We start from the raw sequence: 228439 nt of genomic DNA, 5'->3' as shown, positions 1-228439 counted from the left end.
AGACTGTCACTCCTTTTAAATCTCACATTTGTGGCTTGAGCCATGCAGAACGAGTCGAAAAAAAGCATAAATAAAGGGGACTGTTATCCCCATTGGTCAGAAGGCTATAATAATTATAAACGTGGATAATTTAAAATTGTTCACAATGTTATCCACAGTCTGTTGATAATTATGTTGTTAACATCTAGATATTCACATCAAAAGCAATCTAATCATAGCAAAATAAGCCTTGTATTTCAATGTTCAGCACCAAATTATCCACAAATTCAATAACTTGTGTATAATTTTAATCCACACCACTACATATTGTTTATAAATTGTTCAGTATTCGACATAATGAGTGAATTATCGCTAAAAATTATGCACAAGTTGTTAAATAAAAGGTTGGAATTTGTGGAATCAATTTCTGGGGAACTTGTGAGTTACTTTGAACGATCCTCTTATTACATATGAATGTCGGGGAAAAAAATAGGGAATGAGCAGGGGGCAACCCTGAATCATTCCCTATTTTGCGTGCTGCTTTGATTAATTATCAGACGGGTTTGAAGAGCAATTTCTTTGAAAACGGGCGATCGCCTCGTAATCCTCCTCCAGCTTGCGCGAAATGCGGATATAGATCGGCAGCAGCTCCTTATACACGACAGCATGGTCTTTATTAGGCGCATGTTCATGCGTGTCGCCGATCATTTCTTTGACGATGTCGAAAGAATCGATTTTGCCCAGAGCATATAAACCGAGAATCACCGCGCCCAGACAGGAGCTTTCGATGCTTTCCGGGATGACCACCTTCTGATCAAAAATATCGGCCATCATTTGCCGCCATAGCGGAGAACGTGCGAACCCGCCAGTGGCCTGAATTTTCTGCGGCTGGCCGATTTGTTCTTCCATAGCGAGCAGAACTGTATATAAGTTGTAAATAACGCCCTCTAGTACGGCCCGGATCATATGCTCCTTCTGATGATTGAGCGTTAAACCAAAGAAAGAGCCGCGGGCGTTCGGATTCCACAGCGGAGCCCGTTCCCCGGACAGGAAGGGGTGAAAGAGCAGCCCGTTTGACCCTGGACTTACCCGTTCGGCAATTTTCGTCAAGACATCGTATGGGCTGATCCCCAGCCGGTTAGCTGTTTCGATTTCCGAGGCGGCAAACTGGTCGCGTACCCAGCGGAAAATGACGCCGCCATTGTTAACCGGGCCGCCGATGACCCAATGTTTATCTGTAAGCGCATAGCAGAAGATCCGTCCTTTCGGGTCGAACACAGGCTGATCGACGACGGTGCGGATGGCCCCGCTTGTGCCGATCGTAACTGCTACGACCCCAGGGTCAATGGCATCGACGCCGAGATTGGACAATACTCCGTCGCTTGCGCCGACAATGAATGGGGTAGAAGCGGAAAGACCCATCTCCCGTGCATAGGCTTCCGACAGTCCTTGGACCACATGCGTGGTTGGCACGAGCTCGGAGAGGCGGTCGGCCGTAATTCCGGCCAGGGCAAGTGCTTCGGCATCCCAGTCCAGCTTGTGCAAATTCAGCAGTCCTGTTGCCGAGGCGATGGAATAGTCCAAAATATATTGATTGAACAGCTTCTTAAATACATATTCTTTAATAGAAATAAATTTATCGGCCGCTTGGAAAATTTCCGGCATATCATGACGAAGCCACATCAGCTTGGTCAGCGGCGACATCGGATGAATTGGCGTTCCGGTACGCATATAAATGTCGTGACCGCCTAGCTCGTTCTTCAGCTTATCGGACCAAGGCTGGCTGCGGTTGTCAGCCCAGGTCAAGCAGCGCATAAGCGGTTTACCGGCATGATCTACCGGAATAACGCTGTGCATGGCCGAACTGAACGAGACGAACATGATCTGATTGGGGGAGATTTGGCTGTCCGCCATAATTTGCTTGACGGATTGAATGACAGCCGCAAAAATCTCCTCGGGATCCTGCTCTGCGACGGAAGCGGATGGGGTATAGAGGGGATACCCCTCGTTGCTGGAAGCGATAATCCGGCCATTTTGCTCGAATAAAACGGCTTTGGTGCTAGTTGTTCCGATATCTATACCGATCATATATAAGGGATGATCCATAACTATTACCTACCCTCTATTATTAATGACTTGAAAATTGGAAAATAAGTTCTTTCTAATTAGTATTACCCTTAATGCTGGCCTGCAAAGTTCGCCGCGAATCTGCGAAATAGTCCTCGATGCCGGATTGAATGACAGACTTGTCCCGGGTCTGCAAGCTGCTTATCAGCTTCCGGTGCTTGTTGATAACATATTTCGTCTGTTCTTCGCCGCGCGAGAGCACTTCCTCATTTGTGATCAGCATGACCGTAAGAACGATAGGGCGAATGCTCGCCCATAAGTGCATAATACGGGCATGCTGCGAAGCCTGAATCATCGTCTCATGGAAGCTGATATCCTGGGAGGTGAACTCTACGTAGTCCTGGTGCTTTGCCGCAAGCTCCATTTTGTCAATCATTTGTTCCATACGGGACAGAAGATCCGCGGAATTCGTCAGGTCCGGCTGCTGCCAGGCAAAGCTCTCGATCAAGTAACGCACATCATACAGCTCAATAATATCTTTGAGCTGAAGGCCTGCGACGACGGCACCCATCCGCTGCAAGACAATGAGGCCTTCAGCGGACAGCGTCCTTAGTGCCTCACGCACTGGGGAGCGGCTCGTTCCGAAATCGGAAGCTATGCGGTTCTCGGATAAAATCTCGCCACTTTTGATTTGACCCCGGATAATTTGCAGACGCAGTTGGCTGGCGATAGATTCGCCCAGTGAATTTCCTTTTAACCAAGCAGCAGGATATTTCATCATACATTTAACCCCTATCTTAAAGAGAAAATTTCCATTTTAAGCATTCTTAAGCTTAATCATAGCATGGTTTTCCTTAAGCGGGCCCGCATATTTATGGGTTGTCGGCAGTTACTACTGCATGTCCACCGAATTCATTGCGGAGTGCAGCCACTACTTTGCCATGAAACGCATCCTGATCAAGGGAACGGTAACGCATAAATAGGGACAGGGCGATGACCGGTGCGCTTGCCTGCAAGTCCAGGGCGGTTTCGACCGTCCATTTGCCTTCGCCGGAGGAGTGCATGATGCCGCGGATATTTTCAAGTTTGGGATCTTTGGCAAAAGCTTGCTCCGTGAGCTCCATCAGCCAGCTGCGAATGACCGAGCCGTTCGACCAGACTTTGGCGACTTGTTCGTAATTGAACTCGAAATCGCTTTTGTCCAGAATTTCGAAGCCTTCGGCGATGGACTGCATCATTCCATATTCGATCCCGTTATGCACCATTTTGAGAAAATGCCCGCTGCCGGCTTTGCCGGCATATAGATAGCCGTTTGTGACGGCAATATCCTTAAATATGGGTTCAATATTCCGAAAAATTGCTTCATCGCCGCCAACCATGAAGCAAGCCCCGTGTTCGGCGCCATCCACTCCGCCGGATGTGCCGACGTCGAAGAAATGAATTCCGTGCTGCGAAAGCCTGGCGGCTAGCTTTACGGAATTTTTATAATGAGAGTTCCCTCCATCGATCACGATATCTCCTGGACTCAACAGGGGAGTTATAGCAGTAATAGTGGATTCCAGCGGATCGCCGGCGGGAACCATAACCCAAATGATGCGCGGAGTCTGAAGAGAAGCGACCATATCCTCTAAAGTAGACGCAGGAATGGCTCCATTGTCAGCCGCTTTTTTAACAGCCTGTTCATTTACGTCGTAGGCTACAACCTCATGCTGATGCCGCAGCAAATTAAGCACCAGATTATATCCCATTTTGCCAAGACCGATCATGCCAAGTTTCATTGTTGTGTTGCTCCCTTCCTCAATTGGTATACTTGTATACAACTTGAATCTGATTATACTTCTCCATCTGCGAAACTGTAAACATTATTTCAAAATATCCATCTGCGAAACTGTAAACATTATTTCAAAATAGTTTTCCACATGTGTATAACTATTATTCGAAAAATGGAGGATTTGAAGCTGTGGACAAGAAATTTTTGTTTCGGGCTTGGGGATTGTGCATAATTTTAAAATAGCTCAAAAAAGATGATCAAAAAGAAATGCCGGGCCCGGTTGACTTTACTCAGGGTTTTATGGTTAAATGAAAAAAGGCATTTTCTGTGGATAATGAAAATGGTGAATATAGAAGTTAGACCTGTAAGGGGGTGCGATAAATGAAACCGACTTTCAAACCGAATGTGAGCAAACGTAAAAAGGTTCACGGTTTCCGTAAGAGAATGAGCACGAAAAATGGCCGTAAAGTTCTGGCTGCTCGTCGTCAAAAAGGCAGAAAAGTACTCAGTGCGTAATGACAGCGTGAAGACCACTACGGTGGTCTTTTTTTAAAATTTAATGCGCTGGATCGCTGAAGAGTTTATGGTGAATTATATTGCTAGTTAAGGCTCCCTGCAGTGAACGTTCCGCTTGTTCGTTTCCGTCCTTCGGTTGTGGTACCGCATGATATTTGCCGGAAGTGATTTCGAAGCGCTCTTGTTGCTGCGGGGTATTTTTGTTGCTGTAATATCGCGCAAAGACCTCGGGATCCATTGGCATTGCGATGAACGTTATGATTTTCACGTGCAGGAATCAGGAATATGGTTTATTCATGGAACGGGACACCTATTTGAAAATGAGGTTTACCGTTTTTGGCGTTGGTTTATAATACAAAGAAAGTGAAGCCCTGCATCCTCTTTGGCAGGGTTCAAAGCAAGGAGATTGTCGTGCATAAGAAGCTGCGATTAAGGAACCGGGCTGATTTCAGCCGAGTGTATCGGTTCGGGAAGTCATTTGCGAACCGCCAGCTTGTCGTCTATTGGTCGAACAAACCGGAGGTAGAGCGGTTTCGGCTTGGCGTCTCAGCCAGCAAGAAAATCGGAAACGCGGTCGTCCGCAATCGGATGCGCCGGTTGATCAAAGAAATCGTTAGACTGCATGAATCAAAGATCAGGGATCATGTGGACATTATTTTCATCGTGAGAAAAGGCGCTGTCGGGATGGAGTATCAGGAACTGGAGAAAAGCGTGCTTCATGCTCTGCGTAAAGCCTCGCTGCTCAAGCCTTTCAAGCCTTAGGGATGCTTGTTTATTTGTCCTTTTAAATATGTTATGATTTACGATGAATGGATAGGTTAAGAGAGGGGTTTTGAAGTGTCGCGTTTTAACAAGAACAGAAGCAAGTGGCTTCTCCTCATTTTAGCGATCGGCCTGGTTGTCGTGCTTGCCGGTTGCGGACAAGTTACGAATAATGCTACGACGACTGAAAATATGCGTAACAGCGGTTCCTGGTGGACGGCGAATGTCGTTTATTACTTCTCGCTTGCTTTGGATACGTTTGCGGATTGGTTTGGCGGGGAATACGGGCTGGCGATTCTCGTTCTTACTATTATTGTACGTACGCTGATTTTGCCGCTGACGCTCAAACAGGTCAAGAGCTCGAAAGCGATGCAAGCCATTCAGCCTGAATTGACGAAGATTAAGGAAAAGTATAAAGATAATCCGGAAATGCAGCAGCAGGAGACGATGAAACTGTTTCAGGAGCATGGCGTCAATCCGATGGCCGGCTGTTTCCCTTTATTAATTCAAATGCCGGTATTTATCGCGCTGTATAATTCGATTTACAATAACTCGGCGATTTCGACACATTCATTCTTGTGGCTGCAGCTCGGGGAACCGGATAAATTATTTATTTTGCCTGTTATTGCTGCATTAACGACATACATCCAAACGAAAATGATGTCGAGCATGAACCCAGCAGGCATGCAAGGGCCGATGCAGTTCATGATGCTGGTCTACCCAGTGTTGATTTTCATCATGGCCTACAACTTCCCTGCAGCACTCCCTCTTTACTGGGTGTACAGTAACCTATATACGATTGCGCAAAACTATTTCATTTATCGCAAGAAAGACCCTGTCGTTGCTACAGCGAGTAATCAAGGCGGCGGCGGAACGAAGTCGAAAAAGGGCGGTTCCAATTTGAAAGCCGGTCATCCCGGCAAAGGAGCCAAGGAGGCCAAAAAGTCGAAATGAATAAAATTGTGACGTCGGGAAAAACCGTTGAAGCAGCTGTAAAACAAGGATTGGCCAAGCTCGGCACTACCGAGGATAAAGTCGCCGTGAATGTGTTGGAGCAGCCGTCAAAAGGATTCCTGGGGCTGATCGGTGTCAAGGAAGCCAAGGTAGAATTGACCTTGCTGGAGGAGACCGTTTCAGAACCGCTTCAAGGAAGCCGTTCGAGCCATACTGTTCCTGTAGCTGCTCTAGAGGATGAGGTTAGCAACGAACGGGATCCTTATGAGGAGGCGGCGTCATTTGTTCGAGACGTCGGCGAGAATATGGGTCTTCAGGTAAATGTGGAAATTGAACATAAGAAGGATAACACCGTATTGAACATTTCCGGCAGTGACTTGGGATTACTGATCGGGCGGAGAGGACAAACCCTTGATGCCCTGCAATATTTGGCGAATATTATCGCTAACCGTTATTCCGATAGCTTCGTTCGTATCGTGCTTGATGCAGAGAATTTCCGGGAACGCCGGAGAAAGACGCTCGAGGATTTGGCCGTCAGGCTTGCTGGCCGGGTGGTTCGAACCCGAAAAGAGCTAGCGCTTGAACCGATGTCGCCGCAAGAGCGCAAAGTGATTCATTCCAAACTTCAGGACCATCCGGAGGTTAAGACTTACAGCAAAGGTGAGGAGCCTAACCGGCGTGTGGTGATCGCCCTGAAGCAGAGCAAATGAATGGGGACGCAATGACGTTGTTTCGGCAAATGTCATTGCGTCTTGTTTTTTGTCTCAACCCTCTCAAACCCTCCCTTACCGTAAGGGAGGGCCCCCAGGGCTTGGCAGCCCTCAGGACTCCCGCAAACTGGAGTAACGCGGGAGGTACAGAGGCGCTCCTGCATCGCTGTTCCCTTCGGGAATGCGCTTAGGTTTGTTCGAGGCACGCTTTTCCCCCTTCGGGTACGTCTTACTTTTGGAGCACCTGGGCAACCTGAAAACACACTGCAGGCACTACTGCTGTCGGCGCACCCGAGTTGGGGTGGGGGAAAGGAGTCGCTTTCGCCTTATCGGGCACGCTTTACTTTCGACGCTCCTGCGGGCGTAGGAGTGGGGGCGGTGTGTATGCGGTTAGTGTGTGCAAGGAGGCGCTGTCCCTTCGGGATGCGCTTGGGTTTGTGTGGGAATTATAGTGTTTGAATGTGGTAGGTGAAAAGAGTAGCAGAGCAGGCCGTTTGAATTCGGAGAAGCGGTAGCGGTCGCCTTTGTCGGCGGATTATAACCTCTTACGAATTTATCAGATCATCATAATCTGGCGACAACAGCGATCGAAGGATCAAACGGAATGCGGCGCGGCTAAAATTTTCACCACGGGTTTTAAGCTAAGCAAGCAAAATTTTATTCTATAAATCATGAGGTGAATGAACCATGTTGAGCGATACAATTGCTGCCATATCGACGGCAGTAGGTGAAAGTGGGATTGCGGTAATCCGGGTCAGCGGGCCGGAGTCGATTGCTGAAGTGGGAGCATTGTTTCGCTCCAGGAAGCCGCTGACTGAGGCAGATAGCCATACCGTTCATTATGGCTTTATTATCAATCCTAAAACACAGGAGAAGCTGGAAGAAGTCCTGGTTTCGGTGTTCCGTGCGCCTCGCTCGTTCACGACGGAGGATGTTGTGGAGATCAGCACGCATGGCGGGATTATTTCCGTGAAACGGGTGATGGATCTGCTTCTGCTGCAGCCGAATATCCGGCTGGCCGAGCCGGGAGAGTTCACAAAACGTGCATTCTTGAACGGACGGATTGACTTGTCGCAGGCAGAAGCGGTCATCGACTTGATCCGCTCGAAGTCGGATCGGGCGTTCTCGCTTGCTCTCAAGCAAGTAGAGGGCAATCTGTCCCGGAAAATTACGGCGCTGCGTCATACATTGGTGGAGACGCTGGCGCATATCGAGGTGAATATAGATTATCCCGAACATGACGTAGAGTCGATGACGACGCAGTTCATCAAGTCGAAATGCGCGGAAGTGACGGAAGGGATCGACGAGCTGCTGAGGACCGCCAACCAGGGTAAAATTTTGCGGGAAGGCATTACGACAGCGATTGTCGGACGGCCCAATGTCGGCAAATCGTCGCTGCTGAACGCATTGGCGAGAGAGAATAAAGCAATCGTCACCGATATTCCGGGGACTACCCGGGATGTGATTGAGGAGTACGTGACGATTAACAATATTCCACTGAAGCTGCTGGATACGGCGGGCATCCGCGAAACAATCGATGTTGTCGAGCAAATTGGGGTGGAGCGTTCTCGGGCTGCGGTGCATGAAGCGGATTTGATTTTGCTTGTGCTAAACAATGCTGAGCTGCTGCATGAGGACGAGATCCATCTGATGGAGCAGCTTAGAGGGCGGCAGACGATCGTGTTAATCAATAAAATTGATTTGCCTTCCCAGTTGAACAGGGAAGTAGTCAACCGATATTTCCCGGAGGAAGCGATCGTAGAACTCTCAGTGAAGACGGAGGAAGGTCTCAATCATCTGGAGGATGCCATTTCAAAGCTGTTCTTCGGCGGGCAACTGGAGTCGGGGGATTTGACCTACGTCAGCAATGTGCGTCATATTGCGCTGCTGAACAAGGCGAAACAGTCTCTTGCGGACGCTTACGAGGCAGCTGATACAGGTATTCCGATCGATATTCTGCAAATTGATGTGCGGCTTGCTTGGGAGCAGTTGGGTGAGGTGATCGGCGATGCTGCGCCGGATGCGCTGATCGATCAAATTTTCTCCCAATTTTGTCTCGGAAAATAAGATCACTTACGTATGGACGGCGTTCATTCATGGTATGATGAAAAAGAACGTTTTAAGTAGTTAAAATTTTAATGAATATGACGTTTCTCTACTATATAATCATGGATTTTAAAGGGGGTTTTAGGATGGGATTTGAAGCAGCAGAATACGACGTCATCGTCGTCGGTGCTGGACATGCCGGCAGTGAATCTGCCTTGGCCGCAGCACGCATGGGCTGTAGAACATTGCTGGTGACGATTAACCTGGATATGGTGGCATTTATGCCGTGCAACCCTTCCATTGGGGGGCCGGCCAAAGGCCATGTCGTTAGAGAAGTGGATGCAATCGGCGGGGAGATGGGCCGCAATATCGACAAGACATTCATCCAAATGCGGATGCTGAATACGGGAAAAGGCCCCGCTGTTCATGCGCTTCGCGCGCAGGCGGATAAGGTGCTGTATCAGCATACGATGAAAGAGACACTGGAAAAGCAGGACAACTTGACGCTGCGCCAAGGCATGGTTGAGGATCTGATTGTGGAGGATGGCAAGTGCGTAGGCGTCATTACCCAATCGGGGGCGAGATACCGCAGCAAGGCAGTCGTCTTGACGACGGGAACTTATTTGCGCGGCAAAATCATCATGGGCGAGCTGGCCTACGAGAGCGGGCCGAACAATCAGCAGCCGGCCGTAACGTTGTCTCATAGCCTGAAGAAGCTTGGCTTCGAGCTGGTTCGCTTCAAGACGGGAACGCCGCCGCGGGTTCATCGCGATTCGATTGATTTTTCCCAGACGGAAATCCAGCCGGGAGATGACAATCCTAAATTTTTCTCGTATGAAACGAAAAGCTCGGATAACGAGCAGCTGCCATGCTGGCTGACTTATACTTCGCCCGAGACGCATGAAATCATCAATGCCAATTTGCATCGCGCGCCGATGTTCTCGGGGATTATTGAAGGAACGGGAGCACGGTATTGTCCGTCCATCGAGGACAAAATCGTTCGATTTGCCGATAAGCCGCAGCATCAGGTTTTCCTTGAGCCAGAAGGCAAGAATACGGCGGAATACTATGTTCAAGGTTTGTCGACGAGCATGCCGGAAGAGGTGCAGGAGCAAATCGTTCGCTCGGTTCCTGGGCTGCAGAATGCCAAAATTATGCGAAACGGCTATGCGATCGAATATGATGTTATCGTTCCGACGCAGCTATGGCCGACGATGGAGACGAAGCAGCTTCCCGGTTTGTTTACAGCAGGACAAATTAACGGAACGTCAGGTTATGAAGAGGCGGCAGCTCAAGGCGTCATGGCGGGCATCAACGCCGCTCGCAAGGTTCAAGGCAAGGAAGGCGTCGTGCTGGATCGCTCCCAAGGCTATATCGGGGTGCTGATCGACGATTTGGTGACTAAAGGCACCAATGAGCCGTACCGCCTGCTTACCTCGCGGGCAGAATACCGTCTCCTGCTTCGCCACGATAATGCGGATCTGAGATTAACGCAAATCGGCTATGATATCGGACTGATCTCACCGGAGCGGTATGCGGCATTCCTCGACAAGAAGGAAAAGGTAGAGCAAGAGGTAGAGCGTCTGCGGACGAGCAAGGTACGCCCTGCGGATATCAATCCTTTGTTGGAAGCAATTGGTTCGGCGCCAATTCAGGATGGCAGCAATTTACTGGCGATTTTGCGCCGTCCAGAAGTAACCTATGATCTGATCCATCAATTTTCCCCAGCCGGGGTGGACTTGGATGAGGAGATGAGGGAGCAGGTCGAGATTCAAGTGAAGTATGCCGGATACATCGAGAAACAGCTGCTTCATGTTGAAAAATTGAAAAAAATGGAAAAGAAAAAACTGCCTGAAAATATTAAGTATGAGGATATTCAAGGTTTGGCCATCGAAGCTCGCCAGAAGCTGGCCAAAATCCGACCGCTTTCCATCGGGCAAGCCTCACGAATTTCCGGAGTTTCGCCAGCTGACATTTCCATTTTGCTCGTCTATTTGGAACATTATAATCGGGTTACCGCTGCAGGAGGATAAGTGATTGGATCAAGTACAATCTGAATTTCAATCCATGCTCCGCGATCATGGGATCGAGGTGAATGCGGAGCAGTTGACCCAGTTTGAAACGTACTTCAAGGAATTGGTGTCCTGGAATGAAAAAATGAATCTGACGGGAATCACCGAACGTGAACAGGTATATGTGAAGCATTTTTATGATTCGATATCCTTGGCATTTCATCTGAATATGAGGGGTATTCACTCTTTGGCGGATATCGGCTCTGGAGCAGGATTTCCAGGCATTCCTTTAAAGATATGCTTTCCTCAATTGAAGCTAACCATCGTAGACTCGCTGAATAAACGAATTCATTTTTTGCAAAACATCGCGGATCAGCTGTCGTTAGACGGTGTAGAGCTCATCCATGGCCGGGCTGAGGATATTGCACGCAAACCACAATATCGTGATCAATTCGATTTAGTTACAGCCCGTGCTGTTGCTAGGATGGCTGTACTAAATGAGTTCTGTCTTCCCTTTGTTAAGGTGGGTGGCGTGTTTGCAGCAATGAAGGGAAGCGATCCTCGAGAAGAGGTAGAGGAAGCGGCCCGAAGCATGAAGGTGCTTAATGGCAAGCTGATTGGCAATCACCACTTTAAGCTGCCCATGGAGGACTCTGACCGCCATATTATTCTCGTCAAGAAAACTGCTGCTACGCCAAAGGCTTACCCTCGGAAGGCAGGCACACCTTTAAAATCACCGATCGTTTAGTTTAATTAGTGCGTTTTTGATCCTTTCAGTAAATTGTTCCACGTGAAACAATCTATGCTGGGGGATCTCTTATTCATGTCAAGAAAAGCGAAAAAAAATGCTGAATAAGAGAATAGGATTATAGAGAAAAAAGTGGTAGAATAGATATATCGATCATCATTTGCCCGATGTAGTTGAATTCTACGATCAAGCACCATTCTAACTGTTTATTGAGGAATGAATTTTTTTGAGAATGTTGCTCGAGAATTCATCTTGAAATATAACCAGCTATGAGATAATTCACCTTGAAGGTATACATAGGTGATCGATTTTCTCGGTGGGACTATTTCAAGAAGAAAATTACCGCTACTTGCGGTTCTGTCTTCTTAGAGAGTACGTCGATAGACGTTTTTCTCCGTTTATTGTGCAGCTTTCCCGTTATTTTTAAAGATGATAGAATTAGTAGTCTTTATCCATTATGCTAATCCTCTATGATCGAAAAGGAACACAACCGTAAGTAGCGGTCTGTCTTCTTAAGCAAGGAAATGCAGCCCATAAGGCTTCGCCTTATGACACTATCAAATTAGGTGGTAATTTACGGAATGAAAGAACAATTTTCGAAATTGTTTGGTTTTACCGAACGAAGCAGCGGAGATGAAGTGAAACAAATTCCGGTTGGTGAAATCGTAAGCAGTCCATACCAACCCCGGACTATTTTTGACGATGAGAAAATCGAAGAGCTGTGCCAAACGATCAAGACGCATGGGGTAATTCAACCTATCGTAGTTCGTTACCGAAATGATAAATATGAACTGATCGCAGGGGAGAGACGCTGGAGGGCAGTCATAAAGTTAGGCTATGAAACAATTCCGGCTATTTTGCGGGATTTCAACGACTCACAAGCTGCTTCGATTGCTTTGATCGAGAATTTACAGCGGGAAGGGCTCACATCAATCGAAGAAGCTCTGGCTTACCAGAATTTGATTGATCTGCATCAGCTCACCCAAGAGAGTTTGGCTCAGCGGCTGGGGAAAAGTCAATCGACGATTGCCAACAAAATTAGGCTGCTTCAATTGCCTGAACAAGTAAAAACTGCGCTAATGGAACGTAAAGTTACAGAGCGTCATGCACGGGCACTATTGTCTCTGGATACCGAGGAACTGCAATTGAAGGTATTGGATGAAATCATCAGCAAAGAGTTGAATGTGAAGCAGACCGAAGCCCGGGTAGCCTTTTACAAAGAGGTTGCCAAGAATAAGAAGTCGCCAAGACGAATTTCGTTCTCGAAGGATGTTCGGCTCGCTCTGAATACGATCCGCCAATCCATTGATATGGTGACCGGATCGGGAATGGAGATTAAGACTTCGGAGAAAGACCATGAAGATCACTATGAAATTGTGATTCAAATTCCTAAAAGATAATGTATGTTACTCGCTGACCATGACCGCGAGGTTAAGAGGTCAGCTTCTTTTTCGGCAAAATGGCTTGAGTCTTCCAGGGTCATTTCCATCTAACCGAACTCGCAGCTAGCGGGAATGATCATTCATGCAGAGTGCATGGCATAGGATGACTTTGTTGTCTTTTTGTAGCTTCAGCTTAGTTGTAACTGCCTAGAAATACACTACAAGAAGATTTTTAACGGATACTGAGGTGAAATAGATTGTCTAAAATCATTGCCATTGCTAACCAAAAGGGAGGGGTCGGTAAAACGACGACTTCCGTCAACCTCGGGGCAGGACTTGCTGCGATCGGTAAAAAAGTGCTGCTCATTGATATTGACCCACAAGGAAATACGACAAGCGGTGTCGGGATCAATAAAGCTGATGTTGCCAATTGTATTTATGACGTGCTGATTAATGAAGTGAATCCAAAGGAAGCCATCGTTTCGACGGAGGTTGAAGGATTGGATATCATTCCTGCTACTATTCAACTAGCAGGGGCGGAAATCGAGCTTGTGCCTACGATCTCGCGGGAGGTCCGGCTTAAGAAGTCGATTCAACAAGTGAAGCATATGTATGATTATGTGCTTATTGATTGCCCGCCATCGCTTGGTATTCTGACCATCAATTCGCTTACGGCGGCTGACTCTGTGTTGATTCCGATTCAATGCGAATATTATGCCCTGGAGGGTTTGAGCCAACTTTTAAATACGGTTCGTCTCGTTCAGAAGCATTTAAATACGTCTCTGCAAATTGAGGGTGTGCTGCTTACGATGTTTGATGCCCGTACTAATTTGGGGATTCAGGTCATTGAAGAGGTCAAGAAATATTTTCAGCAAAAAGTTTACAAAACAGTTATTCCACGTAACGTTCGCTTAAGTGAAGCGCCATCGCACGGTCAATCCATTATAACCTACGATCCCCGGTCTAAGGGAGCGGAAGTATATTTAGAGTTGGCAAAGGAAGTGGTCTCTTATGAGTAAACGATTGGGGAAAGGTTTGGATGCGCTGATACCATCGCTCTCCATTCAAGAGGATGATAAGGTGGTAGATATTCCACTGAATCAGCTCCGTGCCAACCCGTATCAACCACGTAAAACGTTTGATGAGGATGCAATTCGCGAGTTGGCGGAATCGATTCGTCAGCATGGTGTGATTCAGCCAATCATCGTTCGCAGCGTGTTAAAGGGATATGAAATTATTGCCGGTGAGCGGAGATTTCGGGCTTCTCAATATTGCGGCAATGAAACGATTCCAGCTGTTGTCAGATCTTTTTCCGATCAACAGGTTATGGAGATTGCCTTAATAGAGAACTTGCAGCGTGAAAACTTGAACGCTATGGAAATAGCGGTGGCTTATCAAGGGCTAATGGATCAGTTCCAGCTTACACAAGAAGAACTGTCGATGAAGGTTGGCAAGTCTCGTTCCCACATTGCAAACTTTCTAAGGCTGTTGTCTTTGCCGGAGGAAGTGAAGGAATATGTTTCACGTGGAACATTGTCCATGGGACATGCCCGAGCTTTGGTTGGATTGAAGGATTCGGCAATGATTAAGGACCTTGCCAAGCAATGTATCGATCATGAATGGAGCGTAAGGGAGCTAGAGGATGCTGTCCAGCAGCTGGATCGTAAGAAAAAGGACAAACAGAAGCCGGCATCTCAAAAACGTGATCCTTATATTGAAGAGGTTGAAGGAAGCTTAAGAGAAAAGTTCAAGACAACAGTAAAAATCAAAGCGAGTAAAGAAAAAGGTAAAATAGAAATTAACTATTATAGTCAACAGGATCTGCAAAGATTACTTGATTTACTCTCTTAATTCAGGGTTCATTGCGAATGACATATTCGTCTTGCCTGAGGGATGATTAATCTCTGCAGCGGAGGGATATGTCATTTTTTGATCTATAGGAAAATATTGTGTAGATGATGAATGAACATATAGCTTGATTTAGGAGGGGAGTTCACTGAAAAAGCAAGCCGTCATTTATTTGGATCATGCGGCAACGTCTTGGCCTAAGCCGCCAGCCGTAGGGGAGGCCATGATGTCGATCCTCAATGGTCAGGCCGCCAGTGCCGGGCGAGGAAATCATAATATGGCGCTTCAAGCAGGGCGGATTATGTTTAATGCTAGGCAAGCACTGGCAACGTTGTTTCATGTTTCTAATCCAAACGATATCGTATTCACCTCTAATACGACATCCGCTTTGAATTTGGCCATCAAAGGATGGCTGAAACCTGGGGATCATGTGATTGCGACAATGGTGGAGCATAATTCGGTTAGAAGGCCGTTGGAGTTTTTGAAAAGAACCATGGGGATTAAAGTGGATTATATAGCAATAAATGAACGGGGACAGCTTGATTTGAACGAGGTCAGGAACTCGTTCCGTCCGGAGACGACGCTTGTTGTTTGTTCACATGGATCAAACCTGCTAGGCAGCATTCTGCCGCTGCAAGAGCTTGGGCATCTAGCTCACGAGCATGAGGCGATTTTTCTAGTTGATGCGGCACAATCTGCAGGGACGTATCCGATTGATGTTGCTGAGATGGGAATTGATTTGCTGGCTTTTCCTGGACATAAGGGTTTGCTCGGCCCACAAGGCACAGGAGGGCTATACATCTCTCCCCAGGTAGATTTGGAGCCTTTGCTGCATGGAGGGACAGGAAGCCAATCCGAGGAGCTTGAACAACCTGCTGTGCGCCCTGATCGCTTTGAAGCCGGGACGGCAAATACGGTCGGCATAGCGGGGTTGGCTGCAGGTGTACATGCTGTGCTTGAATATGGGGTAAAACAAATTTATGAACGGCAATGGATGCTTATCCAGATGATGATGAAGGAGTTAGCGAAATTGCCAGGCATATCCTTGATTGGGCCAAAGCTTGGAGAGCCGCGAATGGGGCTTGTGTCCTTTAATTTGGAAGGCCGGGATGCTGCGGAGATTGCTTTTGTATTGGATAGAGAATATGGAATAGCTGTGCGCGCCGGTTATCATTGTACGCCCTTAGGGCATATGACAGCGGGGACATCGGCCGGCGGGGCGGTTAGAGCCAGCGTAGGGTTTGATACGACGGAGGAAGAGGTTGAGGCATTCGTACTAGCCATGCGGCAAATTTCGGCTCAATGATTTGAACATAGGGGAGAGGAAGCATGCAAGAATGGAATCAGCTCATTCTGGAGCAGTTGGTTTGGGTTGTAATCGGGTTAGTTATCGTCGTGGTTTGGCTGCTCATATGGAATTTGCTTCAAGGCAGCAAGCTCCGGAAAATCCGTCGGAAATATGAATTAATGATGCAGGGAACAGGTGTTGAGGATTTAGAGGGCTTGCTCATCGATTTGAAGCTGCAGCAGGGCAAGCTGGAGGATGCACAGGAACAGCAACAACAGATACTCAAACAGCTTCAAAGTCTGGTGCCAAAACAAAAAGCAAAAATCGGCATAAAGCGTTACAATGCTTTTGCCGAGCGTGGAAATGACCTGAGCTTCTCCATCGCATTTATCAATGATGAGAAGGACGGGGTGGTCCTTACTGGTATTTATAATCGGGAAGGCTCATATGTATATGCCAAACCGCTGACCAAAGGGGAATCTCCACATGCTCTCTCAACGGAAGAGCTCGAGGTTATTGCTCTTGCCGCGCAAGGGGAATAAACCCTTTGTTCCATTCTTTAATAGCGGAATAGAGGCTGCTGGCAATGATCTCAGATAAACGCATGACCAGGCTGAGCCTTGTATTCTGTAATACAAAATATTCCATGAAACCGCCGACGTTAACGATGCCTGTCAGATGGATATCGCCAACCGGCGGTAATTCTTTATTTACGCCCGCACCGGGGCGAAGCGGCCCCTGAACGACTTGAATGGAGCCTACGCTGGTCGTCTGGCCAAGGCAAGCGTCAATGCCAATGATATAAGGGTCTATAAATGTGGTATTAATTTGGTGGAGCGTATCCTTCAAATTCATGGCATGGACCGGATCTTCCAATGTACCATACAAGTGAAAGTATGGGCACTTGTATTTAGCTAAGGCAGTTCCTACGAGAGGACCAAGGCAATCGCCGGTCGAGCGGTCGGTGCCAATACAAACGACAACGATTTCCTGACCAGGTTCGACCTGGGCTAGATGAAGCAGCAGTCGATGAATAATGGCGGAATGTATGCCCGGTTCGGTATGGGGTATTTTTAAATAGGGAATTTCTTGTCCTGAGAAAGAAGGGTTTAGCTGAGACATAGAAATCTTCCTTTCCGCTTGAAATTATCGTTATAGCTGCCGGGTTCGGTATATCTGCTATAAGGAATAATAGATAGTATATGGAAAAAAGAGCATTTCTATACTCCGACTAAAGTATCGCTTATATTAGGGGAGGGACTAAAAGCTGTGGACGCATGGTTAGTGATGGCATTTGATTCGACGCAGCAAGCATTGCGAGCTGAGATGCTGCTGGAATATGCAGAAATAGAAATCGACCTTTTTCCGACACCGAAGGAAATCACGGCAGGCTGCGCTCTATCGATTCGTTTTCCTGAGGAATCATTAACCGCCGTAAAGGGGATTGTGATTCAGGAGAACGTAGTCATTCGGGGGATCTACTCCCAATCGGAATCAGGTTATGATAACATCGAATTATAGGAGGGAGCAGATGACATTTCTAACAATGAAAACAGATAATGCTATTGATTCCCCCGAAGATGCAATTAAAGCCGCAATAACCTGGAAAGATAAGCTGTGGGCGTGGGTGACGAACATCGATATGTGGGAAATGGTCATGTTCTCGGCCTTGCGGATCATTCTTATTTTCATCCTTACTCGAATATTTATAAAAGTCATATATCGGATTATCGACCGTTCTCTGGAGAAGAGGGAGAAAAGCCGCTTAAAGGTTAATCCTCGGAGGTTCATAACTGTAGGCGAGCTTCTTAAAAATGTTACCTGGATTACTAGCAACTTCATTATGGTGATGCTTGTGCTGGGTGAAGTCGGTTTCCAGCTTGCGCCGCTGCTTGCCGGGGCCGGGGTGCTGGGGCTGGCTATCGGTTTTGGCGCTCAGAGCCTGGTGAAGGATGTGATTACAGGTTTTTTCATTATACTGGAGGATCAGTTTGCCGTAGGCGATGTCATTCAAACCGGAAGTCTTAAAGGCACGGTCGAGATGATTGGACTCCGTTCCACGCGTCTTGTCAGCTGGACGGGAGAGGTGCATATCATTCCGAACGGTATGATCACTAATGTGACGAACTATTCGTTGAACAATGCGATGGTTGTTGTGGATTTTCCATTCAGCAATGCTAAGAAATTGGAAGAGAGTATCGGCTTGTTGAAAAGGGCGATGCTAAAAATGAAAGAGGAGCATCCCTATAACCCGGAAGTGCCGCATGTGCTTGGCATTCAGTCGCTGTCAGCCAGCGAATTCGTCGTCCGTATCGCGATGGAATGTCTGCCTTCGGCCAGAGAAGAAGTCGAGCGGCGAATACAAACTTATGTTAAGCAGGCACTGGAAGAAGCTGAAGCGGATAATCCGGCTTTGACTGAGGGCGAATAAATTACAAAGTTAAGCTGTTATGCAGCATGGGAACGATTTAGTCAATCTAAATTGACTGATGGGATAGAATAATTATGGAAGAGGTAGGAGAGGGATATACATGGAGCGTAAATCGTTTGGGCTGGGCGATATTGTGTTGATGAAGAAAAATCATCCTTGCGGCAGCAATGAAATGGAAATCATCCGAATGGGTATGGATATCCGAATTAAATGCGTGGGCTGCAAGCACAGCGTACTCGTTCCAAGAGCAAAATTTGAGAAAAATATGCGTAAGGTGATTCACTCGGCAGCATCAGCCGGGGAAGAGGCCGCGGACACGCAGAACCAGTCATAACCTGTGAAGTGACGGATAGCTCGAATGACTTACTATGTTGAGGTTCAGCATTATACCGATCAAAGGAACATAAGTTCCCTTGATCGGCGATGTGTTTTATGATATACTCAATTGTGCTGTGGAAAGGTACCCAAGAGGTCCAAGGGGGCTGACTCGAAATCAGCTAGGCGTGTCAAAGCGTGCGTGGGTTCGAATCCCACCCTTTCCGCCATCATAGTCATCAATTGAAAACAAGAATAAGTCCAAGAATCCCCTGATATGTGTAGGGGGATTTTTTTGATGTTAAATTTAGGACTGTAGACCTGTCTTAACAACAAAGGAGAACCCATATGGGTTCTCCGTTTGCAGACGGGATGCGGATTGGAATTCTTCTCTCACGACTAAGAAACATCTGATCTTCGCCTAGGCTTTAACGAAGTGATAAAGAGGGGTCTTTCTCAATTCGCGATCGTTTGCTTCTAACGGGTAGTGAATAAGACTCCAGGCAGCTGTGTTGCTCGTGGATGATCCAACGGAACCACACCTCTCTTTGCATCGCCGTCTAAGTGTATTATGTGCAAAGACTTGTGTTTTATGCACCGGATTTGTAATTAATATTTCCGTGACTAAGGGCTGGTACGATTGAATTAGTGAACGCGGGCTTTTTCGGCTTTTTTCCACTTGCGGTTCTTATTTGTCGTCTCGGGGAATGTGTCGCCGCGTTCCAATTTGACTCGCTTGGGGTTGTTGATTTGCGTATGGAAGCTGCGCGCCTCGCCTACCTCCGTGTAGATGCCGGGATTTGGCGCTTTGTCCCCAGGCTCGAATTCGGTTTGTTCACCCATGGGTAAGGCCTCCTTTCGGTTTAAAATGGGGAAGCTGCGATAATAGGCATGAAGCACGTTTATTGTATGGAGTTCCTTTAGGTTTCATACTTGCAGGGAGTACGCGGATTTGATATAATATTTTGGTGCGAGTTGAAGCTCGCTCCTTGCTCCCATGGGTAAGAAGGTGGGGGCCATAGTCCAAGAGGAGGTGACATATATGCGCAAATATGAAGTGATGTACATCATTCGTCCTGAACTTGAACAAGAAGCTGTTCAAGCCGTAGTTGACAAATTCCAAGGCATCATCCAAAACGGCGGTGAAATTACAAAGCACGACCTAATGGGCAAACGCCGGCTTGCGTATGAGATCAACAAAATCCGTGACGGTATTTACGTCCTGGTGAACTTCACAGCGACTCCTGATGTCGTTGCTGAGCTCGAGCGGATTCTGAAGATTTCCGACGAGGTTATCCGTTATCTCATTACGAAAGACGTAGCCTAATTTTAGGGAGTTCAAGAGGTCCTTGGGACTTGTTTGAACTCTGAGTACTTTGTAAGCATTAGCCCGGAGGAGGGGATTGGATTGTTGAACCGTGTCATTCTGATCGGACGTCTAACTAGAGATCCCGAGCTGCGTTATACGCCGTCTGGCGTAGCGGTTACTCAATTTACGATAGCCGTGGACAGACCGTTTACATCGCAGGGAGGAGAACGCGAAGCGGATTTTATTCCGGTCGTAACTTGGAGACAACTGGCTGAGACGTGCGCGAATTACTTGCGTAAGGGCCGCCTCACAGCTGTTGAAGGACGCATTCAGGTACGGAATTACGAGAATAACGAAGGCAAACGTGTATACGTAACCGAAGTCATTGCTGATAATGTCCGTTTCTTGGAGTCTAATCGTGAAGGTGGCAGTGGTGGCGGACAGCGCGAGGAGAACCCATTCGGTGGAAGCAGCGCGGGCGGCAATAGCAACCGCAGCAGCAGTAACTTCTCACGCAGCCAAGATCCATTCTCTGACGATGGGAAACCGATCGATATATCGGATGACGATTTGCCATTTTAATATAGGAAGGACTGAATAGCATGAGCTTCAAGCAAAGAGAAGGCGGAGACGACAAAAGACCGGCACGCCGCGGCGGCCGCAACAAACGTCGTAAAGTATGTTTCTTCACTGTGAACAAAATTACTCACATTGACTATAAAGATACTGAACTGCTTAAGAAATTCATCAGCGAGCGGGGCAAAATTTTGCCACGTCGCGTGACAGGAACAAGCGCGAAGTATCAACGTCTCTTGACGATTGCGATCAAACGCTCCCGTCAAATCGCATTGCTTCCGTACACTACGGAGTAATCGCCAATCATTAAAAAAGCCAGTTGCCGAAATTTGTCGGTAAACTGGCTTTTTTGTTATGAAATGAAGCAAACTGTCCCTTTGGGGACAATTGACTTGATAGAGTCCCTATGATAAATTTTGAAACGAGAAATATATGCATATATTTCCATATAAACCAATAAGGAGGTGTTTTTATGTTTGATATTATGGCTTATTTAAGTATCGATAAGTCGCTTGCGACACAAATTGTAAATCTGATCGATACGATGGGTTATGCGGCAATTGCAGTATCTGCAATTATGACTCTTCTATCTGCTGGTTCGCTCGCCGTAACTAGCGTGATGATCGACGCTGCAATTCTTTATGTAAAAGACCTCCTGAAGAAGAACCTGAAGGCACAAGCTATCGCTTGGTAATATATGAAAGGACGGAAGAGACTGGCCATCTCTTCTTTCTTTCATTACTTGAACTTAATGCTACTGATATACATAAATTAGAGGTGAGTTCGTGCGTAAATCCTTTGGCATTTTATCGAAGAGTATGATCCTTGATCAATTTAGACAGGATTTTGCAGGTGTCACTCAGAAAATAAGGGAGAACTTGGGTATCAAGCTTCCTAATGCGCTTTGTTGGGTCATTGCAGGAATTCTTCAGTTAACTTTACTATTTTTATTTGCCATTTTTTTAGAGAGCATTTCTCATGAGAAGATCCGAAATATTATTATTTTTTTCGTACTATTATTCAATGTGCTACTTCCTCGAGTTATGGCCCGACAAAACTCGAGCCGAGTCAGCAATCACCCGATTCAGGAATTACTTTGGCAATCCGGACGCAATGGGCATCAGCTTTTAAATGTCGTTTTAGTGACAGAGACTATCATGTTTTGGATCCATGAATTTATGTTTGAGGCTATCGCTATTTATGCAATTCTTAAATCACCTCTTCATTGGGCGTCTTCCTTACTGCTAATTGCATTGTGGATACTCCTGGTATCGACGATTTATTATACAACTCTGAAAAGAAGCGTATTAAGAAATTGGGGAGTAACGGCTATGCCGGCTTTTCACCAAAACTTCCCGCTATATATCCTGAAGGTGGTATGTTTGACGGTACCCATTTATTTTATAAGCAAATTGCTTTTTTCAGCGTTAATCAATCATCCCATTCCCGCTGAGCGCCTTGGACAAGGGTTAGGTGCAGTGCTGCGTGAATTTTCGGCAAATATTAAAGCTACAATAACATCACGTTTTAATCATATACTGGATTGGTTCCAGTATGAGTGGATCTATATCATTTTGGCGGCCTCCTTGGTCGTTTATGCCATATTTACACTTGGTTATCTTTATTATTCGTCAAAGCTATCATTCCATCGAAAGAGACTTTCCCCTCAACTAGACAATACTAGAAGCTTATATTTTAAGTTTTATCATGGAATCGTTAATATGCTTTGGCGTAAAAATCCTTGGCTCAGCAGAGACTTATGGATTATGGAAAGAACGATCGGACAAACAAAGCTGCCACAGAAATTCATACTTGTATTTCCTCCGGCGATCAGTTCTATTGTGGGGCTATCTTTCTTTTTAATCTATGGGTTAGAGTCGTTCACTAATTTTGTTCTTGCCTTTTGGTTTATTTGCTGTTTTGCGTTATACCAGACCGCTTGGCTATGGGTATGGAACTATCCGATTCTTCATCCTTCCAGTGAATTAAGACAGATTGACCTAGTGAAGTTGTCTGCGGAGTATTCTGTTCAAAAATATATGCGCAGCAAAACGATGTTGTTGCTAGTTCTGTTAGTTCCACTTCAGCTTATTATGAACCTAATTCTGGTGGTTGGGGCGATCAAGCTTAAGGGAAGTCTGCTTGAAATAATAGTAGGAATTATAGGTACATGGCTGCTGTTTGTCATGATTGGCATAATGTCTTCATATTGGCTAAAATACTGCAGCCGGTTTGACTATGCGAACATGTTCTTAATTCGGATGGACACTTACGAGACTAGAATCGTTCAACAGTTCTATACCATTCCGAAAAGGTTTATCACGGGGGCCATGTTTGTATTGTTCTTTGTTGCCGTTTTTTTTGAAACCTCAGTTGGTCAAAAGCTGGTATACGACGCATTCTTGGTTTTTGTAATAGTAACGGGATTTACTCTGTATTTTTTCTTTAAAAATAAAAAAGGAAAGAGAGCGTCTTTAGTGAGTGAATAATTTAATCATTAGGCCATTTCGGCGCACAATATTTAACTTGTATCGGGGGAAATTAATTTTTATATCCTTGGTATTTCTGGCATCTGTTATTTTCGGGTTTATTGTCCAGAGTTATGATAAACCGCTCCCTTTTGAGGCTTCAGGCATTGTGTGGTGGAAATATCTTTTTCAAAACTTAAAGCAGTCTGTAATCGTTATATTGATTGGAACGGCCACTTACGGGATTGGGAATATTATTTTGCTAGCTTTAAATGGAATGGTTGTAGGGGTTGGGCTGGAGTTAACCATTCAGAACGGACGGGCTGACACGATCATCACGGCTTTTCTTCCGCACGCGGTGTTCGAAATACCCGCCATACTCTTAGCCTGCATTTGCCCGTATATTATTTGGGGAATAATAAAGGAGTCTATTCGACAGCGTAGAATACAGACCCATTTAATTAAAAGCCAGCTTATGCCGGTGCTATTAGCAATTATCGTCTTTTTGGTAGTCGCTGCTGTATTGGAGGATGTATTTAGTTTGTAGAAGGGGTGAGATGATGCTGGCAGTACGCAATTTGAATTTTGGCTATGAGAAAGATAAACCCCTTTTTAAGGGAATATCCTTTGAAGCTCATGAGGGAGATATTATATGGCTAAGAGGACCAAATGGATGCGGCAAAACGACCTTATTACGAATCATTGCCCAGCTTATCGAAGCGGATTGCGAAATATATTATGAGGGCCGTAACTTAACGGATGGAAGACAAATTTTATCACAGCTAAGTTATATTCCTGTGGAGCCTTACTTATTCGACTATTTAACCGGTCAAGAGAACGCTAATTTCATTCGGGCATTGTTCGATATTCCCGAGGAACAGTTCAACCAGGAATTCGGCAGAATGATTGACGGGTTCCAGATGAACCATGCCCTTAAGCAGTTTGTTCAAGAATATTCGTTAGGCATGCGGCATAAATTGTATTGGTCTTCCGTATTGGCCCGGCAAACGTCCATTATCCTGTTGGATGAGCCTTTCTCTTCCTTTGATCCAGAAGCTCAAGCCATGGCCAGCCAAATGCTTACCGACCGGGCAAAGGCTGGAGCACTAATCATATTTATTTCACATCTTAAGGATTTAAGCCGTGAAATTGCAACCCGCACTTTAGAAATACAAAACGGTCTATTATATGAGTCATCTAAAGAATACGCCAAGAAAGAGGCAGAAAATTATGTTTAAGATGAAACAATGGATTGGATTACTTGCTGGATTGATAATGCTGTTAGCCGTCTTATCCAGTATAAAAATAGGCGAGGACCGATATATCGCCAGTTACGCTTTTGATCTGCTTGGATTAACCCATAACCGATTCGTCATCATTTTGATTTTTATAGCAGCCTGGTGGGTATGGGGAAAGACGATGAAGGATGTTAAAGCCATATGGCTGAATTGGTCGCGGCTTTTGCTATCGCTCCTGTTTCTTATTGCCTTTATATCATTTTTTATTGTGTAACTTAATATAGCACCAAACGGTGCTTTTTTAATTTAGGCTCCTAAATTTACTGACTTTGGAAAAAGTGCTTGGAAAAAAAGGCTCAATAGGATATATTTATAGAAAATAAATTATTTTCCATTAAATCCACTTTATATACATTATTCTCGCAGAGGAGAAAAATTAAAACCGAGTAAATATATGCGCTTTGTTTGCAATGATTGCCATTCTTATAATGTCATTAAATAACTTGACAGGGTGATGAATGTGAATGAAGAACTTTTGAAAATCGAGAATTTATCGACCTCATTTCGCATATCCGATGAATGGTATGCCGCTGTGGACGACCTTAGTCTAACGGTTAAGAAAAATGAAATACTGGCTATCGTCGGTGAGTCTGGCTCGGGTAAAAGCGCGTTGGCTTTTTCCATTATGGGGCTGCATACGCGTGCTCGTATGGAGGGCAAGATTTACTACCATGGCCAGAACCTCGCAGCAATGTCTCCTGCTGAACTGAACAGGCTTCGTGGTAACGAAGTCAGTATGATCTTTCAGGATCCTCTATCTGCACTTAATCCTCTAATGATTATTGGAGAACAAATTGAAGAAGTACTGCTTCTTCATGAATCCAAACCATCTTCGTTAACTAAGAAATCCAGAAAGCACAGAAGAGAACAAGCTATCGAATTATTGCATAAAGTAGGGATTCCCCGCCCGGAATATACATACGGGCAATATCCTCATGAATTATCCGGCGGCATGCGGCAGCGGGTAGTCATTGCGATCGCCATCGCAAACGAGCCGAAGCTGTTAATTGCCGATGAGCCGACGACGGCTCTTGACGTTACGATTCAGCTGCAAATTTTAGAACTGATCCGGCGCCTTAAAGAAGATATGGATGCAGGAATTATTCTCATTACGCATGATTTGGGCGTTGTGGCGGAGATGGCGGATCGGGTAGCGGTCATGTATGCCGGCCAGATTGTTGAAATCGCTTCAATTTATGCGCTGATGACAAATGCGAAGCACCCCTATACCCGTTCCTTAATGAGCTCCATACCTACCGCGAGCGACGAGAGGACGAAGCTGCATGTGATCCATGGCGTGGTACCGTCACTGAAGCTCTTGCCCCGTCAAGGCTGCCGCTTTAGATCACGTATTCCATGGATCAGTGAATCGAAGCACGAGGCAGATCCTCAGCTGCATGAGGTCGAACCGGGCCACTATGTGCGCTGTACATGCTATAAGGATTTTCACTTTCTCGATCACTAAGGAGGAATACGTATGGCACTTCTTGAGGTTAGAGATTTGAAGGTGTATTTTCCGGTCTACGGCGGGGTGTTCAGAAGGGTCATTGATCGGGTAAAGGCAGTGGACGGCGTCAGCTTGAGTATAGAGCCTGGGCAGACCTATGGTCTCGTTGGAGAGTCCGGCTCAGGGAAGACAACGACAGGGCGGGCGATTATCGGTTTGAACCCGGTCACCGCGGGACAGATCTTATTTCAAGGGGAGGACATCGGCAAAGGCATGCGCCGAAGCCGTTCAAAGTTCCGCAGAGATATTCAGATGATCTTCCAGGATCCGTATTCGTCATTGAATCCGAAGAAGCGGGTGCTGGATATCGTGGCGGAGCCGCTGCGCAATTTCGAGCGATTGTCGGCTGGGGAGGAGAAGCGCCGCGTACAGGAGCTTTTGACCCAGGTCGGCTTAAGCGCAGAGACGATACATAAATATCCGCATGAATTTTCCGGAGGACAGCGTCAGCGGATCGGCATAGCCCGGGCAATCGCTTTGAAGCCTAAGCTCATTATAGCTGATGAACCGGTATCTTCGCTGGACGTCTCCGTCCAGGCCCAGGTGCTGAACTTCATGCAGGACATTCAAAAAGAGCTTAATCTCACCTATTTATTCATTAGCCATGATCTCGGGATAATCCGCCACATGTGCGATTATATCGGCATTATGTACAAGGGGCGGCATGTAGAACAGGGCACTACGAGGGATATTTTTGAGAATCCTCAGCATATTTATACGAAGCGTCTCCTGGCAGCCATTCCGGATCTGGATCCGAGGCAGCGGGAGAAGCGTCAGCGGCTGCGTCAAACGATCCGTCTGGAATATGAGGAGGCGTATTCCCGTTATTTTGATCAAGAAGGACTGGCTTACGATTTAAAACCGCTATCCACCACTCACTTTGCGGCATTGCCCGAAAGGGGGTGAAGCTGATGTGGAAAACAATTCTGCGCAGGCTGATGATCATGATTCCGCAAATTATCCTGCTGAGCGTTCTCGTATTTATTCTTGCGAAATCATTGCCGGGGGATGCCTTGACCGGAATGCTTGATCCTAGTGTTGATCCGTCGATGTTAGCCGAGCAGCGAGAGAAGCTGGGACTGAACAATCCTTGGCATATTCAATATTGGGATTGGGTCAAGAGGGCAGTTCAGGGTGACTTTGGCCAATCCTTCCGGTTTAAAATGCCCGTGACAGATTTAATCGGGCAACGGATCAGCAATACGATCTGGCTGTCTTTGGTTACGTTAGTAATTACTTATCTCATCGCCATCCCGCTTGGAATCATTAGCGGTCGTTATAACGATACTTGGGGGGACCGGATTATTACCGGTTATACCTATCTGGGATTCGCTGCGCCTTTGTTCATTTTCTCGCTCCTTATGCTGTGGATTTTCGGGTTTCATTTCCGGGCGTTCCCCACGGAAGGAAGCGTAACTCCCGGGCTTGTTCCGGGCAGCTTCGACTACATGGCCAGTAAACTATACCATTTATTGCTCCCAGCATTGTCTATGGCTCTGATAACTACCGTGTCTACTGTACAGTATTTACGCAGCGAGATTATTGATACGAAGCAGAAGGATTTCGTTTTGCTGGCTAGAGCGAAGGGAGCATCGGAATCTCGCGTTTATACGCATCATATTTTGCGAAACTCGCTTTTGCCAATCGCCGCATTTTTTGGTTATGAAATAACGGGACTCATCGGGGGAACTGTGTTCATCGAATATATTTTTAGTTATCCGGGGATGGGACAGCTGTTTCTAAATTCTATTTTGATCCGTGATTTTAGCGTCGTTACCGCCCTGGTTCTTCTTTATGGCATTGCTTCCATTTTAGGTTCTTTAATTTCCGATATCATTCTGGGCATCGTGGATCCTCGCATTCGCATTAAATAATGCTTAGAACGCATAGGGGTGATGATGAAATGAATAAGGCAAGCAGGCTAGCGGAGGACGGAGCCTATGAGCCAGCGGCCAGCCCCTCAAGCTGGCAGATTTTATGGCGGGAAATCAAGCGGGATAAGATGGCTTTAGGATCCTTGATTTTATTGGGGCTCGTCGTCGTTGCGGTCTATGGCATATCTTTGATCCTGGATCAAAAACAGATTGTTACGGTCGATCTATTTGCATTGTATCAGCCACCGTCCTCCAAGTTCTGGTTAGGCACAGACTATGGCGGGAGAGATGTCTTCGGGCAATTGATTATCGGTACGAGAAACTCGCTGTCGATCGGGATTATCGTAACGGTGCTCACCGGGATCATCGGCATCCTGGTGGGACTTATATCGGGTTATTTTGGGGGAACGGCAGATAACATATCGATGCGGATCGTTGATTTTTTTATGATTCTGCCTACGCTGATGATCGTCATTGCCTTTGTAGCTGCAGTTCCGAAATACAGCATTATATCTTTCTCCTTGATCATGACTGCATTTCTATGGATGGGGATAGCCCGTCTCATAAGATCGAAGGCATTGCAGGAGAAGGAACTTGAATATGTAAAGGCCTCAAGGACGCTCGGCTCATCCCATCTAAAGATTATGTTCACCCAGGTCCTGCCCAATTTAAGCTCCATTATCATTGTGACGATGACGTTGAATTTAGCGGCCAATATCGGCCTGGAGTCAGGCTTGTCTTTTTTGGGATTCGGTTTTCCGGAGAGCACCCCCAGTCTCGGAACCCTGGTCAGCTACGCCCGGAATCCGCAGACGCTGGAGTATCGGTGGTGGATTTGGTTGCCGGCATCACTACTCATTCTTGTATTGATGCTTAGCATAAACAATGTCGGTCAAGCGCTCAAGCGTGCGACGGATGCAAGACAAAGAAGAGGATAAAAGGGAGGAAATTTGATGAAAAAAAGGTTTAGCTCCAAAACGCTGCTGCCGCTATTGTTTGCATTTATGATTGTTCTTTCCGCCTGCACATCCGGCAAAGGGAACGATGTGACTCTGCCCAGTCCGACGAACACGCCAAACCAGACGGACGGCAACAAGAAACAGACAGAGGAAGGTCTGTATTCCATTGAGGATTTCAGCAATGTCAAGACGAATGAAGGGGAACCAATCAAAGGGGGGACGATTACGTACGGCCTTGTCACCGATACGGCATTCGAAGGCATACTCAATTATAATTTCTCCTCGGGTATTCCTGACGCCAAGGTTCTAGAGTGGTTTGATGAATCGTTATTAACGTGGGATAAGAACTATGTGTTCACGAACGATGGGGCAGCGACCTATGAGGTATCGGAGGATGGAAGAACCTTTACCTTCACGATTCGCGACAATGTCAACTGGCATGACGGTAAACCTGTAACTGCAGAGGACTGGGAGTTCGCTCATGAGGTCATCGCCCACAAGGATTATGATGGCCCGCGCTACGGCTCTGATTTCACGAATATTGAAGGGTTGGTCGAATACCGGGAAGGCAAAGCGGATAAGATTTCCGGCATTAAAGTGCTGAGCGATAAGAAGCTGCAAATTACGTACATTAAATCCACGCCGTCATTATTGACGGGCAGCATCTGGACGTATCCGCTAGCGAAGCACATTTTTGGAGATATGGAGGTCGCTAAGATGTCATCCTCTTCAGCAGTGCGCGAGAAGCCAATCAGCTTCGGTCCCTTCAAGGTGGAGAGTATCGTACCGGGGGAATCCGTGGTTTATGTCAAGAATCCGGATTATTGGCGCGGCGAGCCCCATCTGGATAAAGTCGTGCTCAAGGTGATCAATCCGACGACGATCGTACAGCAATTGAAATCGGGCGGGGTCGATCTGGTGGATTCGTTCCCGATTGACCAGTTCCCTGACAATGCGAACATGTCCAATGTAGAATATTTAGGAGTTATCGATCGGGCATATACGTATATCGGCTTTAAGCTGGGCAAGTGGGATGAAGCCAATAAGGTCGTAGCCCCGGACCCCAATGCCAAAATGGCCGATGTGAACCTGCGCAGAGCCATGTGGCATGCCGTGGATAATGACCAGGTGGGCAAGCGCTTCTACCATGGCCTGCGCTGGAACGCAACGACGCTGATCCCTCCGTCACATCCGGAGTTCCATGATGCCAGCAATCCAGGAATTGCGTATGACGTGGAGAAGGCCAATCAAATTCTGGATGAAGCCGGTTATAAGAAAAACGGTGAATTCCGCACGAAACCGGATGGAAGCGAGCTGGTGATCAATTTCATATCCATGACGGGCGGAGATATTGCGGAGCCGTTGGCCCGTTATTATGTACAGTCCTGGAATGCGATCGGGCTGAATGTTAACCTGGAACTGGCTGAATTCAACTCATTCTACGATCGCGTAGGAAATAACGGAAAGGATGATCCAAACGTCGATGTTTATATGGGCGCATGGAGCGTGGGCATCGACGTTGACCCGACGGGCCTGTATGGGCGGGATGCGCTGTTCAACTTTCCGAGATACGCCAGCGAAGAGAATGACCGCCTGCTAGCAGAGGGGGTCTCCGAGAAGGCTTTCGATGTGGCTACTCGCCAAGCCATCTATAAAGAGTGGCAGCAGTTAATGGTCAATGAAATTCCTGTATTCCCAACGTTATATCGTTCCGAAATCGTACCTGTTAACAAACGAATACTTAATTATGCGATCGGCGATGGCACCGGCATCTATCTCCATGAACTTGCGGTATCGCAGGATAAGCCATTTGTAGCGGAGTAGAAGAGTTTTCGGCTAGAAGTTATGCAATGAATCCATCCCCCCGTGCAGGGGGGATTTTTTTGGTGCTCTTCCAACAACATATTTGTGCGGAAAAACCCGTTTATGGTATAGTACGAAGCGATAGAGTTATTTGTTTTGTGCCTGTTAAATTACTATTTTGTAGTTTTTTGCCGAAGGCTACGGTTTACAATTAATTGAAGACGCCTGGTATTGCGGCTATTTACCGTAAAGTGAAAGACATTGCGAAGGAGAGCCGTATAGTACAAACCATGGGAGGCATATGATGTTAGAACGAGGAAATAGAGTAAAGAATATAAAGAAGAAGCGCAGCAGACTTAAAGGCCTGCTCATCACGCTGCTGGTTCTGATTATAGTCGGAGCCGGCGCATATACATTCCGCAAGCCATTGGCCCTGATGGCCTTTGATTTGTTCCTATCTGGGCAGGTGGAGGAGAAGCTGGAGAAGTCGTATTCCCCCATTGATGGAGAGAAACCCAAGCCCGTTGCAGCTAAGCAAACGGAGCCGTTCACTGCTTTGCTGCTGGGAGTTGACCAGCGTGACAACGAGCCGGCCCGCTCCGATACGCTGATCTACGCCGTCGTACGTCCGGAAGATTCCAAAGTACTGCTGGTTTCAATTCCGCGGGATACGTACACGGAAATCGTAGGCAGGGACAAGAGCGATAAAATCAACCATGCCTATGCTTTTGGCGGGGCCAAAATGTCCAAGGATACGGTAGCCAATTTCTTAGGATATCCTGCTGACTATTACGCAGCCATCAATTTTGAGGGGCTTCGGGAAGTTGTCGATGAACTGGGCGGCATTGAGCTGCCGATCGATAAGGATATCGTCAATAAACACAAGGACCACGAGAAATTCACCATCAAGGCAGGCAAGCCGTTGTACGATGGGCAAGAGGCGCTTAACTTCGTCAGATACCGGGAGGATAGCGACTTCAACCGGACGAAGCGGCATCAGATTTTCTTGAGTGCGCTGGTAGACCGCATGCTGAAGCTGGATCAAATCGGGAAAATCCCCGATCTGATGAATATGCTGGGTGAGAACTTCAAGACAGACATGACCCCTAGCTTTATCATCGATCTCTCCAAGCAGCTGCTGACCAATCAAGCGCCGCAAATCAGCGGGTTTACCATTATGGGTGAAGGGATGCGCAAAAACGGAGTCTATTATATTCAGGCGAATGAAGAAGATGTGACTTTTGCCGAGCAGCTGATCGAGAACTGGTCGGATCCGAATACGAAGACAGAGGATTTGCTGAATCCTAATGCACAGTCCGCCCAAGAGGGGCAAAATACCGAGCAGCCTTCGTTATAAAGATTCTATATATGTCCTTATTAAATCCATCCTTACTAAACTTTATTCGGCAGTCCGGTTTCCGGCTGCCGATTTCGCACCTGTAGTGGAACAAAACCTTCTTTGAATCGTAGTCAATAGGAGAGTCTGAAAAGGGCAGAGGAGGACTTTTATCTATGAATATCGCATTTTTTCTACTTCCCAAAAAGGATGTCGTTTCCGTAACGCTGGATTCTACATTAAGGCAGACCTTGGAGAGAATGGAGTATCACAGGTATACCGCTGTGCCGATTATCGGCAAGGACGGGGTGTATGTCGGTACGGTAACCGAAGGTGATCTCCTATGGTATATGAAAAATTCCGGAGGCAGGGTCACTTTTGAGAACGCTTCTAAATATTTGCTCAAGGACGTTCCGCTCAAGATGAACATTAAGGCGGTATCGATCGATGCGGATATGGAAGGCTTGATCAATTTGGCCAAAGTGCAGAATTTTGTGCCTGTAGTGGATGATATGGGCCGATTTATCGGCATCGTGCGCCGCAGCCAAATTATTGAGTATTGCGAGCGTTTTGTGACGCGGGATGTACCCGTTCCCAAAAATTAGACGCAAGGTTTGCTTCAAGGGAATGAATTGCTTTATGCTATAATGAAGAATAAAGCCTTTTTCAGGGAGGGTGGAAGCTGTCCGCCATGCAGAAAGAAATGGATGTGGCCAAACGCGCCAAAGTGATTGAATGGCTCAAAACGGAAGTGGTCGATCACGTATCCCGTTTATTCAAGGCATTGTGGGAAGGCAGCACGACACGGGTAAGTGATAGTCTTGCCAGTCTGGTCGTCAGTTGTTACATATTGGGACGCAGGCTTGGCATATCCTATAAGGATATGGACGATCATATCTTGGAAAAGCTAAAGAAACACGAGCAAGAAGGACACCAGTTGGAAGATTGGTATCAGGATATTTCTACATTGCAAGAACATATGCGCAAGAGGTGAATCCATTTGAATTTACGCTGGACCTCGGTGGCATGGAGCGTAGTCTATCTGCTGCTCCTGCTGTCGTTTGCAACGCATTTTTCTTTTATAACTATTTTCGTTCTGCTATTGCCCGGCGTAATCCTCTACGCAACGTTATCGGTGAGAGCATTTGCATTTCACATCGCGATCGTATGGATCGCAGCGGCTTTGCTCTTGTCTAATCCCGTGATTATTCTCTTGGCCGTATTTTTTATGGTTCCGGCCTTGGTCATGGGGCATTTGTATAAGACGCGGGCCTCTGCACTCAAGGTCGTTGTGATGGGAACGGGAACGCTTCTGCTGGAGTTTCTGCTGGCATTTCTCGCTGTTACTGTTATCTATGACTTCAATTTGGCCTCTTCGATTGAAGAGACGCTAAATACGATGATGTCTCTGATGCAGAATATGGCTGACAATGAGTTGATCGCCTCGGATCTAGTCTGGTCTCCGGAAATGGCGCAGCAGCTTTCCAGCCTGGCGGCCAGAATGACGCCATTTACGATGATCATGTGCTCGTTTCTGCTTGCAGCCGTAACGCATCTGATTGCCCGGCCAACGTTGAACAGTCTTGGACATTCGGTGAGAAGCTTCCCGCCGCTGCGCGACTGGAGACTGCCGAGAGCGCTGATCTGGTATTACCTGGCTACGGTATTGATCATGCTATTTGGCAGCGCCGCTGTCATGGACAGCTTCGTCGGGACGGTGCTGCTGAATTTGTCGCCGCTGCTCAATTTCTTGTTTATGATTCAGGCAGCCAGCTTTTTCTTCTTCTTGGCTTATCAGAAGAAGTGGAATCCGGCGATTCCGGTGTTGCTGATCATAGCGATGTTATTTATTCCGCCTCTGAAAATTGTGGGAATCCTGGATATCGCTATGCCGCTGCGTGAGATGATTACGAGATCAAGACGATAGGGTGAGAAATCATGCCTAATTTACTTCAAAAACGTTGGCACGGCTATCAGACCGTGTGGGTGTTCGCGCTGCAGCTTCTGCTCGTCATCTTCATCTCCTATTACAATTGGGTGCTCGGCCTGATCAGTTTATGCCTGGTCTGCGGCTTAACTTATGTAATGCTTCGGGCGGAGCGGCGCTTCCGCAAGGAGCTCGTTCGTTATGTGACCGATCTGACGTACCGGATTAAACGGGTAGAAGGTGAGGCGGTAAGCCGCCTGCCGTTCGGGATTATGCTGTATAGCGAAGAACGGACGGTAGAGTGGCATAACCGCTTCGTGAACAAAATGTTCGGCCAGGATTCTGTCGTTGGACAACCGCTATCGGAGCTGCTTCCGGCGCTGCCTCCCTATCCCGCCCGGGATAAGAAGGACGCTGCTGCAAATACAATCTCTACGGTCGAAACGGCCGTAGCAGACCGGCATTACGAGTTGACGGTGCTCCATGATGAGCGCCTGATTTACGTTCACGACATTACGGAGTTCGCCGTTCTGCGGGACCGATACGAGGACGAGAGGGCCGCGCTGGGCATCGTGATGCTCGACAACCTGGACGAAGCGACCCAGGGGATGGACGATCAGCAGCGTACCGCGCTCATCGCGCGAGTGGCAACAGCTCTGACCGAATGGGCGAAGCAGTACAGGGTCTATCTGCGCAGGCTGTCCTCAGAGCGGTATTTGATGATGCTGAATCAAAAATCGCTGAACGAACTGGAGCAGAGCCGGTTCGTGATCCTGGACGAGGTCCGCGAGATGACCGCGGACCTGAAGGTGCCGATGACGCTGAGCATCGGCCTCGCCTTCGGCACCGAGCGCTTCAGCGAGCTGGGCGAACTCGCCCAGTCGAGTCTGGATATGGCGCTCGGGCGCGGGGGGGACCAGGCCGCAGTGAAGGCCGGTCAGCGGCTCTCGTTCTATGGCGGCAAGTCGGGCGCCATAGAGAAGCGGACGCGCGTGCGGGCGCGCGTCATCGCCCACGCTCTCCGCGATTTGATGCAGGAGAGCGACAGAGTTATAATCATGGGCCACCGCATGCCGGATTTGGACGTCATCGGGGCCTCCATCGGCGTGCTGAAGGCCGCCGATATGTTCCAGGTCGAGGCGCATATTGTGCTCGACGATAAGAATCCGGGCATCGATCGGCTAATGGAGCGGATTGAGAAGGAAGAGCCCTTGCGGCGCCGCTTCATTACGTCGGAGCATGCGCTCGATTTGATGACCGAGCACACGTTATTAATCGTCGTTGATACGCATAAGGCTTCGATGACGATGGAGCCGAAGCTGGTTGAAGAGGCCAGCCGGGTCGTGGTCGTTGACCACCACCGGCGGGGCGAGGAGTTCATCAATGATGCGGTGCTTGTCTATCTGGAGCCTTATGCATCCTCGGCCAGCGAGCTCGTTACCGAGCTGATCCAGTATATTCACGAGAAGGTGGAGCTCAGCCCGCTGGAGGCGACGACCTTGCTTGCCGGAATTACGGTGGATACGAAGCATTTCGCGCTCCATACGGGATCGCGTACGTTCGAGGCCGCGGCATTTCTGCGGCGCATCGGCGCGGACAGCGTGATGGTGCAGCGGGTTCTGAAGGAAGACCTGCAGGAATATATCGCCAAAGCCGATATTATAAAGCATGCGCGCATGATTCATAATCATATCGCGCTGGCGGTGACGGAGCCGAACCGCAAAATTCCGCAGCTGCTGATCGCCCAGGTGGCGGACACGCTGCTGAACATGACGAATGTGCTGGCATCGTTCGTGATTAGCGAGCGGCCCGATGGCCTCATCGGCATCAGTGCCCGTTCCTTGGGGAACATGAATGTGCAAATCGTAATGGAACGGCTTGGCGGAGGCGGCCATCTGACGAACGCTGCGGTACAATTGGAAGGAACCCAGGCGGAGGCGGAGAGAAGGCTGCTCGAAGTACTGGATGAAATAGAAAAGGAAGAGGGGTTATTCGAATGAGAGTCATTTTCTTAAAGGATGTAAAGGGTCAAGGCAAAAAAGGGGAAATTAAAAACGTATCCGAAGGCTACGCACAGAACTTTCTGATTCCGCGGGGGCTGGTTCGTGTAGCTACCGAAGGCAACGTAAAGACGCTGGAGGTTCAGAATGCGGCGGAAGAGAAACGCAAGGCGCAGGAGAAGGCAGAGGCTGAAGAGCTGGGCAAAAAGCTGGAAGAGATAACGGTAACACTACAAGCCAAAGCGGGAGAGGGCGGCCGACTGTTCGGTGCGATCACGAATAAGCAAATCGCCGAAGCCTTGGCGAAAGCGGGCGTGAAGATCGACCGGCGCAAAATCGAGCTTGCCGAGCCGATTCGGACGCTGGGCGTTACCCAGGTGCCAGTGAAGCTGCATCCCGATGTGAAGTCGACGTTCAAGGTTCAAGTGACGGAGGAATAAAATGGCGGGAGATCAATTTTTCGACCGTATTCCCCCGCAGAATCTTGAAGCGGAGCAGGCGGTGCTTGGGGCAATACTGCTGCAGTCGGAAGCGCTGATTACCGCCATGGAGCGGGTGCGGACGGAAGATTTCTATGATCCTCCTCACCAATTAATCTATGAAGCCATGGTGCAGCTTGGCGAGGAAAGTCAGCCGATCGACCTGGTTACGCTAACCTCGAAGCTTCAAGATCGGGGGGAGCTGGAGGATATCGGCGGAGTCAGTTATCTGGCGAAGCTGGCTAACGCGGTGCCTACGGCGGCTAACGTCGACTACTACGCTCGCATCATAGAAGAGAAGTCCATGCTTCGCCGGCTTATCCGTACGGCTACGCAAATCGTTAGCGAGGGTTATGCGGGCGGTGAAGATGTCGGCGGCCTGCTGAGCGATGCGGAGCGGAAAATCCTCGAAATTTCCAACAGCCGTTCCGGCAGCGGCTTTATTGCAATACGCGATGTTTTGATGGAAGTGTTCGAAAAAGTGGAGGAGCTGCACCAAAATCGGGGCAATACCACGGGAATCCCTTCGGGCTTCGTCGATCTCGACCGGATGACGTCCGGCTTCCAGCGGAATGACCTGATTATCGTAGCGGCTCGTCCATCTGTCGGTAAGACGGCGTTTGCCCTGAACATTGCCCAGAACGTGGCCGTTCGGGCCAAAGAGACCGTCGCCATCTTCAGTCTGGAGATGTCGGCGGCTCAGCTCGTTCAGCGGATGATTTGCGCGGAGGCGAATCTGGACGCGGGAGTCATGCGGACAGGGGACTTCAAAAACGACGACGATTGGTCCAAACTGACGATGGGGATTGCCGCATTGTCGGAATCGGAAATTTACATCGATGATACGCCTGGGGTAACGGTAGCCGATATTCGGGCGAAGTGCCGCCGGCTCAAGAAGGAGAAAGGCCTTGGCATGATCGTGATCGACTACCTGCAGCTGATCCATGGGCGCGGCAAGCCGGGGGAGAACCGGCAGCAGGAGGTATCGGAAATATCGCGTACGCTGAAGCAAATCGCCCGTGAGCTTGAGGTTCCGGTCATCGCCTTGTCCCAGCTTAGCCGGGGCGTAGAGCAGCGGCAGGACAAGCGGCCAATGATGTCCGACTTGCGGGAGTCGGGTTCGATTGAGCAGGATGCGGATATCGTCGCATTCTTGTACCGGGATGATTACTACAATCAGGAGACGGAGAAAAAGAACATCATCGAGATTATCATTGCCAAACAGCGTAACGGCCCGGTCGGTACCGTAGAGCTGGTATTCTTGAAGAACTTCAATAAGTTTGCGAATTACGAACGCGCGCATACTGACGCGTTTGCGGGGTAAATTATAAACTAAATAACGGCATTGTCCTTATATTACAGATTTTCATGCCAGAATCCGAACAATCACGTATTTTGATGCGTGATTGTTCGTCTTTTAATTTGACATTGAAAATCGCGCTTGTTACACTTGTATTGCTGCTGCTCTGGATCGAGCAGATCCACAGCGGCTGAAGGCAAAAATGAATCTGACGTATGGAATCCGAGCAAGGCAAATTAAGGTGCCTTACGCACTGACGGGGGAATGTACATGTCAACAGTAGTCGTTGTCGGAACGCAATGGGGAGACGAAGGTAAGGGCAAAATCACCGATTATCTGGCGGAAAGCGCAGAGGTGGTGGCGCGTTACCAAGGCGGAAACAACGCCGGTCACACCATACTTATTGACGGGAAGAAGTACAAACTGAGCTTAATTCCATCGGGTATTTTTTATAAGGACAAAATATGCGTTATCGGTAACGGGATGGTCGTAAATCCGGCAGCCCTTATCGAGGAAATCCATTATATTCATGACAACGGATTTACGACGGACAATCTGGTGATCAGCGATCGCGCGCATGTCATCATGCCTTACCATACGGTCCTGGATGCGCTGGAAGAGGACCGCAAAGGGCCGAACAAGATCGGTACGACTCGTAAAGGGATTGGCCCGGCTTATATGGACAAAGCCGCACGCAGCGGCATTCGGATCGCCGACCTGCTCGATCCCGAGGAGTTCGAGACGAAGCTGCGCCATCTCATGAAGGAGAAGAACCATATTATCGGGCAGGTATATAATGCTGAGCCGCTGGACGTTGAGGAAGTGCTGAAGCAATATTTGGAGTATGCGGAAATCGTCCGGCCGTACGTCCGGGATACATCCGTCATTCTGAATGATGCTATCGACGCGAAGCGCAAAGTGTTGTTTGAGGGCGCCCAAGGCGTCATGCTGGATATCGACCAGGGCACGTATCCGTTTGTGACTTCCTCGAATCCGTCGGCAGGCGGGGTTTGCATTGGCTCCGGCGTTGGCCCGTCGAAGATCGATCAGGTCATAGGCGTGGCGAAAGCCTACACGACCCGTGTCGGCGATGGTCCGTTCCCAACGGAGCTAAACGACGCCGTCGGCGACTCGATCCGCGAGGCCGGGCATGAGTATGGCACCGTAACGGGACGGGCGCGCCGCGTTGGCTGGTTCGACAGCGTCGTCGTACGCCATGCCCGCCGGGTGAGCGGCCTGACCGGCCTGTCCCTGAATTCGCTGGACGTGCTGACCGGCCTGGAGACGGTCAAGATCTGCACCGGTTATAAGTACCGGGGCGAAGTAATCAGCCATTACCCGGCCAGCCTCAAGATGCTTGCAGAGTGCGAAGCGGTCTATGAGGAACTCCCAGGCTGGTCCGAGGACATCACCGGGGTGAAAACGCTCGATGATCTGCCGGAAACGACGCGGAATTACGTAAAGCGGGTATCCGAGCTGACAGGCATTCCAATCGCGATCTTCTCCGTGGGACGAAACCGCGATCAGACAAACCAAGTGCTGCCGATTTATGAATAAGGCTTGCTGTATGATGGATTCGATAGCGTCATAACATTTAGCCGTCCGGAGCGTTCGTGGAGAACGTTTTCTCCGGGCGGCTTTTTGCGTTTCTTTTTTCCCTTTATGAAGGTTGAAATCTTCCTCTATCGTCCATACTGATAGGTAGAAGACGTAGAAGGAGGTATACGATGAAGTGGGTTGCTTGGCTGGTAAAGCTATCGATCACAGTCGTAGTGGTCAGCGTATTAACCGTGGCTACGACTGGTTATGTCGTGAACTGGTATATTCAATCACTGCTGGGCAGTTATAACATTCCTCTTGAAGTACAATCGCCTAATCTTGGAAGCATGATGAAGGGCATGCTGGGTTTTGGAGGCCAAGGAACCGGCAGCAAAAACCCGGGCAGCAGGAAGGTGGACGAAACAGATCATAAAAATATGAATGCAAGCGCGAATACGGGAACCGATGGGAATAGCGCTGGAAACAGCAATGGGGATCGTGCGGGGAGCGGTAGCGAGAATAGCGAGGGCGGCGTCAGCAACGGCAATGAGTCTGATCGTCCCGACGAAGACGGCGTGAACACGGGGGAAGGTATTCCCGAGGATGCGCTTCCGGTGATGGGAGGGATGGCTTCCGGCCAATCGCAACAACAGTCTCAGCAGGATGCGCTCGGGAACCAGGATCAGGCGGTCGTCATCTCCCCGGATGATTTGTTGGCTAAAAAGGATGAGCTGCCCGACCAGCAGAAGGAAGAAATATTCAATATCCTGATGTCCAAGCTTCCGGAGGAAGAAATGCAGAAGATGACGGCGGCAATGGAGGGCGGGTTGACCGAATCCGAAATGATAGAGATTCAGCAAATATTGTCCAAGCATTTAGATAAAGAACAGTATGCCAAGGTCATGGATCTGCTCAAAAAATAATGGAAAGCCTTTCTACCAAATCACCATGATAGCGGTACCATTCACAGGATTGTAAATAAAATACCCCCTGGATATTTTAGCAAAAACATGTTAAACCCGCTCCCGCAGCGGGTTTTTGCCATTTGTGAACAGAGTTGAAATTCGGGAGGGTCGTATGCTAAAGTAGACGATAGCGACCAAAGGTTAAAATTTTGAAACTATTTATTGTCGAATAGAGTCAAATATAAAGGAGATTTACCATGAAGGGTTTCAGGGGAAAATTTAGGCTTGATTGGCTTACGGAGCGGTATCAGTCTGCAGTTCAGCGTATCAGGCCAAGCCATAATCTACCGGAAAATGAGCAAGATGATATAGATAGCACGGATATAGAGCAGAAAATGCGATCACGCAGAGTCAGAATTGGGGCAATCGCTGCCGTACTTGCAACAGGCATGTTATTGGCTGGTTACCAGTATGCGCAGGCGCATACGGTGACCTATTACCGCGTCATGCTTCATGATGAGGAGATCGGAACGATCGATAGCGAGGAGCAGCTGCAGGCGCTCTACAAGCGCAAAGAGCAGGAGTACGCCGAGAAGTATCCGCAGGCGGATATGGTAGTTAATACGAAGGGCATAACAACGGTCGAGGCGAAGAAGTATAAAGCCAAGATCGATACGGAGGCTACTCTGGACAAGCTGTATGAGAAGCTGACGGGTTATTCCCGCGGGGTAGAGCTGAAGGTCGACGGCAAGACCATTGCGGTCGTGAAGGATCAAGCAACGGCAGACGCGATTCTGGAGCAAGTGAAAGGGAAATACATACCGGGCACTTCATCCAATCATGCGGCTTCTAGAATTAAATTAGTGAGCAGCAATCCGAACGCGGCCAAGAAGCAAAACGGTGTAACCGTGGAATCCGCAGAGATCGTGGAGGACGTAACACAGGTTGCCGTAAAGACGGATCCGAACAAGGTGCTGAGCGCCGAGGAGGCGGTTCAGCGCATCGTAGAGGGCAGTGAGGCAGCGATCACTTATGTCGTTCGCGAAGGGGATACGATCTCATCCATTGCTAAGCGGTACGGGGTGACTCAGAAGGAATTGTTCGCGAATAACCCTGGCGTTCAGGAGAAGACAATGCAGATCGGTACGGAGCTGAACGTAAAAGCGTTGAAGCCTGCTCTGACCGTAAAGACGGTTGAACTGGTATCCGAGGAAATCGTCACCGAACCGGAAGTGATTATTCAGAAAAATGCGGATATGAAAGCCGGTCAGTCCAAGGTTGTAGCGGAAGGGCAAAGCGGTCTGAAGATTATGGAATATCGGCTGACCAAAGAAAATGGCGAGGTGGTCACCGAGGAATGGCTTGGCCATGAGGTCATTAAGGCATCGTCGCCGCGCATCATTATGAAAGGAACGAAGATCGTCGGCGAGGGCAGCGGCCAGTTCGCGTGGCCGGTATCCGGCGCACGAATGACGAGCAGCTACGGCGAGCGTTGGGGCCGAACTCATAAAGGCGTCGATCTGGTCTCCTCGAATCGGAACATTCTTGCCGCGGATGAAGGTGTTGTCAGCTTCGCAGGCGTCAAATCCGGCTATGGCAATGTTATTATTATTAATCATAATAACGGATATGAGACACTGTATGGGCATCTGAGCAAGATCAGTGTCAAGGAAGGCGAGGTCGTCGAGAAAGGTTCGAAAATCGGGATTATGGGCAGCACGGGACGTTCCACCGGTACTCATCTGCATTTTGAAATTCATAAGAACGGTACCGTCCAAAACCCGATGAAATATTTATAGTATAGAGGTAGTTCAACAAGTCATGTTCAAATAAAAATGGCCCGCGCGTCCGGCGTTCCTGATGGAACACCGTTACGCAAGGCCATTTTTTTATATCAATTTGCCGCAAGGACTTCGACCTCTTGATTGTCTTTCAATTGGTGTTGGCCCGATACCACGACCTGATCTCCCGTGGCCAAGCCTTCGATGACCTCCTGATACAATTCGTTGAGGCGTCCGAGCTCCACTTGCCGCTTCTCGACTTTGCCACCGGAGAAAAGGTAGACGTAGGTGTTGCTCTCTTCCCGGATAATCGCCGTAGTTGGGATGGTGAGCACTTCCTGCTCTGCTTCATCGGTCAGCCGCAGCTGCACTTTGGTTCCCGGCTTCAGGGCCAGGTTGGCGTTGTCGGCTTGCAGCTCCAGCTCATAGGTTCTGTTCATTGTGTCCATGATGTCGGCGAAATAGACGATTTTCCCTTTGAACAGCTGGTCCGGCCGATCGGCCGCATAGAACGAAAGCTCGGTTTTGCCTTTAAGTAGCTTGGCGTTTTCTTCCGTGATGTTCGCCTTGATTTTGACCGGGTTGATCTGCTGAATTTTGCCAACGATCCCTTGGGTTATAGTCATGCCGGGTTCAATCGAGAAATCGGTCAGAATGCCGCTGATTGGAGCGGTCACTTTATAATTGTCCAAGGTGCGGTTGATTTGCTCGATATCGATTTGTGCCATTCGAATTTGATCTTTCAGCGGCTGCAGGGCATCCGGATCGTCTTGCGCAGCAAACTGGCCCTCTTTCAGATTATTCTGGGCCGTGCGGAGCCCGATTTCGGCCTTTTGCTTCTGCAGCAGCACATCGGCTGGATCCAGCTCAAACAGCAGTTCCCCCTGTTTTACCTGATCACCACGCTTTTTCAACGCTTTTAGCACGTCACCGCTTGCTTTGACCACGACATCTCTTTCCGCTGAAGCTGTCACTTCGGCTACCGTCTCCTGAGGAGCGCCAATGCTTCTCTTTTGAGCATCACTGATCTTGACAGCGGGTTTCTGTATGGTCTTCTGTACTTCCATCTGCGTTTCCTGAGGGGCATTGCAGCCGGCCAGGGCTGTTCCGCCTACGGCCAGCAGCGCGCTGCCCATTATAATTTGTATCCATCGTTTGTTTCTCATTGACTTACCACTCCCTCACTGATGTCGTCGGATGATTTATCGACTCGGCCCCTTCTTCGGAACAGACGGCCCATCCGGTTCTTGAATGATTCCAGTAATTCGTAGACGACCGGAACGACGACCAATGTCAGAATCGTTGACGTAACGAGTCCGCCGATCACGACGACGGCCATGCCTTTCGAAATGATCGCTCCGCCTTCGGTAAACCCAAGCGCAAGCGGCAGCATGGCGACCATAGTTACGACTGCAGTCATGATGATCGGTCTTAGGCGAAGCATGCCCGCTTCAACCAAGGCGTGGCGAACGGTATAGCCTTCGTCGCGAAGCTGCTGCGTCCGGTCGATAAGCAGAATTGCGTTGGTCACGACGATCCCGATCAGCATCATGAAGCCGATCAGCGAGGTGATGCTCAGCGCTTCACCGCTGATCAACAGACCAAGCAAACCGCCGATGACGGCAAGCGGCAGCGAGAACAGGATGACAAACGGTGCGCTCAGATTGCCGAAAGCAATAACCATGATGAGATAGACGATAAATACGGCGGCCCCCATAGCGACAAACAGCTGGGAGAAGCTTTCTCCGATATCTTCGTTAATCCCGCCGACTTCGCGCGATACACCGTCAGGAAGCTCAACCTGATCCAGAGCCATCGCGACTTGACCGGCAACGCCGCCCTTGTTTTGGCTGTCGATTTTGGCGGTAATGTTCACGACCTGTTCCTGGTCGTTGCGCTGAATACTGGAGGCGGCGTTGATAATATTCAGCTTCGCCACCTCTTTCAGGTAAACGATGGAGCCGCTCCCCGTACGGAACGGGATATCCCCCAGCTTGGACAGCGTATCGATGCCCGATTTATCCAGTTGAACCGTTGTCGTGTAAGTGATGTTATCCAGCTTGACATCACCGATTTCATCCTCGGCCAGCCAACCGGCGACGGTCTGCTGTACCGTAGAGGCGCTCAATCCGTATTGCCAAACCTTGTTCTGATCGACTTCGATCTCAAGCTCCTTCTTGGCATCGCTGAGGGAGTCTTCCACTTCCTTAATTTCTGGAAAATCCTTTAGCTTCTCCTTCAGCAGCGCAGAGGCTTCAACCAACCGATTCAGATCATCCCCTTTCAGGGAGTATTGGAAGTCGGTGCCGCCCGCCGAATTACCCTCTAGGGATCTAACGTCCAATTCAGAGTCTACCGGCAATTCAGCCATCAAAATATTTTTGTATTGCTCCTGAACAGTTTTGACATTGCTGCCTTCGCTAACTTCGGTGAAGATCTGCGCCCGGTAAGGCGTTGCCTCCGTGGAGCCGTCAAATCCGATCAGCGCTTCAGTAAAGGTAAATTGCGGCTGGCCATCGGCCGTCTTCGCTAGATGCAAAATCTCTTCCATGTCTTTGACTTTGGCATCCATGGTTTTCAAAGAAGTTTCATATGGCATCTTAATTACGAAGTAAAACTGCCGCGGTGGCTCTTCCTCTGGCATTAAGGTGACCGCTAAAAATGGTACTGTTCCGATAATTGACGCGATGAACAAAATTCCTGCCGCCAGCAGCGTTTTAATTCGGTGGCGCAGCGACCATTCCAGGACACGGCGGTAAAAGGCCGTTGAACGCCCAGCCTTCACTTCATGGTGCTTAATTGTTGCTCCACGGAGCACCATTACCTTCGCTAGCATCGGGATCACCGTCAAGGCTACGAGTAGCGATGCCAGCATGGCGGTAGACAATGTAATTGCAAAGGGCTGGAACAATTGTCCGACCATACCGCTGACAAATGCGAGCGGGGCAAAAACCCCGACCGTCGTCAGCGTGGATGACGTAATGGCTGCGCCGACTTCGCGGGTGGCCAGCTTAATGACCGATTCGCCGCGTTCCTGAGCCTTCTGCAAATGCGAATATATATTTTCGATAACGACGATACTGTCGTCCACGACCCGTCCGATTGCGATGAACATACCTCCGAGCGTCAGAATGTTCAGGGAAATGTCCAAAGAATTCATAACGAGCAGCGTAATTAGGATCGAAAGCGGGATCGAGACCAGAACGATCAAGGTCATGCGTATATTCCGCAGGAACAGCAGGATGACGAGCGCCGCCAGCAGCGCGCCGGTGAGCCCCTCATGCACCATCCCGCTAATGGAGGAACTGACTAGTTCCGAAGTGTCATAAATCGTCTTAAAGCCGATATCGGGAAGCTTCTGCTCCCAGTCTGCGAACAGGGACTCGACTTTCCCCGCGAAATCTACGGCGTTGGCCTCGCTCGTTTTGTACAGTTGGATGCCGATGGCTGGCTGCTGATTCAGGCGAGCTACAAAATCAGATTCCGAAATCGATTCGACCTTGCCCAGCTGATTCAAGCGAACCCGGGTACCGTTTGCGGTCAGCAGATCCATATTTTCTAAGTTGTACACGCTGTTGGTGTCGCCCTTTACGCGGGCCATCAAAGAGCTGCCATCAAGATCGACGGCTCCTGCCGGCAGCGAGGTGAGGTTTTGGCGAACCTGGCCGGATACTTGTCCGGGACTAAGGCCAAAATCGTTCAGCTTCCCGGCATCAAGCTTGATGGTAAGCTTCGTTTCCCGCGCTCCGATTTCGTCCATGTGGTCGTAGCCGGGGATCGATTCGAGTTCGGGTTTGATCTCGTTCGCATACCATTGATCCAGCTCTGACTGGCTCATGCCATTTTGGCCATAGATGGCGAAGTAATAAGCCGGAATTGAGGCGAAACCGAAGGTGGCCACCTTCGGAGTGCTGGCCGAAGCGGGAAGATTGACCTCTTGGAGCAAGCTTTCAATATCCTGCTTTTTCTTTTCGGGGTCGGCCTTATCAGTCAACATGACTATAATGGTCGCAAAGTTGTCGCTCGACGTAGAGTCCAGCGAGGTAACTCCCTCCATATTGGCTATCTTTTTCTCTATCGGCTTGGTTACTTGTTCCATGACGTCGCTGGGAGACCCGGGATATTGGGCCGTTATGTATACCATGGGAATCGAGATGTCCGGCATGATCTCCGTCTTTAAATTCCCAGCCGCATACAGGCCGCCGCCAAACAACATGATGATCATGATAAACAAGGCGCCTATATTCTTCATGGAAAAACTAGTTAGTTTGTTCATGGTAATCCTCCTATCTTAAGAAAGATTACCTTATAAATGTGAACTGAATATGAATAAGAAGCCAAATTTACAATTAACTTCGCAGGGCAAAAGAACTAAATTGTTCAAGATGGCAGGGTGACCGTGATTTCCGTTCCGGTTCCGGGCTTGCTGCGCACTTCGATATGGCCGTGATGCAGGTCTACGATTCTTTTGACGATCGCCAGGCCCAGACCGTTGCCATTATATACCCGGTTGCGGGAGCGGTCCGCCTTGTAGAACCGTTCGAATATTTGAGCCTGATCCTCCGGTGCAATGCCGATTCCCGTATCTTTGATCGTCACGGAAACCTGGTGGATGCCTCGCCGGACGTCAATGGCGATTTTGCCGCCTTCCGGCGTAAAGCGGATGCTGTTTCCCAGCAGGTTGATCCACACTTGATCCAGCTGGTCCCGGTCACCGAAAATTTTGACGACAGGCAGATCCAGATCGATCGCAATCGATTTGGCGGCCCATTGCGGTTCCAGAGCAACAGCCGTTTGCCGGATCTGTTCATCGAGCCGGAATGTGACGGGATGGAACGGATGATGCTTCGACTCAAGCGAGGCCAAATGCAGCAGATTGTCGCTCATTCGGGACATTCGCTCGCTCTCCGCGATAATGATGTCTAAATATCGATCCCGGTTTTTATGGTCCAGCGTATCGTTCTCCTTCAGCGCCTTGGCAAAGCCGCGGATGGACGTAAGCGGCGATTGAATTTCGTGCGAGACGTTAGAGACGAAGTCCTGGCGCATCTCCTCAATTTGCTGCAGCTGCCGACGCATTTCGTTAAAACTCTGCACCAGGACGCCCAATTCGTCTTTGCGCCGCGCTTTCAGTTCGCTGCTGAAATCCCCTTTGGCCATCCGCTTCGTCGCTTCCGTCATTTTACGCAAAGGCTGGATCAAAAAGGCGGCTTCCACAACGAAAAACAGGCTGCCGCCCACCAACAGGACAGTGATCCCCGTGAGGATCATGCCGCCGATTGGATAACCGACCTGGCTGTTCGAGCTTGGTTCGATAAACATGGCATAGCTTTGGCCTTGATGCCCGAAAGGCAGCCCTACATAGGTATGTCCTTCAGAGGTAGTGCTCTTCAAGGTCTCCCCTTGAAGCACGCGTTCGACTTGCTCCCGGCTTACTTCGATTAGGGAATCGGAGCCGTATTTTTCCTCGGACAGGGAGCCGTCGAAAATTTGCATGCTGACCATATTGGCCAGATCCTTGATGTCGTCCATCACCAGAGCCCGGCGGTCGTATCCGACCCGCTCGAAAATCCGGATCAGGCTTTGGCCGAAAGTGATCATGTAGTCCTGGGTTTGATCCTGGATCTGACGCTGGTATAAATAACCGATAACCATTGTAGAAGTCAGCAGGCTGACGAGAATGGCTACCAGAAACATCACAACAATACGGACATATAGCGATTTGATCATTTGTCCACCACAAGCCGGTAGCCGAGCCCGTATACGGTGGCGATATGAAAGGAGTGTGCCTCCTGGCCGCTTGCGGGGAAGCGTTCGCGCAACCTTTTGATATGGACATCAACCGTACGGTCATCCCCTGTATAGTCCGGACCCCAGATTTGTTCAATCAGCTGCTCGCGGGTAAAAATCTGCCCGGGATAGCTTCCGAGCTTAAATAGAAGCTCGAATTCCTTAGGCGGGAGCATGAACTCTTCGGAGCCGCGGATCACTTTATAGCTTTGGCGGTCCAGCAAAATGTTCCCGAGCTGAATGCTTTGGGAAGAAGCGATTTTGTAGCGCTTGAGCAGCACTTTGATCCGGGCCACCAGCTCGAGCGGCTCAAACGGCTTCACGACATAATCGTCGGCGCCCAGATCAAAGCCCTTGATTTTTTGCCCAGTTTCGCCCTTCGCAGTAACCATGAGCAGCGGCGTATCCGGGTACAGGCGGCGCAGCTCAGCGCACAGCTCCCAGCCGTCCATGACCGGCATCATGATGTCGAGTACAACCAGGTCGGCGATTTCCTGCTCCATCATTTTCAGCGCCACGGCGCCGTTTTCGGCCTGAATGGGGCGGAATCCTTCCTTCGATAAATAGAGACAAATCAGTTCGCGTATATGGGGATCGTCATCGACGAGCATAATGGTGGCCATAGGGTTAATTATCCTCCTTAAGTGACTGGTAAAAATAAGTAAATGTATGTATGATCTAAAGCGAACGGGATCTTCGCCGTCAATGATAGAGTAACAGTTTTAGGCGAGGGCATTCAATACTTGCCCTAGGCTTCCCGATAGCTGATGCTGCTTAGGATATGGTAAGATAGAGGAAGATCAAAGCCATGATCGAAAGTTTGGGGTGAATCGCAATCATGCTAGGTAAAATTTTAGTCGTGGACGATGAGCGTCCAATTGCCGATATTTTGAAATTCAATCTAGAAAAAGAAGGGTACGAGGTAATCCTTGCTTTCGATGGAATCGAGGCTGTAGAGCTGGCATTCAACGAGCAGCCCGATCTCATTCTGCTTGATTTGATGCTGCCCGGCAAGGATGGCATGGATGTGTGCAGAGAGGTGCGCGCCAGACTGCAGACGCCGATCATTATGCTGACCGCCAAGGATGGCGAAATCGATAAGGTGCTTGGGCTGGAGCTTGGAGCCGATGATTATGTGACGAAGCCGTTTAGCACACGGGAGCTTCTCGCCCGGGTAAAGGCGCAAATGCGGCGGCAGCAGAAGCCGGCTCAGCTGGAAAGCGCCGAGGGCAAACAGGGAATCAGCTTGTTTGAGCTGTTTATCGATACAGATATGTATACGGTGTACAAAAATGGCGAACCGTTAGACTTGACTCACCGGGAGTTCGAGCTGGTTCATTATCTGGTGAAGAATGCTGGAAAAGTGATGACCCGAGAGCATCTGCTGCAGGCGGTATGGGGTTATGACTATTTCGGAGACGTGCGGACGGTGGACGTGACGATTCGCCGGCTGCGTGAGAAGATTGAGAGTGATCCGAGCAAGCCCGAGTATATTTTGACCCGGCGCGGGCTTGGCTATATGATGCGCAGCTCCAAGGCGGGTGGATTCTAGGATGAATCTGCCCTCCTTCTTCCGTACGATCCAGGCTAAGCTGATCATGATTTATGTGCTCCTGATCCTGATCGCGATGCAGTTGATCGGGGTCTATTTCGTGAGCGCCATGAAAACCTCGCTGACCAGCAACTTTACGAAGGAGCTTCAAGAGCGGGCAGCATTGCTATCGGTGCTGGCTGCGCAAAACTTGGGGGTTACCGGAGAATCGGCAGATGCATCGCTAGACAATTTAAGTGTCCTCGTCAACAATTTATTCAATATTAACGGCGCTGAGATTCAGGTGCTGGATGCGAGCGGCCGGGTTCTGACAACCTCCAAGCCATCGCATGCCGATTACGTCGGCACGAAGAATACACAAACGGTAGTCAGCCGGGCATTGCAGGGCATACGCGACAATGAAGAGTATATGATCGATGAAGATAATGTTCGCAAGAAGGTGGTAGCCAAGCCCGTCGTAAGAGACGGAAAGACGGTTGGCGCCATTTATATCGCGGCATCGATGACCGAGCTCTACGATACGATGGAGCGGATCAATAGCATATTCATTTCCGGCTTATTGCTGGCCCTTGCTTTGACCGCTGTATTGGGCGTTATCCTCGCACATACGATCACATCGCCGATCAAGGAGCTGACCCGGCGGGCGACGGCGGTGGCGGAAGGACGGTTCCATCAGAAAATGCCGGTGCTCGGCAACGATGAGATCGGCCAGTTGAGCAAGGCGTTCAACTATATGACAAGCCGGCTGCAGGATGCGCTGGCACAGAATGAGGAAGAGAAGGAGAAGCTGGCCTCTATTCTTACCAATATGAGCGACGGCGTTATCGCCGCGGATGAGAAATATCAGGTCATTCTGATGAACCGCAGAGCCAGCGAGATGCTGCGGGTTCAAGAGGAGGCAGTTAGCGGCAAGGATATTATGACGCTGCTGCATTTGCCGCTGGAGGAACGGGCTGTACTGGAGCGGGGAACGATGCACTCGGCTATTCTGGAGATCGATTCTCCGGAAGGGGACATGTTTCTCATCCGCGTAACGTTTACGCCGATTCACCGGCGGGAATTCGGCATCAGCGGGACGATTGCCGTACTGCAGGACGTGACGGAGCAGGAGAAGCTGGAGGCGTCCCGAAGGGAGTTCGTCGCGAACGTCTCCCACGAATTGCGGACGCCGCTGACGACGATCAAGAGCTATACCGAGGCGCTGGAGGACGGCGCGCTGCAGGACCCAGAGCTTGGTCCGCGGTTCGCTTCCGTCATTCAGAATCAGACGGACCGGATGATCCGGCTTGTTACGGATCTGCTTCATTTATCCCGTCTCGATTCGAAAGAAGCTCTGCTGCGCAAGCAGTCGATCGGCGTTCTGGAAATGCTGGAAGAGGTCGTGGATCGATTCTCCTTCCAAATGCAGGAGAAGGGAGTTCATCCGGAAATCTTTATCGAGAAAGGTGTCGATACCGCCTGGATGGACCGGGATCAAATCGATCAAGTGCTGGACAATTTAATATCCAATGCGATGAAATATACGTCAGAAGGCGGAAAGATTGCTTTTGAGGCGCGCCGGGTGGATGACGGCATGATTGCCATATCGATCCAGGACAACGGAATCGGTATTCCGAAGCGCGATTTAGAGCGTATTTTTGAGAGATTTTACCGAGTGGACAAGGCTAGAGCCCGCAATATGGGTGGAACCGGCCTTGGCCTGTCCATTGCCCGGGAAATTGTGAAGGCCCATGGCGGTACGATTTCTTTGGAATCTGAGCTGGGGGAAGGCACCAAAGTAACCTTTACACTGCCTACACAGGAGCAAGGAGGCGAGGGACGGTGAAGGAAACGGTGAAATCTTTCCTGCTTACTTTGCTTGTCGTCTGTAGTCTGGTGCAGAGTTATTTTCTGATTTACCGGCTCCCGGGCAGCGATCCAGTGGTCAAGACGGAGAATGATTATATCAAGACGGAGAATATGGGGGCGGAGATGCGGGCTGAGGAGCTCATATTTCCGGCACAAATATCCGTTCACATGGGTGAGAACCAGCACACGGTGTTTTACCCGGATTCGATGTTCTACGATTTGATATACTCCCGCCTGAAAGGGCGGATGTTCGAAGGATTTCAGCGCAACGCCGTAGACAATATGAACTGGACGGAAATCCGCAGCAAATATCCGGGCGTAGAGCTTCAGTTCGGCAGCGGCGTGCCCGTATCGCTTCTGCAAAAGGTGATGCAAATATCCGCTGATCCGCTGTTTGAGGAGGAGAGTATCCACCGGATATTGATCTATACCGGGGAAAATGAGGAACGGGCGCGCGTCTTCTTCTTCAGCTCCCACGGGGATGTCGTGTCTGAGGCAACGAAGGCCGATTTGACGGTGCAGGACGTGAGGCAGCAGGTCGATTTCGGCAAGGACTGGATCCCGTACACGCTGAAGGATGGCTATTATATTCCGGAGAAGCCCATTGATATGGTAGAGACCCTGCTGAAGGTAGGCGTGTTCTCAACCGAGCAGATTCAGGGCAGCCTGTTCTTTGACCCGAGTATTACGAGAATCATACGCGAGAAGGACGGTTCAGAAATTTATACGGACAGTAAGCGGAGCCTGCAGGTAAGGCAGGATGGGAACTGGATTAACTATACCGATCCGGCGGCGCCGTCTGCAGGCGAGAACAGCCCGGCAAGCAATGCGTTATCCTCGATCGACTTCGTGAATCAGCATGGCGGCTGGAACGGCAGCTACCGCTTGGAGCAAATGGACGGTTCGGATGAGATGGACGGGGTGGTATTCCGCCAGTATTTCGGGAATGGGCAGTTTGGGGCTTTTCCGATTATGGATTTCCGGTCCTTCCGTTTCGGAACCATCTCGCTGGACCTGCGGCAAGGCACGATTACAGGATATGAACGTTCCTTGCTATATGTCAAAGCGGGAGACTGGGACAAGCAGGTCGTTCAGCTGTCCGGCGGCCAGGAGCTGAGGGACAAGATCGAGAAGCTGTCTAACGTCATCAACCTGTACCCGGCGTATTTGCCTTCGCTGAGCCAGGAGGGGCTGCTGCTGAAGCCGACCTGGATCGTCGAGCTGAGCAGCGGCGCTGTACATGAGCTGAATTAGGGTATAGGCGAAGGGCAAGACAAGCTGCGTCACTTCATGTGCAGCAGGAAAGAACAAGCGCCATTTATTTAATTAAGGGAGGTCGCGGAACATGGATTGGGGCAGAGCTAAAAATGTGCTTATTTACGCCTTCTTGCTGCTGAATTTAGTGCTTGGCTACCAGCTCTGGAATGACCTGAGGGAGCAGGCCGACTCCAATCCGGACCTTACTTCCCTGGAGAGCAGTACGCAGAAGGTGATGGAGAGCAAGCGAATCAAGGTGCTGGCGCAAATTCCGAGCGATTCGCCACAGCTGCGCAAGATATCCTACCGCTTTGTGGACGGGCAGCAGAGCCATAAAGTAACCGATCTGCCGGTTCCTGTGGACAGCAAGCTGATTTTTACGCCGAAGGAGCTGGCCAATGCGCTGAAGCAGAGCCTTCCCGACATCGGAAATTACCGTTATGACGAATGGGCGGGAAACGAAAATGTATTCGTTCTCCATCCGCTTGTGGACGGGAAGTGGCCGCTCTTCAAAATCAATTTAGAGCTGCATTACGCCAATCAGAAGATCGTGTCTTATCGTCAGGACATGATTGAAATTAACGAATCGGCCGATGAGAAGGAGCAGCAGGTGCTGTCCGCTTCCAAGGCTCTGGGCAATCTTATTGAGAATTTCCTGCCGGAGGGCTCGGTAGTAACGAGCATTGAGCTCGGATATTATGGCCAGGTGTTCGATTCGGACGCCGACCTGCCGGCATCGCCGGCATGGCGCTTCTTGCTGGAGAGCAGAGAAGAGTATTACGTGCAAGGCATTAGCGGGGACGTCATCAGTCCTAACACGAAGGAATCGAAGGAGTAATGGGGAACATGGGTTTACGATTTACGATACTGTCGAGCGGATCTACCGGGAATGCAACGGTAGTGACGGACGGAGAGATTACACTGATGATCGATGCGGGGTTCAGTGCCCGCCGTATAGATGAACTGCTGCTGGAACGCGGTTTGACCGGAGAGAATTTGACGGGCATTCTGGTGACGCATGAGCATTCCGACCATATTAAAGGGCTTGGGGCCGTAGCGAGAAAATATAACTTGCCCATTTATGCCAATGAGAAGACATGGCAGGCGATGGAGAAGTCGATCGGCAGCATTCCCGAGGAGAACCGCTGCCTTCTGGGAACCGGGGAAGCGCGAGATTTCGGGTCAATGCGGGTGGAGTCGTTCGGCATTTCGCATGACGCGGCAGAGCCTGTCGGTTATACCTTCAGCGATGGTCGGGAGAAGCTGAGCGTTTGCACGGATCTGGGCTACGCAAGCGATAAAGTGAAGCAAGCGATCGCCGATTCGGACGTGCTTGTGCTGGAGGCCAATCACGATATCGAAATGCTGCGGATGGGGCGTTACCCCTGGAATATTAAGCGGCGAATTCTTGGCGATATGGGGCATTTATCGAATGAAGCCTCGGGCGAGGTGCTCAGCGATCTGCTTAACGGCCGTATGAAGCGCACCTATCTGGCCCATCTCAGCAAGGAGCATAACATGCTGGACCTGGCCAAAATGTCGGTTCGAAGCGCTATGGAGGACCGCGGCTGCTTCTATAAGGACAGCGAGTTCCGCCTGTGCGACACCTATGCGGATCGTCCTACGCCGTGGGATAGGGTGGGCGAGCCTTAGAGCTGTCCAGTTCAGTGGTCTTCTGAGCAATCTCTTCGCGGCTGAGAACGCCCTTCTCAATGAGCAGCTCCATCATAGCGCTTAGCGTTAGCAGCTGATGATAGTGGTCCTCCTTAAGATCGGCCAGCTTGGCCAGGATATTTACCTCGTCCATCGGGGAGAAATAATCCATAATCATCCTCCTTAAGTTTAAATTCCCGGTATTTCCCTCAATGGAAAAACCTTCAGGAACGCTTCGTATATGGTAAAATAAAATGAATCTATGAATCTATCGCTTTATCCTTAGTTTAGTCTTTTATGAGCAGAAACATTCCTAACACTTTGAAAAATAAAATTTTACAGGAAGCCAGCAACTTCATACTGAACCATCTCGTTAAGGAGTAAGGAGTTTGTACGGACATATGGCTTTGCCTACCGGGAATAAGGTGAAGTAAGAGCTTCGCTTTAATTGCAAGCATGAGACGAGTCGGAAGCGAGTAGCCTAGGAGCAAGTCACGGAGGGAGAGAGTTCGGATGGGATTGTTTGATGACGATTTTTATTCCACGAAAATATCGCGGCGGCATGATCGGAGAGCAGAGAGCCGGCGCGGGTGGAACAGAAGGAAGCGCGGCTCGGGGTGGTCCACCCTGCAGGTGTCGATCGTTTCTTCCGTGCTGAGCGCGATTGTTGCAGTGCTGCTCTTCAGTTTCATTACGGGGCTTCCCTCTTCCAAGGCCAGATTTGCTGCGGGAGGTACCGTGTTTGGCGGAGATCTTGACCCGTTCAGCCGGATCAGCACGGCGGCCGCAAAGGTCGGGCCCACGGTCGTTAGCATTCTGAACCATAACGAGCTGTCAGGCGGAGATCCAGAGCAGGCGGCGCTTGGATCTGGTGTTATTTTTAAGAAAGAGAAAGGCAAGGCCTTCATCATTACGAATGCGCATGTCATTCAAGGAGCCAGTGATTTGGAAATCTTGACGAGCAGCGGGGATTCGAAGGAAGCCTCAGTGGTAGGTCAGGACGTCATCAGCGACATCGCGGTTCTGGAAGTGGATGACAGGGGGATTACCTCCGTGATATCGCTTGGGGATTCCACGAACCTGCGTCCGGGAGAGACCGTACTTGCCGTAGGCAATCCGCTGGGGCTTGGGGGTACGCTGACCTCGGGCATCGTCAGTTATACGAGCCGGGTAATACCGGTATCGATCAACCAGGACGGTAATTATGACTGGGAGCAGGAAGTTATTCAGACCGACGCGGCGATCAACGACGGCAATAGCGGCGGAGCGCTGGTCAATCTGAACGGCGAGCTGATCGGCATCAATACGATGAAAATTGCCGATATGGGCGTGGAAGGTCTGGGATTCGCCATTCCGGTCAGCGAGGTCATGAAGACGGTTGACGATTTGATGGAGCACGGAAAGGTGGCTCGTCCGTACTTGGGCGTATATACTCTTGATTTGAACAATCCGTTCTCCATATTTAGCGACGAGGATCACCGGGAATTGATGCTGCCGGAGGATGTGAAGGACGGCGTTATCGTGCTGGAAGCACATGGCCCGGCAAAATCGGCAGGGCTGAAGCTCAATGATGTCATCGTTAAGCTCGACAAGCAGCCGATCCAATCGACGCTTGATCTGCGCAAGTATTTGTACGGACACAAGAAGATCGGCGAGGATATGGAGGTCAGCTTTTATCGGGAAGGCGAGCTGCAGCGTGTCAAGGTCAAGCTGGCGGATAAGCCTGAAGATGCGGAGCTGGAGGACGATACGTACGATATGCCCGGTGGGGAGTATGATGACGGGGAGTCTGGCTTCGGCGAGTTTGAGCTTGATCATTAGGGTAGTGAGGACCGCCGGAAGGCCATTGGGAAGCTATAGGGATTATAGTCTGAATTGAAGCAAATGAAGTCAATACGCAGGGGAGCACATTACAAGGCAGCCGAGGGGAAACGGTGAAGGGTAATTGTGCTCCCTTTCTTGCAATAAGAGGAGGTAGACGAAGATGACAGCTCCGTTTGCAAGCAGGATGAGAATGCATTTACTTCAAGAAATGGAACAGGCTCCGCTTGATTTGTTAATCATTGGCGGCGGAATTACAGGCTCTGGCATTGCTCTGGATGCGGCTGCCCGCGGAATGAGAGTCGGGCTTGTTGATATGAAGGATTATGCAGCAGGCACGTCCAGCCGTTCAACGAAGCTTGTCCATGGCGGGCTGCGTTATTTGAAGCAGTTCGATATCGGCGTCGTGGCCGAGGTGGGCAAGGAGCGGGCGATTGTATATGAGAACGGGCCGCATGTGACGACGCCGGAGTGGATGCTGCTGCCGATTTATAAGGAGGGCACCTTTGGCAGGTTCAGCACTTCGCTTGGACTCAGAGTCTATGACTTTCTGGCCGGTGTGAAGCGGGAGGAACGGCGCCGGATGCTGAGCGCGGCACAGACGCTGGCAAAGGAGCCGCTGCTGCGCCGCGAAGGGCTGGAGGGCGGCGGGTATTACGTGGAATATCGTACGGATGACGCCCGGTTAACGCTAGAGGTTCTTAAAGAGGCCGTGGCCCATGGGGCGCTTGCGCTGAATTATGCGCGGCTGGAGCGGTTCGATTATGAGGCTGGACAAATTGCAGGGGCAGAAATCGCCGATGTTCTCAGCGGCAGGAAATATACGGTAAGGGCCCGGTGCATCGTCAATGCTGCTGGCCCTTGGGTTGATACGCTGCGGCAGCTCGATGGGTCGCAGCAGGGCAAGCGGCTGCTGCTGACGAAGGGGATCCATCTTGTGGTGGATCAGAGCCGGTTTCCTTTGCGGCAGGCGGTGTATTTCGATACGCCGGACGGTCGCATGCTGTTTGCCATCCCCCGGGATGGCAAGACCTATGTGGGCACCACGGATACGGAGTACACCGGGGATATGGCGCATCCCCGCATGACGGAGCGGGATCGGCAGTATGTTCTCGATGCTGTGAATGGCATGTTCCCTGAGCTGCGCATTACGACGGAGGATATCGAGTCCAGTTGGGCCGGCATTCGTCCCCTGATTTTCGAGGAAGGGAAGGGTCCTTCGGAAATTTCCCGCCGGGATGAGATCTGGCAATCCGAGTCCGGCCTGATCACCATTGCCGGCGGGAAGCTGACGGGCTACCGGAAGATGGCAGAGACCGTGGTGGATCGGGTTGCGGCTAAGCTGGAGGAGAGAGCTGGCCAAGACAGCGGGACGGACGGGGACAGAAATGGGCGTGTTGAAGAAACGGGAGGTTTCCGTAAAGGCGCTTCGGGCAGAGGGGTTGAGACAGGCGGCGTTGCTGTACCTGTTGTGGGCGCCGGTGGGAAATATCCGCCGTGCCGGACGAAGGAGCTGCCGATTTCAGGCGGCCATGTGGGGGGAGCGGCCTCTTTTCAAGATTATGTAGCGAAGAAGACTCGGGAAGGGACCGGCCTCGGCTTGCCTCGGGAATTGGCGGCAAAGTGGGCGGCCTGCTATGGGTCTAACGTGGATCGGCTGTTTGAGCTAGTGCGGGAGATGGGGAATGAGCCGGCTGTGGAGGTTAAGGGTGTTAGAGCAGCGGGAGAATTACGAGCATTGGGTGGCGCTGGAGTGGCAGACACTTCAGAAATGCCTGAACCGGCGGATATCAGTAAAGCGGATGATAGGACTGAGGTTGGACAGCCCGCTGCGCTAGGCGTGTCCGATGAGGGCAAGCTCCCCATGGAAGTCAGCGTGCCGCTGAGGTATGCGATGGAGCATGAAATGGCGGTGACGCTGGAGGATTTTTTTGTCCGCAGGACGGGGGCGCTCCTGTTCGATATCGACTGGGTGAGGAAATGGAAGGGACCCGCTGCCGCATATATGGCTTCCTATCAGGGCTGGAGCACGGACGAGCAGGCTCGTTATGCGGAGGAGCTGGAGAGTCGGCTGTATGAAGCGGTCGTGCCGGAGGATGCTGCGGATGTGGACAGTTAGAGAAGCGATATTTATGGGGAAGATGGTTCCTTTTTGCCCTGGAGTGTGGTAGAACTGAAAAGGGTATACTGTGTTTATCGTGGAACCGAATGGCGGATCGTGAGACGAGCTAGAGAAAGGATGCTTTCATTTTATGTATGTAGTTTGCAAAGATCATGTGGAATTAGCGATTGATATGTTCGTGGACGAGTTCGAGGAGGCTCCGGACATTGTCGATTTGGATCAAACGAAATTTATCGAGTGGGATCCTCCGGTGACCTGCCAGGAATGCGAGCAGCGGGCGAAGTTTTTGATTATATGACGTGCAGCTAACCTGGAGTGAATTGTGGCCATTTCGGACGGCTAAGCAAGGTGCATAGGGTTAGAGTCGGTGGCACGGACTTATTGGAATGATAGATTAAGTGTAGAGGGCGGCTTCTTCATCCTTGGGTGTGGAGAGCGGCCTTTTTGCGTAGATTAGCGATGATGGGTAAAATGAGTGGGAAGCTGAATTACTTAGGGGATGTAGGTTAATTAGGAATCAAACCAATGGTAACGCCAGTCAGGGTGGAAAATTATAGGGAAATACATAGAAGGTATAACGTAATGTGAACAAGCGCAATGGATTTCATAAATGAGGTGCCGCTCTTCTCGGGGCAGGCTGAATAGGAGATGCTTGGAATGTTCATTCAAATTGTGGCTGTCGGCAAATTGAAGGAGAAGTATTTGGTGCAGGGAATCGCCGAGTATGCGAAGCGGCTGACCCCTTATGTAAAGTTTCAAGTCGTGGAGGTGCCCGACGAGAAAGCGCCGGAGACGATGAGTGAGGCGGAGGTGCAGGCGGTGAAGGCACGCGAGGGTGAGCGTGTGCTGGCCCAGGTGAAGAGCGATGCGCATGTCATCGCTCTGGAAGTAGGCGGCGAGCTGTGGAGCTCGGAGGAGCTCGCCGCCACGTTCGACAGGCTCGGCACGTATGGGACGAGCCATGTCGTGTTTGTCATCGGCGGGAGCCATGGGCTCGCCGATGCGGTGCTCCGCCGTGCGCAGCAGCGGTTGTCGTTTGGGCGCATGACGCTGCCCCATCAGCTCATGCGCCTGGTGCTGGTGGAGCAGATTTATCGCGCGGTGAAGATCAATCGGGGGGAACCGTACCACAAGTGATGGTACACACAATCACCATTAGGAAAGAAATTGTTTTGGATAGTTCATTTATTGATAAATTAGGTAGGCAAGTTGAAGTCATGGTATAATTATTTACTTGTAGCTTGTCGTTATCGTTGGATACAATGATTAAAATGGTTAGGATAAGAAAATGTCACTTAAAAGTTCACCTAGAGAAGTTTCATGGACATTCCATTAGAAGATAGCTTCCATGATACTACTCATTGATTTAGTTACCTTTTAGTTATTGATTTTGCTTATTCAAAGGAAGTGAGATGTTATGAGCAATTTAAACAACAAGCATTTACCTACTAGTACCGTAGGGCGTGGAAAAACAGTTACATTAGATACATTGCCTGAGATTGACCATTGGACAAATGGTGAGATCAACCTATACCATGGTGATAGCCAAAATTATTACTCAAAATGGGACACTCCAACCGTTATTGTATCAGATGGTGCATATGGTATTTTAGGGTTTGAAGGAGATACGTCAAATCACTATAGTATAGCTGAATGGTATGAGCCACACATTCAAGCATGGAGTCAGCAAGCTACACCGCAGACAACACTATGGTTCTGGAATTCAGAGATAGGCTGGGCGACTGTCCATCCTGTGTTAGAGCGTTATGGATGGCGTTATGTAAATGCAAATGTTTGGAATAAAGGAAAGGCTCATATTGCAGGAAATGTTAATACCGCAAAAATACGTAGATTCCCAGTAGTAACAGAAATGTGTGTTCAATATGTATTTGAACCTCGTATTGATAATCTTACGTTGCAGCAGTGGCTTTACCGAGAGTGGAAACGAACGGGATTGCCCTTAAGAAAAGCAAATGAAGCATGCGGAGTGAAAGATGTAGCTGTTAGGAAATATTTAGACCAAGGGCACCTTTGGTATATGCCCCCGCCAGAAATGTTTGAAAAGATGGTGACGTTTGCTAATGAGTATGGGGAACCTTCGGGACGTCCATACTTTTCACGTGATGGAAATAATCCTCTTAACTCAGAGGACTGGATAAAAATGCGTTCTAAATTCTACTGTCCAATGGGTTTTACGAATGTTTGGGATCGGAATCCTTTAAAAGGGGCAGAGAGGATTAAAGTTCCTACAAAAGGCAGCAGAGCAGCACATCTGAACCAAAAACCGTTAGATTTAATGCGCTTGATTATTGAGGCGTCTAGCGATGAGGGAGATGTTGTGTGGGAGCCCTTTGGAGGACTTTTTTCTGCTTCATTAGCTGCAAAGGAGACTCGACGACGAGCCTTCGCCGCCGAGTTAGATAGTACTTATTTCCAATTAGGGATTGAACGCTTCAACACCATCTTTTGATATTAATTTATTAGATCTTCAACTTCATCGGTTCCAATATCAAAATGTGTTTTCAACTCTTTTTTTATTTGGCTTTCGCTTCCTTTGGAAAGAAGCCGATTCCATTCTCGTATTGTTTTACCGTGGAGCTTAAAATTGTATACACTTGATTTAAAAGTTTCAATTTCTGTATGAATTATCCGATCCATTTTAGCGAAGTTTGTATCCAGTCTATAAGGAAAACGGTATATCAATTCTCTTAGCTTTGCTTGATATTCTGCCGTCGGGAGGTAATCCTTTCCGTTAGGTCCCCAACTAGCAACAAGTTGTTGTGCTTCAAGAAACTGTTCTGGGGTCCCTTGGAACTTGTATCCGTTGGTATTGGTTTGTTGAAGATTTACAGTTCTAGCAGTTGTGTCTTCTGGTTCCAGCACCAAGTAATCTGGTGGATTGTGATAGTGACTATCTCTTGCTTTTGCTACTGAACCTCCCGATACTACAACCAAACCAATGATTTTTGGTTTACCAAAGATCAAATATTCGGGCAACCACGCCAACATAGCTACGTATGTTTGGTCATCTAAGAAATGATTTTGGCTGTCTTTGAAGCGGGCCGTGATTTCAGTAGCAAGAGGAAACCAAGCCTTTATTTCAAAACCAGGGGTAGGAGTAATATTACCTTCAAAAATTGTGTCAGGAAAGCCGGGGTCTTGCCTCTTCCACTTTCCTAATTCAGAAAATATCTCCTGCTCATTGAGATAGTCACAAGTGTTAAATTCAATGAGGTTTCCTACCAATGGAGAAAGTTTTGAAATTACTTTTGCTAAGTTTACTGCTGCCTCAGGAGATACTGGCTTTGCAACATCAATTACATCAAAGGTATGTCCAATAAGTCCTTTAAGGTGTCTGTTTCCTAGGTCGATAATGTCCTTTGTGTTTATGGCGTCTCCCTCCTCGGAATGTAATGTGACTACTGATAGATTACCATGAAATTACTTCCTTTGATACAGTACCTCTTACTGAATGGAGAACGATTCGACAACGTGGACAGTAAAAAGAAGTAGTAATCCCTCCTATTGCAGGGTTTACTTTTAATAAAGTAGGTCGTAAACTGTAAACAGTAAGTAGTACCTAAGACACTTATCAACTTTGAAAATATAAACTTGAACACACTTAGAAGGCTTATTCCACTTGTTACAGATGGAGTGAGCCTTTTTTGCATGCAGAAAATCATTTAGGAGGATGAACGTCAATGGCAAAAAGTGTACAGGCAGTAGAGGAAAAGATGGGTTTACTTGCTCAGGAGCAAGCAGAGTATGAAGCATTGGTGGAGGAAATACGTGACCACTTTCAGCAGGCAAGGAAATTAAGAGAGCAAGCAGGGGAATTATCGGGAACCGATCCACAAGCAGCGACAAAGGTTCGGCAGCTATTAGATCAAGCGGAATATTTTGAAACGCTGGGCGACCGAAAGGACGGATATGAAAGGCTGGAAATACATCGTCGTATTAATGAGTTAGAGCGTGAGGTATCTAGCTTGAAGGAGTTTTTACAGTTTAACGAACGTGTGTTAGCTCGCCAGCGGCAGGCACTGGAGGACGCAAAGGAAGAAGCGGTGGCAATGGTTCAACGGGCGGAAGAGCGAATACAGGAGACAGAACGGACTCTTGATTACCAGATGGCGAGACTTAAGGAACTAGAGGGGTAAAGCAGATGAGTCGGAAGCTTACACCTAGTGAACTTAAACTAGCCAAGCAACTTAGGAAGAAACACGGTAACGGGAAACGCTTGTATCTCAATGGATATGAAATTCCCAAGGGACAGACAGAGGATGGGTTTGTAATTGAGATAGTGGATGAAGATGACGGGATAATTGAAATACTGGAGGACTAGAGCATATGGTGAAATTAAGCCCCGAAGCACTAGAAGCACGCCGCAAGCACGAACGAGAGTACAAAAGGAAGTGGCGGCAGAAGCTAGAGAACAAACAGAAGGAAAAGGAATATATGCAGAGGTATTGGGAACGTAAGGCAAAAGAAGTAATGCAGTAATACGAGCACCAACGAGAAGGGGGCAAGTATACGTTGCAGGAAACTTATACCGTAATTTACTAGCCCCCCCGAAATAGAAAACACATACAAACCAAATTTGACGGTTACAGAAGGGAGTAACAAAAATGAACGAAGAAATAACAGAGCATGAAAGGTTCCTAATGGAGGAACTAAGCATGGCCAACGATACGATTCTACGAAATGCTTATCTGTTAGAGGGCTTTATAGATTTTCTTTGCGAAACAGACCTACTGGCAGCATTCAAGGAGTTTCAGCACCAAAAGGCAAGAAAGAAACAGAAGGAAGCAAATTGACCCATTAGGCATTAGGTACAGATAAAGTGCTGGGGCGGTTAGTCCTCCCCCCGGTCGGGGAAACGATACCCCATGAAATGAGGTTAGGCGGTGAAAGGATGGAGAAAAAGCTGTGTGGGGCAAAGACGAGAAGCGGCGAGCCTTGTAAAAGAGCCGCCTTAGCAAACGGGCGCTGTAGGCTTCACGGGGGAAAGTCTACTGGACCGAAGGATAGGGCAAAACATAAAGGGAGCCTAAAAGGTAATAAGAACGCATTGAAACATGGACTATATGAAGCGATCTGGGTCGATACGCTGACGGATGAAGAACGGGAACTGTATTCCCTAGTATCAACAGACCCAGCGTCGCAAGTTGAAAATAGGTTCAAACTATGTGAAATACGCATACGGCGCATGATGGAACGTATTAAACAGGAGCAACAGAAGGAAAAGCCGAACCCTGCCACCATACGTGCCATTGAGGAATCGATAACGAGGGTTGAAATGAACATGGTAAACTTGATTAGGGAGAGCAGTAGGCTTTTAGAAATGCAGGGGAATAAAAGCGATGGCTCTTTAGATCGATTGGCTGAAATACTTGATCGGGCAAGGAAGGAATACAAACGCAGCTAGCTGAGGGGGCAAACAGGCGAGGAGGCTTGTTCGTTCCCTTTTTTATGATTGAAGCAGTAGGATGGCAAAACTCAAAATAAATTTGTTTTACCACTATCACGGTAAAAGAACGGCAGGAAGGATAAAAGGAATTGTAATTTCCTTAATCTAGGTCGTATAGTGTTTACAAAAAAGGAGGACTGGACGTGGGTAACGTGAAAATGAAGAAAGTGGTTGGCTACGCTCGAATTTCATCAGATAGTCAGATAGAGAATACTTCGATAGCGGAGCAAGTGAAAAAGATTGAAGCGTACTGTATCAGTCAAGGCTGGGAATTGGCAGGAATGTTTAAAGACGAAGGAGAAAGTGGAAGTACGACTGAACGTGAAGGATACAGAGACATGATGCAGTATGTTCAGCAGGCTGAAAACGAAGTGACAGGAATCGTCGTAGTGAAGGCAGACCGTATCCACAGAAGGTTGAGAAATTTGATATTATTGATAGAGGATGAACTTGAACCAAAAGGGATAGCATTCATTAGCGTGTCAGAAAATTTCGATACATCCACACCGTCAGGAATGATGTTTCTGCAAATGATAGGCTCTTTTTCAGAGTTTGAACGGAAGACCATTAACGAACGGACAAAAGGCGGACGGATTGCCACTGCCAAGGGAAATAAATATGCTGGCGGTGCACCTGCCTATGGGTATCAGGTACAAAATGGTATGATAATCATAAACGAACAACAAGCACAAACGGTAAAGAACATATTTCAACTCTATGTAGAGGGGAATAATCCATACAAAATCGCTTGCAAATTGAACCGAGCAGGCATCCGCACCAAAACAGGGAAAGACTGGACTGTTGTACAGGTGCAAAACATTCTGAACAATGAGACGTATACAGGCTTCAATACCTACAACGGGCAAAAAGAACGGAACGGCATCAGACAGAAAGATGTTTTCCCTCGTATCATTAGCCGCCAGTTGTGGAACAAGACAAGGCAGGTTAGCTAATCGTCGATTAACAATGGGAGGTTAGACAAATGAGCAAATTTCAAGAAGCAATGATGATGTGTTCAGAGGACTACGACCAGCTAATAGATATGGCCTTAGCGCAAAAGGATAAGGAATGGTTTGAAGAGCTAGTTAAAAAGCAAAAGTGGTTACGTGAGCTGGAAATCCAAGCACGCCGCGAGTTGGGCGTACTCGACTAGCACAGAGGGAACAAGGCAGAGACCAACGAGAAACGGCGAGATGACGTTTTCAGTGGTGTTCACTACAAATGACACCGAGTAGCAGCAAATAGCGAGATCGTGCAAGCTCGTTGGTGATAGTAAACCAAATGACAGACTATTGACTCCTGTCTACCCGGATGTCATAATAATCTCACACAATAGAATATACGGATTCATGTTTAGTAGGATTATCCAAACACACTTAACAACTTTTCAACTTTCAAACACTTGATTTGCCCTCACGGGCGACAAGTGTTTTTTTACGTTTAAAGACCTGAAAACAGGCTAAACCCGATAATTATTAATTAGTCTATTAAGTCTTAAAAAATACAATCACAAGTCTAAAAAAGCGCATGAGCAAGGGAGGGCAGCAAGCGATGAAAGCGAAGGTATCCATCGACAAATTCGTGGTGGAATATACAGGTATTACATTTGGGGCTTATTTTGGTTTGGTGATTCGCGCGGCAAAATGCGGCGAGCTATTTAAACAAACGACGTACTATGGGAAGAGTGGATATAGTCATGAGTTGCATTTGCGCAAGGCAAATGGTGCGTATTTGCATGTGTATTACCGAAACATAAAAGAGCATGAAGGAACTGCATACACGTTGCGGTTAGAAACTCGCCCAGAGTATTACGTTCAATTCAAGGAAGTGCTGGATAGATTGCGTCGCGCAGCTAGTGGCATCTACTATGTGAGCTGTGACATAGCCTATGATGTAAAGACCTCAATGGATAATGTGATTGTCTTTCCTAAGGATGGGCGGCGAAAGATGAGACATTACAAGGGTACACGTTACTTTGGGGAGAAGCACCAACGTAAAACGAATGGCTACTGTCGAAATTACAATAAGAGATTGGAGTTACTAGAGAATCGGAACGTTGTGATTGACCATGAATTAACCCGAATTGAGATTGTAGATAAGCCAGAAAAGAGAATACCACTAGCAGAGTTACTACATCATCCACCAGAACAGAACAAGCACTATTTTGCAGCGGTAGTTACTGATTGGGATATCATTCCAAAGAAGCGAGCAGAACAAGCGCGTCAATTAAGAGATGGAGTAGAGATAGAAAAGAAGAAAGACTGGTACACAAGGAAAGTGGTAAAAGAAACCCTTGCTCCCTCGTATCAAGTGGATTTCAACGAGTTAGCAAGGGAAGCATGGGAGCCGCTATTAGAAGAACTGTGTGGGGTATTGCTTGGGCAGCAGAAACCACAAGTTCAAGAGCGACAGTTACAAATGGCAGTAACGAATACAGTATACGATGAACCCAAGGAAGAAAACGACATTAAAAACGAATGTTGTGCAGACTTTGGAAAATATCGTATACTTCGCAACAATACAGGAGTACGCAAGCGACTAAACCAGCAGAGAATGACTGGTGTATTTGAGTTGAGAAAAATGATTGGTGCTCTTTGGAATAGGCCTTCTTCAAGAGCCCAGCAAAAAAATTCAACTTTTTTTGTTTTCCCCTTAAAAAAATCGCCTCCTTTGATATATGTCTATTGCAAGCAGATATCATGAAGGAGGAAAAGGATATGAAAAACAATCAAATCGAAGCACACTATGAAAGGGAGGAACAAGACCTAAAGCTAGGAATTCAGGAGCTAGACGCTGCAATTGGGCATTTGGTTAGATTCAATTTTAAAATTGCCGACAAAAGTCATCTAAAGTTCGAAGGTTTAATGGAAATTGTAGATGCGTTAAGCGATCATAAGGAAAAAGTTGAGCAGGAGCTGTACATTGTTAGACACAACATTCTTGATCTTCATATGAGGTAGTCTATGCCGAGGGGAGCTGAGAGGTGGCATCATGATTAAAGTTGATACTCAAGTAATCCAGCCATCAGCAGAGAACGTCAAGAGAACCGAAGTCGTTAGAGTTCTCGCTGAATTAATCAGAAAGTATGGTCATCAGAAATCAAAATAAAAAGTTATTCAAAATGGGTAGGCGCATGATTATTAGCGCTTACCTATTTTCTCATAAAAGAAATGCTGAGGTGTAAAATATGGGAGAAGACAAGGTGGCCATTTATATTAGAGTCAGTACTGAGGAACAGAAAAACGCAGGCTGCTCACTAGAAGCACAAGAAGAGGAACTTCGTCGGTATGTTGCATCAATCGGACTTACCGTTTTCGATGTTTATTGCGATGGTGGATATTCGGGTAAAGACTTTAACCGCCCTGATGTCCAGCGTCTTTTTTCTGACATGGCACAGAACAAGTTTCAAGCAATCGTTGTATGGCGGCTCGATAGGCTTTCAAGAAGTAATCAGGACATATTAAACCTGATAGGTAATGAGTTACAGCCAAGGGATATGCGGCTGTTAGTTAGTACGTGTGGTATTGACTCTTCAACCACAGAAGGAAAAATGTTTATCAGTTTGCAGGGAACATTTGCCGAGTATGAGCGAAATGTAACAATCAACAGAGTGAAGTCAGGAATGAAAAAAAGAGCCAGTAACGGTGAATTTAACGGTGGTACGTTATTGGGCTACGATATAGTGAACAAACAATTGGTTGTTAATGAGCAGGAAAGCGAGATAGTGAAAAGGATATTTGAGATGCGCGCTGAAGGCATGGGCTATAAAACCATTGTGAACAGGCTTAATTCCTATGGTTATAAAACCAAGAGAGGAAACAACTTTGGTATTTGTGCGGTTAGATTGATCTTACACAATAAAGATTACACGGGAGTGAACACTTGGGGGAAAAAGGAGGATTGGAACCTCAAACGAAGAAAAGGAACACTTGAAGAAGTACCTGAAAGAAACGGAAAACATACGCCTATTATTTCAATAGAATTATGGGAGAAAGTCCAAGCAATTAATGACCTGCACAAGAATTCATTTACAGCAATCAAGTCTCATAGTGGGAATTACTTTTTGGCTGGTGTTGTTAGATGTCCGAAATGTGGGGCTGGTATGGTAATGCACAAGAATAAGATTCGAGGGACTAACGATTACCGTAGATACTACATGTGCCAGGCATACCACCAAAAAGGTAAGTCAGAATGTTCCTCAAATTTAATTAGGGCTGACTGGATTGAACAGGAGGTTTTGCATGTTTTAAGGGAATCTGTAAACAGTATGGATTTGGTGGATGAAGTACTGAATAAGATAGAAGAAGATGTTTCACAGGACAAGCAGCCATTAGAACTACGTTATAATGAATTGAAGTTACAGGTGGAAAAACATACGAAAAGAATTGATTCGTTAGACGAAAGTTATTTAAACGGAGAGATAAGCTCCGATGACTATAATCGGCTCATAACCAAGGCACAAAGTCAACTAGCCGAAGCAAATGAACTTCTAGCAAAGACCGAACGTAAATTAGCCAGATTGGATTATGGGAGCCAGATCAATTCACAAATGATTGTCGATACACTCAAAGACTTCGACTCATTATTTGAGGCAGCGGACGATCAAGAAAAGAAAGTACTGATTCGCTCTGTAATTAAGTCCGTCCATGTTTCAACAGACAGAAAGAAGCTGGAGAGAATATCCCTTTGGATTGGTGATGATTTAAGTTTACCAGCAAGTTGTGAGCGCAGAACCGTATCATAAGTGAAGCGAATTCTCTTCTTCCATCACCACACACCGAAGATCATCAGAGACGAAGCTGCTGTTTTCCATCGACTAAATGACATACCAGGAAGCACTCCTGCGGAAAACGCACCATAATGTTTAGAAAATGGCCGCAGCGATTGTTTGTTATTCGCCCTGTTCCTTATTATTGGAAACCAGGCGTACCCAGTAAATCATACTGCCATACGCTGCATACATAAAAAGTGGGGCAAACAAGAGTTCATATAATTGCTTCTCGAATAAAAATGCTCCCCCCGCCAGTATCAACATGAGAGTTAGAACAAACCAAATCGTTCTGCGGGAGGGACTAAAATTTGTAACGCTTGGGTAACGAATCGAACTGACCATAAGCAATGCCAGCAGAAGTGAGACGGCGAATAGTACAATGACGGGAACATCATTTTTGAAAAAAGACAGCAAAGCCAGCATCCCGCCCGCAGCGGGAATCGGCAGCCCGACAAAGTATCGCTTCATTCCGTTCTGAACATTGAATCTTGCCAAGCGCAAAGCGCCACAAACCGGAAATAGGATTGTGATCCCCCAGCCCAACGCTGGACTTAGCTCATGGAATACTGCCTCATATAGAATATATGCTGGTGCCGCACCGAACGTAATGATGTCTGATAACGAGTCCAAAACCTTCCCAAACTCGCTTTGCGCATGCAATTTACGGGCTGCCCATCCATCTGCGCCATCTAGTATGATTGCAACAAAAACGAGAAGCGTAGCCATACCCGCATTGTTGTTAAATGCAAGTATGATCGAAATTAAGCCTAAGCTCAGATTACCAAGAGTAAGAAAGCTCGGTATGAAATTTAAAATAAGTCATTCACCTCTCTCCAATCCGGTATTAGCCGGAATACGTTATTCATTTACTCCACCATTCGTGAATGGGATAGTGGTCTCCACCTAGCGATACAGATTCGCCCATACGAGGAATGGCAATTTTGATCGATCGTTGTTTAGCCGCAATCAAGACACGATGGATGGGGTCGAGCCACCCGTGAGGCGCTAATTGAAAAGCAGCCCAATGAATCGGGATCATGAATTCGCCTCTTAAGTCTATATGGGCTTGCGCCGCTTCTTCCGGAAACATATGAAGGTCCGGCCAACGTTCGTCATATTGCTCGCACTCCACTAGCGTAAGTTGAAAGGGTCCATACTTTTCCCCGATTTGACGAAAGTGAGGGCCATATCCGCTGTCTCCGCTAAAAAACACGCTTCCTGATAAGCCGATGATTGACCATGAACACCACAAAGTTTGATTTTTGTACAAGAAGCTTCGCCCAGACACGTGACGCGCAGGCGTGCAGACGATCTTCAATCCTTCCCACTCTAGTTCCTCCCACCAGTCCAACTGGGTGATCTTGGAGTCAGGGACACCCCAGCGGTCAAGATGGCATGCGACTCCCAGCGGAACAAAAAAATGACCGACCTTATCTTTAAGGTGTTTGATTGAATAATAATCCAGGTGATCATAGTGATCATGGGAAAGAAATACCGCATCAATGGCAGGCATATGTTTGACATCAATCGGCAGGTTATCGTTAAATCGCTTGCTTCCCAGCTTCGGAAAAGGAAATGGAGACCGCCCAAACATCGGGTCGAATAGCAATCGTTGGCCGTCTAGATCAACTAGTGCGCTTGAATGACCGAACCAGATCGCCTGGTTGAGATCAGACGATGGTTTCGTTTTCTCGATATCGGTCAATACAAGGTCAATTGGCGAGGAAGGCCTGCCATGGGCAGGCTTCCCGCGAGCAAAGTCCCAAAGAACAGATAATTGGTTGCGCAAAGACATTCTAGTTATTGTAGGGATAGCATTCACGAACTTGTTATTTTTGTAATTAACGGAATTGTTTATGCGTGTTTTCGTTCTTCTGTCTGGCATTCTTCCGAACGCCGGGTTAAAGAGCATCAGGAGCATTGCCGCGATAAAGCTACTCACAACATAGTCCCCTCCTTACCAAGGAACGACTCCATTCCGATCCATAAAAGTACCCGTAGGTCCATTGCCGTCAAGAGTCGCAAGCTTCACAATCACATCTGTACCCTCACTGACGGTTTGGAAGCCGCGATGCCCATTGAGGTCGGTTGCTGTCGGCCCGGGATCCGCGGCATTTATACGGAATTCGGGCAAGGCTTTGGCATATTGCACAGTCAGCATTGTTACTGCGGCTTTGGATGACGAGTAAATCAAATCGTTTACTTGCGATTCAACCTTTTCAGGATTCGTCACGCGGGTAAAGGAACCTAACCCACTGCTGACATTGACGATAACAGGCGTTGCCGATTTGTGCAGAAGAGGAAGAAAGGCTTGTGTCACACGAACAATACCGAAGACATTGGTGTCATAAACGGTGCGGAAGTCTTCTGCAGCCACATCATTAGCGCCCAGAAGTCCGCTTGTTATTCCCGCATTATTGATAAGTACATCCAAAAGCCCTTCATTTTGATTAATCTCGGCAGCTGCTTCGTGTATAGATGCAAGATCGGTCACATCAAGCCGTATAAACTTTGCGCCAAGCTTATCAGCCGAGTCTTTCCCACGTTCTATATCGCGAGCACCAATGTACACATTGTGACCCTGTGCGATCAATCGCCGTGCAGTTTCGAAGCCCAGCCCTTTGTTTCCACCTGTAATTAATGTAACTGTCAATTCAAACAACTCCTCGCCATTAATGTGATATACCTATCACATAATAACACGACCAATGTGATATGTCTATCACATTGGCCTTTGTTGTGATATAATTACGAAAAAAGGGGTGTACACATGCAGAATAACAAACGAAATTATCATCATGGAAACTTAAAAGAAACGCTAATACGAACCTCGATGGAAATGATTTCAGAACATGGGATTCAAGGCTTTTCCGTGGCCAAGGTAGCGAAAAATGCGGGAGTTGCAATTAGCGCTCCTTATCGTCATTTCCCTAATCGAGAAAGCTTGCTTGCGGAAACCGGGATCGTTTTTCTAACGGAACTCACATCGAGAATGAAGTCTGCAGCAACCGAAGCGGGTAATGATCCAATTGAGCGTGTGGCTTCTGTTGCCGGCGCCTATGTGCAGTATGCACTTGAACATAATGTCAGTTTTCAATTATTTTCCGCAGCCAGAGAATCTCAGCTGACCACATTCCATGAACGAAGCCGCGAGATGATCAATTTTCTTTTTACGTTAACGCAGGAAGCTGTTCCTGAAGCAGCATGGGATGAATTGCTCGAGCTTATGGAAGCACTGCTTGCTCTCGTTCAGGGATACGCAGATATGTTCCATCAAGGGCATTTTTCTCAGTTAAATTTGACGAAGAATCAGATAGCTAGACGTTCAGCTATCGCCGCCAAACTGCTTATCAACGGGTGGAATCAATGCAGAAAGGACGTTGAGCAAACGTAATGATGAAATTGCTGATGCGATCCATGACTGAGCTCGGTTCGCGCAAATGGATTTCTCGTCTGACGGGCAGGCTGGCGCAGTCTTCGGTGAGTCAGGTGTTTATACGTTCGTTTGCCCGAATCTACCGAATCCAGGTTCAAGAAGCGGAGAAGCCGATCAGCGAATATCGTTCTCTGAACGAATTTTTTACGCGACGCCTTAAGCCCGGAGCGCGCCTTATCGATAACGATCCCGCTACGCTTGTCTGTCCCGTAGATGCGCTGATTACGGGGGCGGGCCCGGTGAAATCAGGCACGATATTCAACATTAAGGGACAGGACTACGCAATCGAAGAGTTGCTGGGATGTTCTCCCCGGGCAGCTAAATATGCCGAGGGCTTCTATCTCGTTCTTTACTTGAGTCCGACTGATTATCACCGAATTCACGTCCCTGTAGACGGCACGATCGTCGAGCGTGTTCACTTCCAAGGCAAGGTCTACCCGGTGAACGAGTTTGGTCTTCGACATATGAAAATGGTGCTGAGCCGCAATGAGCGGCTGACGACCTATATTCGTTACTCCGACGGCGAGGTCGCGGTCATTAAGGTAGGCGCTATGAACGTCAGTAGTATCAAGTACGTAAATCCGTTGGCTAAGGATGTCAAGAAAGGCCAGGAATTGGCTTATTTCGAATTCGGCTCCACTGTGGTGCTTCTCACAGAGAATCATACGTTTACTCTTCGCAAGGATTTGATTCCGGGCATGAAGGTTCACATGGGCGAGTCGCTTGGCACGTTGCGCCTTCCAATATCATAAAAGGAAGAGGATGATGTGAATATAGCCGAACGGATGTTGGCCATCGCCATAGCGATCCTTACGGACTCGTTTTTTCCCAGGAAGATAATGAGTAGGAACACATCGAAAGGTTTGATGTGGAATGTACTTTGACGACGGATCGCGAACCGAATGATTTGACTTTGAGTGTGGAGTGGCTATAGTTGTGACAGCAGAATTGACGGTTATCCTTATTTTGTTCAGAATGACTACATAGGTTTTGATGTGTAAATGACTTTCTGTTATTGCAACTGGATATAGAGGATGAATGCAGTCACACTCCCAGCAATGGGCAATAAGCAAGTAGAAAGGAGGATCCCTATGGAAGTAACCGCACAGGAAGTGGCTGAATGGATGGTCAAGGAAATCAGGTCTACGGGAACGCTATACCAGACCGATGCGATTGAATATGTGAAGACCCACTTCGGCGAACAATTCATATTTGTGAATGAGAATGGAAATACATCGCTGTCTAAAGAGGTGAAGAAGGCATTCCGCAAACTCCACGGCGGCAGAATTGCTTGGGATCGCGACGGATTCTTTTGGGCTTGGACCTAAGGAGGCATTGGCCGAAGTAGACCGGAGCTGCTGCATGCTTACTATCACATGTTACAACGCTACGTGATCGTGCAGGATCTTGATGGCAACTTAATCAATCTTTTCGCTTAGTAGGGATGCCAACATAAGATTTACTAATTCAGGACACCCAAGCGGATGCCTTGAATATCGCCTTTTGAGTGATATGCTGAGCCTTATCATAAATAAAGGATAAATTTTTTCTCAAGCAGAGGCTGCCAAGGGAGTTATCAATATACTCTCTGAACGCTACCCTAAATTTGCAGTGCTGTCTTTTCCATTATACAAGCCAAAGGGAGCCATGATATAAAGGGCTCCCTTTGGCTTGTCGTAAGTCCATTACTGTGTAGGCTTATTACCTCTCGGTAGCGGATAATTTCAGTTTATCGTCTTGTGTTTTCCTTGTTCTCTGTCCCTGCACAGTGGCTAGAACTACGCCGGAAATGATGAGAACAGATCCTGCCACTTGCGTTAAGGAAATCGGGGTGCCGAGCGTGATATAGCCTAAAATCATGGCGACAAACGGTTGTAAATTCAGAAACAGGGAGGCTTTAGCCGCCCCTACCTTGCGGATCTGCGCATTCCAGATAACCGCGCATAAGCCCTGAATAAGCAGCGCCGATCCGACCAAGAGAACCCACCACCAGAATTGAGGTTGTACCTGTACGCGAGGCTCACTCCAGACCGCCACCGGGTATACCGAGATGCAGCCTAGCACGGTGGTATACACCGTTGCGACAAACGCATCCATACGTTCCGTCAGCTTTTTCATGAGGATCATAGATCCCGACAATGCCAGCATACAGATAAACATGATCCAGACGCCTTCGGTAATGGCTGTGCCCATGCTTCCGCCAGTTCCAACTACTAAGAAGACACCGGCGAGGGCGACAATTGAGCCTGCAGCCATGCGTATCGTTAACGGCTCTTTCAAAAATAAGCGGGCAAACAGCGCCGTAAAAATTGGAGCTAACGATAAGATGAGCGAAGCTGTGGTTGCGTCCGTTGTCCGGAGACCTGTAAAGAAAGAAACTTGGTGAAGCAGCATCCCGATTAGAACGAAGGGGACCAAATAAACAAAGTCGCGGAACGTAATCTTCGCCAAGCCACGAGTTGCAACCAAATAAATAAGCAGGAACGCCGATGAAACCAGAAGCCGGTATGCCGACAGATGCAAGGCGGGGAATGCTTCCAGCAGCAGCGAGCCTAAGACGAAGTTGCTCCCGTAAAGGGCCGCGCAAAACAAGAGAAGCAAATAAGTTCGCAAGCAGATGCGCCTTCTTTCACAGAAATAAAGGATAATGGAGCGGATTTAATTGCGTTTGACTGCGATAAGCTCTATTTCAATCTTGGCGTCTCTTGGAAGTTTAGACACTTCTACGGTTGTTCTGGCAGGGTGATGATCGCTGAAATATTGGCTGTACACTTCATTCATCTGCTGAAAATGCTCTAAATCCGTCATGAAAACTGATGTTTTTACAACGTCTGCTAAAGATAATCCAGCTTCAGCTAAGACTGCTTGCAGGTTCTTTACTATTTGATGGGTTTGGTCAACGATGCCTTCTTTCAGATTTCCTTCGGCATCAATCGGAAGCATGCCCGACGTATAGACGGCATTTCCTAAAGCGATGGCCTGCGAATAAGGGCCGATAGCTGCGGGTGCTTGTGTTGTTGTAATAGCGATAGGGCTCATCGTATTTAATTCCTCTCCGTCTCTTTGATAAATGGGTGAAGAAAAAGGCCCGAGGTGACAGCCCGGGCCTCTCATTAGGCAAGCAATATAATCTTAGAGTCCGACTGTGCAGCGGCAGCTTTACTTCGCCGGCGCGTATGCTTCATCCAAGAAACCGCGAATGGCTTGAAAAGCCTGAAGTCTGTTTTTCTCCAGCAATACCATGTGCGTCCCTTCACCGATTTCCACCCAGCGGCGGTAGGCGGCTCCTGTCAGGAAAGTGAAGAAACTCTGCGCCAATTCAAGAGGGACATCGATATCCCACTCGGCATGGACAAGAAGGACGGGAACCGTGATATCCTTAGGATCATAGAAAGCTTTGCCAACCGTCCAGTATTCGCGGATATCCAGGATAGGGCCGTTGGTCGCCCGGATATGCTCGGGATGACCGGTTAAGCTCCCCGGATCCGAAGCAAGAGTGGCTTCGACCCATTGTTCAAACCAGCCGTCCGGAATCAGATCACCGCGTTTATGTTCTGGCGCCGCGCTGAGCCAGCGTTCCTTCGTGCTGCCGACAGCAACAAGGCGATATGAACCGAGTGGGCCTCCGGTATCGATCGGAACCGGTTTGGAGCTTAGCCATTGCGGTGCAACAAGCGTAAGCTTGTTTACTATCTCGTTGTTTTGGCTGGTATAAGCTCCCGCAACCGTTCCCCCCCAAGACATTCCCAGTATGTTGACCTTCGTTAAATTCCGGCGTTTCAGAACGTAGTCCACGGCTGTACCCAAATCCCGGACCCCTGTCTCCGTGCGGACAAGCGGCGGATTAAGGTCGGCAGGCTGCTCCATCTCAGGCGGTCTTGTCGAGCCGCCGTAGCCGCGAACGTCCACGGCGTATACGTCATAGCCATGGCCGGCAAGGTAGTCCAGAAAAGTGAAGCCGTCCAGCTCCACATCGTACAGACTGCCAATTGAATAGGTAGCGCCATGAACCATCACGATTGTTTTTTCGTTTGAGAAGGTATTCATGGAAGCGGGACGTTTATTTCGTACATAAAGCTCGATTCCGGGCGTATCGCTCGGGATACGCAGGTCTTCGGTCACGATATGGTTATCTTTAAGAAAATCACGGGTTGTCATAAGCTCAGCGCCTTTCGTATTGGATTTTGTTGTCAGGTTGTATTAAATAAAGTTCCACTTATACTTGCCCTCGCTGCGAGTCACGTACCCCGCCGCGCTTCCGGGGAAATGCGTACTGAAATAAATGACTGGGCGATCCGCTATGAGCTCCAGCACACTAAGCCGTGTAATACGCGCTTGATCGGTAAATTCGCAGTACATGGAATTCCATTCCGGATTATAGACCTGAAACGGATGGTGCATCACATCGGCGCCGAATAAAGCTTCTTCCCCGCCAGATTTGAGACGGATGGACATTTGGCCGATGCTGTGGCCGGGTGTCGGAATGAATGTGAATATATCAAGAAATTCTCCGCCCTCAGGGCCAATGGTCTGCGTTAAGCCGGCTTCAACAACAGGCAATACGCTTTCTTCGTAAACGTTAAAATTTGCTTCGTTTGCTTTGTTGTGACTGACCTCGCTGGAGTAATATTGCTGTTCTGCGAGGGGAAATACGTATTTGGCATTGGGGAAGGTCGGTACCCAATTTCCGTCCACAAGCTTTGTATTCCAGCCGACATGGTCCACATGCAGATGCGTCAGCAGAACGTAGTCCACTTCCTCCGGTGTAACCCCTGCCTCCTTCAGCCGCTGAAGATAGGGGAGCTGGAGATTGGCGAGATCGGGATTTAAAGGCAGGTTTTTATCGTTTCCTGTAGCCGTATCGATAAGGATCGTATGCTTCGGAGTTTTCACCACCCACGTTCCAATGCTGACGATAAGCTGAGAATTGCCATCGATCAGGCCGGCCGGAAGAGAGTTCCGATTCTCCTCCAGGAACAGGGGGTTCCACGATCCCGGAAAATATACTTCTGGCGGAATACCGTCCAGCATCATCTCCGTGATACGCGTCACGGTAACATCACCGACTCGATAGACCTTGGGAATTTTAGCAGTCATTCTTTTAACTCCTTTCGTCCTTCTAACTTATCTCTTTGATCCGGATAACAAGGAGGTCATTGAATCATTGTGATTCGTTTCTCATTATCCATGAGAATTTCGCTGCAAATGAAAATGATTCTGTTGAAACGAACGATCGCTAAGAAAGCCGGGTGAGATTCGTTCACCAACCTTGATTAAATGGTAGCCCAATAATGGCGCTAACTCAACGTTTTTACACCGTAATTCCGCTCTAGTGAAAGGGCTTGATATTGCTCATGTTTACGCCTATTATAAATATATAAATTTCGCCGATAGCGAAATCATATCGAAATTTAGGAGGTTTGCACATGAATTCGATCGGCGAAGCCATTCGAAGCACGCGAAAAAAACAGAAATTAACGCTTAAGAAGGTAGCTCAAGCAGCCTCTGTATCCTTATCTTTTCTCAGTGAAATTGAACGCGATAAGGCGAATCCGTCCATCAGTGTTCTGAAGCGCATAGCGAATGCATTAAACGTGAATTTTACCGATTTGTTTGGCGAGGAGAAACGAAGCATTGTCGTTAGGAAAAACGAGCGCAAACCTTTGGTGCATTCCGAAGGTTCCCGTATTACCTGGTACGCGCTCAGTCAAGGAAGCAGCAACCGAATGGGACCGATATGGGGAGTGTTGGAAGAAGGAGCGGCTTACGGCGACATTGGCGTCGGCCATAGCGATGGAGAGGAATTTCTATTTGTCCACTCCGGGCGTTTGGAGTTTATGCTGGGCAATGAACGCTACACGCTCGAAGAAGGGGACAGCATCTATTATGATGCCAGAATCCCCCATAGTTATAAGAATATTTGGGAAGGCGAAACGCTGCTAATAGCGGTTGCTACTCCGCCTACTTTTTGACGGAACGGAATTGGAGGTACATCTGTACGAACCGCAGAGGATCATTTATAAAGAACAGCGGAGGGGACCCCCTTTAGTATTTTTCGCAGATGGCCACGTTAAGCTGAACCATACCATAAGTGACGCAAATTGTGACACTTAGTATGGTACAATAAGGTTAATAACAGTTCTGGTAACATTGGGGAGGTATAGCTATGCTACTAGAGAACGAAAGTCTTGATTTTTCTAATATTAATAATAGTGGGCCTAATTTAACTGAAGAAGAGATAAATGAGGCGAAAAATCGGGGTTTTCTTTGCCTGGCTCGGGTTTGGGATAGTTCTTACTCGGCGGGAAAAAATGGGGTCATGGCGTCGGGGTATTACTAGACGCTGCTGACCCATTTTTTGTTCTGTCCGCTAGCTTCGTAATCGACTCAATGTCAAGATCGGTTAACTGATCAAGGAAATGTTTGCGTATGGCCATGGAGACAATGGGCCGGGCATCATCTAATGCTGACTTTCCAATGGGAGTGATGATGACTTGAACACCGCGATCTGCGTCTAATGGCTTCCTCATCACAAGGTTGCGTTTTTCCATTCGCGTCAGATGATGTGACAATCGGCTCTTATCCCAGTCCATAGATTTGGCCAACTCTTGTTGGCGAAGGCTCCCGTTCCCCAAAAGGTCTAACCGATCCAATACCCCATAATCGCCCTCGGATAGTCCGGTGCGCTCGGACATCTCTTTAATTACGCGACCGAAGATGCTTTGAAAGGAGCCTTTCCACTTATACCATAATTGAATTTCTTCATCGTTAAGTTTGTTCTTATCCATGGGTATATCATAGCATGGTTGACGTGACAACTTCAACGTGCTACATTTAAGTTTGGGTTGATGTATCAACCAATCCTTAAATTGAAAAGACCAAGAAAGGAACATCAATTATGAAAATGCACGTAAGTACGTCTTCTCCAGTCATCTCGATAAAGCCGATTGTGCTGTCAGCCCCGGGCCGCGGTGAGAATTTGCAAGTGCGGGTATCGGCGCCAGCGACGGGTAGCCAAGTACCTATTATTATTTTCTCGCAAGGCTTTGGTTGGTCGATGGACAGCTACGGTCCGTTAGTCGACTACTGGGCTGCTCACGGCTTCGTGGTCATTCAACCTACCCATCTTGACTCGAGGACGCTGAATCTTCCTCCTGACGATCCCCGTACACCACTGATCTGGCGTTTCCGCGTCGAAGACCTGAAGCGCATCCTTGACCAACTTGATCTTATTGAAGCTTCCGTTCCAGGCCTCAGCGGACGTCTCGACCGCAACCGAATCGCCGCAGCCGGACACTCCTGGGGAGGCCAAACGGTGAGCATGCTGCTTGGTGCGAGAGTCCTCGATGCCAGTGGCGAACCGGGAGAGGACATGTCCGACTCGCGAATCAAGGCGGGCGTATTGCTTTCCACGACTGGCCTTGGCGGAGCTGATTTGAGTCCGTTCGCGGCAGAGCACTTCCCATTCATGAACCCGAGCTTCTCCGATATGAGGACGCCGACTCTCGTGGTCGCGGGGGATCATGACCAATCCCACCTGTCCAATCGGGGGCCGGACTGGTTCACAGACCCCTACTTCCTGAGCCCGGGCAGAAAGAGCCTGCTCACCCTCTTCGGGGCAGAACATATGCTTGGCGGAATCTCCGGGTACAATGTCGCGGAGACGACGGACGAGAATCCGGAACGAGTTGCTTTGCTCCAGCAGCTCACGTGGTCTTATCTTCGAGAGGCGCTCAATCTCGACGATTCAAGCTGGTTGGCGGCCCGGAAGGATCTGGAGAAGAGTGCCAATCCATTAGGTCGCATCGAATCTAAGTAAGAACCTAAAAGGCATGATCAAAGTAAAGCAAAGTAAGGGCCATCCCGCAAAGGGTGGCCCTAAAACTTGCCGTTACTGACAATAAGCTTCGCTACGTAACCCAGGCCAATATTATCAACTTTAATAGCTTCACTGACAGCAGATGTCAGTGAAGCTATTTTATAATGATGATAATCAATGGTCACCGATGGATAGTTGGTATCACTTGATGAATTGTAAATAAGGAGAACTTGCAAATGAATAATACGGTATATCTTTATGTGTTTGACACAATGGCAGACTGGGAAATAGGTTATGTAACTGCCGAGCTGAACTCGGGAAGATATTATAAAAAGGGGCTGGCCCCATCAAAAATAGTCACCGTTGGAATTGAAAAGACCCCTGTAACTACAATGGGTGGATTGAAAATACTGCCTGACATTAAACTGGATGAGTGCAACATTGAAAGCACAGATATATTGATTTTACCCGGTGGAGATACATGGACAGAATCCATTCACCAGCCCATCTTGAAAATCGCCCAGAGGTGTTTAAAGGATGGTATATTGGTTGCAGCGATTTGTGGTGCTACAATCGGACTTGCCCAGACAGGATTGCTGAATTCACGCCTGCATACAAGCAATGATTTGGAATACCTTAAAATGATCTGTCCCACTTACAAGGGCGAAAAGTATTACAAAATGGAGTCTGTTGTAACTGATGGAACACTGATCACTGCATCTGGAATAGCTCCGTTGGAATTTTCTGTACATGTCTTGAAAGCTCTGGGCGTGATTTCTCCACAAACATTAGATGCCTGGTATAGTCTTAATAAGACTCAAGAACCCAAATATTTCTATGAGTTGATGAATTCAATCCAGTAAAGGTATAAGCATAGGATTGAGGACTTTTCAGAAGTAGAATTGTGGAGCCGTATTCACCTGAGTGTGTAATATCTATTTTTCACATAATTACGCAAAGCTCAAATCAGTTTCATTTTCTTGAGAAAAAGAGGGTGCTTCCGATAGCGAAATGGGATAATATGCTTTCGATGCTTTGGATACTTAGAACCGGAAAGAAGCTCACCGCCACACAGATCGCGGACAGTTTGGAGATCAGCGTTCGCACCGTGTACCGATATATCGACGCATTATGCGCCAGTGGTGTGCCGGTCGTTGCGGAATCGGGCCATGACGGTGGCATTCGTATTTTGGAAAGCTTCAAGGAGACGCCATTGTTCTTCAACTCCTTAGAGGTGAAGGCGCTCGTGGATGCGTTTAAATTTGCGCAAGGCGCTGGTTATCCATATACAGAGGAGCTGGAAAGCGCGCTGAAGAAGGTGGAGAACGGGCTGCATGAAGAGCAGCGCCACGATCTGTCCCATCAGTCGAATGGCTTGGATGTGATCTCTCCGTCGCGTCTACCCTCCGTCGTTCCGTTATTACGTGACCTAGAACAGGCGGCGAAGGACGGGCTAACGGTTCGCATCACCTATCGCAAAGCGAATGCGGAGCAGGACGACGGACGAGAAGTTGATCCGTACGGGTTGGCTTACGACCGAAACGAATGGTACGCTGTCGCGTTCTGCCATCGGTCGCAGGCGGTACGGACGTTCCGCGTGGACCGCATCACGCGGCTGGAGCCGACTGAAGCGCGGTTCGAAAAGCCGGAGCGTTTCTCCGCGGCCATCTATTTCCGCGACCAGTCCGAGCGAGAACGGGAGGCAGACGGACCACTGACGGTCATCCGCATTGAGGGAGAGCCAGACACGCTGAACGCGGTTTGCCGCCACTGGCATATGCGCCACTATTTGACGGAACGGACCGATCGAGAGGTGCGGTTTCTACTCGACGTCCCGACGATGAACAAGCACCTTCCGATGTATCTAATGACATTCGGCACAGCCATTCGCATTCGGGAGCCACTGGAGCTGAAGCGTCGGATCCAGGAAGTGGCATATGGGATCGCCAAACATTATGACGAAGATTCCGATTGAACTTCACTGACAATGGTTGTCAGCGAACCTGGTACACGGTAGAGACAAGGCTGCGTCAGTGGTAGCCAAACGACCGAGTATTCGCTCACCTGGAGCAGCTTCCAGAGGATGTGTTCCATGTGGAAGTAACGAGCGTGTTTCCGTCCGTATCACAAACATTTGGGCACATGTAATTGTTCGAACAGCTCTATAATGTCTGTGCTAGCGGGAGTTCCGAACAAGGATATTGTTCTGAAGATGCCGGGCTGGGCGGAGGAAGCGCAGGGCAGAACCGTTGACGAGATGCGTCGATTGTTCTCAGGCGCCGCCGAACAGTTCCGTGATTTGCTGGGGCGGACGCCTGACCCGGACAAGACAATGACGATTGAGCATCCGAAGTACGGTTGTCTTGATACGCATTTCTCCGACATCCTGCGGCATGTGGTCAACCACAGGACGTATCACAGGGGCAATGTGACCGCGATGCTGAGGCAGCAAGGATATGCCGGGTCCCAACCGATTATATATTTTATTTGATGGAACGACAGGTAGGTCAGCGGTATATATTGAATATTCTAAGGCAGTGAAAGGCACCCAACTCGGGTGCCTTTCGATTTCGCTCTATAGACGATCGGTGAACCGTACCATAAGTGACGGCGAAAAATTGGGGTGTTGGGAAATTGAAACTGTATCGTTTCAAGGGAGGTAGTCAATGAACAAAACAGATCGATTGTTGGCCATCGTGCCCGAATGGCTGAACTTGTCGAACTAGACGAACGATTTCCGGATCGACGATGTCGAAGCCGAATATGTGCCGCAAAGGAGGATATTGGGCAGAAAAAGGGGCCGCCACACACTTAGAAGGCTTTTTCCACTTTGCTAAAGATGGAGTGGGCCTTTTTTCAAGGTCTGGCTGAGTCGATTAGCGCGGTACACTTCAAAGCACAGTTGTGGCCGATAGCCCTTTTACACTTGACAAATGAATTGTACCAATTCATAATCTAACTAGTTAGTTATAAAATAAATGGAGATGTTCACCATCATGCAAAAAAAGAAAAGGACCTATGATGCAGCCAGAACAAAAGAAATGATTCTTGACGCTGCAGAGAATATGTTTGCAGAATATGGGTATGCCGCTACTCGTATTGATGCGATAGCAAGCTTGTCTGGATACAACAAAAGCCTTATATATCAGTATTTTAATGACAAGTTGGGGTTATACACCGGTGTGATTGAACGGGCTGATCGGATAGGTAATACCGTTTTTGAAGGTTTGTTAGGTGACTCCTTAGCAGACCCGACAACGACATCAGATCCGTCAAAATTTCGACAGATGCTTGGAGACGTCATACGGAACTCGTTTCAATTTTTATTGGATCACCCAAGATATTTAAAAATTTATTTATGGGAAGCTGCGGAGGAATGGAGAGTGTGGAAATCTATTGCATACTCGCCTGACGATATTATCCTGTTTCGCCAACTTGCCGAATCTGCAAAAGAAAACGGTTTGTTGCGCAAGGATATTGAACCGATCATGGTGCCGATTGTACTCATGAATCTAGTCATTCCATTTGTACAATCCTATCGCCGGATTAGCGAAATGTTGCCCGAAGGAAGTCAATCAATGATATCACTGGAACAATACAAAGAACAGTTAGTCCTTATCGTTGTTTATGGATTGATGGAGCCATCCGCGTTGTAGAACGGGGGCTTTTAAATCTTTAAATATAAATAACTAGTTAGATTAATTAGAGAGGAGCCTTGAATATGAAAAGATTTCAGGACAAAGTTGTTATTGTAACAGGAGGAGCAGGCGGAATTGGAGAGGCCACAGCACGATTGTTCGCAGAAGAAGGAGCCAAGGTGGTCATTGCCGATTATTCTGAGAGGGGCAAGGAAGTGGCTCGAGAGATCGATGGAATAGGTCTGGATAGTTTTTTTATACAAACGGATGTTACTAGTGAAGAGTCGGTCATGCAAATGGTGGAAACTACGGTTGGCCGGTACGGTAGGCTGGATGTGCTTTTTGCCAATGCAGGAGTGGCAAGTGATGGACCGACAGACCAAGTTGATTATGAGGTTTGGCAAAAAACCATCGAGGTGAATTTATCAGGTGTATTCCTGTGCAACAAACATGCGATCAAGCAAATGCTGGCTCAGGGCGATGGAGGGGCGATTGTCAATTGCGGGTCTGTTCATAGTTTCGTTGGGAAAGCGCGTGTATCGGCGTATGCTTCAGCTAAGGGGGGCGTCCATATGCTGACAAGATCATCGGCAGCGGCGTATGCAGCTGAAGGCATACGCGTAAATACGGTTTGCCCAGGTTATATTGAGACATCTCTAATCAGCGGATTACCAGAAGAAATGCTACGGTATTTGCAGGCACAACATCCGATAGGAAGACTGGGTACAGCTGAAGAGGTAGGGAGGGCGGTTTTATTTTTAGCAAGCAGGGATGCCTCATATATTACAGGAGCCAGTTTGCTGGTGGATGGTGGATATACGGCTATATAAACTAGTCACAGCCTACAGCAGGGCTTTTAAAACAGGTTTTGGTTTATTCCAAGAGAATTTGCTAAACTCATTATTAATCAGGGGGGATGATTGTAGAATGAATATGTCTAGAGAAACTGAGATCGAACAATTAAAAAATAGGAGAAGAGAATTATTTGACCAAAATGTACTGAACATACTCAATGGTCAAGTAATGTATGAGGAGTTTAAAAATAACAAGCTTATGGGAGATGCTGATTATGCACCGTTCAATGAAGCAATGTGTGTAAATGCGACGACGGCATCTATTTTCGATTATGCATTTATTCAAACAAGAGCGGCAGGACATGGTGAGTCTGAAGAAAGTTACAGGAACAAGGTAATAACGCCCTTAAATCATCTGTTTGAGAAAAGCTATGATTATATTGTTTTATGGTTTGGGGAGGATATGTTTTGTCAGATGAATCTTCTAACGATCCTTGCCTATCTTGAACAGTCTCAGTATAAAGGTCAAGTTTTCCTTAATAGCTTTAGAGAGGATGAATTTAAAGTAAGTCAAACGGAGCTTACTTTAGGCAACTATGGTTCCGTCTATAAGGAAGTATTAGTCCATCATATGAAACTAACGAAAGAAGTACCACGAGTGATGTATCAGGCTATAGAGTTATTCTTAGAAATGCAGACAGAAAATAATAGGGTCAGAAAATATATTATAAATCATAAACATTTACCTTCGACCGAATTGCTTAAGCGATTATTCGAGGTTTTTCCAGCATTAGGATATGGGGATTCACAATATTTGAAGTTCATCGATCAAATATTGTGAACCGTATCATAAGTGACGCCGAAATTGTTGCTGTTTCAATCCACGCAACAAAACGAGTTCTCATACAACTCATAAACGGCGAGCAGCTGCTCCGCAAGGCTTATCTCAGCGTTTGTCATCCATTTATTATATGCCATGTGAAAAATTTCGACTGCAAATCGCGCGGCCAGCTCCGACAGATTGCTATCATATTTGGCAGATAACGAGCTTGTGATAGACGCAATGAGCACTTGCCCCTTCAATAGCTCTCGTTCCTGCAGATCAGAGTTGCTTTGAATAATTTGATTCCGGGCTAGTACCCTCTCTCGCGAGCTTTCGAAAAACTCGGAATTCGATACAAAGCCTTCAACCGCTAGCTTCAGCGGTTTTGTCTCAATGTTTAAATTGTCAGTGATAAAAGCCGCGACCCACTGCCCCAGCTCATTGTTCGTGTCAAAAAGCACGTCCGACTTGTCCTTGAACTGACGGAAAAAAGTTCGCTCCGTCACCCCCGCAAGACTCGCAATCTCCTGTACAGTCGTGTTTTCATAGCCCTTTTCCATAAATAATTTAACGGCCGCCGCCTGTAATTTTTCTTTGCTTTTCATTTTCATTTTCATCATTCCTATTTATGTGGTTAATGGAATAAAAATTAAATAGTCAGTCTCTGACATTTTTTCTTGACAATAAAAAACCCGCAGGTATACAATAATTTCAAATGTCAGTTTATGACACTATTTTATCAAAAAGAGGGTGAATACACAATGAAAATAACAGTACTCGGCTCACTTAGCCATACTAATCGTTACTACTTATCGCTGACGGACACGACTAGGCTTCCACGAACACACTGCTAACCGTCTTCGCCGGAATGAGCCACCTATTACCACCTAGGCAGAGTCAAACTTGTAGGTTCGCGAAGGTTTTTACTGTTGCATATAAGGGGGAGACGATGAACGAAACACGGACGGATATTGAAAACAGAGTATTTTTAATTTCTGGGGGAACATCCGGAGTAGGAAAAGCAATCGCAACGGGACTAGCCAGACTTGGCGCCAAGGTCGTGATCATCAGCAGAAGTGCGGAGCGTGGGCAAGCTGCATTAAAGGATATTTCGGAAGCCACAGGCAACAACAGGGGAGAGTGGGTGGCGGCAGATCTTTCCCTACAGTCATCGATCCGGGAAGTCAGCGACGTATACAAGCGGAAGTATGATCAATTGCACGTGCTTATAAATGCTTGTGGTGCAGTCTATTTTAAGAAGGAATTGACGGCTGAGGGGATTGATCGTATGTTCGCGGTCAATGTGCATAGTCATTATCTGCTGACTAACCAGTTGCTCGACATTCTCCAAGAAAGCGGTCCTGCGCGCGTCATCACAGTGTCGGGTAACCCTAGATTTATGAAGAATCCCATCATTAACTTCGATGATATTCAAATGGAGCACCAGTATAACACGATGCGTGCAACCAGCCAGTCGCTGTTCGCCAGGACATTATTTGCTTTCGAATTGGCAAAGCGTTTGGAAGGAACGGGAGTGACCTCCAATGCTTTTTACCCGGGATTTGTGAAATCCAATCTTGCGAGGAACGCGCCTTGGTATTTGAGGGTCGCTGCACCTCTCATGAACGCAAGTGCAAAGCAGAAATGCGAGATCGGGGTTTATCTGGCGTCTGCGAAAGAAATAGAGCGCGCAAATGGCGTGTTCTTCGATGATAAGAAGCAGATCGTACCGATTCATACCAAGTTTGAGGATGGAGCGGGAAAGAAACTGTGGACCTTGTGCGAAGGGCTGACAAATTACTAACCGAGCCGCTTGTCCAGCGATTAAGAATACTTTGTTAATATCTGATATATTAACAAACCTCTCGAAAACAAGAGTACAGTTGCAAATCCTTCCTTTGTCTACCGGTACACTTTAATAGGAGTCTGTCTTTCAAGGGGATGAAACATAGAAAATTCGCCGTTACAGACAGCGCGGTAAACCGTACCATAAGTGACGGCGAAAAATAGGGGGTGCCTGGCACTTCCTTTTTGCTGATATTTGTTCACTCATTAAAAGAAATCTTCGCGTTTTTTCAATAAGCGAACGAATGAAATGCTTATTTTCGGAGCGAGGCATTATATCGGTGAGTGTATACAAACCATGTAATGCTTGCTGTTAATAATGCCGACGAAATCAAAGCTGTAAGAACACTATATGTTCGCCAAACAAGTATCGTTGACCAATCTAATGCACAGCACATTATAAACTGGACAATCGTAGCAACCAGCAAAATAGCTGTTACGATTATTCGCCTTTTTGTCATAGGCTGCCGCTCATTCGTTTTCCTTTTGCGTAATCCTAGGAGAAAGAACAGAACAGCCAATAGGCAAAGAATAATTGTGGTAGACGACAAAATGATATCCAAAAGCTGTGTGCCGCTTATTCTATATGACTGCGTCAGATTGCCGTCTAATATATCTTTAATTTTTAGTACCATGCTTCTATTGATATTTGCGCCGTTGGTCAGCAAACAGATGGCTATTCGTTCATTTGGCAGTATGACCACTTCGGTTCCGAAATTGGGATTGCCCCCTGGGTGCTCTATAATCGTTTGGTTGGCGTTTACCGACCAGCCCGCCGCATAATACATTTCGTTGACAGCCGGAACAGACATATCAGCTTGATGTGATTTTTCGATAACCGTATGGAATATTTCGGGTATGTCCTGCACAATACCCATCTGTATGCCCATCCAACGCGCCATATCTTTTGTACTAGAAATGATGTAGCCTGCGGGTTTGTTCCCGGAATAATCTGGCGCGTTATACGGAGTTGTCATAAAAAAGGAAGAACGGTAGCCCTGTGCCAACTGTCCGGTGGCTTGAGCATCTTCTTTATAAACATACGTCTGGTGAAGACCCAACGGCTGAAATACCTGTTCCCTCATAAAGTCTTCATAGCTTTGTCCCGACACAATCTCAATAACTAGACCTAATACGTCATAATTAACAGTTCCGTAATTATACTGCTCACCAGGATAGAACGACAATTCAGAATCTACGAGCATTTCTACGGTTTTTTGCAACATATCCGGCGTATTGCCTTGTGGAATGTTTTGACTGTGACTGCCATTTGTTAAGCCGCTAGTATGGTGTAAAAAGTTATTGAGCGTAATACTTTGCATATCAACGTGTTTCCCCTGATACTTTAACGTAAACCAAGGCAGATATTTCTGTATAGGGTCTGACATTGACAGCAGTCCTTGTTCTTCCATCAGCAGAATACCCATGCCGGTAAAAGCTTTACTTACCGAAGCCAGCTCATATAGAGTATTTTCACTTGCCGGCAGTCCCTTTTCACGATCTGCGTACCCGGAAGAAAAGAAGAGCACTTCATTGTTCGCAAGTATTGAGATTGATATTCCCGGTACACCTGATATACGGCTTGCATCATCCAACAATGTTTGTATTGAATCAGATTGCGAATCTGATAATGCATAACTTGGTGTTGCGAATCCGGTGAACAGTATAAGTAATGCAATCATAAAGACAATTTTTTTTTTCATAGTCTCTCCATTCCGAAAAAACTCCCGTACGGAAAATATAAATAATCCGCAGTACGCCTTATTCCCCTAAAGTGTAATAGGATATATATTATGGAGCTTATTATTGCAAAATCTTACTGTATGTGAAGAATCATATGATATAAAAAGTTAGATTGCTACCATAATCCTCTACTTACTACGAACTATTTTACTAGGAACACACATGTGGAATCGGTCATATATGCCAAGAAGAGACCTTATCAAGAATAGTTCTCCATTATTTGATATAAATAATTTCGAAAGTCTTCAACATAAGTTTTGGGTTCTACAACTTTTAGATGAGTGCCAAAGCTCGCTAAGAATTGAAATCCCGTAGGGTTTTGGGGGACATAAATGGTTGCTAATAAAAATCCAGAACGATGATCTTCAATACTCCTTCGACCATACCTTTCAATGATTTGATCCCTTATGCTTGGCGATATCCATGCCTTAATTGCGACGAGTTGCGGTAGATAACTTACTTCGTGTCCTTGCGCTGACCAATCGTCTCTAGGGTGAAACGCATGTTCATCTACAGCAATATGATCAATCCGAGATAATTTGAATGTTCGATATCCCTGTCGATGTAAACAGAATCCTTTCAAGTACCAACTCGATTCGCTAAAATGCAGCTCATAGGGTTCGACCCTTCTATTCGTTACAGCCCCGTTTTTGTCCGTATAATCAAACGAAAGTAGCCTTTTCTTTAAAATGGATTCTTGACACGTCTTTAAGGTTTCAAGAATTTCGGACCGACCTTCCCAATCATAAAACGACAGTTGAATGGAACGATTCAGAGACAATGGACTGACCATGGCCTCTATTTTTTTAATTGTTCTTTCAACTTCTTCCGTAAGGAGGATTTGTTCCAATCCGCTGAGCGCAGTCAATATATTCTCTAAATCGGAGCTGCTTAACAGCCGTTTATCAACCTTGTATTCATCCATGATGCCGTAGCCGCCATTCACCCCATGAACAGAGTAGATTGGGATGTTCGATAAGCTCAATACTTCCATATCGCGAAGGATCGTTCGTTTGGAAACATTGAATAGTTGTGAGAATTCCTTAGCAGAAACAATCTCTTTTTTCAGCAAGATCATGATAATCGAAATAAGTCTCTCCACTTTATCCATAATTGCCCTCTTTTTTCTACATGATTTCAGAATGGTGACACTAAGCTGTCACCTTTTATCCATTATACTACATGTATCACAAGAAGGAGGTTTTGCTTAATGTCAGCGATCGCGTATTTGAATTTTGATGGGGTTACGGAACAAGCGATAGATTTTTATTCAGAGGCCTTACAGGCAACTGAAGTGAAAAAGGTTAGATACAAGAACTTCCCGCAAGATCCGAGCTACCCTCTATCCAAAGCCGAGTTGAATATGATTATGGAATCTTCGATCGAATTCGCGGGCGGGAAAATCATGATGTCGGATTTGCTGCCTTCCATGAAGAGCGTGACGGGTGAGTTGATGAAAGGAAACAATGTATGGATCAGTTTAGTCTATGAGGATAAACAAAAACTGGAGATTTACTTTAATCATCTATCGGCAGACGGTCATGTGATCATGCCGTTATCCAATACTCCGTGGTCATCCTGCTTCGGAATGCTGGTGGATAGGTTTGGGGTTTGCTGGAAGTTTAATAGTGACGCCGATAGGTTTCTTGATCAAGTGATTTTGAGCAGCCATGGAAATTGAAAGGTTGCTGCCGGCAAAATCGAGAAAAGATCTTCGGATTTGGCTGCAGGAAAACGGTAGGACTGAAAAGTCATGCTGGGTCTTGGTTTGTATGAGGCCTATTCCAGATAAGGTGTTATATTTGGACGCAGTTGAGGAAGCGCTGTGCTTTGGATGGATCGATGGAGTCAAAAAGAAAATTTCCGAAACAGAGTTGGCTCAGAGGCTTTCTCCTAGGAGCAAAAAGAGCTCATGGACGGAATTGAACAAAGAACGCGTCCGCCGCCTTGAAAAGTTAGGCATGATGACAGAAGAAGGAAGAAGGGTATTGCCTGATCTGGATCCCCGATCATTTAGAATAGATGAGGTGATTGAGCAGCGGATAAAAGAGGATCAGCAAGTATATGATCACTTCAGGGCATTTCCGAATCTATATAGAAGGGTTCGGATTGACACGATACAAAGTGCCAAGAATCAACCGGAATTGTTTAGGAGCAGATTAGATAAATTCATAACGAACACGAGAGCAAACAAAATGTACGGTCAATGGAATGATTTTGGACGTCTGCTCGATTATTAAGATGCTTTATAATATTCAAATAAGCATTTGGCGGCCATAGGGCCGCCATTCGTTTGAATTGTCTCTGCGGGCATGAATACTCGAGGAAACCGCGAAGCACTAGGACTTCGCGTTGCTAAAAGTCCGATCATGCCCAAGTGGTAATCGTATCTACTGGTAATCGGTAGGAAGGATAGCCTTCTTTGCTCGCTTTACCGATCGAAAGCAGCATGACCGGCTGGAACCGCTCCTTGTCCAAGTGAAAGACCTCCGCGATTCGATCCTTGTCATAACCCGCCATTGGGTTGGTGTCATAGCCGTGGGCGCGAGCTACAAGCATTAGTTGCATGGACACAAGGCCCGAGTCCAACATGTTTATATCGCGCAAGGCGGATGGAGTCAGGCTTGCATAATACGGCCTTGCCTGTTGCAATTGCATATCCTTGATGTCCTGAGGCATGTAGCCAAGTTCTACTGCTTTATTAAAAATTTCGTCCATATATTCAATATTGTTGGAGTCATAAAACACCGCAATAACAGCCGAGGATGTCAAAACCTGTGTCTGGTTGAAGGAGGCCAGTGATGCGAGTTTTTCTTTGCCTTCGAGGCTATCGATCACAAGGAAACGCCAGGGTTGCATGTTAATGGCAGATGGGGCGCGGGAAGCTTTCGCTAAGATCTCGGTCATTTCTTCCCGACTGATTTTCACTTCGGGATCGTAAACTTTAACGGAGCGACGTTCCAGTGCAATTTTGTTGAAATCGTTTGTTTTCTGGTAGTTGCCTGTAAGGATGCTCATACATGTTTCTCTCCTTTTTCGGTTGAGTTTGGAAATGATGTTGTTCACCAGTACCACTAAGATGGTAAACTATAAAGTACACTTTATAGCAAGCGCTAAGACTGGGGGATGGTCATGAGGATAAGTGAAGTAGCGAAAAGTATGGATCTCCCGATTTCAACGATCCGTTATTATGAGCAAATAGGCATTATCACGGATGAATATGTATTGAGGGATCAAAATAACTATCGGATTTATGCGACAGACATCATTCATCATCTGAATGTTGTAAAGCATTGTTTGGCAGTTGGCTTTTCACTTCAGGATATTAAATCAATGATCTCGAAAAACGGAATGTCGAAGGAAGAGCATGTAAGCCTGATACAAATGAAAATTGCGGAAATTGAAGCTGCTCAAAAAAAATTAGATGAATCCAAGCAAAACCTGTATGACATTCTCAAGTTGGACATTACTTGCGAAAAGGGTTTCGGAAAATATTAACTCAACTTTCGCAACATGAAATAGGCAGATATGCCTTGATGTAATTGGGCAAACCAGCGATCCATTGCTGTAATTGACGTTGAATAATTGTTGTCACCAGCTCTCGAAACAATTTCATTGATCATATCGACCAATTGCTGACGAGCAACTGCCCAATCGATTGTACCAACTTCAACGCAAAGCAAATAAAACAGTCCGCCAAAAGATCGCTGATCCGTACTCTGCCGGTGCTGCCAAGCAAGCAGGATGTAACGTGAAAAAACAATTGTCGTATGGCTCACGAGCAAATCGTACGACCGGCCCTGAAACTCTTTCTGGAGGCGTAACAACGATTTGGTGCACTTGAATAAGACCTCAATATCCCAGCGCATATGATAATTTCGGAGGATATCCTGGGCGGTTAGAGTCAGATCGGTTGAGAGAATAGCAAGCCATTCGTTCTTCTTGGAACGGTGACGAACGAATATAATCGTCACCGGGATACCAGGTGTAAGCTCAGTTTGAATTTGACGAAGGATGTTGCTGTCACGCTCCGTTTGTCAAATAAAAAGCCGCTCCTGGAAGGAACGGCTTCGATTTTTATACTGAATTATTATACAAATAGAACAGTTGTAGCACTTCGGAAAATTGCTGCAACCATAAAACTGACCTTTCGCACTATTGTTGAACGAATGAATCCACCATCCACTTGGAAAATGTCTCTTTCTCTTCAAATTGTGGATAATGAGCAGATTGCTCGTATATTATAAATTCCTTTGAACTCGCCTCAATTTGATCGAAGTATGCTTTGGCCGATTTTGCGGAAGTCATGTAATCATACTGTCCCATGAGAAAATATACTGGTATCTCAAGTTTCGTAACGATTGTAGGCAGAGGCTCTGCAAGGGCTTGCCGAATTAAAATGCCTTGTGAGTAAGCTGCACCACGGTTATAACGGATGCGATCTAATAAGTTATACTCAGGTCCAAACCATAACCCATGTTCCATATCCGCCTCAGCATCGATCAGTCTTGCGGCACCTCCATATTTGTGAACATATTGGCGAGGTACTAACGCAGTGCCGTTTCGGACTTGTTCGGTTAACCCTTGCAAATATTGAACGTCGGTCGTATTACCGCTTTGTTTCGCTTGATCAATCACATAATTCATACTATCCCATTCGCTATCAACAATACTAGACACCTGTCCGATGCCAATATAGGCTTCGTATTTATCAGGAGCTTGCTGTGCCGCCTGTATGCCAATATACGTTCCGGAGGAATGTCCCACGAGGATGACCTTCTCTTGATTCAAACGAGCCGAAATGTAATCCGTCAAAATCAATAAATCCTCCACTAATAGATCCGTCGAAAGATTGGAATAGTCCTCTCCAAAGTGATAAGATTTTCCGCTGGCTCGTTGGTCATATCGGACAACCGTAAAGTCCTTCTCCAGCAGGTCTTGGTACTTGGTGGCATAGGGGATTTCTGAAACCGCCGGACCTCCGTGTACAAAAATAACAATCGGATTGCTCTTATCCTGACCTCGTATCAGAAGTTCATGACCTGTGCCATTAATTTCGACTTGCTCAAGTATGCTTATGCTGTTTTTGCCCTCTATCTTGGGAGTCCAAGTGGGAAAAAACAACGCTAACCCAACAAGCAATATAATAGCTGCCCCCGAATATACCAACATCCTTCTTACCTTTTTGATAATCTCACCTCATTAACAAGAGTAGTTTTATTAACTCAACTTTCGCAACATGAAATAGGCAGATATGCCTTGATGTAACGTGAAAAAACAATTGTCGGGTAGTTGATCGAGAGGTGCGAAAGTTGAGATATTAAATATAAGGCTTTTCAGACGACGATACCCGATTCCGTGCAGCGCCAATCAGCATGGGAATGGCAATCAGAAGGCTGATCATAACCGGAACGATAGAGCCCTCGAGTCCAAAATCTCCCCCTGTGAGAATGGCTGCACCGTTCACTTTCACAGTAAACAGACCCGCTGAAGAGTGTCCGGAAACAGGAATACCAAGTAAAGCCTCAAGTGCATTCCAGGCAAAATGCAGCCCCATGGCAAACCATAGGTTCCGTCGCCACAAGAATGCGGCTCCAAGCAGAATACCTGCTTCTATGGTAATGGCAAACGCGCTCCATAGGGTTGCCCCTGTATTCCCAAGATGGGCTACTCCAAAGAATAGTGAGGTTATAGCAAGTGCGACCCCGTTTCCCGCCAACTTACTAATTGCTTGAAGCATAAGCCCGCGAAAGATAAGCTCCTCAATAATAGCTGCGCTTAAAGCTGGTGTAACTGAGGATATTAGAACAGAACCCGTGTCCGCAGTACTCGCCCACTGAAAGGAATAACCTCCCGCAGCAACAATAATAGAAGTGGACACTGTAATAAAAATGGCTCCAGTTAGTAGTCCCATGCCAGCTTCAATTCCTGCGTGTTTTCTTGTAATCTCAGGAATTGACCGACGAGCCAGGTATTTCATCGTCAGCCTATAGACGATGATGGCCACAATCCCAGCCGTTAGTGTCAAAAGAAGAGAAGCAACTCCCCGTGCTTGCTCTGCTAATGGCCGGAATAGAGCATCCGCAAGAATAATGCCGATGGTCCCCACAATCATCCAGACGATTGGAAAGCGCCAAAATAGATTCCATTTACTTATTTCCCCACCAATATGCTGCTTCTCTTTAAGTGCAGACATTTTCTTCATGTCCTGCTCAGCCTCCTCTATTACTTGATAGACATGAGTATAGGCTGAAAAAGTCATAAAGAGAAAGTACGCTTTGGTCATGATTTGGTCATATGAACATGCTCAAAAAGCTGGCGACTATTATAAGTTGCCAGCTTCTTGGGTATCGGCTTCTTAGTGATCCATGAATCCTGAATCTCGGGCTTTACGAATAGCCTCCCGCCTTCCCCTCACATTAAGCTTCGAATAAATCGTTGAGATGTAATTTTTAACCGTTCCTTCACTTAGAAACAGCGCCTCAGCAATGTCTTGATTGCGCAAGCCAGAAGCCAGCTTATGCAGCACTTCAATTTCACGAGCGCTCAGCCCGTATTCATTACTTATCGTGGCGGGGCCATTGTTCATACTTTTGATCATTTTTCTCGCCATCTCCTGCGTGATTAGAGTCCCTCCCGCCTGAACCACCCGTATGCCTGCCGCCAGGTCTCTTGGATGAATGGCTTTGAGGAGATAACCTTCCGCTCCATGGCTTAACGCCGCTAACACATATTCTACTTCTTTATAGGAGGTCAGCATGATGACTTTGGTTGCCGGCATTCGCTCTTTAATCAGGGCCGTTGCGGCGACGCCGTCCATGACGGGCATGTTGACATCCATCAACACTATATCCGGTTTAAACTGCTCGCAGCCCTTTAGGGCTTCTTCTCCATTTTTGGCTAAACCGACAATTTCCAAATCCTCTTCCATGGACAGCACAATGTGTAAGCTCTCGAGAATTAACTCTTGATCATCCGCAAGCAGCACCTTAATCTTCACCATGCGGCATCACTCCTTTCAACGGGATTTCGCATCTAACCTTGGTAATCATCGGAATTCCCTTCCCGGATGATAGGTGCAGGCTGCCTCCCAACCGCTCAACCCGATGTTTCATCGTGGTCAAGCCGAAACCATAATGGAGCTTGTCGATCGGTGTGCCGTTATTTTGAACGGTCAATTGCAGGTGGCTCTCGAAAAATGTAAGCTCCAGATGCAGTTGAGATGCTTTTCCGTGTTTTAGTGCATTTGTAAAAGACTCCTGTATGACCCGTAGGACCGCTTGCCGTACTTCAAAACGTATGGACCGCTCTGTCTCCGGCAGACTCAAAGTCAGGGCTGTACCCGTGTGCTCCCGGAAACGGACCGCAAGGGATTCAACCTGTCGGATCAGACTGGATTCCTCTTCTTCTCCCATCTCGTGTACAATGTTTCTCATATCGTCCAGATTTGTCTCAGCCAAAGCCCTTAAGCGAATTAACCGGTCTTTGGCCTCGGCAGGTTTGCTATCCATAAGGGCAATAGAAGCATCAAGGCTCAGGATGAGTGAGATAAAGGAATGACCCAGCGTATCATGAAGCTCCTTGGACATGCGGTTGCGTTCTTCAAGCAAAGTCATCTTCTCAATCTCAGCTGCGTAGTGGGTTAACAGTTTGTTTTGCTGTTCCACTTCGGCAACCAGTTCATTTTTCTGATAATACGCATTGGCTACGAAGCTAGCCCAGATGCCGATGAAGCAGAATAACAGATTGTCTGTTCCGATACTAATGGTTTGTTCCCAAGATAATCTTAAATAAGACTGAAAGGTAAAAGGAATTAAAGTAACTGCGGGAATGATCCAGAGCGTTTGCTTAGTCAATAAGTACCCCATTGTAAGACTCGGCAATAAGTAGTCAGCTTTTGAAGTCAGATCCGGATGAATGACAGAATTCACATAATAAGAACCGCCAAGCAACAACTCCAATATGCAAAACCAGACTTTGTTCATCCGGCGCCCAGGAAACCAGAACAGCAAAGGGACGACAAGGGCTATGCTCAGCCAGATTACGTTAAATAACGTTCGGGTCGAAAACTCACTTCCTGCCAGAACCCGGAACAATAGCAAAATATAATGGTATAAACGAAGAGCGAATATACCCCAATCCATGAAAGATAATATTTTTTTTATATCGTCATCCCACTTTCCTAGAAAAATAAACCAGCATCAGTGAATCCAGTGTATCATTATCGTTTTCCTCCAACAATTGCAGCAAAGCGAATACAAATACTTGTTTAAGAATCTCTCATTCATGACTTGACACTGACCTATACTGGAGGGTTTATAGTCAGAGTGTAGGGGGGATCACAAATGAAAAAATGGATGAACAGGGAATTCGAGAAGGACGTACATTATAGTAAAGGGCTAACCGTCGTATTTCTAGGCTGGGCGTCTATGGTAATTGGACTCTTTACAGCGACCTTGATAGGACAACAGATAGAACAAGCGGGCGGCCCAATTTGGGTTTCACAAATAACCCGAGGTTTAGTCGTCTCAATAATAGTTGTTTCTTTGGTATTCTGGATACAAAGACGCTACCGCATTCAGCTAAGGTTGATACCACTGTCCGGAGCCGGTATGTTCCATTTGGTGGGTGGAGCGGTGCTTCCTTTATTGTTGGTAGTTTGTGGTTTTATTGCAGCTAGTCAGTTGAAATGGATTGACATTGTGGAGTGGCATTTCTCGTTGCAGCTATTTTTCAGCATTTTTGTTAATGTATGCTTTGCTTTTCTATACGAAGCACTACCTGAGGAATTGACTATGCGCGGCTTGGTCTATAGTGGCTTGCGGGCAAAACTCCCTGCTTTCTTGGCTTATGTAGGACAACTCCTGCTGTTCGTGTCTGTCCCAGTGACGGTAAATTTATTACAGCAGCTTATTGGCATGGAACCTGGAGTTGTGATCAATACAGACTATGTCATTCTGTTGCTTGCCTTCGGAACAGTACTGCAACTGTTACGCAGTGTTACAGATTCTCTGTGGGCATCTATAGGATTTCATCTTGGTTACTTAGAGATATCGAGATTTATGGTCGCGCAGAACGATCTGCGTCTGTTAACGTATTCTGAGCGTTATGAAGGTACTGGCAACCTTTTTATATTATTTACAATGGTGATCTTGGGCGGAATTCTCGCCGTAGGAGCACTTTACCTCTGGCAGAGAGCGAGGCGGAAGAAAGCAGAACCGTGAAAGGGCGGGAGTTAAGATTGTATACTGTAGGACAGTATGCTTCATTGTTATTTAATGGCGAGAACAACTTGGTGATAAGTATTGGGAATACATTGCTCTGGAGGATGGTCAGTCACCTCGAGTACGGGATGTCTACGGAAGTGATGCGTTATATTGAAAAAATTTTGGAGCGATGGGGTTAGAATGAGGCGGCCCCAGCAAAACAAAAAGGCTTCCCTTACCGGGAGCCTTTTCGTATTTCCTTGCTAAGCTAGTGAATGGTTTCTAGTCCGTATTAGGATGACTTTCTGGAGGACGAATTGCTGGTAGGCCAAGAGGAGAGAGCCTGCTCAGCAACAGCCTCTAGCATATTGCGACTGAAGCCGGCCTTGGCTTGAACGGCCATACCGTGGAGCACGGCCATCACGAATGCAGCTAGCACAGCACAGTTCGCGGTCTCCGGCAGATCTCCCTCCTGCTTTGCCCGCTCGAAACGATCACGCAGCGAAGCCTCGCCTTTCGCACGCGCATCGATCAGTGCACGTCGAATAGGTTCGGCATCATCCGAGCCAGCCAAGCCACCGTGGACATATAGACACCCCTTGTGATCCGGGTAACGAGTCTGCAATTCGGCCGAACCGCGAAAAATGTGTGCGACCACCTCACGCGAGGTCGGCAGCTCCAGCGCCGCCAGGAAGAAATCATGATAGCGCTCGTAATAGCGTTCAATAACTCGGAGGAACAACGCCTCCTTGTTCCCAAACGCCGAGTAGAGCGCGGGGCGTTCGACACCCGTGGCCTGCGTCAGGTCAGTGTACGACGCGCCCTCGTAGCCTTTGCGCCAAAACACGCAAAGTGCTGCGTCCAATGCCTGATCCACATCGAATTCACGGTTACGTCCCATCAGTCAGATCACCTCAACTTTTATATAACGTTCGATATTAAAACGGTTCTTATCCCAATTTTCATTTCATACTTCACGTTATCATAACATACGTTACAGAATGCTGCCAATCCATCGGTCTAGTACCTGCCTCAGCGCACGATTAGCAAAATACTTGGCCGTCTGGATCTGGTATTACGTATCAGGCGCCATACCTGACCTGCGCTGAGGGCCTATCTCGCCAGAGTGCGCTGCATCATCCTAACGTGTCGCCGCCTGGAGCTCTTGCTATGGAACGAATGACAGTGTGCACAGAAATGTATAACACAACATAAAATAATGATCGGTATGGTATTGACAATTTGAACCAATTTATATAATATCATTTAACATAACGATCGTTATGATATTTACTTTCGCAGACATCTAGAACGTACTAAGCGTTTTTTTCATTCTTTTTTATTCAAAAATCATTAAGGGGGTCCATTTTATGTAGAAATCGTTTATGGGCTAAGTGAATATTTATTTACATTATGAGGGTGCCGCCAGCCAAGTAACTTTAAATCCGTGCTGGTGAAATTATTGCCAGAATATCATTAAAATTCTCTTATAAGGAGTAGATCATATGTCGACAAATGAAGGAAGATTCAGTGGTGAGGTTGCTTTGATTACAGGGGCAAGCCGTGGGATGGGGGCTGAAATAGCCAAAAAATTAGCTGCAGGCGGAGCGGAATTTATAGGCATTCATTACGCCAGTAATAGGGATGCTGCTTTAAAGGTTGTTGAAGAGATTAAGGCGCTGGGTTCAAAGGCTGTGGCATTGGAAGCAGAATTAACCACTGGCATTTCCGGTGTAAAAAAGCTTTGGGCTGCATTTGAAGATGCTGTTCGTTCGGAAATTGGATCTGTGCAATTGGACATCTTAATCAATAACGCAGGTATTGCACCGTCCATTCCTTTTGAAGAAACGTCAATTGAAACGTTTGAAGATGTCATTAATGTTAATCTTAAAGCTCCATATTTTCTTACTCAAGCAGCTAGCCCGTTTATACGGAACGGTGGACGAATTATTAACATTTCTACTGGTTTTACTCGTGTAGCTGGTCCAGCGCATTCCATTTATTCGGCTTCCAAGGGGGCCATTGAGACACTTACTTTGGCGTTAGCCCCACTTTTTGCATCAAAAGGTATTACTGTTAACGCAGTAAGGCCGGGAATTACGGCTACTGATATGAACAAGGATTGGCTCGCTAACCCAGAAGCCCATGCTGAAGCAGCTTCAATGTCTGCTTTCGGAAGAGTTGGCACCACTAAGGACGTTGCTGATGTAGTTGCGTTTCTAGCATCTGAGGAGGCGCGATGGATCACGGGGCAATTTATTGATGCCACCGGAGGAACTAGGCTATAAGTATGTTCTTTGTGCGAGTTCGCTCACTCTGTCTTTTCGTAAAATTCCTATTCAAGTAAAGAAAGGACAGGGGCACCCGCCCTGTCCTTTCTTAAATAGATGAGGATAAACGCGTAATGAGTTTATGTTTCGACCGTGGATTACAGCTCGACTCTCCAGTTGCCCATCATCTTGGCGACTTCCGGATCGCGGTACGATAAGAAGAGACTTTCCCGTGTATCGAGGGTCGAAATTTGTTCCATATCATCTGCACTTAACTCAAAATCGAAAATGTCGAAGTTTTCGACGATTCGTTCTTTGCGCACCGATTTTGGAATGACAACGACTTCACGCTGAACAAGCCAGCGCAACACGATCTGGGCGACGGATTTGTTGTGTTTTTCAGCAATCGAGGTCAGCACTTCGTTGCCGAACATGTTGCCCCGTCCTTCAGCGAACGGCGCCCACGACTGGTGTTGAACTCCCTGCTCTTTCAAAAAAGCGCTGGCCTCCGTTTGCTGGTACAACGGGTGCGTTTCAATTTGGTTGACGGCAGGCACGATTTCGTTATGCACGATGAGGTCCATCAGACGGTCGGGCAGGAAGTTGCTGACACCGATCGCCTTGATTTTGCCTTCGCGGTACAGTTCTTCCATCGCGCGCCAAGCGCCGTAGTAATCGCCGAACGGCTGGTGAATCAGGTATAGATCGAGATAGTCGAGCTGCAGCTTCTTCAGGGATTTGGCAAACGCCAGCTTGGCACTCTCGTAGCTGGCATCCTGAACCCAGAGCTTGGTCGTGATGAACAGCTCCTCACGCGGTACGCCGCTACGCTTGACCGCGCGTCCGACCGCTTCCTCGTTCAAATAACCCGCGGCGGTGTCGATCAGGCGGTAACCGGCCATCAGTGCTTCATATACGGCGTTTTCGCATTCTTCAGCGTCGGGAACTTGGTAGACACCGAAGCCGATGATCGGCATTTTCACTCCATTGTTCAATGTTACGGTTTGCATGGTAATTCCTCCTATTGTTCAAATGTATAACAGCAAACGGCCGCGAATCCCTGGGGATCTGCACTGCAGAGGGGGGATTCCGCTTGAAGCCGATTTGCATTACAATCAGCTTAGAACCTTCGTGTAACACGAAGTCAAGCCATGTTTAAAAAATTATTTTCCAAGGAGGATATCACATGCATACGGTCAAAGAAGCTGCCCAGATCACGGGACTTACCGAGCACGCCGTGCGCTTTTACACGGATAAAGGCCTGGTGCCCAGCGTACAGCGCAATGAGAATAATATCCGGATGTTCGATGAAGAATCGATCAATTGGCTGCATGGCGTTAAATGCCTCAAGCAATCCGGGATGCCGATTGAGGTCATTAAAAAGTACGTCGATTTATGTCTCGAAGGGGATGCGACCATACCACAACGCTACACACTCATGATGGAGCATAAAGAAGCGGCGCTCGCCAAGCTCGAAGAAGCCAAACGGCACGTTGCCCACTTGGAGGAAAAAACCGATCTATATCAGGCTATTCTTGAGCGCCGCTCCCCGGACACGACCAATCCCGGCAACTGGGACAGGGTTCAGCATATGCATAGTGACGTATTTTACTCGCCCTCTGTTCGTAAGGCATGAGGGATATTCGTGTTCCATAATTACTTATAAAATTAACGGATGTTTGTACGGTTAGTATAAGAAAGGATAAGTGGTATGAGCCATTTTGGCTAACCCCTTTTTATTGACTAGACACCCGGTGGTGTCCTATAATAAATTAGACACCAAACGGTGTCTCTTTTTAAATACTACATGAGGAAATTTGGTGGATTACGATGAACCAAGCTGTACAATTACGGGATGTATTTGACGCGATTGCAGATCCGACAAGGCGCAGACTGATTCATCTGTTGTCCGATGCAGATGAGCTACCTTTACATGAGATCACGCCGCATTTTTCAATGGGTCGTACGGCGGTCTCCAAACATTTGACTATCCTTAAGGAGGCCAGTCTGGTGCATGATCGTAGAGTTGGCAGGGAAACGCGGTATAAGTTAAACGCATCTCCACTCAAGGAGGTTGAGGACTGGGTTGCTTTCTACAGGAAGTATTGGTCTAACAATATGATGCGATTAGGCCAGCTATTAGAGGAGGATGAAGAATGAGTTTATCACTAAATATGGATTTTCAGTTTACGACATCAGTTGAAAAGCTGTGGACTGCCTTAACCGATTCAAGCAAGTTAGCCAAATGGATTGCGGATAATGATTTTGAGCCTGTTGTCGGACACCGCTTTCAGTTCCGCCATGAACCAAACGAGTATTGGGATGGAATCGTAGACAGCGAAGTGCTTATCGTGGATGAACCGAACCTATTGTCCTTTACTTGGGCAGTGGGGGAAGAGAGACATACGGTTACGTTGACGATTCAGGATTTGGGGGATGGGAAGGTGAACCTGCATCTTGAACAAACCGGAATTACCAATGAACAAGGATTTGCAGGCGCTAAATATGGTTGGATGGCCTGGATTGACAAACTTGTAAAAGTGTTGTTGGAACAATAAATAACCGGACGAGAGCAGCAAGATTGGCGGGTGCGATGTAGAAGGAGATGAGATAGTGAGTTTTTTTCAAGATCATTGACTCAAGGGACGAGTTACATCAGGAGATAAATAAGTTCAGCTCCTTATATAAGAATAGCGGCAAATAATATATTGCAGGACCAAAGTCTATGGTTGAGGCGGTTTCCAACTACTTACTAAACAATCAAGTTTCCAAAAAGAATATCAAGAAGGATGTCTTTTTCGGGTAGTAGTGTGTTTATCGAGGAGGGATAGTATGGAAGTGTTTGCGGAATTTTTAGATCATATTGAAAACCCGCAGCATCGAGAGCGTATGGAAGAGGTTTTGTCTTGGGTGATGAAGAAGTTCCCAAGTTTATCGCCTACGCTGAAGTGGAATCAGCCTATGTTTACAGACCATGGAACATACATCATCGGCTTTAGCATATCCAAAAAACATATGGCTGTTTCCCCAGAGCAAACGGGGGTGGCTCATTTTTCTGATGAGATATCGAAGGTTGGGTATGATCAAACAAAGGAGATCGTGCGTATCCCGTGGGATCGCCCTGTTGAATACTCATTACTTGAAAAGATGATCGAGTTTAATATGATGGATAAGGCAACTTGTACAACCTTCTGGCGGTAAAGATAAGTTAAATCCTAGACAAAATGAGAAGAACGGGCTAACCGCAGTGGTTGGCCCATTTTTTATGAAAATTAGCCGTCACAGACAGCACGGTGACCGTATCATAAATGAAGCAAAAACATCATTTATGAGTCCTGAGGTAGTTCTTTAGGATACGAATGCACATTCCAGAATTTGAGAGCAAAAGTAGTAGAGACATAGTATAATATAGGAAAATAGAATGAATAGTAGGCCCCAGGAGGGATAACGGGAAGTATGAGAATCTACCGAAAAGGCATGGTGAAAACACTCAATGGTGTGGTAAAAGCGCTCAAATTTATTTTTCCTGAGTATCAGCTTGTTGAATTGGTTCGGGAAAAAGGATTTATCGCCAAAAAAGAAGATCCTCCAGCTCCATCGAGGCAAGAGCAGCCGATGCCACAATATAATACAGGATCGCGAGCCAGAAGTGCAGGGCCGAGCAATTCGGCGCAGACTGCCGCGGGACAGGGCACTTTTTCGTCGACTTCCCGTTCTGCTCAGACTCGCGCATATACGTCGCAGGAAGAAGGCCGGAATGATGCGCAGAGCGTTTTATCTCCCAAGCAATTGGATCAACTTTTCCGAGAAGTGGAGAAGAACATTAATAGTCAAGTAATCGGACAGCCGTTCTTCATAAAAGATTTGGTTGCGGGATATAAACAGGGATATATGAATGGACGTCAGATTAAGAAGCCAAGAAATGTGATTCTGCTGGCTGGAGCTCCCGGAACGGGTAAGAAAACAGCCTTGGAGTGCCTAGTTCGAGAGATGCATGCACATCGGCTAACCTCTAGGCCCCATTTTTCAGAAATTGATTTGCAGCGATATGAGGCAGATGAGATATCCGGTAATTTTATTATTGATATGGTGGAGGCCTTCCAATACTCTGAGGGAACGGTGTTATTTAAGGGGATAAAAGGGGCTGAGCAGGCTATTATCAGCTTGGTCGCTAAGCTTGCCGCGGAAGGCAGCTTCCGAACCAAAGAAGGGTTGAGCATAATCGCCGACGATTTTTTCATCATCTTCTATATCGATGAACATGCAGAGAGAGGAAGTGAATTTGGCCAGGTTCCGTCCGGGCTGGCAAATCACCTCCCGATTTCTATCTTGCAAAGCATTCTTGCCGCGGCTATCTCTTCACCATTAGAGTGGGAGACGATGCGGCGAATCGCAGAGACCTTGCTTGGGAAAGCGGTAGACGATCTGTCAAGGGATATGCAGACAAATATCGTTGTTCATCCTTCCACGTATGAGGCGTTAGCCGATATAGCCGCAACAAACAAAACATTTGGCGAGGCAGTGCAGCACTGGATCGATAAGGAGCTTACTGTCGTATTGTCCGGCCTGCGGGCCCGTAATGAGATTCGTAGCAATGAGCGTGTGCGTATTCGTTTCAAGAACGATTCTTTTTATGTGGAGTCGAACTCTCTTGAAGTCCCGATCAAAGCACTATCTTTCGTTCGTCAGGAGTCGATTGATGATGTTCTGGAAGAGTTAAATGCGTTAACCGGCCTGGAACCCGTGAAAAAATTTGTCTATGAACTCATGGAGATGGTACAGGTTAACAAGCTGAGGGCTAGGGCAGGCGAAGGCTCTGTGCCGATGTCGCTTCATATGGTGTTTACCGGGAATCCCGGAACGGGCAAGACGACGGTCGCCCGCTTAATTGGCCGTATTCTGAAGGCGCTAGGATTGCTGCCGCAAGGTCAATTAGTCGAAGTGGCGAGGCAGGATCTTGTAGGACAATATGTGGGCTCTACCGCTCCGAAAACGATGGCACAAGTCAATGAAGCCTTGGGAGGCGTATTGTTCATCGACGAGGCCTATACACTCGCTCGTCATGATAACGATACGTTCGGCATCGAAGCAATCGATACGATTGTCAAGGCGATGGAGGATCATCGAGATAATTTGGTTGTTGTGCTGGCAGGGTATACCCAGGAGATGGAGACCTTTTTGCGATCAAATCCAGGTTTGCGTTCAAGATTTCCATTTATCGTGGAGTTCCCGGATTACAAGGCGGAAGATATGCTGGACATTATGATTCAGATAGCGAGCAAAAATGGTTTCCGAATAGAAACGGATGCTTATGAGGGCTTGATCGAACTGTTCGATCAACGGCAAATCCCTGGCCGCAATGACAGCGGCAACGGCCGGCTTGTCCGCAATCTGTTCGAGGAGGCTGTCCGCAAACAAGCTGCTCGGCTTGGAGGGCTGATGTCAGATGCAACTGCAGTTACAGACTTGCAGTTATTGACAGGGGCAGACTTCGGAATCGGTGAGAAAGAAGCATTTAACATCGAAAATCAACTTGCTGGAATTGTCGGATTGGAGAAGGTCAAACTATTCGTCCGAACGTTAGAGAAGCAGCTTATTGTGGATCGAAGGCGGAAGGAAGCCGGGATTCATGTTGATACCGGCCAGACTCTCAATATGATTTTTTCGGGTAATCCCGGTACGGGCAAGACGACGATGGCGCGGCTGGTGGCAGAGATGCTCCGATCCATGGGCTATTTGAAAAAAGGACATCTGGTTGAGGTGGGTCGATCCGATCTGGTAGCGGAGTACGCCGGTCAGACGGCCAACAAGACCAAGCTGGTCGTCGAATCTGCTCTTGGCGGCGTGCTCTTTATCGACGAAGCCTATGCGCTTGCGCAGGATGGAGTTCAGGGCGGGGGCTTCGGGAAGGAAGCCATCGATTCCCTAGTTCGTCTTATCGAGCTGCATAAAGACAATCTGGTTGTCATTTTGGCGGGATACACAGAAGATATGCAGCGGTTTGTTCAAGTCAATCCGGGTCTGTTCTCGCGCTTCCCGCTACAGATCGAATTTCCTGACTACACGGCTGAGGAAATGCAGCAAATTGCCTTAATTATGGCGAAGGCGCGAGGATTTACATTAGCTTCGGATGTGCCAGGCTTGCTCGAATCCTATTTTGATGAGAAACAAATTCCGGGCAGAAAGGACGGAGGCAACGGCCGGCTCGTCCGCAATACGCTGGAGGAGGCGATACGCAAGCAAGCGGGGCGATTGGCCGATCATCCTGATATTGCGGCGGATCAGTTAAATGAGCTGACTGTGGAGGATTTTGGGCTGTCTGTTTATGTAGACCTTGCGGCGAAGCGGGCGAATGCGCTTGGAGCGCTCGATGCCGTTGTCGGTCTGTCCTCCGTTAAGGAATTTGTGAGAAGCTTATCGGCACAAATTGAGGTGGCAAAGCGCCGTCAGGAGATGGGACTGCCCAAGGCTTCCGCTCAAGCTCTCCATATGGTGTTTAAAGGGAACCCGGGAACTGGAAAAACGACGATCGCCCGTATTTTGGCCCAGCGATTTAAAGAACTGGGCGTGATTAAGACCGATACGTTGGTAGAGACTGATCGGTCCGGCCTGGTTGCTGGTTATGTTGGGCAAACTGCGCTCAAGACGAAAGAGGTTATCGAACGCGCTCTTGGCGGGATCTTGTTTGTGGATGAGGCTTATGCCTTGGCGGAAGGGGATCAATTCGGACAGGAAGCGATCGATACGCTTGTCAAAGCGATGGATGATTACCGGGACAGGCTTATCGTTATACTGGCCGGCTACGACGAAGATATGGAGCGCTTCTTGAACCGCAATGCGGGACTCCGCTCCAGATTCCCCAATATCATTACATTCCCCGATTATACAGCCGGGGAAATGCTGCAAATTGCGCATTTGCAAGTGAAAGCGCAGGGATATGTGATCGGCCGGGAGGCTGAAGCCGCGCTGCACTCCATTTTGGAGACCTATGAAGGAGATATGACCGCAGGCAATGGACGGCTCGTACGAAATTTGGTCGAGAAAGCGATTCGAGCCCACGCCTTGCGTATGAGCAAGAAAGCCAATGCTACAGCCGAGGAATTATCCACTTTAGCGCCTGGAGATTTTCAAGAACAGATGGAGGTGATGTAATGAAAGTCCTAAAATGGTTGCTCGCCCTTACTTTTTATCATCCAGTAATGCTCTCTGTCATTATCGCTATGCCTTTCCTTCCTTTCATGATATACGATGATATAAAGATTATTCTAATTAACGAGATTCCGGTAGAAAGCGGCAGCATGATCGTAATAGGCCTTTTGGGCTTTTTTGTATATTTAGCCACGAAGGTCCAATTTTTAGGTATTCCCTATCGTAAAATAACGGTATTGCTTCCTTTCCTGCACATGATCATCTATACCAGCTTCGCTCTATCGGCAGGGGTCACGATTCTTAACAAATGGGCTGACGAAGGACTTTATTCCAAAGGATGGGCCATTATGCTTATGCTGCTTGCGATTGTGGCAATCCGATTGTGCATGTCGCTGCTGTACTGGAAGTACCCGATTGTTCGGCGGACAAACCAATATATGGAATAGTGGGGGAAGGAAATTGGCAAATTACAGACAAAACAAGCAAAGGCCGAAGTCACACGCGACAAACCAATATGAGTCTCAACAAACGGAAAATGACGATGTTCCATTGGAATATACAGAGTCATCCGTCAACCGCAGGTCATCTTCTACCGAAAAAAAAAGAAATAAGCATCGATTTTGGATCGGGATTACGGTGCTGATCACGTTCGGGATGGGCATATATTTTCAGGGTTCAACTAGCACTATAAAGGATGTTCAGTCGGATGGGATCGGTAAAGGGATGCAGGCCGGTGTCCTTTTAGCTTCATCAGATGATTTGGCGGACCTCGCAGCCAGAGACTTCAAGATTGAGATGAAGGAAAATACGACGACAAGCCGCATGCTGATCTGGGACTTCGCCGCGGAAGACGGGGATGTCGTTACGGTGAAGGTGGACGGCAATATCCTGCAAACGGACATAAATATTATGAATAACCCGGTGGCAGTTGATATTCCAGTTCCAAGTGTGGTTGAAATTATAGGTGTCAAGGATGGCGGAGGCGGGATTACATATGGGGTTAAGTTCCCGGGGGCCGTTCATAACAGCGCTTATTTCAATGCGGCGCCGGTAGGCTCCTCTAACGCCTATACGATAACCGTACAGTAAGACAACCGATTTGATCGACAAGTGAATAGTTATGCCGAACTACAACCATTGCTGAATTTTATATCTTCAATGGTTGTTTTTGCTCAGCATATCATTCATCGCCGATAGACCCGAGAGATGTATTCGACGCGCTTGGCCTGATCAAAGCCATGCCCGGTACACATGCGGTAATCAGCTGCATAGGTTCACCCAGCAGCATCTCTCCGGATACCGTCATGCCGGAGAGAAGCTCGAATATTCTTGCAGCTTGTCAACGGGCTGTCACGTATTCCATTCGTGCATAGATGTCACCACGGAACTACTCCATTTTCATCAAAGAACCCGCCTGTTGGACCATCACCATCTAGAGTAGCAAGCTGAATGATAATTTTGGCGCCATCCTGCCCTGTACGATTCCCCATATAATTGCTAAGTGCGCTGCTAACCAATCCCGGATGCGCAGCATTCACCTTAATTCCAGTATCGCGTAGTTCATCTGCAAATAACACTGTTGCACCGTTCAGGGCAAGTTTAGATGTGCAATATGCAAAAGGTTTTGGGTATTTATTTTCAACATCTGTCATAAATTCAAAGCTGCCTGCCTGACTAGATGTATTTACGATACGTCCCGACTTTGAATTCCGTAACAATGGAAGTGCCAGTTGCGTAAGACGAACAGATCCTAAAAAGTTTGTGGAAAATACCGCCTTCACTTCATCAATAGAAACCATAGATGCCGAGAAATCTTTAAAGTCAGAACTTGCGGAGGCTATCCCGGCATTATTAATTAGTACATCAAGTTTTCCGTGCTCCTGTTCGATTTTCTTGATTGCCAGCACCATCGAGTTCTCGTCTAATACGTCCAATTGTATAAAGCGAACATCTCCGTCAACTTTAAGCTCTTCAGCCCCTTTAGTTCCATTCGCCTCATCGCGGCTTCCTAAATATACAATCATGCCCAACTTTGCAAGCTCCCGAACAACCTCAAAACCAATTGACTTATTAGCTCCACTGACAAGCGCAACTTTCTTATCCATATAATTGACTCCTTCATATGTGTGATAATCCAACATGTGTATGATAACCATCATCTGTTGCGTTTTTACTATGTCTGCATCATAATGTTTTGTATATAGAAATTCAACCATCAAACGAGGGGTAATGTGCAAGATAATCAACAAAGAACCTTACTACTGTTGGAAATTGGAGAGGTTTTATGAACAAAGAAGACCGCAGAGTGCGCAAAACCAAAAATGCGCTGATAAACAGTCTAATGAAGTTGCTAGACGAGAAAAGTATTAAAAGTGTAACTGTAACAGACATTTGTGAAGGCGCTGATGTAAACAGAAGCACATTTTACCAATATTACAGCAACCCTTTTGATATGTTAGAGCAGATTGAGGCAGAGATATATAGAGACTTTGTTAACGAGTGGGAAAAGCAAGGATCTTATGAAGAAAAAATACCAGTATCGACATGGTTAGAATTAATCTATTTAAATCGAGGTTATAGCAAGCTGATTTTTGGAGAAAACGGCTATTCAGACATTCTAATTCAATTACTTAGTAGATCGGATCATGAGTTTCAAGAACAAATAAAAACCCTAAATCCTAAGTTGGATCATAAAGATATTAAGTATATAAGTGATTATTGCACTTATGGCACTGTAGCCATAATTACCAAATGGGCAAACGGAGGATTTAAAGAATCAATAGAGCATATTGCAGAGATGATATCGATGTTAAACGGGAATGCACTTAGAACTTTTCCTTAAGGAAGATGCGATGATTTAAAACGCGACGATAGAATAAACAATTGGTGAAAAAGAGCTGCGTTAGGCAGCTCTTTTTATTGTTCTGCCGATATTGAAGTATTTTGTCGACTTACGAAGGATTATGCAAGATATTGTCGAATATATCGAGCAACAACTATAGTTGTCAACTTGGAGGGATGCTCATGGACAGACTTGATTCGGTGTTTTTACAAAGAAATAAGCTGCTTACAAATGTATTATGGGGAATTAATGTTATTTTTACGATTTTCCTTGTGTCAACAGGAAACTATGAAAGTATTTGGATTTTGGGTGTTGGCGCATTGTTTGCTGCTTCCCTTACCGTCCTCAATCGACTTCGAAAATGGATAAGGTTAACGCCATATCTGTTCGGCGGGCTCATGGTTCTCCTTCTGATTCTTGGCATATATGACGTTAAGAAACCTGTATTAGATGTGTATTTTCTCCTTTCCGCTTTCCTGCTTATTTATCCCAGCTATAAACCGATCATGCTGTTCAGCATAGTGAATCTGGTTGGTCTCAATGCCAAAGTATGGTTGGGAGGCGGGGATGTATCCGCTATGATGTCCTCGAATATTATGTTGATTTTTTATGGAATCATGACAATCGTGGCTGCCAGATTGAACGAGCGGCTATTTGTCGGGGCTGAACAGCGCAGCCAGGAGGCCATGCAGGCCAAATCGATAGCAGATTCATTACTGCAGGAGCTAAAGCATTCCATCCAAGTATTGAATGAATTTTATCGGAATCTCAAGCATCATGTCGATCATTCGGGCCAATTAACGAAGGAAATAACAATCGGTTTCTCGGAGGTTGCGAAAGGCATTGAATCCCAAGCTGTAAGTATTACTGATATTTCAGATACGATTCAAGAATCCCATCGGGATGCTCAAATGATGACGGATAGTTCAGAGGCCATGAAACGGCTTTCTGACCAAACGGTTGAAGCGACGGTAATGGGGAATGAACAAGTACATAAGCTGAACGATCAGATTTCTCAAGTGAACGATATATTCCAGGATATCATTGTGGAAGTGAAGGAATTAAACGAGAAGATTATGAAGATTGACGAGATGTCCAATACCATTGGAGAAATTGCCAATCAAACCAACTTGCTGGCGCTGAATGCAGCGATCGAAGCAGCCCGGGCGGGAGAACATGGACAAGGATTCGCGGTCGTTTCTACGGAAGTTAGAAAATTGGCCGAGCACTCACGTCTGTCAACCGAGAGCATTTCGAATATTATTAAAGAAATCGATGTAGGCACGAAGGCGCTAACCGAAAAGGTCGCCATAGGGAATGCGGCAGTAAGCGAAAGCATGATATCCTCCTCGGAATCGGAACAAGTATTCCATCGTATTGCGATGGATGCGCGTGAGGTTTCGGCGCAGGCATCCGAGGTAGAAGAGAAGTCCAAGTCATTCCGGGCTTCATCCAATTCCATCGTCACTGAAGTTGCCTCCATTTCAAGTGTGACCGAGCAATCTACAGCGGCCGTACAGCAAATCATGGCCAGCATGGATGATCAACGAGCTATGGTTGAGGAAATCGTTAAAAGTTTCAACGAGCTGGAAATGCTTATAGGTAAACTTACGGAATTTACGGAATAACGCACAAGAACCGTATCGGCGAACGATACGGTTTTTGTTGCTTACTGTAGCTGAACTGAATCAAGCGAGATCAAGAAAGGGCTACTCCGACCCTAAAACTTTCCGTTACAGGCAGCACGGTGAACCGGAACATAAGTAGGGACAGCCTTTTTAGGTAGATGAAATGTATTCTATTATAGCGGTGGAATCATCGAGAACAACATCGGTATAAATTTTGCACCAAAACGAGTTCTGTTCGAAAAAACATACAGAATTGTTATTCTTTTTTTAATTTAAGCAATTGTGTATGAATTTTCATATAAAAACCATAGAATCAGACGTTTGAAGGATAATCTAGTATGATTTTTCAAGTATATTATACGGAAATTTGGTTTTCATATAGAAACTGACAAAGAGGCATCCCAACATTTATAATTGTTATATATACCCTATGATGGCACTAGCTAGGAGGGCGTCGTGCAATTTCAACCAATTTATAATGATGGGAAATTACTTCTACCCAAGATCGAATTAAATATGACATTGAACCAATCGATAGGCATTATAACGGACTTGAAGCGAAAGCAGCTTTTAATGAATCAATTAGCGAATCATTCTCAATATTATTTATTTCGAGCTGGGCAAAGCGAGTATATGCGTTTAACGGTGGAAGAGCTGATCACCTTTCTGATCAAAGTAACGGAGCGGAATGATCGTCTTGCTCTGTTAATGGATTATTTTGCTTTAAAGGAAGAGCGGAAGGTAAAAATCAAGGATCTAAGTTCATCCAAAAGGATGTATGTGACATTGCTGCGTGCCTTTTTTGCGCATCAGCCTATACTCGTACTAGAGGAACCTTATTTTTACTTGGAAGAAGAGGATCGTCATCACTTTAAGCGGATTCTGGATAACCTTTCGAAGGAGAAGCAGATTTTAATTTTAACTTCGAATTTAGAGGATGCCATGATATCCTGCGATGCCATTTATCGATTAAACGCGCTCGGATTTCATCCATTGGATATTCGGGATTCGGAAGAGGATAAGCAGGAAGTGCCGGAACAAGATCGGGCCAATATCACCTTGCAGAAGATTTATACTAGAAGAAATGACAAAGTGATTTTATTTGATCCGCCTGAAGTCGATTACATCGAAAGTTTAGATGGTTCGATCCTTGTTCATGTAGGCGGAGAAAATTATGTCTGTGCTTTGACGCTAGCCGAGCTCGAGCAGAGGCTGCTAAACTTCGGGTTTTTTAGGTGCCATCGGTCTTACATTGTTAATCTGCAGAAAGTAAGAGAGATTATTACATGGACGAAGAATAGCTACAGCTTGCGATTAAATACAGGCAAAGATGCGGTGGTTCCGTTATCCCGTTCAAAATTGCAGGAATTAAAAGCACTTCTTCACATTTAAAATGTTTGCGAAGCAAACATAACTTCGGAAGCATATGCCATTTCCGGGGCAATATCGAACCCATCCAGCATTCCATGGTACCATTCAGGCGATTATAGCTACATTTCGGCGGGTTTTGATGGCTGGAAGCATGCCAAATTTATATGCTTAAGACATCAACGCTAAGGAAGTGGTGCTCGTGGATGATGTGATCCAAGTAGAACATATTCGCAAGAGATTTGGACATAAGGATGCGTTATCAGACGTGTCCTTTTCCATTCCGAAGGGGGAAATTTTTGGTTTCCTGGGTCCGAGCGGTTCGGGAAAAACGACATTAATTAAGATTTTAACGGCACAATTAAATCCGACAAGCGGACAGGCCAGCGTATTTAACCAGCCAGCGGAAATGATGCAGCTGTCGGCGCAGAAAATGCGCTTTGGCATTTTGACGGATAACAGCGGTCTATATGAAAGATTAACGATTGAGGAAAATCTGGAGCTGTATCGTAAGTTATATGATCTTCCTAAATCGTCGATTGATAAGGTGCTGCAGTTTGTTAACTTAGGCGGAGAACGTAAAAAGAAAGTCAATCGCTTATCCAAAGGGATGCGTCAGCGTGTCATGTTGGCATGTGCGGTGATCCATGAGCCGGAATTATTATTTTTAGATGAACCTACTTCGGCTTTAGATCCAGTCAACACGGCGCATATTTATAAGGGCTTACACTATTTAAATGAGAAAGGGACAACCATTTTTTTAACTACGCATGATATGGCTGAGGCAGAATGGATATGTAACCGTGTAGCGATTTTGTACCAAGGACAAATCCAAGCCATCGGTTCACCCAAGGAGCTTAAAAAACAGCATCGGGAAAACGTGATTTGTGTTGAGTTAATCAATGGGGAAGCCTATGAGCTTCCGATCGATGAGGGAACGGCCGATCAAATCGCCGATTGGATGAAGCGAGGATTCATTGACCGATTAGAAACGAAAGAGCCGAGCCTGGGTGATATCTTTATTAAAATGACAGGAAGTGAGCTGCTATGAGTATCTCATTAAAACGTGCCGGGGCCATATTTGTGAAGGATTATAAAGAGTTTTCACGCAATTATGCGATCTCGATTATGTTGATTTTCCCAATTTTATTCGCATTTCTTTTTCGAAATGCAGGCCCGTTACTGCCCGGGGCTATCGGTCTTGTTCTAAATTTATCGTTTGTGATACTAACGAGTTTTGCCCAAGCATGCTTGATTGCGGAAGAAAAGGAGCGAAACACTTTACGATCATTAATGATGACTCCAGCCACAATCATGGATGTTTTAATCGGTAAAAGTACTTTAGTCTTTACCATGTCTGCTGTTGTTCTGGCTATTGCTACGTATATATTAGCCTATGAACCAGCTAGTATATGGGCGTTTGTGGCAGCAACTGCTCTTTCGATTGTTCTATACACGGCTGCCGGTACGATATGCGGTCTATTCTCCAAGACGCTGCTTGATGCGTCTTTATCTATAATTCCCCTATCGATCGTATTCACTGGGGCGCCATATGGAGGAATGTTACTAGCGGATGATTTTCCGATTTTAAAAGTGCTGGAGTATACACCGAGCATTCAACTTGTGCATTTGCTGGATATCCCCCATACGGGCATTGCGGCGGGACAGTTATTTAAACCCCTCCTCATTATTTTGGCATGGACAATTGTATTGAGTATTGTATCTGTTGTTATGTATCAACGTCGGTTGAGGGATGAGTAGGAAGGAGGGATCAAGCGTCGATGAAATTAGCCGTTAAGTGGATGCAGGAATTCAAAGACGGCAATAACCGACATAAGCTGAAAGGCTATCGGGACAAAGTGGAGCTCATCCGAAAACGGGGTTTGGAAGCATGGGAGAATCAGCGGCTGCAAGCGGAATCCCTCCGGCTGAAAAAGGAGGCAAAATCGGGTGCGCCTTTGGACGAGCTGCTTGTCGATGCCTATGCGCTAGTCTGCGAGGCAGCGAAGAGAACGCTCGGATTACAGCCCTACGAAGTCCAGATCATGGCTGCCATTGCGCTGCATGAGGGATTTTTGATCGAGCAGCACACCGGCGAGGGAAAAACGCTCTCTGCGGTGATGCCTGCCTATCTCAATGGGCTGATTGGCGGAGGCGTTCATGTGCTGACCTTTAACGATTATTTGGCCAATCGGGATGCAGAGTGGATGGGCCCGATCTATCGTTTCCTTGGGTTAACGGTAAAATCGGTGCAGGCGGGTATGAGCTTGTCCGAGAAACGGGAAGCCTACGCCGCGGATATTACCTATGTGACGGCCAAAGAGGCGGGATTCGATTATTTGCGCGACACGATCGTACTGGAGGAAGCCGATACCGTGCATCGTCCTTTTCACTACGTCATCGTCGATGAAGCGGATTCGCTGCTTCTGGATGAAGCGCGGGTGCCGCTAGTCATTGCCGGCGAGCCGGGTTCTTCCGGCAATGACGGCATTCGTTTCGCAGAAGTGGCTAGGCAGTTCGAGCAAGACGTGCATTATGAATTCGATGAGTTCCACCGGAATGTTTATTTGAATGAAGCGGGCGCTGCGAAAGCGGAAGAGCTGCTGGGATGCGGCAATTTGTACGAGAGCCATAATAGTGACTTGTTATCGTCGTTAAATTGTGCGCTGCATGCGGAATTGTTATTGAAAAAAGACGTCGATTACATCGTCCGGGACGGTCAAATCGAGTTGATCGACGAATATACCGGCCGCGTGGCGGAGAACCGGCATTTGCCGGACGGGCTGCAAGGCGCGCTTGCGGCTAAAGAAGGGCTGCAGTTGAAGGCCGGAGGGAAAATTCTCGGCACGATCACCCTTCAACACTTCCTTAGCCTATATCCGAAGATTTGCGGAATGACGGCTACCGCGCACGTTTCGGCAATGGAATTCGCAAATATTTATGCGCTGCAGGTTGTGCAAATTCCGCCGAATCGGCCCAACATACGGATCGATCATCCGCACCGGATTTATACCCATAAAGAAGCCAAACTTAAGGCACTTGTACAAGAAATCACGTCCGTTCATAGGACGGGTCGTCCGATTCTCATTGGCACGTCCAGCGTCGAGGAGTCTGACCTACTGGCGGAGGCGCTAGCGGCTGCCGGCGTACCTTGCCATGTTCTGAATGCGAAGAATGACGCAAAAGAAGCCGAAATCATCGCCAAAGCGGGAGAAATCGGCGCGGTGACGGTGTCTACGAATATGGCGGGACGCGGCGTCGACATTCGGCTCGGCGGCGGCAGCCCCGCACAAGCAGAAGCTGTCGCCAAGTTGGGCGGATTGTACGTGATGGGTACGCATGTGCATGAAAGCGTGCGGATCGACAACCAACTGCGCGGGCGCTCTGGCCGCCAAGGTGACCCGGGGGCTTCCGTATTTTTCGTAAGCTTGGAAGACGAATTGATGCTTCGGTTCGACATCGATAAAGTGATTCCGCCCGCCTATCGCGACCTCAAACAAGATGATGCTCTAGAGGAGTCGGTGCTCCGCAGCAAAATCATGCATATTCAACGCGTTATGATGGGCCAAAACTTCGATATCCAGCAGGAACTGAACCGTTATTCGGATCTGGTGGAGGAACAGCGGCGTATTCTATACGAGGAGCGGCTCGGTATTCTGAAAGGAAAGACGCCGATGAGCCCTTCGGAGCAGCGGGTACGGCTTTTTTATATCGACAAGTTTTGGGCGGACCATCTGGCATACGTTTCTTACATTCGCGAAAGCATCCATTTGACGAGCCTCGTTAACCGCAATCCGATCGACGAATTTCATGCGCAAATCATCCAAGCCTTTGAGCAAATTCCGGCTAAAGTTAACCGAGAGTCGGAAAAAATGCTTGAGAGGCTCGGAGGTTCAAATGATCCGGCGATGTGGGAAGAGCTTGGTATGAAGAGCCCTGCTTCCACTCGGACTTATATGATTAACGATCAATACATGGAGTACTTGCAGAATCGCAGTTCATGGAACCCAGGGACGGTCATTGCTTATTGGATACGTAAGATGCTAAGGCCGGTATTCGGGTGGTCAAAGTTCTAATCGGGACGAATGCGAGCGAACGCAACGAAATCTGCCTTCGTCACGTTCTGGATTTTACATTTTAGAAATATTTTATTTTTCCTTTCGAGGGACTTTAGACTCCTCCTCTAAACTAAGGTTGTAGGCACGAAAGAGAAGCCATACAACCATAAAGGAGCGAGTTGGAAATGAAAAAGAAAAGTAAAGTATTGATGATCGGTGCATCGTTGGCTGCAGTAAGTATGTTTTCGGTGGCGGCATTTGCCTCCACGCCGGAGATGGATGGTTACAAGGCCTTCAAAGAGGTGCTGAAAGCGAACCAGATGTCGGAGCAAACGATGGAGAGTGCAACGGTGAACGGAAACTTCGCGGTTACGCTGAATGGCGAGACGGTACTGGAGGCGGACGGCTTGACGAAGTTCAAGGCAGCGGGAGATAAGCACAGCGCAAGCAGCGACTTTGACTTCACCCTCAAGGGCGTTGAACGCAGCGGCAGTGTGTATAGCAGCGGTGATGACACGGCCTATCTCGTAGATCGGACGCACGGTTTGGACTATCAGGTGATTAACCTGGACGATGAGCATGCCGGGAAGCACCATGCATGGAAGGAAGAAGGGGACTTCGAGCATCGTCCGATGACTAAAGCGGAGGAAGCGCTTCTTGATTTCATAGTTGGTGATCTCAAGGATAATTTCAGTGTAGTGAATCATGCGGATCATTCAAAGACGATTTCCGTCGATGTTAGCAAAGAGGAGGTTCCGCTGGTGGTCCGTTTGTTGATGGACGTGGCATCGGCCGACGGCAGAAAGGAACACTCGAAAGCTTCGGAAGTGCCAGCAGAGTGGGAGAGTCTGAAGCAGATTCCTTTCTTCCAGGGCTTGGAGGCAGTAAATCTTGAGGAGCAGCTGCCGGAGCTGACAGAGGAAGTTACTATTGAGCATTTGCGTCTACAACTGACGGTCGATGCGGACAACAGGCTGCAAGGGGTGCAAGGCAAGCTTGAGGTGAGCGGCAAGGACAAAGCGGGCGTCATCCATCGCGTGAAAATGGAAGGCGAAGGCGGCATCAGCGGCATCAACGCCACGACGCCTGATGTGTATGATCCTGCTGGCAAGTCCATAGAGATCATTGACGCCGAAGCGTTCGAAGGCCGCGGCTAATAGCTCAATACGGGGGAGGATCTAACTTATGTTTGAAGTCTGCGATCTTACAAAGGTCTACCCCGGCAACCGAGGCATCCAGGGGCTTAACCTCACCGTACATCCCGGTGAGGTTGCAGCCTTGCTAGGGCCGAACGGTGCCGGGAAGACCACAGCGCTGCAAGCGATGGCCGGCTGGGTCACAGCCGACCGCGGGGAAGCGAGCTGGAACGGCGTCTCCGTCGCGGAGCGGCCTGATCTGACGAAGCTGCACATGGGCCTGATGATTGGCGAACCGGCCCCTTATGGCTATTTGACAGGAAGCGATTATCTGAAGCTGTACTCCAAGCTGTACCCGGGTATCGACGAAGCGCGTATCCAAGAGACGCTGGAACTCGTGGGCATGTCCAGGCACCAAAAGATCAAGATCAAGAAGTACTCCACCGGCATGAAGCAACGGATCGAGCTTGCCAGCGCGCTGCTCCACCGACCGAAGCTCCTGATGCTGGATGAGCCGTTCTCGGGCATGGACATCGAGGGACGCCGGGAGATGACGGCCATGCTTCGAGGCCTTGTGACGGAGACGGGGATGAGTATCATCATCTCTTCTCATCAGGTACACGAAATCGAAGATTGGATGACACATGCTTGTATTATTTATGAGGGAAAACAGGTCGGTACCTCAAGCATTGCCCAGATTCGAGAGTCGTTCGCCAGCGTTGAGGACTACTATTTGTATTGTACAGCCAAGGAAAGGGGCGGAGCCGCATGATGGCACCCATTATTTATCTCACTGGGGAAGAGCTGCGCAAGCTGTTCCGCGGAGGCAAGCTGAAAGTACTGCTGACGCTCTCCTTCCTTGTCGGTGTGATCTTCGTCTTGATCGGCGAACGTGTCGGACTGAGCGGGAACCTGCCGGTGACCGCGCTGCAGCTGCTGCTTGCAGTCGTTCTGCCCTTGTTCATGGTTTCGCTTGGCAGCGACCTCATGGCGGGCGAATTTAAGGATGGCACCATCAAAAATGCGCTGAAGCTTCCGGTCAGCCGGGAGGCCCTTTTTATAGGAAAAACACTTGCAGGGTGGACGGCGGGCGCCTTAATTGTCCTAAGTGTGTTTGTCCCAACGTTTATCGGCAACATCGTGCTTAGGGGAATGTCTGCCCTGTCCACGCTTGGGGTGACTATGGCCGAGGTCGGCGGCGCGATCCTCTTCTGCGGCTTGTTAGTGGTGCTGGCTAACAGTGTATCCTTGTGGACGGGGAGCGGCGGGGTCGGAATGGTCGTCGGCATTGTGCTGTGGATGACGATGGGCGTCGTTGGATTTTTCCAGCCGCAGTTGAACCGGTTCTTCCTAACGGACTTCGCGGATTGGTTGCATCCGCTCCTGTATAGAGGCGATTTCGGCCCGTCTGTAACGGCATTGCTATTTATGACAGCTTACTATATTATGGGCATTATTACGGGCTTGCTAGCCTTTCAAAAGAAAGAAGTCTAACTCATGTCCATTCGGCTTAAGCTTATTTTAACGTATATTATCGGCATCATCCTGACTGCAGTAATCGTTACGGCGACTGGGATTGGTGCCGTCACGGCCTTCCTTTCTTATTTCGCGAACAGTATTGTAAAGGAACAGACTGCAGAGGACGCGATCCATCGAGGCATCGATCTGTTCGTAGACCTGCGTTATGCGGAGCGGTATATGCCAGAAGAGCTGGCGTCCCCCTCGTTCGCTGAACAAATTGGAGATCGGCTGGAGCCGTTCGGGGGCTTCGTTGTTGTTCAGCAGGGAGATCAGTGGGCAAGCTACGGTAAATTGAGAGAAGGGGAAGCGTTCCTGGCGCAGATGCAGAAGAACATTTCAACTTCTGGGAAGCATGCGGACGAGGCGTTCGTGATGAGTGAGTGGAAGGGCCGCAATTTGCTCTCTGTGCGCTACGATTTTCCTGGAATGGACGACCCCTTATCGTATTATCTCATCGCCGATGCGACGGAGACGGGGACCAAGGACAACCAGTTCCACATCCTCGTATTTCTAGTCATTGCGGTTATATTCGGTATCATTCTGGTCCCGTTGATCTGGATCACGACGAAGGATATCGTAAGGCCGCTGCGGCAGCTCGAGCAGGGCTCCCGCCGTATCGCGGAAGGGGATCTGAACTTCAGTCTGCACTCGGAGGTTCGCAACGAGGTGGGCAGCGTCATTCGCTCGTACGAGAAGATGCGCAGTGAGCTGCAGCGGGCGATCGGCGCCCAGTTGGCGATGGAAGAGAACCGCAAACAGCTGATTTCGAATATTTCGCATGATCTGAAGACGCCGCTGACCTCGATTAAGGGATATGTGGAGGGAATTCGGGAGGGCGTAGCGAATGATCCGGAGAAGCTGAGAAAGTATATTGACGTAATTCATTCGAAGACGCTCGACATGGATCGAATGATTGACGACCTGTTCCTGTACTCCAAGCTGGATCAGGAGCAGGAGAGGTTCGACTTCGAAGCGGTGCCGCTCCAGGAGTTCTATCGGCAAACGATAAATGAGCTGTGCATGGAGTACGAGAGCGCCGGCGTTCATTTGACGGGCGATTACGAGGCGGGGACGGGTGCTGTCGCGACGATGGATGCCCAGAAGATCAAGCGTGTCATCCTCAACATTGTCGGCAATTCGGTGAAATTTATGGATAAACAGAATCCAACGATCCACGTCCATTTCGGCCAGCAAGCGGGGGAATGGGTTATTTCGGTAACGGACAACGGACCCGGGATGAATTCAAGCGAGCTGGAGCAAATCTTTGACCGTTTCTACCGCGGGGATGTAAACAGGAATCAGAACGTGGCCGGCACGGGATTGGGCCTGGCGATCGCGAAGCAGATTGTCCGGCAGCATGGTGGCATGATTTATGCAAAAAGCGAGCCGGGGCGGTTCATGACTGTGATGTTTACCATCCCGATGGTTCAGAATAGAAAGTGACAGGAGTGTGTGAGATGTCGAAGCGGAAGGTGTTAATTGTCGAGGATGACCAAGCGATCGCGGAGTTAGAGCGGGACTACCTCGAAGTGCATGGTTATGAGGTTACCCTTCGGGCAGACGGCAACGAGGCGCTCAAGGAAGCGCTGGAGCAAGAATACGACCTGATCATTCTGGACGTCATGCTGCCTGGTATGGACGGCTTTGATCTGTTGCGGCGGATCCGGGAAACGAAGTTTATTCCGGTACTGATGGTCTCCGCCCGCAAGGAGGATATCGACAAGATCAGGGGATTGGGGTTAGGCGCGGATGATTACGTGACCAAGCCGTTCAGCCCATCAGAGCTTGTTGCGCGGGTGCGGGCACATCTCGAACGGTATGACCGTTTGACAGGGGTTGCGGTTGGCGCCGGTGCTCTGCCAATCCGGAAGCCGCGCGAGCTGAACATCCACGGACTTGTAATTCAGGTCGATGCCAGGCGGGTGACGCTGCATGGGAAGGAAGTCTCGCTCACGGCAAAAGAGTTTGATCTGCTGCTCTTCCTCGCGGAGAACCCGGATCGGGTATACTCCAAGGATGCGCTGCTGGATAAGGTTTGGGGGATCGAGAACTTCGGCGATTCCGCCACGGTTACGGTCCATGTCGGAAAGATTCGTGACAAGATCCAGAAAGATCCGTCGCAGCACCAGTTTATTGAGACGGTATGGGGCGCGGGATACCGGTTTAAGGTTTAATGTGGTGGAAGGTAAAGACGTTTTCAAGAGACGGTTAGGATAAGGGATAGAAAGATGAGGTCCAGTTGGCTTTTTTTGAAGCTAATGAGGACCTTTTATTATTCGAAACTATGCGGCCCGTCCTTTCAGAAGCAAATCTTTCTTAATTGGTCCTGATGCTCCACCGGCTGGTATCGGTGCAAGCTGCGATGAGCGGATCACAATAGTCACTCCTCAGTTAAGAGGTTATTCTGCGAATCTCTCTTCTGAAAAAATATTCATTTTTGAAAATAGTTCCTCGTGATCGATAGGCACGTTGCTATCAATCCACCAAGTGACCACACCAAGCACGGCTCCGATGTAGGCCTCTATTTTAATTTGCATGTCGATGGAAATTTCATCCATCGCGTTATGCTGGGCCAAGTATTCCTTGATGCCCCTCCCCATTTCTTTTCGCAACAGACTCCTCAAGGAATCCCTCTCTTCCGCTAGAAGAATGGAAAACAATTTTTTATGTTTCTTGGCTAAAGAGAATAATTCCCTGAAATTTTCGGATGGAGAAAAGGAGGCATCAACAAAGCCCTTAAATTCTTCCTCCGCAATTTGTTTCATCGCACGTGAAAGCAAATCGAATTTATCCTGAAAATGCGTGTAGAACGTAGTTCGATGTACCATCGCCAGATCACAGATCTGCTTCACTGTGATATTCTCAAACGGGTGTTTGTCCATTAACTCTAACAGAGCAGTGTATAAAAGCTTACGCGTTCTTTTAACTCGAAGGTCTTCGGTTGTTTTATGGTCCATGACAGATTCCTCTCCCTGTATCGTTTCTCGACATATCCCTGATTTTATCGGTTGTGGTAGTTAATTATACATTATACTATTTATTCTACAAATACACTTTAAATGTACATGTGTATAATTAAGGAGTGGATATTAATGGCCAATTTAAGTACAGAATGTCAGCTCACTGATCTTGAACAGCAATTGCTAGACCGGGCTGCCGAGTTAGTTCCCTATCTGCAGAAGTTCGGTACGATGATTGATGAAGAACGGCATATTCCTGAAGAAGTGATTCAAAAAATTTCAGATGCAGGGCTGTTTAAGCTGGGCACACCGAAAGAGTACGGGGGTCATGAGGTTGGTATCCGCGCTATGGTCGAGATTGTATCCGAGGTGGCTAAGGGGAATGGTTCTGTTGGCTGGGTCGTACAAATCATCAACGGAAATAACTATAATGCAGCACTATCCTTACCTCCGGGCGTATTAGATTCGATCTATAATACGGTAGAGGAGATCCGCTTTTGTTCTGTCTTGCTGGCACAAAAAGCGGTTGTGAAGAAAGTAGACGGAGGATATTTGGTAGAGGAAGGCTTGTGGAGGTTCGGTTCAGGTTCAAAGCATGCCACCCATGCCTTGTTGAACTTGAAGGACGTAAAGTCCATGCAAGAAAGCAAAGCTGTAGAGATGATGCTGGCCGTTGTGCCGATGAGTGAAGTGACGATTGTTGACGATTGGTATACGATGAGTTTAAAAGGATCCGCAAGCAATAGTCTGGAAATCAAAAATGTGTTCATCCCCGACAAATATGTAGTTACCCATCAGGAAGGTTCGTTGCCTGCCCAGTTGCAGGGGCGTGACAGATACAGACCTTACGGACAGCTAATCATTATCATCACGACAGGAATAAGCGCGATCCTCGGACTCGCCAGGGGGGCTGTCGAGTATTTTGTTGAACGAGCACCTCACAAGGGAATTGCAATGACGGTTCATACTTCTCAAGCGGCAGTGGGTCATATTCAATATAAAGTAGGACTTGCTGCGATGAAGGTCGAATCCGCGCATCTTCATATCAGTCGAACGATTGACCAATTGGAGCGTCACGTGCAAAACACAGAACCGTTTAGTTTAAAGGAAATGGCACAGCTGCAGACAGATATGACCTATGCAGCCATGCTGTGCTGGGAAGCCGTAGATCTGCTAATGGCAGAGAGCGGAGGGAGTGTCATTGCCGACTCGAATCGCTTGTCTCAAATCTTCCGGGATATTCGAGGCGGTTCCAATCATGCGCTGACTACCGCATCGACGGGACTAGAGCTATATGGCAGAGTATTGATGGGTTTGCCTCCACAGCATCTCATGACAATAGGTGCAGCATCTGTTTTAAATGGGGCAAGGGGGAGGGTCACATGACTCTTTCACCCTCTCTCCGTAAGCTTGTACTCGCTATACATGTAATTACTACCATGGGATGGCTCGGCTCTGCAGCCGCTTATATCCCCCTAGCCGCCTATCTCCTAAACAATCAAGATGCCGATACGATACGATCTGCTATTCAAATGATGTCCATGGTTGTTAATTTTATTGTGGTCCCTGTGGCTTTTGCCTCGCTGCTCACCGGAGTTGCGTTATCCCTTGGCACCAGGTGGGGATTGTTCCGTCATTATTGGATCTCTTTTAAGCTTTTGTTTACTGTAATAGCCCTGTTTATGTTGGTCGCATACTTAGTAGAGCTCAACCATGCAGCTTCCATAGCATCAAAAAGTACATTGTCGAGCACCGACCTAAGTATTTTGAAGGATTCCATTCACATCGTACACCCAAGTGGAGGGCTGTTAGTCGTGCTTGTGGCAACAATCTTGTCGGTATACAAACCAAAAGGTATGACTAAGTATGGATGGCGTAAGCAGCAGGAAATTAAAAACAGTACCGAGCGTTATACAACACCAGTTTGGATCAAAATTCTGGGGTCCGCGGTAATCCTTTTGCTTCTGCTAATCGTTGCTTTAATCCCTTTCAATTAGCGATTCTATTAGAAGGCAGGCGTCACAAGAGCGGAAGTCACGATCTGGGTACAACTATTGTCGATGAGGTCCGATCTGGGTTAAAATATGGAAAAGTTGAGGAATTTTCAAAACGGGGTGTCGGCGTGGAGAAAGAGGGAACAGACCAATATTCAGAAATCGACGAAGTCATTGCCTATATTCACAAGCATATTGACGAACCGCTTCAGCTTTCGCATCTGGCCGACATTGCGTCATACAGCCCGTATCATTTTACGCGCATCTTCAAAGAGAAGATCGGGCTTCCGCCCTTGTATTATGTCTCGGCTCTCCGATTGCAGAAGGCCAAAGACCTGCTGCTGCAGACGAACTTGACCATTCGCGATATCGGACTCGAGATCGGGCAGCAGAGCCTTGGCACATTCACTACCCGGTTTACTGAGCGGGTAGGCGTTACGCCGTCCGAGTTTCGCCGTTCAGCGCAAGAAGCAGATGCGCACTTCAAATCGCTGCGAAATCTGAGCGACTGGGAAACGATGTCTTCTGTTCTACTTCCCGGCAACTCCACGATAGAAGGAAGAATCTATTCGGCAGTTCCGTTTGACGGCTTCATCCTCATTGGCTTGTTTGCCAAACCGATCCCTGAGGGACTCCCCTTATACGGGACACTGCTTCCTTCATTGGGGCGCTTTCGTTTTGCGGATGTCCGGCCGGGCACTTATTATTTAATGGCAACTTCCGTCTCTTGGGAGATGCGGGCGAAGGATTTTCTACTGCCGCATACTACCTTGCGAACCCGATCGCACGCGCCGATTGTCGTTGGGCCTCATACGCCTGTCCGTCACCAGGAAGTTATGCTTCATCCTGCCAAGCAAGATGATCCCCCAATTCTGGTATCTTTGCCTTTGCTAATGCAGAACTTTCTCCATCTCAAGAATTCATCCTGGCAGCGGAAATAGAGTTTATGGCACCCGTTTGGGTGCTTTTTTTGGTCGGGCATTTCCCCTCTATTGACCCTGGACTTTACTCCAATGTTATTATTTTACTGGAAGGGGGGGTAACAATTGAAAATCAAGGATTTTGCTAACAAGTATCAAGTTCAAACCGACACCATTCGTTATTATGAGAAAGAGAACTTATTGAATCCAATAAGACGAGAGAATGGTTACCGGGAATATGATGAAGCATGTGAAAAACAACTTCAGATTATCATCGTATTAAAGCAATTGGGTTTTACTATAAAAGAAATCCAACAATTACTGGTTTTACGAACCGATTCCGTATCAACAGAATGTAACGATGCCGCAGCAATGTTAATGAATCAAAAAATAATGAAGCTTGAGGAGAAGGTTCAGTTTTACCAGCATGCATTAAAGGTAGTACAAACCGTGAAGGAACTTGTAAATGAAGTGAGATATTTAGAAAATAAAGACGTTATTGAAACATTGTTGCTTAGTTTCTATGAACATACTCTTAAGGAGCGATCTGATGACGAATAAACAAATAGTTCTGATTGAAAACGGAGTTGCCTTTGCACTTTCTTTTTTAATTTACATGCATCTGCATTTTCCAATTTGGTTGTTCTTCGTACTTTTATTCTCTCCTGATATTACAATGATTGGTTACGCCATAAATAAAAAAATAGGTGCGATGGTTTATAACCTCGGACACACGTTTACTTTTCCCCTGCTTTTAGCCTTAGGTTACTTATATTTTTCGCAAGACTACCTCCTTATTGGATCTATCGTCTGGATCGCTCATATATGTATGGATAGAGCCATAGGTGCTGGATTGAAGTATCAGGACTCATTTAAAAATACACATATACAAAGGCTTTAGTTCGGCTTTGAAAAATATAAAAAGGTCAGCCTGATGGCCAACCTGTGTAATAGGGGAGTCGCCCTATAAGTCTAGTTCTGTTTAACCTCGTTGGAAATCATCCACAGCACGCCGAATTTGTCCTCAAGCTGTCCGTGGAGAGCGCCCCAGAAAGCAGGTTCTAGAGGGTGCTTCACCTTGCCGCCTTCCGAGAGCTTCGTGAAAGCTTCACGGGCTTCGTCCTCCGTTGCGAATTCGAGTGACAGGTTGATATTGTTTCCAGTCTGAATCGGTTCGAAAGCGTCAGTCATGAAGAAATTAACTCCGCCCGCCACGAGGCTCAGGTGAACGACTTTATCCTTAATGGCGTCATTCGAATCGGGCAGCTGTCCGTATGTCATGATGGAAAGAACCTCTCCTCCTAGCGCATTCGTGTAAAACTCAGCTTGCGATCTTGCATCCTCGGATAAAATGTAGGTTGTGTGTTTGGCCATTGTTCGTACATCCTTTCTTCGTCATATTTGAATATTAATAAACTCAGTATAGCATCCGATCCACAAGTGGATTTCTTCTGGATTGCTACGATTTCGCATCTGGTCATTCAGTTAAATTTCAATACGACGACGAAGTAAGTCAGATTAAGAATAAATTAGGGGGCGTAGAGGAATTTGGTAAGGCGGCAGCGATGTCCGTGTCAAACTTATACCTGGACGGTAACAAGTTGATCATTTGCCGGGAATAGATAATTTAACGCAAGCTTCTGAACGATAAGGGACGTTTGATTTTAGAAATGAATGATGACGTTCCCTTTTTTGCGTTCGGTCTCTACATATTTGTGGGCATCTGGCAGACGCACCAAAGGATATCGACGATCAATCACGGCGTTCAGCGTTCCGTGGTTGGCGAGTTCCATGAGAAACGTCAGATTCGCTTTGTTCTGCATAAGCCCGGCTGTTGCAAAAACAGCCCGTTTGCCTTTAAAAAGGGATGTCCACATCATTTGCAGGAGGATAGACAACCTGGGTGCGGTCGTCAGATAAATTCCCTTGGCGGTGAGCACGCGCTTGCATGCTGAGAAGGAACATTTGCCTACAGCATCAAAAATGACATCATAGGCTTTGTCCGCCTTCGTGAAATCTTCCCGGGTATAATCAATAACAAAGTCTGCCCCTTCTTTTCTTACCAGACTTTCATTGCCGCCAGAGCAAACACCGGTTACTTCAGCGCCATAGTATTTGGCCAATTGCACCGCATAGATTCCGACGGCCCCTGAGGCGCCATTGATCAGCACTTTCTGTCCTTCCTGCAATCCCGCCTTATCCCTTAGAAACGTCAATGCGGTGGCGCCTCCGTCACAGACCGCGACAGCTTCTTCAAAGGTGAGGGTGTCCGGTATAACCGCAAGAGGGCTCTCTTCGGAAAGACACTTGTATTCGGCATAAGCACCGAAGGTTTTAACGCTCATCCCCAAGACACGGTCCCCTGGCTTAAAATGCAGTACTTCCTTGCCGACGGCATCGATCACTCCCGCTAACTCGCATCCTCCAATGGCATATTTCGGCCGGGACCATCCATAAATCAATTTAATCATCGACGGATCGCCCTTGCGAAAAGCGCAATCCGACGGCCCTACTGACACCGCCTGGATACGTATGCGAATTTCTTTGTCTCCAGGCAACGGTTCTGCGATGTCTTGCAAAACAATAACTTCCGGTGGACCATATGAGTTCTGAACCATCGCTTTCATGGGTGTTCCCCTCCTAACGGGAATTTTAAATGCTTCTTTGCAAGGCCCTTTACAATAACCTCCAAACGTTAGAATATGAATAAGTGAAGTGACGGAAGAGAAGGAGCTGAAGGGCACGGCAATGAAAGATATTTTATATAAATACATGTCGAGATGGACTTCTCTTAACGAGGAAGATCAGCAAGCGATAATGAACGAAATTTGTACGGAGGAATTTACAAAAGGAACCGTTCTCTTTCACCAAGGAGATATCCCTACAGCATGCTATTTCATCTTGAAAGGCTGCGTAAGGCAGTATTCGCTCGATGAAGGGGGTAGAGAGGTCACGTCCAATTTTTACACCGAGGAGCAAGCCATCGCGATTTTCAATTATCACAAACCTGACAAGTCTTCCGACTACACTTTCGTGTGTGTAGAAGATTCGGTCATGGTCGTTGGCGATTTGGATAAGGAACAGGACATGTACAACAAGCATCCTCAATTGGAATTAATGACCCGCAGGATGATAGAGGAGAACTTCAATCAGGTCCAAGAGGAATTCGCTGCCTTTATCGCTTCTTCGCCTGAAGAACGCGTCAAGACACTTCTTATGAAACGCCCTACTCTGATCGACCGGGTACCCCAACATCAACTGGCTAGTTATCTCGGCATTACGCCGGAGTCACTAAGCAGAATTAAGAAAAGAATCTACAAGAATCACCGCTGATCCGGTGACCCTATGATTCGAATATTTATGAAAACACCCCCTAAGTTCAAGTAATGACTACATTGTAACTAGGGGGATGGTTTCGTGCATTGACTTAAGTCAAGTTTCATTGTTGGTCTGGAGTAGGAGAGAAGTTGCCGAGTGCTTTGGAACAGATCGAACATAACCCCTCTGGGTGAGGCAGCTCTGCGCATGGCGCATGTTCAAAGTGAAACCAAACATACCAGGGGAGAACTAGAGAAATAAATTTGGAAATAAGGCGAGCTGTTACCAAAAGAGGAAGCAGATTCAAGGGTGTTGGTTTTTTGCCCCCCACTCACATAGACCTTCCAAAATAGGCAGCAGTGTCTTCGCTTTCTCTGTGAGACGGTACTCGACTTTTGGAGGAATTTGGGGATACTCTTTCCGCTCGACCATACCATCTCTCTCTAATTCTTTGAGTTGTGAACTCAGTATTTTATAAGTAATAGCCCCAATCTGTCTCTTCAGATCATTAAAACGAACCGGTTCGTTTTCTGCCAAGAGGTAAATAATCACCAACTTCCATTTTCCTCCAATAACTGATAATGTATATCCGAACGGAGTATCCTGAATATCTTTAACTTTACCTTTGTATTCCGTCATTCCCATGTTTACACTATCCTTTCTGATAGTACCTATCCATAAAGTGCATACTACTTTTTTAGTTGTCTCCATTTTATACTAATCGTACTTTAAGCTAAAGGAGTGTACAAAATAATGATGGCTAGAACTTATAATCACGGTGTTGCATGGGAAGAAGGCAGCGGCATCTCCCAAGGTTATTCCGTCAACGGCACGATTTACATTTCGGGGCAATTCTCCCACGATATGCAGAGCACATTGGTCGGTGCGGGAGATATCGAGGCGCAGACTAGGCAGACGCTAGAGAATCTTGATCGCGTACTGGAAGGATTTGGGGCAGCGAAGTCTAACCTCGCTTATGTTGAAATCTATCTGACCAATGTGAAAGAACATTTTGAACCGTGCATTCAGCTGTTTAAACAATATATGGGGCAGCATCGGCCCGCCGGCAGTCTTATTGGCGTCACATCGCTGGCGTTCCCTGAGCAGTTGATTGAAATCAGTGCCATCGCCCATATGGACTGATGATAATGATGCCGAAACATACAGGCATGTTGCCCCAGGAATGATAAGAGAGGTCTTCATATGTTAATAGGAAAAGCTCGAACCGCAACGATTATCGCACTAACTGCTTATACCGCACTTATGTTATATTTCCTGTATTTCGGCTTTGACCGGATCAATAGCGTCCACGACGGGGCGAATAGGTATAATCTGATCCCGGACGGCATTCGGCTATCTTTACCAACGGGTAACGTGACCTGGTTTTGGTTTTATAACTTTGCGAATTTTGCGGCGTTCCTGCCTTATGGGATGTTCGTTCCGCGGTTGGTATCGGTCCGGTTTCTCCGGTTTTTAGGGTTGTTTCTCGTTACGATTTCGATTCTTGAAGCATTGCAATGGGCGACCGGGCTGGGAAGCTTCGATATTGACGACATTCTCACAAATGTGCTAGGGGGTGTCGTCGGGTATATGGCGCAGAGATGGGTGCCTCGCACGAAGGATACCTTGAAGGGCATAGGGATGATCCTCGCCGCGGCGGCTCTGTTCACGCTTGGAACGATCATCGCAGTCCAGGGGATAAATCATTGGATTGCGAAGGCAACGAGCGTCGAGGCAGGCAGAGAGGTCGGGATCGACAGTCTTCCGGTGAAGGAAGGCTTGATCTCCTGGGATCCCAGCCCCGCTGGATTTGAAGTCGGGGGCCATGAAATGGAGCCTCAGGTGAATTTGTTGAGCAGAGAGACGGGATCAACGAGTGTAACGTACGCGTTGGATGGGAAGTATTTGACCTTCACCGGTAACATGGGCGTTCCGGACGACATCCCTCAGGGTGAAAGTACGGTGATCATCGCCGTGGACGGCGAGGTCAGCGAGAGCACCGTCAGCAGCGAAAACGCCAGTTATTTTGAAATGGACGTGTATGGGGCGAAAGAGCTGACCATAACGATCAGGAATGAAAACGATAAGCCAAATACGAATGTCGTGCTATGGGATATGATTCTCACGGAAATAAAGAATCGATAACGAGATAAACCTTATTATAAACAAGGGCAAGTTACATACCGGTAGCTTGCCGTTACAGATAGCGCAGAAAACTGTATTGAGTTACGCTATTAGTTGCTAAGCGAAGAGAGCCGTTATTTATACAGCCGTTAGGCTTCAATTTCGAAGTAAGAATTCGTGTTCATAAATCGCATGAATCCTTTCCAAAACGTTCTGTGCTTGTTCTTTAAATTTTAATTCCACAACCTGACCCTTTTGAGCAGAAACACATCCGTCTACTAACTAACGGTTGCCATGACCGTTAATCCGCCGAATTTTTACTTTTTAAGAATCTAACGGTTGTAGATGTTGCTATTCTAACGTTTTTAATATATTGAGGTGAATTCGGCATAAATAACGTGGATTACAACCGTTAGAATATCGAAGTGCTCATTTTTGACGGATTAACAGCTGTGGGAACTGTTAGATCGCAAGCTCATGGAGATATAGCTGTATGGAGAAAGCAGGATATCAGGGGGATGGAAAATGATATCTATATTCCGACTAAGTTTGCATTACATAACCGCTTCGGTGTGCCGTGTCATAAGGAGAGCTATTGAATCGCTATTATCGTTTCGATTAGAGCATTTTCACCTGCAGTCACTTGATGTATTGAAATAATAGGTTTTGCGCCTTGCATAGGGTATTTACCGTAATCGGTGGCTAATCATGCGCCCCAAGGTATGCGGGTGCACGTGGCTGATATGGTGATTGTTCAGTGAATAACGTTTAATTATATTTAAAGTTTCCATAGAATTTAATGGAATTTTTGGGTAAAGTGAAAGGAAGTAGTTAAAAGGAGGATGTTTCAATGCTAAATAAGGTGATCATCATTCAATGCGGGAAGTGGTCGCGAAAATTTTGACTGGAGGAGATATTTATAAATCATTGCGAAGTTGTTAAAATCAGTGATGCCTATTTACTTTCATTAGTAACAGAGCTGTACGGATTGGAAGGTTATGAATTTCAGCTGATACCGGCACATGACGGAGGACGGAACGTCGTATATACCTGTGAGAAAGAGGGTGACGACGCAATACTCCGAATTGCTTTCTTGCCTGACAGGAGCCGGGGGGATTTTCTGGCCGAAGTGGAATATGTCAGGTATTTGTTCGAGCATGGCGGAAGTGTCTCGGATGTTGTCAGCTCTTTGAAGGGGAATTTGCTGGAAGAGATCACCCATAATAATCATACCTTCTTTATCTGTCTGTTTAAGAAAGCAAGGGGAAAATTGCTCGTAGAAAATCATTATCAGTATCGGGAAGGCGTTCCAATTACCGAGTATTACTACAATTGTGGTAAAGTCCTGGGGAAACTGCATCAGATATCGAAAGGATACCAACCTGTTCATCGCCGGTCTAGTTTTTTTGACAAGTACAATGCTGACTATATCGAGAAACTGATCCCCGGCTCGCTACCATTGCTGAAGGAGAAGCTGTTAGAGCTCCTAGAAGCCTTAGATGGGTTGGACAGGAACCTCGAATCCTTTGGTATGGTCCATTTTGATTACAACGATGGGAATTATTCGATAGATTTTGATACAGGTCAGATAACGGTATACGATTTCGATAATTCATGTTACTGCTGGTATATGTTTGACCTAGCGGGTCTTTGGACACACGGAGTGGGCTGGATACAATTTGAACCAGATGCCGATAAACGAAAAAAGTTCATGGATGATTATTTTGAAACCGTCCTTGCGGGATACAGAACTGAGACAAGTATCGAGTGTTCAATGCTAGAAAAATTACCCCTATTTATCCAAGTATCCCTTATGGAGAGTATTATCGATGCGTTCGAGGTTATGCGGAACAATGGCGAAGAGCCGGAGTGTGATGAAGACTTGTCATATCGCATAAAATGCCTGGAAGATGATATTCCCTACATGGGTTTTTTCCATGAAATTTACTCGTGTGAAGAACCCTTTGAGTATGAGGTACGGACGATTTAGTTTTATAAAAAGGCCATCCTGAAACAGGATGGCCTTAAAATTTGCTGTTACAGCCTTGGGGAGGGGGAACCGTACCATAAGGAATGGAAAGTTTTTGCTGCGGGCGGGCATAATAGATCCATGGTGTGTGATAGGAAGGAGCTATATGACAAGTGATGGATCATCCCTTTGTAATCTTACCTGAAGAACAAGCGCCCAAAGGTATAGAGCACTGTGAATTGTGCGAACTATCCAAGCAGCGGAATCGTCTCATCTGGGGTGAAGGAAATCCGAGAGCTTCGCTTATGATGATTCTGGATAATCCCGGAGCCCGGGAGGATCGGCAAGGAAATTCATTTCTGTGTGGTACCCGAGAAACGCTCCAACTCGGCATGAGAGAGGCAGGGATAGAAGTAAATGAGGTTTATGTCACCTATTTGCTAAAACGCCGACCGATGCGTGCCTATAATAAACCTGACACTAGAGCCGCGTGTCTTCCTCATTTAGAGATGCAGATCTTTCAGAAGCAGCCGCTTGTACTATTTGGATTTGGAAATGTCGTGGTGGAAGGCTTATTCCCGGATAAGGAGAGTGCCAGTGTTAAGGAATTACGAGGCAGTTGGCAGGAGTTTCAGGGTACGCCTATCAGCTTCACCTATCACCCGCTGGCAGTAAGAAGACGACCCAATCTACTAAGGTTCTTCGTAGAAGATTTAAAGGCTTTGAAGGAGAAGTGGAATGAGATTCAACACGTCCGGAAAACCAGCACATAAAATTAAACAAAGATTAAACTTGAGTGCGCCTTAAAGCGAACCTAAGGATGTTAAGATTGCGGTTGAGGTGATGAAAATGAACGTTAAAAAACGGAACTGGGCAGGGTATATGGCGTTCATCTGAGGGTTATTATATGCACTTCCGCACTTTTGGTGGGGTTTGGGAATTTCTTTTGGCTTCCCGGGAAATTTTGCAAAGGTGCCAGACGAATTATTAACACGACTCATTGGTTATTGGTTTATGGGAGGATTTAGATTTGGACTGTAATTCGATGTTTGATGGTAGCTTGAAACGTCTAGAGCAAAAACCATCCCACATTGAGGAAGCAAGATCATTTGATGATATGTATATTGTTTATACTAGTCGATGAAAACAGTATTTCATTTAAAAAGAGAAATGTAGCTGAATTAGAGAGTAGATTCGATTATTAAATTAGAAAAATAAGAGAGAGCCTCTATAAGCTCTCTCAGATGAAATATTTATATTATTTAATCCAAACTGTCCACCAATGTGTATCTGTAGTCAAATTGTCATCAATGAATGAAAAATAATAGGTGGAGCCTTGGTATTGAATACTGGTTCCATTAAAATCGCTTCTTTTATAATCTTTTTTTGGATAAGGAATGCCAACCGCGTTACATGTTGGGCAGTAACCGCCTAACTGTACCACTCCTTTGGTACTGCTATTTTGTGTGGTTGCCTGTTCAGCAGATACAGGGATGACTAACAGAGAAGCAGTAAGAATAGTTGCAGAAATAGCTGAGAAGATTTTTTTCATAGAATCATCTCCTTATATTTTAATTCAATGGTTATATTACCATAATACCAATATAGAGTAAATAAAACTATTTATTAACAAATAAACCAAGGAGACTATTATGGAACAAGAGCAATTTGTTCATATTTATGACCAGAGAGAAATAATTTGCTCAGAAACAGGAAAAAAAGAAGTTGCTGAAATGTGTGAAGATGAGGGTGGATATATGTGGGAAAATGTACTGGATGTGGTTGTCATATATGGGTATAGCTGCTTTTAGTTTAGCGTTTTCTTCTATTGATCCAAAAATTAAGGCTATCGGAATTTTAATAGGTTTGACATTTGTCTATATCACAATAATGATCAATATGTATTTTTCAATTATCAATGCCAGAAACAGATAAAAAAGAATTAAAACGGTTTTATCTGTTTTCTCCTTCTCGGTCTGCATGGGTTTCTCGTTCAACGAACAATCATTATTCGGCCATTAATACGGCTGAAAAGCTGGGTTTTGTAAATGGGGGTGAAACAGGTGAGCGACTATCTTACAGAACAAATTGAGAGATGGCGATCGGACGTGTCGTTTCCGCTCCCTCTTTTGCAGAACAGGATGCAAGCCCGATGGCGGCATGGGGATATGTGTGGTATGCACTGTTCCTTGTCTGGGGAATTTCGCTTGGCTTTGCTGCCTATTTCGAGGTAAAATCCAAATCACTTAGACTTCGTGGATAGATAGGATTATACAACGTTATACCTAAAAGAGGTGAATGTCTTGAGGCATTCGCTAAAATGGGGTGGTACCATGTGAGCCGCTCTCGTCCCTTTAAGGATGAGGGTTTTTTGTTGTCCAAAATGAGGGGGAAATCTCCTACCCCAGAACGAAGAAGCTGGTGAGATTATATGGGTATATTGTAGAAATTTGGTACATTCATCCTATGTAATAATATTCCATATTAAGATATATTTATATGCAAACGATGCCTGGGGCCACAACGTAAGGGGGTGGTGACACATTCCATATTTAACTCGATGGCTCAAATGGAGATTGTATATTCGTTGGAGGAACGAGTGGAGAAGCAGAGCACGGTTATTCTTCCTGATGCTCCTATGGGAACTCATTAAAATGGTTGCCTACTTTTGGGGAACCGCATTCCTGACAAGCAAATATATGAACCCGAATGAAGGCGGCATCGATCATCTGCATTTGATATGGGCGATAGTTAGTTTCCTAATGATCGCGGTCTCCACTTTGAGCGGGATTAAATCGGCAAAGTGGGAACTCAATACGCAAGATGACTTCTTATTGCAGAATGTGTGGTTCTCAGAGCAGATCAAACATTTGCTCCTTCGCCTTGAGCATATTCTATGGGATGCCAAACAGTGGATTTCATTCTTGCTTCCGGTACTGGCCGCCATTGTATGGACAACGCGCATTCCACCTCTCCATGCCATTTGGATTCTTGCCTTGTCGTTTCTGGTATTTACAATTCTCACTCAGGGAATTGCAGCGTTATATTCCGGAATCCTTAAGACAAGAGACCGGAGTCGGGCTGCACTCGTTGGAACGATGGCCGGGGCAATCATCGCCCGAACGGTTATCGTGGCGCTCTGCACCATAGCTGGAAGAATCGCGGCTCCATGGGTAAATACCTTCCCTCTCATTCAGAGAGAATTGGATGTGCAAGCTTTGGAGACATGGCAGCGGGAAGGCTCGAAACTGTTCATGGAGGAAGTTCAGCATGTTTTGCGCTTTCTGCTGGAAAGTTGGTGGCCTCATGTTGCATTGGCCGATCTGTTTATGCTCCAAGCATCCGGTTGGCTGATTCTTTGGGCGATTGTATTCGGCGGTGCTATTACTGGGACAAGACTAAACGCTTTCTCACGCCGAAATCGGCAAATAGCATTCAACAAAATATTGGAAACCTTGTATGGAAAGTTGCATTCGATTGTACCGGCGAAGGACGCAGGATTGTTATCCGCGCGAATCAAAGTACTTTGCCGTAGCAGTTATACTCTTAGAAATCTCCAGGCTCTATTCGGCGGCATAGGATTCTGGATCCTGATCGGCATATTCTCCGGGATGCTGAGCAGAGTCAATGTTGACAAGATTGAATACGCTGTCTTGAGCTTTATGTCGTTCATGATTATGTACTTCTTATCGTTCGAGTTATATAGCTCTCTATCAGGCAAGATTTCACTAGAAGCAAGCGGCGAACGTATCATCCTTGACCTCATGGCAGAGAGAACGCTCTGGAATGAATTGCAGCAGCAGTGGAGCATTCACAAGCTGCTCGCTTGGCCCATCTTTGCATTTGGACAGTTGGTGGTTATTTTGCTATCGGGGAAGTTCTCGATACTACTCCTGCTGCTCCTGCCGGTCCAGGCCATCTATGTTTGGTGCTTTACGTTAATCTGCCATATCCCTAGTGTAATCCACCCAAGATTTGATTATTTGAACCCGGAACAAATTCAAGATTATCCCGAAAAGGAAGTTATCAGGGGGATCACGCACTATATTGTACTCGGGGTCATTCTCCCTGTCGCGCTGTTGCCGTTAATCCTATACATGGCGGACTATATTGAGTTCTCCTGGTTCATTAGCCTGCAATACATCGTAATTCCCGGTCTTATGTTCGGAGTTGCGGCAATTGGTTTGCGTTTGATGAAGGCCAAATTGCACCGTTGGATTGACATCAACGATCTTCATTTGAAGTAGGCGGTGATTTTCATAGCAACAATTTTATCCTTATCCAAGATTTCCAAACGGGCGGAGGAGAAGATCATACTTTCGGATGTTAGCTTCGATATCCTCCCCGGGTCGATTATTGGTTTCTTAGGTCCGAATGGAGCAGGGAAGACTACAACATTGAAGATTGCTGCGGGTCTTGTAAAGCCAACCTCCGGGGAGGTTCTCGTTAGGGGCGTTTCCTTAACCGAACAAAGAAAAGTCGCGAAGCAAATGATGACGTTCATTCCCGATAACCCGTTATTATACGATGAATTAACCGGCAAAGAGTACATTCGCTTCTTTATGGACTTGTTCGCGGTGGATGTTCCTGCCAAGAAGGTGGAGGACGAGATCGAACGTTTCCGATTTCAAACGGAGTACAATAAGCAGATACTCCACTACTCGTTAGGAAACCGCAAGAAACTCGCATTGCTATGCGCAATGCTGCGGCGCTCCCCACTCCTGCTGCTGGACGAGTATATCTCGGGCTTAGATCCTGTGAACTCTATTCTTATTCGGGAGATATTACGCGAATACGTAAAGGGCGGGAACTCGATTCTTCTCTCTACGCATCAGTTGGATATTGTAAAGTCGTTCTGCGATGGGGCGATTTTTATAAACGAAGGAAGTATCGTGGACCGGCGAACGCTGCCCGAGATTTTGCAAGACAACGATTCGATCGAATCGTACTTCTTGTCCCAGCTGCAATCGAGCGAGACTGCGCAAAAAGGAATTAGGTGAATATGAAACCATCAAAAAATCTTATGCGCATCATGGTTATTTTGTTCGGAGCCCCTCCGCTTCTGTATCATTTGTACTTTGGGAACTGGCTTCTAACGGCTGTTGTTACGGTAAGTCTTGGCATGATGCTTGTCTTAATCGGTTTCAAAAAGTGAAGCGAGCCCTTGTACGAAACTAGGGCTGCTGGAAAGGAGGTGATAAATTATGCTGGAGCTTATCATTGCTGATTTGACTGCATACACAGGCATTTCCACAGCCTGGGCTACGGTCATCGTCAACGCGATTAATGTTGGTTCTACGGTCATTGCCCTTGCATCCATTTTTGCAAGCGCAGGTCTTAGTGCAGGTCTCATTCTAGTTGTAAAAGAGTTCGTCAAGAAGAACGGTACCAAGGCAGCTATCGCCTGGTAAATACGTTAGCTTTCATCTATGGGATAAGGGGTGCCACCCTTATCCCATTCACCTAAATTAAGGGATGGAAATATATGCGAAATTACCTTCACCGCAATCGGTGGTTTCTTTTGGCTTCGGCAGGCTGGCTTCTATTTTCGTATTTCGCCGGATGGGCTTTCGTAAGTGGAATGTCTAACGAGATTGGGCCTTCCTCTGTGGTCTCCCGGCAAATCGATCATTTGGACAATAGCGTGCTCCCTATATTGTTCCAGAATCTGTTTACAAGCGCTTTGTTGATTTCTGGCTTGTTTTCCTTGTCACTCCCGACGATCATCATCCTGTTTCTCAACGGGTTCTGGTTTGGGGCAAGCTTGACCAGCCGTTATATGGATGGAGTCTCCGCGTTCGAGCTAGCTCTGAAGATCGTCCCGCACGGCATATTTGAAATCCCGGCATTAATTATTGCCGGATTCGTAGGATTTCAAGGGATTACCTTCTATATTCATAAGCACCGTCCATGGGTGTATTACCTTAAGAGCATCCTTGTGATGTGCTCACTGTTAATCTGTGCGGCGCTTGTGGAAGGATTGATCACATCAAAGTTATAAAAATGGAGGTGAAGTTCCAATGGAGAACGGTCAATTAGTTGTTGTGAATACGAATCAGAAGCAGACGAAGCTCTCTCATCTCCTTACGATTCTTTATGCACCTACGAATACTTTTCGTGCGCTTGGTCAGTCTCCGAAGCTTAGATGGCTAATTTTTATTCTGTTGACAGCCCATATCGGGATCACGTTTTTCGTTTCCGAAGGCTTACTAGAGACTAGCGAAATGCAAGGGCTTCTGAATCAAAATGATGTGCAAATGCCAGCGGCCGTGTTAAATTTGATTAAGTTTTTGATTGTTTTGTTCTCATCGCTATGGTATTTTTTTATGCTGTTTATCGTGTACTTATTACAACTTGCGGTGGTCAAATTTATGAAGCTGCCACTCGGAGGAAAGGCGCTTGGCGCAATCATCCTGTTATCCCAAGTTCCTCAAATCATCGGAAAAATCCTGCAATTTCCCTTCTTTAACCCAGACCAGCTCCAGAACGAGGAAGCGCAAATTGCTATCGGCAGCCTTGGCCTCCTTGTATCGCAATTCACGACAGACGGCACGCTTATTCGATTGGCTGCGAATGTGAATATCTTCGAAATATGGAGCTATGCATTAATCGGATTAGGCATCTCTGTAGCCACAGCATGTTCCATCAAGAAGGGATTCCTAGCCTCCTTTGTCATCTGGGCTCTTGTATTCGTTCTGAACACGGCAGTCATTTTCCTGCTGCCTCGATAATCCGTGGTGAATCGAAATGAAAATAAAATGGATACTCGCATCGGCAATCATACTTTTTTTGCTAATCAATACTTACTTAATCATAACCCGGGAAGCTCCGCGTAATACGATTATTTCCAATAATAACATTTTTACTGTTTCCAGCCAATCCCTTTCAGAGACGACATTGATTTCAGGCGTTTTTGAATATGAGGAGGAGGAGCTAATTTACGTTGACAAGACGTTGGGGGAAATCCAGAACATCCTTGTCTCGGAAGGACAATCCGTTAAGATCGGTACCCCCCTATTCGAATATAACAGCGAATCAATTGCGAAACAAAAGAGACAGATTGAGCTAGAGAGGAGACGACTACATCTGCAAACCGAGATGAACCGTCGTCAGATTTCTGAAATGGAAGCACAGTTCAAGGAGGAAGTTATAGCGAAAGGACCTGACGAGGCAAAAAGCTATAACATTGGCCAGCTTCAGGATCTGCAATTGCAGGTGGAACTCTCAGAGGTTGAACTGAAAACGTTAGAGATGGATCTGGAAGAACTGGATGCGAAGGAATCGTCCCTGCTCGTAAAAAGTTCGATTGACGGCACCGTTAGGGCCGTGAACGCTCACCCACGCTCATCCGACGCTCCCCCAGTCGTACATATCACCTCAGATAGTTACGTCATACGCGGTACGATTAACGAATTCGATTCCGTTCGCGTTCGTCCCGGCCAATCCGTATGGATCAAGTCGAAGGCTCTGCCGGATCACAAATGGAATGGAAAACTGCAGCATATCGGAAGCATCCCGTACAAGCCGGAGAGCGGCGAATCAGGAACAATCTCAAAATACCCCTTTATCGTAACTTTGGAGGAGCCGAACTCCTCTTTATTACCCGGGTACCATGTGTATATTGGGATTGAGGAGACCGGGCTGCAACAGCCTCTTTCAATTCCAAGCTCCGCAATCGTCCGGAAAGAAGACAAGACTCATGTCTACGTCCTGGAAGGTGATAGCATAAGATTGCGAGAGGTGACAACAGGAAATGTTAATGGAGAGCATATCGATATCGTCGACGGCATACTTGAAGGCGATCGTATCCTTCTCGAGCCCTCCAATCATTGGGACGAAGAAGAGGAAGTTGAGATTCATGATTAATTTCCACAATGTCAGCAAAATTTATCATGTCGACGAGCGGCACTTCCATGTCCTCAAGGATGTCAGCTTTTCAATTGGCAAGGGCGAATTCGTAGCGATCATGGGAATGTCAGGTTCAGGAAAATCAACATTACTGCATTTGATGGGGTTATTGGATAAACCGACATCGGGAACTTACAAGTTAAACCAGATTGATGTTCAACAGTATACCGATAAGCAACGCGCGAAGCTCCGGAACGCACATATCGGATTTGTATTCCAGCAGTTTCACTTGCTTCCCCGGCTTACGGCATTCCAGAATATCGAGCTCCCGCTTATCTACAGAGGCGATTCTGCTTCTTCGCGGGCGCGGATAGTAACCAAAGCGCTGGAAGCCGTCGGACTGATCGAACGGAAGGACCATTATCCTAACCAATTATCCGGCGGCCAGAAGCAACGAATTGCCATCGCTAGGGCAATGGTTACGGAACCGTACCTGGTGTTAGCGGACGAACCGACGGGGGCGTTGGATACCAAGACTGGAGAACAAATTATGGATTTGTTTCGGGTCATGAACGATGTCGGGACATCGGTTATCGTCGTGACACACGAACTGGCCATCGCGGAATGCGCAGATCGCATTTTGGTCATTAGAGACGGAGCATTGGTTGAAGATCGGGGGTTACGCTAATGGTCTGGGAATGTATCAAAATGGCTTATTCCTCCCTGCTGGCTCACAAGCTTCGCTCTTTACTCACCATGCTTGGCATTATGATTGGTGTCGGTTCAGTTATTACGATCGTATCCCTTGGTCAAAGTGGAGATGCCGCATTAAAGAAGCAGTTTGCAGGCAGCAAGAATAACACATTGGAAATTATGCATATGAACACGGATGCCGTCGTCGGCACTGCCGCCTCCGCCTCCGCTGCAATATCCCCGTTCACCGAAGCCGATGTCTTCGAGCTTGAGCGAATCGAATCCATCGTCAAGGTCACTCCAACTAGCTCCGCGATGTCCTCAGTCACGGCAGGGGATACCATCAAGCAGATGCAGATCATCGGCGTCTCGGAACAATTCGAGGAGCTTCAATCCATCGAGATCGTCGCCGGGAGAACTATGACCAACAACGAATTGCGGGGCGGCCTGAAAGCGGCATTAATCAGCGAGGAAGCAGCGCGCTCTTTCGGGCAGGAGAAAAATTCCGTCGGCGAAATCATTGAAATAGAAGGAATTCCATTCTTTATTATCGGTATGTTCGCGTCTAAACAAAACGGGCTGGCGGAGTTAAGTAAAGAGAGCCTCCTCGTGCCGCAAACCGTATGGCCTTCATTGTTCGGTAACGGAGACTATCAATCTTTGATTATCCAAGTCTCGGACCTGTCTCTGTTGGAAGAGACCGGCCAGAAAGCCTTGGATTATTTTACGCAGAAGGCGGTCAGTACAGGGCTGCCTGGCGAGTATTACGTATTAAATATGGAGCAGATCAAAGAGGCGCTTTCTTCCATTACAACGATCATGACGGCCATCATCGGCGGAATTGCCGCTATTTCTCTATTTATCGGAGGGATCGGGGTGATGAATATTATGCTAGTCTCCGTTACAGAACGGACAAGGGAGATCGGCATCCGCAAAGCGCTAGGGGCGACCCGAGGCATGGTGTTGGCGCAATTTCTCACTGAATCTGCTGCGCTTACGACCATTGGCGGAATGATTGGCGTGGGGCTTGGATTAGGCGGAGCATATACCGTCGCGATGATCAGTAATATGCCCCCGGTTGTCTCGTGGCAGGTGATCCTCCTCGGCGTTCTCTTCTCCATGAGCATCGGCATATTCTTTGGCCTGCTTCCCGCCTACCAAGCGGCGAAGTGGGAACCGGTGGATTCCTTGCGTTACGAGTAATTACTTCCGGTAATCAGCTATTCTTGATTCAAGCAGCCATTCGAACAAACTGTTGCGCGGCGGATACTTAAGGTATCCGCTTTTTTGTGTAGCGGCGTGATGAATCCATCCCCAAACGAAGGATGATCACCGAACGTTCCTGTGTTAAACTATGACAAAATGCACACTATTTCCCCCGTCCAAAGGAGGTTTAATATGACCGAGACGGCGTTGGACCTGCAATTACTAGAGAGCTTGAAGCCGGGGCTAACATCGTATTGCTACCGAATGTTGGGTTCTATCGAGGACGCAGACGATGCAGTCCAGGAAACCTACATCCGTGTTTGGCAAAGCTGGGATTCATTCAGGCAGGAGTCGTCCCACAAAACATGGATTTATCGAATTGCCTCCAATTTGTGCCTGGACAAACTGAGACAAGCCAAACGCCGTACCCTGCCCGTTGATCTGTCCGATCCGGCGGTCACCATCGTCGAACCGCGCGAAACGCTGCCCGACTCTTCATGGATATGGCTTGCTCCTGACTTTGGAGAGAATCCCGAAGATGTGCTTATTCGCAAAGATACCCTGCAGATCTGCTTCATCGCACTTTTACAAACCTTACCGCCGCGCCAACGTGCCGTTCTTATATTAAAGGATGTTTTCGACTGGTCCTCCAAACAGATCGCAGAAACCTTGGGGATGTCGCCGGCGGCCGTGAATAGCGCTTTGCAAAGAGCCAGGGAGACGATGAGCCGTACCCGGCTCCGTTCCGACGAGCTCAGCCGGATGGATAATGAACCTGATCGTGAGCTGCTGTCACGGTATGTGGATGCCTTCGAACAATTTGATATCGATGCGCTGGTCGCACTATTTCATGAGGAGGGCTGTTTGTCCATGCCGCCTTTTGCTATGTGGGTGCGAGGGAAGGATGATTTGTGCAAGTTTTTCTCATTGACTCGCTGGCATTGCGAGGGCTCCCGCTTTATACCGGTTACGGTGAACGGCGGATATCCTGCTTTTGCGCAGTATATACCGAGCCTTGAAGCATCATCTGTGCTCACCCCTTGGGGAATTCACGTGATTGAAGTCAGAGACCGGAAAATACTCCATGTCCAAATTTTTATTAACGCCAAATTATTTTCCCGATTTGGGCTGCCGGAGCAAATTCACCGATGAATTTTGACTTCGAATGACGTCTATATCATAGAGAAACAAAAAACAAAAGTGAGGTGTCTTTCAAAATGGGAACAAATAATCCGACGAAAGTAACTGTTCAGACAGTTGTTCAAGCGCCTATTGAAAAGGTATGGGGCTGTTGGACGGGGCCGGAGCATATTACGAAGTGGAATCAAGCTTCCGAGGATTGGCATGCGCCGAGGGCAGAGAATGATTTACGGGCTGGCGGCAAGTTTATGACCCGAATGGAAGCGAAGGATGGCAGCATGGGGTTTGATTTTGCTGGAGTATATGACGAAGTGAAGCCGCATGAATGGATCTCATATACGATGGCAGATGGGAGAAGGGTCGAGATCACCTTCACGGATCAAGGCGGCGAAACGAAGGTCGTTGAAACGTTTGATGCAGAGAGTACGCATCCAGTTGAGTTCCAGCAAGCAGGCTGGCAAGCGATTATGGACAATTTCAAAAAGTACACGGAACAATTCTAGCATAACTCCTGGTGTCCAATTTGGCGCTTAGGTTGTGGTCAAACTCCGTACAGAACAATGCGCTGCCTGAAGGGGACTTTTGCTTGCGTAGCAAAAGTCTCCTTCGCATATAAATTCGATATTACTAAAGATGAATTCATTGTTGATCAAATCGAAGTACAACCTATTTAGATGAGACGAAGCGTAATTTGTTTTCACCAGCCATGGCATGCGCAAGACCACTACCCACACCGCTGCACATGCTTTTTTACAGAACAACATCTGAATTTTGATTTGCTCTTGACGGGTCCTCAGGCACTAAGCTATGATGATTTCGCGAGAATGATCATTCTATATTTAAACAGTGGTAGCCGTGTACGAATTGCTGTCGTGGTTGGCCGCTGTTTTCTATTTGCATTTTGTGAAAAAAGAAGAGCCCATGTACAACATGAAACAACAAAATCAGAGGAGGCGGGCTTAACAATGAACAGTCCGTTAAATGAATATGAATTAGCATTTTTACGGCAATTTTCAAATTCAGATTGGATTGCGGCCAGAGAATTGCCACGACCGAATCAATCTATTTATGACGAGTCAATCTCTGTAAAGCCAAAAAATGGTGAAAACAATGGATTTACTTTTAAAATTGTGTTTATAACATCTACGTTTGATTTTTTAAACGAGGATGTACATGTGCTAGAAATTAAATATAGCTCAATTGGCGGCGCTAATATAACATCGACAATAGCAAATTTGATTGCGCAAACGGTGAAAAATGTAGCGATTCAGAACAATATACATGTTATACATATTCGATATGGACATACAATTTTTAATCAATCGGGGTTTAATTACAGAGATCGTTCATTTTATTGGATTGGGGATAAGAACAAAATTCAAAATGAATTACTTCGTCAGGCAATTCAAGAGGATGGCCTGATTAATTCAGAGCTGGCAGAGCAGCAAATGTATGTCGACTATTTTTCACGTATTGTCAGACAGTATATGACGATTACGGATACACAAGTGATTGGAAAAACGATGCTACAGTTTAACGGACATAACGGTAATTATTTCCATATGGATTATCGATCTGTGCCGATTAGCCCGAAAAACCGGGGTCTTTATTTAAGCTTTGAATATAAACAAGTCGATGGAGAACCCATTATGAGGCAAATTCTGAAAGAAATTACGCCGTTTGCGAAAACGAAAGGGTACAATCACTATAAAGATGATTTATTTGGGTTAACAAGGGATTGTACCGTGAAATTAAACGCAGTTGAGCAGGCGATGTTACGTGTTTATCAATCATTAGGCTTCAAGGTACAATTACATCATCAAAACCGATATGGCGAAGATGACCGTTCGTGGTATTCAGTTTCGAAGCAGCTATATTAATAAAAAAAGAATAGACCTAGTAGGAGCTTGTTAAAAGTGACATTAACCGATCGTATTCCATCATGGAAAAAACTTAGTCTTTTTGCTGTAACTTGGCCGATTCTCATCGATTCCGTGCTGCGGATGATGCTGGGCACAGTGGACGTGTTCATGTTAAGCCGCATCTCCGATAAGGTGACCGGGGCCGTAGGTTTAGCCAACGAAATTATTTACTTCTGCATACTGATGTTCGGCTTTGTTGGCATCGGCACTAGCGTCGCGGTTGCCCAGTATATCGGCGCCGGGCGGGAGAGAGAAGCGGGCCGCATTTCGGCCAACGCCATTACGTTAAATCTGATATTCGGGGTGCTCGTCAGCCTGGTCCTGTTTTTGTATGGGGAGCCTATTTTACATTTGATGAAGTTAAATCCCGAGCAAATCGGAATTGCAAGTCATTATTTAAAAATTATCGGCGGTTTTATCTGGATCGAGGCGCTCTCTTATGCGGTTTCGTCAGTGATCCGTTCGACCGGACACACCAAAAGCGTGATGTTTGTCACCCTGGGTGTCAATCTTGTACACGTTGCAGGAAACTATCTGCTTATTTTCGGGAACTTCGGCTTTCCGGAGCTAGGCGTGACGGGAGCGGCCATATCCACGGTCGTTAGCCGCTTGCTCGGCATTATCGTTCTGTTTATCATTCTATATCGCCGGAGTCCTGCACCGATTCGTGCTAAAGATTACGTGGTTTGGAATGGCACTTACGTAAAACAGATTTTGCACGTCGGCTTGCCAGCTGCTGGCGAACATCTTGCGTGGCAGTCGCAGTACCTCATGATCATCAGTTTCGTCAATATGATCGGCATCACTGCGCTAAATACCCATGTTTACGTCATGAACATCTCGAACTATTTTATGGCGCTTGCTTTGGCGATCGGAGCAGGTACGGAAATTATTGTCGGACAAATGGTCGGAGCGGGGGAAATGAAAGAGGCCTACAAGCGACTCATGAGAAGCGTGAGGATCAGCTTTGGGTTAACTTTAGGTATTGTAGGTATTGCATCGCTGTTCCGGCATGACCTGATCGGCATGTTCACGAAAGACCCGGAGATCATTGCCGCCGGGGCGGGTATTTTTCTGCTCTCCATTATTCTCGAACCCGGCCGGACGTTTAATATGGTCATCATCAATTCGCTGCGGGCTGCCGGGGATGCGCGTTTTCCTGTATTGATGGGCGTGCTCTCGATGTGGGGTGTCTCGGTGCCGCTTGCTTATGTACTTGGCGTTCATTTCGGGATCGGGCTGCTTGGGATATGGATCGCTTTCACGGTAGATGAATGGCTGCGCGGCATGATCATGCTGCTTCGCTGGAGAAGCCGGGCCTGGGAGAAGAAGGCGCTCGTGAAGCCTGTTTCTGCCCCGGACAGTGGCATGGGGGCGCAGGTTTGAACCGTATTTTATCAATATATTTTCGCAAGAAGCCGCTTCTCAAGAGAAGTGGCTTCTCGTATTGATGCGACTGTTCTAGTTGTGTGCTCATTTTGTTTCTCTCCAGCTTCTCTCATGATTTAGCAGCCATTCTTTGCGCGCAACTCCGCCACCGTACCCGCCGAGCCCGCCATCGGTATTAATTACACGGTGACAGGGTATGACAATGGCCAACTGATTAGCGCCGTTCGCTTGTGCTGCTGCACGATATGCCGCGGGTTTGCCAAGCGCCAGCGCGATTGCGGCGTAAGAACGGGTTTCCCCGGGTGGAATCTGCCGCAATTGTTCCCATACGCTTCGTTGAAAAGGTGATCCAATTAGATGGAGAGGGGTCCTGAACTCGGTTAACGTACCCTCGAAGTATTGAGTCAGTTCTAGTTCAATGGATTGAATGGGTTTGGTTTGGCCAGGAATTATAGCTGCCTTCCATTTATTTCTTAGTCGTTCAACCTCGCGTTCTAATCCTCGGCGATCCACAAATTCCAGCAGAAACAGCTCGATCTCGTCCGATATGGCAATCATAGGGCCAAGCCGGGTGTCAATCCACGCTGCCTTAAGAATACGGCTTCATCCAGGAGCGTAGGAGGTGCCCCCATGATGCGAGAGAATGCATCTCTAAATCCGCTGCTGGAATCGTAACCTGTAGCTAATTGCGTATCGATAATCTTCTCCCCCGATCGGATGCTCTTTAAAGCCAGTCCCATGCGACGTGCCCGAGCGTATTCAACGAATGTCATGCCAAAGCGCTTTTTGAACTGACGGCGGGCAGTGGATTCATCAATGGATAAAGTCTTAAAATCGTACCCCTTCCAACGTTTCTCCGGATTTTGCTCAACGGCTTCAACGAGTAAACGGACGACATCCGAGACTTGATTCGGATGCGACAAGGGTCGGCAGCGCTGACAGGGACGGAAGGAAGCTAGAAGCGCCTGCTGCGCAGTCTCGTAGAACTCGCAGTTTTCGTACTTTGGTTTCCGAGCAGGACAAGTTGGCCGGCAAAACACACCTGTGGATTTGACACCAACGTAGAAGACGCCTTCATAGTCAGATCTTTTCTCCACAAGGGCTTTATAATATTCGATTTTACGTTCCTCGTTATGGATCATAATGGATACACCTACGTTTTTAAGAATGAGTTTATTATACCCTGCGCTTACGACAGCGGTAACCGAAAATCAGGCATTCATTTTAAAGCTTGACATGTATCTTGAGTCCGACCAGCCAGCCTCAGGGATCGTCGCAGGTGCGGCGAAGAGGGCTTGTGCTCATCCTGCATTCGCACAAGCGGGCAGCCCGCGCCTGGCGTACAATGAACCATAACCAGTGAGCGAGGTGAAACTTCCATGGCACAATCCAAAGAGGTGCTCGGACGCGCCAAACGTTTACAGGGTCGGCCGGTATGCATCACTCTGCATAGTGGTAAGACCTACGTTGGCTACATTACTGACGTCAATAGCAGCGGCTTGACGCTGGCAAGCGCCGGAGCTCAGCCGAGCACCTCATCCAGGAAGCAAGGCTCCCGGCCTAAGCAGCGCAGAGCTGGATCCCACGCCTCGGGTAGTCGCTCCGGCAGCCGGCGAGGCGGTGCACGTAAGCCTTCCGTGCGTTCCCGCTCACGCAAGCCGGAAGCCCGGATATCGGCTTTTCTGCCGATTTTAGGATCGCTGTTCGGGGGATTAGGCGGCACCGGCGCTACTGCGGGAGCGCTCGGCGGTGCGCTGGGCAGCGGCATGAAGCTGTTCGGCATGATCCAGCGATTTGTCCCGGTCGTGAAGTTAGGATACGGCATGATTAAATCCATACGCCCATTTCTGGGCGCCGTTCAAGGCTTGATGAAGCCATCCGAAGCTGCCGCGGCAGAAGGCGAATCACCGTAATCGTAAGAGGAGCAGCCCTTTTGGACGGCCCAAGGGGGCTATTTGTAATCGGCGGGAGTGCGAGCCTGATCAAGCGGTAGATGTTGATGAATCCTTTTAGAAATCTGGATGTCCAAATCCTAAATGATCATGGCCGCAGATTGTCCTTTCTAGGCTTCTATAGTGACTATAGCTGCCTAGATTATGGTGGGAAATTTAGTGTTGAAGAACAGTTCAATAATGAGAGCCAGGAGAGCCATGGGGACAGGATCCTTGGCTTTCTTGATTCTTCAGGGGCTTAGGCAGGGACAGGGGGCCTGCCCCTAGTCCTTCAAAGTAGTCACATCGAAATAACAACTTTCCCCTTCGCATGGCCTTCTTCCAAATATCGAAAAGCTTGTTGAATATCATGAAGCGGATAGCTCGCATCAATTATAGGTTTGACTTTGCCTTCTTCAATCCACTTCTTTAGTTCCTCTAAATCGGCTTGATTAGCCCTCTGCAATCAATCCATGTTCCCCAATAGGAAAATATAAATTGTAAAACTTTCGCTTATAGCCTCCAATCGGATTGTAAAATCTCTTTAAGCTGGATTGCTTGTTCAACCCCGATGGATTCGATGATTTTTGCCTCAAGTGTTGCTTTGATGATCTCATTTTTTTCATAGCATTCTTCACCAAATTTTGTTAATCGTATGCATTTATCTTTATTGTTATGTTGTACCTTGCCAATTTCAACTAATCCCTTGGATTCCAGATTTTTAATGAATTTATGAGTAGCCTGCCGAGAAATGCCTGCTTGTTTGGTAACATAGGATATCGTTGGCTGCTTCTTGTATATTCTCGCCATAATAAACCATTCCGAATTAGATATATAGAGGTCATGACTATCATTCCACAATTGGCTATTCAAGTTGCGAAGCAGGACATGACGCTCGCTAATCAAGTCTATCAAGTCTAAGTTCTGTGATTCTGAACTCATTCTATTCATTCCTTTCAATATATTCTCATCCAATATACAAAAGCGTCTATTCATCGTCAATTAGGTTGACAATGTGGTATAATAGAATTATATTGTCATCTTAGTTGACGATCGCGAGGAGGCGACTGCATTGTTTGAAGTGGGTGAATTGATTATATATTCAGGACATGGCATATGCCGAATCGATAGTATAAGTGAAAAAGAAATTTCCGGCGTCTCAAGGTATTATTATGATTTACATCCGCTGCATGCTGCTAGTTTAAAAATCAGTATTCCAGTAGATAATAAGTCCATACTGATGTTGGATCTTATTAAACGGGATGAAGCAGAGAAAATTATTCAATCCTTTAAATTGCCAGGTATTCCTTGGATAGAAAAAAATACGGAACGGAATCATACCTATTCAAAAATCGTTAATACAGGTCATAGGGAAGAAATTGCAAAAATGATCAATACTCTAATGCGACAAAAGCTTAAGGTTGAACTAAACAATAAAAAGTTTAGCCAACAAGATCAGAATTTGTTAATCTCTACGCAGCAGATTTTGTTTCATGAGATTGCAATCTCATTGGAAACTAGCTACGAGGCCATATTGGACGAGGTTAATCATATCATTCAAGCTGACTTCAACTGCGAGAATAAACCTGAACCTAGTTATCCGGGTTCATTAGATAGTAAATGACTTGGCAGATCGAGTTTTAAACAAAAATACCGTACCATCTCTCAAGCACGAACGACCTTAACCCAGATCGTTCGTGCTTATTTTTTGTTCTTAAAACTAGCTCCAATGGAAGGAATGATCTCAGCTTTGCTTATTAGCTTATTGAATAAGGAGCCGCTCCTTTATATAATCCAGAGTCAATATGCGTCCTACTGTCTTTTCCTCCGCTAAAGGAAGCTATAAATATGTCCATAAATGAAGAGAGCAACACGTAGTGACAGGCACTTGTGTTGCTCTCTGTTCTAAACACTAAGCTTGTTAACGACAGGGATCCAAATTTCCATTTCATACATGTTGTTGCCTCGATCGTAAGTCATTTCAAATTCGGGTCCGTTTGCGAACTCGTAATTAGAGCTCGGGAACCATTCCCCCCAAATTCTTCTCCACAAATCATGAATCCCGCTCTGTCCGTCAGGGTAGGGCCCAGTTGAGAAAATCGCATAAGTTTGTAGGGGGATTTGAAGTTGTTCAAACCCTTCGGGCAGGCCGCTTTGGGGTAAGAAGTAACCGATCATGTAGGAGAATTTCTCATCCTGGCTATTATATAATACCCCGTGGAGCTGGCCGTTTTCCCCCAAGCCTGCGGCGGCACGGATGCCATCTATAGTTCCGTCGGATACACACTGGGTCCAAAATTTAGGGATTTCAATAAACGGTTGCTCTAAGAAATCTTCATCGGCGTTGATTACAGTCGAAATGCCGAACATGTCAAAAGCTTGTTTTTCCTCGATTTTGTAGTTCATCTCCACATCTCCTCGAATCGAAATATGAAAGGATAACCGGGGATAGGCCTTGAGTTCAATGCCATTGTCACGCGCAGAACTAGGCATCACTCCGTGCAATTTTTTGAACGCTCTGGAAAATGCCTCGGGCGATTCGTAACCATATTTCAAAGCGGTGTCGATTACTTTTGTATTGCTTTGTTGCAGCTCGAATGCGGCAAGGGTCAGCCGCCTGCGTCGAATATACTCCGAAAGTGGCAAGCCAGTTATAAACGAGAACATCCGCTGAAAATGATAAGTGGAGCAACAGGCGATTCTAGCTACTTGTTCGTATTCAATTTCTTCAGATAAGTGTGTTTCGACATATTCCATTGCGCTATTCATGCGGTTCAGCCAATCCATCCAGATCCTCCTTTCAAAGCTTACTATACGGGATGTTAGAGGATAGCACCTTGCAATCCGTGCACAGAAATATCATGTTCAATAGTGATGATACAAAATCCTCTTTTGCAGGTCTGAATTAATCTCTCTTTTACAACATAAATCTCCTTCCTCAGACGGAGGCCAATTCCATCCAGAGCCAGTTCAAGAAACTAACATACAAAAATACAATGAAGGTAACAATGGCATCACCTTTTTAAATTCGTTCGGAGAGGATGGTTGTGAGGTGGACAAAATTATTGAAGTACGGGGCATCCGTAAAGTGTATGGACGAAGAAAAACGAAAGAGAAAATCCATGCGGTCCGCGATGTTTCTTTCACTGTGAACCGTGGTGAGGTTGTCGGCTTATTAGGACCCAATGGGGCTGGGAAGACATCGACGATCAAGATGCTCTGTGGTCTGTTGGAAGCGGATGCGGGTTCTATCTTCATTAATGGTCTGGATATCAGCAAGAAGAGGCTTAAAGCTTTAGAGCATATTAGTGCCGTATTAGAGGGGAACCGAAATTTATATTGGCGCCTTACGGTCCGGGAAAACTTAGAATATTTTGCGGGCAACCGCGGTTACTCTAGGAAGCAGGTTGCGGATCAAGCGGATAAATTATTAGAGCGATTCAACCTGAAGGAAAAGGAGAATGAGCTGGTCAATGGATTGTCTCGAGGGATGCAACAAAAGCTGGCTATCGCAGTAGCCCTATTAGCGAATACGGATGTCATCTTGCTGGATGAGCCAACTCTCGGGCTGGATGTTGAAGTTAGTTATGAATTGCGTGAAATTCTAAAGACGATCGTTAAGGAAGAACAACGTACGATTATCATAAGCTCCCATGATATGCCCGTCGTTCAGGAGTTGTGCGATAGAGCCATTATTATTAATAAAGGTGAAGTGGTCATCGACGACAGGGTGGAGAATTTGCTTAGGCTGTTTGAAACCAGGGCGTATTCGATTAAGCTGGGTCAGCAGTTAAGCTTGGAACAGGAGAATAGGCTGAGTGGCCGATTCCCTTTAAGTATATATAAAGCAAGCCCCCATGAGAGCATCGTGGAAGTTAATTTAGAACACAGTCAGGATATTTACGAGTTGTTTGATCTTCTAAAAGAGGAAGGAACCATTGTGGAGAGTATTGACCGTATAACCATCGACTTCGAGCAAGTGTTTATTCAGATAGTTAAGGGAGGGAAGAACCATGAAATGGCTACACTTATTGAGTGCTAATTTTCGTAAGGAATACATCGAACTGAAACGTTATCTGCCGAACACCATTGCTTTAGTATTCACTTTTTATATTATTTTTTTGGCTGCATTTTTTGGAATTATGTTCATCGGTGATCCAGCAAGCTTTGATGCGAATGTGCAATATTCGATTGTAAGTGTAGCCTTCTGGAGCTTAACGATGATGACGATGAATTTCATTGGTTATTCGGTGATTACGGAGGCCACACGCGGAACGTTAGAACAAATATATATGTCTCCTATGGGGGTATGGAAAATCATGCTCACACGCATCATTGGGCAATTTGGCTTGCAGTCGGTGATTATGGTCATCTTGCTGTTTGCTGCGATGCTTACCTCCGGGCAGTGGTTAAATCTTAATCCTATGACGACAATTCCAATCATTGTCATTACAATGATAAGTATGGTGGGTATCAGCTTCATGATTGCTGGCCTGGCTGTTATCGTGAAACAAATTGAGGCATTTCTGCAAATTTTCCAATTTGTATTGATGGGGCTTGTCTTTGTTCCGTTAACAGTAGCTCCGTTTCTAGCGTTTGCCCCCTTCGTCAAAGGAGTGAATATGGTAAGAACGGTGATGATGGAGGATCTGACGTTGACACAGCTGCCTTTGGCAGACTATGCGGTCCTAATCTTAAACTCGCTGGTATATCTAATTGCGGGACTCGTTGTATTTCATCGCTGCGAAAAAACAGCCATGAAGAAAGGGCTGCTAGGACAATATTAACACGCAGGGAGATTGGAGAGATTTAAATGGCGAATACGGATAAGTTTGAAATGATAGCTGGCATGTATGATACTCCTGAAAATGGAAAGGACCCCTCCAAAGGGGTCTTGGTTTTAGTCGCGAATATGATGTAATCGGGTTGCAGCAGCAAAGCTCAAATGGTTCGGAAATGACTTTGCAAAGGAGGCAATTTACGCATTTGCGTAAGGCAGTTGAATCGTAAAACGTGTCCCTTGATTCTCCTGACTCTCCACCTTAATTGTTCCCTGATGGGATATTACATATTGCTTGGCAATTGCAAGCCCCAGGCCGCTACCTCCGCGCGCTCTCGAACGAGCGTCATCGGTACGGTAGAAGCGATCGAATAGATGCGGCAAATGTTCGGCAGCTATACCGATCCCGGTATCCTCCACGATAATATTCAGCCATTGATCGTCTGTATTTAGCAAGCGTATCCATATAGTTCCCTGATTTGGTGTATAGCGAATGGCATTGGTAAGCAAATTCAACAACACCTGTCGGATTCGATTAGGATCTACAAGCAGGTTTGTTTGTTGTGTTAAGACCTCCAGATGAATCGCAATATTCTTTTTATCTGCAAGAGGCTCTATGACAGCGCACAGCTGCTGTGCCAAATCTGCCATATCCGTCTCCACTTTGTTTATATGGAGCTGCCCTGCTTCCGCCAAGGATAATGTTCTTAATTCCTCGACTAATCGATTCAGACGAATGAGCTCATCTTGCAGCGGCAGCAGCATCTCCGGGGGGACAGGCTGACCTCGCTGCTGCAGTTCATCCATCTTCCCTCCAATAATGGTGAGAGGTGTTCTAAGCTCATGAGCGATATCCGCACTCATATTCCTGCGTAGTTTCTCCGCTTTTTGCAGTTCTGCCGACATCAGATTGAATGCGCTGGCTATTTGCCCATATTCATCCTGAACTTTCACATCGGCTTGTATGCCAAGCTCTCCTTGACCTAGCCGCTCAATGGATGGTAGAAGCTTCTTCAGCGGGGATGCAAGCCACTTCGATAATTGATAAGCAATAATAAGTGCAACCAATAGAAGCAACAAACCGCTAACGCTTATGACAATAACAACGGATATCGGAATGCCGATCAAGATTTTATTAAAACTTGCGATCTCCGGGTCGTAGTAATAAAAATAGCCGGCGGATTTTCCTTGAACAAGAATGGTATGCTTGACCCCAAGACGGGTTACTAATTTCATTGGCGAATCGCCCTGCTGCAGGATCACCTGATGATGATTGTCCATCACGAGGACGGAGGAGCTCTTCTGATGAACGGACAGCCGCAGATCAGACTGTTCGATTTCCTCCCATGATTGATTGTGGCGTAAATAATAATCCTCTAGTTCCGAGGCAATGAGAGACACCTCACTGCCTCTTGCTTCCTGGATGACGGCTTCAATGGAGCGGGACACAATCAAGTGTGTCAGCAGTACAAAAATGATGCTGATCCCTACAATAGCCGAAGCCATAGTCAGAAATATTTTTAGATGAAATCTCACTATACGCCTCCGAATCGATAACCGAATCCATACACGGTTTGGATGTATTTTGGGTTTGTTATATCATCCTCAATCTTTTTCCGCAACCGGCTAATATGGGCGTCCACTGTTCGTTCCACATTGATGAAATCATCGTCCAACGCCGCATTCAATAATTGAAGCCGACTGTATACAATACCGGGTTTGGCGGCTAGCGTCAGCAAGAGCTTGAATTCAGTGGGTGTCATTTCTACCTCGACCCCTTGCTTCCACACTCGATACTGTGAGGCGGATATGATCAAATCTCCTCTGACCAAATGGTCTTCCGCTGACGGACTGTCGTTTAATCTGCGAATAACTGCGCGAATGCGTGCTAATAACTCCCTTAAAGAAAACGGTTTGATAATGTAATCATCCGCCCCCGATTCGAGACCTATGATCTTGTCAATCTCATCCGACTTGGCCGTAACCATAATAATGCCAACCTTGCTGTTCTTCCGCAATTCACGGCACACGTCAAGACCGTTCATCCTGGGCATCATCCAATCGAGTACGATTACTGCCGGCTTCGTCTGCTTTGCTATGGCAAGCGCCTCTATTCCTGTATGTGCGGTTGTGATATGGTAGCCCTCTCCTTGTAAAAAGGAGCTCATGAATTCAAGTACCTTTTCCTCATCATCCACCAATAAAATATGCTCAGCCATAATCTCAACTCCCCCATATTAGTATACCCTGAGTGTTCAGCAACTCCTTAAAAATTATAGTAATCGAATAAGTTCGCAATAAGATTGCAACATTTCTTCGTTATAGTGGGTTCAACCGATCCTAATTCATTTAAACGGAGTGATAGAAATGAGTACCAAAGATATTATGAAGGAAAACAAGCTTTTGATCATAGGGTTAGGCGCGTTGGCGCTTGTCAGGCCTGTAATGAAAATGACTGGGGTCATGGACTTGATTGGTCAGCAATTCGGCAGCATTCTGATGACTGTCCTGATCTCCTTGGTTTGGCTTGTTATCGTATTGGTGAAGCGGGTTACTCACCCTGTCGCCATTCTGGTTGGCGCGGGCCTGAGCTATGCGCTGTTCGCCATTCTTCTGAGCGGGATTGCCTCCCCCATTCTCACTGGGAAACTGCAAGGCCCGTTGACGAACCCCTTTGCCATTGTTAGTGTCTTTGTGACAAATGCGGTATGGGGCTTCATCGTAGGCATTATCGCTAAAGCTTTTAGCCGGGGGACACAAGATCAGCACATGTAGACCGGTCTTGATAGGCTGCTTAACAGATATGTGTGACTAACGAATTCCATTTGGTAAGCGCTCAGCCACAATAAGAAGGATAAGATAATAACAAGAAAACCAAGCCCTGATGCTCAGGAGCTTGGTTTTTTACGCAATATCGGGTGTATTCGTAACCCTATTTTTGGAGCCACGATAAAAATATAATACTACAAAGATAAATATAAGTCTATATTTTTCTTCCAATTTCTCTATACTTTGGAGTGAAATCAAGGGAAAAGAGGGATGAGGATGACCGTGAATCAAACGGAAGCGGAAGAAAGGACTTATCTCAGCACCATGGTGTCCAGGCTGCAAAAAGCGATCGAACGCTTGGAAAACCAAATTAGCACAACCCGTCATGAAGTCATTGAAGCAAAAAAGTATGTGTGGGATCACGTGGCTGGGCTCGATCCGGCGGAAAGAGCGGCCAACCGGGTCGACATTTCGCTCGCTATCGATCATGGGGAAAAGGCTGTCGACAAACAGAGAAAACTCAGAAAATTAGTGGAAGCCCCTTACTTCGGAAGAGTGGATTTCATTCCCGAGGGACACGCGAAGGGAGACGCTTACTATATCGGGGTACACGCCTTCAACGAAGAAGACAGCCAGGAGAATCTAATTTATGATTGGCGCTCCCCCGTCGCCAGTATGTTTTACGATTATAATGCCGGGAGAGCCGATTATTCGGCACCTGCAGGACTAGTCGAAGGGGAGATCAGTTTAAAACGGCAGTTCAAGATTAAAGGCCAGATCATGGAATACATGATTGAAAGCTCCATGAATATCAATGACGAGGTGCTGCAAAAGGAACTGAGCCAAACGTCAGACGAAAAAATGAAAAACATTGTCGCGACAATTCAGAAGGAACAAAACGTCATTATCCGAAATGAGCATTCCCACGAGCTGATCATTCAAGGTGTTGCCGGATCGGGAAAAACCTCGGTCGCGTTGCACCGCATCGCCTTTTTACTGTACAGGTTTAAAGGAACGCTAACGTCTGACAATGTTTTGATCATATCGCCAAACAAAGTTTTTTCCGACTATATTTCCAACGTCCTGCCGGAGCTGGGGGAAGAAACCATATTACAAATCGGCATTGAGGAGTTGGCTGAGAGACAGCTGAAGAACGTCTGCAAATTCCAGACCTTCAACGAGCAGGTGGCGGAGCTTGCCGATTCGAGGAACGAAGCCTTGATTGAGCGCATCAGGTACAAAGCGAGCATGGACTTTGTGCATGAATTGGAGCGCTTTGCTGCGCATATTCGCGACAATGATTTTATACCTGCCGACCTGATCATCGATAACGTGAGAATTGCCAAAGCAGATATTTTAAGCGCGTATAAGGCTGCCGGAAACATGCCGATTAAACAGAAGCTGGAGAAAACAGCCTTGGTTATATCAGGAACCGCAAGGGATGAGGATGGCGGCAGGATAAAGCCAGCCGCTGCTAATAAAATCAAAACAGCTGTCAAAAGGATGTTTAGATCATTGAATCTCCTTGCGATTTATAAGGATTTTTATCATTTTATAGGCCAGCCGGAATTGTTCAAGCTGAAAAAAGCGAGGATGCTGGAGTTTTCCGATGTTTTTCCACTTGTATATTTGCAGATTCTAGTAGAAGGAGTGAACAGCTTCGATGCTGTAAAACATTTATTAGTGGATGAAATGCAGGACTATACCCCCGTTCAATATGCTGTAATATCACGTCTATTCACCTGTAAGAAGACGATTCTAGGAGACAGCAGCCAGTCCGTCAATCCTTATTCATCTTCATCGATCACCGAAATCCAAAAGGTTTTTCCCGAAGCGGATACAGTTGAACTATTAAAGAGCTACCGATCCACCATTGAAATCATCAACTTTGCTAGACAAATCAACCCGAACAGCAGGATCGTTCCCATTGAACGCCATGGCCTGCTCCCCCAGATCAAAAAATCCGAAAGTTGGGCTGGCGAATTGACGGATGTTAAACATGCCATCATGGAATTTCTGAATTCTGATCATCACTCGTTAGGCATCGTTTGCAAGACGATGGCTCAAGCCGAGCAGATTTATAAAGAAATCGCGGATACTCACCAGGATATCCATCTGCTCCATTTCAGCAGCGACCAATTTCATGAGGGGATTATGGTAACTTCGTGCCATATGGCAAAAGGCTTGGAATTCGACCATGTGATCGTGCCGTTGGTTGACGGTTCGAATTATAAGACGGACATGGACAGAAGCCTGCTGTATATTGCGTGTACGAGAGCCATGCATGCATTGACGTTAACCTTCCATGGAGAGAAATCTCCGTTTATTCCGAATACGAGCATTGATTGAAGCAAAGAAGCTGTTCCCGACTTTGGAGCAGCTTTTCTTATTTACTCCGAAGATTCATCTCCAATTGTTTACGTGGTTTGGTTTACCGGAAAACTTGTTGCCGGACCGATGAATTTACGAAAGTTCATTCGTCTAATAGAATATCAAGAAAATTTCTGAGTGAATGGAGAATGAACTATGAGGGATCGAATATTTATTTGGGTGGAAATTCCCGTGTCTGACATGGGACGGGCGAAAGCATTTTATGAGCGGATTCTAGCAACGGAGATGAAATCGATGCACATGGGGGATGAAGAATACGCTTTTTTCCCGGTTAAGGAAGAGCAGAATGGAGGGATCCTGGTCAAGGGGCCGCGTCATACGCCTTCTCCTGATGGCGTTACGGTCTATATTGATGGGAGTCCTAACCTGGATATTATTCTTTCGAGGGTTTCCGAAGCGGGGGGACAAGTGATTATGGATAAAACCTATTTGGGTGATCACGCAGGGTATGTAGGTATGTTTTTAGACAGCGAAGGAAACCGCATTGGCCTTCAACATCTATAAACCTATATTTCAACTTGAATAAGAAAGTAGGCGTAATTATGAACACAACGCAGTCAAAAGACGGCACAACCTTAGCCTATGATGTCTACGGCAGCGGTCCGGCGCTCATTTACATCACGGGAGCTTCCTGTTACCGCTCTTTTAAGCCGGTCGTGCATGATGCCAAAGTATTGGCCACATCCTTTACGGTCTACAATTACGACCGACGCGGACGCGGTGATAGCGGGAATACGCTGCCTTATTCGCTGGAGCGTGAAATCGAAGATATTGAAGCTATGATCGATGTAGCAGGCGGCACCGCCTATTTGTACGGTCATTCTTCGGGTGCCGTGTTGGCGCTCGAGGCTGCCCTTCGGCTGGGCGGCAAAGTACGAAAGGTAGCGATGTACGATGCGTCATATGTGCATGACGAGAAGGAAAAGGTCGAATATCATCAATTAAGTCAGACTGTACATAAGCTTCTCGACGACGGCAATAACGCAGAGGCCATGCAGACCTTTCTGAAGGGGATTGGGATGCCGCGAGCGTTCGTCTGGCTGCTGCCGCTGCTTTCGGTTTTTTTTAGATAGGGCAGGCTGGAGAAGGCACCTAGGCTGGTGCCTTTTAGCTTGCCATTAGAGATAGCTCGTAGAACCGTATCAACCTTTGCGTGTCGCTAAAATTAATAAAGAAACGCTGTTCTCAGAGCGTCACGGACTTTATGGATCAACCACTTTTTTCTTTGGTGTTTTGTCGCTGGGCTTGAACGTTAAACCTTGGGAGTGCAAAGCATCCCTAAGTATTGGCATTGAACGCGGCCCCATACCGTGCAGCTGCAATATCTCGCGTTCGGTAAAGGCCGAGAGCTTTTGTAAAGTGGTAATCCCGTGGTGCTCTAATGCCCGTCTGGCAGGATTCGAAAGAAGCGAAAGGAATCCAGTGTCCGGTTTCATGTCTTGTTCGCAGACCGGACAGGTTGGGCAATCACTGCTTTTGTAGTATTCGTGTCCTTTATCGCAAGTTCTTAATGTTTTTTGTGAAGGTGCCATCGTGGAAAACCTCCTTCATTTCTCATATCGGTAAATAGATCGTAAACACCGAGCCCTTACCCACCACGCTCTCTACCTCAACCCAGCCCCGATGGGCAAGGATGTTTTGCTGGGCAATCGCAAGCCCCAAGCCGCTTCCGCCGCTGGGACGAGCCCTGGAAGGGTCCGCCCTATAGAATCGGTTGAAGATATGAGGGAGCTCCTCTTCAGATATGCCGACACCGCTGTCTTCGACACGGATTCGGGCATAGGGCTGCTGCTGTTTGGGCAGGTATGCCGTTTCAACAAGGATTCGGATTTGTCCGCCGGGATTCGTATAGTAGATGGCATTCGTCAGGATGTTATACAGCGCTTGATAAATTCGCGATTTTTCTACCGAAATGGGAATAGAATCCTCCCTGGAGTGCATGGAAAGCTGTATTTGTTTATCCTCCACCATATACTCGGTCTTTTCCACTATATCCTGCAGCAGTTTAACCAAGTTCTCTGTCTGCGGTTGTAGCTCCATCTTGCCGCTTTCGAGCTTGGACAAATCCAGTACATCATGAACTAATCGCGACAGCCGCAGTACTTCATCGAGAAGAGAAGCTTGCTTGGCGGCAGAAAGGGGTTGTCCTGTCTCGTACGCCAGTTCCAATTCCCCTTGAATGATCATCAGCGGGGTTTTTAATTCATGAGTGACATCGGACATCAATTGCTTTCGGATTTGTTCCGCGCCGGCCAGCGAATCGTTCATCTCTCGAAGAGCCTTGGAAATTGCTCCAAATTCATCTTTCCTTTGTTCAGGAAAGACGGTTGCAGCGCCATCCTTTTGGATGGACTCGATTCCTTTGATGATTTTGCGTATAGGGCTGGTCAGTCTCCACGACAACAAGAGGATTGTCAGCAGAGCCGCGATGCAAGTGAAGATCAGCGAGGCTATGCCGATATTTGGCAGCATGCCGTACCACATCGTTTTAAATTCGTAGATCTTGTACTGTCTTTCGTTCATCACGTACAGTCTGCCGATCTTCCGGTCACTCTCATAAAGCGCTAGCACGAAGCCCTCGTTCCGAAGTTCATTCGCGCTTAGTTTTCCTTGCTGATATAAGACTTCTTCGTCTGCAGTTAGTACGACTTCGTTGAAAGAGCCGGTATATTTAAGCCTTGCGCTCGCGATATTGTCCCAAGAATCCCCGTGGTTACTGTAATAGTGTTCGAACTCTTTTCGGAGTGATTCGAACGTATTCTTTTCCTCAAAATAGGCTAAATCGCGGGAAATATAAAACTGAATATGCGTGACGCCCAGCAGAAAAAGCATGACAAACACGATCAGAACGCTCATCGACAGAATCAGCTTGGTTCTAATCTTCATGTTCCGCTCCGAATCGGTAGCCAAATCCGTAGACCGTTTTAATATAATCAGAGCCCCGGCTGTCGCTCTCAATCTTTTTGCGAAGCTTGCTGATATGGGAGTCTACCGTTCGTTCGTCGATGATAAACTCCTCTTCGAAGGCATGCTGCAGTAGCTGCATCCGGGTGTACACCCGCCCGGGTCTCGAGGCTAGCAGGTGCAAGAGCTTGAATTCGGTCGGAGTGAGATGCAGTTCCTCACTTCCTTTAAATACTTGCAGACTGTCCTCATAAATCGTCAGATCCCCTCTTCGCAGCACGCTGTCGGACCTGTCATTGTCGTTTCTATTCATTCGCCGGAGCAGCGAGCGGATTCGCGCGGAAAGCTCTCTCAGGCTGAAGGGCTTAGTCAGGTAGTCGTCCGCTCCCATTTCGAGGCCGACGATTTTGTCGGTTTCCTCGGATTTGGCCGTGACCATGATGATGCCGGGAGATCCTAATTGTCGGAGCTGCGTACAAGTGTCTAGGCCGCTCATTTGCGGAAGCATCCAGTCCAAGATGACGATATCCGGCTTATGTTTTGCGAAGAGCTGCAAAGCGGTTTTGCCGTCCATCGCGGTCAGACAATCGTATCCTTCGGTTTGAAGAAACGATTCCATGAGCGATGCAATTTTGATTTCATCCTCTACGATCAGAACTTTGATCCCCATTTTCTCACTCCTAGGTATATCCACTCCTGTTACCACTTTATAGGATATTGACAGCCTCCACAACCTGTAAATAGTTTCACCACAAGTTCGCAACATTTCGCTGGTAGTATTGCTAGCAAAGGAGCCTTTAGGGAGGGTTTGAACATGAGTTATAAGTTGTCTATTAAGAAAAAGCAATGGATCATCGTCATTCATGTGCTTTCAGTGGTCTGCTGGTTAGGCGGAGCAATGGTCATGCTGCTGCTCGGTACGTATATGCTGAAGGCGGAGAACGGCGAGCAGCTGTATTACACTTTGGAAAATATGCATTTGATCGATCTTGTCTTCGTCCGGTACACCGCTCTTATTGCACTGCTTACCGGTATTGTATTGTCCGCTTGGACGCAATGGGGTCTCTTCAAACATTATTGGATTCTGATTAAACTGACCCTGACCTTATTGCTGATTACTTTTGGCATCGTCTATATGGCAGGTTGGTTATCCCAACTCGTTCGAATCGCCAATCAAGGACGATTCCTTGTTCTAACCGACGCTGCCTTTCTTGACACAAGCTACTCATTAATAGGAGGGGCCATTGCCAATATCGTTGCCTTGATCTTCATGACGGCGATCTCCTATTTTAAGCCGTTCGGCAAAATCAAGCATAAAGCCCGTAGATCGAATCCAGGTGCGACAGTCTCTTGAAGCATCCAGTCATAAGGAGTGGAAACCATGTTCATGTTCGGAATGATAGTTAGTATTATATTTACAGTCGGTATGGCCTTATTCTGGGGAATCGCCGGCATCACTGCGGCAGGACTTCCCTACTCCATAACCAATCATAGCTTGAAAAAGAAGAGAACCTTCTTGCTCCGGATAGCTGGCATCGCGATTCTTCTGAACGCTGCTTGGTACGCAACGATGATCCTCCAAATCATCTTGGGCGGCTGGCTGTTTGTGGAGGGAATGGTCAAAACGCTCATACCTCTGACGGTAATTCCTCAATGTTATATAGCGGTAAGGGTGCTTCCCCGGTTAAAGAGTTTACAGAACTCCGGCGGAGAACCGCCGACACAGGCAGCGCTGCAGACGGCAGCCCAACCTGGCATAGTGCTGTCCTTTTATGCGGCATCGCTCACATCCGGCATTTCCGCTTTCAGCATTTTCTTTTTCCAATCCGTCCTGCCCGGCCCGGTTGAGATCGCTCAGCGGTTCATACTAGTTGCGCTCCTGTTGCTTGTACCAGCGATTTTTTTGAGAAGAAGGTACTTGAAGCTGGTTCGAGGGGAACAGCTTCGGCGAGGGCTTGCTTTCAGACTGCTAAACTTCATCGCCACAGCTATTCTCACGGCAGCGTTAGCATTCATCTTCCTAGTGGCTAATGTGCTGGTAGGCGTCAACACTTCCAAGCTGCCGGAAGCATCCGACATGATGGATCACAGCCTGATTGACGAAGGGGGCGGTGTGCCAACCCTGATGTCCATGGGCTCTGATCATCATCGTCAGCAGAATGATCATCATCAATCCGACACAGTGGAGGTAGCCGCGCTGACCGGTGATATTTCTGAACCCGCCGATGTGAAATTTGAGCTGGTGGCGCAGCGCAAGGAGATAACGCTTGCTTCTGGCGCTGTCATTGATGCCTGGACATATAACGGAGAAATTGCTCCCGAGCTCAGGGTGAAGCATGGCGATATGATCGAAGTGAAGCTGGTCAATAAAGATATCGACAGCGGGGTTACGATTCATTGGCATGGCTATAACGTGCCGAATGCGATGGACGGCGTGCCGGGGATGACGCAGAATATCGTCAAGCCCGGGGAATCGTTCATATACAAGTTTCGGGCTGAGCAGGAGGGAAGCTACTGGTTCCACTCTCATCAGCAAGCGTCGGAGCAAGTGCGGAAAGGGCTTTTCGGCACGTTGATTGTCGAACCTGAGCAGGAATCGGAGATCTATGATGAACAGCTGACCTTGATTAATCATCGATGGGAGACCGACCAAGGGTATAAAAAAGCTTTCGGATCCCGCGACGAACTGCAGTGGAAGCAGGTGGACCCGGGAGAAACCGTAAAGCTGAGTATCATCAACTCGCATAATATTTCCGAAAAGTATCTTCTGCAAGGAACAGAATTTCGAATCGCAGCCATAGACGGGATGCGGATTCAAGACCCGCAGCCATTGTCCGGCCAAACCGCGTTCCGGCTTGGTTCGGGCGGCAGATATGACGTGACCTTTACGATGCCGAACCATCCTGTCCTGTTTAAACTAGGCAATGCCAATGACGAAAGCGATCCGGGAGTCATTTTTTATACCGAGACCCCTCCGGCCAAACCGGTCTTCAAAACAGAATCCGCTTTGTTTGATCCGTCCAATTATGGCAAGCCTGTGGTGAACGTTGTAACCGAGACAAATAAATTCGATCGGGAATTCGAAATGATTCTCGGAAACAAGATGGGATTTTACAACGGCATGTTTAATTTTCTATGGACAATCAATGGAGAGGTGTATCCCCGAGTTCCCTCTTTCGTCGTCAAAGAAGGCGATAGGGTTAAAACGACGTTTATCAATAAAAGTCTGACCGAGCACCCCATGCATCTGCATGGGCATCATATGACCGTGTTGAAGAAAAACAACGTGAAGGTGAATACACCGTGGCTCTCCGATACGTTAAACGTTTTGCCCGGCGAATCGTATGAGGTCGCATTTATCGCGGATAATCCGGGCATGTGGATGGATCACTGTCATAACTTGGATCACGCAGCAACTGGCATGATCTTGCATCTCATGTACGATAACGTGCTTCCTTCGTATGAAGTAGGGACAAGGTCCGGAAACTTGCCTGATTAGAAAATGGAGACAAATGAAGTGGAGAATATAAATAGTGTGGCACTAGACCCGTTACGGTGAACCGTATCATAGGTAAGGGCAAGCTTTTTTGGTAAATTTACCGACGACCACTAAACTACTTCCACCTGGACTTATATGATCAACGATTAATTCAAAATAATCGCAGTTCTTGGACCTGGGCGACCGTATTGGCTTATTACCTTCGCAAGTATTTCGAGGCTGATATTTGGGTGGGAAAGGTTTTGATCGGCCCGAGTACGAGTTCTAAATGAAGAAAGACAAGTATCGGTGTCTGATTACCGCACTGGATTTGAAAATGGAGGGCTTACGGCGGAATCATCAAGAACCATATCAATACGATTTTTGCACCAAAATGATTCTGTTCGAAAATTCATACTGAATCATTACTTTTTTTACAATTTGAGTAAATGTGTATGAATTTTCATATAGAAATCATAGAATTAAACGTTTGAAGGATCATTTGCATGATTTTTCGACTACAGTGTACAGAAAATCGATTGCGATAACGTAGTAAAGGATTGAAATCATTTATCTGAAGGGAATGAATAAGTGGTGCGGTGGTCTGTGGAGAAAGAATGGCTGCTTCAACATGAGAGGTCTTCTAAATAAGGGACATAGGCTGAACGAGCAGTATTTTACATTAATCCTTGATGTAACTTTAAGTTTATATTATGATCCAAAATATGGAGATGGGTGAAAGGGGACTCGCTGGCTAATGTGGACATTCTTGTAATGGTTTGATTGAATCCGATCGCGTGAATCTGGTAATGGCAAGGGCCATTGCCCCGGTTCATCATGCCGATCTTCAACCATTTCAAGGAACGCGAGCAACCGTTCGAGCTGCCTGTTGCGCGGATACTTGAGGTATCCGCTTTTTTGTTTAGCGGCGGGATGAATCCATCTCCTAGGGCGCTCTCGTCTCCTCTTAAAGGGAGGTATATCGAAAATGACTAAATTGCAAAATAAAATAGCCATCGTCACGGGGGCGAGTCGTCCAGGCGGGATTGGGACTGCGATTTGCCGGGCATTGGCTAATGAAGGTGCTAATGTGTTCTTTACACATCTGCATGACTACGACAAAAATTTTTATCCCAATGATGCTGATGAGCATTGGCCCGATTCTTTCGCAGGAGAACTGCGGCAATTAGGTGTTCAAGCTGCACACATGAAATTGGATCTTGCCGTACCGGGTTCCGCGTCTCATTTGTTGGAGGAGGTCTGGAAAAGGATGGGTCTTCCCACGATCCTCGTCAATAATGCGACGTATAGCGTTGATGCTGATTTTCGCCAATTAACCGATTCTATTATCGACGCCCACTGTGCTGTAAACATGAGGGGGACCTTCATGTTATCCGCCGAATTCGCCCGCATGCTCGAGGCCGAGAACAACGCTCGTTCCTCGAATCGTACACTTGGCGGCCGAATCATTAATCTCACATCTGGCCAAGGGAAGGGCCCGATGCCTGGTAATCTTGCCTATGCGGCGACCAAAGGGGCCATCTCCGTGTTTACCGAATCCCTCGCCGCAGAGCTGGCACCGCTTCACATTACGGTCAACGCGGTCGATCCGGGTCCTACCGACACCGGTTGGATGTCCGAAGATGTGAAGAATGCACTGCTGCCGCAATTTCCGATGGGCCGGATTGGTCTTCCGGAGGATGCGGCCCGGCTGATCGCTTTTCTGGCCAGTGAAGATGCCCAATGGATTACGGGACAAATCATTCATTCCAGAGGCGGTTTCTAAGGGAAGCTTCTTAACGGTTAACCAGTATTCATAAAAAGCGAGCTCAATAAAGGGCCATCCGCAGAGGATGGCCCTAAATCTTGGTTATGATATCTGTACATAGCGATTATCGGGTTATCAAAATGCCATTATAAAAGTTGTTCAATTACCCCAAGTTTAAGTTGCCAGCTCCAGTGGCAGGAAAGCATATTCTCCGTTGCGAATGATCTTTCCTTTGCTTATGGAGATTGGCTTATTGAATATGGGGCCATCGATGACGGCCGTATGGAACTCTCCACCTTCTCCACAGGGGTCGATCCCGCGCGCTTCGAGCTCCTTCACATAATCTAGAGTCAGCACGCGCCCTAGATCCTCCTCTTTCATACCTAAGGATGCATTCACCGTAACGATCATAGTAACGAATCCAAGATGAATGAATTCCTCAACAACGTCTCGATGATTCATTTCCCATAGAGGCATGCCTAGCTTTAATCCAGCATTTTTTGTCACCTTGTCGTGCCAGCACCCGTGGGCAGGCATATCCAGATCGCCGGTTACTAACACCTCTGCCCCATGATTTTTAGCGTTCACCAGCAGGTGCATAAAATTTTCTTCGTAATCAGCCCAACTTGAGGCTGCGGTATATAGGGGCAAACCTATAGACTCCGCTTGAGCCTGCAAGAACGCTGGAGGCAGGCCATGAGACCGGGAGCGGTACCCTTCTTCTTCTAACATTACGATAAGTCCAACGGCCTCTCCAAGCTTCATTGCTTTGTACAAGGCGAGTGTGCTGTCCTTTCCGCCGCTAAAAGAAGCTATAAATTTATGTCCGTAAGCGCCTGTTTTCCAATTTGAACCCTCGGCCATTCCTCTCGTTCTCCTTCAAAACTTGTTTAATTTGCATGCCTTTTTCTTAAGTTAGTATATATCTTTTAACAGCAATTCTAATATATACTTTGCTGTAATTAAAGGAAGAGAGCATAAGCTGGATAAAAACAGCAGCAGAAAGGAAGTCATTATGGAATTCACGATTTCTCAAGAGATTCTAAAAAATGTAACCGCTTCAAACAGCAGCGCATCCATGTCAGGTGCATTATTTTACCGGGAAGAAGAAGCTTTCAGCGGTGTGAATAAGATTGCCCGTAAGGTGATGCACGATGTGGAGCTGGTATTTGGTTATGCACCGCAAGCCGCTGCAGACAGAAGTCAGCTGGGGAAGAATGCTATTCTGTATGGAACCGTGGGTCACAGTCCCATGCTGCTTGAGCTAGAAAAGAAACAGCTGATTGATTTGTCAGAAATCCGGGGAAAGAGGGAAGTGTTTTTATTCCAGGTCATTGATCGCCCCTTTGAAGGTGTTGAAAAAGCCCTGGTCATCGCAGGCAGCGATAAACGCGGTACGATCTACGGTCTGTTTCATCTGTCGGAGCGGCTTGGGGTTTCTCCGTTGGTGGACTGGGCAAATGTGAAGCCGCAGCGCAAAGCATCCTTCAATTTAGCTGCGGATTTGAAATATATCTCTAAGGAGCCCTCTGTTCGTTTTCGCGGCTTTTTTATCAATGATGAATGGCCGGCGTTTGGCAATTGGACTATGAAAAACTTCGGCGGGTTTAATGGGGAAATGTATGAGCATGTGTTTGAGCTGCTGCTGAGACTGAAGGGGAATTATCTCTGGCCTGCGATGTGGTCAGCTCGTTTCTATAATGACGGCCCTGGCCTAGCCAATGCGGAATTGGCAGATGAATATGGCGTTGTCATGGGGGCATCCCATCATGAGCCTTGCTTGCGTTATGGAGAGGAATATAAGTATCTTCGTGGAAAGGACTCGATTTATGGGGATGCGTGGAATTTCATCACAAACCGGGAAGGGATTACAAAGTTCTGGGAAGACGGCCTGAAGCGGAGCGGCAAATATGAGAGCGTGATTACGGTCGGGATGCGGGGCGAGGCGGATACGGCCATCATGGGTAAAGAAGCTACACTTGCGGACAATATCCAGCTGCTGCGAGAGGTATTACAGACCCAGAACCGGCTGATTCAGGAACAGGTCCATCCCAACCTTTCCGAGGTACCAAGAATGCTGGCTTTATATAAAGAAGTGGAGCCGTTCTTTTATGGCGATCAAACAACGCCAGGATTGATCAACTCCGAGGAGCTCGCGGACGTCATTCTGATGCTTTGCGACGATAATCACGGCAATCTAAGGACCTTGCCAACGGAAGAAATGCGCAGCCACAGGGGCGGTTATGGGATGTATTATCATTTTGATTACCATGGCGGGCCGATCTCTTATGAATGGATTAACAGCTCTTATCTCCCAAAAATATGGGAGCAAATGACGATGGCGTATGACTTTGGGATCCGCGATCTTTGGATCGTCAATGTGGGCGATATTGCTACGCAGGAATTCCCGCTATCCTATTTTCTGGATCTGGCTTATGACTTTGAAACGTGGGGAACCCAGGCCATTAACAAGACGGACCTCTATACGAAGCAATGGATTCAAAGGCAGTTTGCCAGCGTGTTCCATGAGGACGAAATGGAGAAGGTCTTCGAGCTGCTGACAGGCTATACCCGGATTGCCCATAAGCGCAGACCCGAACATATGAATTCAAATGTCTATGACCCGGTAAATTACAAAGAAACGGACCATTTGTTAAATCAAATCGATCACCTGTTGAATCTGGCGAATGAACTGGTTGGGACGGTGGATGAGGCGGATTTGCCGGTTTATTATGCGCTAGTTTATTATCCGGCTGTCGGGAATCTCAATTTGCAAAAAATGTGGCTGCTCACAGGTAAAAATCATTACAAAGCGAAACTCGGGGAAATGGAAGCCAACAAGCTTGCGGAGCAGATTCGAGAATGTATGAATAGAGATCGGGAGCTTGTGAACCAATTCCATACGATAGATCATGGCAGATGGTACGGCATGGGGCTATCCGAGCATATCGGCTTTACGCAATGGAATGAAGACGAAGCTCAAAATCCGATTCTCATGCATGTTTTGCCGGCGAATAAACCTAGATTATTGGTCACTGTAGATGGAACAACTCAGCGCAGTGAAGGAAGCTCGTGGCATATCAACCAATTAGTTATGAATGACTTTTTGCAGCCGGATGTGGAGGAAGCTTCTTTTACGATTTCCAGTATTAGTGATCTCCCTGCGGAGTATAAGATTACCTGCAATCATCCGTGGCTGACATGTTCAAGCATGGGCGGAAGCCTAAATGGAAAAGAGAAAACTATGGAAGTCATTCATGTGAAAATGGACCGCAGCGCGATAAAGGGTGAGACCGAAGGCCATATTGTTATTGAAATGCCAATAGGGACCTGTACAATAATGGTAAACGTGTCTAACCATGATTTTAGTGAGCTGCCTAACATGACCTTCATAGAAACGAACGGGTACATTTCCATAGAAGCTGAACATTATGCTCTAAACAAGGAAGCCGTAAAGGAGAATGGGGAAGCTAGCAGATTTGAAGTGATTCACGGGTATGGCAAGACCTTATCCGCGGTGAAGGCCTTTCCGACCACAGAATACTTTACGGCCGGTGAAGACGCCCCTTATCTGGAATATTATTTCTGGGTACAGGAAGGCGGAGCGTATGAGGTAGAGCTCTATATGCAGCCGTCTAATCCAGTGACAAATGAAGGGACGTTATTGTGCGGGATCCAGGTCAATGAGGAAGAGATCAACGTAGTCAATACACTTCCTGAGGGTTATCGGGTGGATGACGGGAATTGGGCTGCGGGCGTGCTTGACCACATTCGCAGGCACAGCACGGGAATCCGCTGCCGGGAAGGATTAAACACATTAAGGATTTTTGCCGTAAGTCCAGGGTTTGTATTGGAGAAACTGGTCATTTATCCAGTAGGCAAGAAACCTGCAGACAGCTATCTGGGACCTGCAGAAACCTACTATGTGGGTAGAGAAGGCAAGCTGTAGTTCCAACATAACTTTAGTTATTAAGGCGGTGAAATGATGAATTTGCAGGAAGCAGTATCGATATCGAAGCGGATTCGCGCTAATATCAGCCAAGTGATTGTGGGGAAGGAAGAAGTAATTGAACTGCTGCTGGCTTCCCTGTTTGGCAACGGACATGTGCTGCTGGAGGATGTGCCTGGGACGGGCAAAACGCTCATGGCCAAGGCTCTGGCCCGTTCACTGGACGGACAGTTTAAGAGAATCCAATTTACCCCTGATTTATTGCCCTCTGATCTGAGCGGAATCAATTTTTATAATCAGAAGACAAGTGAGTTCGAGTTCAGACCAGGCCCTGTGTTCACTCAGGTATTGCTGGCCGATGAGATTAACCGGGCCACGCCGCGGACCCAGTCCAGTCTATTGGAGTGCATGGAGGAACGGCAGGTAACAATAGACGGCGTAACCCATGAGCTGGCTAGACCGTTCTTCGTTATGGCGACTCAGAATCCGATCGATAACCAGGGAACGTTCCCGCTCCCCGAAGCTCAGCTTGACCGCTTCCTAATGCGTATTGAGGTTGGTTATCCTTCGCTTGAGGAGGGCGTAGACATTCTGCAGCGGTTCCAGGTACAAAGCCCGCTGCAGGAGTTAGGCCCTGTAGCTGCTGGTGTGGAAGTTGCTGCTGCGCAGCAGTTTGTGGCCGGAATCAGCGTGTCCAGGGATTTGCTGGAGTACATAGTTCGTCTTACCGAGGCAACCCGGAGACATCCTGATGTGAGGCTGGGCGCTAGTCCACGGGCGAGCAGTGCTTTGTTGCGTGCCTCGCAGGGAATCGCCCTCCTCCAAGGGCGCGATTATGTAACGCCGGATGATATCAAGCGGGTTGCCGAGCCCGTACTGGCTCATCGTCTGCTGGTGCGCCGTGGACTCCGTCCTGATGATCAGGAAGGAGATGCTGTAGTGCGTCAAGTGCTCAGCGAAGTGGAGGTTCCTGCGGAGGATGTACGGGCGGGAAGAGGGAAGTAGGTGGAGACATGCAACTAACCTGGTTGATGATTAGCGCCTGCATTCTGATCGGAGTGCTGTCGCTCGTGTATCAGCGAGGGGCGATGAGAGGGCTGACTTATACCCGTTACTTCACAAAGGATGCGGTCTTCGAGGGGGAGACGGTCGAAATGGTGGAGGTGATCTCCAATGCAAAATGGCTGCCGCTCCCCTGGCTGCGCTTGGAGTCGAGCATCCAGACCGGGCTCCGGTTCGGTGACCAGGCTAACCTGGATATATACTCCGGTGATATTTATCAGAATCATATCAGTCTGTTCTATCTTCGTCCTTATCGCCGGATTAAGAGACATCATCAGGTGATGTGCGCGCGGCGCGGCCTCTTCCGCCTCGATTCGGCTACGCTGACGACAGGCGATCCGCTAGGGCTGATCTCCAGGGTGCAGAAATTTCCACTTCATCTGGAGCTGCTGGTATATCCGCAGATCTTGGCTTTGCAGGAACTGCCGCTGCCGAATCATAGCTGGATTGGAGAGCTGGCGGTGCAGCGCTGGATTGTGGAGGATCCGTTCTTGACCTCGGGGATCCGCGAATACCGCCCCGGAGATGCCATGGGATCGATCAACTGGAAGGCCACCGCTCGCACGGGATCTATGCAGGTTCATAAGCGCGACTATACGGCCGATCATCGGTTAATCATCTGTCTCAATCTGGAGGACAGCGATACGATGTGGCGCAATATTAATGATCCGGAGCGGATTGAGCTAGGGATCAGGTATGCGGCTACCGTCGCTGATCAGGCGCTGCGCAGCGGGATTGAGACGGGCTTCATCTGCAATGGACATCTGATCGATGGACCAAGACAATCTGTCCGCATCGGCCCCTCCGCCGCTGCGGACCAGTTGGAGCTCTTGCTGACGACATTGGCCAGACTGGTTCTCGAGCGAACGGTTTCCATGCCGACCTTGCTCGAAGAGGTGCTGAGTGAGGAGCCTGTAGATACGGATTATTTACTTATAACCTGCCATCAGGGGGAGAAGCTGAGCAAGGCAGCCGATCAGCTGCTGCGGCGGGGGAACGGAATGGAATGGATGATTATTCCCGAAATCTAATCTGTGTTTTAATCAAGCTGCTAAGCCATGCTTTTGTAGGGCACTCACTAAAAGCCATAGGATGATGGCGATGGAGGGCATTTCTAATGGAAAATGGCAGTAACCATTACTTAATAAGAACATTGAAACTATGCTTGTCCTGCCTTGGCGAGTTAGTGGTGCTGATGCCGCTCTATCTTGCTGCAGTTATCCTGCTGAGCCCGCGTTTTTTACCCTTAGGCTGGATGGTAATCCTGCCGTTTATTTCTTTGTTCGGCGCAGCTATTCACAATTATGTGCCGGTCTTGTGGAAAAAGCTTGGGATCGCCGTCCTGATTGGCATTGTGTACGCCGCTATTTTCATAGGAACCGGAGCGGGGGGGCTGGCCTCCTTGATCGGTCTCGGCGCGGCGTTGTTTGCGCTGCAAGGGATGACGGCTGTCTCGCGGGTAGGGGAAGCCAGGCTGTACTGGTTTGGGACTGCGTTATATTTTGTCGCTGGAATTGCTTATTCAAGAATTGCTCTCCTGCGTGGAGAGCTTGGTCTGATGACCTGGCTGGGTGCGGCCTGCCTGGGGATCGCGCTGTTCGTGACAAATTACGAATACTTGCGTTATACAACGTTGTCTAATAAATCAGCGTCTCCGCTGCCGAGGGGCTTGCGCCGCCATAATACCGTTTTTATCGTCATTATTTTGGGGCTTATTGTTCTGTTAGCAGCGGGAGTCGGGCGTTGGATCGGCCATATGCTGCTGGAAATCATCAGACATATCGTCGCCTGGCTTACGCGTTCATCCGGAGAATCGGAGGCGCCGCAACCGGAAGAACTTCAGGAGCCGCCGATGATGTTTATTCCGGAGGGAGTACAAAAGCCGGGCCTGTTATCGCAGATTCTGGATATTCTCTTCTATGTCCTCGGCGGCGCTGTGGTTGCCGCTATAGTCGTATTTGCACTTCACTGGTTGTATAAAAACGCAGGGGGCTTCTGGAAGCGCAGTATTGACCGCCTGCTGGCCCTGCTGCGCCGGCAGGACCGGGCTGGCGAAAGCGCGGGCTATCGTGATGAGGAGAGCTCGATTTTCTCCTGGGAGGAGAAGCGCCAGAAATGGGGGCAATGGAGGGGGGCTCTTGCCCGGTTCGGCAAGCGCCAGGAGCGATATGAGGATATGCGCAGCAATCAAGAGAGAGTACGCTTTTTGTATCGGCGTTTACTCTTAACCAGACTCCATGAAGGCTCCGAATGGAAGCCTGGGCTTACTCCGTTGGAAATGGCCCGGGATCTGCTGCTCCATGATGATAATAAGAAGGACCAGAGAGCGAAGCCTGGGCAGGCTGCCCACAAAGCTGCTATAGAGCCGTTAATCAAGCTTTATTACCGGGTTAGATACGGGGGGCAGGAGCCTGATGATGAAGAGGTAGCTGATATAAGACGGAAGTTGAGTCAGAAGTAAAAGAGGTGTCTGCATGTTCAAAATTGGAGCGTTCGCGAAGCTGGGCGGCGTGACGGTGAAGACATTGCGCCATTATGACGAACTCGGCTTACTAAAACCTGCACGGGTGGATGCAGAATCGGGGTATCGTTATTATACAGCGGATCAGCTCTTGACCCTTCGCCGTATTACGGGGTTCAAGGAGCAGGGCCTGACCCTCGAGGAGATGCGGCCGCTATTAATCGGACCTGCCTCCCCGATGGATGCGAAGCGCACGCTGCTGGAGAAGCGGAAGGAGCTGGAGCAGCAAATCGAAGAAGCCCAAAGGCAAATCACGGAGGTTGATGAGCGGCTTGGGCGGATCGCACGGGATGTCATGGCGGTCAAGGAGGGGACGTTTCTGCTCCGAAAGGTGGAGCCGATTCTGGTTGCTTCCATCCGTGAAACCTTGCCGAGGAGCCAGCTGTGTCTGCTGCTCGATGAATTGAAGCGCTATGTTGGCTCACATGGCGAAGAGCCGGACGGCGGGTTGACGATGATCTGGCACGGCAGAGCCGGCTGTGGCGAAGAGCTGTCGGACATCGAGGTGGCCATTTCCATCTCGAAATCGATTCAGAGCAGCGGAAGAGTGATGATTTATCAACTGCCTGGCATAGAAGAAGCGGCATCTTATATCCATCAATGCAATCCGTATATAGACGATTGTAAGGCGATTGAAGCACTGCGGGGATGGATTGCTAGTGAGGGATATCGGCCGGTCGGGCAGATTCCGTTCAGGGAGATCTATCTGACGTCAGACAAAGATATTTATGGCCAGTATCGAATGGCAGAAGCTGTTGTACCGGTCGAGCAGATCTTGATCTAAAGGAAGTTCGCGGATCTACTCTTGACTCTCCCCTTAAGGGGAGGGACTATCCTGACCATAAGAAAAGGATAAGGAGTGGATTCACATGACGTTGAGACGTTTGAATGGGCAAATCGCAGTCGTTACAGGAGCCAGCCGCGGAATCGGGAGAGCAATTGCACTGCGTCTGGCCGCGGATGGCGCGCTTGTAGCCGTACATTACGGTACACGGAGAGACGCGGCGGAGCAGACGGTCTCCGCGATTGAAGCTGCGGGAGGCTCAGCTTTTGCCGTCGGTGCGGAACTGGATTCAAAGGCCGGCGTCAGCCAGCTTCTTCAGCGGCTGGATGAGGAGCTTCTGCGCAGGACGGGCAGCACATCATTCGATATTTTGGTCAACAATGCCGGCATTGGCACCTCCCCTTCATTCGGAGAGACAAGCGAGGAGGATTTCGACAGGTTGTTTGCGGTGAACGTCAAAGCGCCGTTTTTCCTCGTCCAGCAATCGCTGGAACGCTTAAGGGACGGCGGTCGCATCATCAATATCTCATCCGGGGTAACGCGCATCGCCTATCCGCATATATTGGCTTACAACTTAACGAAAGGTGCGCTCAATACGTTCACCCTGCACTTGGCTAAGCTTCTGGGACATCGGGGGATCACCGTAAACGCAGTCATGCCTGGCATTGTCGATACGGACGTCAACGCGTCCTGGCTGCACACGCCTGAGGGCCGCAAGTCTGCCGAGGAGATGTCCGTGTTTGGGCGCGTCGGTGAGCCAGCGGATATCGCGGACATCGTCGCCTTCACGGCGTCGCCGGATGGAAGGTGGATAACGGGACAGATGCTCGACGCGACTGGAGGATCGCATTTGTAACCCACCGGCGTAACTGAGTTCGCGAATGTCGTTGTAGAAGGGTAACACCAATTCGGGGATCAGGTAGAAGCCCTTATTGCCGAAGGGATAGCGAATGCGAGGATATCGGCCGCTGGTTACTAAGGAAGGATTCAAAGCCTCCTCATTTTGTGAGGAGGCTTTGATGTGTGATGTCACTTAGCAGTATTCAGCAGAGTTTCATTTATAGAGATGACATAATAATGAAACTCAGAAGATACCTCAAACCCTATCGAATGATAGAGGTTTAACGCACGTCTGTTGTCAGTTACTACTCCCAGGCGAATGATCGAACACTTTTCCTCCAATAAAAGTTTAACTACCCCATTAAGAATTTTACGGCCATATCCTTTGCCTTGGTGCAGTGGAAGCACGCATAAGTCGTGAATAACAGCAGTGTCCCTACTCACGTAATTAACCCTGATCATCCCAATGGGTTCCAGGTTATTCAGAGCGATATAACTAACTCGTTCAGGTTCTCTTGTACGAGCAAAATAATTCCTAGTCCAGGCCTCTGAATCGCCAAAGGCTTGGGATGAACAGGTAATCATAAATTCTAGATCTTCAACATCCGCTAATCGTAAGGCGAAGGCCCGGTGATTTGATGCATTGTAGGTTCATCGAAAATTCTGACGTATGAAAGCTTGCCCCTAAATGCTTAATGAAGCCTATACCTGGTTCTGAATTCAACGGTATCCGAAAGCGGCAGACTTGAATTCCTTTTGCTTGCATTTCGGGCAGTGCACGTTTCAGCAGCGTGTTAAACACGCCTTTGCGCTGAAAGTCGGGATGAACCATCCCGTTCATATTGGCTTCAGTTCCATCGGAAGTATACCAGCTTAAAAAGCCAATTAATCGATTAACGAAAAAACAAAAATATGCCTCATCTCCGCCTACAGCTTTAAGACTGTCTATCCCCACTCTTAAATTTGACCTGTCATTTATCTGGCAGAGCTGTTCTAAGCTTCGAATTCGATCAATCTGATCATTGGAGTAGTCTTCCATTTTAATCAATTGATATTCTTGCATGCTATGGTTGCCCTCATTAAGAAGGAAACACGCGGTTTATGGACGAGCAGGCGCTATCCTTCTATAAATCTGTCCTTTTATCATGGTTACCATTGAAACCGCCTCCTCGATCATGGATGACTCTATTCTTCACGAATTAACGATGTAGGTCAATACCTACAGAAATGCGCATTAAAATGCATGTTTTTACTTGTGCAATTGCACAATTTTATTCATGAATCTATCAATAGATAAAAGCTAGCGATTTAAATATACTGAAAGCGTATTCAATAAAGCGCTTTAAAAGATAATTTAGAAAGGAGCTTCAAATACTTCTGATCGAGCGCATAGAACAACTATTTTTTATCCATAGTAAAACAACCAGATCATGTTAGGAGGATTTGAAGGGAATGGAAATCAGCTGGATTGGCGCATTAATAGGTCTTGCACTAGCGATTATTTTAATATTATTTAGGCTGATCCCCACTTACGCATTGATTTTAGGCGCTATTGTCGGTGGGTTTATCGGTGGCGCCAGCTTTGCAGATGTCATAAATATTTTGATTACCGGAACTCAGAGTGTTCAAGGTACAGTTATTCGTATTATCGCCGCAGGTGTTTTTGCAGGAGTGATGATGGAATCTGGAGCTGCGGAGACCATTGCTAAATTTATAGTTGATAAACTCGGCGGAACAAAAGCTATGCTATCGCTTGCATTAGCCACTATGATTATTACAGCGGTGGGTGTCTTCATTCCGGTTGCGGTATTGATTGTAGCACCAATTGCACTGTCTGTAGGCAACAAAATGGGTTATTCCAAGGTTGCTCTGCTTGTGGCCTTGTCCGGTGGAGGTAAAGCGGGCAACATTATTTCACCAAACCCGAATACCATTGCCGCCGCAGGCGGGTTCAATCTCGACGTTAACCAAGTGATGATCGGCGGGCTTGTCCCAGCTATTTTCGGGTTAATTGTGGCAGTGGCCATCGCATCATTTATTAAGTTTAAGGGAACGAAAGTAACAGATGCAGAAGCTGCAGAATTAGAAAAAGCCAGCTCTGCGAATCTTCCCCCTTTATCTAAAGCCTTGGTAACACCGATTATTGCGGTTGTTCTCTTGATGATTAGCCCAATCGGGTCGATGATCGGCATGGATTTCCTTGCTAAATTGAAAATTGATTCCTTATTTATTTTACCATTTGCCGGTATAGTGGGTTCGATTGCGCTTGGAAAGAGCAATAAAATAATGGAATACTGTACGTCAGGGCTTAATCGAATGACGCCCACCATTTTAATCATTATTGGAGCGGGGGCCATTGGCGGACTAATTACAGCGTCAACTCTGCCTGCAGAAGTGGTTGCTCTCGTAAAATCCTCGGGTATTTCGGGAATGTATCTTGCGCCCATTGCAGGGGTGTTAATGGCAGCAGCAACGGCGTCCACTTCAACAGGCGTTATTTTGGCTACGGGTTCATTTGCAGGTGCTATTTTAAATACGGGTGTATCGCCTCTATCGGCGGCAGTTATGACCCATACCGGAGCGACCGTTATAGACCACCTGCCACATGGCACCTATTTCCACGTTACGCGGAATGCTATGAGCATGAGTATGAAAGATAGAATGAAGGTTGTCCTCTTCGAAAGTATCGTCGGCTTAACGATGACGGTCGTCGCAATCATTCTGTATGGTTATATTTTATAAGAGAGAAAGGAATGGAATCTACAATGGCAAAAAAGTTTGTGCTGGCGCCTGATTCTTTTAAAGAAAGCATGACAGCAAAAGAAGTTTGCGAGGCGATGGAATTAGGGATCAAAAGAGCCATTCCTGACGCGGAATGTATTCATGTGCCGATGGCTGATGGCGGGGAAGGTACCGTGCAGTCTTTGGTAGATGCTACAGGCGGTAAATTGATCCAAAAAGAAGTGACTGGCCCTCTGGGTACAAAGGTTGTTGCCCACTATGGTATTCTGGGGGACGGAAAAACAGGCGTTATTGAAATGGCATCGGCCAGCGGCATTCATCATGTACCTAAGGGAAGCAGAAATCCTCTGATTACAACGACCTACGGGACAGGTGAATTAATAAAGGATTGTATCGAAAGAGGCATAACCGATATCATTCTGGGCATAGGTGGAAGCGCTACGAATGATGCAGGTACGGGAATGGCTGCGGCGTTGGGGTATAAGTTCCTGAATAAGCAGGGGGAAGAGCTATTGCTTGGCGGGGGATATCTCAATGATCTGGCCAGGATTGATGTTACGCATGTGCTCCCGGAGCTGGAGCATATAAATATTGTTGTGGCATCGGATGTCACCAATCCATTGTGTGGAGAGCGTGGGGCGTCGGTTGTTTTTGGTCCGCAGAAGGGCGCTACACCAGAAATGGTGCAAGTTTTGGATAAAAACTTAAGGCACTTCAGTGAAATCGTGAAACAGCAGCTTGGAATTGATATTGTAGACGTACCAGGGGCAGGGGGAGCAGGCGGTCTTGGCGGGGGATTGCTGGCCTTCACGAAAGCAACCATGAAAAAAGGGATTGATATCGTAGTTGAAAAGACAAATTTAAAAGAAGCACTGCAAAATGCCGATTACTGCTTTACAGGTGAAGGCGGCATCGATTTTCAAACGAAATTCGGTAAAGCACCATTCGGTGTTGCGCAAGCAGCCAAAAGTGTTAACAGTAACATCAAAGTCATCGCCGTGGCTGGACATGTAGGCCAGGATGTCGAGGATTTGTACAATGAAGGATTTGATGCGATCTTTGGAATTGTGCCCGGCGCAGCGGATCTCGATTCTTTGCTGGCTGGAGGCAGAGAAAATATTGCTCGCACATCTGAAAGTATCGCTAGATTATTAAAATAAATAGAGGGTGTCCCAAAACGTAATGGGGCACCCTTCTTATTTAACCCGATGAATCAGCATAAAAATCAGTTCCACGAGTTCCATGATATGATGCGGATTTTTACCGGTCATTTTGTAAATCCGGTTTAATCTGTAGTTCAATGTATTTCTATGAATAATAAGTTGACGGGCCGTTTCATTGGCATTAAGGTTGCAACTGATATAGACTTGGAGCGTTTTGATCAGCTCATCATTGTTTTCGAGCAAATGGGTTAGTTGTTCTAACTTCCTGTCGTTTTTGTACAGCATCGACATATCGGCGATAAACGCACAATGCGAATAGCATATCGTTTTCTCGTTTGTAATAACCCCCTTTAATACCTGTAAAGTGGATTTAGCCTGTCTCAAACCCTCATGGATCGTGTCGTTCATTTCACTAAAGGAGATGAGAGCATCAGGACTTAATTCTCGAATTTGGTTTTCAAGGCTTTGCCGTTGATTTGCTTCTTGAAGAATCAGGCAAAGCAAATGATTTGACAATTTGAAGGCAGGAAAGTCAACCGCTGCATTCTCGGGAATTCCATGCGGAAACTCTACATAAGTGACAATGGATGGCTTCTTTAAATAAATACCGTAGGTCAATGCCTGTTCAATGAGTTCATTCGTATAAACGGTATCTGAATCTGCAACTAAACTGAAGAATTGCTGCTTTAAGTTATTTTTAGCGTTTTCCCTCTCGATGGCAATGCTTTGCTCGATTAATAAAATAACGGCTGATTTCACCAGATTTCCAAAAGGTCTTGTCTCTTCGATCTCACCGCTGATTCCTACAACTCCGACAATATAGCCATTTAATTCGATCGGCAAGTTGATGCCTTTTTTTACGAGTTTCTCATCTGTTGTGATTTCTACTATTTTTTTTTGTTTAATGGCCTCAACTGCACCATGATGCAGGGTGCCGATTCGTTCTTTATTTCCACTGCCGATAATCGTGCCTGCTTGATCCATAATATTAATATTGTAGGGGATATCTTTCATCATTTTATCAACAATGCTTTGGGCCTGATGATGTGTTAATTGATACATAGCGGTGACTCCTTTATCAACTGCTGTCTTATTCAAGCTAATATAAATCTATATCGTATATTATAGATGATGCTGATTTTAGACTGAAATTATGAATTATTTGAGGAAGGCAGCAGTGGTTAAAGTGAATCGGAATGAATGTTACGATTTCCGGGCATGTTAGGGGAAAAGCATAAGAGGTGTTCATCGAAATGGCAAGAAGAAGAAGGAAATATGTCGTGCCAGGAGCGGAAGAAGGCATGCAGGCTTTTAAAGCAGAGGTGATGAGGCGCGAAGGATATACTGTGGATCCCAACCGGCCGGACGATGTCAAATATGAAGTAGCGGAGGAATTAGGGATTCCTTTACAACCTGATGGAAACGGGGATCTGACGACGGAATCGGTCGGCCAGGTGGGCGGTAAAATTGGCGGCTCCATGGTTCGGGAAATGGTTCGGCTTGCGGAGCAGCAGCTAGCGAAAAAGAATCAGCAGGTTAATGAGTAACCTCGAATTGATGCTACAGATACTCTAGTTTAGGATATATAAGACTGCCCCTGTAAATAACACAGCGATTATGGATAGGGTGAGGGCAACAAACTTAAAGAATTTCATCTGACACCTCAACATAATGTTTATTTATTACAAATTGTCCAATAGTCACATTAAATCTTATCATTAGGATATCAATTGTTCAATGTAAAGACACATTAGATGGGTTAGGGAACGCAAATAAGGACATCCGCTATGGATGTCCTTATAATTTTCCATTCCGTAGCAGGTGTGTTAATCACCTTTTTCAGGAGAATATTCATCAGTAACATGATAACGACCTTTGGGTAATACCAAAGGCGAGCCTGAAACGGGGTCTTTGATCACCGTGCAATCCAGTCCAAAAATGTCTTTAACTAGAGTGCTTGTAATTACCTTGGATGGTTCCCCCTCTGCCATAAGCTTTCCTTCTTGAAGCGCAAAAATATAGTCTGCATACCGCGCGGACAAGTTGATATCATGGAGAACCATAACAATCGTTGTTCCGTATTTCCGGTTAAGGTCTGTGAGCAGGTCAAGAATTTCGACTTGATAGGTGATGTCCAGAAAGGTTGTCGGTTCATCGAGAAATAAAATGTCGGTTTGCTGCGCCAGAGCCATGGCAATCCATACGCGCTGCCTTTGACCGCCTGACAGCTCGTCGATATGGTGATTGGCAAGCTCCGTTATGTCCATAATCCTCATCGCTTCGGCAACGGCCTCGGCATCCTTTTTGGTCCATCCGGTGTGCCAAGATTGGTGCGGAAACCTTCCCCGACCCACCAAATCCGCGACTGAAATTCCCTCTGGAACGATAGGGGATTGCGGCAGCAGTCCGATGACCCTGGCCAATTTCTTTGGCGCAATTTTGCCGATAGGTTTGCCGTCAAGGGTGATGCTGCCGGATACAGGCTTGATCAGTCTCGCCAGTGTTTTCAGAAGCGTGGACTTCCCGCAGCCGTTTGCTCCAATAATAACGCTGATTTGATGGCTGGGAATATCGAGGCTTACTCCGTGGATCACGGTTTTATGATCATAGCCTGCTACGACCTGTTCCGCTTGGAAAATATGTGTCGGTTTCATTATAATTCTCCCTTTCGATTCATCCGGATGAGCAAGAAGATCAAATACGGCGCCCCGAGTAACCCGGTGATAATACCTACAGGGAATCTGTACTCAAAAGCAAATTGTCCGATCAGATCTGCCGCCAAAACCAAATTAACACCAACCAGGCCTGCCGGAATGACATTGGAGAAGCCAACGCCGACCAGTCTTTTTGCGATCGGCCCCGAAAGGAAGGAGACAAAGGCTATTGGACCCGTGGTCGCGGTAGCCATCGCAATCATGCAGACGGAGCTCACAATGAGAGTGATTCTTGTCTTGCCGGTATCTATACCGAGAGAAGAAGCCGATTGCTCTCCTAGTTCCAATATATCCAGATGTTTTCCCAGCGCAATAATGATAGGTGCAGCAATAATAACCGTAATGACAAGAGGCGGGAGCTCGTGCATTTGAGAGCCATTCAGACTGCCGGTGAGCCACCTCAGTGCAGCGGGAATATCCTGTTGCGCGCTAACGAGCAGAAGATAGGATATCACCGCGTCAAGCATGGCCTGGATGCCTATTCCGACCAGAATCAATCGCCCGACCGAGAAGGATCTTCCTCTGGATAACATATAAATGAATAGGACGGTAGCAAGCCCGGCAATGACGGAGGCAGCGGAAACGACAGCTCTGCTTGAATGAAGCACGATGATGCAAAAAACAGCCGCAGCGCTTGAGCCGGAAGTAATCCCGATGACATTCGGATTTGCAAGGGGATTGCGCAGCATGGTCTGGAATGTATACCCGGCAATGCCGAAGGCAAATCCGGCACAAAGACCTGCCAGCATTCTCGGCAAACGAATCGTATTCACCGCAAAAAACACGCCTTTGAGATGTTCTCCCGAAAGTGCCCGAATAACATCTTGCACCGGATAAATGGTGCTCCCCAGTAAAAGCATAGCGCAGCAAAGCATGCCTGCGAGTACAGCAAGAAGGCTAGTGACAAGAACCCAGCGGCGGCGTCTTTGACGTCTGCCTGCCATAATAAATTCGACCGATTGATTTCTCATAATGAACGCACTTTCGATTTCATCGCTAAAATGATGAGTATTGGAGCTCCTATGAACGCGGTTACGACGCCGACCTCAAGCTCTCCGGGACTGCCGATGAGCCTGCCGCATACATCAGATATCGTTAAAATAATGGCTCCCGACATCGCTGACATTGGGATAACAAACCGTAAGTCAGGGCCGAGGATCAGGCGGATGGCGTGAGTGGCCAACAGCCCGACAAAACCAATAGGGCCTGCCAGCGCGGTCGTTGCACCGCACAAGAGAACCCCTGCAAGAGCCGCAACAAGCCTTAACATTCCTGTGCGAACGCCCTGGCCGGTTGCAACTTCGTCTCCCAGTGCCAGCGCATTCAATGCTGGGGCCGTAATTACAGCTATCATTATGCCAACAATCAGAAACGGGGCGAAGGTAGCAATCCCGCTCCAGGTTGCAGAACCGACGCTTCCGACTTGCCAAAACCGGAATTGATCCATGACATAAGAGCGTGGAATCATGATAGCTGTGACCAGAGAGGAAAGAGCGGCGCTTGTGGCGGCTCCCGCCAATACAAGCTTAATGGGCGTGGCGCCGCCACGCCCCATCGAGCCGATTCCGAATACGAAAACTGCCGTAATGGCAGCCCCGGCTAAAGCCAGCCAAATATATTGATTAGCGGTGCTGATATTCAGGAATGCAATCCCGCAAACTACAAACAAGGACGCGCCTGTGTTGACCCCCAGTATACTCGGGTCGGCAATCGGGTTGCGTGTGACCGATTGCATCAGTGCTCCGGAAATCCCCAGTGCCGCACCGCCAAGCAAACTGAATACGGTTCGGGAAATTCGCTTGCGAACGACGTTTGCCTCGTAGGAGTCGACGTCTCGGTGGAATAAACCGTCGATCAGTTCGTGGAAGCTGATCAGCCGAGAGCCTAAGACCAGAGAGGCAATCACGCATACCCCCAGCAGGATCAAACAAATTACCAGAACCATCGTGAAGTTCCTCGGGGTATGCGAGTTTGAGCGTTGTTTTTTTGGAATCGCAGAACTATTCATTGATCTTACGGATAGCCCCATCGATTAATCCGAGATATTCATCAATGGTATAAGCGATTGAAAGCGGATTGGGGTTTCCGGAAGCCGCCAGAGGCGTACCGTCGCCGATAAACACGACAGAGCCTCTTTTGATTGCTGGAATTTTACCCAGCAGGGGATCTGCTTTCACGGCATTATACAAGTCTTCGCCACCATACCCGATCAAAATATCCGCATCGTTAAGCATGTCTGCATTCTCGGCGCTTAAATTCATGGAGTAGCTGGTCGGATCCGCAATCTGCTTCGTAACACTTTCAGGGTAGACCAGTCCTAATTCCTCCAGAAAAGAGCCGCGAGGGTCTGCAGGCGTATAAATATGTAGTTTGGACATGTCTTTCGCCGAGAAGTTGACCCAGACTACTTTTTTTCCTTGGATCTGAGGATGCTCGCTGGCCTTTTCCTGGATCAGTTTCTCCGTGTCCTTAATGAGCTGTTCGCCTTCCGCTTTCATACCCATACCTGTTGCATTCAGCAGGACTTGCTCACGCCAAGTGGTTAACCAAGGAGTGGTCGGATAGGCCACCACCGGAGCGATTTGGCTAAGAATATCATAGTCTTCCTGCGTAATACCAGAGTAAGCTGCAAGAATGACATCCGGGTCTGCGTCTGAAATCGCCTCAAAGTCAAGGCCGTCCGTATCTTGGAACACATTCGGGTCATTTACGCCAAATTCCTTAAGCTTTTCAGCTGTCCAAGGCAGCAGTCCGCTGTCATCCTGAACACCATAATTCGCAGCCGAGAAGCCTACAGGTACAACGCCAAGAGCGAGAACAACATCATGATTCGCCCATTGAATGGTAGCGACTCGTTCAGGCTTGCTGTCGATGGTGGTTTCTCCAAAAGCATGCTTGATTACGATCGGATATTCAGCATTTGTCTCCTGGGCAGCGGGAGCTTCCGTTTTAGGAGTTTCAGTATTTACCGAAGCACCCTCGCCTGGTGTTGAGCTGGATGGTTGTTGGCCTGAGCAACCCGCTAGTGCCAGTACAAGAATCAATGAGATAAGCCATGGTTTAATTGAGAACTTTCGTTTTGAATTCATGCAAGTACCCTTCCTTTATAAAAAATGTAATTGTGGCCGGACATTGTGATAATGATTATCATTGTCACTAAATATATATCCGTGTTGGCAGGTTGTCAAGAAAATTTTGGCATCTGGGCATCCTAGCAGGAACAACCCTCCCGGTTGTTGAATATATTCGAAATCGAGTAATGAACAACAGGCGTATGCCAGGACGCCTTAACCGCAGGAGGAGAACATCATGAAAACGGTCACTGTTCAAAAATTGAAGGAAGCCTTCCATCTGGAAGTGCTTGCGGCAGACAGCCATATGGACCGTGTGATTACCCGTCCACGGACGCATAGACCTGGGCTGGAGTTTGTCGGGTATTTTGATTTTTTCCCTATGAACCGGGTTCAGGTGCTCGGCCGCAAGGAAATTAACTATTTATTGACCTTAACCGTTGAGGAACGCAAGCTGCATATCGGAAACGTCGTCAAATATCATCCGCCATGCTTCATTGTGACTTCAGGGCAGCAGGAGATTCCCTATTTAATTTTATTCTGCGAACAGGAAGGTATCCCGCTGCTGCGGACAACGGAGACGACAACGGAATTTATCGCCAAGCTGGACAGTTATCTGATTAAGGCGCTTGCGCCTGAAATATCAATCCATGGCGTGTGTGTAAATGTATCGGGTATAGGCGTTCTTCTTCGGGGCAAGTCGGGAATTGGCAAGAGCGAAACAGCGCATACGCTCATTCGGAGAGGCCACCGGTTTGTGGCCGATGATATTGTGGTGCTTAAGAAGCTCGGCCCCGCAACTCTTCTCGGGACGCATAATGAGACCACGCGTGAATTCCTAGCGCTGCGCAGCGTTGGCCTGATTAATGTTGTACGGCAGTACGGACGCAGGGCCTTTCAGGACGAGACGCGAATCGTACTGGACATCGAGCTGGCCCCATGGGAGGAAAATTCTTTGAACAATGAACTGGAAGTAGAACCTCAGTTCACGGAATACCTGGGGGTTAAGATACCGCATATTGAAGTCCAGCTTCAACCAGGGCGTGATGTCGCTGGTCTGATCGAGGCCGCAGCGAACAACTGGTATCTCAAGCAGCTTGGCTACAGCGCCGCCGAGGAGTTCATGAAGCGGATTGAGAACGAGATGCAGGAATGACTCTGAACTTTGGAACGGGAGTCGAAGTAAATAGATTGAAATAAGATAGGATCCCTCTTCTAATAAGAGGGATTTTAATTTATTTTGTCGAACTATGAAGGGTTGCGTTAGAAGAACATCATGAGTTTAAGGGGAGATAGCTGTGGGAAAAAATCGTTGGTTAAAGATAGCTGGTGTCGCAGGCATAGCGGCAGCAGTGTGGATCGGAGTGCCTAAGGGGATTGGGGCTGCCCCGTCGATGTTTGCAGATGTGCCTAGCTCGCACTGGGCCTATGAGAAAATAATGTGGTCGAAGGATCAGGGGATAGCGAGTGGTTATCCGGATGGATCATTTAAGCCCTCCAAATCAGTTACTGAGGCTGAATTTTTAGTCATGCTTTTGCGTACATACCCTGAATTGCAAATAGAAGCTGCAAAGGCCGGTGAGGTATGGCATGCGCCTTACTATAGGCTGGCAAAAGAGTTGAATTTACAGGTAAAACAACAGCCCAATGAGTCAATTACACGTGGACATGCAGCACAATTGATGACGGGAATGATGGGTACAACCTTCACGGTGACCGAAGCCGTCCAATTCATGTTAGATGAGGGTTTTGCTGAAGGTAAGAATGGATCAGGCGTCGAGGGATTTGCTCCGAATGACACTCTAACTCGTGCAGAAGCGCAGACCTTCTTCTTTCGCTTGAAACAGGGGGAACGGGTAGAGGATGCCTCTGCCAAAGAGGATGAAAACGTAATTCAGCAGGAGGCATTGGCGCCATCTGCCATCGAGCTTCAAGGCGTACAAATCGGCGATTCTGAAGCTGACGTCATTGCGGCGTTAGGGCAGCCGAATCGTAAAGATAAAATAAGCAGTGATATGACATGGTATATCTATAACCGGGACTTGAAGAAATATGCTCAAGTCGGAATTATGAATCAAGAGGTTGTTGCCTTATTTTCTAACGGGGCAGGCTGGCGCTTTGGCGGCGAGGGTAAGGGAACAGGACTTGCCGATTTGAGATCTAGAGCGGACAAATTATGGGGAGAAAGTGTCGGCAGCTCTTATAATGTTGTCTACTATCAAATGGATGACATTGAAATAACGCTGTTCACAGATGATCAAGAGAATGGACGAGTTGATGGGATATTTGTAACCAATAATAGCAATTTCGATGATGTATACAGTATTAACGTTACTGAGGATACATTAAAGGCATATGAGCTTCAAGTGTTTGATTTGACGAATACCTTTCGTGTAAGTAAAGGCTTGAAGCCCCTGACCTGGAATGAGAAGGCTGCTGTTGCCGCTCGCCTGCATAGCGAGGATATGGGGGTACGGGATTTTTTTGCCCATACTAATCCTGATGGCAAATCACCTGGCGACCGAATGGCCGCTCAAGGCTTAACCAAATTTAAGGCAACAGGTGAAAATATTGCAGGCGGTCATATAAATGCCATCGATGCTCATTACAGCTGGCTAAATTCGCCCGGGCACAGGAATAATATGTTGACTAGTGGCTATACAACGCTTGGAGTTGGAGTTAAATTCATAAATGAGGTTCCATATTATACTCAAAATTTCTACACGCCGCTGTAATTGTGTTAGCTTGTTCACCAATGTATAATTCCGGGACAATTCCCAATACTATGCCTGATAATTATGATCTCAATGGCAGAAGGGATGGTACATCATTGGCTAAGCATTCAGACACAAGCTGGAAACAGGATCATCCAAACACGTTGCTGAGCAACTCTGTTCAAAAGGCGGATCGTTCAGTGAGGCAAGCGATGTCGCACCCAGGGGAACCTACGGTTGAGCATGCGGTTAATTCAATATCCCACGCAGAAAATGCACTCTTCAATGCAGAGCAGCACAATGAACACATGGATACCGTTCAGCAATATAAAGAAAGATTAGAGCTGGCGAAGGAGCATTTGCAAGAGGTGCAAGAGATTGTAGAGGACCAGACAACTTAAAATTGTCAAAGTTTTTGGCATACAGTTTAAATGACACCTAGTTCAAAGTGGCGACCAAATTGGTCGCCATTCCCTTTTTTTACATGTATAATCTTGGAAGTCGCTGATGTGTTTATTTAGAGATAGTATTTGTCTAAATTGGAGGTAACTGATGTTCAATGTAACGTATAGGAAGTTAGTGGTCGAAGAGTGTGAATTAATAAATGATATGAATCCATCCCAATTCATAAAAAGAGCATGGAGAGAAGTAAACGGAAAACGCCAGTTAGTCGAAGTTAATTATCAAGATTCTGATTGGCCTAATGGTTACGAACACCACTTCAATAGTTTGAAAGCAACTGTATTAAGTGATGGCGAAGCGATAGGCGCTTTTGATGAAAGCAACAAATTAATAGGTTTCGCAACAATAAATCGTAAGTTCTTTGGTGAAAATTATAACTACGTTTTATTAGACCAACTATTTATATCATTAGAGCATAGAAATAAAGGAATTGGTAAAAAACTACTTTTAAAAATTTCAGAAGTAGCCAGAGAGTGGCAAGCAGATAAAATATATATTTGTGCGGGCTCTGCCGAGGAGACAATTGCATTTTATTTTGCGATTGGTTGTAAAGAGGCTGTAGAAATAAATAAGGAATTATATGAGAATGACCCAAGAGATTTTCAATTAGAGTTTCAGTTATAATTCATTTAATTGGGGCCTGAGTTTACCCATTCATCCAAGACATCCATCCCCCTTAACCGCAAAAGCCATGTTTGTTCCATAATATCCAGCATGTTGCGGCTTCTTGGGCGATTAGGGAACCGGGCAATATGCCAAGCTTCCCGAGGTAACCGGTACAAGGCAGAAATCAATTTTCGCTCGATGCGGTTTAGAGGACCGAGTTCTTCATACCCTCTTAACAACGAATGCATGAAAACGGGATTAAACTGAGTTGTGTTCATAAGGGTGGTCGCTAGGTCGACATAGATAGAGCCTAATTTCATGTGATCCCAATCGATGATAAAAAGCTGGCCGTCATTGGAAATAATGACGTTATGTGCAGTAATATCGTTGTGTATCAGTGCGGGATGGACCATTTCCCTCTTCAAGAGGTTTGCAATCTCCGGGGTCTTTAATTCAGTCCAAGTCCGATCCGAAAACTGGATGCAGGATTCTCCAAACCTTTTGAGCCATCGGCGGATCCTTAGATTGGTTTGGTTTGCTATTGCCATTCGGCTGCGTAAGAGACGATCCCGGTTTTTCCATAATCGGATATGATCAAAGAAGGGGCTATTCATGGAAAAGAAGCGGCTGGATGTGCTATGCAAAGAGAAAAGAGCCCGGCCAAGTTTTTCGAAATCTTCTGGATTCTCCAATTTCCTTCCGTGTATCCATGCAGTAACATAGAAAGGCCTTCCTTGGTTTAAAATCCATGGCCTTCCGTCATTACTATTAAGCCATTTTGGCATATTGCTGAAGCCGTTGTTCATCAGGAATTGTATATAGCCCGCAGTTGTTTCTATTTGTTCAATTGTACTCGAACGAAGTAATAAACTTCGATAAAAGGGCTTCATCGCATAGGTTCCGCTGTTCGTCTGTACTCGGATAATGGCATTTTTCCGGTAAAATGACGCAACTGGCTCTGATCTCAACGGAATCAGGCCGAAGCGGCGGACAATTTTGCGGATTCTTTTTTGGGAATAGGAATTTGCCATAGGCAGCCTCTTTTCCTTTATAGCGTTATTAGCCAGGTTATTCATCCGGGAGGAAGTGCGCATGGCCTGGCGTCTATAAGCAGATTAAATCTTGCAATTAATTTGACATCAAACTATAATGCGATTATGGAAAACAGAGACGTCATTTCATTAATTTCTAAAATCAGAGAGAAAGTTAACCGGTTTATTGTATCGGAGATGGTGAAGTACGGGATTGAGGGTATTGCCACTTCGCATGGCGATATCATCTATGCCCTATTCAGGGCGCCCCGACTTACGATGGCGGACATATCCAGGAGGATTAATAAAGATAAGTCAACAGTAACGGCGCTGGTTGATAAGCTGGTCCGGCTTGGATATGTGACAAAGGAAAGGGACGCAGAAGATACAAGGGTTGTTTATGTTGCTTTAACCGGGAAGGGGAGAGAGCTGGAGCCGATCTTTGAATCCATTTCGCAGGAGTTGTTGGATGTGTTTTATTCGGACATTTCCGATAAAGAAAAAGAGGACCTGCTTCACATTTTAAAACGGATTTACGGCAATTTCTAAATTTTTTTCAATAAATAGTTTGATATCAAATTAAATGAGACGAGGAGGAGATGATCATGAGAGATTTTACGAAAAAATTGCCTGATCATGTGGAGAAATACATTGGGGAGAACGATTTATTTCTAGAGATATTCGAGGGGGAAAACCTCTCCAAAGCTGCGAAGAACAGCCCCCCGCTACTTTTTGTACATGGTGCCTTTACAGGCAGCTGGATGTGGAGCAAGTACATTCCTCACTTTACCCGGGAAGGATGGACCTGCTATGTCATGAACTTGAGAAGCCACTACAAAAGCAGACTCATGGATATGACCCAAATTACTTTTGAGGATTATTTGGAGGATATCAGGGAGGTTATTCATGAGGTTGTCGAAGAGTGCGGAGCTGCGCCGATTCTTGTCGGATTCAGTATGGGGGGAATTCTGGGACAGAAATTAGCTGAGACCTTTGAGCTTGCCGGGCTGGTGCTGATCGATTCCGTCATAAGCCAAGAAGTTCACGAAACAGTGCCCTACGAACACTTAGAGCCTTTGACAGCTGCTATCGTAATGCCAGCCCCAGCCCGTGAAGAACATTCAAGCATAGATGAATCGGCAGAGGACATTGCATTCCAAAGGAAATACCTGGCGATGGAATCGTCCAAGGCATATAACGCTTTTGCTTTTTCGGCCGAATCAAAGGGCATATCCATAGACAGCAGCGCCATTTCTTGCCCATGCCTGGTTATCAAGGCAGTAAGCTGTGATGATGACGACCGCCGGGGCAGGGTGACAGCGGAGCATCTCCGTGCTGAGTATAAGGGTCTTTGGGATACAACGCATACCGGCGTGCTTATAGGGCAGAGATATATGGAATCAGTAGCTGCCATTATGGGCTGGTTGAAAGGACTTTAGAACAACATCATGAGTAAATAGGCGAATAGAATAATATGAACTAAGGCGACCCAGAAGGTCGCCTTAGTTCATATTCAGTTCATAAAACCTCTTTATCATCCGAATGTATTCAGCAATACACACAGGAAAGGGAGGATTTGCATTGAGTAATCATCAAGTTAAGAAATCCTTGGCAGTTAAGGGCGATTGGGCCGTTGAAGCGCAAGGATTGGTTAAAAACTTTGGCGGCAATCGTGCGGTGGACAGGGTAGATCTGAAGGTTCCTGCCGGTTCCATTTATGGGGTGCTTGGTCCAAATGGAGCAGGGAAGACGACCACAATCCGAATGTTAGCAACATTACTGCGGCCGGACGAAGGTTCGGCACGGATTTTCGGATACGATGTGGTGAAGGAGGCGCAAATTGTGCGCCAATTGGTTGGAGTGACCGGTCAGTATGCCTCGGTAGATGAGTCTCTCAGTGCTACTGAGAATCTGATTATCTTCTCCCAATTGTTAGGGCTGAGCCGTTCTGAGGCAAAGCGAAAGGCAGCAGAGCTGCTAGAGGAATTTAGTTTAACGGAAGCCGCAAAGCGTCCCTTAAAAAATTTCTCAGGCGGGATGCGCCGCAGGCTGGATTTGGCAGCAAGCCTTATTGCACAGCCGCCGCTGATTTTTTTAGATGAACCGACTACGGGGCTGGATCCGCGCACACGCAATCAGATGTGGGAAACGATCCGCCGGCTGGTAAAGGTGGGCTCAACTGTACTGTTAACCACACAATATCTGCAAGAAGCAGATGAACTGGCTGACCGGATTGCGGTGATCGATCATGGCCGTGTTGTTGCTGAGGGAACCGTAAATGAACTAAAGGCCTCCATAGGCACCTCATCCTTGCATTTGAGCATTATAAATCCGCAGGACATTCCAGAGGCTCGTCAAAGGATTGACCGAATCCTAGAGGTAAGGTCATCGGTCTCATCGGAAGGCGGAAGAATTGTTGCCCCGATGGGGGATGCCGACCGGGTCACTGATCTGCTGATCGCCCTTCGCGAAGCGGGAATCCAATTAGCGGAGTTAAGCGTACAGAAACCTACCCTAGATGAAGTCTTTTTAACGATTACGGGTCAGGGTGATAAGGAGAATGCAGCAATGGCTGCAAATCAATCGGAAAAAGAAAGCGAGGTAAGCGTATGAAAAATACTTCAATAACACCAGTTGCCGCACGTCAATTACGAAACAGAACCAGCTTCGGCCAAGCTGTAAGAAATTCCTTAATCATGGCTTACCGGGGACTTTTAAAAATTCGGCGCACCCCCGAGCAATTGTTTGATGTTACGATTCAACCCATTATCTTCACCTTGATGTTCACTTACATTTTTGGCGGAGCTATTTCAGGAGATGTACTAAGCTATTTACCGGTTATTATTCCTGGAATCCTTGTGCAGACTGTGATTACAACCTCCGTTGTCACTGGCGTTCAATTGCGTGAGGATATGGATAAAGGTGTATTCGACCGATTCAAGTCACTGCCTATTGCCCGAATTGCCCCGTTAGCGGGCGCTCTTTTGGCGGATACCATCCGCTATACCATTGCAACTGTGCTTACCTTTACTATGGGCTATATCATGGGCTACCGGCCTGAGGGAGGCTTAGGAAGTGTCGTCATTGCCGCACTACTCGTCATTGCGTGTGCTTGGGCAATCAGTTGGATTTTTGCCTTCTTTGGCGTGATTGCGCGTACTGCATCAAGCGTTCAGGGCATTTCGATGATTGTACTGTTCCCGCTCACCTTTGTCTCCAATGCTTTTGTGCCGGCTGAGACGATGCCTGGCTGGCTGCAATGGTTTGTAAAGATTAATCCGATCTCGCACCTCGTTACGGCCATCCGGGAGCTTACCAACTCGGGAGCCGTTAGTTCGGATTTGACGATCTCTCTCATAGGCGCCGCGGTTATTGTGGCCATCTTCGCACCGCTCACCGTACGTGCCTATATGCGCCAGACTTAGCTGATAGGCTTTGACAGCAAATGCCAACTAGGGATACTCTTTATTTAAATCATAAATGAGGAATGAATACCGTGACAACGATATTAATTGTAGATGATGATCCTCACATCCGTGAATTGATTCGCGTTCTTCTCTCCAGAGAAGGCTTATCGGCTCTGGAAGCAGCGGATGGAGAGGCAGCATTATCCTTGCTCGATAAGGACAAAGTCGATCTGATTATTCTTGATATCATGATGCCCAATATGGACGGCTGGACATTTTGCCGTGAAATACGAACCTATTATTCCAGTATACTGCCCATTTTAATGTTAACGGCAAAAGGAGAGACAGCTCAGAAAGTGAAAGGATTTGATCTCGGAACGGATGATTATATGGTTAAACCCTTTGCTCCGGCAGAGCTCGTTGCTCGGGTTAAAACATTACTCAAGCGCCATAAAATTACCGTATCCAATCGGATTGAAATCGGGGATGTCTTGATTGACCGTGCTTCCTATAGAATTTTTATGGGGAGCAAGGAGTTCACCTTGCCGCTGAAAGAATTTGAGCTGCTGTTTAAGCTGGCAACACATCCGCAGCAAACTTTTTCACGGGAGCAATTGATTGAGGATATTTGGGGATTTGACTATGAGGGGGATGAGCGAACGGTTGATGTTCACATCAAACGATTGCGGCAACGTTTCTCTTACGAAGATTGCCCCTTTAAAATTACAACAATCCGTGGACTCGGTTATCGTTTGGAGGTCACCCCTTGAAGCTGCTGGAAATAATAAAGCGAATTTCAGGTTTTTTGGCACTCATATTAACCTTGCTGTTATTTTGGTCCTGTGCCTACTGGGTTACATCTTGGCTGTTTGATAGGATTCATTATGTTCCTGCCGACTATGTCAGACAGCTAATCAACTCGTTATTGGGATTTTTTCTATTTGGCTTTTGCATGGCTATTGTAGCGAATATCAAATGGGTAAAAAGCCGGCAAGAACAATTTTTGCATCCGATCCTTCAGGCCATGAAAATGATGGCCGAAGGAAACTTTAATATCGATCTCTCATATTATAGAAATCAACACCAGGGACGAGGCCACCCCTATTCCAGGATTGTTGAGAGTATTAGGGATATGGCAGGCAAACTCAGTGCAATGGAGGAAATGCGGCAAGAATTTATTTCAAATGTCTCGCATGAAATCCAGTCCCCGCTAACTTCGATTAGCGGGTTTGCCCATGCTTTAAAGAATGAAGAGTTAGGTCCTGATGAACGTAAGCATTACTTAGAAATTATAGAAATGGAAAGCAGCAGGCTTTCGAAATTGAGTGAAAATTTACTGAAGCTCACCTCGCTAGAGTCTGACAAATTCCTTTTTGACCAACAAAACTATCGATTAGACCGCCAGCTTCGCCGAAGCATTCTTGCCATTGAACCGCAATGGGCTGAGAAGCAGATCCATATGGATATTGTTCTTGAGGAATTAACTGTCACTGCCAATAAGGATCTGATGGAACAAGTATGGATGAACCTGCTCCATAATAGTATTAAATTCACACCAAGAGATGGAACCATCAGAGTTGAAGCGCTGAAAGCGTCCGATAACCTTCTTATTATAAAAATTCAAGATACTGGAATTGGCATGGATAAAGAAGCTTTGATGCACATATTTGAGAGATTCTATAAAGCAGACCCATCAAGGAACCGCAATTTCGGGGGCAGCGGCCTAGGTCTATCCATCGTCAAAAAAATAATCGATTTGCATAACGGCTTGATCCAGGTGCAAAGTAAGCCGGGAGAAGGAACTGAGGTAACCATAACATTAAGGCAAACTATCGATTAAAATTATCATATTTATACTAAATAAATATTTTAATCTATCAGTATTATTGATACACTAGGATCAGGTAAAGAAATTGTAAAAAATCGATCCAGAAAAGGTGTGTGACTAGTTTCCGCACTGGCATGCGGAACGCCTGCGCAGGAGCGCCTACATCCTTTCTGCAAATCTTAGGGTATAAGGACGGTAAAAATGAGTAACAGACAAACAAGTACAGATGTTATCTTAATTGGTGCCGGGATTATGAGTGCAACTTTAGGGACACTGCTGAAGGAATTAGTACCGGACTGGGAAATTACAGTGTTTGAGAAGCTTGCCAATGCAGGAGAGGAAAGCTCTAACGAATGGAATAATGCGGGGACAGGGCATGCGGCGCTGTGCGAGCTTAACTACACCACCGAGAGATCGGACGGATCTGTAGATATTAGCAAAGCTATCAAAATTAATGAACAGTTTCAAGTGTCCATGCAGTTTTGGTCTTACCTTGTAAACAGCAATCTAATCCGCAATCCGCGGGACTTTATCGCCCCGATCCCTCATATGAGTTTTGTGCAGGGGGAGAAGGATGTCTCGTTTCTGAAGAAGCGTTTTAAAGCGCTATCAACCAATCCTCTGTTTCGGGAAATGGAGTTCTCCGATGATCCCGAGAAATTGATGGAATGGATTCCGCTAATGATGAAGGACCGCCCAGTCAGCGAGCCTATAGCGGCGACAAGAATCGAGTCGGGGACGGATGTCAATTTTGGGGCTTTAACGCGCATATTGTTCGGGCACTTAAAGAGTCAGGGCGTTGATATAAAATATAAACATAGCGTAGACAATATTAAGCGTACTAGCGACGGCTTGTGGGAATTGAAGGTACGGAATGTCGATACCGGCAGCATCGAACGCCATACTGCGAAGTTTGTCTTTATTGGCGGAGGGGGAGGAAGTCTGCACTTGCTGCAGAAATCCGGTATTCCGGAAGGAAAACATATCGGAGGGTTCCCGGTAAGCGGACTTTTCATGGTATGCAATGATCCGGAAGTGGTAGAACAGCATCATGCCAAGGTATACGGCAAAGCTAAGGTAGGAGCTCCTCCTATGTCCGTTCCGCATCTTGATACAAGATTTATCGACAACAAGAAATCGTTGTTATTTGGACCGTTTGCGGGCTTTTCACCGAAGTTCCTAAAATCCGGTTCCATGTTCGATTTGATTACGTCCGTAAAGCCGAATAATCTGGTCACGATGCTGGCAGCAGGGGTCAAGAACGTTCCACTGACGAAATACCTGATCCAGCAAGTGATGTTGTCCAAAGAAAAACGCATGGAAGAACTGCGGGAATTTATCCCGAACGCAAAAAGCGAGGATTGGGATTTGGTTATAGCTGGTCAACGTGTGCAAGTAATCAAGGATACGGATGCCGGCAAAGGAACACTGCAATTTGGTACTGAAGTGATTACCGCTGCTGATGGCTCGATTGCCGCATTACTCGGTGCTTCACCAGGTGCCTCAACCGCGGTTTCCGTGATGCTTGAGGTCATCAGCAAATGCTTCCCGGAATATATGGAGGCTTGGGAGCCGAAGATCAAAGAGATGATTCCTTCCTACGGAACATCGCTATTAGCAAACACGGAGCTTATTCAGGACATTCATACTTCAACAGCGCGGTCGCTTGGACTTGGCAGTGAAGACCTTCCTGTCGAAATGCATGCATAACAAAAAAAGAGAGATCACCAGCTCCAAGGTGGTCTCTCTTTTGGTTTAGAATCTTCGATTTAGGCCATGATTATTTCGTAAAGTTGTCGAAATAGCCCTGGATAAAGACGATGGGCGTGCCTTTGTCTCCGCTTCCCGAAGTCAAATCAGACAAAGAGCCGATAAGGTCAGTCAGCTTTCTAGGCGTAGTACCTTGGGCTTCCATCGATCCCACGAGATCGTCATTTTTATTGCTGATGTATTCGGAAATGGCTTGTGTAAGCTCGGCGCCGCTTAAATCTGCAAAGTTATTATCCGCAAGATATTTCAGCTTGATTTCATTGGGCGTTCCTTCAAGTCCAGACGTATAAGCGGGCGACACAACCGGATCCGCCAGCTCCCATATTTTCCCGACAGGGTCCTTGAATGCACCGTCTCCATAAATCATGACTTCCACATTTTTACCCGTCTTTTCTTTGAAAATTTGCTGGATTTTATCGACGGTTTGCTGGCAGTTGCGCGGGAAGAGCTTGATTTCGTCCTCTGTAGACTTATTCGATCCCAGAAGACCATAATGTTCATTATACCCGCTATGATCAATGGATTCCGCCAGGATGTTATCCAGGCTGTAGATTTTCTCTCCGCCACCCGCCTTCAGGATTCTTGCCGTTCTGACACGGGAATGGATATCGCAGGTCAGAACATGTTTGGTATAGTTGAGGATCGTTTTTGGGTTATTGGAGAAAATAACCTCGCATTCCGTTCCCTGTTCTTCCACTAATGTTTTATAGTAATCAATGTAATCGATGCCTGTAAACGTATGCTTTTTATAGCCAAAGAGCTCGCGGAATTGGGCTTCCGTCAGCACATCCGTCCAAGGATTAACGCCCTTTTCATCGAGCAGGTCGAGATCGACCAAGTGGTTGCCCACCTCATCGGAGGGATAGCTTAGCATTAATACGATCTTTTTAACGCCTTTGGCAATACCGCGAAGGCAGACGGCAAACCGATTGCGGCTTAGAATCGGGAAGATCACGCCAACCGTTTCGTCACCGAACTTAGCATAGACATCTTTGGCGATATGATCCACTGTCGCATAATTGCCCTGGGCACGAGCGACGATGGACTCCGTAATGGACACAATATCTTGATCCCGGATTTGAAAGCCTTCAACTTCGGCAGCCTTTAACACGCTGTCTACCACGATATCCTCTATGTGATCCCCTCGTTTGATAATCGGGCAACGAAGGCCTCTAGCAACAGTTCCAACGACTCTTTCCAAATTACATTCAGCTCCTTAGGATGATAAAGTCTGTTTTACATTATCTAACCATCTACTTGTAATATACATCAGTCTAGTGGTATAAGTTAAATTAATATATCGAATAGAGGGTATAAGAGGTGTTTATGTGATAAGCAAGCTGGATCTCTACAAAATTTTTAGCAAGGTTGCGAAATGCAATAGCTTTTCCAAAGCGGCCAAAGAACTGTATATGACGCAGCCGGCGGTTAGCCAGGCGATCATGCAATTGGAGAAGGATTTGAACACGCGGCTTTTTAATCGAACGCCCAAAGGGGCATCATTGACCAATGAGGGCAGCCTTCTGTTTGAATACGTAAATTCGGCCATGAACCTGCTGCAAACAGGTGAAGAGAAGATATTGGAATTTCAGAACCTGACGGCTGGGGAATTGAAAATCGGCGTAGGGGATACGATCTCCAGATATTTTTTGCTTCCCTACTTGGAAGCTTTCCACAATAAATATCCCAATATTAAATTTACTATTGTGAATGGTACGACTTTAGAACTTTGTTCGACTCTAAAATCGGGCGAAGTGGATATATCCATTTGCAACCTCCCGATCGAGGATTCCACATTAGAAGTGCGGCATTGCATTGATATCCAGGATACGTTTGTTTATGGAGAGAGATTTGCGGAAGCTTTATCACGGCCAGTCAGCCTTCATGAATTGGTGAAGCTGCCGCTCATATTTCTAGAACCGAAATCGAATTCCCGAAAATATGTGGAAGATTACATGATCTCTAAAGGGATCAAAATTGCGCCGGAGTTTGAATTGGGCTCGCATGATTTATTGCTGGAGTTTGCCAGAATTAATCTTGGAATCGCGTGCGTGACGCAAGAGTTCTCCCAGGAATATTTAGCGAAGGGATGGCTGACCGAGGTTCAATTGCAAGAGAAAATTCCAAGGAGAAGCATCGGCGTTTGCAATATAAAAAGCGTGCCATTATCCCCGGCGGCAACAAAGTTCGTAGAGCTTCTGGAAAATAAATAAGCTGGCCATTCCTTCGGGAACGGACAGCTTATTATCTATTTTCGAAAAAAACTAATGAATAATATTTTATACCATGATAGCATCCAGAATGTAGAAAACAACACATAAGAAAGGAAGATCGAGCTATGGATGTTAGAGTTGAGACCCTCCCCAGTTATCGCCTGGCGTATGTACGGCAAATTGGCCCTTATGGTCCTGCCAACGTTCAGGCCATGGAGGAGCTAAAGAGTTGGGCAAGGGAGAAAGGACTACTCACTGAATCAGCTGTATTATTCGGAATTCCACAAGACAACCCTCAAATCACGCCTCCTGAGCAATGCAGATATGATGCATGTATTACCATTACAGAAGAGGACCAGATGGATGATTTCGTCTGTGAAAGTAAACTTGACGGCGGAGATTATGCGGTGTTTAGAATCAAACATACAGCAGAGGATATTCAAAGAGCATGGGCAGAAATTGTTCCAGCCATACACCGCATGGGACTTCAACTAGACAACAAACCGATTTTAGAAAAATACACTGGCGATTTGGTTAATGGTCATTTTTGCGAAATATGTGTGCCTATAAAAAAGGAGCTCCAATCCTTGTAGAATGGCTCTCCTTAATTATCCTTATTTACAGTATAGGGATCGGTATTCATCCTCTAGAATACTCATGAGAATGGAGTCATAATACTGATGGTTGTAGAATAAAGCTTCTCGCTGAACCCCTTCTTTCTTGAAGCCGATTCCTTCATAGACCTGCATGGCACGCTCATTGTAAGAGAACACGTTCAGCTCGATCCGGTGAAGGTTGAGGATGCCGAAGCCGTAATCCAGCATGAGACGGATGGCTTCGGTCCCGTAACCTTTTCCTTGATTACTGCTGTCAGGAATAGCGATGCGGATGTTGGCATTGCGATTGATCGTATCTATATCTTGAATCGCAATATCTCCAATGGGAGTATCGTCACTCACGGCGGCAATGACCAGCAGTACGGACGAGCTGTCCTGGGCTTTTCCTTCAATGTAGCGGGCAATTTGTTCCTGGGTATAGTGCTTCTGTGTCCCAGTGAGTTTCCTTGTCTCGTGATGGTACAGCGTAGTGAAATACCAATTGGCATCGGATACCTCGATCGGCCGTAAATATATATTTTTTCCTTCGAGAAAGCGTACGGGTTTCATGGTTCATATCTCCTTCGTTTTGACTCTACCCCAATTTACCACCAATCTGTATACTTAAAAATATACAGATTGTATTATTTTTAGAGGACAGGAGAGGCAGATGAGGAACCGTACAGATTCAACGCCTTTTTCTAAATTACCGGTTTATATGACCGTTTATGAAGCCATCAAGCAGGATATTGTAGCAGGAAGGCTCCAGGCCAACGATCGCCTGCCTTCTATCAGGGAACAAGCGAAGCAGCTATGCATTAGTACGACTCCCGTAGAAGCTGCTTACCAGCAGCTGATAGCGGAAGGATTCATGGTGAGCCGCCCCAGACAAGGGTTCTATGTTGCCGCTCTGCCCGATTCATATGGAAGGTTTACAATGTCTGATCCTAATACCGCTTCCAGAATTCCTGAGAAGGATTACTCTAAGGGAGAGACGTATGCCTATGATTTTCATCTGGCTAAAAACGACTTTGCAGGCTTTCCGATTTCCCATTGGAAGAGGCTCCTGATGCAGACGCTTCGAGAGGAATACGAGGAGCTGCTCTTCTACGGAGATCCGCAAGGCGAGGCTGGATTGCGCGAGGAGCTTGCCGCTTACCTGTTCCGGATTCGCGGTGTCGTGTGCCGCAAGGAGCAGATTGTCATTGGCGCGGAGCAGCATCTGCTTCTCCATTATCTGGCCATCCTGCTTAAGGGAATCTCCCCAGCTGTAGCTGTAGAAGACCCGTGCTATCCGCTGATCGCCCTTACGTTCCAGGCTGAGGGTTTTGCTGTCTTGACCGCAACTGAAGCAGACAAGGGGATAGATATTTCCCGATTGCTGCAGGCATCCGCTCGGATCGTGGCCGTCGCTCCTTCCCATCAGTTTCCCGGGGGCAGGGTAATGCCGGTTAACGAAAGAATGGAACTGCTGAAGTGGGCCAAGGAGCAGGAGGGCTATATTATAGAGGACGATTACGGCGGAGAGCTTCGCTATATAGGGCAGCCGGTACCTGCGCTCCAAGGCTTGGCGCCTGATGCGAATGTAATCTATGTAGGGGGGTTCTCCCAAATACTTGCCCCTGATATGTGTATCCATTACATGGTGCTTCCTGAATCGTTACTGGCTCCCTACATGCAATTGAGAAGAGGACTGCTGTTCGAGCAATCCTCTTCCCGGGTGTATCAGCGCACGCTGGAGAAGCTTATGAAGCAGGGGTATTTCGAGAGGCATGTTCGTAAAATGAGAAGTCTTTACCGTAAAAAGAACCTGGAGCTCGCCGAGGCCCTTCAGAACCAGTTTCACGATTGCGGGGAGGTCCTTAATCCACATGCGGGATTTCATCTGATTTTGGCGCTCGACGCCAAAGCTTCTGAGCAGGAAATGATTCAAGCGGCGAAATCCGGCGGTATCCGTGTGGCATCGGCATCCGCTTTCTATTCGGATCAGGCTGCCTGTGAACGTGAGAAGAGGAAATGTTTTCTGATCGGCTTCGGAGGAATTGCAGGGCAGCGAATAGAGGAAGGGGCGGCCCAACTGAGGAAGATATGGGAGCCTTACCTTCAGGTTTGATCACCTACATGGTATCTTGGGCGATGATGATCCGAGAGTCTCTTTCACTTAAGAAACGACCATCCCTTAGAAGCAGGGGTGGTCGTTCTTTAGCGTAGAAGGAGGTAGGAGTTTATCTTCGGCTCACGAATTTTTCGGGGTCCCTGACTTTCAGTACCTTTACTTTGCTGGCCAGAAGATTGCTGTCGCTTACGATCCAAGTATGGTCTTTCGAATTCTTCCTGCGATACGCAACAAAGTTGTAGGGATTGCCGGCATAAATTTTGAAGCCTTTAGCCTGGCTATTGGAACAGAACTTTACACTTTCCCCCCGGTTTCGATTGGGGAAGGAGACCTTGCTGAACACGTGTCGTTTCACGACAAGGGTTGCGCCCTGAACAAGGGGAACGTATTTCTCGGCCATATTGTAGTAACGATGAAGGAGCACCTTTTTGCTGCTCAGGTACATGTAATGGGCCCGTTTGCCTACAATATCGGCGTTGGTTTTGCGCAAAATTTGCATACTGTCTTTGAGATAGCCGGGAGCATAATAATCATCATCATCGAATTTAGCAATGTGATCGTACCTGGCTACCTTTACTCCGTAGTTAAGGCAGCTGCCTAGCGAATGATTGGGCAGGCTGTATATTCTTACGTTCTTATATGGCTTTGCTGCTTTAATATATTCGTTCATTTTCAGATCTTTATGATTGAGTATGATGATGAGCTCTTTATTCTGATAATTTTGTCTGCTGTAGTTACGCAGAAGCGTGTCCATGCAGTACTGCCGCTTGGTACAGGTAATGATGGAAACGGCGCTTGGCTGGCTGGAGATATCCAGTTTGGCCATTATGGAGCATCCTTTGGCGTACGCTGCACGAACTTCTTGTAATTTTGGACATTGGGGATTCTTTTATGGTGAGAGAGAAGCTTTTTATCGCTGATGATCCAGGTATGGCTGGCTGAGTTTTTTTGGCGGATGGCGACAAAATTATATTTTCCTGCGGAGTAGACCTTGTACCCCTGCTTTTTGCTCCTGAGGCAAAAAAGATCGTCCTCCCCTACGTTCTGATGGGGAAACCGCACTTTGTTCAACACGTTCCTTTTCATGAACAGCGTAGCGCCGGGAAGTTTAGCGACCGGTCTATTCTCATCCTGGTCAAAACGCAGAATCAAAGTTTTAGCACCGTTTAAGTACATATAGTGGGCACGCTTGCCTACAACATCCGCATTCGCTTTTTGTAATGCCTGCAGGCTGTCTTTTAAATAGTAAGGTGCGTAATAGTCGTCATCATCGAACTTGGCGATGTAGCTGTACTTTGTTTTACTGAATGCATAATTTAGGCAAGCACCGAGAGATTCGCGGCCAGCCATACGGTAGACGCGGATGCTCGGGTTTTTCTTGGCTAAACGCTGATATGGCTCAAGCGGTATGCTATCGTTGTTTACAATAATGATAAGTTCCTTTTTCGGATGGCGCTGCCGAATGTAATTTTGAAACAGGTTGTTTATAGAATTGTGGCGCTTTGTGCAGGTAATGATGGAAACCCCCTGCTGCTTTGCCTTGTTCTTCTGTTCAGATCCCATTACATCGCTCCTCCTATCCGTGTTGATGAATAGCAACTTACTCTACATTATGTACACGAATTAGAAGAGTAACGGCATATCCACCAAGGAGCGGATATCCTATTAAAAATAGGGGAGTATCTGAGTTAATCGTCAAACGCCGCAGGAGGGGCGGCTTTACTTCCTAAATGACAATGCGGTATCCTCTTTTAAGATCCATCAGGAAAGGAGTTACTCGCTTTGGGTGACCAGCATTTTAAAGAAACGGTGGAGCTGACCTTGAAGGTAATCGGCGGGAAATGGAAGCCCGTGATTCTATGCCACCTGACGGAAGGCACGCACCGCTTTGGAGAATTGAGACGAGAAATGCCGCAAATTACACAAAAAATGTTGACGCAGCAGCTGCGTGAATTAGAGGAAGACGCCATCATCAATCGGAAAGTGTATGACCAGGTTCCGCCCAAGGTCGAGTATTCTTTGACCGAATACGGGTTAACCGTGAAGGAACTGCTGAATGTGATGTCTCGTTGGGGAGAGAAGCATTTAGAGAAGGAAAAAGAACTGCGAAAATCAGACTAAACGGGCTTGGCATGGTTACCAAATGGGTACTAGTTACATGAAAGTGCGTACTTTTATTTATGGGTGAAATGCTTAGAATAAGGGGTGTCGTATTAAAACTTACCCTTAAAGGAGCAATCATAAATGAAATTACAACTAGCCTTGGACCTGGTCGGTATTCCAGGGGCCATCGAAGTCGTCAAGCAAGTGGAGCAGTATGTGGATATAGTGGAGATCGGAACCCCGATCATTATCAATGAAGGCCTGCATGCGGTAAAGGCGTTGAAAGAGGCCTTTCCTAACGTTACTGTGCTTGCGGATTTGAAGATCATGGATGCGGCAGGTTATGAAGTGATGAAGGCGGCTGAGGCGGGAGCAGATATCGTAACGATTCTGGGCGTTGCCGAGGATGCGAGTATCCAGGGAGCGGTTGCGGAAGCGAAAAAGCAGGGCAAGCAAATCCTGGTCGACATGATCGCTGTGAAGAATCTGGCGGAGCGGACTGCGCAAATTGATGCCTTTGGTGTAGATTATATTTGCGTCCACACGGGGTATGACCTTCAAGCGGAAGGACAGAACTCCTTCGAGGATCTTCGCACGATCAAGTCCGTCGTGAAGAACGCCAAGGTCGCCGTTGCTGGCGGCATTAAGCTGGCCACATTGCCAGAAGTCATCGCCGTTAAACCTGACTTGGTCATTGTAGGCGGAGGAATTACCGGACAAGCCGACTTGGCCGCCGCAGCCGCTGAGATGCAGAAATTGATTAAGCAGGGGTAGTGGTGAATATGGTCAGCAATGCTAGTAGTCATCGTAATCTGGCCGCGATCATGTCCGAATTGGACCAAGCTGCGAATGAAATCGCTGCAGAGCAGCTGGATCAGTTGGCCGCAACTATTCTATCGGCGGGACGCATTTTTGTAGCCGGGGCAGGCCGTTCTGGGCTGATGATGCGGGCCTTCGCCATGCGGCTGATGCACCTTGGATTAGAGGTGTATGTCGTGGGAGAGACGGTTACCCGGAGCTTGGGTAAAGACGATCTGCTCTTGATCGGTTCAGGCTCGGGTGAGACGCGATCGCTCGTGCCTATGGCAGAAAAGGCGCGGAGCCTAGAAGCTGCGGTAGGAGTGCTGACGCTCTCTCCAGATTCAACCCTTGGCCGACTGGCAGATTTCATGGTGAAGCTGCCTGGGGCGCCGAAGGATCAAGCCGACAAGGCAGAAACCAATGGACCAGCAACAGTAACGGTTCAGCCGATGGGTTCATTATTTGAACAGCTGCTGCTGCTGGCATGCGATGCCGTTATTTTGGCGCTGATGGACAAGCAGGAGCTTAGCGGCCACAAGATGTACGGGAATCATGCTAATTTGGAATAGTCACAAACAGAATAAAGACAGTCCCTTACACGATCAGGTAGAGGACTGTCTTTCTGTTTGGAGGTCAAACATTTTGCTAGCAGCTCATTTCATTATGCGGTTGCGGGGTCTTGCCATACGTTAAATTTGTTGCCGTCAGGGTCTTTAAATTTAAACTGCAGACCGCAGCTGTCAAGGTCCATCAGGGGCTCAACCTCGACACCGTTGTCCCGAAGCTTCTTGTGGAGTTCGACAATGTTCTCGACTTCAAAGGTTAAGGAGAACATTTCATATGTTTTTTCATTTCCGTCCCATTGACTGGTGACAAAATTAGCGGTTCTTTTCTCTGTCGTCTCCAGCAAAAACAGCCACTGGCCATCTCCTAAGACGAGAATCGCACCGCCAGGGTCGCGCCTCTTCAGCTCTAATCCGAAAATCTCCGTATACCATTTTGCTGCAAGCTCCAAATCGGATACGGGCAAATAGTTGCAGAGCACCCTCTTGAGCATCGGCTTCTGCTCGGCCTTACGGCTTTCTAGCTTCCGCATTTTCTGTTGTTCCATCCGTTATTCACCTCTTGTTTTGTAGTTTCAGTAAATAGACGATGCATATAGATGAAATCCGTCACAAGAGAAATACAATCTTACACAATTTCTACAGCGTTGAATTTGTTCCCGTCCGGGTCATGGAAGACAAACGACTTTCCGAATAGATCGTCTGCCGCAATGGGCTCCGTCTGCACACCGCTGCTTGTGAGTTTAAGCCATAATGCTTTAGCGTCAGATACGGAGAAGGTTAGCAAGGGAATCTCTCTGGGCGAGTGGCTCTCCGATTCCAATAAATATAGTTCATGACCGGATTCGAGCAGCAAATTTCCGTGGCTGCTGCGTTCTAGATGGAAGTGGTGGAAGAACCAGTTTGCTGTTTGCTTTTTATTTGAGACCGGAATATAGAAATGGCCTGTCCGTTTCAAAGCTTGTTCGCAAACCATTTGTTCGAAACGGTGATCCCGCTGATATGGACGGAAATAAGACTCGAAATCAGTGGCAAGATGGAGTTTAAGCACCTCCCGGGCCCGGCGAATACGGCTTTCCACAGCAGCTATGGATAAATCGAGAAATGGGGCGATGTCTTTCATCGGCCATTGGTTTAAGTAATAAAGAACGATAGCGGATTTGCTTTTTTCCTCTAATGTTTGCAAGGCAGCCCAGACCGATTCTTGAACGGCGTGTTGGTCCAGCCAGGAATGAACGTTGTCCAATTTTGGGGCGGTGGCCTCGTCAAAAGGAAGGAGTTTGTGTTTCTTTCTAGTAAAATCAAGACTTGTTCGGTAAGCGATGGAGTACAGCCAGCTGCCTAGCCTGGAGGGGTCTTTTAAATTATGTAAGTTTTGATAGCATTTCACAAAGGTTTCTTGAACGGCATCCTGGGCTTCGTGGTAATCTCCCAATATGCTGTAGGCCACAGATAGAAGGGCTTTGGAATAGCGGCCCACAATCGCCCGGAATGCTTCAAAATCACCTTCAGCTGCGCTTGCTGCCAGCTGCTTATCGGATGGATAAATTTCTTCGGTCACGAGATCACCCTCCTTTGCTTGATCATGGCTCCTCCATTTCCTGCTATAGCCGCACTTCGCGGCGGAGGTGCTACAGCCATTCGCCTTTGGCGACAAAGAATACCCGCCCGCCGATATTGATGTCGTAAGCATCACCATTCTTAGAGGCATCTATGTGCAGAAGGGAAGGACGCCCCGCGGCGTACCCCTGCTCGATACGAAGCTGAATTACGCTCTTTTGCAAACATTCGTGCTTTAACAGGTAACCTGCCAGATTCCCATTGGCACTGCCGGTAGCGGGATCTTCATAATACCCCGTGTCATTGACGAATACCCGCACATGCAAATCATTTTGCTCATGAAGGGTCTCCTCGGAGAACACGAGCAGATTCGCATCCGCTATATTTTCGAGGAAGGCCTTATATTTCCTAGGGTCAACCTCGCATTTTCGCACAGCATCCAGGGTCTTTAAAGGGACAATGACGGATGGAAGCCCTGTTGAGGATACGTGGATGGGGTAGGCGGTCTGGATGTCCTCGACAGAAATTTGGAGTATCTCTGCGATCACGGAAGGAGCGATAGCCTCCCCGAATATAGGCTGCTGCTGCTTCATCCATAACTCGTTGTCTGATCCTTCGGCAAAGGAGACGGGAATTTGGCCCACGCCAAGATTCAGGAGAATATGCCTGCTCTTATCCGGATCAAGGCGGTGATGAATGACAAAGGCCGTTCCAAGCGAAGGATGTCCCGCAAAGGGTATTTCCACATCCGGGGTAAAAATGCGCACAGGGTATCCCCCGTCCCTCTGTTTGCCTGACATAATGAAGGTCGTTTCCGAGAAGTTGATCTCTTTGGCGATCTGCTGCATCTCCTCCGTGGTCAGTTCCCGGTCCGGCAGCAGTACGGCGAGCGGGTTGCCTTGATATTTTTGTTCTGCAAATACATCAACGATATAGAATTCCACAGCAAACAACTCCTCGGCATTCAAAGTAAGATTGAATATTTAACAGGCTACATGAAATCAAAAAAGTAACGAATCACGTGGAAAATCACCGGTGAAGTATAAGCTAGACTATCAACCCGGCTGAGGTAGCTTTCTTTAAGCGCATCGAACTTGTTGTCGTCGCCGATGAGCAAATCCCGCTTCAGCACCGAAACCGTTAAGCTGCCGAAGAACCCGCTCAAGCTGATCAGCATGCCGGAGAACACTCCGAACACAGGGCCGAGCGGCGTCAGGTAGGGGTGGATCAAATAGGCTGCTGCGGTCGTCACCAGAAATGCGAAGGCAAACCCTTCCCAGGTCAGGTAGGGATTGGCCGTCGGAACGACTTTGCGTTTGCCGAAATACAGCGATGCCACATGATGGGCCACGTCATTCAACTGGGTCAGCACGACCAGGAACAACACAAGCCCTGCGCCATACTCCGGCGTGGCAAACTGGAAATAGGCCAGGTGGCTAAGCCCGAATACCATCAGCATGAGACCCCATTGGGTGGAGCTGACGCTGCGCAGGAAGCCGACTGTTCCTTTGTTGATCAGCCGCGGGAGCGGCAGGAATAGGAACACATAGATCGGGATAAAGATAATGAACATCCCATACCACTCGATGTAGATCCAGTAAAACTGTACCGGGATGGACAAGTAAGCCCAAAGATACAATCGGCGGTCGGCTTTTCTGGAGCGGATCATGGAGAAATACTCCTTCAGCGCGAAGAAGGTAAGCACCATGAGGGACAGCAGCGAAACGACCGGATTAAATAGAGTGGCCAGACAAAAAATAACGAACATGCCCCACCAGGTTTTGATTTTGGAGCCGATGGCGCCGTAATCTTTGTCCGGCTGTATTTTGTTCAGGATATAATAGATAACCTGAATGACTAATAATGCAGTAAAAATCAGGGTTAAAGTTATGAGCGAGCTGTTCATTGCCCTTCACCATCCATCTTGTCATGACGTAAGACCCACCAGGGGGCGATCATATGTTATTATGAAGGAACAACTCATTTTTGATAAGGGGAATTTCGTAAATGGCAGATGATCGTTCGGTTTTTATTTTGCTTACGAATACCGGGACGCTTTTTACGAGGATGATCAAGGGGTATACGAGAGCCCCATACAATCATGCATCTATATCCTTCAACCGGGAGCTGTCCGAGCTGTACAGCTTTGGGCGGAAGAGCCCGAATAATCCGCTCAACGGGGGATTCGTGAAGGAGGATATCAAGACGGGCACGTTCAGCAAGTATCCAAATACGACGTGCGTTCTTTATGAGCTCAAGGTATCCGAGCGTGAAGTCGAGAAAATGAAGCGGGTCCTGCATATTTTCATCCGCAGCCGCAATAAGTATTTATATAACATTCTGGGCGTGGTCGGCATCGCGCTAAAGGAGCCTGTAGAATTCAGCAACTCTTATTTCTGCTCGCAATTTGTTGCGGAAATTCTAGACAGATCCGGCATTAAGCTGTGGAACAAGCTGCCGGCGCTCGTAACACCGGACGATTTTCGGCAGAGCGACCGATTGCAGCTGATCTACGAAGGAAAGCTAAGCGATTATGATCCGGAATGCCGTGAGGATTAATCACCAAGAAAATTTACAGGGCTTCCTCAAGTAAATAGGCAATATAGAAAAAGACACCCTAAAGGGTGTCTTTTTTATTTTGAGCAAGATAAGCCTCAAATCAAGCAAGGAGCAAAGTGAGTATGTAAAAATATGACAAAGTACATACTAGTCCTATTAATACTGAAATAGAGGGGACAGCATGCAAAATACTGAGCGAAAGGCCCAGCCAGATGGTCACTTCAAGTTATTTGTCCTGGCGGTTTTCAGGGGAATATCTCAAGTCTTGTTAATCGAGAACGCGGCTACCGGACTGATCGTTCTAGCAGCTATTGTCATTTCCAGTTATCCGTTGGGACTGATCGCGCTGGCTTGTTCGGTGATAGGGACTTGGATCGGGTACAGCGGAGGGAAGAACAGGGCAACGGCCGCTCAAGGATTGTTTGGATACAATTCAGTGTTAGCCGGGCTGGCGTTCTCACTATATCTGGATGGCAGCGCAAAATGGGCGTTCGCGCTTGCGGGGGCAGCCGTGGCGGCGCTTGCCACAGCCGCAGCTATGCATGTGATGAGGCATTTTGGGCTGCCCGTGCTTACTTTTCCCTATATTGTCCTCACCTGGATGTGGCTGCTCGCTGCTTTTCATCTAAACGTGGTCCATCTTAATGCGAAGATACAACCCCAGGATATCGTTAGCCTGCAGCCAGACCTTAAAGCAGGAACGATCGAATGGCTCACTGGCTTAATTAATGGCGTTGGGCAAGTTTATTTCGTCGAGGGCCTGGTGTCCGGAATATTGATTCTTCTGGCCATTTTTGTGGCTGGCTGGAGGCTGGGGCTTTATGCAATTGCCGGAACGGTAATTGGCGGAATAACGGCCTACGGTCTAGGCGCAGAAATAACGATGCTGAATTCCGGGCTCTATGGTTTTAATGCTGTATTGGCAGTGCTCGCGGTGTCATTTGCTTACCGCCATGCGGGAGGGAACAATTTCCCGGCAGGCCTGCTTGCCGCCATACTTACGGTTCCGGTTGCGGCAGGCATCGAAACATGGCTTAACCCCTACGGGCTTCCGGCGTTGACGATGCCTTTTGTGCTCGTCACTTGGGTTATGATCGCCGGAAGGCAGCTGTTGAACAAGCCCTGAATATTGACCCAGATCCAGGAAATAATGAGGTTTGTTGAATTTACGGTTTGAAGGAGGATCGAAATGAAGCTATCCGATCGGGAACAAGAGAAGTTAATGATCGTGGTTGCCGCTGACCTGGCAGTGAGACGAAAGAACAGAGGCTTAAAACTGAACTATCCGGAAGCGGTAGCACTGGTTACCTATGAAATTATGGAAGGTGCCCGGGACGGCAAAACCGTTGCTGAGCTCATGAAGAAGGGCCGGGAAATATTGACCGCGGACGATGTGATGGAGGGCGTTCCGGAAATGATTCACGATATTCAAGTAGAGGCGACATTTCCAGACGGAACGAAGCTGGTCACGGTCCATAGTCCGATTAGCTAATAAATCAAACGCAAAAAGGAGAAGGTACGATGATACCAGGGGAGTATGTGCTGCGCGAAGACGATATTATCTGCAATGAGGGCAAGCCCGTAAGCACGTTAAAAGTACTGAATACCGGCGACCGCCCGATCCAGGTCGGCTCTCACTATCACTTCTACGAGGTGAATTCAGCCCTTCAATTCGATCGGGAGCTAAGCTTCGGGCTGCATCTGAACGTTCCATCAGGTGCTGCTGTCAGGTTCGAACCTGGCGATGCCAAGGAGGTCGAACTGGTACCCTTTGGGGGAGAGCGGATTGTATATGGCTTAAATAATCGCACAGATGGGCCGTTGGACAAGGACAAGGAGGAAGCAAAATGAGCCTGCGTTTGACGAGAAAGCAATACGCCGACTTGTTCGGCCCGACGACGGGTGACTGCATCCGCTTGGCCGATACCGACTTGTTCATTGAAATTGAGAAGGATTTCACGATATACGGCGATGAATGCAAATTCGGAGGAGGCAAGTCCATTCGGGACGGAATGGGGCAGCATCCGCTGGCAACCCGTGCTCAAGGAGCGCTTGATGTCGTGATAACCAATGCTGTTATTGTCGATTATACCGGAATTTACAAGGCAGACATCGGCATTCTGGACGGTAAAATCGCAGGCATCGGCAAGAGCGGCAACCCTTTGGTGATGGATGGCGTCGACCTCATTATTGGGGTTGGCACTGAAATCATATCCGCGGAAGGGTTAATTGTAACGGCGGGAGGAATTGATACCCATGTTCATATGATCAATCCGTTCCAGGTTGAAGTGGCTCTGTCGTCCGGTCTGACTACGCTGATCGGGGGCGGAACGGGGCCGACGGAGGGATCGAAGGCGACGACCTGTACGCCGGGCATATGGAATATGCACCGAATGTTGGAGGCAGCAGAGGGTCTGCCGATCAATTTGGGATTTTTGGGTAAGGGCAACGGTTCGTCCGAGGAGGCTCTTGCAGAGCAGATACATGCCGGTGCCATCGGATTGAAGGTACACGAGGACTGGGGAGCTACCGCCTCCGCCATCGACCATTCCTTGCGCGTGGCGGATAAATACGACGTTCAAGTAGCGATCCACACGGATACATTGAACGAATTCGGATTTGTCGAAGATACGATCGCTGCGATTAATGGCAGAGTCATCCACACCTATCATACGGAAGGGGCTGGGGGAGGCCATGCTCCAGATATTATTAAAATGGCGAGCCTGCCCAACGTGCTTCCTGCTTCTACGAATCCGACGAAGCCGTTTACGGTCAATACGCTCGATGAGCATATCGATATGCTGATGGTCTGTCACCACTTGAGCATCAAGGTTCCCGAGGATGTCGCGTTCGCCGATTCCCGGATTCGCCGCGAGACGATTGCTGCAGAGGATATTCTGCAAGATCTTGGAGTTCTAAGCATCATGAGCTCGGATTCGCAGGCGATGGGCCGGATCGGCGAGGTCATAAGCCGCACCTGGCAGACCGCCGACAAAATGAAGAAACAAAGAGGGAAGCTCCAGGGTGACGAGGGGGTCGCTGACAATAATCGGGTAAAGCGGTACATTGCCAAGTATACGATTAACCCGGCGATTGCCCACGGCATTTCTTCTTATGTCGGGTCCATCGAGGCCGGGAAGGTTGCTGATTTAGTGCTGTGGCACCCTGCGTTTTTCGGAGTAAAGCCTGAGATGGTGGTTATGAGCGGAATGGTGGTTCATGCCTGTATGGGTGATGCCAACGCTGCCATACCTACACCTCAGCCGGTGCTCTTGCGCCCGATGTATGCTTCTTATGGCAAAGCGATGCACAGCAGCAGTATTACTTTTGTATCCCGGGCGGCTTACGATGAGGGGCTGCATAGGGAGCTCGGACTGCAAAAAAAAGTGCTGCCGGTTGGCGGTATCCGCAACCTGACCAAGCAATCCATGAAGCATAACGGAGAAACCCCGGAAATCAAGGTCGACCCGCAGACGTTTGAAGTAACCGTCAATGGAGAACTGCTGACCTGTGAACCGGTTGACGTTGTGCCGATGGCACAGCGCTACTATTTATTCTAAAGAGGTGGATACACGTGATTATAGAACAGATTGTAACCTGTCTCGATGACATTAGTCCGGAGAACCGCATCCAGCGCCATCTGGAGAAAGTGTATTTGCATAGCGATGATCTGCTGAAGCGCATCCAGCGGGTCGTAACGGATCATGGCAGGGAGTTGGGCATCTCTTTGATTCAGAGCGCTTCCCTTAATCATGGCGATGTTTTATATATGGACGACAGCAGTCTGATCGTCGTCGAGGTTGTTCCGGAAGAGGTGCTGGCGATTCGCCCGCGCAGCCTGCAGGAAATGGGGGATATCGCTCATAAGCTGGGCAATCGCCATTTGCCGGCGCAGTTTGAAGAAGACCGGATGCTGGTTCAATACGATTATTTGGTCGAGGATCTGCTGAAGCAATCGGACGTTCCTTACACCCGTGAGAAAATAAAAGTGAAGCAGCCTTTCCGGCCGATCGGGCATAGCCATGGCTGATATACTGCCGCTATTGCAGATATGCGACTCCAATTTTCCAAATGGCGCTTTTAGCCATTCCTTCGGACTGGAAACGTATGTGCAAGAAGGGAAGGTGGTGGATAAGCCGACATTTGCGGAATGGATCAGCGCATATATTGCCGAGCAGCTGGTGTATACGGATGGGCTTGCGTTCCGCTTGGTTTATGAAGCGCTGGATCGGGCGGAGCAGGAGCATGTATGGGCATGGGACCGCATGATTACGGTCCAGAGCTTCCCGCAGGAGACGCGGGACGGGAGCGCAAGAATGGGACAGCGGCTCGTTCAGCTTGGTCTTGAGCTGTATGATTCGCCGGTTCTGGCTGCATATCAGAAGCGGCTGAAGGCGCAGCAAAGCTTCGGCCACCCGGCGATCGCCTTTGCGATTATCGCCCAATATCTCCATGTTCCGCTGCCCGTCGCTTTGCTGGCTTATTTGCATTCATGTACGGCCAGCTTGATTCAGAACGGCGTGCGCGGAATTCCGCTTGGCCAGACGGACGGACAGCGGTTAATTCAAGACATGCACGCCCAGCTTCGGCAGGCCGTCAAGAAGATTGAAGCGCTGGATGAGGATGAGTTCGGGGCTACGTCTCCCGGACTGGAGCTGTCGCAAATGAGGCATGAGCAGCTGCATATCCGGCTGTTCATGTCGTAGAGCAGGATATTGTCACAAAAGAGAAAGGACGATGAACGATGGAGCCGATTCGAATCGGGGTCGGAGGACCCGTAGGGGCTGGAAAGACGCTGCTTCTGGAGAAACTCACGCGGCGCATGCATAAGGATCGCAGTATGGCGGTAATTACCAATGACATTTATACGAAGGAGGATGCTAATTTTCTGATTAAAAATGGAATTCTTCCCGCGGACCGCATCATTGGCGTAGAGACCGGCGGCTGTCCGCATACGGCGATCCGGGAGGACGCCTCCATGAACTTTGCAGCGATTGAGGAATTGAAGGGCCGCCATCCTGATGTTGAGATTATTTTCGTGGAAAGCGGCGGAGATAATTTAGCGGCGACGTTCAGCCCCGAGCTCGTTGATTTCTCCATTTACATCATTGATGTCGCCCAAGGAGAGAAGATCCCGCGCAAGGGCGGCCAGGGCATGATCAAGTCCGATTTGTTTATCATCAATAAGATCGATCTTGCTCCGTATGTTGGTGCAAGCCTGGATGTGATGGAGAGCGATACGAAGGCTTTTCGCGGAGACAAGCCGTTCGTGTTCACGAATCTCAAGGAAGATGTCGGCCTGGGCAACGTAGTGGAATGGATTGAGGCCAACGCTTTGCTAGAGGGGCTAAGATAGATGGAGCAATGGACGGGAGTGCTTCGGCTTGCGGTTCAGCGGAAACAGGAACGGACGGTACTGGCTGAAATATATAACCAGGGAGCCTCCAAAGTAACTCCCCCTATATATCTCGATAACAGTGGTCTGCCGTGCTTTTATCTGTTGAATTTAGGCGGAGGCTATGTTGACGGAGACAGGTACAAAACGGATATCCATCTTCGCGCTCATGCTCATATGCTGCTGACTACGCAGTCCTCGACCAAAGTGTACAAGACGCCAAAGGTCCCTGTAATTCACGAAATGGACATTCGTTTGGAACAGGGCAGTTACCTGGAGTTTATATCGGATCCTCTGATTGCATACCGGGATGCAAGATACAAGCAGGAGACCGCCGTGCACATGGCTCGGGGGGCGACCTTGGTTTACGGGGAGATCATCACCCCGGGCTGGTCCCCGGAAGGAGCTTTGTTCCAGTACAACAGGCTGCAGCTGCGAACGGCCGTATACATGGAGGACGAGCTAGTGGTGTTCGATAATCTCCCGTTAACCCCGAAGGCCCGATCGATGGATGGGCTGGGACTTCTTGAAGGCTATACCCATTTGGGATCTCTGCTCGTCATAGGGGATGAAGTGCCTCGTGACATGGCGGACACGTTGAGCGAAGGGTTTGGGGCCGCTGATAACAGGTGCAGAATTGGAATATCTGCATTAGCCGTATCCGGCTTCTCTTTGCGGGTACTGGCCATGTCCACGCTGCAAATTGAAAATGTGTTCGAGCAATGCCGGCGGGTGGTCCGGAAGCATATCTTAGGTGGCAGGACCGTTTCGTTCCGGAAGTATTAACCGGGTGACGGGCCGTAGTTATTATCATGGGCAACCCTGCATAAGGATAAATTAGTCCTTACGAAGAAGGGGTGGTTTTCTCATGGAAATCGGTTTGCTATCTATCCTTGGCATTGGCTTCGTTCTCGGAATCAAGCATGCCATAGAGCCTGACCACATCATTGCCGTCTCCACGATTGCAAGCCATACGAAAAAATTATGGCGGACATCGCTGGTCGGCATATTCTGGGGAATCGGCCACACCGCTACGCTGCTGGCAGTTGGCCTCATTCTCATTCTGACGAAGAGCACGCTTCCCGATAAGTGGGCGGGTTTGCTAGAGTTTATCGTTGGCGGGATGCTCGTGTATCTCGGGGTTGTCAATTGGATTTCCGCCGGGAAGAACAAAGCCGAATTAGTAGAGCATCAGCATGGCGGCGAGCGGCATAAACACTTTCTTCGCAAAGGTGATCCTGCCCATCATCAGACTTCTTATTTGAAGTCTATGATCATTGGCCTTGTTCATGGACTGGCGGGAAGCGCGGCTATGGTCTTACTCACGATGACGACTGTACATACGGTGTGGAATGGAACGCTGTATATTTTACTTTTCGGTCTCGGGACGATCGCTGGAATGTTGATTTTTACGACCATCTTAGGGATCCCTTTTGTATTAAGCGCGAACAACCGGAGCCTGAAAATGACTTTAACGCGAATTACCGGGGCGGTCAGCATGTTATTCGGCTTGTATTATATGTACAGCCTTGGGGTTACCGACGGCCTATTCCGGATGTGGCTGGGGTAGAATCAGGCCGGAATATCATTGATTGGGTGGATTTGATCGGATAAGCCGCTGATTGCAGCGGCTTATTTTTCGTTCTATAGACGGGTATTCGTTGGGGTTATTTGGTGATGTATGATTTGAGCGTGCATGTTTTGAGGAATAAGAGTAAACTGTAATTTTGGGTGTAACAAAAGAGCTTGAGCATTGGAAGGAGTCAGAAAATGTCGCAGGAGAGGGTACAAGCTAACGAGCATGAACTGGAACAGGGGGCACTGCACAAAAAACTGCGGCCTCGTCATATTACCTTTATGGCTATGGGCGGGGTTATCGGCACGGGAATATTCAAGGGAAGCTACGAGACGATCAGTATAGCGGGTCCGGGCATCGTCATTTCATATATTTTGGCAGGATTGCTGCTGCTTATCGTGATGGGAGCTATTGCTGAAATGGCGATGGTATATCCAAACCGCAATATGAAGGACTTTATTCGGGAGGCGTTCGGTGAGCGGCTGTCATTTATTATTGGCTGGCTCTACTGCTTCATGTGGCTGACGGTGTGTGTGATAGAGGTGCTTGCCGCGGGCAGCTTCTTGCAATACTGGCTTCCGGATGCCCCGTTATGGCTGTTAACCTTAGGTTGCGCGGCGCTGGTTCTGGGGATAAATATGCTGAGCGTGAGCGGTTTTGGGGAAGCAGAGTTTTGGCTGGCAGGCATTAAGATTGGCATGATCATCGTATTTATTGTGTTGGGCGTATTGATTTTGTCCGGCGTATGGTCTGTGGAAGGCGCGGGGGGATTGCACAATCTGGTGGATTACGGCGGATTTCTGCCAAACGGCTGGACGGCGATTATTGCTGCCCTGCTGGTAGTGATGTTCTCCTATGGCGGCTCGGAGCTGATCGGGCTGACCTTGACCGAAACACAAGACGTGGACAAAGTACTGCCCAAGGTAGTGAAAAGTTTTATTCTGCGGGTCATTCTTTTCTACACACTGCCGATTCTCGTGATTTGCAGCCTGATTCCCTGGAATCAGCTGAACAGCGAGAGCAGCCCCTTTGTACAGGTGCTGGCCAGCACGGGAATGCAGGGATCAGCGCACGTGATGAATTTTATTCTCGTTACGGCGGTATTGTCTGCAGCCAACTCGGGGATTTACGGTGCAACCCGGATGCTCCATTCGATGGCGGCCAGCGGTGAAGCGTCGCCTTACTTGGCCCGCACGACGAAACGGGGAGTGCCGATGAACAGCCTGAAGCTGTGTGCGGCGGTATTAATCGGGGGCGCTATTCTGGCCTATCTCTTTCAAGACGGGTTATTCCGGTTCCTTATGGCGGTGCCGGGGTTTGTCGTACTGCTGGTGTGGATCAGCATTTGCTTGTCCCAGCTGAAGCTGCGCGGCGGCTATCCCGTGCAACCGAGCTTTCGCGTGTGGGGGTTTCCTTATATTACGATCCTGGCTGTAGTGAGCCTGACGGTGATTGCCGTACTGTTTCTTTTTGATCGTCAAAATATGCTTAGTATCGGGGTTTGCCTGGCGTTCCTGCTATTTCTGTATCTTTGGTCGCTGGTCAAGTTCAAGAAGGCGCGGCGATAGGTGACGGTGGAGTGGGAAAAGTAGCGTGAAAAATGATGGCCGTTTTTCGATAACTCGGAGGACGGTCATTTTTTTTGTTTCCCAGAATGTCCTGTTCTAGTATTGACAAGGAAAGGAAGCTGATGTAGATTTGACCCATAAACACGTGTTCACAGATTAAGCGCCTTCAACATATGACGTTTGGCTGGAATAGCAGCTAATTGCCCGATGTTCACTTCATTAAGCACTATTTTCTTTAAACACGTGTTAACGAAGGAATATATGGAGAAAGACAGATTATCATTAGTATTGAAATTAGAGGTAGAAGGAGGACAACGACGTATGCACATGGAGGAGCAAGGCAGCATAGCTGTGAATCAGCTAGGCTACCGCAGCACAGACGCAAAGATTGCTATGATCACTGGAGAAGGAGGCCGCTTTCGGCTTGTAGATCATGCCAGCGGCGCAGTGGTTTGGCAGGGGGATACGATACCTGCGGTCGACGATCAGGCTAGCGGAATTAAGGTGAGCCGGGGTGATTTCTCCGTCTGGAGTCAGCCGGGTACGTATCGGATTGAGTCAGGAGAAGGACACAGCTCGTATCCGTTTGTAATCTCGGACGCCGTTTATGAGGAAGCTCATCGGGCACTTTTGAAAGCGTTCTATTTCTTTCGCTGCGGCATGGAGCTGGAAGAGAAATATGCAGGCCCGTGGAAGCATGCGGCATGTCACCTCACGCCTGCCCTTGTTTATGGGGAGGAGCCACGGAGAATTGACGCCTGGGGAGGGTGGCATGATGCCGGGGATTACGGCAAATACGTGGTGCCTGGGGCTAAAGCGGTAGCGGATCTGCTGCTAGCTTATGAATGCTATCCCCAGGCCTTTGAAGGGGCCTTGCCGCTGCCGGAGAGCGATGGCGTTATGCCGGATGTATTGCACGAATGCCGGTATGAGCTGGAATGGCTGCTTCGCATGCAGGACGGCGAGAGCGGCGGCGCCTATCATAAACTCACGACCTTGCAGTTTCCGGGCCCGGATGTCATGCCGGAGGCAGATACGGCGGAGCTGTACATCTCGCCGATATCCGCCACGGCGACTGGATGCTTGGCCGGCGTTATGGCCATGGCGGCGCGGGTTTATACTCCCCATGACGCCGCCTTCGCCGCATCCTGCCTCAAGGCCGCAGAGCAGGCCTGGGCATGGCTGGAGCGCCATCCCGAATATCCAGGGTTCCGCAATCCGGCCGAGGTCTTCACCGGAGAGTATGGCGACGAACAGGATCTGGATGAACGCTACTGGGCAGCGGCTGAATTGTACCGCACTACTGGAGAGGCGCGTTATCATGAAGCCTTCCGGGGCTTTGCCGGACAGAATGCGTTTGATAAATACGAGCTGGGCTGGGCAGACATGGGCGGATACGGCACGATTTCCTATCTGTTGTCGGAGCGGGAGAATGAGCCCCAATTAGCGGCTCGTCTATTGGCTGGTTTGCAGCAGCGGGCCGATGAGCTTGCGGCGGTAAGCCGCGAAGACGGGTTCGGTATTTCGCTTAGACCGGAGCAGTATATTTGGGGCAGCAACATGCTGGTAATGAATCATGCCATGCTGCTGCTGATCGCGGACCGCTTGTTAGGCTCTCAAACATATGAGCGCTGCGCGCTCGAGCACGTTCATTACTTGTTTGGAGCTAATGTGGTGGGCATGAGCTATGTTACCGGGCTTGGCAGCCGGCCGATCCTGCATCCGCATCATCGTCCTTCCGAAGGAGACGGCGTCGAAGCGCCTGTTCCCGGGTTAGTGTCGGGCGGCCCAAACTATGGCAAGCAGGATGAGTATGCACGCGAGCATTTGGCGGACAAAGCGCCGGCTGCCTCTTTTGCCGACGTTATGGAGAGCTACGCTACCAATGAGGTTACGATCTATTGGAATTCTCCTGCAGTATTCGTATTGTCCCATTTTGTATAAAAGGTAAAGCAAGCGAAAGAGCCCTGCCGATAGTGGGGCTTTTATGCCACCACCTCTATCGTACATGCAAATGTTATTGACATGGCATGATGACTGAGGTAAATTGTGCTTGTAAACACGTGTTCACAATGTAGTACTGGATATCTGCGGGCATGTGTTAAGTGGAGGGACATATGAAGAAGAATGAAATCAATAGTATTGAAATCGCCCGGATTGCAGGCGTGTCCCGAAGTACGGTAAGCAGGGTTATCAACAATTACCCGAATGTGCCGCAGGCAACGCGCGATAAGGTGATGCAGGTCATCGAGCAGTACAAATATTCCCCAAATTTTTCGGCGCGGATTATGTCCGGGATGAAGACTCGCACCATCGGTCTGTTTCTGATTTCGCCGGAAGAAGTATTTCATGATTCGCTCACGAACTCATTAATAACCGGCTTCATTGAAAGCGCATCCAACCAGGGTTATTATGTGCTAACCCATATTATAAGAAACACGAGGGACAGCGAGGTGCTGCGCAAAGTCAAGGAAACCTTCTACCAGCAGCGGATCGACGGCGGGGTCTTCATCGGGGCTGCGAATCATGAACCGTTGATTGAAGAGCTTATTGCCGAGGGTTATGTGGTCGGCATCATTGACCAGCATATCGAAGGGCGGAATGAGCCCAATCGGGTGATATGCAATTTTGGCAATGATCAGGGCATGAAGCAAGGCGTCGATTATCTTGCAAGCCTGAACCACCGCAGGATCGGGTTCATTGCCGGAGACCCGCTGCGCTGCTCGGGGCCCGAGAAGCTGGAGGGATTCAAGGCTGCTATGCGTTCTCATGGGCTTGCGGTGAACCCAGAATGGATCATACCGGCTGATTTTAGTGAGAAAAGCGGATACAACTCCGTGAAGCAATGGTTAAGCCATGTGAAAGAGCTGCCTACAGCGATATTTGCCTGCAACGACAGTGTCGCCTTTGGCGCTTTGGCGGCCTTGCAGGAGGCTGGTCTTTGCGTACCGGGGGATATATCCCTAATGGGCTTTGATGATCACCTGCTCAGCTCGCGGATTCAGCCGGCACTCACGTCGATCCATGTTGATTTTGCCGAAATGGTGGATACGCTGGCCAGCAGGCTCATCAAGACGATCGAAGAGCCGGATAAGGAATTCAAGAAATATGTGGGCACGACGGAGCTGGTCATTAGGGAATCCTGTAGGGCGATCTAAGGCGGCAACACATACTAACCCCAATATAGACCCATCGAAAAGGAGCATGATCCCATGGATAAAGGATTTTTAGGAACAAATGTCATTACGCAGATCGGCATTATTGTACGCGACATCGACAAAGTATCCCAGAGTTATGCGGATTTTTTCGGAATAGAGAAGCCGAAGTGGTTCTGGACGGACACTGTAGATGTCGCTCGAACCGAATTTAAGGGAGCGTCTTCGGAGGCCCGCGCCAAGCTCGCTTTCCTCGATTGCGGGCAGCTGCAGGTGGAGCTGATTGAACCGGACGAGCATCCTTCAACGTGGCGGGAGTTCCTGGACGAGCAGGGCGAAGGGGTGCACCATATCGCTTTTGTCATCAAAGGGATGAAGGAGAAGATCGCAGTCTTGGAGGCGAATCAGATGCCGCTGATTCAGAGAGGCGAGTACACGGGGGGCCGTTATGCGTATATGGATACGTTCAAGGAGTTGAAGGTGATGGTGGAACTGCTTGAGAACGATAACTAACAGACAGATTGCTGAAGAAGGTGGCGAGTGGGGATGAATATTCTAATTACGGGCGCGAGCAAAGGGCTGGGTTTCTCTACGGTCAGCGAAGCGCTTAAAGGCGGGCATCATGTCATTGCGGGTGTTCGCAATTTGCAGCAGAGCCATGAGCAGTTCGAGGCCACGCGGCAGGAGCATCCTGGACAGCTGGAGCTGATTCAGCTGGACGTGAATGTAGAAAGCGAAATTATTGCAGCGAAGAACGCCGTTGAACGACGATGGGGCACGGTGGATGTGCTGATTAACAATGCGGGAATTCTTATTGCCCGCGATAAGAAGCTGGAGCAGCTCGATATGGCAGAGGTGGAGCGCTCAATGATGACCAATCTTTACGGGCCGATGAAAATGGTCAAGCACTTCCTGCCGCTGCTTCGCCGAAGTGCGAGGCCTTGCATTATCAATATCAGCTCGGAGGCGGGTTGCTTTACGGCGGCGTATGGACGGGATTATCCGTATGCACTGTCCAAGAGCGCGCTGTCGTTCTTCTCGGCGCAGCTGCGCAAGGAGCTCGCACCTCAAGGCTTCGCCGTGTATAACGTCCACCCGGGGTGGATTCGAACGCCGATGGGGGGAGAGCAAGCGCCAGGAGACCCTGGGGATACGGCCATTGGCCTGCTGAATCTGGCCGAGAGGAAGGTTGTGCCTGCGCAAGAGAGCTGGATGATTACTCATAAAGGAGAGCCTATGCCGTATTAAGCAGGGCGGAACGGAGATGATGATGGATGAAGCGTATACTCGTAGTCGTTGGCGATTATTATCATGATGGAGAACTGGCCAGGCAATCTTGGGAGCGGGTTATCGAGCCTTTTACGAGCAAGGCTCAAGCTCAGGTCACATATGCGGTTGTCGGGCAGTTAGAGCAAGAATTGGTCAAATCGCCCGATTTAGTTGTTTTGTTTGCCGGGAATTACATCGATCCGGAAGCGGAGCAGGTGAGGTACTGGATGACAGAACAGGCGGCCGGGCAGATCGAGAAATATGTGGCCGGCGGGGGAGCATGGCTGGCATGGCATTCGGGACTGGCATCTTATCCGGAAGACGGGGAATATGTGAGAATGCTTCGCGGCCGCTTCCTTATGCATCCAGAGCCCAGTGTTGTGACTTATACGCCGGTGGCCGGAACGGAGCTGGGCGACTTAGGAGAGGCTTTCAGCTTCCTGGACGAGCATTATTTTGTCGAATGTAAGGAGGAAGAGACGAATATATTTATGCGCTCGTCCTCCAAGGACGGAGAAGCCGTGGCCGGCTGGTATCACAGCTACGGGTCTGGCCGTGTCGGCTGCATCACGCCGGCTCATTTATCCGATGGCCTGCTGATGCCGTGGTTTATTAAGGTGATGAGAAGCCTGGTTGCCTGGTGCGCCAAGCTCTGATTGGAGAGGGAATACCGCCCGTAAAGGGTGGTGTTCCCCTTTGCTTTATGTACTGCTGAAGTGCGATACTTTAGAGAATGAGCATCGTTTTATTCAGTGAGGAGGGTTCCTATGAAATATGCAACAATACCGCATACCGAGCTGCATGCTTCCCGGATATGCTTCGGAACGGCAACGATCGGCGGTGCGATTGGCGAGGCCGATTCTTTTGCTCTGATGGACGCTTATTGCGGCCTCGGGGGTAATTTCATTGACACGGCGAGCGTGTACTCCGATTGGGAAAGCGAAGTAAAGAGCGTGAGCGAGAAGACGATTGGAAAATGGCTGCAGAGCAGGAGAAACCGGGACAAGATTATCCTTGCCACCAAGGGAGGGCATCCGCCTTTTGACAATCTCCTGGCAAGCAGGCTCTCGCCAGAAGATATTTCGTTGGATTTGGAGAAGAGCTTGACCCATTTGGGAACCGATGTGATCGATTTATATTGGCTGCATCGCGATGATCCCTCCCGCCCGGTTGAGGAAATTATCGATTCCCTGCATGCGCACGTTCAGGCGGGGCGCATTCGTTACTATGCTTGCTCCAATTGGACGACCGAGCGCATCGAGGCGGCTAGGCAGTATGCTGTCTCTACGGGAAAACAGCCCTTTGTAGCCAATCAGATGCAGTGGAGCTTGGCTGAGGTGAACCCGGGGAGCCTGGCGGATCCAACCACTGTCCAGATGGACGGGCAGATGCTGGATTATCATATCAAGACAGGGCTTGCGGCTATCCCGTATACGTCTCAGGCACAGGGATTTTTCAGCGGAAAATTCCGTCCTGAAGATCGTTCCAAGCCCAGTGTCGCTGATATGTTCTACAATGAGGCCAACTTTGCGCGGCTGAACAGGGTTCAGGAGCTTGCGGGGCAGCTTGGCCGCTCTGGGACCGAAATAGCGCTTGCGTATTTGACGTCGCAGCCGTTTGCCACGTTTCCGATTGTCGGCTGCCGCACCAGGCAGCAGCTGGAGGAAAGCGCAAGCGCAGGCGATCTTCAGCTCGATGCGGGTACGGTTCGTTATTTGCACGGCGGGGAGTACACACAATAGGCGGGCAATTGGAAGGTAAGGAAAATATTGCGGAGCAGAACACGTCTGCCGGGAACTCTCTCTAAAAAGGACCACCCGAAGGGGTGGTCTTTAGGGTTATTGCAAATTTACAAGCTCCAGGTTCTGTTCCTTCAGGAACTGAATGATTCGCGGCAAAGCGTCAACCGTGGCCTGGGACTCATGGAGAAGAATAATCGATCCGTCAACTTTGGCCTTTGCTACGGAATTGTAAATTTTCTCGGCATCCCGGCTCTCCCAATCCTTGGTATCGACGTTCCATAGCACCATCTTGTTATCGATTCCACGGACGATGTCGGTGATCGAATCATTGTGGGCTCCGTAAGGAGGCCGGAACAGCACGACAGGCTCGTTGGTGATTTTCTGAATCAGCTCATTGGGATGCGTAATTTCATACTTTTGTTTATCGCTAGACAGCTTGGGCAATTCCAAATGATTCATGCTGTGGCTGCCAACTGTGTACCCGCTTGATTTTGCGTATTGCACCGATTCAGGGTATTTCTTAACGTTTTTCCCGATAAAAAAGAAGCTGCCCCCAACTTCATGCTCCGTCAGGATATCCGTAATCGCCTTAGTATACTTCGAGGGGCCGTCGTCAAAGGTCAGCGCCACCTTGCCTTTAGGAAGGTTGAAGGTAACGGTCTCCTCCAGAGCTACGGCCGGTAAAGCTGATTGAACGGACTCCTGCAGAGGTTGTCTCGGTTCGCTGTTGGAGCTGGCTTTAAATTGTGCGCTAACGGTAACAGCTCTATGGCCAGCCACGTATCCGGCGAAATTTCTGTTGACTTCGCTCTCGCCGAAACTTGCGTTCGCCACTTCACCGCTGGCTGCCTTATAGATAAAAGTTGGCATAGAAGATCCCAGCAGAACCGTGAAAACCAGGCTCAATAACGCCACTGCCGACCAGGTTAGCCTGCGCTGGAGCTTAGGCTGACGGGTCTCCTTCGCTGCTTGGGACTCCTGTGGAGGCGGCGCCTCGGATCCAACTGACCGGGTTTGGATTTCGCTGACGGGCTCATTGTTCTTGATCGCGTTTAATCCGCTTACATAGGCTTCCGAGCAGGAGAAATAGACTCTCTCGCTTTGATCGCGGTAGGTTTTGGTCAGGAAGCTTTCGTATTGGTTTTTGACGGAATTCCAAGAGCTATGGAAGGATAATCTATATTTGTAGACCCCTTCCGGTTCCAGGACGGCCAGCAGGCTTTCTGCTGTTTCCTCGTCGATATGCCACAGCAGCTCTAATTCTTGATCAGAGGTCAACTTGACTCGCAAATAGGATTGATCTAGCTCTTTATGGACGGAATGAAGCTCTAGCAGCTTCACCTGATAGACTTGCACGGACATAGATATCTCCTTTCTCTAGCAGTGACTAGAGAGCAGGTAGTCATTATTCGGAAGTGGAAGTGGATTTTGATGAGAAGGAGAACGACATCCGCTCTGTAAAATCGTTGATCGTCTGCATTAACTCGGCTTTTTCCGCCAAAATTTTTGCGTATTGTGCCTCGAACTTCGTGTTCTCAGCTTCCAACTCTCGGATTCTCTCTTCCAGTTCTCTCATCGTTAGCATATTTTGATACTGGATATTCGCCGACTCTTCTTTGAGCAGGTTATACTTGTTGATTTCTTTCTCCAGCTGGCTGGACACCTTCTCGAAGTCGTGGTTTGCCGTACTTTGATACTCTTTATAGTCTTCGAGAAGCTGGTCATAAGCCATTTGCTTGTTGGTCAGGCTAGTTTCCAGCGTGCGGATTTCCTTGCTTTTATCTTGAATAATCTGTTCCTTCTTGACCAGATCATACTTTAAACGGCTGATCGCTTCATTTGCCGTCTGTAGCTGCTGCTCATAATCTTCGTTTTTGTACAAAATCAATTGCCGCTCATTCAGCATGTTCTCAAGAGAAACGACTAAATCCAGAGATACTTTATCAAGATTCTCTTTAGAAAGCATGTATTTCTTGCTAGAGCTTTCCGATGGACTGGGTACTTCCTTGTGGCTAACCGTATCTTCGACTAGCTCTAGAGGTTCTTCTACCCCTTCTGTGGCAGTTGGAACAGGTTCATTTGAATTAGAAAGAACGCCTTTCAACCAACCCATTGACTTATTTTTAGTATCCCTAGCCATAGCTTCGTCTCCTAAAATAAAATAGTTTAGACAGTTCTGACCTAAAAAATGTGAAAAACATTACTAAAGTAGTAGTTATGTATGAAATACGACGTATCAAAAATAAATCTATCTAATGACATTGTATAATTATGTGGAATAATGTCAATATAATGCCAATGGCCTACTACGTTTATCTTATTTTATTTAGTAGTTGATCCATGAAAATGATCAGAGGAATTTCCCCCTTTAGGCTATATTTTTTCTAGTATAGTAGGTAGTAAAGCGCTTTATATTCTGGATAGCGTGGAAAAAGCCTGTATATTAGGAGGGGAAAAATGAAGCTGCGCTTTGAAGGAGAAGTGACGTCTCTGCGGCCTGGAATTCAGGCCTTGTCCCAGGAAATTGCCTTTACGGAAGATGAGGCCGGTCTTCCCGTTCAGGTAGAATACTCTGCCGGCGATCTTGAAATCGGATTGAACGAAGGCGGGGCATACATCCGCTTCGCCAGGAAGCACCAATTCTTTCGGGGATTGGGGCTGCTTGTGCAGTATGGCCGAAACGGCAGGCCTTTTACAATTCGGGAAACGGAGCAGTTTGACACGATCGGCCCGATGTTCGACTTGTCCCGCAATGGCGTCCTAACGTTGGACAGCTTCAGGTTTTTGCTGCGAAAAATGGCGTTGATGGGTCTAAACACGGTGATGCTGTATCTCGAGGATACCTATGAAATTAGCGGCGAGCCTTACTTCGGTTATATGCGGGGACGTTATACGCAGGATGAGCTCCGGGAAATCGATGATTATGCGGATCAATTTGGAATTGAGGCATTCCCAAGCATCCAGACCCTTGCGCACCTGGAGGAATTCCTAAAATGGGAACCGGTGTCCTTCTATAAAGACACGAAGGGAGCGCTCCTGGTTGGAGACGAGAGAACTGAGGAGCTGGTCGACCGGATGATCGAAGCGGTCAGCGCCCCGTTCCGCAGCCGGAAGATCCATATTGGCATGGATGAAGCGGAAGAACTGGGCCGGGGCAAATATCTGGATCGGAACGGATATGTAGATAGATTTGAAATCATGACCGGCCATTTGGAGAAGGTGCTCGAGATGGTGCGCCGCCGGGGACTGAAGCCGATGATGTGGAGCGACATGTTCTTGAAATTCGCCTCGAAGGACGGGGCGGAGCATTATGATACCGAGACACAGATCCCTGAGGAAATGGCGCGAAGAATTCCAAAGGATGTGGATATGGTGTACTGGGATTACGCGCACATCGACAAAGAGGATTATGTAAAGCTGATTGCGAAGCATCGGCCGCTGGGCTGCAATCTGGCATTTGCCGGGGGAATTTGGGTGTTCAACACCTTTGGCGTGAACTATGGGCTGTCCCTGAACGCTACGGATTCGGCGCTTCAGGTATGTAAGCAGGAGGGCATTCGTGAAGTCTACGCCACGATGTGGGGCGACGACGGCATGGAGGGGAATCC

At 47.5% G+C, this 228439-nt stretch carries 236 protein-coding genes, 1 tRNA gene and 2 pseudogenes (1 of these 239 running past the window's edge); 175 read left to right on the top strand and 64 right to left on the bottom strand.

All coding sequences use genetic code 11. From position 1 onward, the window contains the following. Positions 1 to 525: 525 nt before the first annotated feature. From gntK to gnd, 3 genes are all read right to left on the bottom strand, one after another. Complete coding sequence (gntK, locus tag MKX50_RS25430; protein WP_339158090.1) at positions 526 to 2067, bottom strand: gluconokinase; 1542 nt, start codon at positions 2065 to 2067, stop codon at positions 526 to 528. 73 nt (positions 2068 to 2140) lie between these two features. Further along, a complete protein-coding gene (locus MKX50_RS25425) occupies positions 2141 to 2824 on the bottom strand; it encodes a GntR family transcriptional regulator (protein ID WP_213591876.1) in 684 nt (227 codons plus the stop codon). 94 nt (positions 2825 to 2918) lie between these two features. Further along, on the bottom strand, positions 2919 to 3824 hold the full coding sequence (gene gnd, locus MKX50_RS25420) for a phosphogluconate dehydrogenase (NAD(+)-dependent, decarboxylating) (protein WP_213591799.1): 906 nt from the start codon (positions 3822 to 3824) through the stop codon (positions 2919 to 2921). 374 nt (positions 3825 to 4198) lie between these two features. On the opposite strand from gnd, the gene rpmH reads away from it, so the two are divergent. From rpmH to MKX50_RS25360, 12 genes are all read left to right on the top strand, one after another. Next, positions 4199 to 4333 (top strand): 50S ribosomal protein L34, encoded by a 135-nt coding sequence (gene rpmH, locus MKX50_RS25415; protein WP_040735642.1) that lies wholly within the window; start codon positions 4199 to 4201, stop codon positions 4331 to 4333. 411 nt (positions 4334 to 4744) lie between these two features. Further along, positions 4745 to 5095, top strand: coding sequence for a ribonuclease P protein component (gene rnpA / locus MKX50_RS25410; protein WP_213591874.1), 351 nt, complete (start codon positions 4745 to 4747; stop codon positions 5093 to 5095). Positions 5096 to 5170: 75 nt separating this feature from the next. Continuing rightward, a complete protein-coding gene (locus tag MKX50_RS25405; protein ID WP_213591797.1) occupies positions 5171 to 6049 on the top strand; it encodes a YidC/Oxa1 family membrane protein insertase in 879 nt (292 codons plus the stop codon). Beyond that, positions 6046 to 6759, top strand: a complete 714-nt coding sequence (jag, locus tag MKX50_RS25400; protein ID WP_155613248.1) for an RNA-binding cell elongation regulator Jag/EloR — start codon at positions 6046 to 6048, stop codon at positions 6757 to 6759. The genes MKX50_RS25405 and jag overlap by 4 nt, the downstream gene beginning before the upstream one ends. A 687-nt stretch (positions 6760 to 7446) precedes the next feature. Further along, positions 7447 to 8826 carry a tRNA uridine-5-carboxymethylaminomethyl(34) synthesis GTPase MnmE gene (gene mnmE / locus MKX50_RS25395; protein WP_213591795.1) on the top strand — a complete coding sequence of 460 codons (1380 nt, stop codon included), beginning with the start codon at positions 7447 to 7449 and terminating at the stop codon, positions 8824 to 8826. Between the two features lie 125 nt (positions 8827 to 8951). Continuing rightward, positions 8952 to 10838, top strand: a complete 1887-nt coding sequence (gene mnmG, locus MKX50_RS25390; protein WP_213591793.1) for a tRNA uridine-5-carboxymethylaminomethyl(34) synthesis enzyme MnmG — start codon at positions 8952 to 8954, stop codon at positions 10836 to 10838. 4 nt (positions 10839 to 10842) lie between these two features. Then, entirely contained in the window at positions 10843 to 11565 is a 723-nt protein-coding gene (gene rsmG, locus MKX50_RS25385; protein ID WP_213591791.1) for a 16S rRNA (guanine(527)-N(7))-methyltransferase RsmG, read from the top strand. Positions 11566 to 12146: 581 nt separating this feature from the next. Next, positions 12147 to 12965 (top strand): nucleoid occlusion protein, encoded by an 819-nt coding sequence (gene noc / locus MKX50_RS25380; protein ID WP_155613252.1) that lies wholly within the window; start codon positions 12147 to 12149, stop codon positions 12963 to 12965. Between the two features lie 239 nt (positions 12966 to 13204). Continuing rightward, on the top strand, positions 13205 to 13966 hold the full coding sequence (locus MKX50_RS25375) for an AAA family ATPase (RefSeq protein ID WP_155613253.1): 762 nt from the start codon (positions 13205 to 13207) through the stop codon (positions 13964 to 13966). Further along, a complete protein-coding gene (locus MKX50_RS25370; RefSeq protein WP_213591789.1) occupies positions 13959 to 14798 on the top strand; it encodes a ParB/RepB/Spo0J family partition protein in 840 nt (279 codons plus the stop codon). Before MKX50_RS25375 ends, MKX50_RS25370 begins: the two co-directional genes overlap by 8 nt. A gap of 169 nt (positions 14799 to 14967) precedes the next feature. Next, positions 14968 to 16101: an aminotransferase class V-fold PLP-dependent enzyme gene (locus MKX50_RS25365; protein ID WP_339158089.1), complete on the top strand. Its 1134-nt coding sequence runs from the start codon at positions 14968 to 14970 to the stop codon at positions 16099 to 16101. A 23-nt stretch (positions 16102 to 16124) separates the two neighbouring features. Next, positions 16125 to 16625 (top strand): DUF4446 family protein, encoded by a 501-nt coding sequence (locus MKX50_RS25360; protein WP_339158088.1) that lies wholly within the window; start codon positions 16125 to 16127, stop codon positions 16623 to 16625. Here MKX50_RS25360 and yyaC read toward each other — a convergent pair. Beyond that, entirely contained in the window at positions 16597 to 17205 is a 609-nt protein-coding gene (yyaC, locus tag MKX50_RS25355) for a spore protease YyaC (protein ID WP_155613257.1), read from the bottom strand. The genes MKX50_RS25360 and yyaC overlap by 29 nt on opposite strands. A gap of 147 nt (positions 17206 to 17352) precedes the next feature. Between yyaC and MKX50_RS25350 the strand changes: the two genes are divergently transcribed. The 4 genes from MKX50_RS25350 to MKX50_RS25335 all read left to right on the top strand — a co-directional run bounded on the left by MKX50_RS25350 (position 17353) and on the right by MKX50_RS25335 (position 19059). Further along, entirely contained in the window at positions 17353 to 17604 is a 252-nt protein-coding gene (locus MKX50_RS25350; RefSeq protein ID WP_244996469.1) for a DUF3343 domain-containing protein, read from the top strand. Positions 17605 to 17614: 10 nt separating this feature from the next. Further along, entirely contained in the window at positions 17615 to 18514 is a 900-nt protein-coding gene (locus tag MKX50_RS25345) for a mechanosensitive ion channel family protein (RefSeq protein WP_244996467.1), read from the top strand. 100 nt (positions 18515 to 18614) lie between these two features. After that, entirely contained in the window at positions 18615 to 18848 is a 234-nt protein-coding gene (locus MKX50_RS25340) for a DUF951 domain-containing protein (protein WP_213591785.1), read from the top strand. A gap of 120 nt (positions 18849 to 18968) precedes the next feature. After that, positions 18969 to 19059: transfer RNA gene (locus MKX50_RS25335), tRNA-Ser, on the top strand. Between the two features lie 415 nt (positions 19060 to 19474). Here MKX50_RS25335 and MKX50_RS25330 read toward each other — a convergent pair. Continuing rightward, positions 19475 to 19672: a YjzC family protein gene (locus MKX50_RS25330; protein ID WP_155613260.1), complete on the bottom strand. Its 198-nt coding sequence runs from the start codon at positions 19670 to 19672 to the stop codon at positions 19475 to 19477. Positions 19673 to 19871: 199 nt separating this feature from the next. Here MKX50_RS25330 and rpsF point away from each other — a divergent pair, with 199 nt between their 5' ends. From rpsF to MKX50_RS25215, 23 genes are all read left to right on the top strand, one after another. Next, entirely contained in the window at positions 19872 to 20156 is a 285-nt protein-coding gene (rpsF, locus tag MKX50_RS25325; RefSeq protein WP_155613261.1) for a 30S ribosomal protein S6, read from the top strand. An 81-nt stretch (positions 20157 to 20237) separates the two neighbouring features. Further along, positions 20238 to 20720, top strand: a complete 483-nt coding sequence (ssb, locus tag MKX50_RS25320; protein ID WP_213591783.1) for a single-stranded DNA-binding protein — start codon at positions 20238 to 20240, stop codon at positions 20718 to 20720. A 20-nt stretch (positions 20721 to 20740) separates the two neighbouring features. After that, a complete protein-coding gene (gene rpsR / locus MKX50_RS25315) occupies positions 20741 to 21010 on the top strand; it encodes a 30S ribosomal protein S18 (protein WP_018750422.1) in 270 nt (89 codons plus the stop codon). A gap of 176 nt (positions 21011 to 21186) precedes the next feature. Continuing rightward, positions 21187 to 21408: an uberolysin/carnocyclin family circular bacteriocin gene (locus tag MKX50_RS25310; RefSeq protein WP_213591781.1), complete on the top strand. Its 222-nt coding sequence runs from the start codon at positions 21187 to 21189 to the stop codon at positions 21406 to 21408. 91 nt (positions 21409 to 21499) lie between these two features. Next, positions 21500 to 23203: a hypothetical protein gene (locus MKX50_RS25305; protein ID WP_213591779.1), complete on the top strand. Its 1704-nt coding sequence runs from the start codon at positions 21500 to 21502 to the stop codon at positions 23201 to 23203. Further along, complete coding sequence (locus MKX50_RS25300) at positions 23196 to 23729, top strand: stage II sporulation protein M (RefSeq protein WP_213591777.1); 534 nt, start codon at positions 23196 to 23198, stop codon at positions 23727 to 23729. The genes MKX50_RS25305 and MKX50_RS25300 overlap by 8 nt, the downstream gene beginning before the upstream one ends. A 10-nt stretch (positions 23730 to 23739) precedes the next feature. Beyond that, complete coding sequence (locus MKX50_RS25295; protein ID WP_244996465.1) at positions 23740 to 24420, top strand: ABC transporter ATP-binding protein; 681 nt, start codon at positions 23740 to 23742, stop codon at positions 24418 to 24420. Between the two features lies 1 nt (position 24421). Next, positions 24422 to 24694 carry a hypothetical protein gene (locus MKX50_RS25290; RefSeq protein ID WP_339158087.1) on the top strand — a complete coding sequence of 91 codons (273 nt, stop codon included), beginning with the start codon at positions 24422 to 24424 and terminating at the stop codon, positions 24692 to 24694. Between the two features lie 246 nt (positions 24695 to 24940). Continuing rightward, entirely contained in the window at positions 24941 to 25945 is a 1005-nt protein-coding gene (locus tag MKX50_RS25285) for an ABC transporter ATP-binding protein (RefSeq protein WP_213591774.1), read from the top strand. Positions 25946 to 25957: 12 nt separating this feature from the next. Then, positions 25958 to 26893, top strand: coding sequence for an ATP-binding cassette domain-containing protein (locus MKX50_RS25280; RefSeq protein ID WP_213591773.1), 936 nt, complete (start codon positions 25958 to 25960; stop codon positions 26891 to 26893). A gap of 5 nt (positions 26894 to 26898) precedes the next feature. Then, the gene (gene opp4B, locus MKX50_RS25275) at positions 26899 to 27861 is read left to right on the top strand and encodes an oligopeptide ABC transporter permease (RefSeq protein WP_213591772.1); all 963 of its coding nucleotides are present in this window, start codon (positions 26899 to 26901) and stop codon (positions 27859 to 27861) included. Between the two features lie 29 nt (positions 27862 to 27890). Further along, positions 27891 to 28799, top strand: coding sequence for an ABC transporter permease (locus MKX50_RS25270; RefSeq protein WP_213591771.1), 909 nt, complete (start codon positions 27891 to 27893; stop codon positions 28797 to 28799). 15 nt (positions 28800 to 28814) lie between these two features. After that, positions 28815 to 30644 carry an oligopeptide ABC transporter substrate-binding protein gene (locus MKX50_RS25265; RefSeq protein ID WP_213591770.1) on the top strand — a complete coding sequence of 610 codons (1830 nt, stop codon included), beginning with the start codon at positions 28815 to 28817 and terminating at the stop codon, positions 30642 to 30644. Positions 30645 to 30927: 283 nt separating this feature from the next. Next, complete coding sequence (locus MKX50_RS25260) at positions 30928 to 31980, top strand: LCP family protein (RefSeq protein WP_213591864.1); 1053 nt, start codon at positions 30928 to 30930, stop codon at positions 31978 to 31980. 155 nt (positions 31981 to 32135) lie between these two features. Then, positions 32136 to 32564, top strand: a complete 429-nt coding sequence (locus MKX50_RS25255; RefSeq protein ID WP_213591769.1) for a CBS domain-containing protein — start codon at positions 32136 to 32138, stop codon at positions 32562 to 32564. 86 nt (positions 32565 to 32650) lie between these two features. Beyond that, complete coding sequence (locus MKX50_RS25250) at positions 32651 to 32953, top strand: MazG-like family protein (protein ID WP_196427303.1); 303 nt, start codon at positions 32651 to 32653, stop codon at positions 32951 to 32953. A gap of 6 nt (positions 32954 to 32959) precedes the next feature. Then, positions 32960 to 33886: a DUF2232 domain-containing protein gene (locus MKX50_RS25245; RefSeq protein WP_213591767.1), complete on the top strand. Its 927-nt coding sequence runs from the start codon at positions 32960 to 32962 to the stop codon at positions 33884 to 33886. A gap of 11 nt (positions 33887 to 33897) precedes the next feature. After that, positions 33898 to 35886, top strand: coding sequence for a DHH family phosphoesterase (locus tag MKX50_RS25240; protein WP_339158086.1), 1989 nt, complete (start codon positions 33898 to 33900; stop codon positions 35884 to 35886). Next, entirely contained in the window at positions 35883 to 36326 is a 444-nt protein-coding gene (gene rplI, locus MKX50_RS25235) for a 50S ribosomal protein L9 (RefSeq protein ID WP_339158085.1), read from the top strand. Before MKX50_RS25240 ends, rplI begins: the two co-directional genes overlap by 4 nt. 1 nt (position 36327) lies before the next feature. Continuing rightward, positions 36328 to 37689 (top strand): replicative DNA helicase, encoded by a 1362-nt coding sequence (dnaB, locus tag MKX50_RS25230; protein WP_213591763.1) that lies wholly within the window; start codon positions 36328 to 36330, stop codon positions 37687 to 37689. A gap of 246 nt (positions 37690 to 37935) precedes the next feature. Then, positions 37936 to 39222: an adenylosuccinate synthase gene (locus tag MKX50_RS25225; RefSeq protein WP_339158084.1), complete on the top strand. Its 1287-nt coding sequence runs from the start codon at positions 37936 to 37938 to the stop codon at positions 39220 to 39222. 170 nt (positions 39223 to 39392) lie between these two features. Then, complete coding sequence (locus MKX50_RS25220) at positions 39393 to 40127, top strand: hypothetical protein (protein ID WP_213591761.1); 735 nt, start codon at positions 39393 to 39395, stop codon at positions 40125 to 40127. Between the two features lie 377 nt (positions 40128 to 40504). Next, complete coding sequence (locus MKX50_RS25215) at positions 40505 to 41908, top strand: M23 family metallopeptidase (protein WP_339158083.1); 1404 nt, start codon at positions 40505 to 40507, stop codon at positions 41906 to 41908. A 95-nt stretch (positions 41909 to 42003) separates the two neighbouring features. On the opposite strand, the gene MKX50_RS25210 is transcribed toward MKX50_RS25215, so the two are convergent. The 4 genes from MKX50_RS25210 to MKX50_RS25195 form a co-directional block, all read right to left on the bottom strand. Then, on the bottom strand, positions 42004 to 43056 hold the full coding sequence (locus MKX50_RS25210; RefSeq protein WP_213591759.1) for an efflux RND transporter periplasmic adaptor subunit: 1053 nt from the start codon (positions 43054 to 43056) through the stop codon (positions 42004 to 42006). Next, complete coding sequence (locus MKX50_RS25205; protein WP_339158082.1) at positions 43053 to 46166, bottom strand: efflux RND transporter permease subunit; 3114 nt, start codon at positions 46164 to 46166, stop codon at positions 43053 to 43055. Before MKX50_RS25205 ends, MKX50_RS25210 begins: the two co-directional genes overlap by 4 nt. 104 nt (positions 46167 to 46270) lie before the next feature. Then, positions 46271 to 47620 carry a HAMP domain-containing sensor histidine kinase gene (locus tag MKX50_RS25200; protein ID WP_213591757.1) on the bottom strand — a complete coding sequence of 450 codons (1350 nt, stop codon included), beginning with the start codon at positions 47618 to 47620 and terminating at the stop codon, positions 46271 to 46273. Continuing rightward, positions 47617 to 48303, bottom strand: coding sequence for a response regulator transcription factor (locus MKX50_RS25195; protein ID WP_213591756.1), 687 nt, complete (start codon positions 48301 to 48303; stop codon positions 47617 to 47619). The genes MKX50_RS25200 and MKX50_RS25195 overlap by 4 nt, the downstream gene beginning before the upstream one ends. 215 nt (positions 48304 to 48518) lie before the next feature. Here MKX50_RS25195 and yycF point away from each other — a divergent pair, with 215 nt between their 5' ends. The 5 genes from yycF to MKX50_RS25170 all read left to right on the top strand — a co-directional run bounded on the left by yycF (position 48519) and on the right by MKX50_RS25170 (position 53990). After that, positions 48519 to 49232 carry a response regulator YycF gene (yycF, locus tag MKX50_RS25190; RefSeq protein ID WP_213591755.1) on the top strand — a complete coding sequence of 238 codons (714 nt, stop codon included), beginning with the start codon at positions 48519 to 48521 and terminating at the stop codon, positions 49230 to 49232. Position 49233: 1 nt separating this feature from the next. Next, positions 49234 to 51057, top strand: coding sequence for a cell wall metabolism sensor histidine kinase WalK (gene walK / locus MKX50_RS25185; protein ID WP_339158081.1), 1824 nt, complete (start codon positions 49234 to 49236; stop codon positions 51055 to 51057). After that, a complete protein-coding gene (gene yycH / locus MKX50_RS25180; RefSeq protein WP_339158080.1) occupies positions 51054 to 52334 on the top strand; it encodes a two-component system activity regulator YycH in 1281 nt (426 codons plus the stop codon). The genes walK and yycH overlap by 4 nt, the downstream gene beginning before the upstream one ends. A 91-nt stretch (positions 52335 to 52425) precedes the next feature. Next, the gene (gene yycI / locus MKX50_RS25175; protein WP_339158079.1) at positions 52426 to 53175 is read left to right on the top strand and encodes a two-component system regulatory protein YycI; all 750 of its coding nucleotides are present in this window, start codon (positions 52426 to 52428) and stop codon (positions 53173 to 53175) included. Positions 53176 to 53183: 8 nt separating this feature from the next. Continuing rightward, entirely contained in the window at positions 53184 to 53990 is an 807-nt protein-coding gene (locus MKX50_RS25170) for an MBL fold metallo-hydrolase (protein WP_213591748.1), read from the top strand. On the opposite strand, the gene MKX50_RS25165 is transcribed toward MKX50_RS25170, so the two are convergent. Further along, a complete protein-coding gene (locus MKX50_RS25165; protein WP_213591746.1) occupies positions 53959 to 54162 on the bottom strand; it encodes a hypothetical protein in 204 nt (67 codons plus the stop codon). The two genes, MKX50_RS25170 and MKX50_RS25165, sit on opposite strands and share 32 nt — an antisense overlap. Positions 54163 to 54503: 341 nt before the next feature. Here MKX50_RS25165 and MKX50_RS25160 point away from each other — a divergent pair, with 341 nt between their 5' ends. From MKX50_RS25160 to MKX50_RS25140, 5 genes are all read left to right on the top strand, one after another. Beyond that, a complete protein-coding gene (locus MKX50_RS25160; RefSeq protein ID WP_339158078.1) occupies positions 54504 to 55811 on the top strand; it encodes a trypsin-like peptidase domain-containing protein in 1308 nt (435 codons plus the stop codon). Between the two features lie 163 nt (positions 55812 to 55974). After that, a complete protein-coding gene (locus MKX50_RS25155) occupies positions 55975 to 57930 on the top strand; it encodes a glycerol-3-phosphate dehydrogenase/oxidase (RefSeq protein ID WP_339158077.1) in 1956 nt (651 codons plus the stop codon). Positions 57931 to 58063: 133 nt separating this feature from the next. After that, the gene (locus MKX50_RS25150; RefSeq protein WP_019639440.1) at positions 58064 to 58231 is read left to right on the top strand and encodes a CxxH/CxxC protein; all 168 of its coding nucleotides are present in this window, start codon (positions 58064 to 58066) and stop codon (positions 58229 to 58231) included. Positions 58232 to 58590: 359 nt separating this feature from the next. Next, on the top strand, positions 58591 to 59070 hold the full coding sequence (gene rlmH, locus MKX50_RS25145) for a 23S rRNA (pseudouridine(1915)-N(3))-methyltransferase RlmH (RefSeq protein WP_019639441.1): 480 nt from the start codon (positions 58591 to 58593) through the stop codon (positions 59068 to 59070). Between the two features lie 280 nt (positions 59071 to 59350). Next, positions 59351 to 60403 carry a DNA methyltransferase gene (locus MKX50_RS25140; protein ID WP_339158076.1) on the top strand — a complete coding sequence of 351 codons (1053 nt, stop codon included), beginning with the start codon at positions 59351 to 59353 and terminating at the stop codon, positions 60401 to 60403. Positions 60404 to 60405: 2 nt separating this feature from the next. Here MKX50_RS25140 and MKX50_RS25135 read toward each other — a convergent pair whose 3' ends face one another. Beyond that, positions 60406 to 61179 (bottom strand): hypothetical protein, encoded by a 774-nt coding sequence (locus MKX50_RS25135; protein WP_339158075.1) that lies wholly within the window; start codon positions 61177 to 61179, stop codon positions 60406 to 60408. A gap of 455 nt (positions 61180 to 61634) precedes the next feature. Here MKX50_RS25135 and MKX50_RS25130 point away from each other — a divergent pair, with 455 nt between their 5' ends. From MKX50_RS25130 to MKX50_RS25085, 10 genes are all read left to right on the top strand, one after another. Further along, positions 61635 to 62090, top strand: a complete 456-nt coding sequence (locus MKX50_RS25130; RefSeq protein WP_339158074.1) for a hypothetical protein — start codon at positions 61635 to 61637, stop codon at positions 62088 to 62090. Positions 62091 to 62095: 5 nt separating this feature from the next. Continuing rightward, entirely contained in the window at positions 62096 to 62275 is a 180-nt protein-coding gene (locus tag MKX50_RS25125; RefSeq protein WP_339158073.1) for a hypothetical protein, read from the top strand. A 5-nt stretch (positions 62276 to 62280) separates the two neighbouring features. Further along, entirely contained in the window at positions 62281 to 62433 is a 153-nt protein-coding gene (locus MKX50_RS25120; protein WP_339158072.1) for a hypothetical protein, read from the top strand. Positions 62434 to 62609: 176 nt separating this feature from the next. After that, positions 62610 to 62747, top strand: a complete 138-nt coding sequence (locus MKX50_RS25115; RefSeq protein WP_339158071.1) for a hypothetical protein — start codon at positions 62610 to 62612, stop codon at positions 62745 to 62747. Between the two features lie 98 nt (positions 62748 to 62845). Next, entirely contained in the window at positions 62846 to 63358 is a 513-nt protein-coding gene (locus MKX50_RS25110; RefSeq protein ID WP_339158070.1) for an HGGxSTG domain-containing protein, read from the top strand. Between the two features lie 185 nt (positions 63359 to 63543). Further along, positions 63544 to 64353 (top strand): recombinase family protein, encoded by an 810-nt coding sequence (locus MKX50_RS25105; protein ID WP_339158069.1) that lies wholly within the window; start codon positions 63544 to 63546, stop codon positions 64351 to 64353. A gap of 29 nt (positions 64354 to 64382) precedes the next feature. Next, on the top strand, positions 64383 to 64553 hold the full coding sequence (locus tag MKX50_RS25100; RefSeq protein ID WP_339158068.1) for an IDEAL domain-containing protein: 171 nt from the start codon (positions 64383 to 64385) through the stop codon (positions 64551 to 64553). 398 nt (positions 64554 to 64951) lie between these two features. After that, entirely contained in the window at positions 64952 to 66103 is a 1152-nt protein-coding gene (locus tag MKX50_RS25095) for a hypothetical protein (RefSeq protein WP_339158067.1), read from the top strand. Between the two features lie 14 nt (positions 66104 to 66117). Beyond that, positions 66118 to 66360, top strand: coding sequence for a hypothetical protein (locus tag MKX50_RS25090; RefSeq protein ID WP_339158066.1), 243 nt, complete (start codon positions 66118 to 66120; stop codon positions 66358 to 66360). Between the two features lie 227 nt (positions 66361 to 66587). Further along, on the top strand, positions 66588 to 68144 hold the full coding sequence (locus MKX50_RS25085; protein ID WP_339158065.1) for a recombinase family protein: 1557 nt from the start codon (positions 66588 to 66590) through the stop codon (positions 68142 to 68144). 147 nt (positions 68145 to 68291) lie between these two features. Here the strand turns inward: MKX50_RS25085 and pssA are convergent, their stop codons facing one another. The 3 genes from pssA to MKX50_RS25070 are packed head-to-tail and all read right to left on the bottom strand — an operon-like array spanning position 68292 to position 70824. After that, positions 68292 to 68975, bottom strand: a complete 684-nt coding sequence (gene pssA / locus MKX50_RS25080; RefSeq protein ID WP_339160257.1) for a CDP-diacylglycerol--serine O-phosphatidyltransferase — start codon at positions 68973 to 68975, stop codon at positions 68292 to 68294. A 58-nt stretch (positions 68976 to 69033) separates the two neighbouring features. Beyond that, complete coding sequence (locus tag MKX50_RS25075; protein WP_339158064.1) at positions 69034 to 70113, bottom strand: MBL fold metallo-hydrolase; 1080 nt, start codon at positions 70111 to 70113, stop codon at positions 69034 to 69036. A 15-nt stretch (positions 70114 to 70128) separates the two neighbouring features. Then, positions 70129 to 70824, bottom strand: coding sequence for an SDR family NAD(P)-dependent oxidoreductase (locus tag MKX50_RS25070; protein ID WP_213591717.1), 696 nt, complete (start codon positions 70822 to 70824; stop codon positions 70129 to 70131). 117 nt (positions 70825 to 70941) lie between these two features. Here MKX50_RS25070 and MKX50_RS25065 point away from each other — a divergent pair, with 117 nt between their 5' ends. The 3 genes from MKX50_RS25065 to MKX50_RS25055 all read left to right on the top strand — a co-directional run bounded on the left by MKX50_RS25065 (position 70942) and on the right by MKX50_RS25055 (position 72935). Then, positions 70942 to 71565, top strand: a complete 624-nt coding sequence (locus MKX50_RS25065; RefSeq protein WP_213591715.1) for a TetR/AcrR family transcriptional regulator — start codon at positions 70942 to 70944, stop codon at positions 71563 to 71565. After that, positions 71565 to 72359, top strand: a complete 795-nt coding sequence (gene asd, locus MKX50_RS25060; RefSeq protein WP_213591714.1) for an archaetidylserine decarboxylase — start codon at positions 71565 to 71567, stop codon at positions 72357 to 72359. Before MKX50_RS25065 ends, asd begins: the two co-directional genes overlap by 1 nt. A 339-nt stretch (positions 72360 to 72698) precedes the next feature. Next, positions 72699 to 72935, top strand: a complete 237-nt coding sequence (locus MKX50_RS25055) for a hypothetical protein (protein ID WP_019639448.1) — start codon at positions 72699 to 72701, stop codon at positions 72933 to 72935. 373 nt (positions 72936 to 73308) lie between these two features. On the opposite strand, the gene MKX50_RS25050 is transcribed toward MKX50_RS25055, so the two are convergent. From MKX50_RS25050 to MKX50_RS25035, 4 genes are all read right to left on the bottom strand, one after another. Beyond that, positions 73309 to 74220, bottom strand: a complete 912-nt coding sequence (locus MKX50_RS25050; protein ID WP_339158063.1) for a DMT family transporter — start codon at positions 74218 to 74220, stop codon at positions 73309 to 73311. 45 nt (positions 74221 to 74265) lie between these two features. Beyond that, the gene (locus MKX50_RS25045) at positions 74266 to 74646 is read right to left on the bottom strand and encodes a RidA family protein (protein WP_339158062.1); all 381 of its coding nucleotides are present in this window, start codon (positions 74644 to 74646) and stop codon (positions 74266 to 74268) included. A 120-nt stretch (positions 74647 to 74766) separates the two neighbouring features. Next, entirely contained in the window at positions 74767 to 75765 is a 999-nt protein-coding gene (locus tag MKX50_RS25040) for an alpha/beta hydrolase (protein WP_339158061.1), read from the bottom strand. A 42-nt stretch (positions 75766 to 75807) separates the two neighbouring features. Then, the gene (locus MKX50_RS25035) at positions 75808 to 76704 is read right to left on the bottom strand and encodes an MBL fold metallo-hydrolase (protein WP_213591710.1); all 897 of its coding nucleotides are present in this window, start codon (positions 76702 to 76704) and stop codon (positions 75808 to 75810) included. A gap of 329 nt (positions 76705 to 77033) precedes the next feature. Between MKX50_RS25035 and MKX50_RS25030 the strand changes: the two genes are divergently transcribed. Then, positions 77034 to 77579 (top strand): XRE family transcriptional regulator, encoded by a 546-nt coding sequence (locus MKX50_RS25030; protein ID WP_096776293.1) that lies wholly within the window; start codon positions 77034 to 77036, stop codon positions 77577 to 77579. A gap of 345 nt (positions 77580 to 77924) precedes the next feature. Here MKX50_RS25030 and MKX50_RS25025 read toward each other — a convergent pair whose 3' ends face one another. Further along, positions 77925 to 78395 carry a MarR family transcriptional regulator gene (locus MKX50_RS25025; protein WP_213591709.1) on the bottom strand — a complete coding sequence of 157 codons (471 nt, stop codon included), beginning with the start codon at positions 78393 to 78395 and terminating at the stop codon, positions 77925 to 77927. Between the two features lie 110 nt (positions 78396 to 78505). Here MKX50_RS25025 and MKX50_RS25020 point away from each other — a divergent pair, with 110 nt between their 5' ends. From MKX50_RS25020 to MKX50_RS24990, 7 genes are all read left to right on the top strand, one after another. Continuing rightward, entirely contained in the window at positions 78506 to 79426 is a 921-nt protein-coding gene (locus tag MKX50_RS25020; RefSeq protein ID WP_213591707.1) for an alpha/beta fold hydrolase, read from the top strand. 236 nt (positions 79427 to 79662) lie between these two features. Continuing rightward, on the top strand, positions 79663 to 80289 hold the full coding sequence (locus MKX50_RS25015) for a type 1 glutamine amidotransferase family protein (protein ID WP_339158060.1): 627 nt from the start codon (positions 79663 to 79665) through the stop codon (positions 80287 to 80289). 167 nt (positions 80290 to 80456) lie between these two features. Further along, complete coding sequence (locus tag MKX50_RS25010) at positions 80457 to 81401, top strand: YafY family protein (RefSeq protein ID WP_244996460.1); 945 nt, start codon at positions 80457 to 80459, stop codon at positions 81399 to 81401. A 192-nt stretch (positions 81402 to 81593) separates the two neighbouring features. Then, complete coding sequence (locus MKX50_RS25005; protein ID WP_339158059.1) at positions 81594 to 81917, top strand: DinB family protein; 324 nt, start codon at positions 81594 to 81596, stop codon at positions 81915 to 81917. A gap of 505 nt (positions 81918 to 82422) precedes the next feature. Beyond that, positions 82423 to 83082, top strand: coding sequence for a TetR/AcrR family transcriptional regulator (locus MKX50_RS25000; RefSeq protein WP_213591702.1), 660 nt, complete (start codon positions 82423 to 82425; stop codon positions 83080 to 83082). A 65-nt stretch (positions 83083 to 83147) separates the two neighbouring features. Further along, the gene (locus tag MKX50_RS24995; protein WP_339158058.1) at positions 83148 to 83894 is read left to right on the top strand and encodes an SDR family oxidoreductase; all 747 of its coding nucleotides are present in this window, start codon (positions 83148 to 83150) and stop codon (positions 83892 to 83894) included. Further along, entirely contained in the window at positions 83872 to 84699 is an 828-nt protein-coding gene (locus MKX50_RS24990; protein ID WP_213591698.1) for an AraC family transcriptional regulator, read from the top strand. Before MKX50_RS24995 ends, MKX50_RS24990 begins: the two co-directional genes overlap by 23 nt. A 35-nt stretch (positions 84700 to 84734) precedes the next feature. Here MKX50_RS24990 and MKX50_RS24985 read toward each other — a convergent pair whose 3' ends face one another. Further along, positions 84735 to 85292 (bottom strand): TetR/AcrR family transcriptional regulator, encoded by a 558-nt coding sequence (locus tag MKX50_RS24985; protein ID WP_244996458.1) that lies wholly within the window; start codon positions 85290 to 85292, stop codon positions 84735 to 84737. 338 nt (positions 85293 to 85630) lie between these two features. Between MKX50_RS24985 and MKX50_RS24980 the strand changes: the two genes are divergently transcribed. Then, on the top strand, positions 85631 to 86485 hold the full coding sequence (locus tag MKX50_RS24980; RefSeq protein WP_213591696.1) for an SDR family NAD(P)-dependent oxidoreductase: 855 nt from the start codon (positions 85631 to 85633) through the stop codon (positions 86483 to 86485). A gap of 295 nt (positions 86486 to 86780) precedes the next feature. Here the strand turns inward: MKX50_RS24980 and MKX50_RS24975 are convergent, their stop codons facing one another. Then, complete coding sequence (locus tag MKX50_RS24975; RefSeq protein WP_213591695.1) at positions 86781 to 88229, bottom strand: serine hydrolase domain-containing protein; 1449 nt, start codon at positions 88227 to 88229, stop codon at positions 86781 to 86783. Between the two features lie 239 nt (positions 88230 to 88468). Then, positions 88469 to 89380: a YafY family protein gene (locus MKX50_RS24970; protein ID WP_213591693.1), complete on the bottom strand. Its 912-nt coding sequence runs from the start codon at positions 89378 to 89380 to the stop codon at positions 88469 to 88471. A gap of 99 nt (positions 89381 to 89479) precedes the next feature. Here MKX50_RS24970 and MKX50_RS24965 point away from each other — a divergent pair, with 99 nt between their 5' ends. Both MKX50_RS24965 and MKX50_RS24960 read left to right on the top strand, forming a co-directional pair. Continuing rightward, positions 89480 to 89950: a VOC family protein gene (locus MKX50_RS24965; protein WP_213591691.1), complete on the top strand. Its 471-nt coding sequence runs from the start codon at positions 89480 to 89482 to the stop codon at positions 89948 to 89950. Beyond that, positions 89940 to 90509, top strand: coding sequence for a YdeI/OmpD-associated family protein (locus MKX50_RS24960; protein WP_213591689.1), 570 nt, complete (start codon positions 89940 to 89942; stop codon positions 90507 to 90509). Before MKX50_RS24965 ends, MKX50_RS24960 begins: the two co-directional genes overlap by 11 nt. 127 nt (positions 90510 to 90636) lie before the next feature. On the opposite strand, the gene MKX50_RS24955 is transcribed toward MKX50_RS24960, so the two are convergent. Then, positions 90637 to 91287, bottom strand: coding sequence for a nitroreductase family protein (locus tag MKX50_RS24955; RefSeq protein ID WP_339158057.1), 651 nt, complete (start codon positions 91285 to 91287; stop codon positions 90637 to 90639). A gap of 114 nt (positions 91288 to 91401) precedes the next feature. Here MKX50_RS24955 and MKX50_RS24950 point away from each other — a divergent pair, with 114 nt between their 5' ends. Beyond that, on the top strand, positions 91402 to 91767 hold the full coding sequence (locus MKX50_RS24950) for a MerR family transcriptional regulator (RefSeq protein WP_244996456.1): 366 nt from the start codon (positions 91402 to 91404) through the stop codon (positions 91765 to 91767). A gap of 1 nt (position 91768) precedes the next feature. Here MKX50_RS24950 and MKX50_RS24945 read toward each other — a convergent pair. The 5 genes and pseudogenes from MKX50_RS24945 to MKX50_RS24925 all read right to left on the bottom strand — a co-directional run. Continuing rightward, positions 91769 to 92285, bottom strand: a pseudogene (locus MKX50_RS24945) (IS4 family transposase); the annotation flags it as partial. 139 nt (positions 92286 to 92424) lie between these two features. Continuing rightward, the gene (locus MKX50_RS24940) at positions 92425 to 93459 is read right to left on the bottom strand and encodes an alpha/beta hydrolase (RefSeq protein WP_213591855.1); all 1035 of its coding nucleotides are present in this window, start codon (positions 93457 to 93459) and stop codon (positions 92425 to 92427) included. Between the two features lie 130 nt (positions 93460 to 93589). Beyond that, the gene (locus MKX50_RS24935; protein ID WP_339158056.1) at positions 93590 to 94555 is read right to left on the bottom strand and encodes a type II CAAX endopeptidase family protein; all 966 of its coding nucleotides are present in this window, start codon (positions 94553 to 94555) and stop codon (positions 93590 to 93592) included. A 72-nt stretch (positions 94556 to 94627) separates the two neighbouring features. Further along, on the bottom strand, positions 94628 to 95272 hold the full coding sequence (locus MKX50_RS24930; RefSeq protein ID WP_339158055.1) for a response regulator transcription factor: 645 nt from the start codon (positions 95270 to 95272) through the stop codon (positions 94628 to 94630). Then, positions 95259 to 96413 carry a sensor histidine kinase gene (locus MKX50_RS24925; protein ID WP_213591678.1) on the bottom strand — a complete coding sequence of 385 codons (1155 nt, stop codon included), beginning with the start codon at positions 96411 to 96413 and terminating at the stop codon, positions 95259 to 95261. Before MKX50_RS24925 ends, MKX50_RS24930 begins: the two co-directional genes overlap by 14 nt. Positions 96414 to 96614: 201 nt before the next feature. Between MKX50_RS24925 and MKX50_RS24920 the strand changes: the two genes are divergently transcribed. Continuing rightward, positions 96615 to 97493, top strand: coding sequence for a CPBP family glutamic-type intramembrane protease (locus MKX50_RS24920; RefSeq protein ID WP_339158054.1), 879 nt, complete (start codon positions 96615 to 96617; stop codon positions 97491 to 97493). 274 nt (positions 97494 to 97767) lie between these two features. On the opposite strand, the gene MKX50_RS24915 is transcribed toward MKX50_RS24920, so the two are convergent. Continuing rightward, positions 97768 to 98376: a TetR/AcrR family transcriptional regulator gene (locus MKX50_RS24915; RefSeq protein ID WP_213591674.1), complete on the bottom strand. Its 609-nt coding sequence runs from the start codon at positions 98374 to 98376 to the stop codon at positions 97768 to 97770. 604 nt (positions 98377 to 98980) lie between these two features. On the opposite strand from MKX50_RS24915, the gene MKX50_RS24910 reads away from it, so the two are divergent. After that, entirely contained in the window at positions 98981 to 99763 is a 783-nt protein-coding gene (locus tag MKX50_RS24910) for an SDR family oxidoreductase (RefSeq protein ID WP_213591672.1), read from the top strand. Between the two features lie 140 nt (positions 99764 to 99903). On the opposite strand, the gene MKX50_RS24905 is transcribed toward MKX50_RS24910, so the two are convergent. Further along, a complete protein-coding gene (locus tag MKX50_RS24905; RefSeq protein WP_213591670.1) occupies positions 99904 to 100755 on the bottom strand; it encodes an aldo/keto reductase in 852 nt (283 codons plus the stop codon). Between the two features lie 176 nt (positions 100756 to 100931). Here MKX50_RS24905 and MKX50_RS24900 point away from each other — a divergent pair, with 176 nt between their 5' ends. The 7 genes from MKX50_RS24900 (at position 100932) to MKX50_RS24870 (ending at position 107983) form a co-directional block, all read left to right on the top strand. Further along, positions 100932 to 101381, top strand: a complete 450-nt coding sequence (locus MKX50_RS24900; RefSeq protein ID WP_213591667.1) for a MerR family transcriptional regulator — start codon at positions 100932 to 100934, stop codon at positions 101379 to 101381. A 194-nt stretch (positions 101382 to 101575) separates the two neighbouring features. After that, positions 101576 to 101905 (top strand): metalloregulator ArsR/SmtB family transcription factor, encoded by a 330-nt coding sequence (locus MKX50_RS24895; RefSeq protein WP_155613053.1) that lies wholly within the window; start codon positions 101576 to 101578, stop codon positions 101903 to 101905. After that, positions 101902 to 102303 (top strand): SRPBCC domain-containing protein, encoded by a 402-nt coding sequence (locus MKX50_RS24890; protein ID WP_213591665.1) that lies wholly within the window; start codon positions 101902 to 101904, stop codon positions 102301 to 102303. Before MKX50_RS24895 ends, MKX50_RS24890 begins: the two co-directional genes overlap by 4 nt. 274 nt (positions 102304 to 102577) lie before the next feature. Continuing rightward, positions 102578 to 102946: an iron chaperone gene (locus MKX50_RS24885; RefSeq protein ID WP_213591662.1), complete on the top strand. Its 369-nt coding sequence runs from the start codon at positions 102578 to 102580 to the stop codon at positions 102944 to 102946. Between the two features lie 255 nt (positions 102947 to 103201). Further along, positions 103202 to 106897 carry an AAA family ATPase gene (locus MKX50_RS24880; RefSeq protein ID WP_339158053.1) on the top strand — a complete coding sequence of 1232 codons (3696 nt, stop codon included), beginning with the start codon at positions 103202 to 103204 and terminating at the stop codon, positions 106895 to 106897. Then, the gene (locus MKX50_RS24875; protein ID WP_213591660.1) at positions 106897 to 107340 is read left to right on the top strand and encodes a hypothetical protein; all 444 of its coding nucleotides are present in this window, start codon (positions 106897 to 106899) and stop codon (positions 107338 to 107340) included. Before MKX50_RS24880 ends, MKX50_RS24875 begins: the two co-directional genes overlap by 1 nt. Positions 107341 to 107353: 13 nt before the next feature. After that, entirely contained in the window at positions 107354 to 107983 is a 630-nt protein-coding gene (locus MKX50_RS24870) for a hypothetical protein (protein ID WP_213591658.1), read from the top strand. A 91-nt stretch (positions 107984 to 108074) separates the two neighbouring features. Here the strand turns inward: MKX50_RS24870 and MKX50_RS24865 are convergent, their stop codons facing one another. Both MKX50_RS24865 and MKX50_RS24860 read right to left on the bottom strand, forming a co-directional pair. Next, positions 108075 to 108200, bottom strand: a complete 126-nt coding sequence (locus MKX50_RS24865) for a hypothetical protein (RefSeq protein WP_339158052.1) — start codon at positions 108198 to 108200, stop codon at positions 108075 to 108077. Positions 108201 to 108270: 70 nt separating this feature from the next. Continuing rightward, entirely contained in the window at positions 108271 to 108999 is a 729-nt protein-coding gene (locus MKX50_RS24860) for an SDR family oxidoreductase (protein WP_213591657.1), read from the bottom strand. 179 nt (positions 109000 to 109178) lie between these two features. On the opposite strand from MKX50_RS24860, the gene MKX50_RS24855 reads away from it, so the two are divergent. From MKX50_RS24855 to MKX50_RS24805, 11 genes are all read left to right on the top strand, one after another. Further along, positions 109179 to 109736, top strand: a complete 558-nt coding sequence (locus MKX50_RS24855; protein ID WP_213591656.1) for a TetR-like C-terminal domain-containing protein — start codon at positions 109179 to 109181, stop codon at positions 109734 to 109736. A 182-nt stretch (positions 109737 to 109918) separates the two neighbouring features. Then, complete coding sequence (locus MKX50_RS24850) at positions 109919 to 111364, top strand: methyl-accepting chemotaxis protein (RefSeq protein ID WP_339158051.1); 1446 nt, start codon at positions 109919 to 109921, stop codon at positions 111362 to 111364. A gap of 456 nt (positions 111365 to 111820) precedes the next feature. Beyond that, positions 111821 to 112756 (top strand): LytTR family transcriptional regulator DNA-binding domain-containing protein, encoded by a 936-nt coding sequence (locus MKX50_RS24845; RefSeq protein WP_213591654.1) that lies wholly within the window; start codon positions 111821 to 111823, stop codon positions 112754 to 112756. 178 nt (positions 112757 to 112934) lie between these two features. Further along, positions 112935 to 113783 carry an ABC transporter ATP-binding protein gene (locus MKX50_RS24840; protein WP_213591653.1) on the top strand — a complete coding sequence of 283 codons (849 nt, stop codon included), beginning with the start codon at positions 112935 to 112937 and terminating at the stop codon, positions 113781 to 113783. Continuing rightward, a complete protein-coding gene (locus tag MKX50_RS24835; protein WP_339158050.1) occupies positions 113780 to 114493 on the top strand; it encodes an ABC transporter permease in 714 nt (237 codons plus the stop codon). The genes MKX50_RS24840 and MKX50_RS24835 overlap by 4 nt, the downstream gene beginning before the upstream one ends. 20 nt (positions 114494 to 114513) lie before the next feature. Further along, positions 114514 to 116808, top strand: coding sequence for a DEAD/DEAH box helicase (locus MKX50_RS24830; RefSeq protein WP_213591651.1), 2295 nt, complete (start codon positions 114514 to 114516; stop codon positions 116806 to 116808). A gap of 167 nt (positions 116809 to 116975) precedes the next feature. Then, positions 116976 to 117947 (top strand): hypothetical protein, encoded by a 972-nt coding sequence (locus tag MKX50_RS24825; protein ID WP_213591649.1) that lies wholly within the window; start codon positions 116976 to 116978, stop codon positions 117945 to 117947. Positions 117948 to 117975: 28 nt separating this feature from the next. After that, complete coding sequence (locus MKX50_RS24820; RefSeq protein ID WP_213591647.1) at positions 117976 to 118698, top strand: ABC transporter ATP-binding protein; 723 nt, start codon at positions 117976 to 117978, stop codon at positions 118696 to 118698. Continuing rightward, complete coding sequence (locus MKX50_RS24815) at positions 118695 to 119420, top strand: ABC transporter permease subunit (protein ID WP_213591645.1); 726 nt, start codon at positions 118695 to 118697, stop codon at positions 119418 to 119420. The genes MKX50_RS24820 and MKX50_RS24815 overlap by 4 nt, the downstream gene beginning before the upstream one ends. Before the next feature lie 3 nt (positions 119421 to 119423). After that, positions 119424 to 120890 carry a HAMP domain-containing sensor histidine kinase gene (locus MKX50_RS24810; protein ID WP_213591644.1) on the top strand — a complete coding sequence of 489 codons (1467 nt, stop codon included), beginning with the start codon at positions 119424 to 119426 and terminating at the stop codon, positions 120888 to 120890. A 14-nt stretch (positions 120891 to 120904) separates the two neighbouring features. Beyond that, positions 120905 to 121621 carry a response regulator transcription factor gene (locus MKX50_RS24805; RefSeq protein ID WP_055106833.1) on the top strand — a complete coding sequence of 239 codons (717 nt, stop codon included), beginning with the start codon at positions 120905 to 120907 and terminating at the stop codon, positions 121619 to 121621. A 225-nt stretch (positions 121622 to 121846) separates the two neighbouring features. On the opposite strand, the gene MKX50_RS24800 is transcribed toward MKX50_RS24805, so the two are convergent. Further along, the gene (locus MKX50_RS24800) at positions 121847 to 122404 is read right to left on the bottom strand and encodes a TetR/AcrR family transcriptional regulator (protein ID WP_339158049.1); all 558 of its coding nucleotides are present in this window, start codon (positions 122402 to 122404) and stop codon (positions 121847 to 121849) included. A gap of 135 nt (positions 122405 to 122539) precedes the next feature. Between MKX50_RS24800 and MKX50_RS24795 the strand changes: the two genes are divergently transcribed. The 5 genes from MKX50_RS24795 to MKX50_RS24775 all read left to right on the top strand — a co-directional run bounded on the left by MKX50_RS24795 (position 122540) and on the right by MKX50_RS24775 (position 126222). Next, entirely contained in the window at positions 122540 to 123793 is a 1254-nt protein-coding gene (locus MKX50_RS24795) for an acyl-CoA dehydrogenase family protein (RefSeq protein WP_213591642.1), read from the top strand. Beyond that, positions 123790 to 124404: a hypothetical protein gene (locus tag MKX50_RS24790; protein WP_339158048.1), complete on the top strand. Its 615-nt coding sequence runs from the start codon at positions 123790 to 123792 to the stop codon at positions 124402 to 124404. Before MKX50_RS24795 ends, MKX50_RS24790 begins: the two co-directional genes overlap by 4 nt. Before the next feature lie 125 nt (positions 124405 to 124529). Further along, entirely contained in the window at positions 124530 to 125342 is an 813-nt protein-coding gene (locus tag MKX50_RS24785; RefSeq protein WP_244996448.1) for an AraC family transcriptional regulator, read from the top strand. Positions 125343 to 125447: 105 nt separating this feature from the next. Continuing rightward, on the top strand, positions 125448 to 125882 hold the full coding sequence (locus MKX50_RS24780) for a MerR family transcriptional regulator (protein WP_339158047.1): 435 nt from the start codon (positions 125448 to 125450) through the stop codon (positions 125880 to 125882). Beyond that, a complete protein-coding gene (locus tag MKX50_RS24775) occupies positions 125872 to 126222 on the top strand; it encodes a DUF4260 domain-containing protein (protein ID WP_339158046.1) in 351 nt (116 codons plus the stop codon). The genes MKX50_RS24780 and MKX50_RS24775 overlap by 11 nt, the downstream gene beginning before the upstream one ends. Before the next feature lie 71 nt (positions 126223 to 126293). On the opposite strand, the gene MKX50_RS24770 is transcribed toward MKX50_RS24775, so the two are convergent. Together MKX50_RS24770 and MKX50_RS24765 are read right to left on the bottom strand one after the other, a co-directional pair. Continuing rightward, positions 126294 to 126695 (bottom strand): VOC family protein, encoded by a 402-nt coding sequence (locus MKX50_RS24770; RefSeq protein ID WP_213591636.1) that lies wholly within the window; start codon positions 126693 to 126695, stop codon positions 126294 to 126296. 290 nt (positions 126696 to 126985) lie between these two features. Continuing rightward, on the bottom strand, positions 126986 to 127948 hold the full coding sequence (locus MKX50_RS24765) for an NAD(P)-dependent alcohol dehydrogenase (protein ID WP_339158045.1): 963 nt from the start codon (positions 127946 to 127948) through the stop codon (positions 126986 to 126988). A 121-nt stretch (positions 127949 to 128069) separates the two neighbouring features. Between MKX50_RS24765 and MKX50_RS24760 the strand changes: the two genes are divergently transcribed. Then, a complete protein-coding gene (locus MKX50_RS24760) occupies positions 128070 to 128654 on the top strand; it encodes a Crp/Fnr family transcriptional regulator (protein WP_339160254.1) in 585 nt (194 codons plus the stop codon). A 288-nt stretch (positions 128655 to 128942) separates the two neighbouring features. On the opposite strand, the gene MKX50_RS24755 is transcribed toward MKX50_RS24760, so the two are convergent. Next, positions 128943 to 129284 carry a helix-turn-helix domain-containing protein gene (locus tag MKX50_RS24755; RefSeq protein WP_213591630.1) on the bottom strand — a complete coding sequence of 114 codons (342 nt, stop codon included), beginning with the start codon at positions 129282 to 129284 and terminating at the stop codon, positions 128943 to 128945. 105 nt (positions 129285 to 129389) lie between these two features. On the opposite strand from MKX50_RS24755, the gene MKX50_RS24750 reads away from it, so the two are divergent. From MKX50_RS24750 to MKX50_RS24735, 4 genes are all read left to right on the top strand, one after another. Then, positions 129390 to 129782: a RidA family protein gene (locus MKX50_RS24750; RefSeq protein ID WP_339160253.1), complete on the top strand. Its 393-nt coding sequence runs from the start codon at positions 129390 to 129392 to the stop codon at positions 129780 to 129782. A 60-nt stretch (positions 129783 to 129842) separates the two neighbouring features. Beyond that, positions 129843 to 130784 (top strand): VanZ family protein, encoded by a 942-nt coding sequence (locus tag MKX50_RS24745; RefSeq protein ID WP_339158044.1) that lies wholly within the window; start codon positions 129843 to 129845, stop codon positions 130782 to 130784. Between the two features lie 898 nt (positions 130785 to 131682). Next, the gene (locus MKX50_RS24740) at positions 131683 to 132753 is read left to right on the top strand and encodes a phosphotransferase (RefSeq protein WP_339160251.1); all 1071 of its coding nucleotides are present in this window, start codon (positions 131683 to 131685) and stop codon (positions 132751 to 132753) included. Between the two features lie 155 nt (positions 132754 to 132908). Next, positions 132909 to 133505, top strand: a complete 597-nt coding sequence (locus MKX50_RS24735; RefSeq protein WP_155613141.1) for a uracil-DNA glycosylase — start codon at positions 132909 to 132911, stop codon at positions 133503 to 133505. 485 nt (positions 133506 to 133990) lie between these two features. Here the strand turns inward: MKX50_RS24735 and MKX50_RS24730 are convergent, their stop codons facing one another. Continuing rightward, positions 133991 to 134284, bottom strand: coding sequence for a hypothetical protein (locus MKX50_RS24730; RefSeq protein ID WP_155613076.1), 294 nt, complete (start codon positions 134282 to 134284; stop codon positions 133991 to 133993). Between the two features lie 100 nt (positions 134285 to 134384). Between MKX50_RS24730 and MKX50_RS24725 the strand changes: the two genes are divergently transcribed. The 15 genes from MKX50_RS24725 to MKX50_RS24655 all read left to right on the top strand — a co-directional run bounded on the left by MKX50_RS24725 (position 134385) and on the right by MKX50_RS24655 (position 146927). Next, positions 134385 to 134543, top strand: a complete 159-nt coding sequence (locus MKX50_RS24725) for a hypothetical protein (RefSeq protein WP_339158043.1) — start codon at positions 134385 to 134387, stop codon at positions 134541 to 134543. 284 nt (positions 134544 to 134827) lie between these two features. Beyond that, positions 134828 to 134995 (top strand): hypothetical protein, encoded by a 168-nt coding sequence (locus MKX50_RS24720; RefSeq protein WP_339158042.1) that lies wholly within the window; start codon positions 134828 to 134830, stop codon positions 134993 to 134995. 367 nt (positions 134996 to 135362) lie between these two features. Continuing rightward, positions 135363 to 136979 carry a hypothetical protein gene (locus tag MKX50_RS24715; RefSeq protein WP_339158041.1) on the top strand — a complete coding sequence of 539 codons (1617 nt, stop codon included), beginning with the start codon at positions 135363 to 135365 and terminating at the stop codon, positions 136977 to 136979. A gap of 3 nt (positions 136980 to 136982) precedes the next feature. Next, complete coding sequence (locus MKX50_RS24710; RefSeq protein ID WP_155613079.1) at positions 136983 to 137732, top strand: ABC transporter ATP-binding protein; 750 nt, start codon at positions 136983 to 136985, stop codon at positions 137730 to 137732. A gap of 2 nt (positions 137733 to 137734) precedes the next feature. Then, entirely contained in the window at positions 137735 to 137887 is a 153-nt protein-coding gene (locus MKX50_RS24705) for a hypothetical protein (protein ID WP_155613080.1), read from the top strand. Between the two features lie 49 nt (positions 137888 to 137936). Further along, positions 137937 to 138143, top strand: coding sequence for a circular bacteriocin, circularin A/uberolysin family (locus MKX50_RS24700; RefSeq protein WP_230873959.1), 207 nt, complete (start codon positions 137937 to 137939; stop codon positions 138141 to 138143). Between the two features lie 74 nt (positions 138144 to 138217). Next, positions 138218 to 138733, top strand: coding sequence for a stage II sporulation protein M (locus tag MKX50_RS24695; protein ID WP_339158040.1), 516 nt, complete (start codon positions 138218 to 138220; stop codon positions 138731 to 138733). Between the two features lie 19 nt (positions 138734 to 138752). Further along, the gene (locus tag MKX50_RS24690; protein WP_155613082.1) at positions 138753 to 139463 is read left to right on the top strand and encodes a YIP1 family protein; all 711 of its coding nucleotides are present in this window, start codon (positions 138753 to 138755) and stop codon (positions 139461 to 139463) included. Between the two features lie 58 nt (positions 139464 to 139521). After that, the gene (locus MKX50_RS24685; protein WP_339158039.1) at positions 139522 to 140598 is read left to right on the top strand and encodes an efflux RND transporter periplasmic adaptor subunit; all 1077 of its coding nucleotides are present in this window, start codon (positions 139522 to 139524) and stop codon (positions 140596 to 140598) included. Further along, on the top strand, positions 140591 to 141268 hold the full coding sequence (locus tag MKX50_RS24680; protein ID WP_155613084.1) for an ABC transporter ATP-binding protein: 678 nt from the start codon (positions 140591 to 140593) through the stop codon (positions 141266 to 141268). Before MKX50_RS24685 ends, MKX50_RS24680 begins: the two co-directional genes overlap by 8 nt. Beyond that, positions 141268 to 142476 (top strand): ABC transporter permease, encoded by a 1209-nt coding sequence (locus MKX50_RS24675; protein WP_339158038.1) that lies wholly within the window; start codon positions 141268 to 141270, stop codon positions 142474 to 142476. Before MKX50_RS24680 ends, MKX50_RS24675 begins: the two co-directional genes overlap by 1 nt. A gap of 195 nt (positions 142477 to 142671) precedes the next feature. Beyond that, a complete protein-coding gene (locus MKX50_RS24670; RefSeq protein ID WP_339158037.1) occupies positions 142672 to 143631 on the top strand; it encodes a sigma-70 family RNA polymerase sigma factor in 960 nt (319 codons plus the stop codon). A 65-nt stretch (positions 143632 to 143696) separates the two neighbouring features. Beyond that, positions 143697 to 144122 carry an SRPBCC family protein gene (locus MKX50_RS24665; RefSeq protein ID WP_339158036.1) on the top strand — a complete coding sequence of 142 codons (426 nt, stop codon included), beginning with the start codon at positions 143697 to 143699 and terminating at the stop codon, positions 144120 to 144122. 171 nt (positions 144123 to 144293) lie between these two features. Next, positions 144294 to 145499 carry a hypothetical protein gene (locus tag MKX50_RS24660; RefSeq protein WP_339158035.1) on the top strand — a complete coding sequence of 402 codons (1206 nt, stop codon included), beginning with the start codon at positions 144294 to 144296 and terminating at the stop codon, positions 145497 to 145499. A gap of 36 nt (positions 145500 to 145535) precedes the next feature. Beyond that, positions 145536 to 146927 (top strand): MATE family efflux transporter, encoded by a 1392-nt coding sequence (locus MKX50_RS24655; protein ID WP_213591613.1) that lies wholly within the window; start codon positions 145536 to 145538, stop codon positions 146925 to 146927. Positions 146928 to 147014: 87 nt separating this feature from the next. On the opposite strand, the pseudogene MKX50_RS24650 reads toward MKX50_RS24655, so the two are convergent. Continuing rightward, a pseudogene (locus tag MKX50_RS24650) lies at positions 147015 to 148072 on the bottom strand (trifunctional transcriptional activator/DNA repair protein Ada/methylated-DNA--[protein]-cysteine S-methyltransferase). Positions 148073 to 148309: 237 nt separating this feature from the next. Here MKX50_RS24650 and MKX50_RS24645 point away from each other — a divergent pair. Further along, a complete protein-coding gene (locus tag MKX50_RS24645; protein WP_213591612.1) occupies positions 148310 to 148843 on the top strand; it encodes a hypothetical protein in 534 nt (177 codons plus the stop codon). A 319-nt stretch (positions 148844 to 149162) separates the two neighbouring features. On the opposite strand, the gene MKX50_RS24640 is transcribed toward MKX50_RS24645, so the two are convergent. Further along, positions 149163 to 149327: a zinc-binding dehydrogenase gene (locus MKX50_RS24640; RefSeq protein ID WP_213591611.1), complete on the bottom strand. Its 165-nt coding sequence runs from the start codon at positions 149325 to 149327 to the stop codon at positions 149163 to 149165. 47 nt (positions 149328 to 149374) lie between these two features. Then, positions 149375 to 149803, bottom strand: coding sequence for a MarR family winged helix-turn-helix transcriptional regulator (locus MKX50_RS24635; RefSeq protein WP_213591610.1), 429 nt, complete (start codon positions 149801 to 149803; stop codon positions 149375 to 149377). A 139-nt stretch (positions 149804 to 149942) separates the two neighbouring features. Here MKX50_RS24635 and MKX50_RS24630 point away from each other — a divergent pair, with 139 nt between their 5' ends. Further along, entirely contained in the window at positions 149943 to 150485 is a 543-nt protein-coding gene (locus MKX50_RS24630) for a CarD family transcriptional regulator (RefSeq protein ID WP_244996480.1), read from the top strand. Positions 150486 to 150766: 281 nt separating this feature from the next. Here MKX50_RS24630 and MKX50_RS24625 read toward each other — a convergent pair whose 3' ends face one another. Further along, entirely contained in the window at positions 150767 to 151648 is an 882-nt protein-coding gene (locus MKX50_RS24625; protein WP_213591608.1) for an effector binding domain-containing protein, read from the bottom strand. A 265-nt stretch (positions 151649 to 151913) separates the two neighbouring features. Between MKX50_RS24625 and MKX50_RS24620 the strand changes: the two genes are divergently transcribed. Both MKX50_RS24620 and MKX50_RS24615 read left to right on the top strand, forming a co-directional pair. After that, the gene (locus tag MKX50_RS24620) at positions 151914 to 152903 is read left to right on the top strand and encodes an ABC transporter ATP-binding protein (RefSeq protein ID WP_339158034.1); all 990 of its coding nucleotides are present in this window, start codon (positions 151914 to 151916) and stop codon (positions 152901 to 152903) included. Then, the gene (locus tag MKX50_RS24615; RefSeq protein ID WP_213591604.1) at positions 152875 to 153648 is read left to right on the top strand and encodes an ABC transporter permease; all 774 of its coding nucleotides are present in this window, start codon (positions 152875 to 152877) and stop codon (positions 153646 to 153648) included. Before MKX50_RS24620 ends, MKX50_RS24615 begins: the two co-directional genes overlap by 29 nt. A gap of 191 nt (positions 153649 to 153839) precedes the next feature. On the opposite strand, the gene MKX50_RS24610 is transcribed toward MKX50_RS24615, so the two are convergent. Together MKX50_RS24610 and MKX50_RS24605 are read right to left on the bottom strand one after the other, a co-directional pair. Further along, entirely contained in the window at positions 153840 to 155177 is a 1338-nt protein-coding gene (locus MKX50_RS24610) for a HAMP domain-containing sensor histidine kinase (protein ID WP_213591602.1), read from the bottom strand. Beyond that, positions 155177 to 155860, bottom strand: a complete 684-nt coding sequence (locus MKX50_RS24605) for a response regulator transcription factor (RefSeq protein ID WP_213591600.1) — start codon at positions 155858 to 155860, stop codon at positions 155177 to 155179. The genes MKX50_RS24610 and MKX50_RS24605 overlap by 1 nt, the downstream gene beginning before the upstream one ends. Positions 155861 to 156008: 148 nt before the next feature. On the opposite strand from MKX50_RS24605, the gene MKX50_RS24600 reads away from it, so the two are divergent. The 4 genes from MKX50_RS24600 to MKX50_RS24585 all read left to right on the top strand — a co-directional run bounded on the left by MKX50_RS24600 (position 156009) and on the right by MKX50_RS24585 (position 159874). Next, positions 156009 to 156416, top strand: coding sequence for a hypothetical protein (locus MKX50_RS24600; protein WP_213591598.1), 408 nt, complete (start codon positions 156009 to 156011; stop codon positions 156414 to 156416). 270 nt (positions 156417 to 156686) lie between these two features. Next, a complete protein-coding gene (locus tag MKX50_RS24595) occupies positions 156687 to 158759 on the top strand; it encodes a UvrD-helicase domain-containing protein (RefSeq protein WP_339158033.1) in 2073 nt (690 codons plus the stop codon). 177 nt (positions 158760 to 158936) lie between these two features. Further along, positions 158937 to 159305, top strand: a complete 369-nt coding sequence (locus MKX50_RS24590) for a VOC family protein (protein WP_339158032.1) — start codon at positions 158937 to 158939, stop codon at positions 159303 to 159305. Positions 159306 to 159343: 38 nt separating this feature from the next. Then, positions 159344 to 159874, top strand: coding sequence for an alpha/beta hydrolase (locus tag MKX50_RS24585; RefSeq protein WP_339158031.1), 531 nt, complete (start codon positions 159344 to 159346; stop codon positions 159872 to 159874). Between the two features lie 129 nt (positions 159875 to 160003). On the opposite strand, the gene MKX50_RS24580 is transcribed toward MKX50_RS24585, so the two are convergent. From MKX50_RS24580 to MKX50_RS24570, 3 genes are read right to left on the bottom strand one after another with little or no spacing between them, the layout of a single operon-like run. Further along, positions 160004 to 160333, bottom strand: coding sequence for an RNA polymerase alpha subunit C-terminal domain-containing protein (locus MKX50_RS24580; RefSeq protein ID WP_339158030.1), 330 nt, complete (start codon positions 160331 to 160333; stop codon positions 160004 to 160006). A 22-nt stretch (positions 160334 to 160355) separates the two neighbouring features. After that, entirely contained in the window at positions 160356 to 161687 is a 1332-nt protein-coding gene (locus tag MKX50_RS24575) for a HAMP domain-containing sensor histidine kinase (RefSeq protein WP_339158029.1), read from the bottom strand. After that, positions 161677 to 162375 (bottom strand): response regulator transcription factor, encoded by a 699-nt coding sequence (locus MKX50_RS24570; RefSeq protein ID WP_213591588.1) that lies wholly within the window; start codon positions 162373 to 162375, stop codon positions 161677 to 161679. The genes MKX50_RS24575 and MKX50_RS24570 overlap by 11 nt, the downstream gene beginning before the upstream one ends. Positions 162376 to 162519: 144 nt before the next feature. Here MKX50_RS24570 and MKX50_RS24565 point away from each other — a divergent pair, with 144 nt between their 5' ends. The 4 genes from MKX50_RS24565 to MKX50_RS24550 all read left to right on the top strand — a co-directional run bounded on the left by MKX50_RS24565 (position 162520) and on the right by MKX50_RS24550 (position 166969). Next, positions 162520 to 163059, top strand: coding sequence for a hypothetical protein (locus MKX50_RS24565; protein WP_339158028.1), 540 nt, complete (start codon positions 162520 to 162522; stop codon positions 163057 to 163059). Positions 163060 to 163086: 27 nt separating this feature from the next. After that, a complete protein-coding gene (locus MKX50_RS24560; protein WP_339158027.1) occupies positions 163087 to 165204 on the top strand; it encodes a multicopper oxidase family protein in 2118 nt (705 codons plus the stop codon). 816 nt (positions 165205 to 166020) lie between these two features. Further along, positions 166021 to 166179, top strand: coding sequence for a hypothetical protein (locus MKX50_RS24555; protein ID WP_339158026.1), 159 nt, complete (start codon positions 166021 to 166023; stop codon positions 166177 to 166179). Further along, a complete protein-coding gene (locus MKX50_RS24550) occupies positions 166172 to 166969 on the top strand; it encodes an SDR family oxidoreductase (RefSeq protein ID WP_339158025.1) in 798 nt (265 codons plus the stop codon). Before MKX50_RS24555 ends, MKX50_RS24550 begins: the two co-directional genes overlap by 8 nt. 156 nt (positions 166970 to 167125) lie before the next feature. On the opposite strand, the gene MKX50_RS24545 is transcribed toward MKX50_RS24550, so the two are convergent. After that, positions 167126 to 167815: a diphthine--ammonia ligase gene (locus MKX50_RS24545; protein WP_339158024.1), complete on the bottom strand. Its 690-nt coding sequence runs from the start codon at positions 167813 to 167815 to the stop codon at positions 167126 to 167128. A gap of 151 nt (positions 167816 to 167966) precedes the next feature. Between MKX50_RS24545 and MKX50_RS24540 the strand changes: the two genes are divergently transcribed. From MKX50_RS24540 to MKX50_RS24515, 6 genes are all read left to right on the top strand, one after another. Then, complete coding sequence (locus tag MKX50_RS24540; RefSeq protein WP_339158023.1) at positions 167967 to 170900, top strand: glycosyl hydrolase 115 family protein; 2934 nt, start codon at positions 167967 to 167969, stop codon at positions 170898 to 170900. Positions 170901 to 170936: 36 nt separating this feature from the next. After that, positions 170937 to 171905 carry a MoxR family ATPase gene (locus tag MKX50_RS24535; RefSeq protein ID WP_339160250.1) on the top strand — a complete coding sequence of 323 codons (969 nt, stop codon included), beginning with the start codon at positions 170937 to 170939 and terminating at the stop codon, positions 171903 to 171905. Positions 171906 to 171913: 8 nt separating this feature from the next. Then, the gene (locus MKX50_RS24530; protein ID WP_339158022.1) at positions 171914 to 172993 is read left to right on the top strand and encodes a DUF58 domain-containing protein; all 1080 of its coding nucleotides are present in this window, start codon (positions 171914 to 171916) and stop codon (positions 172991 to 172993) included. Between the two features lie 86 nt (positions 172994 to 173079). Continuing rightward, positions 173080 to 174423: a DUF4129 domain-containing protein gene (locus MKX50_RS24525; protein ID WP_339158021.1), complete on the top strand. Its 1344-nt coding sequence runs from the start codon at positions 173080 to 173082 to the stop codon at positions 174421 to 174423. Positions 174424 to 174436: 13 nt separating this feature from the next. Further along, the gene (locus tag MKX50_RS24520) at positions 174437 to 175267 is read left to right on the top strand and encodes a MerR family transcriptional regulator (protein ID WP_339158020.1); all 831 of its coding nucleotides are present in this window, start codon (positions 174437 to 174439) and stop codon (positions 175265 to 175267) included. Positions 175268 to 175352: 85 nt separating this feature from the next. Then, positions 175353 to 176123 (top strand): SDR family oxidoreductase, encoded by a 771-nt coding sequence (locus MKX50_RS24515; protein WP_213591572.1) that lies wholly within the window; start codon positions 175353 to 175355, stop codon positions 176121 to 176123. A gap of 582 nt (positions 176124 to 176705) precedes the next feature. Here the strand turns inward: MKX50_RS24515 and MKX50_RS24510 are convergent. After that, positions 176706 to 177170 carry a GNAT family N-acetyltransferase gene (locus MKX50_RS24510; RefSeq protein ID WP_339158019.1) on the bottom strand — a complete coding sequence of 155 codons (465 nt, stop codon included), beginning with the start codon at positions 177168 to 177170 and terminating at the stop codon, positions 176706 to 176708. Positions 177171 to 177550: 380 nt separating this feature from the next. On the opposite strand from MKX50_RS24510, the gene MKX50_RS24505 reads away from it, so the two are divergent. Together MKX50_RS24505 and MKX50_RS24500 are read left to right on the top strand one after the other, a co-directional pair. Further along, positions 177551 to 178849, top strand: a complete 1299-nt coding sequence (locus MKX50_RS24505) for a TRAP transporter large permease subunit (protein WP_339158018.1) — start codon at positions 177551 to 177553, stop codon at positions 178847 to 178849. A gap of 11 nt (positions 178850 to 178860) precedes the next feature. Further along, positions 178861 to 180009, top strand: coding sequence for a glycerate kinase (locus MKX50_RS24500; protein WP_339158017.1), 1149 nt, complete (start codon positions 178861 to 178863; stop codon positions 180007 to 180009). Between the two features lie 36 nt (positions 180010 to 180045). On the opposite strand, the gene MKX50_RS24495 is transcribed toward MKX50_RS24500, so the two are convergent. Then, the gene (locus tag MKX50_RS24495; RefSeq protein WP_339158016.1) at positions 180046 to 181074 is read right to left on the bottom strand and encodes a sugar diacid recognition domain-containing protein; all 1029 of its coding nucleotides are present in this window, start codon (positions 181072 to 181074) and stop codon (positions 180046 to 180048) included. A 191-nt stretch (positions 181075 to 181265) separates the two neighbouring features. Here MKX50_RS24495 and MKX50_RS24490 point away from each other — a divergent pair, with 191 nt between their 5' ends. Further along, complete coding sequence (locus tag MKX50_RS24490) at positions 181266 to 181559, top strand: alpha/beta-type small acid-soluble spore protein (RefSeq protein ID WP_213591564.1); 294 nt, start codon at positions 181266 to 181268, stop codon at positions 181557 to 181559. 279 nt (positions 181560 to 181838) lie between these two features. On the opposite strand, the gene MKX50_RS24485 is transcribed toward MKX50_RS24490, so the two are convergent. The 4 genes from MKX50_RS24485 to MKX50_RS24470 are packed head-to-tail and all read right to left on the bottom strand — an operon-like array spanning position 181839 to position 185815. After that, positions 181839 to 182666, bottom strand: a complete 828-nt coding sequence (locus MKX50_RS24485) for an ABC transporter ATP-binding protein (protein WP_213591562.1) — start codon at positions 182664 to 182666, stop codon at positions 181839 to 181841. Continuing rightward, positions 182666 to 183697 carry an iron ABC transporter permease gene (locus tag MKX50_RS24480; protein WP_339158015.1) on the bottom strand — a complete coding sequence of 344 codons (1032 nt, stop codon included), beginning with the start codon at positions 183695 to 183697 and terminating at the stop codon, positions 182666 to 182668. The genes MKX50_RS24485 and MKX50_RS24480 overlap by 1 nt, the downstream gene beginning before the upstream one ends. After that, complete coding sequence (locus tag MKX50_RS24475) at positions 183694 to 184734, bottom strand: iron ABC transporter permease (protein WP_213591558.1); 1041 nt, start codon at positions 184732 to 184734, stop codon at positions 183694 to 183696. Before MKX50_RS24475 ends, MKX50_RS24480 begins: the two co-directional genes overlap by 4 nt. Next, the gene (locus MKX50_RS24470; RefSeq protein WP_339158014.1) at positions 184727 to 185815 is read right to left on the bottom strand and encodes an iron-siderophore ABC transporter substrate-binding protein; all 1089 of its coding nucleotides are present in this window, start codon (positions 185813 to 185815) and stop codon (positions 184727 to 184729) included. Before MKX50_RS24470 ends, MKX50_RS24475 begins: the two co-directional genes overlap by 8 nt. Before the next feature lie 220 nt (positions 185816 to 186035). Between MKX50_RS24470 and hprK the strand changes: the two genes are divergently transcribed. From hprK to MKX50_RS24450, 4 genes are all read left to right on the top strand, one after another. After that, positions 186036 to 186953 (top strand): HPr(Ser) kinase/phosphatase, encoded by a 918-nt coding sequence (hprK, locus tag MKX50_RS24465; RefSeq protein ID WP_339158013.1) that lies wholly within the window; start codon positions 186036 to 186038, stop codon positions 186951 to 186953. Positions 186954 to 187095: 142 nt separating this feature from the next. Beyond that, entirely contained in the window at positions 187096 to 188532 is a 1437-nt protein-coding gene (locus tag MKX50_RS24460) for a CAP domain-containing protein (protein WP_339158012.1), read from the top strand. Positions 188533 to 188627: 95 nt separating this feature from the next. Next, on the top strand, positions 188628 to 188912 hold the full coding sequence (locus MKX50_RS24455; RefSeq protein ID WP_339158011.1) for a hypothetical protein: 285 nt from the start codon (positions 188628 to 188630) through the stop codon (positions 188910 to 188912). A gap of 151 nt (positions 188913 to 189063) precedes the next feature. Beyond that, the gene (locus tag MKX50_RS24450) at positions 189064 to 189597 is read left to right on the top strand and encodes a GNAT family N-acetyltransferase (RefSeq protein WP_213591550.1); all 534 of its coding nucleotides are present in this window, start codon (positions 189064 to 189066) and stop codon (positions 189595 to 189597) included. A gap of 5 nt (positions 189598 to 189602) precedes the next feature. Here the strand turns inward: MKX50_RS24450 and MKX50_RS24445 are convergent, their stop codons facing one another. Continuing rightward, entirely contained in the window at positions 189603 to 190610 is a 1008-nt protein-coding gene (locus tag MKX50_RS24445; protein WP_339158010.1) for a phosphotransferase, read from the bottom strand. Between MKX50_RS24445 and MKX50_RS24440 the strand changes: the two genes are divergently transcribed. The 7 genes from MKX50_RS24440 to MKX50_RS24410 all read left to right on the top strand — a co-directional run bounded on the left by MKX50_RS24440 (position 190590) and on the right by MKX50_RS24410 (position 197555). Further along, positions 190590 to 191159 (top strand): MarR family transcriptional regulator, encoded by a 570-nt coding sequence (locus MKX50_RS24440; RefSeq protein ID WP_339158009.1) that lies wholly within the window; start codon positions 190590 to 190592, stop codon positions 191157 to 191159. The two genes, MKX50_RS24445 and MKX50_RS24440, sit on opposite strands and share 21 nt — an antisense overlap. 56 nt (positions 191160 to 191215) lie before the next feature. Beyond that, complete coding sequence (locus MKX50_RS24435) at positions 191216 to 192049, top strand: alpha/beta hydrolase family protein (RefSeq protein ID WP_339158008.1); 834 nt, start codon at positions 191216 to 191218, stop codon at positions 192047 to 192049. 142 nt (positions 192050 to 192191) lie between these two features. Next, positions 192192 to 193223 carry an ATP-binding cassette domain-containing protein gene (locus tag MKX50_RS24430; protein WP_213591541.1) on the top strand — a complete coding sequence of 344 codons (1032 nt, stop codon included), beginning with the start codon at positions 192192 to 192194 and terminating at the stop codon, positions 193221 to 193223. Beyond that, positions 193220 to 194035, top strand: a complete 816-nt coding sequence (locus MKX50_RS24425; RefSeq protein WP_213591539.1) for an ABC transporter permease — start codon at positions 193220 to 193222, stop codon at positions 194033 to 194035. Before MKX50_RS24430 ends, MKX50_RS24425 begins: the two co-directional genes overlap by 4 nt. Positions 194036 to 194106: 71 nt before the next feature. Next, a complete protein-coding gene (locus tag MKX50_RS24420; protein WP_339158007.1) occupies positions 194107 to 194787 on the top strand; it encodes a response regulator transcription factor in 681 nt (226 codons plus the stop codon). Further along, positions 194784 to 195857: a HAMP domain-containing sensor histidine kinase gene (locus tag MKX50_RS24415; protein WP_339158006.1), complete on the top strand. Its 1074-nt coding sequence runs from the start codon at positions 194784 to 194786 to the stop codon at positions 195855 to 195857. The genes MKX50_RS24420 and MKX50_RS24415 overlap by 4 nt, the downstream gene beginning before the upstream one ends. A 189-nt stretch (positions 195858 to 196046) precedes the next feature. Further along, positions 196047 to 197555, top strand: coding sequence for a malate:quinone oxidoreductase (locus MKX50_RS24410; protein WP_339158005.1), 1509 nt, complete (start codon positions 196047 to 196049; stop codon positions 197553 to 197555). 70 nt (positions 197556 to 197625) lie between these two features. On the opposite strand, the gene MKX50_RS24405 is transcribed toward MKX50_RS24410, so the two are convergent. Then, positions 197626 to 198816: a coenzyme F420-0:L-glutamate ligase gene (locus MKX50_RS24405; RefSeq protein WP_339158004.1), complete on the bottom strand. Its 1191-nt coding sequence runs from the start codon at positions 198814 to 198816 to the stop codon at positions 197626 to 197628. Between the two features lie 127 nt (positions 198817 to 198943). On the opposite strand from MKX50_RS24405, the gene MKX50_RS24400 reads away from it, so the two are divergent. Together MKX50_RS24400 and MKX50_RS24395 are read left to right on the top strand one after the other, a co-directional pair. Then, complete coding sequence (locus MKX50_RS24400) at positions 198944 to 199828, top strand: LysR family transcriptional regulator (RefSeq protein ID WP_339158003.1); 885 nt, start codon at positions 198944 to 198946, stop codon at positions 199826 to 199828. Between the two features lie 125 nt (positions 199829 to 199953). Next, positions 199954 to 200421, top strand: coding sequence for a GyrI-like domain-containing protein (locus MKX50_RS24395; protein ID WP_213591527.1), 468 nt, complete (start codon positions 199954 to 199956; stop codon positions 200419 to 200421). Between the two features lie 21 nt (positions 200422 to 200442). Here the strand turns inward: MKX50_RS24395 and MKX50_RS24390 are convergent, their stop codons facing one another. Then, positions 200443 to 200994 (bottom strand): GNAT family protein, encoded by a 552-nt coding sequence (locus MKX50_RS24390; RefSeq protein ID WP_213591525.1) that lies wholly within the window; start codon positions 200992 to 200994, stop codon positions 200443 to 200445. Between the two features lie 100 nt (positions 200995 to 201094). Between MKX50_RS24390 and MKX50_RS24385 the strand changes: the two genes are divergently transcribed. Further along, positions 201095 to 202537, top strand: a complete 1443-nt coding sequence (locus MKX50_RS24385; protein WP_339158002.1) for a PLP-dependent aminotransferase family protein — start codon at positions 201095 to 201097, stop codon at positions 202535 to 202537. Between the two features lie 112 nt (positions 202538 to 202649). Here the strand turns inward: MKX50_RS24385 and MKX50_RS24380 are convergent, their stop codons facing one another. After that, complete coding sequence (locus tag MKX50_RS24380) at positions 202650 to 203366, bottom strand: glycosyltransferase family A protein (RefSeq protein WP_213591521.1); 717 nt, start codon at positions 203364 to 203366, stop codon at positions 202650 to 202652. Beyond that, a complete protein-coding gene (locus tag MKX50_RS24375; protein WP_339158001.1) occupies positions 203366 to 204103 on the bottom strand; it encodes a glycosyltransferase in 738 nt (245 codons plus the stop codon). Before MKX50_RS24375 ends, MKX50_RS24380 begins: the two co-directional genes overlap by 1 nt. Before the next feature lie 219 nt (positions 204104 to 204322). Between MKX50_RS24375 and MKX50_RS24370 the strand changes: the two genes are divergently transcribed. The 3 genes from MKX50_RS24370 to hxlB all read left to right on the top strand — a co-directional run bounded on the left by MKX50_RS24370 (position 204323) and on the right by hxlB (position 206013). Continuing rightward, on the top strand, positions 204323 to 204661 hold the full coding sequence (locus MKX50_RS24370) for a helix-turn-helix domain-containing protein (RefSeq protein WP_213591516.1): 339 nt from the start codon (positions 204323 to 204325) through the stop codon (positions 204659 to 204661). A 123-nt stretch (positions 204662 to 204784) separates the two neighbouring features. Further along, on the top strand, positions 204785 to 205417 hold the full coding sequence (hxlA, locus tag MKX50_RS24365) for a 3-hexulose-6-phosphate synthase (RefSeq protein ID WP_213591514.1): 633 nt from the start codon (positions 204785 to 204787) through the stop codon (positions 205415 to 205417). 8 nt (positions 205418 to 205425) lie between these two features. Next, positions 205426 to 206013: a 6-phospho-3-hexuloisomerase gene (gene hxlB, locus MKX50_RS24360; protein WP_339160249.1), complete on the top strand. Its 588-nt coding sequence runs from the start codon at positions 205426 to 205428 to the stop codon at positions 206011 to 206013. A 92-nt stretch (positions 206014 to 206105) separates the two neighbouring features. Here the strand turns inward: hxlB and MKX50_RS24355 are convergent, their stop codons facing one another. The 4 genes from MKX50_RS24355 to MKX50_RS24340 form a co-directional block, all read right to left on the bottom strand. Beyond that, entirely contained in the window at positions 206106 to 206555 is a 450-nt protein-coding gene (locus MKX50_RS24355; protein WP_339158000.1) for a VOC family protein, read from the bottom strand. Positions 206556 to 206635: 80 nt separating this feature from the next. Further along, the gene (locus tag MKX50_RS24350; protein ID WP_339157999.1) at positions 206636 to 207568 is read right to left on the bottom strand and encodes a sigma-70 family RNA polymerase sigma factor; all 933 of its coding nucleotides are present in this window, start codon (positions 207566 to 207568) and stop codon (positions 206636 to 206638) included. A gap of 70 nt (positions 207569 to 207638) precedes the next feature. Further along, on the bottom strand, positions 207639 to 208511 hold the full coding sequence (locus tag MKX50_RS24345; protein WP_213591508.1) for a PhzF family phenazine biosynthesis protein: 873 nt from the start codon (positions 208509 to 208511) through the stop codon (positions 207639 to 207641). A gap of 47 nt (positions 208512 to 208558) precedes the next feature. After that, positions 208559 to 209473 (bottom strand): phosphatidate cytidylyltransferase, encoded by a 915-nt coding sequence (locus MKX50_RS24340; protein ID WP_213591506.1) that lies wholly within the window; start codon positions 209471 to 209473, stop codon positions 208559 to 208561. 101 nt (positions 209474 to 209574) lie between these two features. On the opposite strand from MKX50_RS24340, the gene MKX50_RS24335 reads away from it, so the two are divergent. The 17 genes from MKX50_RS24335 to MKX50_RS24255 all read left to right on the top strand — a co-directional run bounded on the left by MKX50_RS24335 (position 209575) and on the right by MKX50_RS24255 (position 224831). Continuing rightward, a complete protein-coding gene (locus MKX50_RS24335) occupies positions 209575 to 210126 on the top strand; it encodes a hypothetical protein (protein ID WP_213591504.1) in 552 nt (183 codons plus the stop codon). A 181-nt stretch (positions 210127 to 210307) separates the two neighbouring features. Continuing rightward, positions 210308 to 211252, top strand: coding sequence for an urea transporter (locus tag MKX50_RS24330; protein WP_339157998.1), 945 nt, complete (start codon positions 210308 to 210310; stop codon positions 211250 to 211252). 63 nt (positions 211253 to 211315) lie between these two features. Continuing rightward, positions 211316 to 211618, top strand: coding sequence for an urease subunit gamma (locus tag MKX50_RS24325; RefSeq protein ID WP_213591500.1), 303 nt, complete (start codon positions 211316 to 211318; stop codon positions 211616 to 211618). Positions 211619 to 211647: 29 nt separating this feature from the next. Continuing rightward, complete coding sequence (locus MKX50_RS24320; RefSeq protein WP_213591497.1) at positions 211648 to 211977, top strand: urease subunit beta; 330 nt, start codon at positions 211648 to 211650, stop codon at positions 211975 to 211977. Then, the gene (gene ureC / locus MKX50_RS24315; RefSeq protein ID WP_339157997.1) at positions 211974 to 213686 is read left to right on the top strand and encodes an urease subunit alpha; all 1713 of its coding nucleotides are present in this window, start codon (positions 211974 to 211976) and stop codon (positions 213684 to 213686) included. The genes MKX50_RS24320 and ureC overlap by 4 nt, the downstream gene beginning before the upstream one ends. Before the next feature lie 14 nt (positions 213687 to 213700). Beyond that, on the top strand, positions 213701 to 214156 hold the full coding sequence (ureE, locus tag MKX50_RS24310) for an urease accessory protein UreE (protein WP_339157996.1): 456 nt from the start codon (positions 213701 to 213703) through the stop codon (positions 214154 to 214156). Further along, the gene (locus MKX50_RS24305) at positions 214149 to 214832 is read left to right on the top strand and encodes an urease accessory protein UreF (RefSeq protein WP_213591491.1); all 684 of its coding nucleotides are present in this window, start codon (positions 214149 to 214151) and stop codon (positions 214830 to 214832) included. Before ureE ends, MKX50_RS24305 begins: the two co-directional genes overlap by 8 nt. Positions 214833 to 214870: 38 nt before the next feature. Beyond that, a complete protein-coding gene (gene ureG / locus MKX50_RS24300) occupies positions 214871 to 215482 on the top strand; it encodes an urease accessory protein UreG (protein WP_213591489.1) in 612 nt (203 codons plus the stop codon). Next, positions 215483 to 216307, top strand: coding sequence for an urease accessory protein UreD (locus tag MKX50_RS24295; RefSeq protein ID WP_339157995.1), 825 nt, complete (start codon positions 215483 to 215485; stop codon positions 216305 to 216307). An 82-nt stretch (positions 216308 to 216389) separates the two neighbouring features. Then, entirely contained in the window at positions 216390 to 217091 is a 702-nt protein-coding gene (locus tag MKX50_RS24290; protein WP_339157994.1) for a sulfite exporter TauE/SafE family protein, read from the top strand. Positions 217092 to 217291: 200 nt separating this feature from the next. Further along, positions 217292 to 218665 carry an amino acid permease gene (locus MKX50_RS24285; protein WP_213591483.1) on the top strand — a complete coding sequence of 458 codons (1374 nt, stop codon included), beginning with the start codon at positions 217292 to 217294 and terminating at the stop codon, positions 218663 to 218665. Positions 218666 to 218986: 321 nt separating this feature from the next. Next, a complete protein-coding gene (locus MKX50_RS24280; RefSeq protein WP_339157993.1) occupies positions 218987 to 220609 on the top strand; it encodes a glycoside hydrolase family 9 protein in 1623 nt (540 codons plus the stop codon). Positions 220610 to 220782: 173 nt separating this feature from the next. Next, complete coding sequence (locus tag MKX50_RS24275; RefSeq protein WP_213591479.1) at positions 220783 to 221823, top strand: LacI family DNA-binding transcriptional regulator; 1041 nt, start codon at positions 220783 to 220785, stop codon at positions 221821 to 221823. 54 nt (positions 221824 to 221877) lie between these two features. Beyond that, positions 221878 to 222333, top strand: a complete 456-nt coding sequence (locus MKX50_RS24270) for a VOC family protein (protein ID WP_213591477.1) — start codon at positions 221878 to 221880, stop codon at positions 222331 to 222333. Between the two features lie 33 nt (positions 222334 to 222366). After that, on the top strand, positions 222367 to 223068 hold the full coding sequence (locus MKX50_RS24265) for an SDR family NAD(P)-dependent oxidoreductase (protein ID WP_339157992.1): 702 nt from the start codon (positions 222367 to 222369) through the stop codon (positions 223066 to 223068). 26 nt (positions 223069 to 223094) lie between these two features. After that, entirely contained in the window at positions 223095 to 223745 is a 651-nt protein-coding gene (locus MKX50_RS24260) for a ThuA domain-containing protein (RefSeq protein ID WP_339157991.1), read from the top strand. Between the two features lie 111 nt (positions 223746 to 223856). Further along, a complete protein-coding gene (locus MKX50_RS24255; RefSeq protein WP_339157990.1) occupies positions 223857 to 224831 on the top strand; it encodes an aldo/keto reductase in 975 nt (324 codons plus the stop codon). 96 nt (positions 224832 to 224927) lie between these two features. On the opposite strand, the gene MKX50_RS24250 is transcribed toward MKX50_RS24255, so the two are convergent. Both MKX50_RS24250 and MKX50_RS24245 read right to left on the bottom strand, forming a co-directional pair. Beyond that, complete coding sequence (locus tag MKX50_RS24250) at positions 224928 to 226193, bottom strand: polysaccharide deacetylase family protein (protein ID WP_339157989.1); 1266 nt, start codon at positions 226191 to 226193, stop codon at positions 224928 to 224930. A gap of 43 nt (positions 226194 to 226236) precedes the next feature. Then, the gene (locus tag MKX50_RS24245; protein WP_339157988.1) at positions 226237 to 226944 is read right to left on the bottom strand and encodes a hypothetical protein; all 708 of its coding nucleotides are present in this window, start codon (positions 226942 to 226944) and stop codon (positions 226237 to 226239) included. A gap of 344 nt (positions 226945 to 227288) precedes the next feature. Here MKX50_RS24245 and MKX50_RS24240 point away from each other — a divergent pair, with 344 nt between their 5' ends. Then, positions 227289 to 228439, top strand: the 5' portion of a protein-coding gene (locus MKX50_RS24240) for a beta-N-acetylhexosaminidase (RefSeq protein ID WP_213591465.1). Its footprint extends 760 nt past the window's final position; 1151 of the gene's 1911 nt are visible here — the first part of the coding sequence; the start codon lies at positions 227289 to 227291; the stop codon falls past the right edge of the window.

This window comes from Paenibacillus sp. FSL W8-0186, assembly GCF_037969765.1.
GTDB lineage: Bacteria > Bacillota > Bacilli > Paenibacillales > Paenibacillaceae > Fontibacillus > Fontibacillus woosongensis.
Note: the sequence above shows the minus strand (reverse complement) of the source record. Positions and strands in the feature narration are given on the sequence as shown.

Excerpts from the sequence above, each read along its gene's own strand:
- MKX50_RS24395 (WP_213591527.1), top strand. The coding sequence starts at position 199,954 with ATGGATGTTAGAGTTGAGACCCTCCCCAGTTATCGCCTGGCGTATGTA.
- MKX50_RS24805 (WP_055106833.1), top strand. The coding sequence starts at position 120,905 with ATGTCGAAGCGGAAGGTGTTAATTGTCGAGGATGACCAAGCGATCGCG.
- MKX50_RS24790 (WP_339158048.1), top strand. The coding sequence starts at position 123,790 with ATGACTCTTTCACCCTCTCTCCGTAAGCTTGTACTCGCTATACATGTA.
- MKX50_RS24290 (WP_339157994.1), top strand. The coding sequence starts at position 216,390 with ATGGAAATCGGTTTGCTATCTATCCTTGGCATTGGCTTCGTTCTCGGA.
- MKX50_RS24875 (WP_213591660.1), top strand. The coding sequence starts at position 106,897 with ATGAAAGTCCTAAAATGGTTGCTCGCCCTTACTTTTTATCATCCAGTA.
- MKX50_RS24250 (WP_339157989.1), bottom strand. The coding sequence starts at position 226,193 with ATGTCCGTGCAAGTCTATCAGGTGAAGCTGCTAGAGCTTCATTCCGTC.
- MKX50_RS24995 (WP_339158058.1), top strand. The coding sequence starts at position 83,148 with ATGAAAAGATTTCAGGACAAAGTTGTTATTGTAACAGGAGGAGCAGGC.
- MKX50_RS24970 (WP_213591693.1), bottom strand. The coding sequence starts at position 89,380 with ATGGATAAAGTGGAGAGACTTATTTCGATTATCATGATCTTGCTGAAA.
- MKX50_RS24900 (WP_213591667.1), top strand. The coding sequence starts at position 100,932 with ATGCATACGGTCAAAGAAGCTGCCCAGATCACGGGACTTACCGAGCAC.
- MKX50_RS25270 (WP_213591771.1), top strand. The coding sequence starts at position 27,891 with ATGAATAAGGCAAGCAGGCTAGCGGAGGACGGAGCCTATGAGCCAGCG.
- MKX50_RS24555 (WP_339158026.1), top strand. The coding sequence starts at position 166,021 with ATGCCGATCTTCAACCATTTCAAGGAACGCGAGCAACCGTTCGAGCTG.
- MKX50_RS24675 (WP_339158038.1), top strand. The coding sequence starts at position 141,268 with ATGGTCTGGGAATGTATCAAAATGGCTTATTCCTCCCTGCTGGCTCAC.
- MKX50_RS24575 (WP_339158029.1), bottom strand. The coding sequence starts at position 161,687 with ATGAAGATTAGAACCAAGCTGATTCTGTCGATGAGCGTTCTGATCGTG.
- MKX50_RS24795 (WP_213591642.1), top strand. The coding sequence starts at position 122,540 with ATGGCCAATTTAAGTACAGAATGTCAGCTCACTGATCTTGAACAGCAA.
- MKX50_RS25055 (WP_019639448.1), top strand. The coding sequence starts at position 72,699 with ATGGAAGTAACCGCACAGGAAGTGGCTGAATGGATGGTCAAGGAAATC.
- MKX50_RS24755 (WP_213591630.1), bottom strand. The coding sequence starts at position 129,284 with ATGGGAATGACGGAATACAAAGGTAAAGTTAAAGATATTCAGGATACT.
- MKX50_RS24955 (WP_339158057.1), bottom strand. The coding sequence starts at position 91,287 with ATGAGCATCCTTACAGGCAACTACCAGAAAACAAACGATTTCAACAAA.
- MKX50_RS24965 (WP_213591691.1), top strand. The coding sequence starts at position 89,480 with ATGTCAGCGATCGCGTATTTGAATTTTGATGGGGTTACGGAACAAGCG.
- opp4B (WP_213591772.1), top strand. The coding sequence starts at position 26,899 with ATGTGGAAAACAATTCTGCGCAGGCTGATGATCATGATTCCGCAAATT.
- MKX50_RS25155 (WP_339158077.1), top strand. The coding sequence starts at position 55,975 with ATGACAGCTCCGTTTGCAAGCAGGATGAGAATGCATTTACTTCAAGAA.
- MKX50_RS24625 (WP_213591608.1), bottom strand. The coding sequence starts at position 151,648 with ATGGATTGGCTGAACCGCATGAATAGCGCAATGGAATATGTCGAAACA.
- MKX50_RS24930 (WP_339158055.1), bottom strand. The coding sequence starts at position 95,272 with ATGGTGAAGATTAAGGTGCTGCTTGCGGATGATCAAGAGTTAATTCTC.
- MKX50_RS25030 (WP_096776293.1), top strand. The coding sequence starts at position 77,034 with ATGAATTCGATCGGCGAAGCCATTCGAAGCACGCGAAAAAAACAGAAA.
- MKX50_RS24615 (WP_213591604.1), top strand. The coding sequence starts at position 152,875 with ATGAAATGGCTACACTTATTGAGTGCTAATTTTCGTAAGGAATACATC.
- MKX50_RS24495 (WP_339158016.1), bottom strand. The coding sequence starts at position 181,074 with ATGTATCAATTAACACATCATCAGGCCCAAAGCATTGTTGATAAAATG.
- MKX50_RS24390 (WP_213591525.1), bottom strand. The coding sequence starts at position 200,994 with ATGAAACCCGTACGCTTTCTCGAAGGAAAAAATATATATTTACGGCCG.
- MKX50_RS24720 (WP_339158042.1), top strand. The coding sequence starts at position 134,828 with ATGGCGATCGGACGTGTCGTTTCCGCTCCCTCTTTTGCAGAACAGGAT.
- MKX50_RS24760 (WP_339160254.1), top strand. The coding sequence starts at position 128,070 with ATGAAAGATATTTTATATAAATACATGTCGAGATGGACTTCTCTTAAC.
- MKX50_RS24975 (WP_213591695.1), bottom strand. The coding sequence starts at position 88,229 with ATGAAAAAAAAAATTGTCTTTATGATTGCATTACTTATACTGTTCACC.
- MKX50_RS25035 (WP_213591710.1), bottom strand. The coding sequence starts at position 76,704 with ATGACTGCTAAAATTCCCAAGGTCTATCGAGTCGGTGATGTTACCGTG.
- MKX50_RS24735 (WP_155613141.1), top strand. The coding sequence starts at position 132,909 with ATGGATCATCCCTTTGTAATCTTACCTGAAGAACAAGCGCCCAAAGGT.
- rlmH (WP_019639441.1), top strand. The coding sequence starts at position 58,591 with ATGTTCATTCAAATTGTGGCTGTCGGCAAATTGAAGGAGAAGTATTTG.
- MKX50_RS24550 (WP_339158025.1), top strand. The coding sequence starts at position 166,172 with ATGACTAAATTGCAAAATAAAATAGCCATCGTCACGGGGGCGAGTCGT.
- MKX50_RS24245 (WP_339157988.1), bottom strand. The coding sequence starts at position 226,944 with ATGGGTTGGTTGAAAGGCGTTCTTTCTAATTCAAATGAACCTGTTCCA.
- MKX50_RS25010 (WP_244996460.1), top strand. The coding sequence starts at position 80,457 with ATGCTTTGGATACTTAGAACCGGAAAGAAGCTCACCGCCACACAGATC.
- MKX50_RS24515 (WP_213591572.1), top strand. The coding sequence starts at position 175,353 with ATGACGTTGAGACGTTTGAATGGGCAAATCGCAGTCGTTACAGGAGCC.
- MKX50_RS24295 (WP_339157995.1), top strand. The coding sequence starts at position 215,483 with ATGGAGCAATGGACGGGAGTGCTTCGGCTTGCGGTTCAGCGGAAACAG.
- MKX50_RS24830 (WP_213591651.1), top strand. The coding sequence starts at position 114,514 with ATGAAATTAGCCGTTAAGTGGATGCAGGAATTCAAAGACGGCAATAAC.
- MKX50_RS24665 (WP_339158036.1), top strand. The coding sequence starts at position 143,697 with ATGGGAACAAATAATCCGACGAAAGTAACTGTTCAGACAGTTGTTCAA.
- MKX50_RS24270 (WP_213591477.1), top strand. The coding sequence starts at position 221,878 with ATGGATAAAGGATTTTTAGGAACAAATGTCATTACGCAGATCGGCATT.
- ureG (WP_213591489.1), top strand. The coding sequence starts at position 214,871 with ATGGAGCCGATTCGAATCGGGGTCGGAGGACCCGTAGGGGCTGGAAAG.
- MKX50_RS24355 (WP_339158000.1), bottom strand. The coding sequence starts at position 206,555 with ATGGAACAACAGAAAATGCGGAAGCTAGAAAGCCGTAAGGCCGAGCAG.
- MKX50_RS24425 (WP_213591539.1), top strand. The coding sequence starts at position 193,220 with ATGAAAAATACTTCAATAACACCAGTTGCCGCACGTCAATTACGAAAC.
- MKX50_RS25195 (WP_213591756.1), bottom strand. The coding sequence starts at position 48,303 with ATGGCCACCATTATGCTCGTCGATGACGATCCCCATATACGCGAACTG.
- MKX50_RS24855 (WP_213591656.1), top strand. The coding sequence starts at position 109,179 with ATGAACAAAGAAGACCGCAGAGTGCGCAAAACCAAAAATGCGCTGATA.
- yycI (WP_339158079.1), top strand. The coding sequence starts at position 52,426 with ATGGATTGGGGCAGAGCTAAAAATGTGCTTATTTACGCCTTCTTGCTG.
- MKX50_RS25255 (WP_213591769.1), top strand. The coding sequence starts at position 32,136 with ATGAATATCGCATTTTTTCTACTTCCCAAAAAGGATGTCGTTTCCGTA.
- MKX50_RS24450 (WP_213591550.1), top strand. The coding sequence starts at position 189,064 with ATGTTCAATGTAACGTATAGGAAGTTAGTGGTCGAAGAGTGTGAATTA.
- MKX50_RS24605 (WP_213591600.1), bottom strand. The coding sequence starts at position 155,860 with ATGGCTGAGCATATTTTATTGGTGGATGATGAGGAAAAGGTACTTGAA.
- MKX50_RS24500 (WP_339158017.1), top strand. The coding sequence starts at position 178,861 with ATGGAATCTACAATGGCAAAAAAGTTTGTGCTGGCGCCTGATTCTTTT.
- MKX50_RS24800 (WP_339158049.1), bottom strand. The coding sequence starts at position 122,404 with ATGGACCATAAAACAACCGAAGACCTTCGAGTTAAAAGAACGCGTAAG.
- gntK (WP_339158090.1), bottom strand. The coding sequence starts at position 2,067 with ATGATCGGTATAGATATCGGAACAACTAGCACCAAAGCCGTTTTATTC.
- MKX50_RS24535 (WP_339160250.1), top strand. The coding sequence starts at position 170,937 with ATGAATTTGCAGGAAGCAGTATCGATATCGAAGCGGATTCGCGCTAAT.
- walK (WP_339158081.1), top strand. The coding sequence starts at position 49,234 with ATGAATCTGCCCTCCTTCTTCCGTACGATCCAGGCTAAGCTGATCATG.
- MKX50_RS25290 (WP_339158087.1), top strand. The coding sequence starts at position 24,422 with ATGAAACAATGGATTGGATTACTTGCTGGATTGATAATGCTGTTAGCC.
- MKX50_RS25045 (WP_339158062.1), bottom strand. The coding sequence starts at position 74,646 with ATGAGCCCTATCGCTATTACAACAACACAAGCACCCGCAGCTATCGGC.
- MKX50_RS24375 (WP_339158001.1), bottom strand. The coding sequence starts at position 204,103 with ATGGGATCTGAACAGAAGAACAAGGCAAAGCAGCAGGGGGTTTCCATC.
- MKX50_RS25295 (WP_244996465.1), top strand. The coding sequence starts at position 23,740 with ATGATGCTGGCAGTACGCAATTTGAATTTTGGCTATGAGAAAGATAAA.
- MKX50_RS24885 (WP_213591662.1), top strand. The coding sequence starts at position 102,578 with ATGGAAGTGTTTGCGGAATTTTTAGATCATATTGAAAACCCGCAGCAT.
- MKX50_RS24600 (WP_213591598.1), top strand. The coding sequence starts at position 156,009 with ATGAGTACCAAAGATATTATGAAGGAAAACAAGCTTTTGATCATAGGG.
- MKX50_RS25200 (WP_213591757.1), bottom strand. The coding sequence starts at position 47,620 with ATGATCAAATCGCTATATGTCCGTATTGTTGTGATGTTTCTGGTAGCC.
- MKX50_RS24470 (WP_339158014.1), bottom strand. The coding sequence starts at position 185,815 with ATGAATTCAAAACGAAAGTTCTCAATTAAACCATGGCTTATCTCATTG.
- MKX50_RS24590 (WP_339158032.1), top strand. The coding sequence starts at position 158,937 with ATGAGGGATCGAATATTTATTTGGGTGGAAATTCCCGTGTCTGACATG.
- MKX50_RS25005 (WP_339158059.1), top strand. The coding sequence starts at position 81,594 with ATGTCTGTGCTAGCGGGAGTTCCGAACAAGGATATTGTTCTGAAGATG.
- mnmE (WP_213591795.1), top strand. The coding sequence starts at position 7,447 with ATGTTGAGCGATACAATTGCTGCCATATCGACGGCAGTAGGTGAAAGT.
- MKX50_RS25215 (WP_339158083.1), top strand. The coding sequence starts at position 40,505 with ATGCGATCACGCAGAGTCAGAATTGGGGCAATCGCTGCCGTACTTGCA.
- MKX50_RS24445 (WP_339158010.1), bottom strand. The coding sequence starts at position 190,610 with ATGGCAAATTCCTATTCCCAAAAAAGAATCCGCAAAATTGTCCGCCGC.
- MKX50_RS25120 (WP_339158072.1), top strand. The coding sequence starts at position 62,281 with ATGGTGAAATTAAGCCCCGAAGCACTAGAAGCACGCCGCAAGCACGAA.
- MKX50_RS24905 (WP_213591670.1), bottom strand. The coding sequence starts at position 100,755 with ATGCAAACCGTAACATTGAACAATGGAGTGAAAATGCCGATCATCGGC.
- MKX50_RS24990 (WP_213591698.1), top strand. The coding sequence starts at position 83,872 with ATGGTGGATATACGGCTATATAAACTAGTCACAGCCTACAGCAGGGCT.
- MKX50_RS25260 (WP_213591864.1), top strand. The coding sequence starts at position 30,928 with ATGTTAGAACGAGGAAATAGAGTAAAGAATATAAAGAAGAAGCGCAGC.
- rpsF (WP_155613261.1), top strand. The coding sequence starts at position 19,872 with ATGCGCAAATATGAAGTGATGTACATCATTCGTCCTGAACTTGAACAA.
- MKX50_RS24480 (WP_339158015.1), bottom strand. The coding sequence starts at position 183,697 with ATGAGAAATCAATCGGTCGAATTTATTATGGCAGGCAGACGTCAAAGA.
- MKX50_RS24380 (WP_213591521.1), bottom strand. The coding sequence starts at position 203,366 with ATGGCCAAACTGGATATCTCCAGCCAGCCAAGCGCCGTTTCCATCATT.
- MKX50_RS24260 (WP_339157991.1), top strand. The coding sequence starts at position 223,095 with ATGAAGCGTATACTCGTAGTCGTTGGCGATTATTATCATGATGGAGAA.
- yyaC (WP_155613257.1), bottom strand. The coding sequence starts at position 17,205 with ATGTCTCAGCTAAACCCTTCTTTCTCAGGACAAGAAATTCCCTATTTA.
- MKX50_RS24385 (WP_339158002.1), top strand. The coding sequence starts at position 201,095 with ATGAGGAACCGTACAGATTCAACGCCTTTTTCTAAATTACCGGTTTAT.
- MKX50_RS25170 (WP_213591748.1), top strand. The coding sequence starts at position 53,184 with ATGGGTTTACGATTTACGATACTGTCGAGCGGATCTACCGGGAATGCA.
- MKX50_RS25220 (WP_213591761.1), top strand. The coding sequence starts at position 39,393 with ATGAAGTGGGTTGCTTGGCTGGTAAAGCTATCGATCACAGTCGTAGTG.
- MKX50_RS24920 (WP_339158054.1), top strand. The coding sequence starts at position 96,615 with ATGAAAAAATGGATGAACAGGGAATTCGAGAAGGACGTACATTATAGT.
- MKX50_RS24280 (WP_339157993.1), top strand. The coding sequence starts at position 218,987 with ATGCACATGGAGGAGCAAGGCAGCATAGCTGTGAATCAGCTAGGCTAC.
- MKX50_RS24570 (WP_213591588.1), bottom strand. The coding sequence starts at position 162,375 with ATGGGGATCAAAGTTCTGATCGTAGAGGATGAAATCAAAATTGCATCG.
- MKX50_RS24320 (WP_213591497.1), top strand. The coding sequence starts at position 211,648 with ATGATACCAGGGGAGTATGTGCTGCGCGAAGACGATATTATCTGCAAT.
- MKX50_RS24530 (WP_339158022.1), top strand. The coding sequence starts at position 171,914 with ATGCAACTAACCTGGTTGATGATTAGCGCCTGCATTCTGATCGGAGTG.
- MKX50_RS25085 (WP_339158065.1), top strand. The coding sequence starts at position 66,588 with ATGGGAGAAGACAAGGTGGCCATTTATATTAGAGTCAGTACTGAGGAA.
- ureC (WP_339157997.1), top strand. The coding sequence starts at position 211,974 with ATGAGCCTGCGTTTGACGAGAAAGCAATACGCCGACTTGTTCGGCCCG.
- noc (WP_155613252.1), top strand. The coding sequence starts at position 12,147 with ATGAAAGAACAATTTTCGAAATTGTTTGGTTTTACCGAACGAAGCAGC.
- MKX50_RS24510 (WP_339158019.1), bottom strand. The coding sequence starts at position 177,170 with ATGCAAGAATATCAATTGATTAAAATGGAAGACTACTCCAATGATCAG.
- MKX50_RS24670 (WP_339158037.1), top strand. The coding sequence starts at position 142,672 with ATGACCGAGACGGCGTTGGACCTGCAATTACTAGAGAGCTTGAAGCCG.
- MKX50_RS25165 (WP_213591746.1), bottom strand. The coding sequence starts at position 54,162 with ATGGATTATTTCTCCCCGATGGACGAGGTAAATATCCTGGCCAAGCTG.
- MKX50_RS25020 (WP_213591707.1), top strand. The coding sequence starts at position 78,506 with ATGAAAATGCACGTAAGTACGTCTTCTCCAGTCATCTCGATAAAGCCG.
- MKX50_RS25090 (WP_339158066.1), top strand. The coding sequence starts at position 66,118 with ATGAAAAACAATCAAATCGAAGCACACTATGAAAGGGAGGAACAAGAC.
- MKX50_RS25250 (WP_196427303.1), top strand. The coding sequence starts at position 32,651 with ATGCAGAAAGAAATGGATGTGGCCAAACGCGCCAAAGTGATTGAATGG.
- MKX50_RS24525 (WP_339158021.1), top strand. The coding sequence starts at position 173,080 with ATGGAAAATGGCAGTAACCATTACTTAATAAGAACATTGAAACTATGC.
- MKX50_RS24485 (WP_213591562.1), bottom strand. The coding sequence starts at position 182,666 with ATGAAACCGACACATATTTTCCAAGCGGAACAGGTCGTAGCAGGCTAT.
- MKX50_RS24690 (WP_155613082.1), top strand. The coding sequence starts at position 138,753 with ATGGAGAACGGTCAATTAGTTGTTGTGAATACGAATCAGAAGCAGACG.
- MKX50_RS25130 (WP_339158074.1), top strand. The coding sequence starts at position 61,635 with ATGGCAAAAAGTGTACAGGCAGTAGAGGAAAAGATGGGTTTACTTGCT.
- MKX50_RS24775 (WP_339158046.1), top strand. The coding sequence starts at position 125,872 with ATGACGAATAAACAAATAGTTCTGATTGAAAACGGAGTTGCCTTTGCA.
- MKX50_RS24275 (WP_213591479.1), top strand. The coding sequence starts at position 220,783 with ATGAAGAAGAATGAAATCAATAGTATTGAAATCGCCCGGATTGCAGGC.
- MKX50_RS24325 (WP_213591500.1), top strand. The coding sequence starts at position 211,316 with ATGAAGCTATCCGATCGGGAACAAGAGAAGTTAATGATCGTGGTTGCC.
- MKX50_RS24715 (WP_339158041.1), top strand. The coding sequence starts at position 135,363 with ATGCTCCTATGGGAACTCATTAAAATGGTTGCCTACTTTTGGGGAACC.
- MKX50_RS24810 (WP_213591644.1), top strand. The coding sequence starts at position 119,424 with ATGTCCATTCGGCTTAAGCTTATTTTAACGTATATTATCGGCATCATC.
- MKX50_RS24305 (WP_213591491.1), top strand. The coding sequence starts at position 214,149 with ATGGCTGATATACTGCCGCTATTGCAGATATGCGACTCCAATTTTCCA.
- MKX50_RS24935 (WP_339158056.1), bottom strand. The coding sequence starts at position 94,555 with ATGACCAAAGCGTACTTTCTCTTTATGACTTTTTCAGCCTATACTCAT.
- MKX50_RS24915 (WP_213591674.1), bottom strand. The coding sequence starts at position 98,376 with ATGGGACGTAACCGTGAATTCGATGTGGATCAGGCATTGGACGCAGCA.
- MKX50_RS24265 (WP_339157992.1), top strand. The coding sequence starts at position 222,367 with ATGAATATTCTAATTACGGGCGCGAGCAAAGGGCTGGGTTTCTCTACG.
- MKX50_RS24340 (WP_213591506.1), bottom strand. The coding sequence starts at position 209,473 with ATGAACAGCTCGCTCATAACTTTAACCCTGATTTTTACTGCATTATTA.
- hxlA (WP_213591514.1), top strand. The coding sequence starts at position 204,785 with ATGAAATTACAACTAGCCTTGGACCTGGTCGGTATTCCAGGGGCCATC.
- MKX50_RS24595 (WP_339158033.1), top strand. The coding sequence starts at position 156,687 with ATGACCGTGAATCAAACGGAAGCGGAAGAAAGGACTTATCTCAGCACC.
- MKX50_RS25240 (WP_339158086.1), top strand. The coding sequence starts at position 33,898 with ATGCCTAATTTACTTCAAAAACGTTGGCACGGCTATCAGACCGTGTGG.
- MKX50_RS25310 (WP_213591781.1), top strand. The coding sequence starts at position 21,187 with ATGTTTGATATTATGGCTTATTTAAGTATCGATAAGTCGCTTGCGACA.
- asd (WP_213591714.1), top strand. The coding sequence starts at position 71,565 with ATGATGAAATTGCTGATGCGATCCATGACTGAGCTCGGTTCGCGCAAA.
- MKX50_RS24585 (WP_339158031.1), top strand. The coding sequence starts at position 159,344 with ATGAACACAACGCAGTCAAAAGACGGCACAACCTTAGCCTATGATGTC.
- MKX50_RS25040 (WP_339158061.1), bottom strand. The coding sequence starts at position 75,765 with ATGACAACCCGTGATTTTCTTAAAGATAACCATATCGTGACCGAAGAC.
- MKX50_RS24880 (WP_339158053.1), top strand. The coding sequence starts at position 103,202 with ATGAGAATCTACCGAAAAGGCATGGTGAAAACACTCAATGGTGTGGTA.
- MKX50_RS24520 (WP_339158020.1), top strand. The coding sequence starts at position 174,437 with ATGTTCAAAATTGGAGCGTTCGCGAAGCTGGGCGGCGTGACGGTGAAG.
- MKX50_RS24700 (WP_230873959.1), top strand. The coding sequence starts at position 137,937 with ATGCTGGAGCTTATCATTGCTGATTTGACTGCATACACAGGCATTTCC.
- MKX50_RS24815 (WP_213591645.1), top strand. The coding sequence starts at position 118,695 with ATGATGGCACCCATTATTTATCTCACTGGGGAAGAGCTGCGCAAGCTG.
- MKX50_RS24660 (WP_339158035.1), top strand. The coding sequence starts at position 144,294 with ATGAGACGAAGCGTAATTTGTTTTCACCAGCCATGGCATGCGCAAGAC.
- MKX50_RS25140 (WP_339158076.1), top strand. The coding sequence starts at position 59,351 with ATGAGCAATTTAAACAACAAGCATTTACCTACTAGTACCGTAGGGCGT.
- hxlB (WP_339160249.1), top strand. The coding sequence starts at position 205,426 with ATGGTCAGCAATGCTAGTAGTCATCGTAATCTGGCCGCGATCATGTCC.
- MKX50_RS25370 (WP_213591789.1), top strand. The coding sequence starts at position 13,959 with ATGAGTAAACGATTGGGGAAAGGTTTGGATGCGCTGATACCATCGCTC.
- MKX50_RS24925 (WP_213591678.1), bottom strand. The coding sequence starts at position 96,413 with ATGGATTGGGGTATATTCGCTCTTCGTTTATACCATTATATTTTGCTA.
- hprK (WP_339158013.1), top strand. The coding sequence starts at position 186,036 with ATGAAAACGGTCACTGTTCAAAAATTGAAGGAAGCCTTCCATCTGGAA.
- MKX50_RS24745 (WP_339158044.1), top strand. The coding sequence starts at position 129,843 with ATGTTAATAGGAAAAGCTCGAACCGCAACGATTATCGCACTAACTGCT.
- MKX50_RS25115 (WP_339158071.1), top strand. The coding sequence starts at position 62,610 with ATGGCCAACGATACGATTCTACGAAATGCTTATCTGTTAGAGGGCTTT.
- MKX50_RS24330 (WP_339157998.1), top strand. The coding sequence starts at position 210,308 with ATGCAAAATACTGAGCGAAAGGCCCAGCCAGATGGTCACTTCAAGTTA.
- MKX50_RS25330 (WP_155613260.1), bottom strand. The coding sequence starts at position 19,672 with ATGGGTGAACAAACCGAATTCGAGCCTGGGGACAAAGCGCCAAATCCC.
- MKX50_RS24560 (WP_339158027.1), top strand. The coding sequence starts at position 163,087 with ATGTTCATGTTCGGAATGATAGTTAGTATTATATTTACAGTCGGTATG.
- MKX50_RS25015 (WP_339158060.1), top strand. The coding sequence starts at position 79,663 with ATGAATAATACGGTATATCTTTATGTGTTTGACACAATGGCAGACTGG.
- MKX50_RS24960 (WP_213591689.1), top strand. The coding sequence starts at position 89,940 with ATGGAAATTGAAAGGTTGCTGCCGGCAAAATCGAGAAAAGATCTTCGG.
- MKX50_RS24950 (WP_244996456.1), top strand. The coding sequence starts at position 91,402 with ATGAGGATAAGTGAAGTAGCGAAAAGTATGGATCTCCCGATTTCAACG.
- MKX50_RS25265 (WP_213591770.1), top strand. The coding sequence starts at position 28,815 with ATGAAAAAAAGGTTTAGCTCCAAAACGCTGCTGCCGCTATTGTTTGCA.
- MKX50_RS25150 (WP_019639440.1), top strand. The coding sequence starts at position 58,064 with ATGTATGTAGTTTGCAAAGATCATGTGGAATTAGCGATTGATATGTTC.
- MKX50_RS25025 (WP_213591709.1), bottom strand. The coding sequence starts at position 78,395 with ATGGATAAGAACAAACTTAACGATGAAGAAATTCAATTATGGTATAAG.
- MKX50_RS25100 (WP_339158068.1), top strand. The coding sequence starts at position 64,383 with ATGAGCAAATTTCAAGAAGCAATGATGATGTGTTCAGAGGACTACGAC.
- MKX50_RS24490 (WP_213591564.1), top strand. The coding sequence starts at position 181,266 with ATGGCAAGAAGAAGAAGGAAATATGTCGTGCCAGGAGCGGAAGAAGGC.
- MKX50_RS24435 (WP_339158008.1), top strand. The coding sequence starts at position 191,216 with ATGAGAGATTTTACGAAAAAATTGCCTGATCATGTGGAGAAATACATT.
- MKX50_RS24825 (WP_213591649.1), top strand. The coding sequence starts at position 116,976 with ATGAAAAAGAAAAGTAAAGTATTGATGATCGGTGCATCGTTGGCTGCA.
- MKX50_RS24765 (WP_339158045.1), bottom strand. The coding sequence starts at position 127,948 with ATGAAAGCGATGGTTCAGAACTCATATGGTCCACCGGAAGTTATTGTT.
- MKX50_RS24850 (WP_339158051.1), top strand. The coding sequence starts at position 109,919 with ATGGACAGACTTGATTCGGTGTTTTTACAAAGAAATAAGCTGCTTACA.
- jag (WP_155613248.1), top strand. The coding sequence starts at position 6,046 with ATGAATAAAATTGTGACGTCGGGAAAAACCGTTGAAGCAGCTGTAAAA.
- MKX50_RS24705 (WP_155613080.1), top strand. The coding sequence starts at position 137,735 with ATGAAACCATCAAAAAATCTTATGCGCATCATGGTTATTTTGTTCGGA.
- MKX50_RS25210 (WP_213591759.1), bottom strand. The coding sequence starts at position 43,056 with ATGAGAAACAAACGATGGATACAAATTATAATGGGCAGCGCGCTGCTG.
- MKX50_RS24770 (WP_213591636.1), bottom strand. The coding sequence starts at position 126,695 with ATGGCCAAACACACAACCTACATTTTATCCGAGGATGCAAGATCGCAA.
- MKX50_RS24890 (WP_213591665.1), top strand. The coding sequence starts at position 101,902 with ATGAGTTTATCACTAAATATGGATTTTCAGTTTACGACATCAGTTGAA.
- MKX50_RS25205 (WP_339158082.1), bottom strand. The coding sequence starts at position 46,166 with ATGAACAAACTAACTAGTTTTTCCATGAAGAATATAGGCGCCTTGTTT.
- MKX50_RS24680 (WP_155613084.1), top strand. The coding sequence starts at position 140,591 with ATGATTAATTTCCACAATGTCAGCAAAATTTATCATGTCGACGAGCGG.
- MKX50_RS24580 (WP_339158030.1), bottom strand. The coding sequence starts at position 160,333 with ATGGCACCTTCACAAAAAACATTAAGAACTTGCGATAAAGGACACGAA.
- MKX50_RS25280 (WP_213591773.1), top strand. The coding sequence starts at position 25,958 with ATGGCACTTCTTGAGGTTAGAGATTTGAAGGTGTATTTTCCGGTCTAC.
- MKX50_RS25000 (WP_213591702.1), top strand. The coding sequence starts at position 82,423 with ATGCAAAAAAAGAAAAGGACCTATGATGCAGCCAGAACAAAAGAAATG.
- MKX50_RS25425 (WP_213591876.1), bottom strand. The coding sequence starts at position 2,824 with ATGAAATATCCTGCTGCTTGGTTAAAAGGAAATTCACTGGGCGAATCT.
- MKX50_RS24635 (WP_213591610.1), bottom strand. The coding sequence starts at position 149,803 with ATGAGTTCAGAATCACAGAACTTAGACTTGATAGACTTGATTAGCGAG.
- MKX50_RS24985 (WP_244996458.1), bottom strand. The coding sequence starts at position 85,292 with ATGAAAATGAAAAGCAAAGAAAAATTACAGGCGGCGGCCGTTAAATTA.
- MKX50_RS24860 (WP_213591657.1), bottom strand. The coding sequence starts at position 108,999 with ATGGATAAGAAAGTTGCGCTTGTCAGTGGAGCTAATAAGTCAATTGGT.
- MKX50_RS24980 (WP_213591696.1), top strand. The coding sequence starts at position 85,631 with ATGAACGAAACACGGACGGATATTGAAAACAGAGTATTTTTAATTTCT.
- MKX50_RS25095 (WP_339158067.1), top strand. The coding sequence starts at position 64,952 with ATGAAAGCGAAGGTATCCATCGACAAATTCGTGGTGGAATATACAGGT.
- gnd (WP_213591799.1), bottom strand. The coding sequence starts at position 3,824 with ATGAAACTTGGCATGATCGGTCTTGGCAAAATGGGATATAATCTGGTG.
- MKX50_RS24540 (WP_339158023.1), top strand. The coding sequence starts at position 167,967 with ATGGAATTCACGATTTCTCAAGAGATTCTAAAAAATGTAACCGCTTCA.
- MKX50_RS24835 (WP_339158050.1), top strand. The coding sequence starts at position 113,780 with ATGAGTATCTCATTAAAACGTGCCGGGGCCATATTTGTGAAGGATTAT.
- MKX50_RS25360 (WP_339158088.1), top strand. The coding sequence starts at position 16,125 with ATGCAAGAATGGAATCAGCTCATTCTGGAGCAGTTGGTTTGGGTTGTA.
- rpsR (WP_018750422.1), top strand. The coding sequence starts at position 20,741 with ATGAGCTTCAAGCAAAGAGAAGGCGGAGACGACAAAAGACCGGCACGC.
- MKX50_RS24255 (WP_339157990.1), top strand. The coding sequence starts at position 223,857 with ATGAAATATGCAACAATACCGCATACCGAGCTGCATGCTTCCCGGATA.
- MKX50_RS25225 (WP_339158084.1), top strand. The coding sequence starts at position 37,936 with ATGTCAACAGTAGTCGTTGTCGGAACGCAATGGGGAGACGAAGGTAAG.
- MKX50_RS25345 (WP_244996467.1), top strand. The coding sequence starts at position 17,615 with ATGACATTTCTAACAATGAAAACAGATAATGCTATTGATTCCCCCGAA.
- MKX50_RS24645 (WP_213591612.1), top strand. The coding sequence starts at position 148,310 with ATGGCACAATCCAAAGAGGTGCTCGGACGCGCCAAACGTTTACAGGGT.
- rpmH (WP_040735642.1), top strand. The coding sequence starts at position 4,199 with ATGAAACCGACTTTCAAACCGAATGTGAGCAAACGTAAAAAGGTTCAC.
- rplI (WP_339158085.1), top strand. The coding sequence starts at position 35,883 with ATGAGAGTCATTTTCTTAAAGGATGTAAAGGGTCAAGGCAAAAAAGGG.
- MKX50_RS24695 (WP_339158040.1), top strand. The coding sequence starts at position 138,218 with ATGCGAAATTACCTTCACCGCAATCGGTGGTTTCTTTTGGCTTCGGCA.
- MKX50_RS24410 (WP_339158005.1), top strand. The coding sequence starts at position 196,047 with ATGAGTAACAGACAAACAAGTACAGATGTTATCTTAATTGGTGCCGGG.
- mnmG (WP_213591793.1), top strand. The coding sequence starts at position 8,952 with ATGGGATTTGAAGCAGCAGAATACGACGTCATCGTCGTCGGTGCTGGA.
- MKX50_RS24285 (WP_213591483.1), top strand. The coding sequence starts at position 217,292 with ATGTCGCAGGAGAGGGTACAAGCTAACGAGCATGAACTGGAACAGGGG.
- MKX50_RS24820 (WP_213591647.1), top strand. The coding sequence starts at position 117,976 with ATGTTTGAAGTCTGCGATCTTACAAAGGTCTACCCCGGCAACCGAGGC.
- MKX50_RS24865 (WP_339158052.1), bottom strand. The coding sequence starts at position 108,200 with ATGACGGTATCCGGAGAGATGCTGCTGGGTGAACCTATGCAGCTGATT.
- MKX50_RS24725 (WP_339158043.1), top strand. The coding sequence starts at position 134,385 with ATGGAACAAGAGCAATTTGTTCATATTTATGACCAGAGAGAAATAATT.
- MKX50_RS24895 (WP_155613053.1), top strand. The coding sequence starts at position 101,576 with ATGAACCAAGCTGTACAATTACGGGATGTATTTGACGCGATTGCAGAT.
- MKX50_RS25340 (WP_213591785.1), top strand. The coding sequence starts at position 18,615 with ATGGAGCGTAAATCGTTTGGGCTGGGCGATATTGTGTTGATGAAGAAA.
- MKX50_RS24910 (WP_213591672.1), top strand. The coding sequence starts at position 98,981 with ATGTCGACAAATGAAGGAAGATTCAGTGGTGAGGTTGCTTTGATTACA.
- dnaB (WP_213591763.1), top strand. The coding sequence starts at position 36,328 with ATGGCGGGAGATCAATTTTTCGACCGTATTCCCCCGCAGAATCTTGAA.
- MKX50_RS25065 (WP_213591715.1), top strand. The coding sequence starts at position 70,942 with ATGCAGAATAACAAACGAAATTATCATCATGGAAACTTAAAAGAAACG.
- MKX50_RS24335 (WP_213591504.1), top strand. The coding sequence starts at position 209,575 with ATGGCAGATGATCGTTCGGTTTTTATTTTGCTTACGAATACCGGGACG.
- MKX50_RS24565 (WP_339158028.1), top strand. The coding sequence starts at position 162,520 with ATGAGTTATAAGTTGTCTATTAAGAAAAAGCAATGGATCATCGTCATT.
- MKX50_RS24730 (WP_155613076.1), bottom strand. The coding sequence starts at position 134,284 with ATGAAAAAAATCTTCTCAGCTATTTCTGCAACTATTCTTACTGCTTCT.
- MKX50_RS24545 (WP_339158024.1), bottom strand. The coding sequence starts at position 167,815 with ATGGCCGAGGGTTCAAATTGGAAAACAGGCGCTTACGGACATAAATTT.
- MKX50_RS25160 (WP_339158078.1), top strand. The coding sequence starts at position 54,504 with ATGGGATTGTTTGATGACGATTTTTATTCCACGAAAATATCGCGGCGG.
- MKX50_RS24475 (WP_213591558.1), bottom strand. The coding sequence starts at position 184,734 with ATGAATAGTTCTGCGATTCCAAAAAAACAACGCTCAAACTCGCATACC.
- yycF (WP_213591755.1), top strand. The coding sequence starts at position 48,519 with ATGCTAGGTAAAATTTTAGTCGTGGACGATGAGCGTCCAATTGCCGAT.
- MKX50_RS25110 (WP_339158070.1), top strand. The coding sequence starts at position 62,846 with ATGGAGAAAAAGCTGTGTGGGGCAAAGACGAGAAGCGGCGAGCCTTGT.
- MKX50_RS25125 (WP_339158073.1), top strand. The coding sequence starts at position 62,096 with ATGAGTCGGAAGCTTACACCTAGTGAACTTAAACTAGCCAAGCAACTT.